This is a genomic window from Halocynthiibacter sp. C4, assembly GCF_028823805.1.
Classification (GTDB): Bacteria; Pseudomonadota; Alphaproteobacteria; order Rhodobacterales; family Rhodobacteraceae; genus Falsihalocynthiibacter; species Falsihalocynthiibacter halioticoli.
Window position 1 is genome coordinate 459,395 of record NZ_JAPEIE010000002.1, and the last position, 224,824, is coordinate 684,218.

The following is a 224,824-nucleotide window of genomic DNA, read 5'->3' on the forward strand; positions in this document are numbered from 1 at the left end:
CAGAAACAGGCTGGCAATCATGGCCGCCCACTTGTTGGAAATAGGTGAACTGGCTTACTTCCATGCCGTCGCACCAAACTTCCCAGCCAAGGCCCCACGCGCCAAGTGTCGGGCTTTCCCAGTCATCCTCGACAAAGCGGATGTCGTGCATGTCCATGTTGATGCCGATTGCCTCAAGCGATCCGAGGTAAAGCTCCTGCAATTCGGGCGGGCTTGGTTTGATCAACACCTGATACTGGTAGTAATGCTGAAGGCGGTTCGGGTTCTCGCCATAGCGCCCGTCGGTTGGACGGCGCGAGGGCTGCACATAGGCTGCGGCCCACGCTTTGCTTCCAAGCGAACGCAGGGTTGTTGCGGGGTGGAAGGTCCCTGCCCCGACTTCCATGTCATAAGGCTGCATCACAGCACAGCCCTTCTCAGCCCAATAGGCTTGCAGACGCAGGATGATCTCCTGAAAACTACGTGGCGTGTTTCTTTCTTGCGACAGAACGGAAGTCATATTTGGCCCTTCGTAAAAAACTAGTTCCAAATAGGCCGCTCAGCTTACAGGGTCAATTGCTTGCACTTGCATTATTAAGGCGCAACACGCAAAACATGCTAAAAAACGCCAATTGAACAGATTGATAGGAATTTCGACCGCCATGCGCATCCTTCGGCATTATTTGACCCTCTTCCTTTTCGTGCTTCTTCCGTTTTCTTTTGCGCTGTCTGCGCAGACCGCCAATGCACAACAAGCTTCTTGGATCCAGATTGAAGCACACCCCTCCCTGAACGAGGCTCAGGTCCGTGCGCAGGCGTTTGCCGGTGCGTTTGATAACGTAAACGGGTTTCGCTCCAACTCGGGTTGGTATGTCATTGCGCTCGGCCCCTATGATGCCGTGACCGCTGAAAACGAACTGCAACGCCTTGCCGTTGAAAATCTTATTCCCGCCGACAGCTATCTCGTAAAGAGCGACCGGTTCACGCAACAATACTGGCCGATTGGCGCGAACCGACTGGACGATACCGTTGTGGCGCTCCCAGTTCCGGAAAGCAGCCTGACCGAAACCGATCCTGTCACCTCGCTCACCTACCTTCCCGACGAAACGCCACGCGAAGCGCGTGCGTCCGAGCGCCTTCTGTCACGCGAAGCCAAGATGGAGCTTCAGCGCGCGATGCAATGGGAAGGGTTCTATAACGCGGCAATCGACGGTGATTTCGGCCGCGGCACCCGCAATGCAATGGCACTTTACCAACGCGCAAAGGGATATGACGAGACAGGCATCCTCACCACGCGCCAACGCGCCGAACTGCTTGAGAACTACAACGCGATCCTGAGCAGCCTAGGCATGGAAGCCTATACCGACACAAAAGCGGGCATCACCATCCGTCTACCGATGGCGATGGTAGAGTTTGATGGATATGAGGCACCATTTGCCCATTTCACGCCCACAACAGATGATGGCGTTCGCGTCTCTCTCATCTCGCAGTACGGCGATCAGGCAACGCTCTTTGGTCTTTACGAAATCATGCAAACGCTTGAAATCGTGCCGTTGAACGGTGAGCGCGAGCGCAACCAAAACAACTTCACCCTCACAGGTGAAAACAATGACATCAGCTCTTATACATACGCCACGCTCGCGGGCGGCACGATCAAGGGCTTTACCCTTGTTTGGCCCGCCGGAGACAATAAGCGGATGGAACGGGTCGTTTCATCGATGCGCGCGAGCTTTACCCCGAATGACAGCATCGCACTTGATGATATGGCCAGCGATGGCGATGCGCCCCAAAGTGTCGATCTCCTCGCAGGGCTGGAAATCCGTAAACCCAAGAGCGCGCGCTCAGGGTTTTATCTGGATGGCAGCGGACACATCCTCACAACAACAGAAGCCGTCGCTCAGTGCAGCAAAATTACCGTTGAAGACGGCATCGAAGCCACAGTTGCCTTTAGCGACGAAGCGCTTGGAATTTCCGTTCTGAAGCCGCAAGAGCCTGTTGCGCCAATTGCTTACGCACAATTCGCCGAAGCCGCCCCGCGCCTCAACTCTGATGTTGCTGTTGCAGGTTTCTCTTTCGGCGGAGCGCTGGACGCGCCAACACTGACATTCGGCAAACTCTCGGATGTAAAAGGTCTTAACGGCGAGCCAAACCTCCAGCGCCTCGCCATGTCGCCGCTTCCTGGTGATGCGGGTGGCCCTGTGGTCAACGCTGCGGGTTCTGTGATCGGGATGCTTCAACCGAATGAAGCCCGTGACGGCCGCAGCTTGCCAAACAGCGTAAGCTTCTCTTCGGCGAGTGACGCAATTACCGAAGCCTTGCGCGCCAATGGCATCAAAGTTTCAAAAGCCAATGGCGAAACTGCGCTGCATCCACTGGATCTTACAACGATTGCCTCTGACATGACCGTATTGGTGGCATGCTGGGAGTAATGCCAAATAGGCAATTCTAATATCGAAAGGCGCGGCTTTGGTCGCGCCTTTTTTGTTGGTGGTTCCGCTTAGGGTGTTGGTATCAGGCGGGGTGTTGGTATCAGGCGCGCCAGAACTTGACAGTGAAGATGACGAACACCGCCATAATCTCGAGCCGACCGAGCAGCATCCCTCCGACAAGCAACCATTTCGGTGTGTCGTCAAGCGAGCCGAAATTTCCTGCCGGTCCAATGATATCGCCAAGCCCAGGACCGACATTGGCGATCGCCGTGGCCGCACCAGAAACAGAGGTTACAAAGTCGAGGCCCGTGAGCGCGAGCAAAACCGCCAGAACGCCCAGACTCACGATGAAAAACACAAAGAAGCTCATCACCGACGCCAAAACATCTTCGCCCACGGTGCGCCCATCGTAGCGCGGCATAAACACGCCGCTCGGTGAGTGGATCTTGCGAATTTGCGCGCGGATCGAGGCAAACAAAAGCTGATAGCGGAAGATCTTGACCGAACAACAAGTTGACCCCGCGCAGCCCCCGATCAGCCCCATAAAGAAGAAAATAACAACCGGAAACGCGCCCCAAGTTTGATAATCGACACTGGCGTATCCGGTGCCCGACAGGATCGAACTGGTGTTAAACACGATCTCGCGGAAGGGCATGTTGTCTACGGTGCTGGTAAACAGGTGATAGAACGACAAAATCGCAACCAGCCCGAAGATAACAAGTAAAAACGCCCTGATTTGTGTGTCTCGCCAGATCGGCATCGCTGTACCGCTGATGAGCTGAACATAGCGCACGAACGGCAAACTGGCCAAAATCATGAATACCGACGCAATATATTCCGCCGGACCGGAAAACGCCCCGAACGAGGCGTCATGGGTTGAGAAGCCTCCCGTTGAAAGGGTCGTCAGCGCATGGTTGAGCGCGTCAAAGGGCGTCATGCCGACCGCAACATAACTAAGAAAACAAGCGAGCGTCAGCCCCACATAGATCGCCATAATCCGCGAGGCAATCTCCGCCGCACGCGGCAGGATTTTACCCAATGTGTCAAAAGCTTCGGAGCGGAAAATCTGCATACCACCAACCCGAAGCTCAGGTAGAAACACCATGGCCACAACGATGATACCCACCCCACCAAACCACTGAAGCATGCTGCGCCACAGCAGCAATCCGCGCGGAAGTTGGTCAAGGCCGGAAAACACGGTGGAACCTGTTGTTGTGAGGCCGGATGTTGCCTCAAAAAACGCATCAACATACCGCGCCTCGGTTGCACCAAAATAAAACGGCAACGCGCCAAAGATCGGCAAGGCAACCCAAACACCGGTTGTGAGCAAAAAGGTCTGTTGAATCGAAAGCCCGCGCTGAACCCCGTTTACGCAGGCCAGCGCGATCAATCCGCCTGTCAGGCCGGTAATCACTGCGGACTCAAGGAAAACAGGCCAGTGTCCGTTGCCGTCATACATATCAAGGGCCATCGGGCCGAGCATCGTAAACGCAAGAGCCGTAACCAAAAGACCAATGACATAGCCGACAGGGCGAAGATCAAACATGCGCAACGCTTGGCTTTTCAACCCGCCCCTGTCAAGCATCCCGCGCGAAATCCGCAGGCATGGCGACTGGATACAACAGTTGCGTTGCCCATGCGCCCGCGCGCTAACCAACGTGGAACAACGTAGAAAACAGTTTCGGATCGATGCTTTCGGTGGAAAATGTCTCGCCCTCGGTCAAGATGCTAACCGCATCGTGGCTATGAAGGCTTTCCTGATGACTGGCGACGATCCGATAATCCAGAATACGGGAATCGCCCTGCAATTGTTCGCTAAAGAGCCGCGCGGCGTCTTCAACGAAAATCGGATTGGCAGCATTCAGTTCCGCGAAGGCCTGCTCGTCCTCGCGTTTGACCATGACCTGCGTTTCGGTCGGCACGGCGGTGCGGCACAGGTCGATTATATCCTCAAACCAAAGCCGCGGCTCGCTCGGGTTCACCAGCACGGAAACACGCGCAACGGACCGCTGCGAATGCGGCGTGGCAAGCTGGTGACGCACCTGTCGCGCATGCTCGGAAAGCTCTAAGGAACACGGGCACGTTGAGGAATAGACATAGTCTAAATGTATGATTTTCTTGATATCTCCGGCAACGGAGACAAGCTCAAGCGCGAGGTCATAATATTGATACCCCTCCAGCTTTGACCGCAGGCTCTTGCGTTTCACAGGGAAGGAAAACCGCATCTGAATACGGGCGTCAAAACTCTCTAGGTCGGCTTTATAATCGGCGAGCGCGGCCTCGATTACGTCAAAGCTGAACACCCGCTCGGCATGCTTGTAAAATGTGCGCATAATGCGCGACATGTTGATGCCCTTTTTACCTGCATCTAGGCTGACCGTCCCCGTGACAGACGTTTCAATCGCAAGATCACCGCCCGCACGCGCCTGAAATCTGATCGGCAAGCGAAAGTTGGAGATGCCCACATGCTGGATCTGACGACGAGCGCCTCGGATCAGGCTCTCGGGGCCATTCTGAAGGTCTGGAAGTGTGGCGCGATAGGCTTCATCAGCCGTAAACTCATCGGGGTAAGCCCTTGCCAAAGCGGGATAATTCTCAAGAGCCCGTTCGGGGAGCAACCGAGCAATCGCCGGATCAAGCTCGGCAATTTCTGTGGGCGTTGCCGCCTCGGCCCAAGCGCGCAGCACGGCAAGTGCATCTTCTGCGTCTTGGCGTATCTGGCTTGCGTTCGCCTCTGTCTTTTTCATCTGATGGCCCTCTTCGCGCGTGACCAACATATAGGACGAACGGCGCGGGAAAACCAACCCCGCGCCGCTCTCTATTCAAACTGCGTCGAGTGCCTGCAGAATATCGTTGAGCAAATCCTGCGTATCTTCGATGCCGACACTGATCCGCACAAGGCCTGGCGTGATGCCGAGCAACTCTTTCTGATCTTCTGGCAAACGCTGATGGGTAGTTGTTGCCGGATGTGTCACGATGCTCTTTGCATCCCCCAAGTTATTGGAAATAATGCAAATCTCCAATGCATTAAGGAATGTAAACGCCGCTTCCTGACCGCCCTTGAGGTCGATCGAAAGTACAGTGCCACCCTTTTCAAACTGCGCCTTGGCAATCGCTTGGTGCGGGTGGCTCGCAAGGAATGGGAACAACACACGCTTAAGTTTGTCATGGCCTTCAAGCGCCTCAGCAATAGCCTGCGCCGAAGCGGCCTGCGCGCGCACGCGAAGGTCAAGCGTTTCAAGCCCCTTCAGCATCACCCAAGCGTTGAACGGGCTCATGGAACCGCCAGTGTGCTTCATGTAAGCCTCAAGCGGGCCGCGGATGAATTCTTCGCGCCCGAGCACAACGCCGCCAAGGCAACGGCCCTGACCGTCGATATGTTTGGTGGTGGAGTACACGACCACATCCGCACCAAGCTCCAGAGCACGCGAGAACACAGGTGTGGCAAACACATTGTCGACCACAACCAGCGCATCGTTCTCATGCGCAATCTCAGAAACCGATTTCAAATCAACAACTTCAAGTGTTGGGTTCGACACTGACTCAAGGAACACAACCGCCGTATCAGGACGGATCGCCGCGCGCCATTGCTCGATGTCGGCACCATCGACAAAGGTGATTTCAACGCCAAAACGTGCAAGGATTTCTTCGAGAATATAGAGACAGGACCCAAAGAGCGCGCGCGCAGAAACAACGTGATCGCCAGCCTTGAGAACCGACATGAGCGCGCCGTTTACTGCGGCCATACCGCTTGCTGTTGCGAAGGCGTCCTCCGCCCCCTCAATTGCCGCGATGCGATCTTCGAACATCCGCACGGTCGGGTTGCCGTAGCGGGCGTAAATAAACTCGTCTTCGCCTGTCTCGATAAACCGCGCTTCTGCGGCTTCAGCGGTGTCATAGACAAAGCCTTGCGTCAAAAAGATCGACTCGGAAACTTCGCCGTATTGGCTGCGTCGGCTTCCCGAATGCACCATCTTGGTGCGGGCGTTCCAGTCTTTGCTCATCGTCTTAACCTTTGTTAATGCGCATTCCATGTTCTCGACGTCCGGTCGCCAAAAACAAAAAAACCCCACCGCAAAAGAAGCGAGGGGTCACGTCCCAAACCTCTTTAGCGGCATATTTAATGTGGCCCGCAATCCGGAGAACAAATCGCCACGGGCCAATCCATAGGCCGCAGCCGCACAAAGGTCAACCGAAACCGCGCAAACACGGCGCTGACATTTTTTCGTGAAGCGCCGCGGAGCCCCTTGTCATGCAGGGCTGATCTGCAATTATCCCGAAAAACCAGAAGGACATCCCGTGACACAACCGATCGAACTCTATTACTGGCCAACACCGAATGGCTGGAAAATCTCCATTGCGCTTGAGGAGATGGAACTTCCCTACAATCTGAACCTCGTCAATATCGGTGCCGGAGAGCAATTTGAGCCCGATTTCCTTAAAATCGCGCCGAACAACCGGATGCCGGCCATTATTGATCCAGACGGACCAGATGGCGCTCCGATCTCTGTTTTTGAAAGCGGCGCAATTCTTCAGTACCTTGCGCGCAAGACCGGCAAATTCGGCGGCTCCAATGAGCGTGAAACTGTTGCTGTTACGGAATGGCTGATGTGGCAAATGGGTGGGCTCGGCCCGATGGCTGGGCAAGCGCATCATTTCCTGAAATATGCTCCGGCAATGGATCCGCCTAACGACCTGCCATATGCCAAAGATCGCTATCGCAATGAAACAGGTCGTCTTTATGGCGTGTTGAACAAGCGCCTAGCCGACAACGAATTTGTTGCCGGTGATTTCTATTCGATTGCAGATATGGCGATTTGGGGTTGGGCGAGCCTGTGGGAAGGTCAACAACAAACCCTTGATGACAAGCCGCATTTGGCGCGCTGGCTCGAAACTGTTGGCAACCGGCCCGGTGTGAAGCGCGGACGTGCGCTTGCTGCGGAACAGCGGGGAGACTTCAAGAAAGACAAAGCCGCACAAGAATTGCTTTTCAAGCAAAAAGGTTAGTGGTTTCGGGCCGGAAGCACGCAGCATCTGGCCCGATAACTCTTAGGATTCTGCTTCATCCTCGGGAACGGCATAGGTTTGCATCAGCTTGCCTTGCGACATGAAGAACAAGAACACCGCTGCCGTCAGGCCGAAGGTTTTGAAATTCACCCAAGCATCCGTACTCATCAGCCGCCAAACAAGCTCGTTCGCAATAGCAAGACCAAGGAAGAACAGCGCAAGCCGCTTTGTCAGGATCATCCACCCTTCGGGCTGTAGCGGCATGACCTCTTCCATCACAAGCTGTAGGTAGCTTTGGCCGCGCAAAAGTCCAATTCCAAGCAACCCACCAAAGAGCAAATAGATCATCGTCGGCTTCATTTTGAAGAACCGCTCGTCGTTAAGCCAAACTGACAGCCCCCCGAAAATCACGACAAGCACCGCCGTCATCAGCTGCATTTTTGACAGCTTTCCGGTGAGCTTCCACATGATCGCGGTGGTCAATAGGATCAGCGGTATGAACAACGCAGTGGCCACAATGAACCCCTCGTACTCCACACCACCGATGGTAAACACCCGTTCCTTAACGCGCCCGTAGAACACGAAGAACAGGATCACCGGCCCTAGCTCCAGCGCGAGTTTCAAAAACGGGTTGATCTTTTTTTCTTCCATGTACCTATCCGTTAAATTCCACCATAACCGCGCCAATCGCGATTAGAGCCATCAAAACGAGCCGCCTTGGCCCAACCTTTTCTCCCAGTACAAGCCAGCCAATCAGGGCCGCAAATACCGTAGATGTTTCGCGCAGGACCGCCGCTTCGCCCACGTTATCAAGCCGCGTTGCCAGCATTATAGAGCCGAAGCTGAAATAGGCCACAAAGGCCCCGATCAAGCCCCGCCGCATGAGCGGTTTGAGGGCTGGCTTATTCTCCATCTTGCGATAGCGGTAATAGGCATAGGGCGGAATTGCCAGACCATCGATAAAGAAAAACCAAGCCAAAAAGGTGAAAGGATTAGCCGTCGCGCGAATACCGTATGCATCGTAAGTGGTATACAAAGCCACGAAAAATCCTGTCCCGACTGCCATAATTAGCGCTGGAACGAGCGTGTCGCGGTTTGTCTCTAGGAACATCAGGTTATAAAGCGCCAACCCGAAAATCCCTGAAAGCAATACCGCCACGCCGAGCCATTGTCCGCCCGTAAAAGTCTCGCCAAAAACAATGCCTGCTCCGATAACCGCAAACAAAGGCCCTGTGCCGCGCACGACCGGATAAACCACCGTATAAGCACCAAGCACGTATGTTTGGGCCTGCATCACCTTGTAGCCCACGTGTATCACAAAGGCGCCTGCGAATATCGGCCACATATGAGGCTCGGGCCACGGTACAACAAAGAACGCAAATGGCGCGGCGATTAAACCATAGTGAAAATCAATTGCGCCACGACTTAACCACGGATCGTGCTCGCCCTTTTGTAGCGCGCCGAAAATCGCATGCAGAAAAGCAGCCAAAAGCGCAAGGCCAAGCGCAACGTTATGCCCCGTTGCTGTACCCTCGATCGAGGTAATCCAATCGCTCAAGCGTCGGTCCCTGTGAGCGCTTTGGCAAATTCTTCAGGGTCAAAGGCATCAAGATCGTCGATTTGCTCGCCCACGCCAATAGCATGGATCGGCAATCCGAAACGATCAGCCAGCGCGACAAGAACGCCACCCTTCGCCGTACCGTCAAGCTTGGTCATCACAAGGCCGGAGACATCGGCAAGTTTTTGGAAGGTGTCGACTTGGTTGAGCGCGTTCTGCCCCGTTGTGGCGTCCAGAACCAACAGCGTGTTATGCGGCGCTGACGGGTCTTTCTTGCGGATCACGCGCACGATTTTTGCGAGTTCTTCCATAAGGTCAGCGCGATTTTGCAGACGGCCAGCAGTATCGATCATCAAGAGGTCTGCGCCATCTTCCTCGGCCTTGGTCATCGCATCAAACGCGAGGCTGGCAGGGTCTGATCCTTCGGGAGCGGTCAGCACAGGCACATTGGCGCGTTCGCCCCAAACCTGAAGTTGCTCAACCGCTGCAGCACGGAAGGTATCCCCCGCCGCGATCACCACGTTTTTGCCCGCCGCGCGGAATTGGCTTGCGAGTTTGCCGATGGTTGTTGTTTTGCCGGAACCGTTGACACCCACCACCAGAACAACCTGCGGCTTCTTGGGGTAGATTGGCAAAGGTTTGGCCACCGGCTCCATGATCCTCGTGATCTCGCTGGCCAGCAACTCTTTGATTTCACGGCTGGAAAGCTTTTTTCCAAAGCGTCCCTCTGCCATATTTGCCGTAACACGCAGCGCCGTATCTACGCCCATATCGGCAGAGATCAGAAGCTCCTCAAGGCTCTCCAACATTTCGTCATCAAGCTCGCGGCGCGGCTCATTCGCTGGTGCGCTGCGCCCAAACAACCTCCCGACAAGGCCAGGCTTTTCTGGCGCGGGTGCGGGTTCTGGTGTTGGCGTGGCGGCAGGTTTGGAAATGGGCTTGGGCGTTGGCTCAACAGAGGGCTCGGGCTCGGGTGCTGCCTCTGGCTCCTGAGTTGGTTCAGGCTCTGGTGTGGGTACAGGTGCGGCCCTCTCAACCGGCTCTGGCGCGTGCTCTGGCTGTGCCTCAACCGGAGCGGCATCCTCGATCGCAGGAACTTCATCGGCCCCTTCGCTCACAATCGCGTCCAACCCTTCGTCAATCTTAGACGAAGATTTTGTTAACTTGTTTTTGAGCTTCTTGAAAAACGACATAAACCTGCCCTGTATTGACCCTTTCCACCTAATCCACCTGCGCTAAAGATAAAAGGGGGAAGTGGCATTTCAGGATTCCGCGGTGTTTAAATTTCCTCTGGAAAATGCTTCATCACAAGCCGGATCGGATTGGGCGCGGCCTGCCCCAAACCGCAAATTGATGCGTCTGCCATGGCCTCACATAACTCCTCCAAAAGCGGCTTTTCCCAGTCCTCTGCCTGCATAAGCTTCACCGCCTTTTCGCAGCCAACACGGCACGGCGTACATTGCCCACAACTTTCATCCTCGAAAAACCGCAGCATGTTAAGCGCGGCATCACGCGGGCGGTCCTTATCGGACAAGACCACAACAGCGGCAGAGCCAATAAACGTTCCGTGCTCATGCAAGGTATCAAAATCGAGCGGCACATCATCCAGAGTTGCGGGCAACAAACCCGAAGACGGCCCGCCCGGTTGATAAGCATGGAAACTGTGCCCGTCGGCCATGCCGCCAGCGGCTTCAATCACATCCAGAATCGTAGACCCTGCTGGAAGCTCGTACATTCCCGGATTGGCAACACGCCCCGAAACCGAATAGCTCCTTGGCCCCTTGCGGCCATTTTTCTCGACACCCTGCCAAACCTCCGGACCATCGCGCAAAATCCGAGTGACCCAACATAGGGTCTCGACGTTTTGCACCAGCGTCGGGCGTCCAAATATTCCAACCTGTGCCACGAAGGGCGGCCGATGCCGTGGTAGGCCGCGCTTGCCTTCGATACTCTCGATCATCGCGCTTTCTTCGCCACAGATATACGCGCCCGCCCCACGGCGCAGGTCGATATATCCCTTCGGAATCAAATCGCTATCTTCAAGCTTAGAGATTTCCTCCAACAGCAGAAGACGCGCGGCGGGGTATTCATCCCGTAAATAGATAAAGAGCTTCTCTGCTTCGATTGCCCAAGCCGCGATAAGCGCACCTTCAAGGAAAAGATGCGGCTTCTCTTCGAGGAAAAAACGGTCTTTAAACGTGCCGGGCTCTCCTTCGTCTGCATTCACAGCGAGATACCTTGGCCCCTTTTCGGCGAGCACATATTGCAGTTTCCGCCCTGTTGGAAATCCTGCACCGCCAAGCCCGCGCAGCCCGCTTGAAAGAACGGTTTCAATGGCCTTTTCGCGCGATCCTGAAGTGCGCAGGGCCTCTAATGTGCCGTAGCCGCCAGCAGCGCTGTAGGCTGCGAAATCTTGGTACTGTGGAATTTCAGCATGGGTTTTCCCCGCTTCAACGGCGACCATCACGTTTTCTGGCGTGGCGAAACATTGGTGATAATGGCCAACCTCCGCCACGGGCGCCAGATCACACCGCCCCATGCACGGCGCGCGCAGGACGCGGATTTTACGAGCGTCGCACCCCGCCTCAAGCGCCTTACGCAACTGCTCTGCACCCGCCAACTCACAGGAAAGGCTATCACACACACGGATCGTCAAATCAGGTGGCGGCGTCTCTCCTTCGCGCACAATATCGAAATGCGCATAAAAGCTCGCAACCTCCTGCACCTCGGCCATAGAGAGCCGCAATTCTTCGGCCAAAGCCCGAAGGTGCGCCGCGCTTAAATGACCGTAAGCATCTTGAATCAAATGCAGAAACTCGATCAACAAATCACGGCGGCGCGGGCGATCTTGCAAAAGCGCACGTACCTCGGCATGGGCCTGATCATCAAGCTGACGCCCCTTTGGCGTGGCGCGCCCTTTACCTTTTCCCGATTTCCAAACGCCCGTTTTCTGGTCCAATACGGCCTCCCTTGTTGCCGTCATTTTAGAGCGCGCATCGCCTGACACCACTCCAAATACGACAAATCATTTCGCAGAAGCGTTTTTTCTGATGGCGATCCACAAAAAATGCGCCCTAGAACAAACTACCCTGATCCTCTGGCGGTGGCGTCTTTTTCGCAGGTTTCTTTTGCGGCTTCTTTTGTGGTGTTGAGCCGCTTGTCGCCGTTCCTTTGCCCGTTTGCACGCGCCCGTCCTGAAACTGAATTTCGAGGCCAGCGGCAGCGTTTGCGGCATCTGCTGTTGTCACCAACCCACCCGCGTCATCGCGCACGACGGCATAGCCGCGCTTGAGCGTTTCGGTATAGCCAAGCGTTTGACGCATCCGTTCAAGGCTGTTCAGACGTTCCTTATGCGCAGCGACTTGTGATGACGCGAGCGCGGCAAACCGCCGATTAAGGCCATCCAATTTCTCGCGCGAGCGTTTAATATCACGGCGAATGACATCAGGCTGCAACCGCTGCTCTGCGCGGTTCAAACGATCCCGTCCCGTTGCAGTATTGCGCACAAGGCTTGGTCCAAGCCGCTTTGCCAGCTCGTTGCTGCGTTCTTCGAGGTGGGCAATGCGGCTGCGCAGAATGCGCGGGTGTAGGGGCGATGCCGTGCTTTGCAACTCAAGCCGTTTACCCTGCACCATTTTCTGGAGGTTTGGACCAAGTTGCAGGCTTGCGATGTCGAGCCGCTGTTTGGCGCTATCAAGCAGCGTTTCTGGCCGTGGCAAGGCGCGGGATACATCCGCAAGCCGCTGGCGGCGCAGTGTTGTGCCCTGTGACACGCCGCGCAACAATCGCCCGCCAAGCGTATCCAGATGCGACATCAAATCCAGCCGCACCGGAACGGCCATCTCAGCTGCCGCCGTGGGTGTCGGCGCGCGACGGTCGGCGGCGAAATCGATAAGCGTTGTATCGGTTTCATGCCCCACAGCCGAAATAAGGGGAATTTCGCTTGCAGCAGCGGCACGCGCTACAACCTCTTCGTTGAAGCCCCAGAGATCTTCGATGGAGCCGCCGCCCCGTGCCACGATCAACAAATCCGGCCGTGGCATAGAGCCGCCAGGTGTCATGGCATTAAAACCGTTGATCGCGGCGGCCACTTCGGGCGCACATTTCGCGCCTTGTACGGCAACAGGCCAAATCAATACCTTGCGCGGAAATCGATCCCGCAGCCGGTGGAGAATATCACGGATCACCGCCCCGCTCGGCGAGGTCACAACGCCGATCACTTCGGGCAAATACGGCAATTCCCGCTTACGTTCCGGTGCGAAGAGCCCTTCGGCTTCGAGCATTTTTTTGCGCTTTTCAAGCATCGCCATCAAAGCGCCCATACCTGCTGGCGCGATATCTTCGATCACCATCTGGTATTTGCTCTGCCCGCCAAAGGTGGTGAGCTTGCCCGTGGCAACAACCTCCATTCCCTCTTCGGGCTGGGTTGCAAGCCGCGCGGAAACGCCCTTCCATATGACGCCGGCAAGAACCGCGCGGTCATCCTTTAGATCAAGATAGATATGCCCAGATCGAGGGCGACTCACACGACCAACCTCGCCGCGCACCCGCACCCGCGAAAACGCACCTTCGATGGTACGCTTAACCGCGCCGGAAACCTCGGTAACGGTAAATTCCGGTGCGTTCTGGCCGGGTTCTGGATCGTCGATTAGGTCTGACATCTTTGCTCGCCTGTTTGCTCGCTTGTTTCTTGGTTGGAAGCACCTTAGAACGCCCAACAACAAAGGCCAAGCGGGGGACGCAATGAACATCCTTATTCTAGGCAGCGGCGGGCGCGAACATGCGCTGGCGTGGGCCATCAAACAAAACCCGAAATGTGATCGCCTCATTGTCGCGCCCGGAAATGCGGGCATTGCGATGCTGGCGGAATGCGCCGATCTTGATCCGTGCGATGGACCGGCCGTTGTCACATTCGCCGAAGCAAACGCGGTTGATTTCGTGGTCATCGGCCCCGAAGCGCCCCTTGCAGCAGGTGTTGCTGATGACCTGCGCGGCGCGGGAATTCTCTGTTTCGGCCCTTCGGCCAAAGCCGCACAGCTTGAGGCCTCCAAAAGCTTTACAAAGGAAATCTGCGATGCCTCCGGCGCGCCAACAGCGGCCTATGCACATTTCACCGAAGCCGACGCCGCCAAAGCCTATATCAAAGAGCAAGGCGCACCGATTGTGGTCAAGGCAGACGGGCTTGCCGCAGGTAAGGGCGTTATCGTTGCCATGACCGAAGCCGATGCCCTTGCCGCGATTGACGATATGTTCTCTGGCGAGTTTGGCGCAGCGGGTGCGGAAGTCGTAATCGAGGAATTCATGACCGGCGAAGAAGCAAGCTGGTTTGTGCTCTGCGATGGCGAGAACGTTCTTCCTGTTGGTACGGCCCAAGACCACAAACGCGTTGGCGAAGGTGATACCGGCCCCAACACCGGCGGCATGGGCGCCTATTCCCCTGCTCCCGTAATGACCGACGCCGTGACGCAAAAAGCAATGGACGAGATCATCAAGCCCACAGTGGCCGAAATGGCCAAGCGTGGGATGCCCTATCAGGGTGTCCTCTATGCGGGTTTCATGATCGAAAATGGCCAACCCCGCCTTGTGGAATACAACGCACGGTTCGGCGATCCTGAGTGTCAGGTTTTGATGATGCGTCTTGGTGCACAGGCGCTTGACCTGTTGCTGGCTTGCGCCAAAGGCGAGCTCGACAAAGCACAGGCAAATTGGGCCGATGACCACGCGATGACTGTTGTTCTTGCCGCCGACGGGTATCCGGGCGCCTATGAAAAAGGCTCAGAGATCAAAGGGCTGGACGCACTTCCTGAAGATAGCTTCAACATGGTGTTCCACGCGGGCACCAAAGAAAGCGATGGGAAAATCCTCGCCAACGGCGGTCGTGTTTTGAACGTAACGGCACGGGGCAACTCGCTCAAAGATGCGCAGAAGCGGGCCTATGAGATGGTCGATCAGATAGACTGGCCCGAAGGGTTCTGCCGCCGTGATATTGGCTGGCGGGCACTCTGAGCTTAGGAATTAGAAATTGCAATCAAGGGCGCGTTCAACGGATGCGCCCTTTTCATTTGGACCGATGTCGCGCCGCTGAAGGCTGCCATTCGCAAGCCGCGTGGCATAAATGCGCGACCAATCAGGCGACACCGTAATCATCTCGACGACACCGCCACATGTTCTCACCCCGCCCGTGATGTAATCTTGGCCGATGCTGTGGTTTGTGTGGCCCGTTTGAGTTGCGACTTTCTCAAGTGCGCCATCTTGAAACCGCCAAACCGTGAGAACCCGCGCGAGATGCGGACGATCCACATAGGAGAGTTCAACCGCGCCGTCCCCATCCAAATCTGCAACGCCCACGGGCGCGAGCCATCGATTGGATTGGCCGATATGCGGCGTCTCTGTGATCTTGCCGTTTACACCATAGATGGCGAGGGCAGCCCCTTGGCGCATATCGGTTTCAACAACGATGATTTCAGGCAACCCGTCACCATCCACGTCTGCCAGACGCGGGGCGATATCTTCGAACACATGATCCTGTGGGAGCGTAATGCGCAGGCGACGCGTTTTGCCGCCGTCCTGCACCGTGTATTCAAGCGCGCCATACTCAATGGCATCACCCAGAACCCCGTGCCCATATCGGCCCGTGGGGTCAACAAACTGCGCGGCGGTGATCTCTGCACAAGCAGGCGCAGCCAAAGCCACCCCCGCCAGAAATCCCAATGCCGCGCGTCGCATCAAATTTGCTTTTCGGGCATCTGAACAACAAGCCCGTCAAGCGCGTCTGTTACCTTGATCTGACAGGTCAGGCGCGAGCGCTCGGCGTCTGGTTCAAACGCAAAATCAAGCATGTCTTCTTCCATGGCGTCCTTGGCCGGAATTTTCTCAACCCAAGCGCCATCCACGTAAACATGGCAGGTCGAGCAGGCACAGGCCCCGCCGCAATCTGCTTCGATACCGGGGATGTTGTTATCCCGCGCGCCTTCCATAACGGAAAGCCCATTGGCAACCTCGACCTCGTGGCGTGTGCCGTTGTGCTCGATATATGTAATCTTGGCCATTCTCGCGTCCTCTAAACTTGCTCATCGCTCAATATATAAGCGCGGCAGGCAGTTCCACCCTCTTTTGCAAAAGGCTCACAAACACGTGTCAAAACGTTGCGTTGCGGTAGCAAAAGGGCGCCCCGCGATGGGACGCCCTAGATGTTTTCACAATGTCTCTCGCTTTACTGAAGCGTCAGTGCCGTATAGCGCGGCTCACCGCCACGGCGCACCAGAAGCAACAGTGACTTGCGTCCTGCATCCTTGGCGCTGGCGATCTGGGCCTCAAGCTCGGCCACGGTCTCAACCGCTTGCTGTCCAGCCTCTTCGATCACATCACCAACACGTAGACCTTTTTCAAAGGCTTCGCTTGTCTGGTCGATCTCTTGAATAACCAGTCCGGTGCTGCTGTCAGAAAGGCCGAGCTCGTCGCGGATTGCCGGAGTGAGGGTCGACACGGTCATGCCCAGCATGCTTTCAACTTCAGGAGCCGCGCTTTCGCCACTGGTATCGGGCACATCGCCAGAACCATCAGCGGTCTCACGGCGACCAAGCTTGATCTTGAGCGTGGTTTCCTCGCCATCGCGCACCACAACAACGCGGACAGTTTTACCAACATCCGTTGCGCCGACCTGACGGACAAGCGAACGCGTGTCAGTTACTTCAACGCCATCGAATGAAACAATCACATCTTCAGCTTGAATACCTGCTTCGCGCGCCGGACCTTCGGGAACATCGGTCACCAGCGCACCGGCGGCTTTCTCAAGTCCAAGCGCTTCGGCAACGCCTTCGTCAACATCCTGAATACGCACGCCGAGCCAACCACGGCGGGTTTCGCCGAATTCCTTAAGCTGATCGACAACCTTGGTCACAACTGCGGAAGACATGGAGAAACCGATACCAATCGAGCCACCGTTAGGCGAAAGGATTGCGGTATTCACACCGATAACTTCGCCGTCCATGTTGAACAGCGGACCACCAGAGTTGCCTCGGTTGATCGCAGCGTCGGTTTGAATGTAGTCGTCATAGGTGCCGGACAGCGCACGGTTGCGCGCGGAAATAATCCCCGCAGAAACCGAGAACCCCTGCCCGAGCGGGTTACCCACCGCAAGCACCCAATCACCAACACGCGCAACATCGCTATCGCCGAATGTCACGAACGGTAGCGGCCCTTCGCTCTCGACCTTAAGAACCGCGATGTCGGTGTTCGCGTCACGACCGATCAGTTTGGCGGGAAGCTCGTCCCCCGAGAAAAATTCGACCATGATCTCATCGGCACCATCAATCACGTGATTGTTGGTCACGATGAAACCATCTTCGGAAATCACAAAACCAGAACCGAGCGCCTGACTACGCTGAGGCCGATTGTTCGGGCCACCGCGCCGATCCAGAAAATCGCGGAAGAAATCTTCAAAAGGAGAACCTTCCGGTACAATTGGTCCCGGCATCGCCGGCTGGGCAACGGTTGTTGTCGTCGTAATGTTAACCACGGCAGGGCTTACTCTATCTGCCAGATCGGCAAAGCTCTCCGGCGCGCCTCTCGCTGCCGCCATAACCGATTGCAGTAACAGCAGGATTGTCGCGAGCGTTGCAAAGACAAATGCGCGCTTCGCCCCTGTCGATCTGCCATGTTCTGACTGTTGTGTTAATGCCAAAGATTTCACTTCGTGCTCCTTTGTTATGTCGTCACATCCAGAGTCCGTTACGCCCTGAATGGGCTAGTCACACATGTAATATTTAGTCCCTCACAGGAATATCAAGCTAACTTAAATCGCGTGACAACACAGGGCTGTGAAACTCTGTAACAGATGGCCAGAAGATGCGCCCTGCCCGCGCAGAATTCAAGCGTTGCTTGACTGTTATTATTTTTAAGATATGTTAATTAACAGAAAGGTAAATCTAAATGTCTGCTTTGAATACGTCCTTTGCCGCTTTGGGTGATCCCACACGTTTTGCAATTGTGGAGCGCCTTCTTCGTGAGGGCGAGACTCCAGCGGGCGCCCTTCAGGACGTGGGCGCAATCTCTGCTCCGGCTATTTCTCGGCACCTCAAGGTATTGCGTAAAGCCGGTATCGTGGAACAGCGGATCGACAAACAGCGCAGACTCTATTCGGTACGGCCAGAGGCCATTAAGGCGATCAACGATTGGGCCATGAGCTACCGGACATTTTGGCAGGGCAGCCTCGACAGACTAGAGCGCGCCCTCGAAACAGCGGGGAAAACATAGTGGCCACACTGGAGATGGAACGACGCCTCAAGGCCAGCCGCGCGGAGGTCTTCCGCTTTCTCACAGAAGGTGAAAACCTGTTGCAATGGTGGGGGCCCGAAGGCACCACGATCCCCGAGCACAACCTTGATTTTGCCAGCCTTGGCCCGTGGTGGGCGCGGATGGTCGGCCCAAGCGGCGATGGCGCAAAAGTGGGCGGCGATGTTGTTCGGCTGGAGCCACCAACATCAGTCGAACTCACGCTTTCCTTCTTTCACGAAGATGGCAGCAAAGGCCCACAAAGCGTTATTAAATTTGAGCTATTTTCCGAAGGACCAGAGGAAACGCGCCTCTGCCTGACACAGACCGGCCTCGAAGCCGAGCATATCGAGGACATGCGTAACAAGGGCTGGAACTCGGCGCTCGAACGGCTCGCGACACTCGTACATTCACACCAAAGGAGCAATTGATGCCCAGATTTATACTTGCTTACATTCCCGGAAATGCCCCGCAACCCTCCCCCGAAGAAGGCGCCGCTCACCGCAAGCGTTACGAAAGCTGGATCAAAGACAACGGCGATGCAATTCTTGAGCCAGCCAACCCCTTTGGCCCGTCGCAAAACATATCGACCGAAGGATCAGACGAGAGCAAAGTTTTGAAAGGGATGATGGGCTATACGCTTATCGAAGCGGCGGACATGGATGCCGCAACGGCGATTGCCAAGAGTTGCCCCTTCCTTGAGATGGGAACAATCGACGTAGCACCGCTGATGTCGATGTAACCTCAATGAACAACAAAAAAGGGCCCGTAAACGCACGGGCCCTTTTCTATGACGTTTGAAAGCAGATTACTGGCTTTCTCTTGATTTCGCTTCCGCGCCTTGATCGGACTGAAGGTAGTTGAAGAACTCGCTGTCAGGCGACAGAACAAGCTTCGAGTTGCCTTCTTGGAACGCCGTCTCATAGGCATTGAGCGAGCGATAGAATTCAAAGAACTCAGGATCAGCACCAAAGGCTTGAGCGAAGATCGAGTTCCGGCGGGCATCAGCCTCACCGCGGATGATCTCTGCCTGACGCTTGGCATCAGACACAAGCTCCACAACGGAACGATCTGCAAGGGCGCGAACCCGCTGCGCGGCTTCTTCACCACGGGCACGTTCGTCTGTTGCTTCCCGTACACGCTCAGCCTGCATCCGTTCGAAGGTGGAGGCAAGGTTGGCCGATGGAAGGTCCGTCCGCTTCAAGCGCACGTCGATGATCTCAACACCGAGTGGTTTTGCTTCGGCAATCGCACCATTCTTGATCCGCAACATAAGCGCGGCCCGATCCGACGACAGAATATCGTTGGAGGACACCGAACCCAGAACCTCACGGGTTTGCGCCCGCAGGATGCTGTCCAAACGGCTCTCGGCAGTCGCGATACCACCGGTACCAACCGCACGACGGAATTGCTCGACATCGGCAATCCGGTACCGCGCAAAGGCATCGACAACAAGGCGACGATCATCGAGTGGCGTTACTTCGAGCTCGCCAACGTCGCGGCTGAGGATACGGTCATCATAGCGCACGACCTCTTGGATCAGCGGGATTTTGAACGCGAGACCCGGCTCTTCTTTAACGTCTTTCACCATACCAAATTGCAGCACCAGCGCCTTTTCACGCTCGTCCACAATAAAGATCGAGGACGCCGCAACCACAATCGCTACGACAAGGACGGGAAGAATATATACTGTCTTCTTCATTACTTCGTTGCCCCTTTTGTAAGCTCGTTCAGTGGCAGATACGGCACGACACCATCACCAACTTCGTTCTCGATGATGACTTTGTCTACGCGGCCATAAATCCGTTCCATCGTTTCAAGGAACAGACGTTTACGCGTCACTTCGGGCGCTTTTTGGTATTCTTCAAGCACGGCGGAGAAGCGGCTGGCTTCACCTTCGGCTTGGTTCACAACCTCGGCACGATAGCCTTCTGCCTCTTCAAGAATCTGCGCAGAGTCACCACGTGCTTCCGCAAGTACTCGGTTGGAGTATGCGTCGGCTTCTTTCTGAAGACGGTCACGGTCTTGCTCGGCAGCCTGAACATCACGGAATGCCGCGATAACCTCTTGCGGAGGTTCGGCTTTGTCGAAGTTCACCCGAACAATATTCACGCCGGAGTTATAGCTATCAAGCGTTGACTGGATCAGATCTTCGAGCCGCTGCGAAATCGCGCCACGGTCACGGTTGAGGATCGGAGCGAGCGAAGATTGCGCAATAATCTCACGCATCGCGGATTCGGATACCGCCCGAATTGTGAGCTGTGGGTCACGCAGGTTGAAGAGGAAAGCAGCGGGGTCACGAACGTTCCAAACAACTTGGAAGTCGATGTCTACGATGTTTTCATCACCAGTTAGCATTAGGCCGGCATCACCGCCGCGGCCACCAACGCCGATATCTTCGATTTGTTCACGTGTAACCTGAACGATCTCGGCTTTGACAATCGGCCATGGCGCAAAGTTAAGGCCCGGTTCGCCAGTTTGGTGATATTTACCAAACATGAACTCTACCGATTTCTCTTCTGGCTTCACCGAATAGAAAGACGCCAACGCCCAAAGACCGACAGCCACAAGGCCACCAATCACAACCGTCGTTTTGTTAAGGCCCGGCCCACCGGAGCCACCTTGGCCGCCACCAGTACCACGGCCACCGCCGCCTTTGCCGCCCATAAGAACGCGCAATTGGTCTTGGCCCTTCTTGAGCAAATCGTCGATTTCGGGGATTTGTGGACCGTCCTGGCCGGGCTTGCGCCCTCCTCCTCCGCTGGGGCGATTATCTTTGTCGCCGCCGTTTCCACCACTGCCGCCCCAAGGGCCGCCGTTGTTCCCAGCCATAAAGCTTCCTATCGTCTGAATTAACCTGTCTGCTTACTTAAATGCGGATTTATAGCGGAATTTCAAGCAAGAGCCACCGCACAATGTGGTGCTTTTGCCCGAAACTTCGCATTAAACCACGCGCGTTGGTGATTTCATCGTGACCAATTCTTCGGCCATGACCGGATGAACCGCGCAAGTACGGTCGAAATCTTCTTTGGTTGCACCCATCTTAATGGCGATCCCTGCAAGCTGGATCATCTCTCCCGCCATCGGCGCTACGATATGACACCCCAGTACCTTCCGGCTCTCCTGCGCCACGAGCAGTTTCATAAACACCTTGTCTTCGCGCCCCGCAAAGAGCGTCTGCATCGGGCGGAAACTGGTGCAGTAGACTTCGATCGTACCGGTTTCGCGGGCTTCTTCCTCGGTCATGCCCACGGTTCCGAATTCGGGTTGGGTAAAGACCGCGCTTGCCACCAAATCATGATCCGGCTTTGTCGGGTTCCCCTTGAACACGGTTTCCACAAAGGCCGCACCTTCGCGGATGGCCACGGGCGTAAGATTAATACGATCGGTCACATCCCCCACCGCAAAGACGGAAGGAACGTTGGTTTGGCTATAGTCATCCACAAGGATTTCGCCCTTGTTGCCCGTCTCAACGCCCGCCTCTTCAAGGCCAAGGTTTTCTGTGTTGGGCACACGCCCCGTGGCGTAGATCACCGCATCAAACACACCATCATTGGCGCTGGTTGATCGCACGTGCAGGCCGTCGTCTTTCTTGGTAATGGTTTCCACGTTCTCGCCAAGTCGCAGGTTGATCCCACGATCTTCCATCGAGGCCGCAATATGGCCGCGCGCTTCGTCATCAAACCCGCGCAGGATTTGGGCACCGCGATAGAATTGCGTCACCTCAACACCAAGACCGTGCAGGATGCAGGCAAATTCACAAGCAATGAACCCGCCGCCAACAATCAACACACGTTTCGGAAGTTCTTCCCAAAGGAAAATCTCGTTCGACGTAATCGCAAGATCGGAGCCAGGGAATTCGGGAACAAAGGGTCGTCCACCAGTCGCAACAAGGATGTGCTTGCAGGTGAATTCTTCGCCGGTTGAAAGTCGTACGCGATGCGGATCAACCAATTCGGCGCGAGCATCGAATGTTTGAACCGTGTTGTTTTTAAGCGTGTTGCGATAGGCCTTTTCCAAACGGTCAAGCTCCGCACGCAGCTTAGGACGGAAAACCTGCCAATCAAACGGTCCGGAGTTCACATCCCAACCATAGCTTGCCGCGTCTTCGATCTGATCTTTGAAGGCGCTGGCAAAAACCATCAGCTTCTTGGGCACACATCCGCGGATCACACAGGTACCACCCATGCGATATTCCTCGGCCAAACCGACTTTCGCGCCGCCCTCGCTTGCCGCAAGGCGCGCCGCGCGTACACCGCCGCTGCCGCCGCCAATTACAAAGAGATCGAAATCAAATGCCATCTGTCCTAATCCTCAAGCTCGGAAAAGAGGTTATCACCCGCGCCATCGGCCTGCGAGCCTCCGTTGAAGTTTCCAGATAGGTCGAGCACCTCGCAGCGTCCATCCCCATGGCCGATCACAACTGCGTCACAAATATCTATAAACAACCCATTTTCCACCACACCTGGAATCTGGTTAAGCCGCGCGCTTAGGGCAACAGGGTTACCAATACGGCGAAGGTTGAGATCTAGGATGTGGTTGCCCTCATCGGTCACAAACGGCACATCGCCGTTCATCCGCAGGCTCGCAATGCGCCCGTCAACATCCATATCTTCCAGCATCTCTTCGATCAAACGGCGGCTGGCCTGTCCGCCGAAGGGAATAACCTCGACCGGCAAAGGAAAGGCGCCAAGCTGTTCTACGGATTTGGACGCATCGGCAATCACCAACATCTGGTCACTTGCCGCCGCCACGATCTTCTCCTGAAGATGCGCACCACCGCCGCCTTTGATCAGGTTGAGGTCGGCGTCGAATTCATCCGCGCCGTCAATCGTCAGGTCGAGCCACTTCGCCTCGTCAAGCGTCGACACCTTGATGCCCACCTCGGCGGCCTGTTTCGCCGTGCGCGAGGAGGTTGGTACGGCAGTGATTTTAAGCCCTTCATCCCGCACCCGCTCGCCCAGACATTTGACCATCCACGCCGCTGTTGAGCCGGTGCCCATACCCACGCGCATTCCATCTTCGATAAACTCAACCGCCTTTTTCGCGGCCACAAATTTGGCCCGATCAATGGGGGACAACTCTCCAGTCATGCTCCGACTCCTCTTTGGTTCAATGCGTTATACAAGCCGATGTTTACGGCGGCGAGTCGCCATTTGCGCAATGGATGACGAAATTTGCATGAAATGGTCGGAAACGGGGCTTGCCTCTGTTCTGCGCGCATGTTTCCTATAGGAAACTTTTTACGTTAAAGGCGCGGCCCATGTTTCTTTCTGTCTTTGATATGTTCAAAATTGGCGTCGGCCCTTCTTCAAGTCATACCATGGGGCCGATGGTTGCGGCCGCGCGGTTTCTCGACAAATTGCGCCGCTCTCCTTTTTCCGCATACGGGCTTCGGGCTTCCCTGCATGGTTCTCTGGCCTTTACTGGCATCGGCCACGCCACTGACCGCGCTACGATCCTTGGCCTCGCGGGGTTTCATCCTGAAACATATGACCGCGCGAAAGCCGATGCGGCCTTAGCCGAGATTACCGCAACCAAGCGAGTGACGCCGGAGGGATTGCCACAGCTTGTGTTTGACCCCGCCGACGACCTCAAGTTCGACTATGACACCCCGCTAGAGGGCCATGCCAACGGTATGATCTTGATGGCAACCGATGCGCAAGGCGATGTGATCCTTCGGGAAATCTATTACTCCGTCGGCGGTGGATTCGTGATGACCGAGGCTGAACTCGCCGCGGGCAAAAACACCGATCCCGGTGCGCCTATCCCCTACCCTTTCCATAGCGGCGCGGAGATGCTGCGCATGTGCGCCGAATCCAGCAAAAGCATCGCAGACCTCAAGCGCGCCAACGAATACGCCCGCAAAACCTCCGGCGATCTCGACGCGGGGCTTATGCGGATTTGGGAGGTCATGAATGATTGCATCACACGCGGCCTTGAACACGACGGCGAATTGCCTGGCGGGCTGCGCGTTAAGCGACGGGCCAAAGCAATCCATGAGCATCTGCTGGCGGAACGCGGGCTAAACCTTTCCGCGCCGCATACCATCAATGACTGGATGAGTTGCTTTGCCATGGCCGTAAACGAGGAGAACGCCGCAGGTGGTCAGGTTGTTACCGCGCCTACGAATGGCGCGGCGGGAGTGCTTCCGGCAACGTTGCGCTATTGGCTTGAGTTCGTTCCCGGCGCGACGGTGACGCGCGTGCCGGAGTTCCTTTTGACGGCGGCGGCAATCGGCGGCCTTATCAAGCACAACGCCTCGATCTCCGGCGCGGAATGTGGATGTCAGGCCGAAGTCGGAAGTGCGGCGGCCATGGCAGCCGCTGGGCTAACCGCCGTGATGAATGGCACGCCAGAACAGGTTGAAAACGCCGCTGAAATCGCGCTGGAGCATCACCTCGGCATGACCTGCGATCCGGTGAAAGGGTTGGTCCAAGTGCCATGCATCGAGCGCAACGGTCTTGGCGCGATTAAAGCCGTGTCCGCAGCCTCTTTGGCTTTGCGCGGGGATGGCACGCATTTCGTGCCGCTAGATTCCGTGATCGAGACCATGCGCCAAACAGGCGAAGACATGCACGAAAAATACAAGGAAACCTCGCTCGGCGGGCTCGCGGTGAACGTGCCGAATTGCTAGCGGCTTAGAACTCTGCCGTGACCACAGGATACAACGACGCCAGCAAAAGTACCGCCATCACGCCGTTAAATACACGCATCCGCGCAGGGTTGCTAAGGATACGGCGCAATTGCACCCCGACGAGCGCCCAGCAGCTGACCGAGGGCAAATTCACAGCACCAAACACAAGCGCGACAAGCACGACTGAGCGGAAGCTTCCGTCTGGCGCATAAAGTGACATGGCCGAAACCGCCATGATGATCGCCTTTGGGTTCATCCACTGAAACAGAACGGCCTGTATGAAGCTGATCGGTGTGCTGCGCGCTTCGCCATCTTTGGGCGGCGCTGCTGTAGCGATTTTATAGGCGAGAAATAGCATGAAACAGACGCTCGCTACCTTGAGCGCGATCTGAGTAGCAGGAAAGGCCTCAAACACCCGCGAAAGCCCCGCGCCCACTACAATGGCCATAATTACAAACCCGCTCCCCACGCCCAGCGCGTGCGGGACCGTGCGCAGAAGACCGAAATTCGCCCCCGACGCCATAAGCATCAGGTTATTCGGCCCTGGCGTGATCGACATGGTAAAGGCAAAGACGACAAGCGCCTGTAACAGTTCAGCAGACATGCGCGCGACTATGGCGCGAAATCAAACACCGTGAAAAGAGCGGAATTGTATCGGTACGCTGGCGATTTTTTCTGGCCGATGTCGAATCCACTGGCGCAGGCCAAAGAGCGCGCCTACCGTCGCCAACATGAACTATGACCGCCCTTATCTTGGCATACTCCTGATGCTGGTGTTTTGCGTGTTCGCCCCGCTTGGCGATGCGCTCTCGAAACTTATTGGCGAAACATCAGAGGTGATGCAGCTCGTCTCGATCCGCTTTTTGGCACAGGTGCTCATCCTCGCGCCGATTGTGGTGTTGATCGGAAGCAAGTTTCGGATGCGCCGCCGCGTGCTTGGCTTTGTCGTCTTGCGGACGGTATTTCATATTCTCGGCATCAGTACGATGTTCCTCGCGCTACGATATCTGCCGCTTGCCGATGCTGTGGCCATCGGGTTTGTGATGCCGTTTATCATGCTGTTCTTTGGCTGGCTGTTCCTGAACGAAGAAGTTGGCCCGCGCCGTATCATCGCGGCGGGTATTGGTTTCATCGGCACCTTGATGGTCATTCAGCCAAGCTTCGAAGAAGTGGGGGCGCCTGCTCTGTTGCCGGTTGGGGTCGCGCTGTTTTTTGCGGCCTTCATGCTCGTGACACGCGTCATTGCCCGCGAAATCGAGCCAATCGCGCTTCAGGCCGTTGGAGGGGGTATTGCCGTTGTGATCCTGTTTCCGGTCTGGTTCATCGGCAATACAGCAGGCTGGTCCGGCTTTGAGGCACATGTGCCATCAGGGCGCGAGTTCTGGCTCTTTGTTGCGGTTGGCCTTGTCGGCACCACGGCCCATCTCTTTATGACATGGGCGCTGCGGTTTGCGCCTTCGGCCACTCTTGCACCAATGCAATATCTCGAAATTCCATTCGCTACGATGATCGGCTTCTGGCTGTTTAGTGACTGGCCGAACGGGCTGGCCGCGGTTGGTATCCTGATTACGATCAGCTCCGGCCTGTATGTGATTTTCCGCGAACGCCGTTTGGCCGCGGCGGCAACAGCGGCTGCAGTTACTGCATCAACCCGCCCCTAACGCATCTATCACCGCCGAGAGCCCCGCACGCGGCAAGATCAATAGCATCGCACGATTTGAAAAGCTCAGTTCAACCGGCCCTGTCACACGATTGGACGTGCCGATCTTGCTTAGCGGATCAAAGGACAACCCCTTGATTGGCCACTCTAGCCCTTCAGACACCCCCGACACGGGCCCAAGCGGAAAAAGCGACAGCCGCGACCCAATCGGCAGATCAAGCGCGATCCGCTCGGGCGCAACAAAGGCGATATCTTCACGCCCCAGAAGAATCACTTTAGGCGAATCGTACTTAACCAAAGCGTGTAAAACTGCCAATTCGTGGTCCAACCGCCCCCCAAGGAAGCCGACCCCCAAAATTAATGGCGCCTCAATTCGCAGCAGCGCTTTTTCGAAATCGGTCGTGTCTTGCTCGGCAACAAAATGTAATCTATCCGGTGCGATAGCAGCCTTTGTTCGCGCATCAATTGAATCCATGTCGCCGATAACGGCCTCGGGATTCCCCTTGTTTTTCAGGACAAAACCCGCTCCGCCATCGCAAGCCACAAGAGTTGGCGCGAATTTTTGCGCCTCTTCCAGCATTGCGGAATCTGCGTCTCCGCCGCCCACCAAAGTGATTGCTTTCGTTTTCGAAACAATAGCCCGATCCATGCCCATTGTGCCTTATTTTGCTATTCAGGCCACATTCCTGCCCAAAAATGATACTTTAATTAACGCAGTTCCGATCATTTCTGTGGGCCCTGTGATGGTAAACATATTGCCGTTGGGTAGGAGAGAAAGCGAGTAGTAACATGGTAGGCACAAGCAAGATCTTGACCGTATCATACGGAACCTTCTCTTGCACACTTGAAGGTTTCGACGATTCATTTACGACAATGAAGGCGATTGCTGAATACTTTAGGGATTTGGCAGCGGATGACCGCTATTTCGGGGCAGAGCCTCCGACTCCCGACGCCGATATGCTTACACGTATTGCGGAACGCGAGATTAAGTCGCGCGTTGAAGCAAAAGTGGGCGAAACTGGAATTCTGCTGCGCAAGAGCGAAGATGTTGCAGAGCCCCCAAAGGCCGAAGCACCCGCAGCCCCGGCACCGGCAGCTGAAGCGCCCGCTCCGGCTCCACAGCCAGAAGCCGCACAACCTGCACCACAGCCGGAACCTGCCGCACCAGCAGCAACGCCTACACCCGCTGCCGCACCAGTTGCCGAAACACAGGACACCGAATCCGTTGCTGCCAAGCTCCAGCGCATCCGCGCCGTTGTTTCACGCGCTCCCGAAGCGGCCCCTGTTACAGACACCGCAACAGAAGAAGATGCGCCACAAGATCTGCTACCCCCGATTGAAAGCGCTTTCGCCGATATCGAAGAGGAAGCCGTAGAAGAAGCTGCTCCTGCTGCGGAGATCGAAGAGCCGGAAGCAACAGAAGCTGTCTCCGAAGAAGTTGAAGAAATCGAGGAAGAAACTCCTCTCGTCGCAGAAGAAGAAGCCGAAGATACAGTAGAAGAAACTGTTGAAGAAACCCCAGAGATTGAAGCCGCTTCCGAAGAGGTCGCTGAGGAAACAGTCGCCGAAGAAGCAGAGCCGTTCGAAGATATCGATGAGGATGTCGAGGAAGATACCCGCAACATCTTTATCGGGTTGGACGACGAAGGCGACGTAGTTGAAGCGCAAGCCGAAGAAGCTGAAGAAGAGGTCGAAGAAGCTGCTTTTGATCCGTCTTCCATCCTTGCACAGACTCAGCTTGAGGAAGAAAGTGCCTCAGAGGTTGAAGCGGAAGCAGAAGAGACAGTCGAAGACGAGATTGAAGTTGTCGGCATGGACTCGATCCGCGACGCATTCGACGCAGAGCCGAACGCTGAGCCTGAGGCTGAGGCTGAGAGCGCCGCGCTTGAAAACGAGTATGAAGCGGAATTCACAGACCACATTGAGGAAGCAGAAGCTTCGGAAGAAGACATCCAGAACCTTGCTGCCCTTGACGGCGCAACCGAAGAAGACTTCGCCGCTGCGGAAACAGAAGCGGAAGAAGAGGTTGCCGAGGCTGTAGCTTTCGAAACGACTGAAATCGAAGAAGTCGAAGCAATTGACGAGGCGCCAGAAGAGGAAGCCCGCGGAGATAATACTCCGCAGGACGGCCAACAGCGCGTCGCAAACCCAGAAGTTTCCAGCGTTGCCGCACGCGCCCGTGCTCGTGCAATCCGCGTTAGCAAACCAACGCCGACTCCGGTTCCAGATGCACCTGCTCCAGCCGCAGAGGTTGAAGAGCCCGTTGCAGAGGACAAGCCTGTCACACCGCGCAAAATCACGCCGCGCCGTGTCCGCAAAGAAAAGGTTCTTTCCGCTAAGGACGAAGCCGAGCTTCTTGCCGATCTGGCCGCCGCTGAAAAGGTGGATGCACCCGAAGATGAAGCTGTGGTTTCCAGCGAGCGCCACGTTCTGCCGCAACTGTCTGACGAAGAAAAAGTTGATCGTCTGATGGAAGAGACAGACAGCAAGTTCGCCGAAACAGAAGGCACACGCCGCCGCAGCGCGATTGCACATCTGAAGGCCGCTGTTGCCGCAACCGTCGCGGATCGCAAAATCCTCGGTGGCGCGAAGCCAGCCAAAGACGACGTTGCCGACGAATACCGCAAAGACCTCGCAGAGGTTGTTCGGCCTGGCGAAGCAAAATCCGACGATGGCGAAAAGCGCCCAGCCCCTCTAATGCTGGTCTCCGCGCAACGCATCGACGTGGACGAAGCCGACGAAACTCCTAAGCGCAAAACACCGCTTGAGCTTCGCGACGTCAACGAAGGCCGCACAACTCCGATGAGCAGCGCAAGTGCCGCGCATCTGGCCGACAGCAGCTCTTTCTCCGAGTTTGCTGACCGTGTTGGTGCTAAGGATCTTCCAGATCTGCTTGAAGCCGCAGCGGCATATACGTCTTATGTTGAAGGTCTCGAAAGCTTCACCCGTCCGCAACTCATGCGTCAGGTTGAGCGTCACAGCGACGTAAAGGGCCTCACCCGCGAAGAGCGCCTGCGTTCCTTTGGTCTCCTGCTCCGTCAGGGCAAGATCGAAAAGGTCAAGCGCGGCCAGTTCAAGGTTGCCGAATCCACACGGTTTAAACCGGACGCCCGTATCGCTGGCGAGTAATCAAAAGCACCATCGAAAAGCAAAAGGCAGCCTAAGGGCTGCCTTTTTCAATTTAAGAGCAATAACTTAACGATTTTCACCATCGTCCGGCGGCGCATCCGGATCAGCTTTACCGATCCCCTTGAACACTGCCTTAAAGGGCAAGGCCCACAGCACGCCAAGGATGATGTAAACGGCCAGCTCAACAATAAACGGTGGACGATCCAGAAAGCTCAGGATCACCCAGCACGCAATGATATAGGCCGGCAGCCCAACGAGCAAAATCACCAGAGACCACCGCCGCCGCGCCTTATAAGAGAGGCCAGCCATCAGTCGGCAAATGGGTCGTGAACGAGGATCGTGTCGTCCCGCTCAGGGCTCGTCGACAGAAGCGCAACAGGGCAGTCGATCAACTCTTCAACCCGACGCACGTATTTGATGGCGTTGGCAGGAAGATCAGCCCAACTCCGCGCGCCCTCAGTGCTTTCGCTCCAACCAGGTAGTGTTTCATAGATCGGCTTCACGCGGGCTTGGTGATCCGCCGCAGTCGGCAGATAGTCGATGCGCTCTCCGTCAAGCTCATAGCCCACACAGATTTTCAACTCTTCAAACCCGTCAAGCACGTCAAGCTTGGTGAATGCGATGCCGTTTACGCCCGAAGTCGCACATGTTTGGCGCACAAGAACCGCATCAAACCATCCGCAGCGGCGCTTCCGGCCTGTAACAGTTCCAAACTCATGCCCACGCTCGCCGAGGCGTTGACCGTCGGCGTCGTCCAACTCTACTGGGAACGGCCCCTCGCCCACGCGGGTTGTATAAGCCTTAACGATCCCAAGGACATAATCGATGGAACCAGGGCCGATACCGGTCCCGGTTGCCGCTTGCCCTGCGATCACGTTCGAGGATGTCACAAAGGGATAAGTGCCGAAATCAATGTCCAGAAGCGAGCCCTGCGCCCCTTCAAACAGAATCCGCTTACCGGATTTTCGTTGCTCGTTCAGCACCTTCCAAACCGGCGCGGCATAGGGCAGCACGATCTCGGCGATTTCCTTGAGCTTGGCCAAAAGCTCCGCGCGGTCGACGGGTTCAAGCCCCATACCGCGGCGCAGAGTGTCGTGGTGCAGCAGGAGGCGATCAACGCGAGTTTCCAGCGTCGCTTCATCCGCAAGGTCCGCCACGCGAATAGCGCGACGCCCCACTTTATCCTCATAAGCTGGGCCAATACCGCGGCCTGTAGTGCCGATCTTGGCCACAGACACTTGCTCTTCGCGGGCGCGATCAAGCTCGCCATGCACTGGCAGGATCAACGGCGTATTTTCAGCGATCATCAGATTTTCCGGCGTAATATCAACGCCCTGATCCCGCAATTTGGTGATTTCCTCGCTGAGGTGCCACGGGTCAAGCACAACACCGTTACCGATGACCGAAAGCTTGCCGCCGCGCACGATGCCCGAAGGCAGGAGCGAAAGTTTGTAAACCTTGCCGTCAATTACCAGCGTGTGGCCAGCATTATGCCCGCCCTGAAATCGTGCAATGACATCAGCGCGCTCGCTAAGCCAATCCACGATCTTGCCTTTTCCTTCGTCACCCCATTGGGCGCCTACAACGACAACGTTAGCCATACTTCTTTCCCGGAATTAGAAAACCCGCGCCCGTATAGCGCGCCGCGCGCCTTGGTGAAACCACTTTATTTATATTCCTCAAAAACTCGCTTTTCGCCGCTTCCGCTTGGTCAAAATCCGGCAAAGATGTTGTATAAAGCCACGTCGCCCGCCTTCAACACAGGTGAATGCCACGAATAGGGTTGCGAGCCGGCGCAAGACCGCCTAGATAACCGCAAAGCTTAAACTGGGTTGCCTCATGGAAAATATCGTTCTTGTCATCCACCTGATCCTTGCGCTGTCGCTCATCGGCATCGTACTGCTCCAGCGTTCCGAAGGGGGCGGTCTGGGAGTTGGAGGCGGCGGTAACAAAGGCGTATCCACGCGTTCAGCCGAAACAGCTCTGGGCAAGATCACTTGGTTCTTGGCGATCGGGTTTATTGTGACGTCGATCACACTCACTGTGATTGCGGCTCAGAAATCCTCCAGCGGTTCGGTTCTTGACCGCGTTGGTGGCACAGCGCCCGCCCCCGTGGCCGAGAAAAGCAGCCCGCTTGGTGATGCAGACGCACTTCTGCCGCCTTCCGCAGGTGATGCGCCCTTGACGCCTCCAGCGGCAGAATAAGCCAACAACACCTCACAAACTACTACAACAGATAGGCTAGCGGCGGATTTGCGCCGCAGCATCTTGGGTTTTGGTTGCGGATCGCTTGCGAATCCGTTATGACTTAAATCCCGTGATGCTGTGGCTGTCGGGCCTTTTTCCAGCACTTGTAAAACACTTCTCACGGGAGACGATCGCCCAATGGCTCGTTATATCTTCATCACTGGTGGCGTTGTTTCATCGCTTGGCAAAGGCCTCGCGTCGGCGGCTCTTGGCGCATTGCTTCAGGCACGGGGCTATTCCGTACGCCTGCGCAAGCTTGACCCCTACCTCAACGTTGATCCAGGCACGATGAGCCCGTTCGAGCACGGCGAGGTTTTCGTAACCGATGATGGCGCTGAGACGGACCTCGACCTTGGGCACTACGAGCGCTTTACCGGCGTTGCTGCGCGCAATACTGATTCTGTCTCTTCGGGGCGCGTCTATTCAACTGTGCTCGAGAAAGAGCGCCGTGGCGATTATCTCGGCAAGACCATTCAGGTGATCCCGCACGTTACCAACGAGATCAAAGAGTTCCTTCATGTCGGCGACGACGAAGTTGATTTCATGCTCTGCGAAATCGGCGGCACTGTTGGCGATATCGAGGGCCTACCGTTCTTTGAAGCCATCCGCCAATTCTCTCAGGACAAGCCGCGTGGGCAATGCATTTTTATGCACCTTACGCTCCTGCCGTATCTGGCGGCCTCCGGCGAACTCAAGACCAAACCAACACAGCACAGCGTAAAAGAGCTCCGCTCCATCGGCATCGCGCCTGATGTGCTTGTTTGCCGTTCCGAGCAGCCGATCCCAGAGAAAGAGCGCGCTAAAATCGGCCTTTTCTGTAATGTTCGCAAAGAAAACGTCATTGCGGCGTATGACCTGAAATCGATCTACGAAGCGCCGCTTGCCTATCACCGCGAAGGGCTGGATCAGGCCGTTCTGGACGCCTTCAACATCGCCCCCGCCCCCAAGCCGGACCTCCGCCGCTGGGACGACGTGGCCGACCGTGTATTCCACCCAGAGGGCGAAGTTAAAATTGCCATCGTCGGTAAATACACCCAGCTTGAAGACGCCTATAAATCCATCGCCGAGGCGCTTACGCATGGCGGCATGGCCAACCGCGTGAAGGTCAAGGTCGAGTGGGTCGACGCCGAAGTCTTCGACAAAGAAGACGCGGCTCCTTACCTCGAAGGGTATCACGCGATCCTCGTACCTGGCGGGTTTGGCGAACGCGGCACCGAAGGCAAAATCAAAGCAGCCGAATTTGCCCGTACACGCAAAATTCCTTACCTCGGAATTTGCCTCGGCATGCAGATGGCTGTAATCGAAGCCGCCCGTAATGTGGCCGAGCTTCCCGACGCCGGTTCCGAAGAATTTGACCACGAAGCAGGTGAAAAACGTTTCACTCCAGTTGTTTACCATCTCAAGGAATGGGTACAGGGCAACCATAAGGTTGCGCGCAAAGTTACAGACGACAAAGGCGGTACCATGCGCCTTGGCGCCTATACAGCCGTTCTTGATCCAGATTCGAAAGTTGCCGAAGTCTATGGCGCGACGACAATCGAAGAGCGTCACCGCCACCGCTATGAGGTCGACATCAAATACCGCGATCAGCTCGAAGCCTGTGGTTTGCATTTCTCCGGCATGAGCCCGGACGGCAAGCTGCCGGAGATTGTCGAGTGGAAAGATCACCCGTGGTTCATCGGTGTGCAGTATCACCCAGAACTGAAATCCAAACCCTTTGCGCCGCATCCGTTGTTTGACGGCTTCGTCAAGGCCGCCAAGGAGAACTCGCGCCTAGTTTAACGCGACCGCGCGGTCAGGTTTCAATCCCGCATGCGCGGCTTGAGACAGGAGGCCGCGCGCCCTATGTAGGGGTAAAGGAGAACGGCCAATGCTTAGCAAACTCATGACGGTTTTCGCACCCGAAGCGCCAGACTATGGCGATGATCGGCTTGCCATCGCAGGGCTCATGGTCAGGCTTGCCCGTAGCGACGGCACCTATGCTGCAAGTGAAATCACGCGCATCGACCGTCTCCTCGCCGCAAGATACGGCCTAACCGCCGCAGAAGCCGCCGCGCTACGGGTTGAAGCAGAAGAGTATGAGGCCAACGCGCCTGACACCGTTCGCTTTACGCGGGCGATCAAAGAAAACGTGCCGTTGGACGAACGCTTTGCCGTTGTCGAAGACCTTTGGGACGTGGTGCTTGAGGATGGGGTACGCGACGAAAGCGAAGACGCACTCATGCGCCTGCTGGCCAATCTGCTCGGCATCAACGACCGCGACAGCGCCCTTTGCCGCCAGCGGGTACTCGCGCGCCGAAATCCTGAGTGATCGCCTTAATAATAAGGCAAATCTCAACTTTTGCGGAAATTCATTGCTGAATTTTCAACCAAGAGACAAGAATCTCAGCAGTGACCCTGCGTAAACGTTTCTTTATCATTGCATTTAAGATAATTCTCCGCCCTACTCGGACCCTAATCACTCAACAGATGCAGCATCGTGACAGAAAAACAGTCTTCTACGCAGCCCCCCGTCATCGAAATTAAAAACCTGCACAAGAGCTATGGCGATCTTGAGGTCCTAAAGGGCGTTGATATCTCTGCGAAGCGCGGCGATGTTGTGTCGCTGATCGGGTCGTCCGGTTCGGGGAAATCCACGCTTTTGCGCTGCGCCAACCTGCTCGAAGACAGCCAGTCCGGTGAAATACTTTTTGAGGGGGAGCCGATCCAATGGAAAGGCACTGGCCTGAATCGCCGCCCCGCTGATCGCGCACAGGTCACACGCATTCGTACAAACCTTTCGATGGTGTTTCAGCAGTTCAACCTCTGGGCCCATATGACAATCCTACAGAACGTAATGGAAGCGCCTGTTACCGTTCTTGGCGAAGACAAAGCCGAGGTCGAAACCCGTGCGCGCGCTTTGCTTGCCAAGGTGGGCATTGGCGATAAATGCGATGTCTACCCGGCACAGATGTCCGGTGGTCAGCAGCAACGTGCGGCAATTGCCCGCGCGCTTGCGATGCAGCCCAAAGCGCTGTTGTTTGACGAACCAACCAGCGCGCTCGACCCTGAGCTTGAGCAGGAAGTTGTCAAAGTTATCAAAGATCTGGCGGAAGAGGGGCGTACGATGATCATCGTGACCCACGATATGCGCCTTGCCAATGACGTTTCCGACCACGTCGTATTCTTACACAAGGGCCTCATCGAAGAAGAAGGCCCGCCCGAGGCTGTGTTCAACACACCGAAATCCGAACGATTGCAGCAGTTCCTCTCTGCAACCGTTTCCGCGTGAGCACCAACCGCGCACACGCAGTTCACCGAGTAAACTCAACACTAACAACCAACCAAGATGGGAGACACACATGAAAAATCTTCTTATTTCCGCAACGGCCCTCGCCCTTTCGGCGGGCTTTGCTATGGCAGACACAGTTCGCATGGGCACAGAAGGCGCCTACCCTCCATACAACTTCCTCAACGACAACGGCGAAGTTGACGGCTTTGAGCGCGAGCTTGGCGACGAGCTTTGCAAACGCGCCGAGCTTGAGTGCGAGTGGGTCACAAACGCTTGGGATTCCATCATCCCGAACCTCACATCCGGCAACTACGATACAATCATCGCCGGGATGTCGATCACAGACGAGCGCAAAGAGCTTATCGACTTCACACAAAACTACACACAGCCTGATCCATCGTCCTACCTCGCGGCGTCTGAGGGTGTTGACCTTGAAGGCGGTGTGATCGCTGCGCAAACAGGTACAATTCAAGCAAGCCATATCGCAGCTTCTGGTGCGACATTGGTGGAATTCGCTTCCCCTGACGAAACAGTCGCAGCAGTCCGCAATGGCGAAGCCGATGCTGTTCTTGCTGACAAAGCGTACCTCGCTGAAATCGCAGAAGCAGACGCTGACCTTACACTCGTTGGTGACGATGTACTGCTTGGCGGCGGCATCGGCATGGGTCTGCGTAAGAGCGACACAGAGCTTCGCGACAAGTTCGACGCAGCGATCCAGTCCATGAAAGACGACGGCTCTCTTAACGAGCTGATCGCGAAATGGCTGCCTGAGTCCGCGCCGTTCTAAACCTGTCCTCATAGGAAAAACACGCGCTCAAAAGACTTGGGCGCGTGTATGCTGTTTATGTTTTCATATTGCGCCGATCCCTCAACTCTTGAAGGCCTGAAATGGCTGTCGTGCTACCTCACAACGGGGAAGCATATGTCGCTTTACGGCTCGGTGGGGACTGTGCTGCTGTTGCTGGCCATTACCGCCCCTGTCTCGCTGCTCTTCGGTTTTTTCGGAGCGATGGCCGCGCGGTCCGGATTTGCGCCACTTCGCTGGCTCGGCAAAGGATACACAGCCATCGTGCGCGGTGTACCCGACATCGTCTTTTTCCTCTTCTTCGTCATCGCCATCGATCAGGCGCTGGAGTGGACCCGTCACAAAATCAAATGCCCCGACTGGAGCGAGCCGATCCGACAAGGCAGCGATTTCGTTGTCTGTGATGCGGCGAAGCTGCCGCTCTCGACCTCTCCGGAATGGGTGCATGAAACCTATAGTTTCCTAATCGCGGTTCTTACGTTTGCGATTGTTTTCGGTGCTTTCGCGGCCAATGTACTTTATGGCGCGATGCGCGCTGTACCACGCGCACAGATCGAAACCGCCGAAGCCTATGGCATGACCAACCGTCAAAGCTTTTGGCGCATTCTTGTGCCGCAAATGTGGATTTATGCGCTGCCCGGCCTGTCAAATCTCTGGATGATCCTGATCAAGGCCACTCCGCTGCTGTTTATCCTTGGCATCGAAGATATCGTGTATTGGGCGCGCGAACTCGGCGGCACCAAAACGGCCCGCTTTACCGACTATCCGCACGGCGATTGGCGCATGTGGTATTTCCTCGGCCTGCTAGCGTTTTACCTCGCCTTTACCAAGGTGAGCGAAGTAGTTCTTGAGCGTATCACGCAACGCCTGAGCCACGGACAAGCCACCGCCGCGGGCGAAGCACAAAGGAAGGCCACATCATGACCTGCCTTGAGACCATTCAAGCCTATGCGCTCCGTTCGATCGGGATTGGCGAACGCCTCCTGCCTCGCAGCGATTATACCCTGTGCGATCAGTTTACGCTGATCGGTTCTGGGATGCTCTGGAACATCTATTTCGGCGTATTTGCCCTGCTTTCGGGGTTCTTCCTTGCTGTGGCCGTGGCCGTTGCCAAAGACTCACGGAACCCGTGGCTGCGCCGCCCAGCGGAGTGGTTCATCTTCGTGTTCCGTGGCTCCCCGCTGTTTATCCAGTTCTTCCTTGCCTATTTCCTTTTCCTGCAACTCAACAATCTCGAGATTTTCGGCGTGAGCTTTGAAGGCAAATTCAAGTGGTTCACGAGCGCTTGGCTCGGGGCGCTTGTTGTTCTGTTCCTCAATACCGCCGCCTACTCAGGCGAGATATTCTATGGCGCGCTGCGCTCAATTCCGAAGGGCGATATCGAGGCCGCAGACGCCTACGGCCTTTCCGGTTGGCCCAAATTCCGGAAGGTTGTGTTCCCGACGATGCTGCGCCTTGCTTGGCCCGGGTACACCAACGAGGCAATCTTCCTGTTCCATGCCACGGCACTTGTGTTTTTCTCGGGCTTTCCGGCATGGCAGCAACGCGGTGATGCGCTCTATTACGCGAAATATTTTGCGGACAAGACGTTCAACCCCTTCATCCCCTACCCCATTTTGGCGTTCTATTACATCCTTCTGACCTTGGTCATCATCTGGATTTACGGCGCAATCGGACGGCGCTTGAACCGACATGTGCCGCAGGAAAAACGGCGCAAGTTCCGCTTCCGCCCGCAATACATCCGCTAAGAGGTCAGACACGTGAAGATCGGCATTCTGGAGTGTGGAGAGGTTCATTCCGATGTGCGCGCCGAGTTTGGCGGCTTTGGCGATATGTTCACCAAGCTGCTCGCACCTCATGGGTTTGACCTTAAGATTTACCACGCCGTTGGCCATGACCTCCCGCAGAGCGCTACAGAAGCAGACGGCTGGCTGTTCACCGGCTCAGCACATGGTGTCTATGAAGATCATGCGTTCCTGCCACCGCTCCGAGAGTTGATCCGCGAAGCCTATGCGCAAGAGGTTCCGATGGTTGGCGTTTGCTTCGGGCACCAACTCATCGCGCAAGCCCTGGGTGGCAAGGTTGAGAAGTTTGCTGGCGGCTGGTCCATCGGCAAACGCCACTACCACACGAACGAAGGCAACACGCTGACGTTAAACGCATGGCATCAGGATCAGGTGATCGAGCCACCAGCAGATGCAGAAACGATTCTAAGCAATGATTTCTGCCGTTTTGCCGGGCTTCGCTATGGCAATCGCGCCCTAACGGTTCAGGCACACCCCGAATTCAGCGATCCGGTGTTGCGCGCCTATCTGTTGGCACGCGAGGATTCAGATGCTTATCCGCAAGACATGATGCGCGCTGCCCGTGAGGCTCCGTTTGGCCATACGGATTCCGCGCTGGTTGCCGAACAATTCGCTCAGTTCTTTAGACAATCTGCTGCGCACAGCAAAGCACGCAGCACCAAAGCGTCCCTACTGACCTAGTTTTGACAGCTTGCTTTGAAGTTCGGCGAGCTGTTTCTTGATGTCATCAAGCTCGGCTTCGCTCTTTTCTTCGGGCTCTGGCTTGTCCCCGGTTGTCGCGCCAGCCCAGCTACCAGTCATCGTTTTGAGAAACGCTTCCTGCTGGGCTTTCATCGCCTCAAAAGCGGGCAAGCCGAGCGGGTTTGCAATACCACCGAAATTGTCGATCACCTTGCTCTGGCTCTCGCGCAGCATCTCGAAACTCGCTGCAAGGAAATCAGGCACCATGCTACCAGCTTGATTGGTGTAGCTACGAACCAAATCCGTCAGCACATTGATCGGCAAGACATTATCGCCACGGCTTTCGTGCTCGGCGATGATTTGCAGGAGGTATTGCCGCGTCAGGTCATCACCGCTCTTGAGGTCAATAATCTGAACTTCGCGCCCGTTGCGGATAAAGCTGGCGATGTCATCAAGCGTGACATAGTCGCTGGTCTCGGTGTTGTACAAACGCCGGCTGGCATATCGTTTGATCAACAGCGGTTTTTCGGTATCGCTCACGGGGGTTCCCTCCTTCTGCATTGCAGAACAGTTACGCATGCGCAGAAAGATTGCAACAAAAAGAAAAGGCGAACCCCGGGAGGATGGGGCTCGCCTTTATGAGACGCGGAGCGGGAGGAGGGAGGAGAAGGCTCCGCGTTAACTCGATCTGTCTTACTTAGAAGCTGCTTTAGCAGCCTTCTGAACGTCTGCAGTTGCTTTTTTAACAGCAGCAGTTGTTTCTTCGGACAGGTCCTTGCCAGCAGCGAGCATCAGCTCAACTGTTTCGGCTTGAACTTTTTTCGCAACTTCTGCGAATGCTGCGAGGTTTTCGGCAGCCATCTCAGCAGAGGACGAAGCAAAATCTGTCAGGGCTTTGCTGTAATCAGCAGGCTCTGTTTTTGCAGCGGAAACCGAACCGAGTTTGGTCAGAGTTTCTTTTGTCCATTTTGCAGAGATCTCGCTGGATTTCTCTGCTGCGTCGAGAGCAACTTTAGACATCTTGTCGCTCAGAGCGGCAGATGTTTTGAATGCGTCTTCGACAGCTTTTGTGTCTACTGGAAATGCGCCGACCATGTCTTGCATGATCTTTGTGAAATCTTGTGCCTTGGTCATGTCATTTACTCCTTAGTGCGGGATGGGCCCCGCTGAAATTCTGCGTGTGCAAACAATATGCATGTTGCAGCGCAGCATTTCAAGGATTTTTGTGCTGCAGTGCAGCAAAAATATTGATAACTCCTATTTATCAGGACTTTATGACAGACAAAACATAGGTTCCGGGCGCATCACAAAGCGCCGGATGGCTCGAATCACCAGGAATACGTGCTGGAATCTGCTTTCCTGACCGCTTCGCGAGCCATTCACCCCAGCGCGGCCACCACGACCCCTCGTGAAATTCGGCGCCTTCTTTCCAAGCGTCACTCTCCAGCTTCATGTCGTCGTTGGTGTAGTGACCGTATTTCTTTTTGCTCGGCGGATTCACAATCCCCGCGATATGGCCGCTTTCCGAGAGGATAAAGGTTTTGGAGCGGCTGCCGAATTGCTTAACCCCGTGATAGGAGGTTTTCCACGCAGCGATGTGATCTGTCTCGCAGGCAATCGCACACATAGGCACGGTGATATCCTTGAGCGACAGTTTCTCGCCCTCAAACTCATAGATGCCTTGTGCAAAGTGATTGTCTTGGCACAGGTTGCGCAAATACTCGACGGTCATGCGCCCTGGCAGGTTGGTGCCGTCACCGTTCCAATACAGGAGATCAAAGGCAGGAGGCGCCTCTCCCATCATATAGCTGCGGATCGCGGGGCCATAGATAAGGTCGTTGGACCGCAAATAAGAGAATGTCCGCGACATAAAGAAAGAGTCCAATACACCCTTGTTCTTTACTTCGCGCTCAATCCCGCCAACGAACCCCTCATCAAGAAATACACCAACCTCCCCTTGGTCAGAGAAATCTGTGAGCGTGGTAAAGAAAGTTGCGGAGTTGACGGATTTATCGCCGATCTTCTTCATATGCGCGAGAGTCAGGCCAAGTGTCGTTCCGGCAATGCAATAGCCGACAACATTAACCTTCTCCTCTTTGGTGATCGCTTTGACCTCTTTAATCGCTGTCAGATAACCGCTTTTAATGTAGTCCTCCATCCCGACGTCGGCATAAGAGGCATTGGGGTTCACCCAGCTCACGACAAAGAGCGTAAAGCCCTGCTCCACAATCCAGTTGATCAGGCTGTTCTTTTCCTTGAGGTCGAGAATATAGAATTTGTTGATCCACGGCGGAAAGATAACCAGCGGCGTTTTATGCACCGTTTCGGTTTTCGGCGCATATTGGATCAGCTCGAACATATGGTTGCGGAAAACAACCTTGCCTTCACTCGTTCCGAGGTTCTCGCCAACCTTGAATGCGTTCTTATCCGCAAGGGTCACCAAAAGCTCGCCATCGTTGGCTTCGATATCGCGCACGAGGTTCTCGAGCCCGTCGACCAGCGATTGCCCCTCGGTCTCGGCGGCCTTGGCCAGCGCTTCGGGGTTGGTGGCGAGGTAGTTATTGGGTGCGAACATATCGACGATCTGGCGGCTGAAATACTCCACACGCTTTTTATCGGACGGGTCCAGCCCCTCCATATCCTCGATGGCCTGCGAAATGGCCTCGCTGCTCATTAGATACTGTTGCTTGATATAATTGAAATATGGGTGCGTTTCCCACATCGGATTGGAGAAGCGGCGGTCCTTTGGCGTAGAATCAGGGGGAGCAACAAGCTGCCCTTCTTTTAGAACTTGCTGTGCTTCGACATAGTGTTTGAGCGACTTTCCCCAGTATGCAACCTGATGTTCTACGATTTTTGAGGGGTTGTTCATCATCTCGGCCATATAGGCCGCAGCCGCCTTCATAAACAAATCACCGCTTGGGCCCTGCAAACTCGGATCAACCGTGCGTTTCTTGGACATAGCGGCCACAAGACGCGCCGAAAGCACCTCCAGTTTGGCGAGGTTCTCGCTCAGTCGGGATGACCCAACGTCACCCTCAATATCCGAAGGTTTTTTGCTTCCGTCGCTTTGATCAGTTGTCATTGAAAACTTTCTACCCTAATCTTTCTGCAAGTGCAGCATAACAGATTTCTCAACGTCTGTAATCAAGTTAGCGGGGATCATCCCGCCTGTGAAGGATCGAAACATGCGGTATATGGCCACTTACGACCTGATGGAGACGATGCGCAACACCAACCAATGGCTCGGCGCGTCTGCCAAGGCATTTGCTTCCTACCCTGGGTTAGCGCTATCGCCCAACCCGATGGTGCAATGGGTCGCCGCGTGGGGCGAAGTTACGGAACGCAGTTTCGCCCGCATGGTCGCCAAACCGGATTGGGGCATTCATTCGATCCCTTCTGACGATGGCCGCGACCATATCGTTTCGGTGGAGCCGGTTGTCGAGCGCCCGTTTGGCGATCTGATCCGCTTCCACGTTCAAGGCCGCCCAGAGAAAAAGCGCAAGGTCATGCTGGTTGCCCCGATGTCGGGCCACTATGCAACTTTGCTGCGCTCAACCGTGGCCTCGCTTCTGCCTGATGCAGAGGTTTACATCACCGATTGGCACAACGCGCGCGACATTCCGGTTTCCGCAGGCAAGTTCGACATTGAGGATTATACGCTCTATCTGGTCGATTTCATGCGCGAGCTCGGCCCAGACACCAACGTCATCGCCGTATGCCAACCCGCCCCGCTTGCTTTGGCCGCAACGGCCTATCTCGCCGCTGAGGACCCGAAGGCACAACCTCGCACACTTACGCTCATTGGCGGACCGATTGATCCGGACGCCGCCGCAACCGACGTCACCGATTTTGGCCGCCGTATTACAATGGGCCAACTTGAAGAGACCGCAATCCAACGCGTTGGCTTCAAATACAAAGGCGTCGGGCGCATGGTTTATCCCGGCCTACTGCAGCTTGCTTCCTTCATGTCGATGAACGGCGAGCGACACTCCAAAGCGTTTCAGGATCAAATCCTGCGCGTGACCAAAGGCGAAGCCGCAGACCATGATCCGCACAACCGCTTCTATGACGAGTACCTTGCCGTGATGGATATGACCGCTGAGTTTTATCTCTCAACGGTCGAGCGCATCTTCAAAGGTGGCGAAATCGCGCGGAATGCATTTGTTGTGAATGGCAAAAAGGTCGATATTTCGGCGATCACCTCGGTTGCAGTTAAAACCGTTGAGGGCTCCAAGGATGATATCTCTGCACCCGGCCAATGTGTGGCCGCGCTGGATTTGCTAACCGGACTGCCCGACAGTAAAAAAGCAAGCCATCTTGAGCAAGGCGCTGGCCACTACGGAATTTTCGCTGGGAAAAGCTGGCGTAACAATATCCGCCCCTTGGTGCTCGACTTCATTGACGCGAACGCAGAACAGCCAAAGAAAGCCGCGCCTGAGAAAGCCAAGAGCAACGTTACGCCGATCAAAGCAGAGCTCGCACGAGAGAAAAAGGCACCGGCAAAAACAAAGCCGAAAACAACAGCCAAATCTCAGGGTAAATCCAAACCTCGAAACACCGGAAAATCCGCGTAACGTTTTGCGCGGGTTTCGGTGGGCTCGGCTGGCTCCTCGCCTTGGCGTAGCAGCACAGAGTTTCCACCAATCCAACCACGAATTTCACGCTTGGGCCTCTCGCTCCAGTGCAAGTTAAACGCACACAGCTTTGGGAAAAACCGAAGCTCAGAGTAGGGTAAATGGTCGTGGATCCACCACGCGAGATCGTGCCAATGACTTCCCGCCTCGTACCTGTCGGCGAACCATGGGATGACAATGGTCGCGCACGCCCCAAGAGCGCCGCGCCCATCGCGAATATCCCAGATATGTCCGCCCCGATCCGCTTCGTTTGACGCGCAATTCAACCCGTTGCGATTACCAAATTCATTGAGCGCCGGCGCCCGATAGCCTGAACGAACAGCCACCGCACCGAAAGTTTCCTGAAGCGGATCAAGCAAGTTTTGGCACAGGTTTGATCCAGCCTCGATCGCCAGATCGGGATGGTCTGGAATGTTGGGAATGCCGTGGATAATCCCGATCTCTGACATCAGGAAATCACGCATATAAAAATATTTGGACAGCCGAACACGCCCGAGAGTTTCAAGCCCGCGCATGCTGGCCGGTTTGCGCATTACCCTGCCCCGTTCCACTGGAACGCGCCGTCTTTGCCAAGAGGCGAAAACGGGTTGTGGGCGACTTCCCAAATATGCCCGTCAGGATCGGCGAAATAGCCGTGATGACCACCCCAAAACACATCCTGCGCGGACTTAACAATACGCCCCCCGCTGGCCTTGGCCCGCTCAAGCAGCGGCGCAACCTCATCTTTTTCGCGCACGTTATAGCCGAGCGTAACACCTGAAAACCCGCCGATTTCATGGGCTTCCATCCCTAGGTCCTTGGCCAACATCTCTCGCGGATAAAGGCCGAGCGTCTGCCCGATCAGATCGAACGCAACCACGCCGTCCTCTGTTTCGACGCGCTGCCAGCCTATCCCTTCGTAGAAAGCCGCCGAAGTCGCCACGTCATTCACAGCAAGCGTAATCAAGCTAATGCGTTGATCCATAATTCACCTTTTCAAATCAAGAGTTTCCGCCCATTTCAAAATGGACTTAATGCAATGCTCAGTGTTTGACGGGCTCATAATATCGCCCGCAATGACATGGTTATCCGGATCATCAACGGTGCTGCCACTGATCCGTTCAACCGTCTTTTTGCCACCCCACAACCGCGCAACGCGCTCTGTTCGTTTGGGGCGAACAATCCGGTCGTCGGGCGAAAAATAGAATAGCGCAGGAATACGGATAGACGCAAAATCAAGCCTTAAAACACGGCGTACAAGCGCCAGCATCGGCAGGACCGCCACGCTGTCGTATTGCGCGGTCCAATAGGTTTCGTGACCCTCGTTAGCAGGGATGAAACCGGTTGTTTTCCCAAACAATCTCGGCCCCCAAACCCGCGACCACGGCCAAGTCAGCAGTGCGGCAACGGGGTGTTTCACTCCGAAGTTCGGCGCCACAAATGCCATTCCTGCAACCTGCTCTGACATCTCTGTATCCGCCGCAGCAACGGCCGAAAGCGTGCCGCCTGTCGATACCGAAATGACCAGCACCCGCTCTCCAATGGCCCGCCCGATCGCCATCGCCTCGGCTGTATCGTGAACCCAATCTCGAGCCGCAGCAGTACTCATCGCGGAGCCGCCCTGTCCATGACCTTTGAGCCGCGTGAAATATAGGTTCGCACCCAGTTCCTCCGCGACTCTATCAGGGACCGGACGGATCTCTTCTGATGTCGCCGAGAACCCGTGAATATAGACCACGGAAATTGGTGTTTTGGTCTCTGCCTCGCCAGCCCAGACAACGCGTTTTCGAATGCCGTCCAACACTCCATCAACCGCGCCTTCAGTGCGGGCGAGATACGGCTCAACACCATTGTGAAGCTCGGTTTCGTCGAAGGAAACCGCAAGGTCAACGGGTTCAAAAGCTGGAGTTTTGCTCAATCAACACTCTCCTCTGCTCTCAAACGGACTTGCAAATTTTAAACATTTTTCGCTCGAGCGAGCACTTTTTCAACGGTTTTGCTTATCAAATTCAAACATTCCGGTGTTGAAAATCTGTGATCCGCCCCCTTAACCAATGTCAGGCGCATGTCATCCCCCTCGGCGTGCTCCAACAATTGCACAGCCGTCGCGACGGAGACATCCTCATCGGCGGTCCCTTGTAAAAACCGAACCGGAAACGGCAAGGAAAGTGGAGAGCGCAGCACGAGCTGATCGCGCCCTTCTGTGATCAGTTTTTCAGTGATAATATAAGGGCCATCATCATAGTCACTTGGCAAGGCAACCTGCCCGTCACGCGCCAGCTCTTCTTTCTGCGCATCAGTGAAACCACTCCAAAAGCCGTTCTCGGTGAAATCAGGAGCCGCCGCGATCCCGACCAAGCCCGCGAGCTTTTCTGGCATGTTTCGCGCGACGAGCAGCGATATCCAGCCCCCCATCGACGAGCCCACCAAAACTTGCGGCCCTTCGGTCAGTTCTGCAATCGCTTCCATTGCATCGGCAGCCCACTCGCCAATCGCGCCCTCGGTAAATTCACCAGAGCTTTCACCATGACCCGAATAATCAAACCTAAGAAACGCGCGCCCGTTCGTCTTGGCCCATTCCTCAAGGTAGACGGCTTTGGTCCCCTGCATGTCAGACTTGAAGCCGCCAAGAAACACGACCCCGGGCCCCTCGCCCTCTGTTTTGTGATATGCAATGCTTCGGCCAGCTGAGGTCTTCAAGAAATTCGGTGCGCTCATGGTATCCTCTGGGTGGTTGTTTCTTGTGATGGTGGCCACTTCCCCTGCCCGTTTCAAGCGCAACCTTGCGCCGGTCTTGCGAATTTCCATGAACCCGCCCGCTGGCCGTTGACTTTGCCTTCTGCGCGCGGCAAAAGGCGCCAAACCAAACCCGCAACCGGGCGTTTCGTAGGCGCCAAACTGACGAGGAGGCTCTCATGGCCCAGATCGCACTCACCCTTCCCGATGGCAATATCCGTGAATACGACGCAGGCGTAACCCCTGCTGAAGTTGCTGCGAGCATCTCTAATTCGCTTGCTAAAAAGGCAATTTCCGCAACCGTTAACGGCGCACATTGGGATCTTCAGTGGCCAATCACCGAAGACTCGTCCATCGCGCTCCATACGATGAAAGACGCAGATCAGGCGCTCGAGCTTATCCGCCACGATTGCGCGCATATCATGGCCAGCGCCGTGCAGGAGATTTGGCCTGACGTAAAAGTCACAATCGGCCCCGTGATCAAAAACGGCTGGTATTACGACTTTGACCGCAAAGAACCTTTCACTCCCGAAGACCTAGAGGTCATCGAGAAGAAGATGAAAGAGATCATCAACAAGCGCGAGCCCGTGACCACCGAAATCTGGGAACGTGACCGCGCGGTGGCGTTCTATGAGGCCAACAATGAGCCCTATAAAGTCGAGCTCATCGAATCCATTCCAGGTGACGAGCCGCTGCGTATGTATTGGCACGGCGACTGGCAAGATTTGTGCCGTGGACCGCATTTGCAGCACACCGGCCAAGTTCCGGGCGATGCATTCAAGCTGATGTCAATTGCGGGTGCCTATTGGCGCGGCGACAGTGACCGCGCGATGCTCCAGCGGATTTACGGTGTGGCCTTCCAAAACAAAGACGGCCTAAAGAAGCACCTCCACATGCTCGAAGAAGCCGCCAAACGCGACCACCGCAAACTTGGCCGCGAGATGGACCTTTTCCACATGCAGGAAGAAGCCCCCGGACAGATCTTCTGGCATCCAAACGGCTGGACAATTTACACCCAGCTTCAAGATTACATGCGTCGCCAGCAAAAGCGCGGCGGCTATGTTGAAGTGAACACGCCGCAGGTTGTCGACCGCAAGCTCTGGGAAGCATCCGGCCACTGGGAAAAATATCAAGAAAACATGTTCATCGTCGAAGTTGACGAAGAGCACGCTCGGGAAAAGGCCGTTAACGCGCTAAAGCCTATGAACTGCCCCTGCCATGTTGAGATTTTCAAGCAGGGCCTGAAATCCTATCGCGATTTGCCGCTGCGCATGGCGGAGTTCGGTTCGTGCAACCGGTATGAGCCCTCTGGAGCCCTGCATGGCATCATGCGGGTTCGCGGGTTTACGCAGGACGACGCGCATATCTTCTGCACCGAGAACCAAATCGAAGCCGAAACCAAGCGCTTCCTGACCTTCTTGGCCAATATCTATCGCGATCTCGGGTTCGAAAGTTTCAAGGTTAAATTCTCGGACCGCCCTGAAACCCGCGCTGGAACAGATTCACAGTGGGACAAGGCCGACCGCTTGCTTAAAGAAGCCTGTGACGCGGCGGGCTGTGAATATGACCTCAACCCTGGTGAAGGCGCATTCTATGGCCCGAAACTGGAGTTTGTGCTGACAGACGCAATCGGACGCGATTGGCAGTGCGGAACCCTGCAGGTTGATTTCATCATCCCCGAACGCCTTGGTGCAACCTACATTGGCGAAGATGGCGAAAAGCACACACCCGTCATGCTGCACCGCGCAACTTTGGGCAGCTTCGAACGGTTCATCGGCATTCTGATCGAAGAGCACGCCGGTAAGCTGCCGTTCTGGCTCGCGCCGCGTCAGGTTGTGGTGGCATCGATTGTTTCGGACGCCAATGATTTCGTCGACGAAGTTGTCGCCGACCTACGCCGTCTGGGTGTGCGCGCCGAAGCTGATATCCGCAACGAAAAGATCAACTATAAGGTTCGTGAACATAGCCTTGGTAAAGTTCCGGTCATCCTTGCGGTTGGCATGAAGGAAGTTGAAGACCGGACCGTCACCCTCCGACGTCTTGGAGAGAAGCGGACAACTGTTGTGCCATTTGACGAGATCAAAGAAGAACTCGCGCTCGACGCAACGCCACCAGACTTGCGCGACTCCTGAATTCCGCAGAAATCTTTAAATGGGGCGTGCAATTGATTGCGCGCCCCTTTTCATTTTTGAAATAATTGCAAAAAACTTGCGACGGAATTTGTGAACTGTTGCGTTTAATTGTTACAATCTGTGTGCAGAATGCATTTGGAACAGTAACAATTCAAACCGCCCCAAGCCGCGGCCACGCGCCAGAAACGTTGTTTTTAATAGCATTTCTGGCGGAATCCTTCTCGATCGCGCCTGACACATTCTCTAACAAACGATCCCTTTTCCTAACGCGCCCGTGATTAACGCCGATGTGAGTGGCCTGTTAACGCCCCCCTCGCCTAGAGTTTGGACATCGCGCTTTTGGCGTGACAGTCTTTTATTGAAAAAAAGGAAATATCCCGATGTCCAACACTGTGAAAAATCTTGCCGTTGCTGGTGCTGTCGCTGCTGCTCTTGCGGCCCACACAACTGGCCCCGCCGCCGCGGATGGCGAAAAAGAAAAATGCTTCGGTGTCTCCCTCGCAGGTGAGAACGACTGTGCCGCTGGCCCAGGCACAACATGTGCAGGCACATCCACTGTCGATTACCAAGGTAACGCATGGAAACTCGTTGCTGCTGGTACATGCACAACCATGGAAGTAGAAGGCGGCCGCATGGGCTCGCTCGAAGCGCTTGATCGCGACCTTCCTGCATAAGACAACCGCGCCTCGCTTGCACACAGGGCGAGGCGCAACTTCTTGATTTCTCCGTCAAAAAACTGACAAACCCTAATAAATACTCAGGAGATAACCATGCTAGATGTTTCCCCGCACCGTTTTGACCGCCTGCCCGACAGCGCTGGTGTTGGGTATAAACCGCAGCATTTCTCCGAAATTATGAATGACGCGAGCCCTGTTGAGTGGCTCGAAATTCATGCCGAAAACTACATGGGAGATGGCGGGCGCCCAATCGCGCAACTCCGTGCCCTCTCCGAACGCTTTCCGATTTCAGTTCACGGCGTGGGCCTTTCTATTGGCGGCGAAGGGCCGCTTGATCGCGACCATCTTGACCGTTTGAAACACCTGATCGACTGGTTACAGCCCGCAAGTTTCTCCGAGCATCTTGCATGGTCTACCCACGATATGGGGTTCATGAACGATCTGCTGCCTCTGCCCTATACCGAAGAAACCCTTGCCCGAATTTGCGAACATATTGACCATGTTCAGGAGCATGTTGGCCGTCGGATGCTGCTCGAAAACCCGTCCGCCTATCTCAATTTCGCCGAAACCCAAATTCCGGAAACAGAATTTCTGCGCGAGACAGCGGCCAGAACAGGGTGCGGCCTCCTTTTTGACGTGAACAACGTCTTCATCTCCGCCACCAACCAAAAAACCGATCCCTATAGTTACATCGACGCTTTCCCGCTTGATCTTGTTTCGGAGATTCATCTTGCCGGTCACGAAGAAGACACAGATGAAAACGGTGACCCGCTCCTGATCGACAGTCACGGCACCCCCGTTGCAGAGCCCGTTTGGGAAATGTACCGCTATACAATCAAACGAGGCGGCGCAAAGCCGAGCCTGATCGAATGGGACAATGACGTTCCGGAATGGCAAACGCTCGCAAGCGAAGCGGCGCGCGCCACGCAGGTTTTGCAAACGGCAACCGTATGACTGAGGCTGTCACACAATCCGAGTTTATCGCCGCGCTGCTTGATCCGGATCGCGCGACCCCGTCGGGCCTCGTTGATCCGCACAACAATGTGGCCGACAAACGCTTTGCGGTATATCGCAACAACGTCGCCGTTTCCCTAACCGAAGCGTTGATCGTCGCCTATCCGGTTATCCACAAGCTGCTTGGCGACGAGTTCTTCAAGGCGCTTGCCGGAGTTCACCTGCGGCAGTTCCCGCCGCGATCACCATTGATGATGCACTATGGCGAGGATATGCCTGCTTTCCTTGAGGGGTTTGAACCTGTGGCGGCCTATCCGTATCTGGCCGATGTGGCCCGCCTCGAACTGGTAATCCGCAGAAGCTACCACGCGGCGGATACCACGCCGATTTCACCGGAAGACTTGCAAAACTTGCCGCCGGATATGTTGATGCAAAGCCGTCTGACCTTGGCACCATCTCTAAAGGTCATGACGTCAAACTGGCCGATCCATGCGATTTACGTGGCCAACACAACAGATACACAGCCAACCAACCTTTCAGGCGCGCAAAATGTCCTAATCATTCGGCCGGAGTTTGATCCAGAAGTCCACCGGATCACCGACGCCGAAGCCGCATTCCTAACAGCGCTTAGCGAAGACAAGACATTTGCAACCGCGCTCGAAGCCGCCGCCAACCTCGACGCGGGCTTTGATCTCTCGCGCACGCTCGGCCTTCTCCTCGCAGGGGCCGCAATAACCAAAATCTCATCGCCAAAGGAGACCTAACATGACCATGATCGTTAACCTCTATAACGGCGTATTTTCATTCATTGAGCGGCTCGCGGGCGATTGGCTTTTGCCGACTCTCGCCCGTTTCACCTTCGCCGCAACCCTGCTTTTTTACTTTTGGGGATCGGCCATGACCAAGCTAGGTGATGGATTTTTAGGCTTTTTATCGCCCTCAACGGGGGCATATGCTCAAATTTTTCCCAAAACCTTTGAGGCCGTAAATTACGACACATCACAGCTTGGCGTATTCCATTGGCTCGTGGTCATGGCGGGCATGTACGCAGAGTTCATCCTTCCTGCACTCATCCTGTTGGGATTGTTTACGCGCTTGGCAGCCGTTGGGATGATCGGCTTTGTGATTGTACAGAGTCTCACCGATATTTACGGCCACGGCGCAACCGAATACGGCGCATGGTTTGACCGCGCCAGCGATGGCGTCATCATGGATCAACGCCTGTTCTGGATCACGACTCTCGTCATTCTTGTTTTGAAAGGCGCAGGGCCAATTTCGCTAGATCGCTTGCTGGCAAACAAAACCGGCATTGCGCGATAGATGAGAAAAATTTTATATTTTTCAAACAACTAGCTGAAATTCACCTGATCAAAGCTGCCTTAACGTCAGCACCATATCCAAGATAAAGCGCCCCATCGTGTTCAATCACGGGGCGCTTCATCAATGTTGGGTGCGCGACCAAGAGATCAATCGCATCGCCAGCACGCTCGGCGTCATCCAGCGCTCGCCATGTGGTTGAGCGGCGATTTACCAAAGCATCACCAAACGCCTCGAAAAACCGCTCAAGATCGCCGCGCTCAACGCCGTCCGAACGCACATCAACACGCTCAAGATCATAGCCTGCGGCCTCCAATTCCTTCGCCGCCCGGCGGCATGTATCGCAGTTTTTCAGACCCCAAAATCGCATGTCATTCCCCTGTTACACCTCGCTTCTATACCCCTGCCACAACCGGAAGTAAGGATTTTTTCTTGCCTTTTTGTCATTTACCGCTAACGATTTATGCGTGTTCACAGATCTCAAGACGTCCGCTCCTTGCTTTCGGGGCAGCCGGAACAGTTAAAGACCTGGCTGCACGGCCCGCCGCAATTCCGCGATTGGGTAAGATAACTAACAGGGAGTAAAACGGATGGCCACTGGCACCGTCAAATGGTTTAACACAACTAAAGGTTATGGCTTTATTGCGCCTGATGCAGGCGGATCTGATGTATTTGTCCACATTTCCGCAGTAGAACAAGCCGGCATGACCGGTCTCGCCGACAACCAGAAAATCGAATATGAACTCGTTGCTGGACGCGACGGACGCGAGTCCGCTGGCAACCTCAAGGCGGTCGGATAATCCGCCGCGTTTATTTGAAACGGCCTGAGCTTTCGGGCCGTTTTTGCGTATCTGGGGAATATTGTGCCCCAGCGTTTTTCTGCCTGATGCAAAGGAAATACTTGCTAAGACAGTAAAAACACCTCATACGGCTTTTGTGACGACAGACTTTATCTACCCGCCTTCTCTAAACAAGCAGCCGGAACGATTACTAAACAAGGGCTGATCACCAAGCTGCCACATACTGTGGGCGGCAAGACAAAGGAGAAACGGGATGGCTACTGGCACCGTAAAATGGTTTAACACTACTAAAGGCTTCGGCTTTATCGCACCTGACGCAGGCGGCTCTGATGTATTTGTACACATCTCTGCTGTTGAGCGCGCTGGTCTGACTGGCCTCGCCGACAACCAAAAGATCGAGTACGAACTGCAAGAAGGTCGCGACGGTCGCGCCTCTGCTGGTGACCTCGCATTGGTTGACTAAGCAAGTTTTCGCGCCTTTCTTAGGCCGGACGATGAACACCTCGCAGTTTTCTGCGGGGTGTTTTTGTATGTAAACTATGATCTTATAGCGCGAAAACATGGGGGACGCATGACTCGACTACTGACATTCGGCGACAGCAACACACACGGAACCCTGCCGAAGTTTGCCGACGACATCTATGAACGCCTCGCTCCTGAAGAGCGTTGGACCGGTATCGTTCAGGCTGAACTGGGGTGTGATCTGATTGAAGAAGGATTGCCCGGCCGAACGGCTGCAACCCCCGATCCAGACATGGGCGCGCATATGGATGGCCGACTCGGGCTTGCGATTGCGCTTCATAGCCACGGTCCACTTGATGTCATGACGCTGATGCTTGGTACAAACGATGTAAAAACCGCGCTTGGACTAGACGCAAAGACAGTGGCAAGCCATATCGAAGGTCTTGTCGATTACGCGCTAAGCGAAGACATTCAGAAACGGCACAGCGGGTTTAAGATTTTGCTGATTGCGCCGCCCCCTGTGCGCGAGACCGGATTCCTTAAGGAAAAATTCAGGGATGCCGAGCCAAAATCCCGTGCGCTGACGCCACTTTTGCAAGATCTTGCCTCGACCAAGGGCATTGAATTCCTTGATGGAGGAAAGTTTGTAGACGTCAGCCCCATAGATGGCGTCCACTATGGCGCAGAAATGCACACCCGCCTCGGCCTCGCCGTTGCTGCAAAACTGGCCACCATGTGATCGCGGCCAGTTCGCTTTTATCCCTCTAGAATGTCAACGAGCTCGCGCCATTCGCGCGCGCTCATACCAGAATTTTCCTGCGTCACAGTTTCGCCAGCCAGCTTGCGGCGCACAATATCGAGCGCTTGCGCGCTCAGGTTCGCGCCGCCCATGCGGTAGTCTTCGAACGCGCCATACGCAGCTGGCACCCAGTCCTTAACGACATTGGCAATTGCATCCGCGTAGACACGGATCTCATATTGCGCATGGCTATCTGCCCGAAGTCGCAGGAAGTGGAACAGATTGTGGAGATCAACCTTCCAATACCATTGCGTGTAAATGTTGCTCGGCAGGTTCATCCGCGCCAATTCACGCGCCAATCCTTGTTGGCCTTCGTCCGACATCATGGATTCATAATGGTCATATGCACGGTTTGCATCGGACTTCAGAATATCCAGCACACGCGCTGCCTCTTCGCCTGAAAGAGTTTCACCACGGCCCTGATTGTTGATCGTGGATTGTGCCGCGAGGTTCTCTGGAGCGGGGATGTAAAACTCACGATCAAGGATCGAGTACCGTGCGGAATATTCATTGACGTTGGCCGTCCGGTGACGGATCCACTGGCGCGCGACGAAGACCGGAAGCTTAACATGCAGCTTAACTTCGCACATCTCGAACGGCGTGCTGTGCCAATGGCGCATCAAATAGCGGATCAGGCCCGCGTCGTTTTGTACAGATTTCGTGCCTTTGCCATAAGAAACACGCGCGGCCTGACAGATCGCGGCATCGTCGCCCATGTAATCCACAACCCGAACGAACCCATGATCCAGAACTTCCTGAGCCGTATAGAGGTGTTTCTCCATGCCCGGGGCAACTGCGCGAAGCGTCGGCTGTGGATTGCCGCGAAGGGCCTCGATTTCGGCAAGTTGTTCTTGGCTTAGCGGCATGTTCGATCCTCTTGGTCATGGCAATGTCGGTTTTGCGGCAATCTAACCGTGCGCTTTGCACCGACTCGCCGCCCACTATATCTGCGATGACGGTCGAAAATAAACGCTAAATACGGTATCACGACGAATTTTAAGGCCAAGGTCTTGCGCTCACTCACTTAGCTGGCATTGTGGGGCCAAAATAGGAGGACCCTGCGATGGGATTGAAGTATCTACACACAATGGTTCGGGTGAAAGACCTCGAAAAATCGATGGCATTCTACGAGTTGCTCGGGTTGAAGGAAACCAAACGCCATGACAGCGAAGGCGGGAGATTCTCGCTGATCTTTATGGCACCCGAGGGTCAGGAAGAAGCGCCTATCGAGCTTACTTACAACTGGGACGGCGATGATGAACTGCCAAGCGACAGCCGTCACTTCGGTCATCTCGCCTATGAAGTCGATGACATTTACGCGCTATGTCAAAAGCTTCAGGATGCTGGCGTCACAATCAATCGTCCGCCGCGTGATGGCCATATGGCCTTCGTCCGTTCGCCCGACAACATCTCGATCGAGTTGCTGCAAAAGGGTGAATCACTTGCCCCTGCAGAGCCTTGGGCCAGCATGGAAAACACGGGCCACTGGTAGGGCCTTGAACTGGCTCCGCAGAGAGTGGGGCCAGTTCGTGAACTCACAGCCTAGTAAATATATCGGATTTGATCCGTCCAATACCGCTCGACCCGACGAAGCGATGTATTGATCTCATCCATTCCATCAGGCCCCAAGACGCCCTTCGATTCCAAGCCATCGGCGTGGCGCAGGAAGAGTTCATTCACCACGTCGCGGATATTGCGGCCCTTTTCGGTTAGACGAACGCGCACAGAGCGCCGATCCACCTCACAGCGTTGATGGTGCATATAGCCCATCTCGACGAGTTTCTTAAGGTTATAGGAAACGTTCGATCCCTGATAATAGCCGCGAGACTTCAACTCGCCCGCGGTTACTTCGTTCTCGCCGATATTGAACAGCAAAAGCGCCTGCACCGCATTGATTTCGAGGACGCCTACACGCTCGAACTCATCCTTAATTACATCCAGAAGCAAACGATGAAGTCGCTCCACGAGTGCGAGCCCCTCCAGATAGCTGGTCATAAAACCTTGCGCAGCAGGAAGGGCCAGATTTGAATGTATACTCATTAATTTCTCCGCATGTAGCCGTCGGAAACGACATTCGCGGGAAATCCCAAACATTCGGTTAAACCCAAGACATCTAGCAATAAATTTTCAGCTATTTTGACAGTTTATGCTTGTAAATTACTGAAATAATTTGGTTATATTTTTCAGGCGCATCAACAGATCCATTCACCCAAGTATAGAGCTCCTGATCATTTTCCCACAAAAGTGCATCGTAAAGATCAAGTTCGGTGTCACTCATGCTGTCGATTTCGGTGTCTGAGAACGGGCCGAGAATCATGTCCATTTCCTTGGTGCCACGCCGCCAGCTGCGCATTTTCAGGCGCTTGATCCGGTTTTCTCGGGTTTCATCGGGCGCCGGCATTAGGCTCTCTTTGGGGATATCCATTGGCGTTTGACTCCTTAACGACTTGATGCAGGGGCCATTGCGGCCTATGAGATGGTTCCGGCAGATACAAACCGGAGCCTCCCATGTCTAGCACATCCCCTGACTTTCTTTCCAAGACCTTATCGCGCGTCAAACCGTCGCCAACGATTGCGGTATCCAACCTTGCCGCTGATCTCAAGGTCGCAGGCAAAGACGTGATTGGCCTCGGCGCGGGGGAACCGGATTTCGACACGCCCGAAAACATCAAGAAAGCCGGCATCGCCGCGATCAACGCGGGCAAAACGAAGTACACATCGGTTGATGGTATTATCGAGCTAAAACAGGCGATCTGCGCCAAGCTTGAACGCGACAACGCACTTTTCTATGCGCCGGATCAGGTCACTGTCGGCACCGGCGGAAAACAAATCCTTTATAACGCCCTCATGGCCACGCTGAACTCAGGCGATGAAGTGATTATCCCCGCGCCTTATTGGGTGTCTTATCCCGATATGGTTTTGCTTGCCGGCGGAACGCCCGTTCCCGTGGCCGCAGGGATCGAAACTGGCTTCAAAATGACGCCGGAGCAGCTTGAAGCTGCGATCACGCCCAAAACCAAATGGCTGATCTTCAACTCGCCAAGCAACCCGACTGGTGCGGGTTATTCCGCAAGCGAACTCAAAGGCTTGACGGATGTACTTCTACGTCACCCGCATGTTTGGGTGATGACAGATGACATGTATGAACACCTCGTTTTTGACGACTTCAAATTTGCTACCCCTGCCGAGGTTGAGCCTGCGCTTTACGAACGCACGCTTACCTGTAACGGCGTTTCCAAAGCCTATGCGATGACAGGCTGGCGGATTGGCTATGCGGCTGGTCCAAAACCTTTGATCGCCGCCATGCGCAAAATCCAGAGCCAAAGCACCTCGAATCCCTGTTCGGTTTCGCAATGGGCTGCGGTTGAGGCGCTCAATGGGCCGCAGGAGTTTCTTGCCAGCAACAACGAGATTTTCGTGCGCCGCCGAAACCTTGTTGTTGAGATGCTCAACGCCGCCGAAGGCATCACGTGCCCCAAACCGGAGGGCGCTTTCTACGTGTACCCAGACATCTCCGGCTGCCTCGGCAAAACGACACCAGCAGGCACGAAGATCGAAAATGACGAGCAATTCGCAACCGCGCTGCTTGAAGAAACTGGTGTTGCGGTCGTATTTGGCGCGGCCTTCGGCCTTTCGCCAAACTTCCGTGTCAGCTACGCTACCTCGGACGATAATCTCAAAGAGGCCTGCACGCGTATCCAGAATTTCTGCGCGGCACTTTCATAAGGGCAGTATTGGTGAACGAACTTCCGGAACTCTATTTTCGCATCAGAGACAATGGCGCGGCGGTGTTCCGGATCGACACCGAGAACCGCCAACGCCGGATCGAGATGCAGCAAATCGCCGTTGTGAACACCCGCAACGGCGAAATCAAACCGCATGGCGGACGCAGCCTCACCGAGCAGGAAACCACCGAAATTTCTGACTGGCTCCGCGCGCGGCAGGAGTTGCTCGCCGCCCGCGAGAAAGACGAGATTCACCGCGTCGTTGACACACTCAACCGAACCGCTCACTGGGCGCAGTCCAACAAGGCCAGCCCTGAAGCGCTCGAAGAGGTTACGGATTCACTGCTTTTGGCAATGCACGACCTGCGCGCTGTTCTCGTGCGCAGGAAGGCAGAGCGCCTAACTGAAGGCGCAAAAGACGACTAGAGCGTTAAACTGCGGGCGGAGCCTCAACCGATTTCGTCGGCGGATACTCGTGGATTTTGACTGAGCGTTTCCAGAACCGCAGGTTCAGCAAGACCGCTGCGAGGCTCAGGCCGACCACAAGACCGATCCAGACGCCTTCCGCGCCCCAACCAAACACAAAGCCGCAGATATAGCTCGCAGGTGCACCAAACACCCAATAAGAAATCCCTGCCATCCACATGGGAACGCGAGCATCTTGAACGCCGCGCAGCAAGCCCAGCGCCATAACCTGAAGGCTATCGGCAAGTTGGAAGATCGCGGCATACACCAACAGGCCAGTGCCCATCGCAATGATTTCGGGCCGCAACGGATCTTCTGGATCGATGAACAATCCAATCAGGAACTGTGGAACCAGAAGGAATGCCGCCATCGCGATGAAAGACAGTGCCGCCGACATGCCGGTTGCCATATAGGCACCACGGCGCAGATGCTCTTCATCACCATTGCCCAGCGCGCGCCCTGCACGGATTGTCGCCGCAGCAGACAAGCCCAGATGCACCATGAATGCCGCCCCACCCAATTGCAGAGCAATCCCATGCGCCGCCAATGGAATAGCGCCAAGCCACCCCACCATGATCGCAGCGAAATTGAACAGGCCGACTTCGGCAAGGTTCGTCAGGCCAATGGGCAAGCCCAGTCGGAACACCTGTTTGAACGCATCCCAATCAGGCCGCCAGAACCGCACAAATAGCTCATGCTCAGGCAGTTTGCGCAACGAATAGGCCGCCCAATATACGAACATCATCGTGTTCACAGCCAGCGACGCGATCGCTGCACCGCGAATACCGAGCTCCGGCGCTCCGAAGTTTCCGAAGATAAACAGATAGTTAAAGACGATGTTCAACGCCACAGCCCAAAGCGAGGCATATAGAACGGGCCGCGTCAGTTCGAGCGCAGACAGATAGCTCCGAATAACGGTGCCGCTGATCGCCATGAACATGCCTGGCGCCGAAATCCGCAAATACCTTTGCGCGAGTTCCGCGAGCTCTGGCTCCTGCCCCATCCAGAGGAAAATGGGTTCAGAAAAGATCATCGGCGTCATAACGGCCGCTGAATACAACAGCCCGATCCACAGCCCCATGCGCGTATACCGCCGGATCGCGGTTGTATCGCCCTGCGCATCCGCCGTCGCAACAAGAGGCGTAACGGCAAAGGCAAAACCAGACCCGAGAATAAACAGAATAAACGCAAACCCTGTTGCCAAAACAGCAGCAGCAAGGGACTCGACCGAATACCACCCAAGCATGATGGTATCCGTCATATGGACAGCAAACTGCGCCAGTTGGCTGCCGATCAACGGCAAGCCAAGCAACAGAATGGCCTTGAGGTGGCCGCGATATGAAAGGGCTTGAGTCATCCATACGGATTACGCCCGATTTCGCAGTTTGACAATCACCACATTGTACTGTGGCAATTTCTTACCTATCGCAAAACAACTTAGCCGCGATTTACCTTGCGCTGATCAGGGTGAAGCGACGTCCCGAGGATATGGTCCGATCCGTGAATCACATGGTTCGCACCACCAACAATCAGCGGGTCTGGCGCTTTGGCAACGGCGTGGTCCTTATCCGGATAGTCGATCGTGCTCAGGAAATGATACATACAGTTTAGCCGCGCACGTTTCTTGTCATTGGATTTGATGATGGTCCACGGCGCATCAGCGGTGTCGGTATAAAAGAACATCGCTTCTTTGGCCTCTGTGTAATCATCCCATTTCGCAAGGCTGGCCACATCAATCGGAGAGAGCTTCCAGCGCTTCAGCGGATCGGTCTTGCGCGAGTCAAACCGGCGCTGCTGTTCGTCCCGCGTTACCGAGAACCAGTATTTATACAAACGAATACCGCTGCGTGTAATCATGCGCTCTAACTCGGGCGTCTGCCGCATGAACTCTAGGTATTCGTTCGGCTCGCAAAAGCCCATAACCCGCTCGACCCCCGCGCGGTTGTACCAAGAGCGGTCATAAAACACCATTTCGCCAGCCGTCGGCAGATGCTGGATATAACGCTGAAAGAACCACTGACCTCTTTCCTCATCCGTTGGCTTGTTCAACGCCACGACACGTGCCTCGCGCGGGTTCAAGTGCTCCATAAACCGTTTGATCGTACCGCCCTTCCCCGCAGCATCACGCCCCTCAAACAGGAACACAAACTTCTGCCCTGTTTCCTTGACCCACTTCTGCACCTTCAGCAACTCGATCTGGATCAGGGCTTTCTGCGCCTCATACTCCTTGGCGCGCATCTTTTCGGCATAGGGATAGGTGCCCGTTTCAAACGCAAGCCGAACCGCATCCCGCCCATTGGCGACATTCACGAATGAATCAACAAGCGCATCCGCCTGCGCCCCCTCGGTCGCGCCATTCGCGCGGTCTTCGGTGTTTGTCGTTGCTTTTCCGGCCGGTTTCTTGGTGTTTGAATTTGGTGTCGCCATCCCGCTCTCCTTCGCAGTCTTGTTCAAGAACAGCGTTACACCCAGGGCGCAAACCCTGCATTGAGGTGCATCAAACCCAGCAACAGTTTTTCCTGAACGCAGTCCAAAACCCCGAAATCTCTAGGTGATTCACGGAAATCAGCGCAAAATATCCCCGCGACAGAACAATAAGAAAGGAAACGACATGGCAGAATTGACGACAAATGTTAGTTGGCTTGCAGTTATCGTTGGCGCGGTAGCAGCTTTCCTTGTGGGGTGGCTTTGGTATTCCCCGAAACTCTTTGGCGAGAAATGGGCCGAAGGCGTTGGCGTAAGCCTTGGCAGCGCCGATAAGATGCCCGCGGCCGCTATGATCAGCCAAGCTCTTGGGCTCTTTCTCATGAGTTGGTTTGTTGCCGTCACAGCAGCCTCCAACCTCCTCCTCACGGTAATCCTCGCGACTGTTGCCTTTACCATCATGGGCTACGCCAATGCCGCATTCGCGGGGCATAGCACCTATGCCCGCAACGTTAATGCAGGGTATTGGCTCGTTGCGCTTGTGATCATGATTATCTGTAACGGCATTTTCTAAACAAAACCTGTAGCGGCGCATTGCACTTGCGCCGCCTTGCGCATGTCCATCTTTCTGCGATACTCCGACGCGCAAACTGGAGGCAGAGAGATGGCAAATCCCCAAAAACCAGCAACAATCGCAGCGCAGGCCGCGGGCCAAACAGACCAAACAACAGGCGGCGTGACGCCAGCGATCCATCCCGCGACGACCTTTCTGCGTGACGAAAACTATGACCTCGTCGCCCCGCAAAACACCTATCTGCGTGATCAAAACGAAAACGCACGCGCCGCAGAAGCCGTTTTGAAACAGTTGGAAAACGCCGCCGACACGTTGCTATTCCCCTCCGGCATGGCCGCCATCGCCGCCATGTTCCGAAGCCTGCCAAACCGCGCAACTGTGCTTGTTCAATCCGGCATTTACTGGGGCACGACCAAATGGATTCGCGATTTCTGTGCCCGTCGCGAGATTACCCTCCACGAGGCCGACGCCAGCGATACAGAGGCCTTCACAGCCCAGATTTCCGCCCAAAAACCTAACCTCGTGATGATCGAAACCCCGTCAAATCCGTGGCTCAAAATCAGCGACATCACCGCCATCGCCGCGGCAACCCATGCCGAAAATGGCCTCCTGATGGTCGACTCCACCGCTGCAACGCCCGTTCTGAGCCGCCCGTTGGACCTTGGCGCGGATGTCGTGATGCATTCCGCGACCAAAGCGATCAACGGCCATTCCGACGTGCTCGCCGGCGTCCTTTCCTGCGCCGATGCAGAGGCCGATTTTTGGCGTACAATCCAGACAGACCGCCATGATGCGGGCGCTGTCATCGGACCCTTCGAGGCGTGGCTTCTACTGCGAGGCATGCGGACTTTGCCCCTTCGTGTCGAGCGCATGTCGCAATCCGCCCTGTCTCTCGCGGAAAAACTCGAGGCACATCCGAAAGTCGAACGCGTGTTCTATCCCGGATTGCCAAGCCACACCGCCAATGAGCTTGCCAAGTCGCAAATGAACGGCGGATTTGGTGGGCTGCTTTCTGTTTGCGTAAAAGGCGGCGCGCGTGAGGCTCTTGCCGTTGCGGGCAAACTCAGCCTTTTCCACCGCGCAACATCTCTTGGTGGTGTTGAAAGCCTTGTCGAGCATCGCCACACGATCGAGCCCCATACCGGCATCCCCGAAAACCTGCTGCGCCTCTCTGTCGGCATCGAAGACGTGGGCGATCTTTGGGCCGACCTTGAAAACGCCCTCGCGCAGGTGTGACGCAAGCAAATACCGTCACCAAACGCGTCGAATTTCAACCGTGGCCGCTTGCTTGCCACGGCGCCTGCTGTCACAATAGAACGAACCAAAACCAACAAACGAGCAGCCAATGGCCAACGACCTTCTTGCCGGTTCCGAGATCGAAAAAGATTATGACGCCTCCTCGATCCAGGTGCTCGAAGATATGGAACACGTCCGCCTCCGCCCCGGTATGTATATCGGTGGCATCGATGAGCGCGCCTTCCATCACCTCGTGGCCGAAATTGTTGACAACTCGATGGACGAGGCCGTCGCCGGACACGCCACCCGCATCGAAGTCGAGCTTCACGCGGATTACTCCGTAACCATCCGCGACAACGGCCGCGGCATCCCAATTGATCCGCACCCCAAAGACCCAAGCAAAACCGCGCTCGAAATCATCTTCTGCACCCTAAACGCGGGCGGAAAATTCGGCGGCGATGCCTATGAAACCTCCGGCGGATTGCACGGTGTTGGCTCTTCGGTCGTGAATGCGCTCTCGGATTACCTGCGCGTCGAAGTTGCTAAAAACAAAGAGCTTTACGCGATGGAATTCTCCCGCGGCATCCCCAAAGGACCGCTTGAGAAGATCGGCGCCGCCCCCAACCGACGCGGCACCAGCGTGACCTTTCACCCAGATGCGGAAATCTTCGGCAGTCAAAAGTTCAAACCCAAACGCCTGTTCCAAATGGCGCGCTCCAAGGCGTACCTATTCTCCGGTGTCGAAATCCGCTGGAAATCAGCCATTGAAGACGGCGACACGCCCACAGAAGCCACATTCCACTTCCCTGGCGGTCTCGCTGACTACCTCACAGAAACGCTCGGCGGATCAACGACTTACGCTGATGCCCCCTTTGCCGGAAAAGTCGGCTTCCAAGAGAAGTTCGGGGTTCCGGGTTCTGTTGAGTGGGCGATAAACTGGACCCCGGCCCGCGATGGCTTCATCCAGTCCTATACCAACACCGTCCCAACACCCGAGGGCGGCACCCATGTGGCCGGTTTCTGGGCGGCGATCCTCAAAGGCATCCGCGCTTACGGCGAGCTCGTCTCGAACAAGAAAGCTGCCCAAATCACCCGCGAAGACCTGATGACAGGCGGCTGCGCTTTGGTGTCCTGCTTTATCCGAGATCCGCAATTCGTTGGCCAAACCAAAGACAGGCTCTCTACCGAAGCAGCACAGAAAATGGTCGAAAACTCCGTGCGGGACCATTTCGACAACTGGCTCGCCAACGATACGAAAGCCGCCGGCGCGATTCTCGATTACCTCGTCCTACGCGCCGAAGAGCGGCTGCGGCGACGTCAGGAAAAAGAAACACAGCGCAAATCCGCCACCAAGAAACTGCGGCTGCCGGGGAAGTTGACCGATTGCTCGTCCAATTCCCGCGAAGGCACGGAACTGTTTATCGTGGAGGGGGACTCTGCGGGTGGTTCTGCCAAAATGGCGCGGGATCGCAAGACCCAAGCCCTCCTGCCCCTGCGTGGTAAAATCCTCAACGTCCTTGGCGCGGCCTCGAACAAGATCGGGACAAACGCGGAAATCAACGATCTCTGCCAAGCGCTCGGCGTTGGATTGGGCAGCAAGTTTAACGTGGACGATCTACGCTATGATAAGGTCATCATCATGACCGATGCGGATGTGGACGGCGCGCATATTGCCTCGCTCCTCATGACGTTCTTCTTCACCCAAATGCGCCCGATGATCGACACAGGGCACCTCTATCTTGCCTGCCCGCCACTGTTTCGCCTGACCCAAGGCGCGAAGCGGGTGTATTGCATTGATGAGGCCGAAAAAGACGCCCACCTTGCAAAAGGGATTGGCGGCAAAGGCCGGATCGATGTTTCGCGCTTCAAAGGCCTTGGTGAAATGGACGCCAAAGACCTCAAAGAAACCACCATGAACCCAGCCACCCGCAAGCTCATCCGCGTCACGATTGATGAGGACGAACCCGGCGAAACCGGAGACCTCGTCGAACGTTTGATGGGGAAAAAGCCGGAGAAACGGTTCCAGTACATTCAGGAGAACGCAAGGTTCGTTGAAGAGCTGGATTTGTGAAGGGGGATGTAAATGAAACGACTTTCGTTTCGACGCGCCAAACAACAAGAATTCCTCAAAACGATCTCCACCTTAATTAAACACGGGGCCGAATGGGAAGACATTTTTCTCAAACTTGCGACACTGCAAGCCTCTTTATTGAAGAAGATTACAAGGCTGAGCGTAACGCTTTCAGTTTGCTACCTTGCTCTATATTCTTTTCAATCTGACACCTCAGCTACGCTGTCGATCCTTTCTGTCAAAGTTATTGTTCCTCAAGCTTTTATCGCCGTGGTTGCCTCCGTAACATTTTGGGCGACAATTCAGTATTTTCAAGTTTACTTAATGATTTTGAGTATACGCAATTCTTACTTGTCACGACATGGTTACACGAACTTTTATCCCCAAATGTTCGCTTCTCTGGAAGGGCACGAAGACATGGCATTAATTGTGCCTCCTGTTGCTCCGAGTTTCTTGCAATACAAGTACAAGCTTCCTCAAGTTGCTATTATTCTTCAACTAACAATTTATTCGTTAATGCTTGCCCCGATAACATTTCTTTTTGTTTTCCTAGTTCAGGTGCAGATCGAAATTTTAACGCATCCCAATGCCAGTTGGATGGAATATGCGGTTTCAGGCTATGGCATCACATTGCTAGCCTATACTGCGGTAATGGCGATTATTTTCAATATGCCTTTTCGCTGTAAAAAGAACACGCATCACATACGTTGGGGTTTTCTTAGCGCGATACACAGACCAAACTTGCCTCCGCGAGCTTTTGATTGGTTAGATGACGAAAATCGACCTAGCAACCAAGAGCTATAATCTGTGAGAGACATAAATATGGCTATGATGCGGTTTGAAACTTTCAGAAGTTGTATTGTTTTCCGGCTCTTCCTCCCTGTTTGCCCCCCCACAAAGAACCAAACCAACTCGTTACTAACCGTGTCGGCCCTTAACTGGCTGACACGACTCGTTATAGCTGACAAAGCGTTAATGTTCTGTGAATGTTCGGCACGTTTCCAGCACAAATCCCGCATATGCGTTTCATATGGAAATCATATGCAAATCTTATGCCGGTTTGAGCGCCCCGCCTTCGAGCCTTACGATGCGATCCATGCGGGCGGCGAGTTCTGGGTTGTGGGTCGCGATGACCGCTGAAAGCCCCTCGTCGCGGGCGAGTGCCATTAGGGCTTCGAACACGATATCGGACGTTTCGGGATCGAGGTTTCCGGTCGGTTCATCCGCCAAGAGGAGTTTGGGCGCGTTGGCCAAAGCACGGCAGAACGCAACTCGTTGTTGCTCGCCGCCAGACATTTCCGCGGGGCGATGTTTGGCGCGCTCGGCAAGGCCAACATTGGCGAGGAGCTTTGCCGCGCGGGCCTCTGCTTCACGCGTTGAAACGGCGTTAACTAGTTGAGGAAGAACAATATTTTCCGCCGCGGAAAATTCGGGCAGCAAGTGGTGAAACTGGTACACAAACCCAACCTCGGCGCGGCGAATGCCGGTGCGTTGGCGGTCTGAAAGGCCCGAAACATCGCGCCCTGCAATCTCGATTTTGCCGCTGTCCGCGCTATCGAGGAGGCCCGCGATATGCAGCAATGTGGACTTGCCCGCGCCCGATGGGGCCACAAGCGCCACGACCTCGCCGCGCGCTACGTTGAGCGTGGCGCCCGACAGTACTGTAACCTCGTTCGGACGGCCGCGATTATAGGATTTGGCGACGTTTTCAAGGCTCAGAACATCACTCATAGCGCAGCGCCTCCACAGGGTTCATACGCGCCGCTCGCCGCGCCGGAAAAATCGTTACGACGAAGGATAGGAACAGAGAAAGTGCAACAGAAACAAGCACATCCGACAATTCCAGTTTGGCCGGAAGCTTGTAAATTCCGCGCACGGACGCATCCCAAACATCACCGCCAGACGCGCCATTTACGATGGCCAAGATTTGGTCGAAATAGATTGCAAAGAGACAGCCCGCGATCACGCCGAAGATCGTCCCGATCACCCCAACGAGCGCGCCACAAATGAAGAATACCCGCATCACCGCGCCTTCGGTCAGGCCCATCGTGCGCAGGATTCCAATGTCTCGGCCCTTGTTTTTCACCAACATAACAAGCCCCGAAATGATGTTCAGGCTGGCCACCAGAACCAGAACCGACATCAGCACGAACATCACATTATCCTCGATCTCCAACGCCCGCAGGAAACCGCCTGATGCGTCCTGCCATGTCCAGATCATTGTGCGGTCGCCGCCTGCTTCCAGCAGAGGAATAGTCAGGTCCCGAACGCTCTCTGGCTCGGCCACCATGACTTCCAACTCGTCAGCTACGCCTTCGCGATTGAAATAGCTTTGCGCCTCCGTGAAGGGCATGTAGATGCGTGTGTTATCAATGTCATAGCGCCCTGCCGTGAAGATATAAGTGACTTCATAGGCATTCACACGGGGGCTGGTACCGAAGGCGGTTTTGGCCCCGTTCGGCGAGATAAGTTTGATCGTATCACCAAGGCCAACGCCAAGCGTCCGCGCTACTTCTCGACCCACTGCAATGCCGCGATCGAAATCGGCCAGATCGCCTTCGGCTGTCTCTGGATTGGCAATGCGGGGGATGGCGGCGAGGTCGTCACGCGCAATGCCAAACACCTGTGCAAAGGCGTTTTGCTGGCCGTGGTTCGTCATGACTTGCCCTTTGACCAAAGGAGCCACGCGGATAACGCCGGACACCTGCCGGATGGCTTCGGCGCGTTCGGTGTAATCCTCGATCACGCGGCTGGGTTGGCCACCTTCATTGAGTGCCGCAGAGTTATAGATCGTGACATGGGCATTGGCGCCAAGGATCGTATCGACAAATTCCGCACGGAAGCCCGCGCGCACGGCAAGCGTAATAATCAATGCCGCAACGGCGAGCATGATGCCAATGAGGCTGATCCACGTCATGACCGACACGCCACCATCGGCACGACGGGCGCGCAAATATCGCCACGCAATCAACCACTCGAAACGCGAAAACGGGGCGGTTTGGTTTACCACTTCTGGCTCCTGCATCTGTTTGCGCAACTCTGCGCAGGTGGCGGTGAGGTGGTCAAGAGGCGCCGTTATAGCGCCTCGTAGATTGCCTTAACTTTCGCCACGGCCTCTTCGGGCGCAACCTCGACGCTTTCGCCAGTTTTGCGGCTGTTCAGTTCAACAACACCGTTCTTAAGGCCGCGCGGCCCGACTGTGATCCGCCACGGCAGACCAATGAGGTCCATCGTCGCGAATTTACCGCCAGCGCGTTCTTTGCGGTCGTCGTAAAGTGGCTCAAGCCCTGCAGCCACAAAGGCTTTGTATAGCGCATCACAAGCTGCATCGGCTTCATCATCACCCTGCTTGAGGTTGACGATTCCGACGTGGAAAGGCGTAACACCCTCGGGCCAGATAATGCCTTTGTCGTCATGGCTCGCTTCGATGATCGCACCAAGAAGGCGGCTTACACCGATGCCATGGCTGCCCATGTGAACCGGAACTTGTTCCTGATCAGCGTTCACAACTGTCGCGCCCATGCTTTCGGAATATTTGGTGCCGAAATAGAAAATCTGACCAACTTCGATGCCACGAGCCGAGCGGCGGCGTTCTTCGGGGATTTCGTTGAACAGCGCTTCGTCGTGAGTTTCGTCGGTGCGAGCATAACGGCTGGTGAATTCTTTCAGCACAGCTTCACATTCCTCGACGCTGTCGTAATCAACCTCACGGTCGCCGAATGTCAGGTCTGTCACTTCGGCGTCATAGAACACTTCGCTCTCGCCGGTTTCGGCCAACACAAGGAATTCATGGGTATAATCGCCACCAATCGGGCCACCATCCGCGCGCATCGGGATCGCCTTCAGGCCCATGCGCTCATAGGTGCGCAGGTAGCTGACCAAATGGCGGTTATAGGCGTGCAGCGCGTCCTCTTTGGTGAGGTCGAAGTTATAACCGTCTTTCATAAAGAATTCGCGGCCCCGCATCACGCCGAAACGCGGGCGGATCTCGTCGCGGAATTTCCACTGGATTTGGTAAAGCGTCAGCGGCAGGTCTTTGTAGCTGTTGACGTGCGCGCGGAAGATATCCGTGACCGCTTCCTCGTTGGTGGGACCGTAAAGCATATCGCGGTCATGGCGGTCGCGGACACGTAGCATCTCTTCGCCGTAGTCGTCATAGCGACCACTTTCCCGCCACAGATCAGCGGGCTGAATAGTGCTCATCAAAATCGGCACGTGACCCGCGCGTTCCTGCTCTTCGTTCACGATCCGCTCGATATTGCGCAGAACTTTGAGGCCAAGCGGAAGCCAGCTGTAAATCCCCGCAGCGGTCTGTTTGATCATCCCCGCGCGCAGCATGTAGCGATGGCTCACAATCTGGGCATCGGCTGGGGTCTCTTTGAGAACCGGCATGAAGTAACGGGAAAGACGCATGACAGGGGCCCTTTGTGGCAATTGACGTGTTTCCCTTGCTCTATGGCAAAAGCGTTAGGCATTCAAGGCGCGGCTGTTCGGGTTGAAATCAACGTGGCTTTACGCCACACAAGGGCAATCAACGCCCGTTCCAACGGTGACAACAAAGGAAATCAGCCATGGCCTTACCCGTTCAGACGCAAGCGAAATACTGGCTGATCGCAACCGCCGTATTCATGGTCACGCTTTGGTATCTGGGCGATGTGCTGCTCCCTTTTGTTCTTGGCGGCGCTGTGGCCTATTTCCTTGATCCGGTGGCTGACCGTCTGGAGCGTATGGGCTGCTCGCGCGCCTTGGCCACGGCGCTCATCACGATCACAGCAATCATCGCTTTCATCGTGATATCGCTTCTGATTATCCCGACGCTGGTGCGGCAAGGCAGCGATATGGCAAGCCAAATGCCGGAATATTTCGGTAAGCTGCGCGACTTTATTACCAACCGCTTTCCTGATCTTCTTGTTGCGGACAGCACAATTCACAAATCCCTTCTTGCGGTTGGCGACACGCTAAAATCCAAAGGGGGCGAGCTGCTCGAAGGGGCGTTTACCTCGGCGATGTCGCTGGTGAATGTCTTTGTTTTGCTGGTGCTGGTTCCTGTGGTTGCCTTTTACCTGCTGCTTGATTGGGACAATATGGTCGCCAAGATCGACGCGCTCTTGCCGCGCGACCACGCGCCCGTTATTCGCAAACTTGCCTCTGACATCGACAGCACACTCGCCAGTTTTGTGCGCGGGCAAGGCACTGTTTGCCTGATCCTCGGCACCTACTACGCGGTCGCGCTTATGATTGTCGGGCTTAATTTCGGGCTGGTCGCTGGCTTCGTGGCCGGAATTCTGACGTTTATCCCCTATGTCGGCGCGCTTGTCGGCGGCGCGCTGGCCATCGGGCTTGCGCTGTTCCAGTTCTGGGGCGAGTGGGGGTCGCTTATCGCTGTTGTTGTGATCTTTGTGGTCGGACAAGTGGTCGAAGGGAATGTTCTGACGCCCAAACTCGTTGGCTCTTCTGTTGGCTTGCATCCGGTATGGCTCATCTTTGCGCTGTCTGCTTTTGGGTCTATCTTTGGATTTATCGGAATGCTTGTTGCGGTTCCGGTTGCTGCGGCGCTTGGCGTTGTGGCCCGCTTTGCAATCGACAAATACATCAATGGCCGCCTCTATCAGGGGCTGGACCCCGAAGAAACGCCTGAAAATCTGGATCAAGACGAACTTTAATGCCTCAACAGCTTGCATTTGAATTGCCGGTGCGCGCTGCACTTGGCCGCGACGATTTTCTTGTTGCCCCGTCCAATTCCGTGGCCGTGGCCACCCTCGCCGATTGGGCCGCATGGCCGCTTGGAAAGATGGTGCTTGTCGGTGACGAAGGCGCGGGGAAAACCCACCTTTGCCACGTCTGGGCCGAAGACTGCGGTGCAACCGTTCTCGCGCCCGACGCGCTGCCAACCGCCGATATCGATGCGCTGGCCACCGGCCCTGTGGCCATAGACGGCGCTGATATGTTGCCGCCAGAAGCTCAAGAGCCGCTCTTTCACCTTCACAACCAGCTTGCGGCCAACGGGCAACCTCTCCTTCTTACTGGTCAATCCGCTCCGAGCCGCTGGCCCCTGACCCTGCCTGACTTGCGCAGCCGCCTTGAGGCCACCGCCGTTACCCGCATCGAAGCGCCTGACGATGCGCTTTTGGCGGGTGTCTTGGTCAAGCATTTCAACGACCGCCAAATCTCGATTGCACCCGAGGTCGTGAACTATGTCATCAAACGCGCGCCCCGCTCGCTCGGCGTTATGGGGCAGGTTTCACGCGCTCTGGATCAGACAGCATTGGCCGAAGGCCGCGCCGTAACCCGCGTGTTGGCCGCCAAGGTGTTGGACGCTCTGGACAATTCCCCCTCCTAAGGCGCATAGTTTCACCTTAGTTTTACAATCGTAGATTATGCCGCCCTTATGTTTGAAACAGACTTCCTTACCGCCCCCTTTGCCACTCCTGAGGAACTTGATCCACAGGAGTTTGCTGGCCCTAAACGCTTCTTCAACCGCGAGATTTCGTGGCTGGCCTTTAACTGGCGCGTGCTGGAAGAGGCCACAAACCCGCGTGTGCCGCTTTTGGAGCGCCTGCGGTTCTTGTCTATTTCTGCGACCAACCTCGATGAGTTTTATACTGTCCGTGTGGCGGGCCTGCGTGAACTTGCACAAGCGGGTAACACAACCCCGGCCGCCGATGGCCTGACACCCGCCGAACAATTGGTCTTGATCCACCGCGACGCCCGTGCCCTCCTTGAGCGGCAACAGGAAACATGGGATCAACTCGCCAAAGAAATGGATGCCGAAGGAATAACACTCCTGACAGGCGATGCGCTTTCGAGCGAAGACAAAAAGTTCCTCAAAAGCTTTTTCCTTACACAGGTGTTCCCCGTCCTCTCGCCTCTTGCGATTGATCCGGCGCATCCCTTCCCCTTCATCCCGAACACAGGCTTCTCACTCGCGCTGCAACTTGAGGGCAAATCAAGTAAGAAACAGCTTTGCGCTCTCTTGCCGATCCCACACCAGATCGACCGTTTCGTGCCCCTGCCAAGCAATGAAGGCACCCATCGGTTCCTCCCACTCGAAGAACTCTTGCTTCTGCACCTCGACAGCCTCTTCCCTGGGTACAAAGCCAAAGGAAGCTGTGCCTTTCGCGTATTGCGCGACAGCGATCTCGAGGTCGAGGACGAAGCCGAAGACCTCGTGCGCGAATTCGAGGTGGCGCTCAAACGCCGCCGCCGTGGCGAAGTGGTGCGGCTCAAGATTTCCGCCGACGCCCCCAAATCCCTACGCAGCCTGATTATGGACGAGCTTCACGTCACCGACGAAGAAGTCGTTGAAATAAAGGGTTTGCTAGGTGTTTCCGACCTCAAGGAACTTGTGATTGATGAGCGCCGAGACCTGCTCTGGCCCAGCTTCACATCGCGTGTGCCCGAACGGGTCCAGGACCACGACGGCGATATGTTCGCCGCGATCCGCCAGAAAGATATGCTGCTGCACCATCCTTACGAAACCTTCGACATGGTGGTGCGGTTCCTCGATCAGGCCGCGCGCGACCCCGATGTGGTTGCGATCAAGCAAACGCTCTACCGTACAAGCCGCGAGTCCCCGATTGTATCGGCGCTCTGCGAAGCAGCGGAAATGGGCAAATCCGTCACCGCGCTGGTCGAGCTCAAAGCCCGCTTTGATGAGGCCGCAAACATTCGCCAGTCGCGCCACCTTGAACGCGCGGGCGCTCATGTTGTGTACGGGTTTATCAATTATAAAACCCATGCCAAAATCTCGACCGTCGTGCGCCGCGAGGGTGATCAACTCGTGACCTACACCCACTATGGCACCGGTAACTATCACCCGATCACCGCACGAATTTACACCGACCTGTCGTTCTTTACTTGCGACCGGGCGCTTGGAAGTGATGCAACCAAAGTGTTCAATTACCTCTCGGGGTATGCGCAGCCAGAAGGGCTTGAAAACCTCTCTATCTCTCCGCTCACTCTCAAATCGACACTGATTGAGAATATCGCCCGCGAGGCCGAATTTGCCAACGCAGGGAAGCCCGCCGAAATCTGGGCGAAAATGAATGCGTTGGTTGAACCCGATGTCATCGACGCGCTTTATGCCGCCAGTCAGGCAGGGGTGAAAATCAACCTCGTCGTGCGCGGCATTTGCGGGTTGCGGCCAGGCATCAAGGGGCTATCGGAAAACATCCGCGTAAAGTCCATCGTCGGACGGTTCCTCGAACATTCGCGTATCGTTTGCTTTGGCAATGGCCACGCCCTGCCCAATAAAAAAGCCTCGGTCTATATTTCATCTGCCGACTGGATGGGCCGAAACCTGAATCGCCGCGTGGAAACACTGGTCAAAATCACCAACCCAACGGTGAAAGCCCAGATCACCAGCCAGATCATGGCCGCCAATATGGCTGACTGCGCCCAAAGCTGGATTCTCTCGCCAGACGGGACATACAAGCGCCCCGAAGCGCGCGAGGACGACTTTGTGTTCAATTGCCACAGGTTCTTCATGGAAAACCCCTCGCTTTCTGGCCGCGGTAAGGCCGGTGCAGCAGATGTTCCTGAATTGGCACATTCCAAAGATTGACAGACGCGTGCTTTGCACGGCAAAGTTCGTTCTGAATTGAAGGAGACAGGCATGAGCGACGCCGATCTGGCCGAAAGTATCTGGGGCCCATTCGGACGACCGCTTTTCAACGATCCCGCATCACGCGCTCTTGGCCGTGTCGGGGTTGTGGATGTGGGTTCAAACTCTGTCCGTCTCGTTATTTTTGACGGTGCCGCCCGTAGTCCGGCTTATTTTTATAATGAGAAGATCATGTGTGCCCTTGGGGCTGGCCTTGGTGAAACGGGCCGCCTGAACCCCAAAGGGCGCAAGCGTGCTCTCGCGGCGATCAAGCGCTTTCAGCTTTTGGCCGCGGGGATGAACATCGCGCCGCTTACAGCCGTCGCCACGGCCGCGGTGCGAGAGGCGGAGGACGGACCTGAGTTTCGGGAGGAGATAGCTCGGGAGACTGGCCTCCGCCTATTTGTTATCGACGGCGAAGAAGAAGCACGGCTTTCCGCGCAGGGAGTTCTGCTTGGCTGGCCAGGTGCAAAGGGGCTGGTCTGCGATATCGGCGGCTCTTCGATGGAGTTGGCAGAGCTATCCGGCGGCAAGGTTGGCCACTGCGTGACCTCTGGCCTCGGCCCGCTCAAACTCAAGGCGATCAAAACCAAGAAAGCCCGCACCGCGCATATCAAAGAGGTGATCGAGGGGCTTCACAAAGAAATGCCCAGCACCGACAAGCGCCTGTTCCTCGTGGGCGGCTCTTGGCGGGCGATTGCGCGGCTTGATATGGAGCGGCGGGGCTATCCGCTCACAGTATTGCACGAATACAGGATGACGCCGAAATCTGTTCTCAACACGGCAAAGTGGATCGCCGAGAACGATCTTGAAGAGTTGCGCGCCCGCACCGGAACCTCCGAGGCTCGGATGTCGCTTGTGCCGCTGGCATGTCTCGTTTTGAAGCAGCTTCTGCGGACGTTCAAACCCAAAGAAATCGCGATTTCGAGCTACGGGATCCGCGAGGGTATGCTCTATGAGCAAATGCCAGAGTGCCTTCGCCACCGCGACCCGTTGATCGAAGCCTGCCGTTTTGCCGAAGCCAAGGATGCGCGGCTCCCCGGGTTTGGCAAAGGGCTTTACGAGTTTGTCCTGCCGCTCTTTAGCTCTGCTAAGGAAGAAGACTTACGCCTCGTGAAGGCAGCCTGCTTGCTCCACGATGTAAGCTGGCGCGCGCACCCTGATTTCCGTGCCGAAGTTTGTTTTGACAACGCTACGCGCGCAAACCTCGGCGGATTGAAACATCGCGAGCGCGTTTTCCTCGGCGTCGCCCTGCTTCACCGCTACAAGAATTCGCGATCTGGTTCGCGTTTTGAGCCTCTGTTCGACATGCTGACCGAAAAACAAATCTTGCAGGCCGAAATCCTCGGGAAGGCAATGCGGTTTGGCGCCATGTTCTCTGTGAAGTCGCCGGATACGATGGCCAGCCTCAAGTTTTATTCCAAGAAACGCGTCCTTGAACTTCGTCTCGCCAAACCGGCGCGCGACCTTTTCGGAGAGGTTGCAGAAGCCCGTTTCAAATCCCTCGCCGCGTCGCTAAACGCAGAGACCGTGGTGAAAATCAAAGGCGGGAAGAAGAATTTGATGAGCAGCTAAAGCTCAATCTCGCCCTCTTTCAAATCGCGCTTCTTACGGATCAGGATATCGCCATTGGGCAGGATTTCGGGCGCTTCGTAATCTTCGGCATTCCCCATCAGGTCAATCAACGCTTGAACCTTCGGCGCGATCTCTTCGCCCAAATCCATCATCTCGTTAAGGTTAGGTTTGATCTCTTCCATTAACCCCTCAAACAACAGCCGCATGCCGCGTTCAACAAGGTCAGCGCCCTCTTCCATTTGCTCGTCCTGCGCCATAGCAACAGGCGCAGCAAGCGCCACGCAAACAGAAGAAACAAGGGCAAGAGCAAAGCGTTTCATAGCCGACACCTAGCAAAATCGGCACGATTCTAGAAGTTAAATGTCAATATCCAGCGTGACGGGAAAGTGATCCGACGCCGTCAGAAGCGCTTCGCGCAGGAGCGGAGTCTTGTAGATTTGCGGATCTTCGAACGGGTGCCAAATCCGCCAGTTCCGTGCCAACGGTCGCAGTTTTTCCGACACCATGATGTAATCCAACAACGCCCCGAGAAAGCGCTTCTCGCGCGAAATATAGAACCGCGATGTTGTTGGAAGCCCGCCAAATCGCCGCGTTTGCCCCATACGCGCATGCGGATCATAAAGGCAATCCTCGCCCTCTTCTCCCAGCACAATCTCAACCCCGGAACGGCCAAACAAACGTTCGTATTCGTCAAGCCCCGGACCGTCGTTGAAATCGCCCAGAACGACCACATCTTCGCCCTTTGCCAGATGACCCTCTACCCGCTGCCGCACCCAAATACATTGGGCCAATTGCTTGCGTCGATTTTCGATGGAAATGCGGGTTTCTTCGTCCTTGTTCTTGGCTCCATACGGCGCCTTCGATTTCGCATGGACCCCGATCAGCCGCAGCTTACGCCCCGCGCTGGTCTCAAGCGCGATCTCAAGCGGCGGCTTTGAAAAGCGAACCGCATCGCCCGCGCCATCCACATCAAGGTCAATGTGATAAAGCCCGTCAAAACTGGGTACGTCTGCGGCGCTGCCTTGCGGATCATGAACCGCAGAGAGTTTTGTCGGATCATAGAGCAAGGCAATTTGCTGCTGCGTTTCATTGCGAAAGCCCACAACCGCGCGGTTTGCCCTGAGTTTGTTATCGGCGGCGAAAGCCTCGAGCGCCGTGACGGTAGAGCGGGTCTTCGCAGTATCCGGCGCCTCGATAATCAGCACCGCATCTGCATCAAGCGCCTGAAATACGGCGCCGATTGCGGCAAGCTGCTCTCCGCGTGATGTCTGATACCGCTTGGACGGGGCATCGTCGAACAAGGGTTTGTTTTGCTTATCAAAAAGGAAGTTGAACCACTCGACGTTATAGGTCGCGAGGCGCATCAGGCCGCGTCCTTCTGGATTTCTTCCCATGCACGATTTACGGCAACAAGCCGTTTCTCGGCGAGCTTTATCGCTTCCTTCGGTACGCCACGCGCAATCATTCGGTCTGGGTGGCTCTCGCGAACAGCTTTGCGCCACGCTGCACGCACGTCCTCAATCGGCGCGTCATGGGGCACACCAAGAATTTCATATGGATCAGGCGCAGCATCCGGCACGAACCGCGCTCTCACGCTGTTAAATTGCCGCTCACCTATGCCAAGAATTTCCGCGACCTTGGCCAAAAACTCGTTCTCGTTCGGGTGATACTCGCCATCGGCAACTGCAATATAAAACAGCCCTTCCAGCAGGTCATTCTTAATCGGATTATCCGGCCCCAGCATCTTGGCAATCTTGCGGGCGTAATCGTCAAATCCGGCAATATCGGTACGGGCCATATTAAAAACCCGCGCGGCGTTGGCCTCTTCTTCTGGAGGAATGTGGAACACCTCGCGAAAGGCCGAAACCTCATCGCGCGTAACCATCCCGTCAGCCTTGGCCATCTTGGCCCCAAGCGCAATTACGGCAATCGTAAAGGCAACCGAACGTTCCGGCGGCGCGCTGAGGCGGTCAAACACCTGTGACAGGCTCTCACCACTTCGCAGCGCCGCAATGGCATCTGAAATTCTGGACCAAAGAGACATAAATAAACTTTATCTTAAAATCGGTAAAAATAAACGGCTTAGAGCATTTTCTGCATCAATACGAGGTTGAACCAGCGCCCAAACTTATGGCCCACTTCCGGAACCCGTGCAACGTCTCGATACCCAAGGCGCGCGTGAAATGCGATGGCGGCACTGTTTTCGCCTGAAATTCCGGCAATCATTGAATGCATACCACGGCTCTTGGCGATGCCCTCTAGTTCAGCCAAAAGCGCGCGCCCCAGCCCTTTGCCCTTGGCGGCATCACTCAAGAAAATGCTGTGCTCCACGGAAAACCGGTAGCCAACGCCGCCTCGAAATTGGCCATACGTGGCAAATCCAACGATCTCTCCATCGGCCTCGGCCACAAGAAACGGCATATCATCTGCCTGCTTCTGAGCGAGAGTTTCCTGAACTTCCTTTAACGTTTTTTCTCGCGAATTGAATGTTGTGATCGTCTCGCGGATCGCGTGGTTCCAAATCTCGAGAACGGCGGGTAAATCCGCACTTTCGGCCGCGCGGATCATGCAAGCACCTTTGTGCCGCTTGGTGTCTGCACCTCAAGGCGCAACTTGGGGCGACCACTGGTTTCGATCTGGACCTCGGGCGTAATGTGATAGGCCGCAAGCGTTGCTGCGAGGTTTGGAGCTTCTGGATGGCCAAGTGTGAGCGCCTCAAGCCGACACTCCTGATCCTCAAGCCGCGCGCAAGGATGCGCATCGCCATGCCATGAAATCATCGCAGGAAACGCACCACCATATGGTAGAACTCCATTGGCCGGAACGCCCATGTGCCAGTGAAAATTTCCCCGCACAAACTCCATAGGCTCTCCGCTTCCTTCCGGTCCAAGCTCAAGCGCTGCGGGGAGGTTCGTTGTGCGGCAAATCCAGTTGGTGAGGCGCGGCGCACCGCGAAAATGGTCAAGATCAAACCAGCGCGGAAACATTGGCGGCTTGGCCTCTGGGTCAATTGCAATCACTTCAAGATAGACAGACGGACCAAGCGAGAGCAGCCGATTGTGCGTACCCATTTTCGCATGATGCCCGACATCGGACAGCGTCACGCCAAGCGTGTCCTGCACATATTCAACGCCTTCGGCCAATGTTTCGGCGGCAATGGCGAAATGGTCAATTTCAAGCGATGTCATGCGGGGCCTCTTTGCAGTTTTCCTGCGAAGGCTACCCAAGAGCCGCGCAAAAGGCACCCCCTCTTTGCGCAGCTTTTTTGTTTATTTCGAACGGATCAAACGCAGGATATCCTGTGCCGCCTCGGGTATATTTGTACCAGGTCCGAATATCGCCTTCACGCCAGATTTGTAAAGAAAATCATAATCTTGCTGTGGAATAACCCCACCGCAAATCACAATGATATCTTCTGCGCCTTGGGCCTTCAGCGCCTCAACCAGCTTAGGCGCAAGCGTTTTGTGCCCTGCGGCCTGACTGCTGATGCCGACGATGTGCACGTCATTATCAACCGCATCCTGCGCGGCTTCTTCCGGCGTTTGGAACAGCGGGCCAACATCCACATCAAAGCCGATATCGGCAAAGGCCGTTGCGATCACCTTGGCGCCACGGTCATGGCCGTCCTGTCCCATTTTAACCACAAGCATCCGTGGACGACGCCCTGTTTCCTCGGCAAAGTCCTCAACCGATTTCTGGATCGCGCCAAAGCCCTCGTCGCCCTCATAGGCCGCGCCATAGACACCCGCCAAGGTCTTTACTTCTGCGCGGTGCCGTCCGAATGCCTTTTCCATCGCCATCGAAATCTCTCCTACGGTTGCACGGGCGCGGGCTGCCTCAACGGCCAGCGCGAGCAAGTTGCCTTCGCCGCTTTCCGCTCCCTTTTGAAGCGCGGCAAGCGCGGCCTCTGTGGCCGCTGCATCGCGGCTCTCGCGAATTTCGGCAAGGCGCGCGACCTGTGCTTCGCGCACAGCCACGTTGTCTACGTCCAGAATGTCGATCTCGTCTTCTTTCTCGAGACGGAACTTGTTTACGCCGACAATCACTTCGTCGCCACGATCCACAGCCGCCTGACGTCGCGCCGCGGCTTCCTCGATCCGCAGCTTTGGCATGCCCGTAGCCACTGCTTTGGTCATGCCGCCCATTTCGTCGATTTCCTCGATGAGCTTCCACGCTTCGTCAGCCAAATCGGCCGTGAGTTTCTCAACATAATATGACCCAGCCAGAGGGTCGACCACATTGGTCACGCCGGTTTCATTTTGCAAAATCAACTGCGTATTCCGCGCAATGCGGGAGGAGAAATCGGTTGGTAACGCGATGGCTTCGTCAAAGGAATTGGTGTGCAGCGATTGTGTCCCGCCCAGCACCGCGCTCATCGCCTCATAGGCTGTGCGCACCACGTTGTTATATGGATCCTGCTCCTGCAGCGACACGCCCGAGGTCTGGCAGTGGGTCCGCAGCATGAGCGAGCCGGGTTTCTTGGGTGAAAACTCCGACATGATCTTGTGCCAGAGGAACCGCGCCGCCCGAAGTTTGGCCGCTTCCATGAAGAAGTTCATGCCGATCGCAAAGAAGAACGACAGCCGCGGCGCAAAAGCATCCACATCCAGCCCCTTCGCCAGTGCGGCCTTCACGTATTCCTTACCGTCCGCCAGCGTGAAGGCCAGCTCCTGAACAAGGTTCGCGCCCGCCTCTTGCATGTGATAGCCCGAAATCGAGATCGAATTGAATTTCGGCATTTCCTTGGAGGTATACTCAATGATGTCACTGACAATCCGCATCGAGGGTTCGGGCGGATAGATATAGGTGTTCCGCACCATAAATTCCTTGAGGATGTCGTTCTGGATTGTGCCGGAAAGTAGGCTCCGATCGACGCCCTGCTCCTCGCCCGCAACGATAAAATTGGCAAGTATCGGGATAACCGCGCCGTTCATCGTCATGGACACGCTGATTTTTTCCAGCGGAATACCGTCGAACAGGATTTTCATATCCTCGACCGAGTCAATCGCAACACCAGCCTTGCCGACATCGCCCTCGACCCGTTCGTGATCAGAGTCATAGCCACGGTGCGTAGCCAAATCGAACGCCACGGACACCCCCTGCTGCCCCGCATCAAGCGCCTTGCGATAAAACGCGTTGCTTTCCTCAGCGGTCGAAAAGCCTGCATATTGGCGGATAGTCCAAGGGCGGCCCGCATACATCGTGGCACGCGGCCCGCGGGTAAAGGGCGCAACACCGGGCATGCTGCCCATATGGTCCAGCGACTGTGTGTCGTCTTCGGTGTAAACCGGCTTTACCGCGATCCCCTCGGGCGTCTGCCACGTTAGGTCGTCAAGCGCACGACCGCGAAGCTCCTTTGTGGCAAGCTCGGACCATTTCTCTGTCTTGTCTGTCATGTCGCGTCCTTCTCAGTCTGCGGTCTGGATCGATATGCAGCCCAATGCCATCGAGGCAATTTGGGGCCGGAAAATCGTTGGGATTGGCGGATTGGCGTACAAATGTTTGATAACAGATAAAATCCGCGTGCTTCCCCTCTGTGCAAGGCGCAGTGCCCACCCTATATTCAAAAGGAACAGAGGATTATCTATGCGTTTTTTCACATTGGTTTTTATAGGGTTACTCGGCGTCAGCACCGCGCTCAAAGCACAGGAACTCGGCTCTGAATTTGCCCCTGTTGCGGGCGCGGATACCACGCTCGCAGAGCACAAATGGGTCGCACGTCCCCTTGTTGTTATGGCCGAGAGCCCGAATGACCCCAACTTCAAGCGGCAGGTCGAGATGATCGAAGCAGACTGGCCAGAGTTCGCCGCCCGTGATGTTGTATTGATCCTTGATACGGACCCAGCAGCGGAGTCAGATGTGCGCCAAACCATCAGGCCACGCGGTTTTATGATGGTGCTGATTGCCAAAGATGGCTCTATCGCCCAGCGCAAACCCTCGCCGTGGACCGCCCGCGAAATTTTGCGCGCAATCGACAAAATGCCACTGCGCAAGGACGAAGTCCGCGAGCGGCGCGATATTTCACCGCTTGCCCCGCAATAGGTATGTGACGCACAGGGCATCACCCTATTCAAACTCCATAATCACGTCATCCACCGCAAGGCTATCGCCCGCATCAGCGTTGATCTTTGCAACTACGCCGTTCTTTTCGGCGCGCAGGATGTTCTCCATCTTCATTGCCTCAACTGTGCAAAGCGCTTGCCCTTCGTGGATGGTGTCGCCTTCAGCCACATTGACCGAAACGATCAGACCTGGCATCGGGCAAAGCAGAAGCTTGGAGGTATCCGGCGCGATTTTTTCGGGCATGAGGTCGGCCAACTCGACCTGACGCGGCGTGCGCACCCGAACCTCAAGGTCTGCACCACGGCTCCGAACGCGGAACCCTGATGTGATCTTGTCGACTTTCATCACCAAATCCCCGTCACCTACGCGCAACCGCGCAAGGCTATCGCCAGGTGTCCAATCGCTTTCCACGCGCAAGGTGTGCCCGTCTTCGAAGGTTACATCCGCCCCCTCGGGGTCCGCCTTGATCGTCGTCGCATAGCGCTCCCCTTGAAGCGTCACGACCCAATCTGTGCCGACCTTGCGCTCGTGGTTGTCCATCCGTCCCGACACACGCGTGCGCCGAATTTCGGCAACGCGGTACATCGCACAGGTCGCCGCTGCAATCCGCCGAAGATCAGCATCAGACAGCGCAACCCCCTGAAATCCATCAGGATATTCTTCTTCGATAAAGGCCGTTGTGATATCGCCCGAAACAAACTTCGGATGATCCATCACCGCCGACAGGAACGGCAGGTTATGCCCGATCCCCTCAACTTCGAAGCCATCAAGCGCATCTCGCATCGCTTCAATCGCCGCGCCACGATCTGGCGCCCATGTGCAAAGCTTGGCGATCATAGGGTCGTAATACATGCTGATCTCGCCACCCTCAAAGACGCCGGTATCATTGCGTACCACATGCGTGTCGGCCACAACCTCTTCGGGCGGGCGGTATCGTGTAAGCCGGCCAATCGACGGAAGGAAGTTGCGGTAAGGGTCTTCGGCATAAAGGCGGCTTTCGATGGCCCAACCGTTACGCTTCACGTCGCTCTGCTTGATTGACAGTTTCTCGCCATAGGCAACGCGGATCATTTGCTCCACAAGGTCAACGCCTGTGATCAACTCGGTAACTGGGTGCTCCACCTGAAGGCGAGTGTTCATCTCAAGGAAATAGAAGTTCCGCTCCCCATCTACGATAAACTCAACAGTCCCCGCGCTCGTGTAATCAACGGCCGCCGCAAGCGCGACGGATTGCTCCCCCATTGCCTTGCGCGTTGCTTCATCAAGGAAGGGGCTTGGCGCCTCTTCGATCACCTTCTGGTTCCGACGCTGAATCGAGCATTCCCGCTCGTTCAGGTAAATCGCGTTGCCGTGGCCGTCGGCCAGTACCTGAATTTCGATGTGCCGCGGCTGTGTGACGAATTTCTCAATGAAGATACGGTCATCACCGAAACTGTTTGCCGCCTCGTTCTTGGAACTTTGGAACCCTTCGCGCGCTTCATCATCGTTCCACGCAATCCGCATGCCCTTGCCACCGCCACCCGCGGAAGCCTTGATCATCACAGGGTAACCAACCTCGTTGGAAATCTTGACCGCCTCGTCGGCATCCTCGATCAGCCCCATATACCCCGGAACGGTCGAAACCCCGGCCTCCTGGGCAAGTTTCTTACTGGTGATCTTGTCGCCCATGCTTTCAATTGCGCCAGCAGGCGGCCCGATAAAGGCAACACCAGCTTCGGCCAGTGCCTCGGCAAAAAGCTTGTTCTCGCTCAGGAAACCATAGCCCGGATGAACCGCCTCTGCGCCGGTTTCCTTGATGGCGCGCATGATGTTGTCGATCACGATATACGACTGGTTCGCTGGCGCAGGTCCGATATGAACAGCTTCATCCGCCATTTTGACGTGTAGCGCATTGCGATCCGCATCCGAATAAACCGCGACGGTTTTAATCCCCATTTTCTGGGCGGATTTAATCACACGACAGGCGATTTCGCCTCGGTTCGCGATCAGGATCTTTTTAAACATAGCACGTCCTTCAAGTCTGGGCGTCAGGCCATCCGCGTGGGGCCAAACGCAAAAACACCACCCGCGCCGCGCGCGGATGGTGCTCGATTGGAAAATTCTAAAAAGTTTGCGGAAGCGTTACTTACAGACGTTTGCGTCTTTACACAAAGCGCCACCAGCAGCGCCAACGGCCGCACCGGTAACCACGTTCCCGCCAGTTGCACTTGCGAGCGCGCCACCTGCAAGCGCACCGACGCCTGCGTTTTGTGCGTTGGTTTCACACCCTGCGACGAAAGCAGTCGCAACAAAAAGGACAACGAGTTTTTTTGCAAGCATTGGTAAGTACCTCTGTTTTTTGGGGCCGTATTTTCTACGCGCCCAGTTTTTTTAGGACCGCTCTGATCAAGCGAAAAAGCGGGCCCAGCCTGGGGATGGCCGAGCCCGACAGGGGAAGGGTAACGCAATAGCTGCGCCATGACAAAACATGCTGTAACACGCGCTGTCATAAGCAATTTCTGCCAAGTGACGTCGGGTCTGGATACCCCAAAAATTGCACGACTCACCGAATGAGCCGGTTTCTGCCGAAAGATTGAAGGGGTAAGCAGGTTCACGCCTAACGTCCTCCCTCGTCGACAAAAATATCGTCAAAATCCGCACCGAAAACATCCGGAAAGCTCGCCCGCGCGCGTTGTTCGTCGATCTGGAGCATCGCCTCATAGCTGCACGGATCAAACGGATCATCCACGGCAACAACTTCGCGCCCAAAGAGCCAGCTCAACCGTCCCGCATCAAGATTGCCCCGCTCAAACGGCTGATCGCCGAAGTGATGCCAGAGCGCCGCCATGAAGCCGGCATCCGCGCGTCGATCTGCAGGGCGTCGATCCGCATAGCGCTCACGTTGCGTGATTGCAGTTGCGCCTTTTTTGTTGTCACGACGAATGGTGAATTGGAAATCTGTGCCGGGCAAACGACCCGGAAATCCGCGATGCTTTAGCATGGTAAAACCCCTCTTGCTTGTTTGCGCCCGATCCTAGAGCAAACACAGAGGAAGTTCAGTGCGGAAATACCAAAATTTCGGAGATAGTCCGAAGGGGTGGCGGCCCCATGGTGCCCGACCCTGTCAGGCAGTGTGCGAGCAGAACCAAGGCCCTGCCCGCAAGATCTCTTAGTACTTGGACATTGTTGGCTCTTCGACCACTGGCTCAACAATAACCACTTCTTCTTCTTTAGAACAAGCTGCAACAACAACGATGAGGCCGAGTGCTGCAACGATTTTGGCTGTATTCGACATATCTGTCTCCTTATCCAATTGTTATAGCGCGCTTCACAATACGAAACACGCAGCCATCCCTTTCCCGCGGGAGGGGTAAAACAACGGCTTAACCTCACCTTATCGCAACATCTCACAAATGGAAGCCCGAATTTCACAGTTACTTCACAGGGTTGCGAGTTTTTGCACGGCTCTTGGCCGCAATCTCTTATTTCATTCTCCAGTTGAACCGCCATTAGTAATCTCCCCAATGACAGATTCCGCTCTCCACAGAGAAGCTTTCGAAGAATTTCGGGATATCGGGCGTAAGCGCGCCGAACTCGGTTGGGGCCTTGGCCACAGAGATCACAACTTCCGCACCATCCTGATATCCCGCTTCGTCCAAACGTGGGATCGCGAACCGATTGCACAGGAACATCAGATCTTCTGCGACTGCGTCGTAAGACTGCTCTCGGCTCAAGGACGGTGCCACAAATCGAAAATGCGTTGACTTACCATATGGATCGCCCCCGCCCAGCGCGCCCTCTGCTTCGATTTGCTGAAGAAATTCAACATCTTGACCAGAAGGAACACGAAGCGGCTCGGCTTCTGCAAGCGCAGATCCGCCCAGCGTCACAGCCAGTTTGGTAACCGCCGCGCGCGTACAGAGACCGCAGGTAAGGGCCACTCTAGCCATGCGCAGTCCTCCGCGCGAAACGCTGCCAGCGGCTACGGTTTGCGGGATCGTTCAGAACAGCATTCAAACGCTCTTTATGCACTGGCGTTGCAACGCGCGCATCGTCCAAACGCCCCCCTGCCGTGACCATGAGCGCGCCGCCCTCCTCGCGAATTCGCACAACCGGGCGAAACCCGCGCAGCCCTTGCAGTGCCCGCCAGATATCCTGCCGGATTTGCTGCGCCAAACGCCCGCGCGCCATCATCGGCAACTCGGTCTCTGCGGCAATGTCAAACCGCTCGTTTCCATCTCGCGACAGGGTCAAAACGCCGTTTTCGCGCCGGATATGCCATTCATGCCGACTCATCCCATACACTCCACACGCCCCGAAACCGGCACCAAAGTGACCGACACAGCAGAGGAATTATGAGCGGAAGTACGGGGCAATCTCTTGTCCTATAGCGGGATGTTGTCGTGTTTTTTCCACGGATTCTTGAGCGATTTATTCCGCAGGCTTGCAAAGGCCCGCGCCACTCGTTTGCGGGTGCTGTGCGGTACAATCACCTCGTCGATAAACCCGCGCTCGGCGGCGACAAATGGATTGGCAAAGCGCTCCTCGTAATTCGCCGTATGCGCGGCAATCTTTTCGGCATCGCCAAGGTCGGCGCGGTGGATAATCTCGGTTGCACCTTTCGCGCCCATCACAGCAATCTCCGCCGTGGGCCACGCATAGTTGAAATCACCGCGCAGGTGCTTACTCGCCATAACGTCATAGGCCCCGCCATAAGCCTTGCGCGTGATGACTGTCACCTTGGGCACGGTTGCCTCGCCATAAGCAAAGAGCAGCTTTGCGCCGTGTTTGATAACGCCACCGTATTCCTGACTTGTGCCGGGCAAGAAGCCGGGCACATCCACGAGCGTCAGGATCGGGATTTCAAACGCGTCACAGAAACGTACAAAGCGGGCCGCCTTACGAGAGCTATCAATATCAAGGCAGCCCGCCAGAACCATCGGCTGGTTCGCCACGACACCCACGGTGGAGCCTTCGAGGCGAATAAAACCAGTGATGATATTCTTCGCGAAATCCTCTTGGATTTCATAAAAATCGCCCTCGTCCCCGATCTTGTGGATCAGTTCCTTCATGTCATAGGGCGTGTTTGCATTGTCCGGCACCAACGTATCAAGGCTGGCGTCGATCCGGTCCGGCGCGTCAAAAAACGGGCGGACCGGTGGTTTTTCGCGGTTGTTAAGCGGCAGGAAATCCACGAGGCGGCGCACTTCGGTCAGGGCCTCCACGTCGTTTTCAAAAGCCGCATCCGCAACGCTTGATTTCTTTGTGTGCGTCCCCGCACCACCAAGCTCCTCGGCGGTGACAACCTCATTGGTCACGGTCTTCACCACGTCAGGGCCGGTCACAAACATATAAGAGGTATCTTTGACCATGAAGATAAAGTCGGTCATCGCAGGCGAATACACCGCCCCGCCCGCACATGGCCCCATGATCACCGAAATCTGCGGCACCACGCCCGAGGCCATGATGTTGCGCTGGAACACTTCGGCATAACCGGCGAGACTCGCCACGCCTTCCTGAATGCGCGCACCACCGGAGTCGTTGATGCCAATGACTGGCGCGCCGTTCTGAACGGCCATATCCATAATTTTGCAAATCTTCTGGGCGTGGGTTTCCGACAGCGAGCCGCCGAACACGGTAAAGTCCTGTGAAAATACATAGACCATCCGCCCGTTGATTGTGCCCCATCCCGTAACAACGCCGTCGCCGGCAGGTCGGGATTTTTCCATGCCGAAATCGGTACAACGATGCGCAACGAACATGTCGAACTCTTCAAAGCTGCCTTCGTCGAGCAAAAGCTCGACCCGTTCACGCGCGGTTAACTTACCTTTGGCGTGCTGCGCATCAATTCGGCGCTGACCGCCTCCGAGCATGGCGTCTTCACGGCGGGCGAGGAGTTGGGCGTCTACGTCTTTCATCGTCGCGTCCTTTGGGGCAAGATTTGCAAATCGAAATCAGGTTAGCCGTGACGCCGCATTTCCCAAAGCAAATTTCGGCATATTTGCAAATCACTTCGCAAACCTTGATTGCATATTGCGAATTTGCAAACTCCTCCACCATGCATCCGCTCTGGACTTTACGGTATCCGCACCGTAATTCTGTTGCATGAGCAACGATTCTGCGGTTCGGTTTCTTGACCGAACCACCCCCCCTCATATTCTGACGCTGATCTTATTGGCCGGTCTTTCTGCGTTAGCCATGAACATCTTTCTCCCCTCACTGACGGGGATGGCTGACTATTTCGAAACAGATTATCGCCTGATCCAGCTTTCAGTTGCGCTCTATCTGGGCGTTAACGCGGTGCTTCAGGTATTTGTTGGCCCGATCTCGGATCGCTTTGGTCGCCGCCCTGTGATCCTTTGGGGGATCGGCCTCTTTATTCTGGCGACCATCGGTTGCCTATTTGCGCCCAACGTTGAGATTTTCCTAGCGTTCCGCATGGGGCAAGCGGTGATTGTGGCGGGTATGGTGCTGTCGCGAGCGGTGGTGCGGGATATGGTGTCTCAGGACGAAGCCGCCTCTATGATCGGCTATCTGACCATGGGCATGTCGGTTGTGCCAATGATTGGCCCTGCCATCGGCGGCGTGCTTGATGCGCAGTTCGGCTGGCAAGCTAGCTTTGTTCTGATGTTGGCGCTTGGCGTACTGATCTTCTTCCTTGCCTACCGAGACCTTGGCGAAACGGCGCGCAAATCCTCAAGCAGCATGCGCGAGCAGTTCCGCGAATACCCCGAGCTTTTCGGCTCCCGTCGGTTCTGGGGCTATGTACTCTGCGCGACCTTCGCTTCTGGCTCTTTCTTTGCCTATCTCGGCGGCGCGCCCTATGTGGCGACGGAGGTCTATCACCTCACGCCCGACCTCACCGGCATCTATTTTGGCGCGCCTGCGCTTGGATACTTCGCGGGCAACTATGTTTCGGGCAAATATTCGCGCCGTGTGGGCGTCAACAAAATGATCCTTTGGGGCAGCATCATCTGTGCGCTCGGAATGCTCGTTTCGCTACTCATCTTCACATTCACCACAGGATCAGTCGAGATCTTCTTTGCCTTCATGACCTTTGTAGGGCTCGGCAACGGCATGGTTCTCCCTAACGCCAACGCAGGCATGCTATCTGTACGGCCGCATCTTGCCGGAACAGCCTCTGGTATTGGCGGCGCGATCATGATCGGGGGCGGCGCTGCGCTTTCGGCCTTTGCCGGAACGCTGCTTGGACCAGGAAGTGGCGCGACGCCGTTGATTGCCCTGATGTTCACCACCTCGGCGCTCGGGGTTGCTGCGATCGTCTATGTCTTGCGTCGTGAACAGGAAATCGCCTAGTTTGCAAACTAGGCTGCTCACGCGGCAAATCTGCAAACTCAGAACGGACTCGCCGAGATGGCAACACAAAAGCTCTATGCCGGTGCAAAGCTGCGCGAAATCCGCACGCGACTTGGCCTGACCCAAAAAGCCTTTGCTGAAAAGCTTGGTGTGTCGCTGCCCTATCTGAACCAGATGGAAAACAACAACCGCCCGATCAGCACAGGCGCGGTTTTGGCCCTCGCCCAAGAGTTCGGCTTTGATGTGACCGAGCTTTCAACAGGGGATGCAGAGCGGATGGTGAGCGATATGCGCGAAGCTTTCGCCGATCCTGTCTTTGCAGACGGCGCGCCACCCCTTGCGGATTTGCGGTTGACCGCCTCCAACGCCCCTGCCCTCGCCCGCGCTTTTCTGGAACTGCACCGCGCCTATCGCCAGAGCCACGAACGCCTCGCGTCACTCGACGAAGCCCTTGGCCGCGAAGACAGCCGTGTTGCGCCGAGCCCATGGGAAGCCGTGCGCGACTTCTTTCACTATTGCGACAACTATATCGATGCCGTTGACCGCGCCGCCGAAAGCTTTGCCACAAGCCGCGACACGCATCTTTCTGTCGAGGACCGCGCCATCCGGCATATCGAAGGCCTAGGCATCACGCTTAAAGAAAGTGATGGTACAGGGCTGCGTGGCTATGACCCAGACAGCAAAACACTCACGCTTTCGCAACATGCGAGCCCATCGACGCGGCGGTTTCAACTTCTGCACCAAATCGCGCTGCTCTCTTATGACGATCTGTTAGAAGCCACGCTCGATTTTGCCCGCTTTCATAGCGAAGAAGCCCGCCAGATCGCCAAGATCGGCCTTGCCAATTACTTCGCAGGTGCCGCGCTCTTGCCCTATGACAGGTTCCTAACAGCGGCCATGCAAACCCGCCATGACCTTGAACTGCTCGCCCGCCAGTTTGGCGCGTCTATCGAACAGGTCGCGCATCGCCTCTCAACTCTGCAACGCTCCGGCGCAAAGGGTATCCCGTTCTTTTTCGTCCGTGTCGATCAGGCCGGAACAATCACCAAACGACACTCCGCAACGCGGCTACAGTTTGCGCGCTTTGGCGGAGCTTGCCCGCTCTGGAATGTCCACTCCGCCTTTGAAACACCGGGCCGCTTTCTGCGCCAGCTTGCCGAAACGCCGGATGGGTTGCGGTATTTCTGTTTGGCGCGGGATGTCTCAAAGCCAGCAGGCAGCTTCAAAGCACCCGTACGCCGGTATGCCATCGGATTGGGCTGTGAAGTTCGGCATGCGGGGGCGCTGGTCTATGCGGATGACCTCGACCAATCCAACCCCGCACTGTTTGAACCAATCGGGGTTTCCTGCCGGATTTGCGAGCGGCCGAACTGTCACCAACGCTCTGTGCCGCCGCTCGAAAGCCGGTTGGATGTTGACCACAACGCCAGAGGCGTGCTTCCTTACAAAATCATCCCATAAAACTGGGCGCGCGATCAAAGGACAATAAAAATGGAACTCAGCGACACACGTTTGATCAATGCCGACCGCGCAACGGTCTGGGCGCATCTGAACGACCCCGAAACCCTCAAAGCCTGTATCTCTGGCTGTCAGGAATTAACCGGAACGCCAGAAGACGGCTTTCAAGCGGTGGTGAAACAAAAGGTCGGCCCCGTAAAGGCGACGTTTAAGGGCGAAGTTACCCTCACCGATGTAGACGCCCCCAACAGCTATCGCATCTCTGGCGAAGGCAAAGGCGGCGTGGCTGGTTTTGCCAAGGGTGGCGCATTCGTCACGCTCGCAGATGCCGAGGGCGGCACCGAGCTGACCTATGAAGTTGACGCCAAGGTTGGCGGCAAGATCGCGCAACTCGGCAACCGCTTAATCAACGGGTTCGCCAAAAAGATGACGGAATCCTTCTTTGAGAAGTTTCAAGAGATCGTCGAAGGCCCATCCGAGGACAGCGGCGAGGCATCAGAAGACACCCCCGCCGCATAGGCTGTTTTAGGCAGACAGCAACCGGAAGATTTCATCCTTCAGGGCCATGCGCTTCTTGCGCAGCTCTTGCTCGTGCAAATCATCTGTCGGCTCGATATTGGCCTCGGCACGATGCACATCGCGGTTCACCTGATGGTATTCATCCGCCAGCCGCGCGAAATGGGCATCACTGCTTTTGAGGGCATGGATTTTATCCGCCATTTCGGGGAATTCTTCAGCAAGCTCATGAGGTGTATTCGACTTTCGCGTTCTCCTTTTATGGGTTACACGAACCTTAGCCCCTCTGCCGGCGGTGGTAATTGACGCGGATCAAGTTTCAGGCGTTTTTCTAGGTATCCGCTCGGGCGCGACGTTTGTTTAGCACCATCTCGCGCCACGCAATAAAACTGACCGAAGCCATGATGAGCGCGCCGCCGATCACAACCCAGATATCGATCGGCTCGGCGAACAACACCAACCCAACGAGGGCCGACCAGATGAGCTGAAGGAAGGTTACAGGCTGGGTCACGGCCATGGGCGCAGCACGGAAAGCAAGCGTCATGGAGTAGTGCCCCGCCGTTGCAAATGCCGCAACGAGCAACAGGCCGAAAAGCTCTTGGAGCGTTGGCGTTACCCAGACAGCGGCGGCGAAAGGGAGCAAACCGATTGTCACCGTGAGCGAGAGCATTCCGACAACAACGGTGGGGCTGACTTTGCCGGAAAGCGGCTTGGCCACAAGATAGCTAGCGGCGAAAAACAATGCGGTGCCGATCATTGCGATATGCCCAACCGACACCTCTCGCAGACCTGGGCGCAGGATAATAAGGCCACCGATGAGCGCCACAACAATCGCGGTAATTCGGCGCAACGCGAGCCGCTCTCCAAGAAAAAGCGCCGCACCAATAGAGATATAGACCGGCGACATATAGTTCATCGCGGTCACCTCGGCGATTGGAATCTTGGTCATGGCAAAGAACCACAAGATCACACCCAAAGTATGCACCATCCCACGCAGGCCAAACAGGCCAAGCACCGGAGCGCTAAGGTTACCATCTCGCCACGCGCGCGACATCGCGGGGAGCATCGGCAACAAAAACACCAAGCCCAGAGCATAGCGGAGGAACGCCGCTTCCGATGCGGGGATACGCTGGCCGTAGTATTTCACCAGCGCTGTCACCGCGACAAAACACAGGCCCGTAACACTCATCCAGATTACCCCTTCAAGAGGGCGTACCGTTGGAGTGCGAGAGACTGGTGCGGAAGTTTCCATGGGGTGACTTGACTGCAAACGCCGCGAAGGTTCAAGCGGTAAACAGCAGCAGATTAACCGCAATCGACCACATGGTGATGCCGATGATCACCTCAAGCACGCGCCACGCCGCAGGTTTGGCAAACACGGGCGCAAGGAACCGCGCGCCATATCCAAGCGCAAAGAAAAACACAAAAGACGCCAAGGCCGCACCAAACCCGAAAGCAAACCGCGCATCACCATAAGGCGCGGACAGACTTCCAAGCAGCACAACTGTATCAAGATACACATGCGGGTTGGTCCACGTCAGCGCGAGACAGGTCAGCACCGCCTTGAGCGTGGATTGGGTTGCGCCGTTTTCAGTCTCTAGGGACTCGCCGCCGCGCCACGCCGCCCGAAACGAAAGCGCCCCATACACAAACAGAAATGCCGCGCCGCCGTATTTGAAAATCGGCAAAACACCCGGCAAGACGCTTTCGACCCATTCAAAAGCAAAAACACCAACCGTCACGAGGATCGCATCTGAACAGGCGCAAACCAGCACGACGGCCAAAACATTAGCCCGCCGAAGCCCTTGGCGCAGCACAAACGCATTCTGCGCACCGATCGCCATAATAAGAGTGAGCGAGGTGAGGAAGCCCGTAAAGACAACGGAGAACGGAATAGAAGAAAGCACGAGAGATCAGGCTCCTGAGTGTTGACGTGCCGCTGTTGCTATTCATTTCAGTTTGATTAGTCTAATTAAAGATTCTTGATCTAGATTAGGAATGCTTAACTTGCCCGATACACGTTCTCTCATGGCGCTTGCCGCCGTTCTGCGCACAGGTTCATTCGAATCCGCGGCCCATGAATTGAGCGTGACCCCCTCGGCGATTTCGCAACGGATCAAAGCGTTGGAAGAAGAGATCGGTGCAGCATTGATCAAGCGCGGCCCGCCCGCAACCGCCACGCCCACAGGCGCGCGCCTACATCGCCACGCTGAGGAAATTGCCCTGCTGGAGAGCGCACTCGCTAAGGATTTGGGCAAGGCACCTGCCGCTTCGCATATCAAAATCGCCACCAGCGCCGATAGCCTCTCGACTTGGTTGCTCCCTGCGCTTGCCGGTCAGGATGATTTGTTCTTCGAACTTGTGGTGGATGATCAGGACCACTCCGCCGACTGGCTACGACGCGGTGAGGTTCAGGCCGCGATAACCGCACACCCAACACCCGTTCAAGGCAGCGATTGCGTGGCGCTTGGGAATTTTCGATACATCGCCTCGGCAAGCCCCGCTTTCCTGCACCGCTATTTCCCAGATGGCGTTACAGAACACGCGCTCGAGGCCGCGCCCGCGCTTTTGTTCAACACAAAAGACCGGCTGCAAATCCTTTGGGCCAAGCGGCAATTCGGACGGGCCCTGCGATTTTCAAGCCATCAACTGCCCTCCTCTCGTGGGTTTGTTGATGCTGCGCTGCTTGGCATGGGCTGGGGCATGAACCCAGAACCGTTGATCCGCGATCATTTGGCGAAGGGAACACTTGTGCCGCTCATTCCTGAGACGCCGTTGGATGTTCCATTGTTCTGGCAATGCAACCGCCGCATCGCTCCCGCCATAGCGCCTCTGACACGCGCAATTAGAGATGCCGCGAAAGGCGCGCTGCAGCCGCCGTCATAACCGTCAAACAAAAACGCCGCGCTCTATCAATGAGCGCGGCGCTTGAATTTTCCGGTCTGAACAGCGTTTTAAAGCTGCGCCATAACCTCGTCAGACACTTCGAAGTTGGCAGTGACACGCTGGATGTCGTCGTCATCTTCGAGGGCATCAATCAGCTTCATCAGCTTTTGCATACCTTCGAGATCAAGCTCGGTTGTGGTGGTTGGTTGCCAGATCAGCTTGGTGCTTTCGCTTTCGCCTAACTCGGCCTCAAGCGCAGTAGAAACGGCGTTCAAATCCGTATCAGCGCAAATGATGGTGTGGCCATCTTCGGTGCTTTCGCAATCTTCGGCACCCGCTTCAATCGCGGCCATCATTACCGTGTCGGCATCGCCCGCGTCGGGGCCGTAGACAACCTGACCTTTGCGATCAAACATGAAGCCCACGGAACCGGTTTCACCGAGGTTGCCGCCATTCTTGGAGAAGGTCGAGCGCACGGTTGACGCAGTGCGGTTTCGGTTATCTGTCATGGCCTCGACGATCACGGCAACGCCGTTTGGGCCGTAACCTTCGTAGCGGATTTCTTCGTAATCGTCGCCCTCGCCCGCAGTGGACTTTTTAATGGCGCGTTCGATCACATCTTTCGGAACTGAGTTTGACTTGGCCTCTTTAACGGCCATACGCAAACGGGGGTTTTTCTCTGGATCAGGGTCGCCCATTTTGGCGGCCACGGTGATCTCTTTGGAAAGTTTGCTAAACAGTTTGGAGCGCGCTGCGTCCTGCCGCCCTTTGCGGTGCTGAATATTTGCCCATTTGGAATGGCCAGCCATGTATGCCTCTTAGGTTCAATCTCGGTTAGGTGGCTTATAGGCCAGCGCGCGCGTGTTCTTCAAGGGGCCGATGCCCCCGCAACGTCGATAGCGCGCTTAGAGCGGCCAGATAAGCGGAATAAGCAGCGAAGCCAGTATCCCAATGGACAGGTTAAGCGGAATACCCACGCGCAAGAAATCGGTGAACTTGTACCCGCCCGGGCCATAGACCAGCATATTGGTTTGGTAGCCGATGGGGGTTGCGAAACTTGCCGATGCCGCGACCATCACCGCCACAACCAGCGGACGCGGATCAATGCCAAGTGCTGCGGCCAGCCCGATTGCAATCGGCGTCACCACCACGGCAACCGCGTTGTTTGAAACGAGTTCGGTCAGCACCGACGTGAGCAAGTAGATCGCCCAGACAATGAGGAAAGGTGGTAGCATTTCCAACCCAGGCGAAACCGCATCTACGATGAGTTGTACCGCGCCGGAAGACTCGAGCGCCGCTCCAATGGCCAGCATCGAGAAGATCAGCGCCAGCAAGCGGCCATCGATAAAGCCAAAGGCCTCATCCGCATCAATACAGCGCGTCAACAAAACAACCGCCACCGCCAAAACAGACAGAAGGAAGATCGGCGCAACACCAAGGGCTGCCAGCCCGACAATCCCCACGAGCGCACCAACAGCCACCGGTGCATGACCACGGCGAAATGCCCGCGCGGAAGGGTGCGAAACATCAGCCAGACCAAGATCGCTGGCCATACGGCCAATATCCTCGGGTGCGCCTTCAAGCAGGAGCGTATCCCCCACACGGACGACAAGATTTTCAAGCTGCTGGTGGCCGATATTCTGGTTTCGGCGGTGCATGGCCAGCGTATACACACCATAGCGACGGCGCAGGCGCAGCGACCCGAGCGCGCGACCCACGATTTTACAGTCAGGTGTAATCAACACCTCAACCGTCGTGGTTTCAACGGCGGAAAGCTGGTCAACACGCTTTAGAGATTTGTTGCGCTGAAGCGACAGAAGCTCGGTCATTTCAGTCCGCAAAACAACGCGATCCCCTACCTGAAGCACCACATCGCCCATGTTTCGCCGCAGGGATTCATCGCCGCGCAAGACGTCGATCAATCGCACGCCTTCGCGCTTAAACAGCTGCACACCAGAAACCTCGCGGCCAATCAGATCGCTATCTGGCGGGATGGCAGCCTCGGAGAAGAACTTCTTTTTGGAGCGATCCGAGAGCAAGCTCGCCATGGAATCCCGATCCGGCAGCAAGCGCGGCGCGATGAAACGAAGGTAGATCATACCCCACGCCACAATTGCGATCCCCAGCGGCGTAACCTCGAAAATGGTAAAGGCCGGCAACCCATTGGCCCGCGCAACACCGTCCACGAGCAAGTTCGTCGACGTCCCGATCAACGTGAGCGTGCCGCCCATGACCGCAGCATAGGACAGCGGGATCAGCAGTTTGGATGCCGAAACTTTGAGCTTTTTGGCGAGTTGGATGAACACAGGGATCATCACAACGACAACCGGAGTGTTGGACACAAAGGCCGAAGCAATCACAACAAATGCAATCATAAGCGCAATAGAGACCTTTGGGTTTGTCTCTACGTTTTTCTCGGCCATCTGGGTGAACCATTCAAGCGCCCCCGTCCGCACAAGCGCGCCCATGACAATAAACATCGCTGCAATGGTCCAAGGCGCAGGGTTCGACAAAACCGCCAATGCCTCGTTATAGGGGAGAATTCCAAGCACCAACAGCGTGGCAACGCCCGCTATCGCGACGACTTCGGTCGGATAGTGCTCGCGCAGAAACAGAACGAACATGACCCCGACAACACAGAGGGCAAGAATAGCTTGCCACGTCTGGGAAATTTCAAACAGCACCATGATTTGGCCGCGCCTCTTTTAGTCGATCAATCATTGCCGAATGTCATTGCGTTGTACAAGTGCTGGTTTGATCGCGCAGCGTTTCAGGGAGATTTTTCCGTTACTTGGGCGAAGACGGCTCAAGTCTTCCGCCCTCGCGTACCATAGACACAGTTTTTGCAAGCCCCGTGCGATCGTCGGTTTCAACGAACAGCCCAGACAGCGTTGCTTCTTCGGTGGCGGGGGTGAACCGCCCCTTGCCCATCCCCGTAATGAAGCGGCGCATCGGTTCGGCCTTTTCCATACCGATAACAGAGTTGTAGTCGCCGCACATGCCCGCGTCGCTTTGGAATGCGGTGCCTTTTGGAAGGATCTGCGCGTCACCTGTGGGAACGTGGGTATGCGTACCGACAACAACACTCGCGCGACCGTCGCACCAATGGCCCATACCCATCTTTTCGCTGGTGGCTTCGCAATGCACATCGACCAAAATTGCCTGTGCCATCCCGCCAAGCGGATGGCGTTTCAACTCGGTTTCGATCGCGGAGAATGGATCATCAAAGGCACGCTTCATAAAGACCTGCCCCAGAACTTGCGTAACCAGAATCTTTCGCCCGCGCCCGCCATCAAACAGCCGCGCACCTTTTCCCGGTGCGCCCTTGGCAAAATTGAGTGGGCGGATGATGCGCGGTTCCTGCTCGATATAGGTGAGCATGTCGCGCTGGTCGAACGCATGATCGCCAAGCGTGATACAATCCGCACCTGCCTCAAGCAGCACCCGCGCATGAGCCGCCGACAGCCCCGCACCAGAGGTGGCATTCTCGCCGTTAACCACAACGAAATCCAACCGCCACTTTTCGCGCAGCCCTTTGAGCCGCTCTGTGATTGCTTTGCGGCCAGAGCGGCCAACAACATCGCCTAAAAACAGTATTCTCATCGAATTTCGTACTTTCTAAACTCTAACGCACACCCCAAAAAATCGTTCCAAATTTGGAAATTTACGGGAATTGGCGTATTTTTTCGTCCGTAACCATCACATCAAGCCGCTGATCCGTGGGCTCACACGGGATTTGCTCAAAATACTGCGTTTCAAAGGCAAAGCCGATCGCGATGGCGTTTCCTGCCGCGCGGAGCTCTTCGAGCGTCCGATCGTAAAACCCGCCGCCGTAGCCAAGTCGGTTGCCCGCAGCATCAAACGCCACCAGCGGCACGATAAGAACCTCGGGCGTCACATACTCGGGCCTTGCCGGAATCATCGCACCAAACTCGCCGCGCGTCATTTCTGTATTTTCGCTCCAAAGCGCAAACTTTAGCGGCGCCCCTTTGGCTTGAATCACCGGCACAGCAACCGGGCCATCGTGGGCGCGCATTTCAGGGAGCGGGTTAATCTCTGTTCGGATCGGCATATAGCCCGCCAGCACTTTGCCCGCATGAGGCGCAAGCACCTCGGCCAACCCGTTCGGCGGGGTCGCGCCCAAACGCGCACGCGCCTCGGCCCGTCGCGCGAATGCCCGCTCTCGCAGGTCAGCTTTATCCAGAACCACGCTCATAGGAGGAAGGCCGATGCAAGGCCAAGGAAAGCCAAGAAGCCCGCGACATCAGTAACGGTCGTTACGAATGTGCCCGAGGCCAGCGCAGGATCGATACCGATTTTATCCAGAACAACGGGGACGCCAACACCAACGATACCCGCGACAACAAGGTTGATGACCATCGCCGCGGCAAGCACCATCCCAAGGGCGCCGCTCCCGTACCAGAAGTAACCGACAAGCCCCATCAGAAACGCAAAGAGCAAGCCGTTGATAAGCCCCGCAAGCGCCTCCCGACGCAAGATGCGCCAAGAGTTTCGCGAGGTAAGATCTTTGGTCGCGAGCGCACGCACCGCAACGGTGAGGCTTTGTGTTCCTGCGTTTCCGCCCATAGACGCGATGATCGGCATGAGCACCGCGAGCGCCACGATCTGGGCGATTGCATCCTCGAACTGGGCAATCACCGCGGAGGCAAGAATTGCGGTGCCGAGGTTCACTGTGAGCCAAGGCGCTCGGCTCTTGGCCGTTTCCCAAATCCTATCCGACAGACTCTCTTCGCCAACACCGGCGAGGCGCAGGATGTCTTCTTCGTGTTCCTCATCGAGCACATTCATCGCGTCATCAATGGTGATGACCCCAACGAGACGGTCATCCTCATCTGTGACGGGGGCCGAGATCAGGTGATATTGATTGAACGCATAGGCGACGTCTTCTTCGGGTGCCGTCGCAGGGAATGTGCGGAAACTTTCCTCGATCAAATCCACAAGCGGGGTTTTGCGCGGGGCGCTCAACAGTTTGCCGAGCGTAACATATCCCACCGGCCGCATCCGAGGATCAACGAGGATCATGTGATAGAACTGCTCTGGCAGTTCCTTGCTGTTGCGCAGGAAATCAATCGCTTGCCCGACGTTCCAATGCTCCGGCCCCATGACGACCTCGCGCTGCATAAGGCGGCCCGCACTTTCCTCCGGATAGGAAAGCGCGCGCTCGGCGGCAACACGGTCGCTATCGTCAAGAGCGTCAAGAATGGCATCCTGTTGCGGCTTTTCGAGGTCTTCAAGAAGGTCAACAACGTCATCAGACTCAAGATCGCGCACCGCGTCGGCAAGCTCGTCAGGCGCGAGCGCGTCGATCACCTCTTCGCGCAACCCTTCGTCAAGCTCGGAGAGGATATCGCCATCAATTCCCCCGCCCCAAAGCTGGACAAAATCGCGCCGTGTGCTTGGGTCGATCTGTTCGAGAATATCGGCAACGTCGGCCGCGTGGAGCGGATCAATCAGCTTCGCGAGTGCGGCGGCGTCTCCGCTACGAACGGCGCCAAGAACCTGATCGACTGTCTGGTCGTCAAGGCCGAATGTCTCTTCGTCCGTGGCTTCGGACTCGCGTGTCTGCTCGGTCATCTGAGACTCCGTTCGCTGCTTCGCGCAGCATAGAATGGGCTCGCAAAAAGAAACAGGGGGGAAAGGCAGATTTACCTTTGGAAAATGAGGGGCTATCCTCAACGCTTGTGCGATGAAAGGGATAGATATGGAACTCTTGCGCGGACAGGTTTTATGGTTCGACGGCTCCCCGATGAATGGAAACATCGAGGCAGCGGCCCGCCACATTACCCATGGTGCCGTCGCGATTGACAGCGGCAAGATCCTTGCCGTCGGAGAGGCCGACACGCTGTCGGCGCAATACCCCCACGCCGAGAGTTTCGACTATAAAGATCATCTGCTGACCGCCGGATTTGTCGATGCGCATGTACATTACCCCCAGACCGCGATCATTGCGAGTTGGGGCAAACGGCTGATTGATTGGCTCAACACATATACGTTCCCCGAAGAGATGCGGTTTGGCGATGCGGACTATGCCGCCGAGATTGCCGCCCGCTATCTTGATCTTGCGCTTGCCAATGGAACCACCACGGTGGCCAGCTATTGCACCATCCATCCCGAGAGTGTTGACGCTATTTTTGAAGCGGCCGAGGCGCGGCAAATGCGGATTGTGGCGGGCAAAACCTGCATGGATCGCAACGCGCCCGCGCGCCTTTGCGACACACCGAAAACTGCCTATGACGACAGCAAACGCCTGCTTGAGAAATGGCATGGCAAAGGGCGCGCGCACTATGCGATCACACCGAGATTTTCGCCGACGTCCACGCCAGAACAGCTGGAAGCACTCGGAGCACTTTGGGGGGAGCATCCCGAGGTTCTCATGCAAACGCATCTTTCAGAGCAGGTAGATGAAATCGCGTGGGTCAAAACCCTCTTCCCCGACGCACGGGATTACCTTGATACCTACGAGTATTTTGGCTTGCTCAAGAGCGGCGGGCTTTATGGACATGCGATCCACCTTGAGGAACGAGAAAAATCACGGCTGCTTGAAATGGACGCCAGCCTCATCCATTGCCCCACGTCGAACACCTTCATCGGCTCCGGCCTCTTTGACATGAAGGGCCTTGCGGCGGATGGGCACCGGATAGGACTGGCGACGGATACGGGGGGCGGCTCAAATTTCTCAATGCTGCGCACAATGGCTGCGGCCTATGAGGTTGGGCAGTTGAACGGGAGCCCCCTGCACGCTGCGGAACTCTATTGGTTGGCGACAGCAGGTTCGGCCAAGGCGCTTCATCTGGATGATAAGATCGGCAACATTGCTGCAGGAATGGAAGCTGACATCATCGCACTTGATCTGGCCTCGACCCCGGCGATTGCCCAGCGTTCGGCGCGCGCGGAAGATATTTGGGAAAGCCTCTTTGCCACCATCATGATGGGCGATGACCGCGCCATTTCTGATGTTTGGGTGTCAGGCCAGCGGCGTGCGCTGACCTGATTTTTGACTTATCAGCAGGGGCGACCGGCCAATACCATTGCCCAAGACTGGCCCGATCCGGCCATGCCGAATTCAGTGACTTTCGAATTGAGAATATTTGCGCGATGCGGCGGAGATTGCATCCACCAATCGATTGCGCCGATACCGCCGCGCTCTCCTCTATAGGCGTTTTCGGCAAGGACGCGTGCGCAATATCCCGTTGCCTCAACGCGGTCTTTGACGGTCGAACCGTCAGTGCCGGTGTGCCCGACAAAGCCGTTCGCGTTCATGTCTTCGGCAAGCGCAAGAGCGGCTGCATCAAGTTGCGCATTTGAAGTCAGTTCAGGCAGGCTCGCATTTCTGCGCTCGAAATTCACGATGTCCTCAAGTGAAACGGCGAGGTCGTTACCACCACCCGCTGTTACCACCGTTGTTTGCTCAGAGCAGGCCGCCAGCATGAATGCCGCCACGGCCGCTATCGCACCAAATTTGATTGTCATAATCTTCCCTCGTCCAATTTTTCTCATTTTGAGCGGAAATTATGGCTACATCAAGTCTTTAGCAAGATTGTTCTGTTCTTTGATTGCTTGGGGCAAGTCGATGGTCTGCATTTCGCCATCACGTACGATCTGCTTTCCTTCGACAAAGAGGTCGCGCACTTTCTGCGGTCCGGCGAGCAGAATAGCGGCAGGATCCCAACTTCCGGCACTCTCCAATCCCTGCAAATCCCATATCGCGAGATCGGCGCGCTTTCCAACGGCGATTTGCCCGCAATCGGATCGTCCGAGTACTTCTGCTCCGCCCCGCGTCGCGATGTAAAGCGCCTCGCGGGCACTCATTGCATCGGCACCGTTTTGAACCCGCTGTAGCAACATCAACTGCCGCGCCTCTGCCGAAAGCGAGCCAAGATCATTGCTCGCAGACCCGTCAACACCAAGACCGACCCGCACGCCCTGATCGCGCATCTGGCGCACAGGCGCGATGCCTGAACCGAGGCGGCAATTGGAACAAGGGCAATGGGCAACGCCCGTGCGCGTTGCGGCAAAGAGATCAATCTCGGTCGCGTCGAGTTTGACGCAATGGGCGTGCCAGACATCCTCGCCCAGCCAGCCAAGATCGCGGGCATATTCGCCAGGGCGGCAGCCGAATTTTTCTAGGGAATAGGCGATATCTTCGTCGTTTTCGGCCAAATGCGTGTGGAGCATCACACCCTTATCGCGCGCAAGAAGTGCTGCTTCGCGCATGAGGTCTGTGCTGACGGAAAATGGCGAACACGGCGCGACACCCACACGCAGCATCGAGCCGTCGCGTGGATCGTGGTGAGCATCGATCAGTCTGATACAATCCTCAAGAATAGCGGCTTCATCTTCAACCAATGCATCGGGTGGCAGCCCGCCTTTGCTCTCGCCAATCGACATCGCGCCACGAGTGGGATGAAACCGCAGCCCGACCCGCTGCGCCGCCTCGATCGAGTCTTCAAGCCGCGCACCGTTGGGGAAAATATACATATGGTCCGAACTGAGCGTACAGCCGGTCAGCGCTAATTCTGCAAGGCCAATGACCGCGCCAGAATGCATTTCGCGCGGCCCGAAACGCCCCCAAATCGGATAGAGCGACTGCAGCCAGCCAAACAGTAACGCATCTTGTGCCGCTGGAACCGCACGGGTCATCGTTTGATAGAGATGATGGTGCGTATTCACCAATCCAGGCGTCACGAGACAACCGTCAGCCCGATGTACGGCAAGCCCTTCGGCTTGTTCGCCCTGCAAATGCGCCCGTAGATTTGGGCCGACGGCTTGAATCACCCCGTCCCTTACATGGATATCGCAATTCGCAATTTCGCTGCCCGCATCATCCATGGTGAGGGCAAGAGTCGCGTTTTCAATCAAGATGTTTGTCATAGGTCTCCACACAATTCTGCCCAATTCGGTGCCATTTGGCGGTTGTGTGAAGCGTATCAGCAGAAAAGGGCAAAGGACCTGATACGAGCGCAAGAATATCACGCAGGCAGCTGGAATCAAGCTTCGCGGATGTAGATTAGGCGTCTGAGAGCAGAAGGAGCGCCGCAGCATGCAGCTCTGGCGTTGCGGCAGCAAGAACACGTCCACCATTATGCGCAGGCTCTCCCTTCCAATCCGTCACAACACCACCTGCAGCTTGGATAACCGCGATGGGAGCTTGGATATCATAGGACTGAAGTCCAGCTTCAATCACCAGATCGACCTGTCCTGCTGCAAGAAGTGCATAGGCATAACAATCCATGCCGTAGCGCGTTAGCTTCACTTCGCGCTCGACCTCGCGGAAGGCTGCGGCCTCTTCGAATGTCCCGACCTCTGGAAAAGTTGTAAACAAGGTCGCATCAGACAGCCGACTAACAGAAGACACGCCCAACCCGCGCGCCCAATGTGGCCCCTGCATCTCTGCTAGCCCGAAACCGCCGCGAAATCTCTCGCCTATATAGGGCTGATCGATCACGCCGAAAATAGGGCCGTTCTCATCAGATACCGCGATCAGAACGCCCCATGTAGGCGTTCCAGAGATAAAACCCCGCGTGCCATCAATCGGATCCAGCACCCATGTCAAACCCGAGGTGCCGACCGTGCCCCCAAACTCCTCGCCCAAAATAGAGTCCTCGGGGCGCTTTTCGGCAAGAATTGCGCGCATGGATTTCTCGGCTTCGCGATCGGCCACGGTAACGGGATCAAAGCCCTCGTCCCACTTATTCTCAGTTGCCAGCTCTCCGCCTCGGAAATACTGAAGGGTCACCCGCCGCGCGGCGTCGGCCATAAGCTCGGCTGTTTCCCTAATCGAGGTGATGTCTGCTTGTGAAAGGTCCATGATCGCCTCGTTCTCTACTCGGGTTTGGATGCCGCCTTGATAGGACAGACCCTCCATCGCGCGCAAGCCGCGTGCCACCCCTCCCTATCGTGCAGGCAACAAAAAAGCGCGCTATACAAGAGCGCGCCTTTTCGCTTTTCGATCCGTCTAATTAGGCAACGTCACTCAATACACGTGCCAATTCGAACAAACGACGTCGCTGATTCTCGGGAATCGCATAGTAGGAGCGCACGAGCTCAAGCGCCTCCTTATCGGCCATGAAATCACCACGAACCGTTGTTTCCTTAGCTTCAGAGCCGGACTTGCCGCCCAACCCTTCGAAAAAGAAACTAATCGGAACCCCCATAGCATCCGAAATATCCCAAAGACGGGAAGCGGAAACACGGTTCATTCCAGTTTCATACTTTTGAATTTGCTGGAATTTAATTCCAACACGTTCTGCGAGTTGCTGTTGGGTCATGCCTACCATCCATCTGCGATGGCGGATACGTTTTCCAACGTGTACGTCTACCGGGTGTTTCATTTTTACGCTCCACTACTTTAAAACACGCGAATAAAGCGAAACGAATATGATGCCAACAACTTAGAGCACCAATCAATGTTCACCACATTCACGTCACTACGCTTACCGTTCTATTATTACGTGTATTTGTGGGAAATCACCACCACTTTTTCTTGTATAAGGTTAACTGTTTCGTGATCTATGCACCTAAAACGTGTTTTTGTTCTTTTAAAAAGCTGATTAAATTCAATGTTTTTACTTGTTAGTCAAGAAGATAGGAAACTTCAATCCCGCAATAGGCGACCTAGGCGAACTTTCGCTTAGATTGTATTTCGGTCAATCCAAAGAGGTAATATGATAGGGTACGTTGTAAACGAATTGGGCTCCGCAGAGCTTCAGGACATCCCCAAGCCGATTCCCGCATCGAACGAGGTTCTCATCAAGATGGAGGCCTGCGCGCTGAATTTTGCGGATTTGCTGCTGATCAAAGGCACCTATCAGGAGAAGCCTGCTTTGCCCTTCTGTCCGGGCATGGAAATTGCGGGGCGCGTCGTTGACATAGGTGCGGATGTATCCGGCTTTTCGATTGGAGATCGCGTGGCGGGTGTCGCAGGGCATGGCGGCTTGGCCGAATATGCTGTGCTTGAGGCGGCGGCCACAGTTGCGCTGCCGGATGCGGTTGGCTTTGCCGAAGCTGCGGCCTTTCAGGTGGCTTATGGAACATCGCATCTCGCCCTATCCCATCGCGCAAACATCAAGGCTGGTGAAACGCTTTTGGTATTTGGCGCCGCCGGTGGTGTTGGGCTCGCTGCGGTCGAGCTGGGCAAATTGATGGGCGCACGCGTCATCGCATCCGCGCGCGGCGAAGATAAGCTGGCAATCGCGAAGGCGTCTGGCGCGGATCATGTTATCGACAGCGACGCGCCCGACATCCGAGAACAGATCAAAGCGCTTGGTGGTGCAGATGTTGTTTATGACCCCGTTGGCGGCGCAGCATTCGACACGGCAATGCGCGTCACCAACCCCGACGGGCGCATCCTTGCTATTGGCTTTGCAAGCGGAACGGTCCCGCAAATTCCGGCGAATATCCTGTTGGTTAAGAACATAACCGTTATCGGCCTGTACTGGGGCGGCTATCGTAAATTCGCACCAAAAGTTCTTTCGGACAGCCTTAAGACCCTACTCGACTGGCAAGTTGAAGGCCGCCTCACGCCGCACATCAGCCATCAGCTTCCGCTCTCAGAGGCCGCTAACGCGCTCTCATTGCTCAAAACGCGCAAATCGACGGGCAAGGTGGTGGTAGTTGCATAGCTTCGGTGAACCATCGGATGGCGATAGGCTTGGCGGAGAATTTCGGCGAGGTCTTCGACGACTTTTCCTTTCGCCAACTCCGAAACGAAGAGGTTGATCTTTTTCGATCCAAGATCCGGCAGCGCACCGCCATGACGCACCTGTTCCAGATGCGGCGCCTCCATGCCGTCAAGCACACTGTGTACCGCTAGGTCGGCGGACACGCTGGCCTCAATGGTTCGGGTGGAATCTGAATCAACCGCGACCTCCCATGGGATATCGGCGGCATCCAGCCCCTTCTGAGCCGCCGTGCGAAACATACAATTCGGCTCAAATGCCAGACGAAGCGGGCGCTGCCGCCAAGCAACGCCATTGGGCGCGCCAACCCAGACAAGCCGCCGCTCCACAAGCGTTTCCCCGCCTGTGTCGCACCCATCCTCTGTGGTCAGGATCATGTCTGCTTCGCCCCGCGCGAATTTTTCCTTGAGCTTCACCGTCACCGAAGACAAAAGCTGCACGCGCATGCGCGGATATTCCGCAGCGAAGCGTTTCAGCACCTCTGGGATCGCGGGATACACAATGTCATGCGGCACCCCCAGAACGATCTCGCCCTCATAGGCCTGATCGGTCATCCGTGCGAAAATCTCGTCATTTAGATCAAGCATCCGCCGCGCATAGGTCAACAGACGCTCGCCCGTTGGCGTCAGCGCGATCGTTCGCGCGCTGCGGTCAAGAAGCTCCGCGCCGAGCGATTCCTCCAGCCGTTTGAGCTGCATCGACACCGCCGATTGCGTGAGGTTGAGAAATCCAGCGGCGCGCGTCACCCCGCCAGAATCGGCGACGGCCACAAATGATCGCAGGGACGTTAGATCGAGATTACGCGGCATATCACAATCCTTGATGCATAACTAAACAAACATTCATTTCACAAATATGACACGCGCCGCCATATACATCAACGAAAATGATTCAATTCAATACTCACATCACAAAATCCGAAAGGAACTGACATGACACACGCTCTTTCATCCGCCTCCTCCTGCGGATTACCACGCAGCACATCTTTTACAGCAACACTGCGCCAAGCCTTCGCGGTTTATGCACAGCGCCGGACACTCGCCAAACTCGACACAGACGCGCTTGACGACCTCGGCCTGAGCAGAGCAGAGGCGCAAAAAGAAGCAAACCGTGCGTTTTGGGATTTTTAGGCCCTCTCAGCCCCCCAAAAAGCGCCCTTTTCACAACCACTTCGCTTTTTTGCTAAAACACCTCCGGTTGAACTTGAAATTTAGCCCGCCATTACCGATATTTGAGGCAACGGCGGGCATTTGCACGCCTCAATCTTATTCCCAACCGGAGGAACGAATGGCACAATTTGGTACAGCCCAGTCACACGTCGGCGCAATCAGCGCAGAAATCGACGCGGGGCTGCGCGCTCATATGAACAAAGTCTACGGCACAATGTCCGTAGGGCTTTTGATTACAGCTTTGGCAGCCTGGGCTATCGCCGGGCTTGCCACAACAACAGACCCTGCTCTGGCGGTCGCTCAAATCAGCGACTCGAAATACCTGACAAGTCTTGGCGCAACGATCTACACATCGGCTCTGCGCTGGGTGATCATGTTTGCTCCGCTTGCCTTTGTGTTCGGCCTTAGTGCCGGGATCGGTCGTCTGTCTGCTGCCAGCGCGCAACTGGTGTTTTATGCATTCGCTGCTGTAATGGGCCTCTCGATCAGTTCGATCTTCCTGATCTACACAAGCGCATCGATCGTTCAGGTCTTCCTCATCACCGCAGTCGCTTTTGCCGGTTTGTCGCTCTATGGCTACACCACAAAGCGCAACCTGTCGGCGATGGGCACATTCTTGATGATGGGCGTTATCGGCCTGTTCGTCGCTATGATTGTAAACCTCTTCCTACAATCTGGCGTACTGCAGCTGGCGATTTCTGCGATCGGCGTTCTGATTTTTGCCGGTCTCACAGCCTTTGACACACAGAACATCAAGAACACCTACATCGCGCACGCACAATCTGGTGACAGCGAGTGGTTGGGCAAAGCGGCCATCATGGGTGCACTGAGCCTCTACCTCGACTTCATCAACATGTTCATGTTCCTGCTGCAACTCTTCGGCAACCGCGAATAAGAGCGCAGCAACTTAAATCAAAAGACGCCCGTTTCAGAAATGAAGCGGGCGTTTTCTTTTGCCCTATCGCCCTATTCCCAAGCGCGCGAGAATGTTGGTTTTGAGAACAAACTGTTGATAGAGCCCGCCGGCGATATGAAGCAAAACGAACAACAGAAGAAGCGACTTCAAAACCTCATGAGCGAAAGCCACGCTCTCCAGGCTACCGAACCACGCTACCGCGCCGGATAGCGGTGTTAGCAACAACAGAACATAGAGCGCCGTGTGAGTTGCGTTAGCCACCCATCGCAACACGGGTGGCTCCTCCTCCGGCAGCGGAGGCACACCGTGAGTGCGCCGCAAATAGAGCCGCCACAACGCAAACAGCAGCACCAATAGACCGCCGATCACATGCCCGAAAACAGCAGGGTGCGGTACGAAATCCAGCCCCTTCTCTACATTGGCCCAAGCCTCTTTCATGGGACCGCTGCTTATAAACTGAAGCAAAATGAAAACTGCCACGAGCCAGTGTAAAACTATCTGTGTCGGCAAAAAATTCTTCGGCATCGTCAACCCTCCGTGCGTTCAGACGAAGTTTGATGCGCTGCTCGCACCGAGTCTATAATTTTCGCTTGGCATAACGCCGCAGCTTTTGGCCAGAAAAAGAAAAACCCCGCCACTCTTGCAGAGTGCGGGGTTTTCAAACTCAAAAAGTAAAATCAAGCTTACTTGATTTTGCCTTCTTTGTACTCAACGTGCTTGCGCACGACTGGGTCGTATTTGTTCACAACCATCTTCTCGGTCATGGTACGGGCGTTTTTCTTGGTCACGTAAAAGTGGCCGGTGCCCGCGGACGAGTTCAGGCGGATCTTGATTGTGGTCGGCTTCGCCATAATAGTGCTCCTCAACGCAGGCGCAGAATGCGCCCGAGAAATCCTTGAAGCCCGCCTTTTAAGCCTATGCCGCGCAGAGTCAACCGCTATCCGCGAAAACCTCGATGAATTCCGCCTATTTCTGCACGATGGCGTTTTCCCAGTTTCGCAAAAAGGTTTCTTTCTTGAGCCGGTCGAGAAAAACCAGCAACCCCGGGCCAAGTCGAATGGGGCGTGCAGCATTGTTTTCATTAAGGGATTGGGCGTTAACCGGAGCAAGATACGTCTCCTGCTCAATGTCCTCGCGCTGATTCAGTTGCACAAGGAAATCAATCATTCGCCCCGCGTCTTCGATATTTTGCGCGTTCTTTGGGATCAGCGCGGTGCGGAGCATAACAGAAAGGAAATCCTCAAACGGCACAATCCGAATCCCCGGCGTGTCGGCGAGACGCTGCGCGGCATAGCTTCCGACCACGTTATAGGCGAGCGCGAGCCGCCCCGCGGCAACATCCTCGATCATCGCTTTGGAACCACTGTAAAGCTGCGCATTGAGGCGCCCCATAACCTCGGTCAGCCGCCAATAAGAATCTGTGTTGCGCGAATCCTGCGTGGCAAAGAGGTACCCCGCGCCCGAAATCCGCACGTCGTATGTCCCGATCCGCCCGTCAAACTCTGCTGGATTGTCACGCAGCATCGCAATCAGATCATCACGTGTGCGCGGCGCGGGGCGATTGGCAAAAGCCCCCTCCGCAATCACCATCACGGCCGGCTCCTGGGTAAAGGCGAAGATCTGGTCATGCCACTTGGCCCATTTTGGCAAGGCATCCGTCGCTTCAGAGCGGTAGTCCAGCGCAAACCCGTCGTTTGCGAGCTTTGTCTGGAGGTCCATCGCGCTTGAGATCGCGAGATCAAAATCGGCCTCTTCCTCCGATATCGCTTTCATGAGCTCGGTGCTGCTGGCGATTACATAGTCGATTGCCACATCTGGATGCGCCACTTGAAAGGCGCGAATGATCGGCTCAAACACCGGAGCATCGGCTGTCGAGATAATACGCAATTCACGCGCGCCGTCTTCTGCCGGATACTGACGGCGATCCTCTATTTCAAACGCGGAAGCGCCGAGAGCGAAAGCGAGGTGCGTGACCAACCCAGCGATTAATCGCGTGGATATACGAGCGAAACGCATGAGCCCTTCCCTTCTTCATTCGGCGCAATTTCCAATGTGCCGCCATGGGCGCGCATAACCTCATCTGCGATCGTCAGCCCAAGTCCTGATCCAACAATATCTCCAACATTTGCGCCTCGCGAGAACCGTTTGGTGATATCGCCCAGATCATCGGCGGAAAATCCGCGCCCCTGATCGAAGAAGGATATACGCGGTTCTTCTGTGATCCGAACGGTGATGTCGCTGTCCTCCGGCGAGTATTTGATGGCGTTATCGAGCACATTGCGCAGCGCATTTTGCATAAGGATTTCATCGCCCCGTATCGGAAGCGTCTCAACATGAAGCTCAACTGAAATGGCAATATCCTTGAGGTCAGCCGTTGGGCGCAGGTGCGCAACGGTGTCTTGCGTCAGCTCTACAAGATCAAACACCTCGTCCCGAAGTTGATCTGTACGCAGACTCACCATCGCATGATCCAGCAACTGCCCAGCCGAACGGCTGCTTTCATCCACTGCACGGATCATAGCACGGAGCGAGGCCTTGTTCTCCGGCTTTTCAGAACGGCGCAAGGTCATCTGCGCCTGCGCACGCACCGTTGCAAGCGGCGTACGCACGCGATGGGCCGCTTCCGCGATAAACTCCTCGGACTGGGTCAACGACGCCTTAAGCCGCGCCATGAAGCTATTGAGCGCATCCACCAACGGCACAAGCTCGCTTGGGGTTTGCGTATCAACAGGGCGCAGATCATCCGGCCCGCGCCGCGCAACCGATTGGGTCATCCGATTGAGCGGAGCAAGGGCAGATTGCGCAGCAACAAGGCTTAGCGCAGTTGCAACGAGCAGAAACCCAAAACCAACAACCGCCGCCATACCCGAAATCCGCTGAGAGATTGCAGCAAGGCCAAGGCGCGTTTGCGCCACGATCACGGTTGCCCGTTCCTTGGAGCCCCCCGAGCTAACGGTGCGCGTAACGGTCGCGCTACGCACCTCCTCACCTCGGAACATGAAGGTTTCAAACTCCCCCTGCGCAGGCGAAGGAAGCGGCAAATCATCGTACCCCGTGAGCGTTTCCTCTCCGATCAGAACGCGGTAGAACACGCGATCTTCAGAGATACTGCCCAACATCGACAGCGCCGAATACGGCAAATCAACAGCCACCTCCCCTTGTTCAGAGTAAATGGCATCCGCGATTGAGGTCGCCGAGGCGAGCAGGATGTTGTCTTGGGTGTCTGCAGCCGCACGTTCGGCCACCGCGCGAACCACGAGGAAAAAGGCAAGCGACAAGAGTGCCGCCATGGTAAATAGCTGGAGCAACAACCGTCGGCGGATTGACGTGCGGTACGAGCGTCGTTTCATGTAGCTTCAACCAGACGATAGCCAAGGCCGCGCACGGTTTCGATCCGCGCGCCCGAGCCTTCGAGTTTGCGCCTAAGCCGCCCGATATAAACCTCGATTGCGTTTTCCGACACATCATCGGAAAAAGAAAATAGCCGATCCATGAGATGCGATTTTGAGAAAATTTGCCCGGGCGAGGTAAAGAATACCTCCAAAAGCCGTAGCTCGCGATTGCGCAAAGGATGCGACTCGCCTCCCGCACGGATCGCCCCTGCAAGCGAATCAAGTTCGGCACCACCAAAGCTCCGGACGTTGTCAGCAACCCCGCCCTGTCGGCGCAAAACGGCGCGGCAACGGGCCTCGAGTTCGGTAAAATCGAAAGGTTTTGTAATGTAATCATCCGCCCCCAAATCGAGCAATCCGACCCTATCAGAGACCTCCGAACGGGCGGTCAAAACGATCACTGGCGTGCTGTTTGCGTTGCGCCTGTGACGGGCCAAAAAGTCTCGGCCATCACCGTCTGGAAGCATGATATCCAGCAAAATAAGGTCATAGGGCGCGGCGTTGATACAGTCCTGCGCGGAGGCCAAATCTCTTGCGTGATCAATGGCGTGCCCGTCCAGCGCCAGACAATCCATTACGGCCTGAGCCAAATCCATGTTATCTTCGACCAGAAGAAATCGCACGCAATGCTCCCTTGCGATGATCATGACAGGTTCGTGTCAGGTTGGTTAGCGCAACTAAGCATGTGCGAGCGAAGGCTCGGATGTCAAATGGGAGGAAACAATGACGACACGTTTTGTTAGAGCGCTCATGACGAGTGCAGTAATCGGACTTGGTGCAACCAGCGCTGCCACGGCGGCGGAATGTATTGCGCCAGCCAACCCCGGCGGCGGCTGGGATTTCACATGCCGTCAAATCGGCAAAATCATGCATGACATCGGCGCGGTTGATAGCCCGATTCAGGTTACAAACATGGCAGGCGGCGGTGGCGGCCTTGCGTTCAACCACGTGGTTGCAGAGCGCAATGACGACGCCGAGTTGATCGTGGCGGCCTCTTCGGCCACATCCACGCGTTTGGCGCAAAATGCTTATGCCGGAATGACAGCGGATCAGGTGCGCTTTGTGGGCGCGATCGGTGCAGACCCCGGCGTAATTGTTGTTGCCAAGGATAGCCCGTTCCAAAACCTCGGTGACATGATCGACGCGATCAAAGCAGACCCGGGTTCTGTTGCCTTTGCTGGCGGCTCTGCGGTTGGCGGCTTTGACCACCTCAAGCCTCTGATGCTGCTTCAGCGCGCAGGCTTCACTGACATCACCAAGATCAAATACATCGGTGTTGACGGCGGCGCAGATGCGATCACCCAAACTATCGGTGGCTTTACCCAAGCCATGACCGGTGACATGTCTGAAGTGGTTGGCTTCTTGAATGCTGATGAAGTTCGGGTTCTGGCGGTTCTCACCGAAGAGCGCATCCCCGGCTTTGACGATATCCCGACCGCCAAGGAGCAAGGCTTTGACGTTGTTGCTGTGAACTGGCGTGGGCTCTATGTGCCGAAGGGCATTTCGGATGACGACTTCAACAAATGGGCAGACCGCCTTCAAAAGGTTGCAGACTCCGATGAGTGGAAAGAAGCCATGGCCGCAAACGGCCTTGCCCCATTCACAATGGTCGGCAGCGACTTCCAAGCCTACGTTGACGGCCTGGTAGCCGAGATCAACCAGCTGTCCAAAGACATCGGGGTTATCCAGTAATGGCAAGTGACCGGATCTTTGGTCTGGTCATGGCCGTTGTGGCGCTCGCATATATCGCGAGCGCCACACAAATCCAGACCAGCTTTTTGTCAGACCCTGTCGGACCTAAGGCCTTTCCCATCGGAATCGGAATCGTTGCCGCGATCTGTGCCTGTTTTATGGTCCTGAAGCCTGACCCCGAACCAGAGTGGCCTGCTGCGCGCACATTCGGCGCAATCGCACTCTCTGTTGTGGTGCTTGTGGCCTATGCCTACGCGCTTAAACCGCTTGGTTTTCTTATCCCGACAGCCATCGCCGCTGGGTTTCTGAGTTATCAGATCGGGCCGAAACCCGCCCGTGCTGCTGTTGCTGGGCTTGGTCTTTCTGCGGGTCTTTACGTTGTATTCAAATACGCCTTGGGTCTCGGGCTTGTCCCCTTCCCCAAAGGCCTGTTCTAACCGGAGCGGCACATCATGGATATTCTTGCAAACCTCTCATTGGGGTTTTCGATCGCCCTGTCGCCCTACACGTTGATGCTGGCAGTGGTCGGCTGTTTCCTCGGAACAATCATCGGTGCGCTGCCGGGACTTGGGCCTAGCAACGGCGTTGCGATCCTTATTCCTGTAACCTTCACGCTTGGACTTGATGCGACCTCGGCGCTTGTCTTGATGACCGCGGTTTACTACGGAGCGATGTATGGCGGGCGGATCAGTTCGATCCTGCTTAACATACCCGGCGATGAACCTGCGCTCATGACCACGCTCGATGGATACCCGATGGCCAAGGCCGGTCGCGCGGGCGATGCGCTCGTTCTTTCTGGCGTTGCATCCTTCGTTGGCGCTCTTCTTGCGACCATCGGCTTGATGCTCTTGGCGCCGATGCTGGCGCGGGTGGCTTATGTCTTTGGTCCTGCGGAATACTTCGCGCTATACTTGCTAGCCTTCTGCACACTTGGCGGCATGGCGAGCAATAACCAAGCGAAGGCTGCGCTCGCCTCATGCCTTGGCCTCGGGATCGCGATGATCGGTGTGGACAGCTCCTCGGGTATGCCGCGCCTCACAGGGGGCAACCTGCACCTCTTTGACGGGATCGATTTCCTCGTTGCTATCGTCGGGCTCTTTGCGATTGCCGAAGTGTTCTTCTTTATCGAGGGGCACGGCAAAGGTGGCGCTGTTGGCGCGACACTTAAGAAGGTCCGCGTGCCCTGGGCCGATATCTGGTCTACGCGTTGGACAATGATACGCGCTTCTGGCGTCGGGTTTATCGCAGGTATCTTGCCCGGTGCGGGAGCTTCCCTCGGAAGCTTCCTCGCCTATATGAGCGAGAAATCCATAGCGGGCGAGAAAGGCGGTTTTGGCACCGGTGTTCCCAAAGGGATCGCCGCACCAGAGGCAGGCAACAACTCCGCTGCTGGCGGGGCGCTTGTTCCAATGCTCACACTTGGCGTGCCTGGTTCGGGTACAACAGCTGTGCTTCTCGCGCTCCTGATGACGCTCAATATCACACCGGGGCCGACCCTGTTTACAGACAGGCCCGAGGTTGTCTGGGGGCTGATCGCATCGCTCCTCATTGCGAACGTGGTGCTGCTTCTGATGAACGTACCGATGGTGAAAATCTTTGTGCGTATCCTTCAGGTGCCGCCGGCAATCCTATTGCCCGGAGTTACCATGGTGTCTTTCGTGGGGATCTACTCGCTTTCAGGAAGCTACTTTGACCTCCTGCTGATGATCGCGTTTGGTCTTCTTGGCTATGTGCTGCGCAAGCTTGATATACCGACGGTTCCCGTGATCCTCGGCATCCTACTTGGCGGTCATATGGAAGACGCGTTGCGCCGCGCGATGGTGATTGGTGAAGGCGATCCTGCCTATCTCTTCTCCTCTCCGATTGCGATCGGGCTTTGGGTTGCAGCTATTGCAGGCTTCATCGCTCCGATGTTCCTGCGGAACGTATTGAAGAAACCACAGAGAGTAACTGACTAGTATGTTAAAGGTGCTCATCCCCTCCGGAGCCCTCGGATTGAACTATGACAAGGCCGCGCTTGAGCGTGGCCTTGCCATGAAACCAGATATTATCGCTATTGATGGCGGCAGCACAGATTCCGGCCCCGCATACCTCGGCCAAGGGGTGTCAAAATACGCCAGAAGCTCGACGAAAACGGAATGGCGCGGGCTGATGGAAGCGCGCGCTAAAGCGGGCGTTCCGCTTGTGATCGGAACTGCCGGAACGTGCGGCACCGACACCGCGGTTGATTGGCTCCTCGACATAACGCGCGAGATCGCTGACGAGTTGGGACAGACGGTTAAGATTGCGGTCCTACGGTCATCTCAAGATCCTGCAAAAATGGTCGAGGCTTTTGAAGACGGCCGTATCTCCCCTCTCGGTGCAGCGCCTGAAATCGACGCTGAAACCATAGCGTCCTGCACCAACATCGTTGCCCTTGCTGGCGCGGAGCAAATCGCCGCTGCCATTGATACAGGCGCGGACATCATTATCGCGGGCCGAACAACCGACACGGCCACGATCGCCGCTCTCCCTCTGATGCGCGGCTTGCACGCGGGCGCGGCATGGCACGGCGCAAAAATTGGCGAATGCGGCGCGCTCTGCGCCACCAACCCGCAATCAGGCGTGGCGATGATCGAGTTTGATGACCAAGGCTTCACAGTTTCCCCCATGGCCGAGAATTCCGCCGCCACCCCGCATACGGTTTCGGCGCATATGCTTTATGAGAACTCGGATCCGTTCATCCTCTATGAACCCGGCGGATATCTTGACGTGACGCATGCGAAATACACCGCGCTTGATGCTCGGCGCGTGCGCGTAACGGGCTCTGAATGGCACAAGACATCGCCCTATACCGTGAAGCTCGAAGGCGCGCGGGTTGAAGCTTTTCAAACCGTGTTGCTCGTTCTTCTGCGCGACCAACGCTATGTTGAAAATGCGCAAATCTGGGCCGATGACATTCATCAAAAATGCTGCGCCAAGGTCGAAGATCGCATGGGACTGGCAACTGATGACTATAGCATTGAACTGCGGTTGATCGGGCAGAATGCAAGCTTTGGTGCGCTCGAAACCAACCACGCGCAAGCGCCCGAGATCGGAGTGCTTGCCATCGTAAGCGCTAGAACCCAGGCCCTCGCCGAGGAGATCGGCCAAATGCTCAACCCCTACCTGCTACATCACCCGTTGACGCAACAAGAAGAGCAACCGACATTCGCCTTCCCGTTCTCGCCCGCGAGCCTGAACCGCGGAGCGGTGTATGGCTTCTGCCTGAACCACACCCTGTCGCTGGATGACCCGATGGACGCATTCTCGCTGGAGGTGATCACACATGGCTAACCTCCGCGACATTGCCTATAAGGTACGCTCCAAAAACGCAGGGCCATTTTGGCTCACGGTCGACATATTCTGCGGCTCCGAAGCGGCCTTTGAACAGATCACCATGGGGCTATCGACCGAACGCGTAGCGCGCACATTTGGTGTGGAAAGCGCGACAATCAAACGCTTTGAAATTCCCTCCCTTAACGTCGTAAAGTTTTCCTTGCCGCGCCCCGCAATCCAAGGCGCAATTAATGACCGCGACATGCATGGCGCCTCATGGGCAGCTCTTTTGTCCGAAGTCTCTTTGAACTAATCCTGCCCGCGCAGATGTAAAAAACAAGGCAACCCAAATGCGCATCTATGCGGTCTCTTTCCTGATTGGTATCGGCGGTGCAGCCCTCGCGTGGCTTCTGAAATTTCCCGCGCCTTTCCTGACGGGGCCTGCGTTTTTTGTCTCGCTGGCTGGTGTGCTCGGGGTAAAGACCGATGTGCCAGACATTGTGCGAAACGTGGTTTTCGTGATTATCGGTTTGGCGCTTGGTTCCTCTGTTACGCCGGAAATCCTTGCAGCAGCAGCAGCTTGGCCGGCGAGCCTCATCGGTATGTGTGCCGGAGTTGCGCTAATTATGCTGACTGGTGGCTTCATGTTTCAGCGGTATTTCGCGATGGACCGCGAAACAGCCTACCTCGCATCAAGCCCCGGACACCTGAGCTATGTCCTCGGGTTCTCGACCGATGTCGGGGCCGACACGGCGATGATATCCATGGTGCAATCAATCCGTGTGCTATTCCTGACGCTGCTTGTTCCAGTCGCTGTCGCGCTATTAACGGACGCGGATATGACAATGCCAATCCCCGTTGATACGCTACTTTCGCCAATGCACCTTGGCATATTGGCAGCCTTGGGCACGGGGCTTGGTCTGGTTTTTCTCAAATTGAAGCTTCCCGCTGCACTCTTGCTTTCAAGCATGTTCGTTTCGTCTTTCGGACATGGTTCGGGCCTCACCCCCGGACAGGTTCCAACCGTTCTTTCGGTCATTGCCTTTGTCACAATGGGCACGCTGATTGGGTCGCGATTTAGCGGTGTGAGTCTTGCCATGTTGCGCCGCGCCGCAGTTGCTGGATTGCTCTTTACACTACTTGCACTGGTGATCGCGGTGGTCTTTGCCGGTCTCGTTTCGCTCTTTACGCATTTGCCGTTTTTGGATGTGATCATTGCCTTTGCACCAGGCGGGCTTGAAACCATGGTCGCCATGGCCGCCATCGTTCAAGCAGACCCCGCCTATGTGGCGCTGCATCATGTGGCGCGGCTCTTTTTCCTCAGTGCCTTTGTACCGTTTGTGCTGACGTGGAACCGCAATAAGCGGTAAGTGCGCGGATGGCCTGTAAGCCGGATTCTGTCCTCACTGCATGACACAGCGATGGATGACCATTCTTCTAGCCCTGCTGTTACCAACAGGGTCAAGCTGCCTACCCGGATCTTCTGGACCGAAGCCGTCCTGCGGGTTGCCCCGCGCGAGATCCCTATTCGGCATTGCTCCTGGTGGGGCTTGCCATGCCAGCGATGTTACCACCGCCGCGGTGGGCTCTTACCCCACCGTTTCACCCTTACCCGCCACGGTATCGCTTGCACGACCTGTAAACGGGCGGTCTGTTTTCTGTGGCGCTTTCCCTCGGGTTTCCCCGGCCGGGCGTTACCCGGCACCATTCTTCGTGGAGTCCGGACTTTCCTCGCGGTGTTGCCACCCCGCGGTCATCCGGCCATCCGCACGGGGTTGAGTTAGGCGCTTCGACGCGGCGGGTCAACTGGTAAGGGCGGGATATTGGCGGGCAAGTGCCTGAATCTGCGCCATATCCGTTTGGTCAAGCGCACCATCGTAGTGTGGGCGAAATCTTTGGCGAAACGCAGAGAGCAATGCGTCAAATGGGGCATCCGCCGGATAGCCGAAGGTGCGTGCGGCGGATTGGAAATCATCGGGTTTTGGCGCTGCATCTCGTGCCTCCCCCGCTTCGAGCCAAATCGAAAGCCCCGCAAATGCGAGCCGCCGCCAATCAAATCGTGCCCCCGGATCGCCCTTGCGCGCTGGCGCCATATCCGAATGGCCGATCACGCGCTCTTTTGGGATACAGCGCCGCTCCATAATATCACGCATCAGCCTCTCCAACGCGTTCATCTGAAGCGCAGAAAACGGAGTTTTGCCGGTATTGGCCAATTCAATACCGATAGAGCGCGAGTTGATGTCATTCACACCGCCCCAAGCCCCAGCACCCGCATGCCACGCACGCGCATCCTCATCAACAAGCTGGAATATATCACCTTTTTCCGAAATCAGGTAATGGGCGGAAACCTCAAATTCTGGCGAACACAGGCGTTCTGCTGCCGCCTCGCAGGTGTCCATTGCGGTATAATGCAGCACGATCATATCAGGCACCGCATCGCCTCGGCGCGGGCCGAAATTCGGAGAAGGTCTTTGGATTATCCTCAGCGGGTCAGAGGCCATGGCCTGCTCCCCCTTTTAGCCACCACGCGCCGCGCGGAACGGGCTTGGATCCCAGTAGCAGGCAAAACCATCACCATCTGGGTCAACACCCCGACGATCTTTTTCGGGGCCGCCGTTGTTCAGAAAATCAATCTGCGCCTGATCCGAGGATGTGTAGCGCCCACAAGCTTTTTGGAAACGCGACATCGATGGGTTACGGGACCGCGGGTAAATCTGTTGGCCCACGGAATTTGTCGTGTTCAGCGCAAATGCAACAATCGAAACGGCCTTTTTGGTGCTGCCACTGCGCGACGGGAGCGCAGTTGGTTCGATTTCCTGATACTGCGCGCGCTGACGCGCGAGGCGCTCCGCGTCGCTTTCAATGGTTTCGCGCGCTGTAACGGCGTCGAAGTTCTGCTCATCAGAAATACCGATCGGGCTGGCCGAACGCTGATATGTTGGGCTACCGCTGGTCGAGACAGTCCCCTGCCCCTGAAGCGCGGAATCAAGCTCAGTGGAGACACCGCCGCCACCATACGACTCATCCGAAATCACGCCGGTTTGAATGGGCGATCCTTGCAGAGCATCCGATGTATTATAACCATCGTATCCGGAATTCGGCACGCCTGACTGACAGGCCGCCAGAACCGCAAGTGATGCTGCTGCAACATATGTCCGCATGAGAACCCTCTAATCCGTTGTTCCGTATTGGTTTACCACCAATTCGCCGGTTTGGAAACAAATCCTGCGGATTGCTCAAGCGCATAGGCTGTGTTGAGCAGGTCGCCCTCTTCCCATGGCCGCCCGATAAGCTGCAACCCAAGCGGCAGCCCCTGAGCGTCGAGCCCAGTCGGAACCGAGATACCTGGAAGCCCTGCGAGGTTCACCGTCACGGTAAACACATCGTTGAGATACATCTTCACAGGGTCCGCATCGGTCATTTCGCCAAGGCCAAAGGCCGCAGACGGCGTAGCCGGTGTCAGGATAGCGTCAACGCCGCTGGCAAATACATCATCAAAGTCTTTCTTGATGAGCGCACGCACCTTACGGGCACGGTTGTAGTAAGCGTCATAGAAGCCCGCAGACAAAACGTAAGTGCCGATCATGACGCGGCGCTGAACCTCGTGACCGAAGCCCTCGGCGCGTGTCTTTTCGTACATATCGTCGATACCATCGCCAGCAGAAAGCGTTGCGCGGTGGCCATAACGCACGCCGTCATAGCGCGCGAGGTTGGACGACGCCTCGGCTGGTGCAATCACGTAATAGGCAGGTAGCGCGTATTTCGTGTGCGGCAGGCTGATGTCGACAATCTCTGCCCCTGCGGATTTGAGCATCTCGCGCCCTTCCGCCCAGAGGGTTTCGATCTCTTCGGGCATGCCGTCCATGTGGTATTCTTTTGGGATACCGATCTTTTTGCCTTTGATGTCTCCCGTCAGCATGGCTTCGAAATTCGGAACAGGCAGATCGGCACTTGTACTGTCTTTCGCGTCATGGCTCGCCATGGCTTCCATCATTATCGCCGCGTCACGCACGGTTTTGGTCATTGGACCCGCCTGATCGAGCGAGCTGGCAAAGGCCACAACGCCCCAGCGCGAGCAACGCCCATAGGTCGGCTTGAGGCCAACAATACCAGTAAAGGCAGCAGGCTGGCGGATCGAGCCGCCGGTGTCTGTTCCTGTTGCAGCAAGGCAGAGATCCGCAGAGACCGCACTTGCGGAACCGCCGGAAGAGCCACCAGGTGTAAGCGCAGCATCGGAACCTTCACGGCGCCACGGGTTTACCGCGTTTCCGTATGTCGAAGTTTCGTTGGAGGAGCCCATAGCGAACTCATCCATGTTGAGCTTCCCAAGCATGACCGCGCCACGGTCCCAGAGGTTCTGGGTAATGGTGCTTTCATACTCTGGCTTGAACCCTTCAAGGATAGCAGAGGCCGCCTGGCTCGGCACACCTTTGGTACAGAAGAGGTCTTTGATCCCCAGCGGGATGCCGCACATATCGGGCGCATCACCTTCGGCAAGGCGCGTATCGGCGGCGGCGGCTTGTGTCTCGGCAATCTCGGGCGTGTTGTGCACAAACGCGTTGAGCGCACCAGCCTTATCAATTGCTGTGAGGCAAGAGCGAGTCAGCTCAACTGCGGAGAAATCCTTGGCGCGCAGCCCGTCGCGGGCCTCGGCAATGGTCAGCTTGTTAAGATCGGTCATTATTCCACCACCTTCGGAACGGCAAAGAACCCTTCGCGGGCATCTGGCGCATTGGCCAGCACTTTTTCCTGCTGGTTGCCATCGGTCACAACGTCTTCGCGGCGCTTGAGGCGCTGCGGGGTAACGGATGTCATGGGTTCAACGCCGTCAACGTCCACTTCGTTAAGCTGTTCGATAAACCCGAGGATGGTGTTGAATTCTTCGGCCAGCGCCGGAAGGGCGTCATCGGCTACGCGAATACGGGCCAGCTTGGCCACGCGCGCGGCGGTATCCTTGTCAATCGACATCGGGGTCTCCGTCAGCTCATATAATTTCGATCCCCTGCATTTAACCCGCAGATGCGCCGCCCGCAAGGCCACTTGCCGCCTTGTGGCGCACATAGGTTCGGATCATGTGGCCCAGCATCAGCGCGTTGAGGATATGCCACAAGAAATGCGTCCCAAACGGGATCGATCCACAGAGCGGCTCATCTAGTGCCCGCAGGGTGATTGAAACGGTCAAAAGCCCTGCCCCGATCAGCAAGCCTTGGGCAGTCTGATGTTGTTTTTGCCAAAGAATAAGCCCGTAGAGCGCGATCAAAATCGCAACCGAGCCATATATTGCGTTTGCACCAAGGCCTGGTGCGATTTGCCCAAGGAGCCATGACACGCCAATCGCATAAGGAAAGAACCCGACAACGCCGAGCAGAGCCATCCATTTCGGCCAACCGAGGTATTCGGCATTAGCTAGATACACATAGGTTAGAATAAATATCAGGATCGGGATCACATCCGCCATCGACGCCCATGCCGTAGCGAAGGTGTGAAAGAGGAACGAGCCAACCCCAATGATAATCAACTCCGCCGACAACAGCCGCGACAGTGGCAAAGTCGATGCCCGCCACGCCAGCAAGCCCATAAGGACGAAGGCAAGGTTGGTTACGGCATTGATTGGTTCAGCCCAAAACTCCGGGCCGAGACGCTCGCAATAATCGTTAAACTGCTCTGTCCAGTCCATAGGTCACCCGAAAAGGATTATCAGCCAAGCCAAGCCCGCAGCGATCGCGGTAATGGCAACCGCAGCGCTACCGCAATCTTTGGCGGCCTTGGCCAGTGGATGATGTGCGGGCGAGGTATAGTCAACGCATCGCTCAATCGCCGTATTAAAACATTCCGCTGCCAGAATAAGTACGCCCAGCGCAATGATTAAGGCGCGCTCGACCGGTGAGAGATCAAGTGTCAGCGCAAAGCCCGCAGAGATGATATTGGCAAAGACCCACTGTTTTACGCTCGATTCTTCTCGCCACACGATGAGCCACCCCTCCCAAGACCAGCGGCACCGATCCGCGAATTTGCTCCATTCGCTGCGCAGAAAACCTGCTTCCTCGTTTTGCATGTCGCGCCTCCCTTATCTCTGCTCAATTCGCCTTTGCCAGATTCTCCGCGTTCTCAAGATAATGCCGCACCGCGTCCTGAACCCGTCGGAATCTGTCACCGCCAAGATGCGTGCCGCCATACCAGCGTGTCACCACGATGATATGCTTCTCCAACCCTTCGCGCTCCAGCATCCGCAAGATGATTGCGCCCGCGCCGCCTTCTCCATCGTCGTTTTTGACGGGCCCCTCTGGCAGTAACGCAGCCCAAGTGTTATGAGTTGCTTTCGCGTATTTTTTCTTGCGTTTGAGTGCCTTGATAAAGGCCAGCGCCTCGTCGCGGCTGGCAACCGGCCCGCCAGACACCGCGTATTTGCTACCGCGATCGGTTAGGAATCCTTCAAATTGCTGCATCACATGTTCAGCACGGTGTTCTGGACCGCACGGATACGTTGCGGGTTTGCAGGGTGCGAGCCGAGGAATTGATCCCCCGGATCAGGCAAACGCGTAAAGAACAGCACACCCGTCATAGCGTTATATCCCGCGCGCTCCGCAATCACGGCCCCAAGCCGATCAGCCTCAAGCTCGTGTTGTTTGGAGAATTGCCGCGAGCCAACAAACCCACCAAGATTCTGCGCCGCTTCAACAGCCGAAGCGTTCCCGCCAAAGACTGCCGCCGCAAGTCCGCCGATCATCGCGCCGCCCATGGCCAGTTGCTGTTGCTGGGCGAGGTGACCACGGATGTGGTGCGCTGCTTCGTGACCAACAACAAAGGCAATCTCGTCGCGGTTATACATGCTTTCAAGCAAAGCCGCCGTCACCACGAGTACAGGGCGCCCCTTTTTGTTCACAAACTGAAACGCGTTAGCGGGCTGGCCTTTGCGATCATCAAAGACGATCAGGAAGTCACACGGACCTTTGGGAATATATTGCTTGCATGTCCGCTCCGCGACGGGCTCCACACGGCTTACAACCGCGCTGAAATCGCTACGCGACACGCCTTTGGCGGACGCAGGCCGCGAAACATTCTCTCCTTGAGGCGCCTGCTGCTGAGGAGTAGGTGTCGTCTGCACACAGCCCGCCAAGGCCATCCCGCTGACCAAAGCCGCCATGCCGAATTTACCAAGCCTAAATCGCATGTTTGCGTCTGCTCCTTGCTATTATCCTTGCCATCGCGGTCGTTTTACCCGCCTGTCTACGCAAATTTGCCCGTCTTTTGACAGGCTTGCAATCCCCGCGTCAGCTTTTACAGTCAACCTATGTTTACCATTGAACACGATTTTGACGCCACCGTCGTCACGCTTGTTGACGAAGGCTCCCCCCATCTCGAAGAAGACGTGAAAATTCAGGCTTTTGAAGACTGCTACACGGTCGAGCAATGGGACCCCCACAGCCGGACTATGCAAAAGATCACCTTCTCGCATACCCAATTACGCGAACTCGCCTCTGCGCTTGATTTGCCCGAAGGGAGCTATCGGTTTGTGCCTGAGGATGAGGCTGGCAAAGGTTAGCGGCTGATCCGAAAGGTTTTGTCGCGAGATGTGGCCCCGCGCACCAATGTGAGCGACGATTTCGACACACCAAGCGCCTTGGCGAGCAGTTTCTGGACCGCAGCATTGGCTTTGCCATTTTCTGGAACCGTCGTGACATAGACCCTCAGCGTCTCGCCCTCTTGTTTGACCATGTTGCGGCTGGCCTTTGGCGTCACGCGCACAGTGATCTCATCTCCAGGCGCCGTAAGGCTTCCGATCTCTGGTTTGGGCATAACGTGTCCTGCTGTAACGACTGAGGGCAAGTTATCTCGCGCCCGCCTCTCTTGCTATCGGAATTTCCGTCAAAGGCTTGCAACAGGTCAGACAATCCGCCAAGTCTCTTGAAAATTCAGCGCCATGGCCCACATGCCATCCAACAGTTAGAGAGACCATGCCCCAAGAAAACCCTTCCGCCCTCGAATTCCTGCTTTCCCGCCGCTCGCGCCCTGCGAAAACGCTCGCGTTGCCGGTTCCGACCGAAGAGGAGCTGCGCCCGATCCTGACTGCAGCGGCTCGTACCCCTGACCATGGCAAGCTGGAGCCGTGGCGCTTTATCGTGCTGCAAGGGGCGGCACTTGCGCGGCTCGCTAACCTTACAGAGGAACGGGGTAAGGCACTTGGGATCGAAGAAGCGAAGGTTATCAAAACCCGCGCGCAATTCGCAGATGCGGGGCTTGTTGTTGCTGTCGTCTCCGCGCCCGTTGTTTCGGAGAAGGTTCCGCATATCGAACAGGTCTACTCCGCGGGTGCCGTTTGCCTTGCCATGCTCAACGCCGCGCTTGCCGCAGGCTGGGGCGCAAACTGGCTAACTGGATGGATGGCGTTTGACGAAGAATTCCTCACCCAAGGGCTTGGCCTTACAGAGGACGAAAACATCGCTGGCTTCATCCACATCGGAACTGAAACCTCCGCTCCGCCAGAGCGTCCGCGCCCTGATCTCGACAGCCTGACAACTTGGGTCAACACGTGATAATTTCCAGCTTTCTCAAATCCTTGGCGCAGCTCAGCGACCGCCGCTTCCGCAATGTGATCTGGAAAGGCGTCGGGCTTAGCCTGCTTCTGCTTGCTGCGATCTATGCACTATTCGTCACTGGTCTGAGCTTTGTCACGCCTGACACGATCACGCTGCCGCTGGTGGGTGAAATCACCATTGTTCAGAGTCTCATCACTTGGGGGTCGTTCCTGTTGATGATGGTGCTGTCGGTATTCTTGATGTTCCCAGTGGCCAGTGCGTTCACCGGCCTTTTCCTCGACGAGGTTTCCGAAGCTGTAGAGGACCGCCACTACCCCGCGCTTCCGCCCGCCCAAGGCCAACCAATCGGGGATGTCATTGTTGATACGGCGAATTTTCTCGGGTTGATGATCGGCCTGAACATCATCGGCCTGATCGTCTTTCCCTTTACGGGGCCGTTTGCGCCGCTCTGTTTCTTTGGAATGAACGGGTTTCTGCTCGGACGGGAATATTTTCAGATGGTCGCAATGCGCCGCATGGATCGCAAAGACGCCCGCGCCTTGCACCGCGATAACGGGCTGACGATCTGGGTTGCCGGTGGATTAATGGCGGTGCCGTTGGCGATTCCTGTCGTAAACCTTTTGGTGCCTGTGCTGGCCGCTGCGACGTTCACCCATATTTTTGAAGCCGTTAAAACCCGTCAGCGGGTGTAATTCACGACCCGCTAAGCGGATCCGGCCCCATACGGTTGAGCCAGTCAAAGTCACGCACGGTGATCGTTTCGGTCACGATGATGGTAAACAAAATGCCCCAAATCACGGCGGCAACCAGCGTCACAATCAGCGCGCGCTTTTTGAGTTGCGGGTTCGCGGGGGCGGATTTCGGTGTACCGGGCGTCACGTCGCCTGCCTCATCCTGAGACTTAAGCCGAATTGGCAGAACCACAAACAGCGTCATGAACCAGACAACTGCATAAAGTACGAGTGCGGATGTAATCGCCATGTTTAAACCTGCTCCAGCTCAACGAGAGTGCCGTTGAAATCCTTGGGATGCAGGAACAAAACCGGCTTCCCATGTGCGCCGATCTTCGGCTCGCCAGTCCCCAGTACGCGCGCACCGTTCGCTTGAAGCCTGTCCCGCGCGGCAAGAATATCTTCAACTTCGTAACAGATATGGTGGATCCCGCCAGATGGGTTTTTCTCAAGGAAACCGGCGATCGGGCTATTTTCTCCCAGTGGATACAGTAGCTCGATCTTGGTATTTGGAAGCTCGATAAACACAACCTTCACCCCATGATCCGGCTCATCTTGCGGCGCGCCAACATTTGCACCCAATGTGCCTTCGTATTGCGCCATTGCCGCCTCTAGGTCCGGCACCGCAATCGCAACATGGTTAAGACGTCCGATCATCGCGCACTCCTTAGTTTCCCTGTGGGTGTTATCCATCGAATACCCCTGTGACGCAAGTGACCGCATGCCGCAATCACCAAGCGTCACCTCGCCGCTAGCCGGGCGTTAAGGAACCATTAGCCATTCTTGCCTCTAATGGGAGTCGGAAGCGATTCCTCCCGATCGCTCGCCCCACGACAATTGAAACCCCTCGAACACAGGAAAAGGATATGGATGACCTAGAATGCTTCATGACCAACCCGCCCCCAACGCCCACACGCCCGCTTCTTGGGCTCACTGTTCTCATCGTCGAGGATAGCCGCTACGCAAGCGAGGCAATGCGCATGCTCTGCCTTCGGAGCGGCGCGCGTATCCGCCGCGCAGATAGCCTCGCCTCTGCGCGCAAACACCTTCGTGTTTACCGGCCTACGGCTGTGATCGTGGATATGGGGCTGCCTGATGGCTCAGGAGCAGAGTTGATTGCCGAGCTTTCCTCGGTTGCGCCACGTGTTGGCGTGATTATCGCCACCTCTGGTGATCCCGCCACAGAGCCCACCGCTTTGGCCGCTGGCGCTGATGGGTTTCTTGAAAAGCCGGTTGTAACTCTGACCGCATTTCAGGAAGCAATCCTTGCCCATCTTCCAGAGGAGAACCAGCCCCCCGGCCCGCGTCTCGTCAATACAGACGAAATCACCCCTGACCCAATCGCGCTTCAGGATGACCTCGCACATATCGAAGACGTTATCGCACATGGCGCAGACGGCAACACACGGGCCTATCTGACGCAATTCATGTCGAGCATCGCTCATTCTGCCAACGACGAACCGCTTGCGCGCAAAGCAGACGGGCTGCTCTCTGGATCATCCAAGCCACCCTCGGCTTATGATGTCTCCGCTCTTCTGAGCAGCCTCAGAACCCGACTAGACCTTCATGCCGTGATGTAAGCGCGCCTAAAGTTCGGGATCGTCCGCGACACGCACGAGAGCGGTGAGATCGGCCAACCGTTCAATCTGGCGGCCGCGCGTATCGAAGTTGTCGAGCGAGAGCCATGTCGAGAACGCCGACTTGAGCGCAGGCCACTCCTTATCGATCGCCGCAAACCACGCGGTGTCGCGATTTCGGCCTTTGTAAACCGTGGCCTGACGAAACACGCCCTCATAGCTTAGCCCGAGCCTCTGTGCCGCGCGACGGGACGCAAGATTGAGCGCATCACATTTCCACTCGTAGCGGCGATAACCGGCTTCAAAAGCCCACTGCATCATCAGGAACATCGCCTCTGTTGCGGCGCGTGTACGTTGCAGGGTGGGCGAGAAATTGATGTGACCAACCTCAATGCTGCCAGACTGGGGCGTTATGCGCAGAAAGCTCGCAACACCGCCTAAGGCACCAGTTTCCAAGTCGCGGATGGCATAGAAAAACGGATCATTCTGCCCCTCAACGCCGCGCATCCAGCGGTGATAGGCAGGCAGAGAGGAAAACGGACCATAAGGGAGGTAATTCCAGATTTCATCGCTCGCGGCATTCGCTTGGTACAGCCCCGAGGCATGTGCATCCGCATTGAGCGGCTCCAACTGCGCGTAGCGGCCCTTGAGAATAGCAGTTTGGGGCATCGGCGGCGGCGTCCAATCAGGAAGTGGTTCGCCGAATATCTTGGAACCTGTCATTGCCTCTCCCCGTTTTTGCTTGAGGTTTTATTGCCTTACCAACGCTTAAAACCAATCGTCGCAAGGATTGCCTGCTTCCGCCCTAAATTTGCCCAATTCGAGCGTCAGTTAAAGACCTATATTAAGCTAAAGGTCTATTAAATGTCTGCGACTGCTCAAATTTCAGAGAAACCCGCCCGAATGACGAAAGTCGTTGAATGGGGTGTGTTTGGCTTCGGATTTGTGAGCCTTGCTCTTGCCATTGCCATGACCGTATTCGCGCCGGACCTCCCTGCGGCGCAGAACAGAGCAGCGGCAATCGACAACGGGCTCACTGTTGAGCGTGTAAATCTCTAGCAGACCGAATTAACCAATGTACCAACGGAAAAGCGGGCGCTCAATTTGGCGCCCGCTTTTCTTTGTTTTGAGTGTTTCCTAGTCTTGCGGAATAACGCGTAGACCAAGCTCCATAAGCTGATCAGAGAGCGGCTCACTTGGTGCGCTCATCATCAGGTCTTCGGCCCGCTGGTTCATCGGGAACATGATGACCTCACGGATGTTCGCCTCATCTGCCAGAAGCATCACGATCCGGTCGATCCCTGCTGCGCACCCACCGTGGGGCGGAGCGCCGTATTTAAACGCGTTAACCATGCCGCCGAAACGTTTGTTCACCTCATCCGCGCCATAACCGGCGATTTCGAAAGCTTTGTACATGATCTCTGGGCGGTGGTTCCGGATGGCACCAGACACAAGCTCATAGCCGTTACAGGCAAGGTCGTATTGATAGCCGAGAACTTCGAGTGGATTGCCTTCGAGCGCTTCCATCCCGCCTTGCGGCATCGAGAATGGGTTGTGCTCGAAATCAATCTTACCGGTTTCCTCGTCGGCTTCGTAGATCGGAAAATCAACAATCCATGCGAATGCAAACCGGTCTTTGTCGGTGAGGCCAAGCTCCTCGCCGATCACATTCCGCGCGCGGCCAGCGACAGCCTCAAAGGCTTTCGGTTTGCCAGCCAAGAAGAACGCAGCGTCACCAACACCAAGACCAAGCTGCTGGCGGATTGCTTCGGTGCGCTCCGGGCCAATGTTCTTGGCCAGTGGACCAGCGGCTTCCATGCCCTCGCCCTGATCACGCCAGAAGATATAGCCCATACCGGGCAGTCCTTCGCCTTGGGCGAATTTGTTCATCCGGTCACAGAACTTGCGGCTACCGCCCGTTGGCGCAGGAATGGCGCGAACTTCTGTGCCTTCGTTCTCAAGCAGCTTCGCAAAGATCGCAAAGCCGGATCCGCGGAAATGATCAGAGACAACCTGCATCTTGATCGGGTTGCGCAGGTCGGGCTTATCAGAGCCATACCACAGAGCCGCATCACGATAGGAGATTTGCTCCCATGTCTGATCGACCTTCTTGCCGCCGCCGAACTCCTCGAAAATACCGGTTAGTACGGGTTGGATCGTGTCAAACACGTCTTGCTGGCTGACAAAGCTCATCTCAAGGTCGAGTTGGTAGAAGTCAGTTGGAGAGCGGTCCGCGCGCGGATCTTCATCACGGAAACACGGCGCAATCTGGAAATATTTGTCAAAGCCGGACACCATCATCAGCTGCTTGAACTGCTGCGGGGCTTGCGGCAACGCATAGAACTTGCCCGGATGTAGGCGGCTCGGCACGAGGAAATCGCGCGCGCCTTCTGGGCTAGAGGCCGTGATGATCGGCGTTTGGTATTCGCGGAAGCCTGTGTCCCACATGCGGCGGCGCATGGACGCAATCACATCGGAACGCAGCTTCATGTTGTTCTGTAGCTTCTCACGGCGCAGGTCGAGGTAACGGTACTTCAGGCGCGTTTCTTCTGGGTATTCCTGATCACCGAAGACCATCAGTGGCAGTTCTTCAGAAGCGCCAAGCACCTCTAGATCACGGATAAATACCTCGATCTCGCCAGTAGGGATTGCGGGGTTGATGAGACTATCGTCCCGCTTCATCACGTTGCCGTCGATGCGGATACACCACTCGCTGCGCACTTTCTCAAGCTCGGCAAACACGGGGCTATCTGGGTCGGCCATAACCTGCGTAATGCCATAATGATCGCGCAGATCGATAAACAACAGGCCCCCGTGGTCGCGAACACGATGGACCCAGCCCGAAAGACGGACTGTCTCGCCGACATTGGCGCTCGTGAGTTCAGCGCATGTGTGGCTGCGATAGGCGTGCATGGCGGATTCCTTTGATAGTCTCTCTATATGTCTGGTCGATGCTGATACATCGGTTTAGGTGGGCAAAGTCAAGGGAGACACGGGGGAATAAGGTGCAAAGAATACACACATTGGCGGATTAAAGCGGCAATTGTTGCAATCGCTGGTCAGCTGAGGGCGGCAAACCTATTGTGGAACGATATTGTAACAACAAAATTAAGCGGGTATTTTGCGCCCGCAACGAGCAGACCTTATGACGAAATCGACCGACAAACTCCTTGTCGTGTGCATCATTATTGCAGCAACGCTCCTGTCAGCATGGATGTTTGATTCTTCACGCGCTGGCGATTTTCAAGCACTCTGGCTTGCTGGGGAGTTCTATCAACTCGGTCAATTCGATCAGATTTACCCGCCCGACACCGAGTTCTTCACAACGCGCCCATCGCCCGAATGGATTGCCCGCGTCGCTGCGGATGGGCAGGAAACAGCGATCTATTCCTATATCTATCCGCCGCTTTGGGCAGCGCTCATGGCGCCGCTCACCACAGTGACCAACTTTCAACTGGTTTCCGAAATTGCAGGTTACCTAAACCCGGCACTACTTGGCGGGATGCTGTTCCTTGCATGGCGGACCTGCACGCGGTCGGGGATGCAGGGGCTTCCGGCATGGGGATTTGTTGCAATCGGCTATGCGATTTTCTTGACAACAACCATTGGCCTCATTGGGCTTGCCGAGAACCAAGTACAGATTTTCGTAAGCTTCCTAATCCTTCTGGCGCTTGAACGGGAACAGGCAGGCGCACCTGTTAGCGCAGGCGTAGCAATGGGTTTGGCGGCAGCACTCAAGCTTTATCCTGTATTTCTCGTGCTGTTCTGGCTTGCGCAAGGAAAATGGCGGGTCACGGTAATTGCAACCACATTTGGTTGCGTGCTCGGAGCACTATCCATCGCACTGACAGGATGGGAACTGCATGCGATCTTCCTTGAGCAGTTGGCGCTTATCTCAAATACCTTGCTGCTCAACTCGATAAACTACGCATTTGAAGTTGGAATCGCAAATTTATGCTGCCAAAATCAAATGAGCTTTGTGATTTCCTCATCAGCCGATTTATCAAACGGCGTCATTGGCGGCCATCTTTCCATGGCAAAACCTGACCTTTGGGCCATCGTTAGTAAAGGCTTACTTCTAATCTCGCTTACCATCTTGGCATTGATATCGTTTCGCCTGCGCAAAAAACAAACTTCAGCATTCTGGCCATTGGCGCTCTGCGTTATCCCTTTGATAAGCCCTTTGGGCTGGTCGCATCAGTTTCTCCCCGCCGCAAGTTTTGCACCTTCATTACTGGCTCTCTTCGGCTGGAAAACGGGAGCACAAACAATCGCCATCGCTTTCATTCCGACGATGCTTGGCTTGACGCCTATTTGGAACGCGCTAACGACGGGCACCAATTTGATCCAGTTTGTTGGACTTCTTTGTATGCTTGCTTATGCGGCAACATGGGGGATCGTTTTAAAACGCCAGGTAGCAACGTTTGCCGAGGAACCAGTTTGAAACCGAGGCTCTTACACTGCAACGAACTCGGATTACTCACCGCACTCACGCTCTGTATTGCATTGTTGGTAGCTTTACTCTGCTGGCGCTCGGCCAGAACCCAGCACACCTATTGATCGGGATTCTGCTATCGATGAATACCTTTGCTAAGTTCGCGCTAGAACTTGCGCCTTGGTGGGTTTATGCGATTTTGCTGCTCACCCTGGCCGTAATTGGGAGTTCTCGCAAGCTGACTGTTCACAACCTCGCGAATGCTTTCTTCGCGATTTTCCTCTGCGCTGCACTCACCTTCATGTTTAGCATGATCAAAGTCCAGTTTCCCAAACTAATGCCATTTTGGGCAGACCCAATGCTCACCCAAATTGACCAGTTTCTACATTTCGGGAACAACCCGCGCGCGTTACTCGCTCCTCTCGCGAGCATTAGCCCCGATACGCTCGAAATCATCTACCACAGTGGCTGGGTTTTCTTGGCAACATTCTTTCCGGTGCTGCTTATGGCTTTTGACCCCTGCGAAACACGGACGAAGCAGTTTATTTTACTTTGGGCAAGTTGCTGGATTGTGCTGGGCAACTTACTCGCAGTCGCCTTTATGTCAGCAGGACCGATCTTCGCAGGGCTCGTTGCAGGCGTTGATCCAGACATCCACTCTGCTGCAATAACCTATGTTGATCAGGAAAATGCCTCTTTCCTGCGCCACCTTCGCGAAGAACTGTGGCTGGTATACACAAAGCAAACAGAATTTGTTGGCGCAGGTATATCCGCCTTCCCCTCCGTACATGTTGGGATGGCGAGTGTCCTTGGACTATACATGATCCGAGTTGGCCGTGACGTAGGGCAAAACACCAATAAGCGCAGCACGCAAGCTGTTTGGAAATGGGCTGGGCGCATCGCCGGACTTAGCACCATCCTCCTCTTTCTCGTCCTCTCCGTTTACCTCACGTGGCACTATGCGGTGGATGGCTATGCCGCGCTCATTATCATCATCGCACTCTATGCTTTGATCCGCCGAAGCTCACTCTTTAGCAAAAAAGCGCAGATTCATCCTTCATCGGGCTTGAACATGCCAAAGGCATAGCTATAACCCACGACAATTTGCTCATTTTCGCTGTCTGGGGTCTGCTATGCCGAAAAGAACCGATATCAAGTCAATCATGATTATTGGGGCGGGGCCGATTGTGATTGGTCAGGCCTGCGAGTTTGACTACTCAGGCGCACAAGCGTGTAAAGCGCTGCGTGAAGAAGGGTACCGCGTTATCCTCGTCAACTCGAACCCCGCGACGATCATGACCGATCCGGGCCTTGCAGACGCAACCTATATTGAGCCGATCACTCCCGAAGTTGTTGCAAAGATCATCGAGAAAGAACGCCCCGATGCGCTGCTGCCGACGATGGGCGGGCAAACTGGCCTCAACACGTCTCTGGCGCTTGAGGAAATGGGTGTGCTCGACAAGTTCGGCGTGGAAATGATCGGCGCTAAGCGCGAAGCTATCGAAATGGCCGAAGACCGTAAGCTCTTCCGCGAAGCGATGGATCGCCTGGGCATTGAAAACCCGAAGGCAACCATCGTAACAGCGCCCAAACTCGCAGACGGCAAAGCTGATCTGAATGAGGGTGTTCGCATTGCCTTGGATGCGCTCGAAGAGATCGGCCTCCCTGCAATTATCCGCCCTGCCTTTACCCTTGGCGGTACTGGCGGCGGCGTGGCGTATAACCGCGAAGACTACGAACATTACTGCCGCACTGGGATGGATGCTTCGCCGGTCAATCAGATCCTCGTGGATGAAAGCCTCTTGGGGTGGAAAGAATATGAGATGGAAGTTGTGCGCGACACCGCCGACAACGCCATCATCGTCTGCTCTATCGAGAACGTTGACCCGATGGGCGTTCACACCGGTGACTCGATCACAGTGGCCCCTGCACTGACGCTGACGGACAAAGAATACCAATTGATGCGGACGCACTCGATCAACGTTCTGCGCGAAATCGGTGTGGAAACGGGCGGCTCCAACGTGCAATGGGCAGTGAACCCCGCCGATGGCCGTATGGTTGTCATTGAGATGAACCCTCGCGTGTCTCGCTCCTCCGCGCTAGCCTCGAAGGCCACAGGCTTCCCGATTGCCAAAATCGCGGCCAAGCTTGCGGTTGGCTTTACGTTGGACGAGCTGGACAACGACATCACCGGCGTCACTCCGGCATCGTTTGAGCCAACCATCGACTATGTCGTCACCAAGATTCCGCGCTTTGCCTTTGAAAAGTTCCCGGGCTCGCAGCCAAACCTGACCACAGCGATGAAATCCGTGGGCGAGGCGATGGCCATCGGCCGGACCATTCACGAAAGCCTGCAAAAAGCGCTGGCGAGCATGGAGACAGGCCTCTCCGGTTTTGACGAGGTCGAGATCGATGGCGCCCCAGAGAAATCCGCGGTCATCAAGGCCATCGGTCAGCAAACACCTGATCGGATGCGCACCATAGCGCAAGCGATGCGCCACGGCCTGAGCAATGATGAAATCCACGCCGTCACCAAGTTTGACCCGTGGTTCCTTGCCCGTATCCGCGAAATCGTCGAGACCGAGCAACGTGTCGCCCGCGATGGTCTGCCGATGGATGAAAAGGGCCTGCGTAGCCTCAAGATGATGGGCTTTACGGATGCACGCCTTGCCAAGCTCACAGGCCGCGACGAAGCCAACATCCGCCGCGCGCGTCGCAACCTCGGCGTTAACGCTGTGTTCAAACGGATTGACACCTGTGCGGCCGAGTTCGAAGCGCAAACGCCCTATATGTACTCCACATACGAAGCGCCAGCGATGGACGATGTGGAATGCGAAGCCCGCCCGAGCGACAAGAAAAAGGTCGTTATTCTGGGTGGCGGCCCCAACCGGATCGGCCAAGGGATCGAGTTTGATTATTGCTGCTGTCACGCCTGTTATGCGCTGACGGATCAGGGGTATGAGACGATCATGATCAACTGTAACCCTGAAACGGTTTCAACCGATTATGACACCTCCGACCGCCTCTATTTCGAGCCTCTGACGTTTGAGCATGTGATGGAAATCCTACGCGTTGAGCAGGAAAAAGGCACCCTGCACGGCGTAATCGTTCAGTTTGGTGGCCAGACTCCGCTCAAGCTCGCCAATGCGCTTGAAGCAGAAGGCATTCCAATCCTCGGCACGAGCCCGGACGCCATCGACCTTGCCGAAGACCGCGAGCGCTTCCAAGCTCTTGTGAACCGTCTTGGACTGTTACAGCCCAAGAACGGCATTGCCTCCACAGACGCGGAAGCGATCAAGATTGCCTCTGAAATCGGCTTCCCGCTGGTGATCCGCCCGTCTTATGTTCTGGGTGGCCGCGCGATGGAAATCGTGCGCGACATGGCCCAGCTTGAGCGCTACATCGCAGAGGCCGTGGTCGTTTCAGGTGATAGCCCTGTGCTGCTTGACAGCTACCTCTCCGGCGCGGTCGAGATTGACGTAGACGCGATCTCTGACGGCAAAGATGTACATATCGCTGGGATCATGCAGCACATCGAAGAAGCGGGCGTTCACTCTGGTGACTCCGCCTGTTCATTGCCGCCCTACAGCCTCTCGCAAGAGACAATCAAAACGCTCCACGAACAAGCGCGCGCACTTGCTCTTGCGCTCAACGTGGTTGGGTTGATGAACATCCAGTTCGCCGTGAAAGACGGGCAGATTTACCTTATCGAGGTAAACCCGCGCGCCAGCCGGACCGTGCCGTTTGTTGCCAAAGCCGTAAACAGCCCCATCGCCGCCATCGCCGCGCGTGTTATGGCCGGAGAGGCGCTTTCCGGGTTCGACCTTGTCGACCCTGCGATCGACACTTACGCGGTCAAAGAAGCGGTTCTGCCATTTGCGCGTTTCCCTGGCGTTGATACGATCCTCGGGCCGGAAATGCGCTCCACAGGCGAAGTCATGGGCAGCGACAAGGATTTCCATCGTGCTTTCCTTAAGGCGCAAATGGGTGCCGGCGTTGAGATGCCAACCAAAGGGCGCGTGTTCCTCTCGATCAAAGACGCAGACAAAAACGCCAAGATGCTTGAAGCGTGCGTAGCGCTTCTTGAACTTGGGTTCGAGATTGTCGCCACCCGCGGCACTGCGGATTGGTTGCAGGAAAACGACCTTGCTTGCACGGTGGTCAACAAAGTCTATGAGGGCCGTCCGAACATCGTCGATCAGCTCAAGAACGGCGAGATCGCGGTTGTGATGAACACCACCGAAGGCACGCAAGCGGTTGAAGATTCACGCGAAATTCGCGCCGTTGCCTTGTATGACAAGATCCCATACTTCACCACCGCCGCTGCAAGCCACGCGGCCGCCTTCGCGATGAAATCGCGTATTCAGGGTGAGATCAAGGTACGCGCGCTTCAAGAGTAAGCGCCCCATACACAAACAAATAAGGCCGCCTATTTTGGGCGGCCTTATTTGTTGTCGATTGCAGAACCGAACTATTTCTTGGAAACCCGCGCGCTCAATTCTTCGGCGCTTTCAACGCGCTCGGAATAGCGATCCGTCAAATAGTCCGAGCGCCCGCGTGTCATGACGGTAAACTTGAAAAGTTCCTCCATCACATCAACAACACGGTTATAAAATGGGCCCGCATTAAGCCGCTCGCCGTCAAATTCGAGCCACGCCTTGGCGATTGAAGATTGGTTCGGGATCGTAATCATGCGCATCCACCGTCCCAAAATCCGCATTTGATTGACCGCGTTAAAGCTCTGTGAGCCGCCACTTACCTGCATCAGAGCTAGCGTTTTACCCTGTGTCGGACGCACACCGCCCATCTTGAGCGGAAGCCAATCAACCTGTGTCTTGAGGATACCGGACATTGTTCCGTGCCGCTCCGGGCTGCTCCAGACCATTCCCTCGGACCAATTTGCCAATTCGCGCAGTTCAACCACTTTGGGATGATCATCATTGTCATCCTCTGGAAACGGCAGGCCGCGCGGGTCATAAATCTTGGTTTCTGCGCCCAAATGGCTCAAGATACGCGCTGCCTCCTCAACAGATTTACGCGAGTAGCTAACGTCGCGCAGGCTGCCATAGAGCAGCAAAATCCGTGGCGCGTGGCCGTCATCATCGGCTGACTTAAGGGCATCAATGTCGATTTTGCCAAGGTGATTGAGGTCGACTTGCGGAATATCAGCCATCAGGATTACTCACTTCATGTTCAAGGTTGAGCTTCATATCAAGCAAAACCTTCTGGAGTTCCAGTGTTTCCCGCAACAGGCGCTTGGCTTCGTTGATCGTGATTTTGCCATCCTCAACCGACAGCGTGTATTCCGCCATCAACATCGCAAACCGCTGCGAAAGAGCGATTACATCGCCGTTAACTCCGCCGCTGGGTGCGTTACGGCGTGTTTGGTCGTAGGACAGCGTAATCCCCTTGAGTTCCGATAGCGCGCTTGTCACATGCGGAAAACTTGCCACCTGCTCAAGTGCGGCCACGGCATCAATGGGCATGAAACGTTCGGCGTGGTCGTCATGCTCGGAATAATACCGGCCCAGCGTCGCCTTGGACTTCCCCGTAACCTTGCAAGCAGCCTCGACACCAACGTCTTTGACTAGGGATTCTGTATGTTTTTTCAAATAGCTCGACACGATACTCATATGCGCTGTGCCCTTCGTGACTTTTACGGGGAACTGTCGACAAACATTCCCATTATGCCGCGCGAAAGGCAATGTCATAACAGGACCGAGGGGTCATGAAGCGTTTTTGCGGGTTTCCCCCTCCCCGCACCTGCCTATGCTTCGCGGCCTCTCCACATGATCCCGAAGTTAATTTTCGCGCCTTTATCCACAGCATTTTGCCCTCTCGATCTTGCCCGACTTTCGGGTGCGCGCTAGGGTCCGACATGGCCAAGCTTTACTTCCATTACTCGACAATGAATGCAGGGAAATCGACGATTTTGCTGCAAGCCTCCCACAACTATATCGAACGCGGGATGCAGACCTATCTGCTCACGGCGCGGTTTGATAATCGGGCAGGTGAAGGGCGCATTGCCTCGCGGATCGGGATCGGCGAACCAGCAGATACATTCGAGACGGGCGAAGACCTTTTTGCCAAGATCAAGACGAGACTCGCGGTTGGCCCCTGTGCATGCGTGTTTATCGACGAAGCGCAATTTCTTGAGCAAGATCAGGTTTGGCAATTGGCCCGCGTGGTGGACGACCTTGGTGTTCCAGTGATGTGTTACGGGCTGCGTGTGGATTTTCAGGGGGCGTTGTTCCCCGGATCAGCGGCACTGCTTGCGCTCGCCGATGAAATGCGTGAGGCGCGCACAATTTGTCATTGCGGAAAGAAGGCCACGATGGTTGTGCGCCAAGATGATGCAGGGAACGTATTGCGCGAAGGCGCGCAGGTTCAGATCGGCGGCAATGAAACCTATGTCTCGCTGTGCCGCCGGCATTGGCGCGAGGCGATGGGCGAAAACGTCACCAGCCTCCCCCGCGCCAAAAGCGCTTAGACTTTGTTGGGCGGCGCCTTGCCGTCAAGCGCGGCAATCAGGTTATCCAGCGCCATCATTCCCATGTTTTCGCGCACTTCAAGCGCCGCCGTACCAAGATGCGGCAACAGTGTTACGTTATCCAGAGCACGCAGAGCTTCTGGAACGAACGGTTCCTGCTCGTACACGTCAAGTCCCGCCGCGTGGATCACCTTGTTTTGAAGAGCAGAAATCAAAGCAGGCTCATCAACCACGTCCCCACGGGAGATATTGATAAATATGCCCGTCGATTTCATATCGCGGAAGGCATTGCCATCAATGAGGTGATGCGTTTCCTTGCTTCCAGGAACAGCAACAACCACAAAATCGGCAGCGCCAAGTGCTGCTTCAAGCGTTGGCATCTGTTCGGCAGGAACACCCGGTTCTTGCACGATTGAGCGGTTGTAGAACACAACGTTCATATCAAAGCCGTAGTGGCAGCGTTTGGCGATGGCCTTGCCGATCCGGCCCATGCCGATGATCGCGACCGTCTTGCCGGTAACATGTGTGCCGAGCATCTGAACGGGCCCCCAACCCTTCCAACCGCCAGCGCGGGTGATGCGCTCCCCTTCAGAAGCTCGCCGCGCGGTCATCAAGAGCAGCGTCATGGCGATGTCGGCTGTGGCGTCCGTCACGGCCCCGGGTGTGTTACTGACAAAAACCCCCGCTTTTGCCGCAGCGGTGGCATCGATATGGTTATACCCCACACCAAAGTTCGCCAAAATCTTGCAGCGCGGTTTGCCTGCTTGCTCAAAGCACGTTGCGTCGAAGGCATCGCCAAGCGTGGGTAGAATACCGTCGTATGTTTGAAGCGCATCGGCGGCTTCGTTCACATTCAGCGGAGTAACGTCATCGCGCACGGTCACATCAAATTTGGCGCGTGCAGCATCAAGGACTTTATCAGGTAGGATACGGGTGATCAGGATTTTCTTCATTTTATTCCTATAGGTTATAGGGCGGTATTATTATGGGTCGCGCGCAGGCTACCGCAACGCGAGATATATCAAAAGAGCCTTGCGCCGTTTGGCACCGATTGATCTGGCCCGATCAAAACGACCTCGCCTGCCTCATCCGGCACACCAAGAACGAGGATTTCGGACATGAATTTGCCGATTTGGCGCGGCGGAAAGTTGACAACCGCCATCACCTCTTTGCCGATCAACGCATCCGGGTTGTAATGCACCGTGATCTGAGCGCTGGATTTCTTGATGCCAATCTCATCGCCAAAATCCACCCAAATCTTGATTGCGGGCTTTCGCGCTTCTGGGAACGGTTCAGCCTTAACAACGGTGCCTTTACGAATATCGACTTTGAGGAAGTCGTCAAACGAGATGGACTCGCTCATTGCGCCAACTCACGACTACGGTCAGCAGCAGCTTTGACGGCGCGGGCAAGGAGATCGGGGAACCCGCATTCCTCGTCCATCAAGACCTCAAGTGCAGCAGCAGTTGTTCCCGCTGGACTGGTCACATTCACACGCAGCTCGCTTGGCGTTTCGCTTGCATCCTCGGCCAGTTGCCCAGCGCCGCCAACGGTTGCTTTGGCCAGCTTCATCGCCAATTCAGGGGGCAGCCCTTCAAGCTCGCCCGCCTTTGCCAGCGTTTCTATGAGGTGGAATACATAAGCAGGCCCAGACCCAGACACCGCCGTAACCGCATCCATCTGGCTTTCGTCATCAAGGCGAACCGTTTGGCCCACAGCCGCAAGGAGGGATTCTGCGGCATCGAGCTGCGCGCTATTCGCGTGTGCATTGGCGACAAGCGCAGTTATTCCGCGCCCAACTGCAGCGGGTGTATTCGGCATCGCGCGAATGATTGGTGTTTGTGCGCCCAACACCGCCTCATAACTTGCGATGGTGCAACCTGCAGCGACCGAAACAAACAGTGTCTCGCCATTCCCTAGAGGTTTCAGAGTTGGAAGCGCGTCTTGCATCATTTGCGGTTTAACCGCGATCAAAACCACCGCCGGATTTTCTGGCACGCCTTCGTTTACATGTGCGCCAAGCGATTGGACCCAGTCCGAAGGATTAGGGTCGAGTATCCAAACGGAATTCGCGGTGAGGCCATTCTCAAGCCATCCTGCAAGCATCGCAGACCCCATCTTTCCACATCCTAACAGGACGATGCCGCGGCTTTTGATTTCTTGCATGAATGCTCTCCCTCTTACGTTCGCGAGAGAGACTAGGCCCGTCCGTAAGCCTCTGCAATGGCAACTTGCATCGCTTCTTCGGGCGATTGATTGCCCCAGTTCACCAGTTGGAATGCAGGGTAGTATCGTTCGGACGACATGACCGCCGCCGAGATCAGCGTATCAATCTGCTCAACACCAGCTTGCTGCCCGCCCGACAGGACAAGGCCATAGCGATAGACCATCAACCGCTGCTCGTGCCAATAGGTGAAAGCGCCCGCCCAACAGGCATCGTTCACAAGGTTCAGCATCTCGAAGAACTTCGGCAGCTTCTCCTCTGGCGGGTCCATTTCAAAGGTGCAAATCAGGCGAAGCGTTTCATCCTGCGGGGACCATGCCAGAGTTATGGAATATGTGCGCCACTGCCCTTCGACGGCCATTGCAATCTGGTCGTCGGCGACGCGGTCAAACTCCCATGCATGATGTTGCGCGAGGGTTTCGACCATATCAATCGGGTGGATATCGTCGCTGCCAAAAAAGTCTTCCGTGAGTGACATTGCCCAGCCTCGATTGTTGTTCTGCCCGCGTTTGCCGCAAGTATTCGGCGCCTACACAAATTAAAGGGGAGGCACCCTGCCCTTACACTAAATATGGTGTGCGATGGAGGTGGCCCTGTAAAGGAAAATATCTGTGGATATATCAATAAGTTGTGGATAACGCGCGGATGACGGCGCAAAAAACGCTATATATTGCGCATATTCGGCGAGAGTCGCCCAGAAACGCAAAAGGCGCCCGAAAAGGACGCCTCATACAGTCAAAATATCGGTGAAATTCGGTTAAGCTTTGCCCGAATCCTTTTTCGGAGCCGCCTTGCGCGTTGTTTTCTTAGCCGCAGGCTTTTTCACTGGCACAGTTTCCAGCGCATCAAGACGCGCCTTCAGGGCTTCGTTCTCTTCGCGGGCTTTTTGCGCCATGGCGCGTACCGCATCAAACTCCTCGCGCGACACGAAATCGCGGTCTGCCATCCAACGGTCAAAAAAGCCCTTCATCGCAGTTTCCGCCTCGTCCCGCGCGCCTTGTGCCACGCCGACGGCATTGGTCATCAGTTGCGAGATATCGTCAAAAATCTTGTTGCGCGTCTGCATGGGTGCTCCTTAGCGGGCTGCTGCGAATAAATCACTCTGTTGCAAACTATATGGGGGCAACTCCGCAAAATCGCAAGCTTGACTTCCCCGATTTGAGCGAGGCAGATAGGCGCATGCTGGCTGCTTTACCATTCCCCGATATTTCGCCCGAACTCTTTTCGTTTTCAATCGGAGGGTTCACGCTCGCGCTGCGCTGGTATGCGCTGGCTTATATCGTCGGCATCCTGATCGCTTGGCGGTTGGTCGTGGCAGCACTTAAACGGCCTGCGCTTTGGCCGAATGACACCCCGATCATGGAACCAGCCAAGGCCGAAGACCTTCTAACGTGGATCATCATCGGTGTCGTTCTGGGCGGACGGCTTGGGTATGTCCTGTTCTACCAGCCTGCATACTACCTCGCGAATCCACAAGAAATTCTGATGTTTTGGCAAGGCGGCATGTCGTTCCACGGCGGCTTCCTTGGTGTTGTGGTTGTGTCTTGGATATTCGCCATTCGCAACAACACACCCCGCCTCAATCTCGCGGATGTCCTGACAATGTCCGCCCCCATCGGCTTTCTACTTGGACGGCTTGCAAATTTCATCAATGCAGAGCTTTGGGGGCGGCCAACTGACGTTCCTTGGGGCGTGATCTTCCCTGGGTCAGAAGCGAATTATTGCCCAGGGACAATCGGCGAAATTGCTGGTGGGTTCTGCGCCCGCCATCCAAGCCAACTATATGAAGCCGCGCTTGAAGGTTTGGTATTGGGGGCGCTTCTTCTCTGGCTGGTCTTCCGCCGAAAAAGCCTGAAGATGCCCGGCCTAACGTTTGGTGTTTTCCTCATCGGATATGGCGCGGCGCGGTTCGTTGTTGAATTTGTCCGCCAGCCAGACAGCCAATTTGTAACGGCGACAAACCCCAACGGATATGCGCTTCAACTCGGAGAGTGGGGCCTCACACGCGGGCAAGAACTTTCGGTGCCTATGATCCTCGTTGGTGTGGCGCTCATCGTCTATGCAATGCGCAAAGCTCCCTCGAAAGAGCGCGCATGACCGACACGCCCAAAGACTTGACCGATCACTTAAAGGCGCGAATCCTCGCCAATGGGCCGCTCACTATTGCGGACTACATGAGCGAGTGCCTGCTTCATCCGACGCTTGGATATTACACAACACGCGATCCGCTTGGGGCGTCAGGAGACTTCACAACAGCGCCGGAAATTTCGCAGATGTTCGGCGAGTTGATCGGCCTTTGCCTTGCCCAGACGTGGCTTGATCATGGTGCGCCCGCCCCCTTTGCCCTCACCGAACTTGGCCCCGGTCGTGGAACACTCATGGCCGACATTCTGCGCGCCACTGCCTCTGTGCCGGGTTTTCACGCCGCAGCGCGCATTCATCTTATCGAGGCGTCAGATACGCTCCGTACCGCGCAAGCCGAGGCATTGGACGGCCACAAAATTGACTGGCACTACCAGCTTTCTACCCTGCCCGAAATACCGCTTTTACTTGTGGCAAACGAGTTTTTCGATGCCCTCCCCATTCGCCAATTCTTGCGCGATGAAGGTAATGCATGGCGCGAGCGGCGTGTTGGCTTGGTCGATGGCAAGCTCGCATTTGGTGCTGGTGACCCTGCCGAAGTCCCGGCTCTCTCTGGGCGGCTCGCCGAGACCAAGCAAGGGCAACTCATTGAGATTTGCGCCGCTGCCGAGGCCATCGCCAGCGAAATTGGCGCCCATATCTCTGATCACGGCGGCGCTGCACTCATTATCGATTATGGCGATTGGGCAAGCTACGGCGATACGTTCCAAGCCGTGAAATCCCACAAGAAAACATCGCCCCTTACAACACCCGGCCAAGCCGATCTTACCGCGCATGTGGATTTCGCCGCTCTTGCAAATGCCGTGCAAGGGGCCGCATCCTGCGCTGCCACGGCAATGATTCCACAGGGCGTGTTTCTTGAACGCCTCGGGATTACGCACCGCGCGCAGCAATTGGCACAGGCTCTTTCCGGCGCAGCGCTTGAAAACCACATCGCTGCACATCGGCGCTTGACCCACCCCGATGAAATGGGGAACCTCTTCAAGATACTCGCCCTCTATGACGGCCGATTCAGCCCGCCGCCCGGATTGCAAACATGACGCTCGAAATCCTCACAAGTGACAGTCTCGCCCCTCTGCGCCACGGGTTCTTCACCCGCAAAGGCGGCGCGTCTTCTGGCGTTTTTGCAGGGTTGAATTGTGGCACCGGATCATCCGATCAGGCTGATATTGTTGCGATCAACCGCGCGCGCGTCGCGGAGGCCATGCAGGTTCCGACAAGCCATCTCTGCGGTGTACATCAAGTGCATTCCGCCGATGTTCACATAGCCGAGGATGCCAGTCCTGCGCCAGCCAAGGCGGACGCGATCGTTACCAAATCACCGGATATTGCGCTCGCGATTCTCACAGCAGATTGCCAACCCGTGCTTTTCGCCGATTACGACGCTGGCGTCGTTGCTGCGGCGCACGCAGGTTGGAAGGGCGCACTCAACGGCGTTTTAGACGCAACACTTGATGCGATGGAGACCCTCGGTGCGGACCGCGACAACACAGTTGCGGTTATCGGACCTTGCATCAGTCAGGCGGCGTATGAGGTTGGGCCGGAATTCTTTGACGAATTCATGTCACATGACGTTGAATACAGCCGCTTTTTCGCCCAAGGCCAAGATGATCGGATGCATTTCAACCTCCCTGGATTTGGCCTCTATTGCCTGCGAAAAGCAGGGATTGGCGAGGCAGAATACACCGGCCATTGCACATATGCGGATGCGGATCGGTTTTATTCCTACCGCCGCGCGACCCATAAAAAAGAGGCCGATTACGGGCGTCTGATTTCCTGCATTCGACTCTGAAACAATATTGCAGTCGAATCCCTGATTGGGTCGATTTCGGAAACAGGCTCCTGACGCCTGACCAGCCTTTGATTCTTGGGAAATTCGAGCATCAAGCCCACCGCGCGCACGCCATATTCCGTGAATATTGAAGCTCATCCGGAAACAATATTCGCGCAAAAACCTCATTACTGGCCGCAGAATTTACAATACAGGAACTCTCCTGCTACTCCTCAAAATTGACACATTGATAGGTGTTTCTAATCCTCGGTGGGGGGCCAACATTTAATGTTCGAGAGGACGTTACTATGAGACCCCATCATGCCGCGTCTGCCAGCGCGGCGAGACTTAGAACACACACACCATCCGCATTAAGACCACGCCCTGATAGGCTGGACCCTCGTTCTTCCGTACCGATGCGCCGCTTCGAGATCGCTTGCCTTGATCCGAACGGGCTTATCGACAACTTCACCAAAGTCGCCCCCTCCCTGCCTCTGTTTGAGGAGGCTTTCTCTGCTGTTGCGCACGGCGGGATTCTTCACACAGATGTCGGCCCGACCTCCGTTGAAGACCTTCTCCCGGGATACAAAGTTCAAACTGTGGACGACGGTTTTCAGGAAGTTTTGTGGATTGGCAGCACAATGATTGTACCGCAGCGCCTCGTTATGTCGGGCAATCAGGCCGAAGAGATGGGCAAACTGACTCGGATCTCGCCCGATAGCTTTGGTCTTGGTCGTCCGATGCCAGATTTGATGGTCGGCCCTGCTGCGCGCATGCCAATGCATAACCGCGCAAAGGGTAAGGTGCTCGCTCCGATCCGTGCGATGGAGAACAGCGAGACCGTAATTGGCATCACCCCTGTTTCACCCGTCAAAACTTATCACATTGGCTTTGCCGAGCATCACATCATCCGCATCAACGGACTTGAGCTTGAGAGCTATCATCCGGGCGATGACGCCGCGATGAGCCTGACCCACGAAATGGAAGAACTCTTTCTCGAGATGTTCCCGCATGTGGAAAAGATGAGTGATTTCGGCCCGCAATGCCTACCGCGACTGTCTTTCGAGGAAATGCAGGCGGGTGTCTCGGCCTATTCCGCAGCTTGAGGTATAGGGTTTGTGCAAAGTGGGGCGTTATGCCTCGCGCGCCAAACGCTCTTCGAGGACTTCAAAGGGAACACCCGGCTCATCTTTGGCACCGCGAATAACCAAGGATGTTTTAACGCTGGCTACGTTATGCGCCTTGAGCAGTTCGCCCGTCAGAAAGCTCTGGAATGTAGAGAGATCCGGCGCCGCGCATTTAAGGATAAAATCCACCTCACCGTTCAGCATATGGCACTCGCGCACCAGCGGCCACTCCTGACAAAGCGCTTCGAATGCAGCAAGGTCAGACTCGGCCTGTGACTGTAACCCGACCATAGCAAAGACCAGCACCTCAAAGCCCAAAGCACGAGAATGAACGTCGGCGTGATAGCCGCGAATATAGCCTTCATCCTCAAGTGTACGCACGCGGCGCAAACACGGCGGCGCCGAAATACCAACGCGTTTTGCAAGCTCCACGTTGGTCATACGACCATCGGCCTGAAGCTCGGCAAGAATTTTGCGATCAATCGGGTCGAGCTTGGCAACGGGCATGGCAACTCCTGAAGTTATGGGCAATACGGCGCGAGGCCAGTGAATTTGCACAATCGTACGCGACCCGCCAGCAACGCGCAATAAAATTTCACACCTCAGCAACAATCGAACCGAAACCAACACAAAAACAACGCTCCTGACATTCGCAAACTCAAGGGTTTTCGGAAGGGTTTCGCATCTCTATATGTATGCGACGCGTTGAAAAGGCCGCGCCGGAATTCGCGCATGTAACAGATTTTGATTCGAGAGAACGGGGGCCCCGATGGCCGATACACGTCACACAAAAGTTTTGATTATTGGTTCTGGCCCTGCAGGCTATACAGCGGGGGTTTATGCGAGCCGTGCCATGCTTTCGCCGATCCTTGTGCAGGGCATTGAGCCAGGTGGCCAGCTCACCACGACGACAGAGGTCGAGAACTGGCCGGGGCACAAAGAAATTCAAGGTCCCGACCTAATGGTGAACATGGAAGCCCACGCGCGCGCGATGGGAACAGAAATCATCGGCGACATCATTCTAAGCCTCGACACAAGCAAACGCCCCTTCACCGCCGTTGGCGACTCCGGCACAGTCTACACCGCTGATGCCGTTATTCTTGCGACCGGTGCACGGGCAAAATGGCTTGGCCTTGAGAGCGAAGAAAAATTCAAAGGCTTCGGCGTGTCCGCCTGTGCAACCTGTGATGGGTTCTTCTATCGCGGCGAAGAGATCGTTGTGATCGGGGGCGGCAACACCGCCGTTGAAGAGGCCCTCTTCCTCACCAATTTTGCCAGCAAGGTAACACTTGTTCACCGCCGCGATGAACTCCGCGCCGAGAAAATCCTGATCGACCGACTCGAAAAGAACGAGAAGATCGAACCACTTTGGTTCAATGAACTCGTTGAAGTGGTTGGGGACGAAAACCCGCTTGGCGTAACTGGTGTGCGCACCAAGAACACCAAGACAGGCGAGATCACCGAAATTCCGTGTAAGGGTGTGTTCGTTGCCATCGGCCACGCACCTAGCAACGAACTGGTGAAGGACGTGTTGGAAACCCACATGGGCGGCTATGTTGTGACAAAGCCAGACAGCACAGAAACCTCTATCCCAGGCATCTTTGCCGCGGGCGACCTGACGGATCATAAATACCGACAAGCTGTGACCTCGGCGGGAATGGGGTGTATGGCCGCATTGGAGGCCGAACGATTCCTCGCCGAAGCGTAAATTAAACGCCATTTGAACCTGCTTGCGGGGGCCGAGCGCTGCCGCAAGCACATAAAGACCCAATTATTTCTCCAACGGGTTTCAGAACAATTGCAACTTTCGGAAATTCTTCCCATAATCCCTGCAATTCGAACGATTTCCGCCTAAAATTTCTAAAAAGCCCACGGACAACTTGAATATTGTCCTTTTTACGGGCTATGCCGCGTCAAACCTTATGCGCCCCAATTTTCGGGGCTTTCTTAATTTGGACCATAACCGCCATGTCTCAAACGCCTCTTGCGCCTATTCCAGAGCTTTATGTCTCCTATGACAGCGCCCAAAAACTCAAACTCGAAGCAGCCGATCTCGTGTCGTGGGATCTGACACCGCGTCAGATTTGCGATCTGGAGCTTCTGATGAATGGTGGCTTCAACCCGCTCAAAGGGTTCCTCACCGAAGAGGACTACAACTCCGTTGTAGAGACAATGCGTTTGGCCGATGGAAGCCTTTGGCCCATGCCCATCACACTTGACGTGAGCGAAGAGTTTGCTGCTGGCCTTGAGGCCGGACAAGACATCGCCCTGCGTGACCAAGAAGGCGTGATCCTCGCCACAATGACAGTCACTGACAACTGGGTGCCGAACAAAGCGCGCGAAGCCGAAAAAGTATTCGGCGCCGATGATTCCGCCCACCCTGCCGTGAATTACCTGCACAACCAAGCTGGCAAAGTTTACCTCGGTGGCCCGGTCACAGGCATCCAACAGCCTGTTCACTATGATTTCCGCGCACGCCGCGACACGCCAAACGAGCTCCGCGCCTATTTCCGCAAAATGGGCTGGCGCAAAATCGTAGCCTTCCAAACCCGCAACCCGCTGCACCGTGCGCACCAAGAGCTTACGTTCCGCGCCGCGAAGGAAGCACAGGCCAACCTGCTGATTCACCCTGTTGTGGGCCTAACCAAACCTGGCGACATTGATCACTTCACCCGCGTGCGTTGCTACGAAGCAGTACTCGACCAGTACCCAGCCTCGACGACAAGCATGAGCTTGCTAAACCTCGCCATGCGTATGGCTGGCCCGCGCGAAGCTGTTTGGCACGGTCTGATCCGCAAAAACCACGGCGTAACCCACTTCATCGTTGGCCGCGACCACGCTGGCCCCGGTAAAAACTCCGCCGGTGAAGATTTCTACGGCCCATATGATGCACAAGACCTCTTCCGCGAGCATCAGGAAGAAATGGGCATCGAAATGGTCGATTTCAAACACATGGTTTATGTGCAGGAACGCGCGCAATACGAGCCCGCGGACGAAATCGAAGAAGGCGTAACCGTACTCAATATCTCGGGCACAGAACTACGTCGTCGTTTGGCCGAAGGTCTGGAAATTCCAGAGTGGTTCAGCTTCCCATCCGTTGTGAAAGAACTCCGCCGCACCCGTCCACCACGTGCCAAACAAGGCTTTACCGTATTCTTCACCGGTTTCTCTGGTTCCGGTAAATCGACCATCGCTAACGCGCTCATGGTCAAGCTGATGGAAATGGGCGGCCGCCCCGTAACGCTGCTTGACGGCGATATCGTGCGGAAAAACCTTTCCAGCGAGCTTGGCTTCAGCAAAGAACACCGCGATCTGAACATTCGTCGCATCGGTTATGTTGCAAGCGAGATTACGAAAAACGGTGGTATCGCAATCTGTGCGCCGATCGCGCCTTACGCCACAACCCGCCGCGCTGTTCGCGAGGAAATCGAGCAATTCGGTGCCTTCGTTGAAGTGCACGTGGCAACCAGCATCGAAGAGTGCGAACGCCGCGACCGTAAAGGTCTCTACAAGCTTGCGCGCGAAGGCAAGATCAAAGAGTTCACTGGTATTTCAGACCCTTATGACGTTCCTGAAAACCCAGAACTTTCAGTAGAAACAGAGAATGTGGATGTCGACAACTGCGCGCATCAGGTCATTCTCAAGCTGGAAAGCCTCGGCTTGATCAAAGCCTAACTAAGCGTAACAAAGCATAAAAAAAGGGCGTAGCTTCGGCTGCGCCCTTCTTGTTTTCCGATTATGATTGCGACGGTTAGTGTACCGTCATTGGCGTATAGTCATGCTCGCGTGCGAGGAAAAACGCCGTACGACGGTCGTTTACCAATGCAAGCTGCTCGCCATCTGCCTTATGAACCGAATAAACCTGATCCACATCGGGAATCTCGTCACGGATATCCTGAGGAAGGTCGGCCACATCAACAGCGCGGACATATACGATCCGGCTGTCAGCGTCGGGCAATTGGAATTTAGTGTGCATTTTCAAGCCCTTTTCCTACTCTTAACCTTTGTTAATTTTGATCGTCTGAACGATCGAATCCGGCACGGACCGAGTCAGATCAATGTGCAGGAGGCCGTTTTCGGTCTTGGCGCCGCCAACTTCAACCCCTTCTGCAAGCACAAAGCTTTTTTGGAACTGACGTGCGGCAATTCCGCGATGCAAGAAGATGCGCCCCTCGCTGTCTTCGCTCTGTCGGCCACGCACAACAAGCTGTTTGTCCTCGACCGTGATCGATAGATCGTCATCCGCAAACCCAGCAACAGCAAGCGTAATGCGGTAGCTGTTATCGCTCGTTTGTTCAATGTTAAAAGGAGGATAGCCATCGTTACCAGACTTGGCGGTCCGTTCCACGAGGCGTTCAAGCTGATCGAAACCCAATAGGAATGGGTGCGATCCAAGTGTAAGTTTCGTCATCGACGCGTCCTTTTCAAAAGCGACTGTCCAAAGCAGGCCCCGACCATCCGGCGACCGTTCTCTTTCAATATGGGGAGGCACTGGCTGAGTCGCAAGGGTTCGGGCGCATCACCTTCGGCAGCATCCCTATTTTCTTTCCGCCGCTCACGTTATGGGCTAGTTTTAACGAAAGTTAACGAGCGACTCGTACGAACACTATGACCGAAAACTCTGCTGAAATGTCTCATGAAGAGGTCCTGCGTGTGAAGCTCTCAGTTCTCACACAGGAGCACCGCGACCTAGACGCTGCGATTCAGGCGCTGGAGGAGAAACGGTCGACCGATCCGCTACAAGTTCGCCGCCTGAAGCGCCAAAAACTGGCTCTCAAAGACCAAATTCGCGCCATCGAGGACGAACTAACCCCTGATATCATTGCCTAGCGGTACGAGATAGCTATAGTGCCGCTTCGATTGCCGCCGCCGTTTACGGCACTTTAACCCTGCGACGGGAATACTATGACAGATGTAAAAGTTGGAATCATCATGGGAAGCCAGAGCGACTGGCCCGTGATGAAGCTTGCAGCCGAAATTCTTGATGAATTGGGCGTGCCTTATGAGAAAAAGATCGTATCGGCCCACCGCACACCGGACCGCCTTTGGTCCTACGGCAAAACCGCTGCGGAGCGCGGCCTCAAAGTCATCATCGCGGGCGCTGGCGGCGCGGCGCATTTGCCCGGCATGATGGCCAGCAAAACACGTGTGCCGGTTGTTGGCGTTCCTGTTCAGACCAAGGCGCTTTCAGGCGTGGATAGCCTGTACTCCATCGTCCAGATGCCCAAAGGTTTCCCTGTTGCAACGATGGCTATTGGCGCCGCAGGTGCGGCAAATGCTGGCTTGATGGCCGCTGGTATCCTCGCCAATGAGGATAGCGCCCTTGCCGAGCGGCTTGACGATTGGCGCGAAGCCCTCGCTGCCTCAATTCCAGACGAGCCACAAGATGACTGATTTCATCCTGCAAACCGGCGCGACCATCGGCATTCTGGGTGGCGGACAACTTGGCCGTATGCTCTCTGTGGCGGCCTCTCGCCTCGGCTTCAAAACTCACATCTTTGAACCGGGAGCAAACCCGCCTGCTGGCGACGTTGCTGCGCAGGTTACGACCGCAGGGTATGACGACCTTGGCGCACTAACCGATTTTGCCTCTGCGGTGGACGTGATCACCTACGAGTTTGAGAACATCCCGACAGAGGCACTCAACCACCTCGAAAAGTTGCGCCCGATCCGCCCGGGACGTGAGGCGCTGCGCGTGTCCCAAGACCGCATCACCGAGAAAGATTTCCTCCGCGATCTGGGGCTGCAAACTGCGCCCTATATGGCCGTGGATACGGCAGAAGATCTGGACCGCGCAATTGCCGATATCGGCACGCCCGCGATTCTGAAAACACGCCGCTTCGGCTATGACGGCAAAGGGCAAGCTCGCCTGAAATCACCCGCAGATGCCGCCAACGCGCTCGCAGATATGGCTGGCGCGCCCGCGATCCTTGAAGGGTTTGTTGACTTCAGCCACGAAGTCTCTGTGATTGGTGCCCGATCTGCATCTGGTCAGGTTTCGTGCTTTGACCCCGGCGAAAACGTGCATCGCGACGGCATCCTGCACACAACCACAGTGCCAGCAAACCTGACCGCGAGCCAGCGGATGGATGCGGTTCTCCTGACTGCAAATATCCTCAATGCGCTTGAGTATGTAGGCGTCATGGGGGTGGAGCTTTTCGTTACCCCGCAAGGGCTTATCGTGAATGAAATCGCCCCGCGTGTGCACAATTCAGGGCATTGGACCCAGAACGGCTGTGTGATTGACCAGTTCGAGCAGCATATTCGCGCTGTTGCAGGCTGGCCGCTTGGTGATGGCACGCGTCATGCCGACGTCGAGATGCTGAACCTGATTGGCGATGATATGGACAAGGTCGCCGAAATTTCCGCAGAAGGGAACGCGGCGCTACACCTTTACGGCAAGGCCGAAGTCAAAGCGGGCCGCAAAATGGGCCACGTTAACCGGATCAAGACGTCAGCAGGATGATCACTCAAGTAGCAGATGTTCGACCGCTTCTGTCCAAGTTGTTTCGCGGTCAAAACTGCCTGTCTTGAGGAACTCGACCACCTGCCAGATGACCAACGCGTCGGTCATCATAAATGTATGGGTGGCCGGAAGTACGATGTGATCGCGTGCGCCAACAAGGCGCGTGCTCTCAACCGAAACCTTACCATCGTCCGGCCCTTCAATGAGCGCGGAATAGATCGGGTTGAGCGAGAGGTCCCCTGCTATGATGCCAAGCTCAAAGGCAGGAAAGCTTAGTTGGGACGGGACCGAGTCCTCATCCGTTCCAAGCTGAAGGCCCGCAGGGCCGTTAATCCACTGAAACGGCTCAAAGTCTCCAAAAATATCAACGAGTTCGGAGCCATGATTGGGCGGCCCCATCATTACAACGCGACCCATATCTTTGGGGCGATTTTGGGTTAGCCATGCGCGAACAAGGATACCGCCCATGGAGTGGGTCACAAAATGCACCTTTTGGTCGCCACAAGCCTCAACGGCGGGCGGAATAGCCTCGTCCACCAGAGTTTGTACATCAGCGGAGGTTGACGGATAACCGTTGTTTACGACCTGATATCCCGCTGATTGCAAAGCATATTCCAACCCAAGCATAGAGCCGGCACCCCGCGCCAGCCCGTGCAAAAGCACAACGCAATCGGCTTGTGCAAGTGACGGGACAAAGCCGAGTAGAAAGGCAAAAACAAATCTCATACCCCAAGCTTAGCCATGCATTGCGGCAATTACGAGGGGCGTTGACGTATGGGTAACATCACGTTCGCGCGGGTTTGGCGGCAATCAGCACACCACCCAGCACAAGCACCGTCGCGGTGGCGAAGCGCAGACCAACATTCTCACCTAAGAAGATTACACCGCCCGCAGTCGCGATCACTGGCACGGTAAGCATCACAATTGCCGCAATAGAAGCCGACATACGCGGTAAGATCGCATACCAAAGCGCATAACCAAGACCAGACGTCACGGCCCCAGAGATGACCGCCAAAACAACGCCAGACCCAGTGGCGTGTAACTCCGGCACAATCAGCAACGCCACGAGGCCAAATGGCAGTGCAAAAATGAAGTTTGACGCCGTATTGGCCAGCGCATCAGAAGCGCCTTTGCCGATCAACGAATAGACGCCCCACCCCACAGCCGCAGCAGCCATTAGCCCAGCGCCTACCGGCGAAATCGTAACTGCGCCACCCGGCCAGACAAGCACCATAAGGCCAGCAAAAGCGACACCAGCGCCAACCCACCGCGCAGGCGGAAGGGCTTCGCGGCTCACGAGCGCCCCAAGGAACATGGTAACTTGCACGCCGCCAAAAAGGATGAGCGCCCCAACGCCCGTATCAAGCGAGACATACGCAAAAGAAAAGCCAAGCGTATAAGCCGCAAGTGACACTACTCCGCCAAGGTGGAACCGGATCACTCCTTTTCGCAGCTGAACCAGAAGCCACAGAACGAGAGCCCCCGCCGCAATCCGAATAGCCGCAAAGCTTGCCGGATCGATGGCTTGGTCAGCCAGTGCCAGACGGTTCAGAACCGAATTGGCCGCAAAAGCAACCATCGTGAGAGCGGTAAGGAGGATGAGTTTCATAATGGGTTCATACGGGACTGGAACTGTAAGGCAAGCGCCTGTCACCGAAAATTGAGCGTGAGCCGGAAAAGCAAAAGGGCCCGCACATGGCGAGCCCTTTCGTTAGTTATAGCCGGGTGGCTTACATCATGCCGCCCATGCCGCCCATGTCTGGCATGCCGCCACCAGCAGGTGCGGATGCAGGAGCAGGCTTCTCGGCAATCATTGCTTCTGTTGTGATCAGAAGGCCAGCGATGGAAGCAGCGTCTTCGAGTGCTGTCCGTGTCACTTTGGCAGGATCGATCACACCGAAGGAGAACATGTCGCCATATTCTTCGGTTTGAGCGTTGAAGCCGAATGTTACGTCGTCGCTTTCGCGGACTTTGCCAGCAACAACTGCGCCGTCAACACCTGCGTTTTCAGCGATCTGACGAAGCGGAGCTTCGAGAGCGCGGCGAACGATGGCGATACCAGCTTCTTGGTCGGAGTTAGCTGCTGTCATGTCGACAAGTGCTTTACCGGCTTGAACCAGAGCAACACCACCACCAACGATTACGCCTTCTTGAACAGCGGCACGTGTCGCGTTCAGAGCGTCATCAACGCGGTCCTTGCGCTCTTTCACTTCTGTTTCTGTCATGCCGCCAACGCGGATAACTGCAACACCGCCTGCGAGTTTCGCAACACGTTCCTGAAGCTTCTCACGGTCGTAGTCCGAAGAAGTCTCTTCGATCTGAGTGCGGATCTGAGCAACACGTGCTTCGATCTCGGCTTTCTCGCCAGCACCGTCAACGATAGTTGTTTCGTCTTTTGTGATCGAAACAGTTTTCGCAGTGCCGAGCATGTCCATAGTGACGGACTCAAGCTTCATGCCAAGCTCTTCGGAGATCACCTGACCACCTGTGAGGATCGCGATATCTTGCAGCATGGCTTTACGGCGATCGCCGAAGCCAGGAGCTTTAACAGCAGCGATTTTCAGACCGCCGCGCAGCTTGTTCACAACGAGAGTTGCAAGAGCTTCGCCTTCAACATCTTCAGCGATGATGAGGAGTGGCTTGCCGGACTGGATCACTGTTTCGAGCAGTGGAACCATTGGCTGAAGCGAAGAGAGTTTCTTCTCGTGAAGCAGGATCAAGCAATCGTCGAGTTCGGCGATCATCTTGTCTGGGTTTGTCACGAAGTAAGGGGAGAGGAAGCCGCGGTCGAACTGCATGCCTTCAACAACGTCTGTTTCTGTTTCCAGACCTTTGTTTTCCTCAACAGTGATAACGCCTTCGTTGCCAACTTTTTGCATAGCGTCGGCGATTTGACGGCCGATTTCTGCTTCGCCGTTGGCAGAGATTGTACCAACCTGAGCAACTTCGTCACTGTCTTTAACCGCGCGTGCGGACGCTTTGATCGCGTCAACAACTTTTGCAACTGCAAGGTCGATACCGCGCTTCAGGTCCATCGGGTTCATGCCAGCGGCAACCGACTTCAGGCCTTCTTTAACGATGGCTTGTGCCAGAACAGTCGCGGTTGTTGTACCGTCGCCTGCTTCGTCATTGGTCCGGGAAGCAACTTCCTTAACCATTTGTGCGCCCATGTTCTCGAACTTGTCTTCAAGCTCGATCTCTTTGGCAACGGATACACCGTCTTTTGTAATGCGTGGCGCGCCGAAGGATTTTTCAATCACAACGTTGCGGCCTTTAGGGCCGAGCGTCACTTTGACGGCATCAGCCAGAACATTCACGCCGTCGAGCATTTTATTGCGGGCGTCGGTATCAAAACGGACTTCTTTAGCCATTTCAAACTCCTAGAATTCTAAAAAATTGGAAAGTGATCGCTTAGCTGATGAGGCCAAGGATGTCGCTTTCTTTCATGATGAGCAGCTCTTCGCCGTCAACGGTCACTTCTGTGCCGGACCACTTGCCAAAGAGAACTTTGTCACCAGCTTTAACAGACATCGGGATCAACTCGCCGCTGTCTTTGCGGGCACCTTCACCAACTGCAATAACTTCTGCTTCGGCAGGTTTTTCTTTTGCGCTTTCGGGGATATAGAGGCCACCAGCGGTTTTCTCGTCGGTTTCAACGCGACGGACCAGAACACGGTCGTGCAACGGGGTAAATGCCATCTCTGAACGCTCCTTCGTTCGAGGTTTCAATCAATGTTATCACTCATCACGTGCGAGTGATAACGAACGGAACCTATGTATCGGGTCATGCTCTGTCAACAGCGCGGATACGATTTTTTTTCGGAAACCAAATTGCATTTGAACGATTGGGCATTAAGTTAGGTTAAGACATTGGAGGCGGCATGCGCAAAACATTGAAATCAATTGTATTTTTACTTCTCTCCGCCCTTCCCGCTACGGCGGCCTGCGAGGGTGAAAACTTGATTGCCGCTCTGCCAGATGACCAGCGCGAAGCCCTTGTTTCTACGGCGCACGCCAAGCCATTTCCCGTTGGGAATCTTTGGCATGCAAAGAAGGACGGAAGCGATATTTACGTGCAGGGCACGCTTCATATGCCCGATGCGCGCCACGAAGCGCAGATCGAAAAGCTTAAGCCGCTGATTGACGCAAGCGATATCGTATTTTTCGAAGCCAACAGCGAGGACCTTGCCAAGGCACAAGACGCGATTGCCAGCCAACCCGAACTTCTCTTTATTACTGACGGGCCGTCGCTGCCTGAATTGCTGACTGAAGATGAATGGCAGTTACTTTCCGATCAAATGACCCAACGGGGCATACCTGCGTTTTTGGCAAGCAAGTTCAAACCATCCTATGCGATGATGACGCTTTCTGTGCCGCCCTGCGCCTCTGAACTGCTAACCGGTAAGGCCGAGGGGCTGGATCATCTGCTCATGGCCTATGCCGAGGGTGAAGGCATCCCGACCAGCGGGCTTGAGCCGTATGACACGGCTCTTACCTTTTTCGATCAGGGCGAGGATGAAACTGCATTGGATTTCCTTCGGACCGCGCTCGCCCAAGCAGACATTAGCGCAGATATGAACGTCACTTTGGTCGATGCCTATTTCGAGGGGGAGCACAGCTTGATCTGGGAATTCAGCCGCTTGAAATCCTACGAAACGCCAGGAACCACGCGTGAAGAAGTGACGGAGATGCTCACAGAAGTTGAGGAATTGATGATCAACGGGCGGAACCGAAACTGGATGGATGTGCTTCTCCCTGCAGCGGAAGACGCATCTGTTGTTGTGGCGGTCGGGGCGGCTCATTTGGCAGGAGATGAAGGCGTTTTGAATTTGCTCGCCGAAGCGGGCTATACGCTTACGCCGATGGAGTAGCCGTTGGGAGCGCGCCCTCAAAAGCACCGCGCTCGGCCTCTCCTTTGGGTGTGAGCGCATAAATCCCCTTCTCTACCCGTTCGAACCAACCATAGTGATCATCCGCCATTAACCGCGTGGCCGTTTCAACCCCCGTGGCCTTGGCCACATGAGCGCCTTTACTTGGCCCTGTCGCCGCAAGATAAGCTGCGACCTTGAGCGCATCTTGGCGATAGGCAGTTACGATGCCACTGCGTGTTTGGCCGCCAGCGTTCGGATCCCCCACACGGCGAGCAAATTCACGCAGCAATCGCCCTTGCCGTAGCTTTGATTTGCGCGGCGTATACGGCCCCGGATCGAGATGTACCTCGACGAAATTATCGCGCGGACGCACGGTGATAAGCCCAAGACCAAGGCGACGGCACAGAGTTTTGTGCCCCTTGAGCGCCGTAAGAAAAGCCTTCCCCTTCCCGCGCGGAATCGCAAGATACACATCATCGCTGATGGCCAACCGCGCAACGCCCTGATGCAGCAAGGATAGCGTAAATCCACGCTTGATCTCGACCAAAACAGGCGGTTCCTCTCCGCGAATGGCCACAACATCAACAGCACCTATCTCGGCCTTAACCTCATAGCCCTGCGCCTCAAGATAGGTCTTGATCGGTGGGTAGAGATCAGCCTCACGGGCAAACCCTGTTTTTGCCGCCTTTTCTTTGCTGCTGCCCGCTTTTGCCACGCCACCCGTTCCGCTTGTTTTACTTTGCTTTGGCCATTCACAGCCTATCACGCGCAGACAGGGTGACAAGCCATGCCAACGGGCCTATAAGGCGGGCAAACTCCCTCTCGATATGGAAAAACTCATGACAACACTCGTATTTGGCCACAAGTCCCCCGACACAGACAGCCTCGGTTCCGCGATCATTTGGGCGTGGTATCTGAACGATGTCAAAGGACAGAAAGCAGAAGCCGTTCTCTTGGGCGAGCCCAACACCGAAGCCGCCTTTGTTCTGAAACGCTGGGACCTGACCAAGCCTTCGATTATCTCCGAAGTTGCCGCAGACACACCGGTTGTGATCGTCGATACGAACAACCCTGCCGAGCTGCCTGATAACATCAACGACGCTGACATTCAGGCGATCATCGACCACCACAAGCTCGTTGGCGGCATCGAGACAAAAGGACCGATCAACATCACAATCCGCCCGCTGGCCTGTACCGCAACCATCATGCACAACCTGATGGGACCAAACGCAGAGAAAATGCCAGATTGGGTTAAGGGCGTTATGCTGTCCTGCATCCTGTCGGATACGTTGGAATTCCGCTCCCCGACAACGACAGATCAAGACAAAGCACTGGCCGAGAAACTTGCCAGTGAATTGGGCCTCGACATCTCTGAGTATGCCTCTGAAATGTTCGCTGCAAAGTCCGACGTTTCGGCCTTTAGCGACGCCGAGTTGATCCGCATGGACAGCAAGGAATATGCCGTGGACGGCACCAAATTCCGCGTGTCCGTACTGGAAACGACTGCACCCGCTATCGTTCTGGACCGCAAAGCAAGCCTGCTGAATTCCTGTGGTGACGTTGCCAAGGAAGATGGCGTTGATCACGTGCTGCTCTTTGTTGTCGACATCCTCAACGAAGAGGCCACGCTGCTCATTCCAAACGACACCGTGAAATCCGTGGCCGAGAAGAGCTTTGGCGCAACCGTTGAGGGCGACAGCGTTGTCCTGCCAGGCATCATGAGCCGCAAGAAACAGATCATTCCAAACCTCAAGGTCTGATCCAGACAAACTCTCGGGGCGGGCCTTCCTGCCCCGAGGTGCATTTCAAACTCGCATTTCCAAACAGGTGCCCCATGACACGTATCGTTCGATCGCTGGCCGAGATTTCCGCCCCCTATGACGCGCTGTTCGTCGATCTCTGGGGCTGTGTCCACGATGGTGTCGCGGCTCTGCCCGATGCGGTTGCGGCCCTCCAAGCCTATCGCAAAACAGGCGGTAAGGTTGTTTTGCTGACAAACTCACCCCGCCCTCGCGCCTCGGTCGAAATTCAGCTCAAGGGCTTCGGCGTTCCAACTGACGCATGGGACACCATTGCAACCTCTGGCGATTCCGCGCGTGCGGCGATGTTTGAAGGCATCGTTGGCGACAAAGTCTATTTCATGGGCACCGAAGAAGAGAAAGCCGCGTTTTTCAAACCGCTGCACCTCCTGCACAATCCCCACGAGATCACAACTGTTCCGCTCGAAGAGGCTGAGGGCATCGTCTGTTGCGGCGCACCGGATGCGCAAGCCGAACCAGAAGTAAACCGTCCCACGTTCCTCTCGGCCAAGGCGCGCGGTCTGAAATTGCTCTGTGCCAACCCCGATATCGTCGTGGACCGTGGTGACCGCCGCGAATACTGCGCCGGCGCATTGGCGGCGCTCTATACTAAGATGGGCGGCGAAAGTCTCTACTTCGGCAAACCACATGCGCCGATTTATGACCTCGCCCGCCGCCGCCTTGCAGAGCTTGATCCAAACATCCCCGATACCCGCGTATTGGCGATTGGCGACGGCATCCATACCGATATTCAAGGCGCGATTGGCGAAAATATTGATTGCCTGTTCATCACCGGAGGCCTCGCAGCCGCTGAAACGGCAACCAAAACACAGCCAGATCCACAGCTTCTGGACAATTACCTCGCAAAACACAGTCTCTCGCCCACATATTCGATTGGCTTCCTGCGCTGACGCCCTTGGAATTTTCTGCAGTTGCAAAGTAATAAAATTTCTGTAATGTATTATTTACGGAACTTTTGTTGCTCACCAAAATCTTGCTGCAGGACACCCAAATGACTCAGATTTCAAGCATAGCACCGCTTGCCCCGCACCGCGACAACCTCCCGCGCGGCACGATCTGTATCGAAGATTTGGAAGTCGGCATGTCGCGTTATCTCCAAAAGGAAATAACAGATCGCGATATCGCGCTGTTTGCTGAAGTTTCGACCGACCACAATCCTGTTCACTTGGATGATGACTACGCCCACGACACGATTTTCGAAGGCCGCATCGCCCACGGGATGTTAACCGCAGGACTCGTATCAGCGGTGATCGGCGAGCAACTTCCCGGCCATGGCACGATCTATCTTGGCCAGTCGCTTAAGTTTCTTGCGCCGGTACGCCCCGGAGATGTTGTTCGCGCCGAAGTTACGGTTGCGGATATCAACTACACCAACCGCCGCGTTGCGCTGGATTGCATCTGCACGATCAAAGACAAGCCTGTGCTGAAGGGCGAGGCGCAAGTCCTCGCTACGTCACGAAAGTTCGACTAACCCTTGCGTGCGGTGGGTGCCAAAGATATGTCGAACCCATGCGCATTTATCGTGATTACCAATTCCTAGCCCCTGCCGATCGTGGCGCCAGCATTGCCATTGGCAATTTCGATGGCGTGCACAAAGGCCACCAGAAGGTGATCGATATTGCGCGCAACGCTGCGCCGGATTGTCCGCTTGGCATTCTGACATTCGAGCCGCACCCCCGTCAGTATTTCGCGCCCAAAGCACCCGCCTTCCGCCTGATGAATGCAGAGGCCAAAGCGCATCGGCTCGAGAAACTTGGCGTTGAGCGGCTCTACGAACTCAGCTTCAACGACACACTCTCGAACCTGACCGCACGAGAGTTTGCCGAGGTGATCCTCGCAGAAAATCTGGGCGTTAAACATGTAACCGTTGGTGCGGATTTCTGCTTTGGAAAGAACCGTGGCGGCAACGTACAAGATCTTATCGCGTTTGGAAGCGAACTTGGTTTTGACGTCACAATCGCCGAATTGATTCATGACGCGGGCGAGGAAGTGTCTTCTTCCGCCATCCGCCAAGCGCTCTCCGAAGGCCGCCCGCGCGACGCCGCGCGGATGCTTGGCCACCACCACCGCATCGAAGGCCCCGTAATCCGCGGCGACCAACGCGGCCGCGATCTTGGGTATCCGACCGCAAATATGTCGATCACGGGTCTACACCCGCCAAAATTCGGCGTTTACGTTGTGTTGGTCGAAATTCTGACCGGACCACACAAAGGGCAGTACCGCGGTGCGGCCTCTATGGGTGTTCGTCCGATGTTTGGCGAAAACCTCCCGAACCTCGAGAGCTATATCTTTGATTTCAAAGGCGACATTTATGGCGAGAACTTGTCAGTCGCGCTTGTGGAATACCTGCGCCCCGAAGTGAAATTTGAAAACGTAGAGGCGCTCATCACCCAGATGAACAAGGACTGCCAAGAAGCGCAGAACATCCTTGATGCGCTAGAAACACCTTGAGCCGCCCATGAAAGACCCGATCAAACGTACTGGGCTGCGGTCCAAATTCTGGGAAAAAATTCCCCTGACCAAAATGAACGCCGAGGAGTGGGAAGCGCTGTGTGATGGCTGCGGGAAATGCTGCCTCAACAAGCTCGAAGACCCTGACACAAACGAGGTTGCCTTTACGCGCGTGGCCTGTCGGCTCTTGGATGACCAGTCTTGCCGCTGCGCACAATATGACATCCGCAAGCAATTCGTACCGGAATGCGTTGTACTGAAACCCGAGACGATCAAGGATGTGGCCTATTGGATGCCGCGTACCTGCGCATACCGGTTGCTGTTTGAGGGCAAGCCGCTTTTTGATTGGCATCCTCTGATTTCCGGCACCCCCGAAACAGTTCACGAAGCCGGAGAATCCGTGCGCGGCTGGACCGTACCCGAATTCGAAATCCCCGAAGAGGAATGGGAAAACTATATCATAGAGGACCTCGACTGATGTTTTTTGAAAGCGATAATTCCGGCCCCGCGCACCCATCTGTGCTGGCTGCTCTTTCTCATGCGAACGAGGGATATGCCTCGGCCTATGGTTCTGATCCGCTCTCTGCACAGGTGTCCGCGAAAATACGCGAGCTTTTTGAGGCGCCTAAAGCCGCTGTCTATTTGGTGGCCACAGGAACGGCGGCGAATTCGCTGATCCTTTCGACAATCACCAAGCCGTTTGAAACCATTTTCTGTTCTAATCGCGCGCATATCCACGAAGATGAATGCAACGCACCCGAGTTCTTTACCGGTGGAGCAAAGCTCACTTTGGTTCCAACAACCGACGGCAAGATAACGGCCGGCGATCTTGAAGCCAAACTGCTGCTGGAAGAGAACCGCGGCGTTCACGGACCTCAGCGCGGCCCTGTTTCCATCACCCAGATCACCGAAACCGGCTCGATCTATAACCTCGAAGAAATCCGCTCTATCACGGGCGTTGCTACGCAATATGGGCTTTCCACACATATGGACGGCGCGCGCTTTGCCAATGCCGTCGCGACGCTCGGGTGCAGCCCCGCAGAGATGTCGTGGGAAGCCGGTATTGATTGTCTGAGCTTTGGCGGAACGAAAAACGGGTTGTTGGGCGTTGAGGCGGCGATCTTCTTTAACCCCGAGCTTGCGGCCCAATTCGAACTTCGTCGCAAACGGGCAGCGCATCTCTTTTCCAAGAACCGCTATCTTGCCGCACAAATGCAAGCCTACCTGACTGACGATCTCTGGCTCAAAAGCGCTGAACAGGCTAATGCAACAACTGCCTATCTGGCCGAAGGGTTGCGCAAAGAAGGCGCAGAGATCACCCAACCGATCGGCGGCAACATCATCTTCGCTAACCTGCCCCGCGCCACGCACAAGCGGCTTAAGGAAGGTGGCGCGAAGTATCACATCATGTCAGGTACGCTTGAAGGTGCCGACCCTGATGAGCCGTTGCTGGCGCGATTTGTGTGCGACTGGTCAATCGACCGCGCGGCCATCGACCAGTTTCTTGGCTTGTTTAAGAGCTAGGAAATCTCGGCAAGATAGTCATCGAGGTAATCAAGGCGATCTTGCCCCCAAAACACTTCCTTGCCCACGATATAGGTCGGTGCGCCAAAGGCTCCGGCCTCGACCGCTTCGTCAAGGTTGCGCGAATAGGTTTCTGCGCCGCTTAGCAACCCTGAGTTAACCAGTTCCGGATCGAAACCATGCGCCGAAAGCGCCTCGCGGATCACGCTTTCATCCGCAACATCTTTCTCTTCGGCCCAACAAGCGCGCAAGATCGCTTGAGTTAACCCTCCAACATCACCGCCGCCCGCATTCTGTGCCGCGATAATCGCATAGGCCGACGGTGCCATATTCCCGGGCCAATGCGCTGGTTTAAGGTTGATCGGCATGTCATTGTGCTTCGCGACCCGCTTGAGCTCCTGAAGCCGGTATTCGATGCGGTTCGGATGTCGATCCTTTGGCGGAGTACCGCCAGTACGGGAAAACAGCGCCATAATATCCAGCGGTTTATATTTCACAGTCGCGCCGTGTTTTGCCGCGACCTCCTCAAGTCGCCCACCCGCAAGATAGGTAAACGGCGACATTGTTGCGAAATAATAGTCAATCTGGGTCATTTTAGCGCTCCGTGAGGCATTTTCTTTGGCAAGACCGTAACCGGATGGTAAGCGGTGTCAACGTTACGATTCTGTCATGTGACATCCAATCTGGGGAACCGCTGCCATGCCCACCACAACTGCTCCCAAGCTCATTTCTGGAAACGCCAATCGCCCACTTGCCTCCGCCGTCGCGCGGCGCATGTCCCTGCATCGCGGGGTAAATGTTGGGCTTGTGGATGCCCGCGTCGAGCGCTTCAACGATCAGGAAATTTTCGTCGAAGTCTTCGAAAACGTACGCGGCGAGGATATGTTCATCATCCAGCCGACTTCGAACCCCGCAAACGACAACTTGATGGAGCTGCTGATTATCGCCGATGCGCTGCGCCGCTCCTCTGCTGCGCGTATCACAGCGGTCATCCCCTATTTCGGCTATGCCCGCCAAGACCGCCGCACAAAGGCCCGCACACCGATCTCTGCTAAGCTGGTGGCAAACCTCATCGCAAACTCTGGAATTGAGCGGGTGCTCACGCTTGATCTGCACGCGACACAGATTCAGGGCTTCTTTGATATTCCAGTAGACAACCTCTACGCCTCGCCCGTTTTCGCCCTTGATATCGAACACGAGTTCAAAGGCCGCATGGACGAAATCATGGTCGTGTCACCAGATGTTGGTGGCGTTGGCCGTGCACGCGAGCTTGCCAAACGGATCAACGCGCCGCTCTCGATCGTTGATAAACGCCGCGAGAAGCCCGGCGAGATTGCAGAGATGACGGTGATTGGTGACGTGACAGGGAAAACCTGCATCATCGTGGACGATATGGTCGATACCGCAGGTACGCTCTGTAAGGCCGCCGAAGTGCTGATGGAAAATGGCGCAAAGGAAGTGCATTCCTATATCACCCATGGCGTTATGTCTGGCCCCGCTGTTGAGCGCGTCGAAAAGTCGGTCATGAAATCGCTTGTCATCACTGACTCGATCCAGCCAACCGATGCGGTCAAAAACACACCGAACATTCGGATCGTGCCAACGGCACCGATGTTTGCCCAAGCCATTCTCAACACATGGAACGGCACCTCGGTTTCCTCGCTATTTGAGGCCGAAACCCTCGGCCCGATCTACGAAGGTACCTACGCGGGTTAAACGCATTTGGGGCGTTGTCTATTCGACGTCCCAATCATCCTCATTCTTAACAGGCCCAAACGCGGTCCACGTCGCGCGCATTCGCGCGACGCGCGTGTCACCCCATGTTTTGAAAACGAGCGTAAAGCCGGATTTTCCAATGTCCTCAGCAACCAACTCAGCGCGCTGGTTCGTTTCGTGATCAAAATCCCAAAGCTCCACGCTCACCTGCATGATCGGCGGCTTTAGAAACGGCTCCTCAAACGTGATCTCGCTTCGGAATTCGCGATCACCAGTCCCCGTCCACATCTCACCGTTGTGCTGAAAATCAGAAAATAGAACTGTTGTATCTTGTTGAATCCCAAGCATATGGGGCTGCATGCGCATCATAATCAATCACTCAAAAATCGGCCGTACTCGTATAGGAGCAAGGATAAACCGGAAAACGTGGCAGAAATAGGGGGGCCGAGGAAACGGGCACCGCGCCGTGACTTCAAAGCATCCACTGCCTAAGATTCTATTACCGGAGCACCTAAATCCAAGTTGGGTTGATAGGACGTCTTTGCGACATTACGCTCTAAGTTCCAGTCCACCTTTCTAAGGAGCCGCCCATGAGACTTGCCTCATCACTATCCTTTGCCCTCGCAATATCCTTAGCGCTTGGCGGCGCAGATATGGCCGATGCAAATGAAAAAGGCGGAAAAGCAAAAGGTAAAAAAGTTCAGATAGACAAGCCTGGCAAGGGACCAAAAGCAATTCCTCCAGGCCAGATCAAACGCTATACCCGCGGCGCAAAGCTACCGGTCGATCTAAAATACACAGATATCGGGGACCTTTCGAAGTGGAAGCTGAAGCCCCCAGGTAAAGGCAACAGGTACATCCGCGTAGATGACGAAATCTTGGAAGTAACCGACGACGTTTCAACCGTTATCGATGCAGTGGGTATTGTTGGTGATTTGTTGAAATAACCAGCCCCACGAACTGCTACGCGGTGCGAGATCGATTGCGCGCTACAACGATACTTGTCTAACGGAAACAAAAAAAGCCCCGCGCTTGTGGCGCAGGGCTTTTGAATTTTGTTGATCCGACTGGTATCAGGCAGATTTTGTAGCAAGTCCAAGCTGTGTTGCGATCGCATTCAGATCGGCAACTTGCTTGTTCAGCGCGTCTTGGCGATCTGCAGAGATTGTCTCGCGTGCAGCCGCAAACTCGGCAAACACTTCGTCGATAACCTCTTGTGTCGCTTCGGCAACCGGCATGGCGCGTTCTGCGAGAACAGAAGTCGCCTCAGCAGAAATCTCTGCAAACCCGCCAGTTACGACGAATTCCTGAGTGCCGTCTTTGCCCACAACCTTGAGGATGCCAGGGCGCAGCGTTGTAATCAGCGGCGCGTGATCGGCCATTGCTGTGAGGTCGCCTTCGGCTCCGGGGATTTGCACCTCGGTGGCCTGAAACGACGCAAGGCTGCGCTCGGGGGATACCAGATCAAACTGCAGTGTATCAGCCATATTGGCCTCCTTCAGCGGCGCTACTCTGGCTCGGGAACCCGAACCAGAGCAGACCCGTTAGATTAAGCAGCGTCAGCAGCCATTTTCTCGGCTTTGGCGATCACTTCGTCGATGCCGCCAACCATGTAGAAGGCGCCTTCTGGGAGGTGATCGTATTCACCGGCAACAACGGCTTTGAACGATGCGATTGTTTCTTCGAGCGGAACCTGAACACCGTCAGAGCCTGTGAAGACTTTCGCAACGTCGAACGGCTGGCTGAGGAAACGCTGGATTTTCCGTGCGCGAGCAACGGTCAGCTTATCTTCTTCAGAGAGTTCGTCCATGCCGAGAATCGCGATGATGTCCTGAAGCGACTTGTAGCGCTGGAGGATACCTTGGATGTCACGGGCAACGTTGTAGTGCTCTTCACCAAGAACCGCAGGGTCCATCAGGCGCGACGAGGAGTCGAGTGGGTCCACCGCAGGGTAGATACCAAGCTCCGAAATCGCACGCGACAGAACGGTTGTCGCATCGAGGTGCGCAAACGATGTCGCTGGCGCAGGGTCAGTAAGGTCATCCGCAGGGACGTAAACCGCTTGAACCGATGTAATCGAACCAGCTTTGGTCGATGTAATCCGCTCCTGCAGCGCACCCATGTCTGTCGCCAGTGTAGGCTGGTAGCCCACAGCCGAAGGAATACGGCCAAGAAGCGCAGACACCTCGGAGCCCGCCTGTGTAAAGCGGAAGATGTTGTCAACGAAGAACAGAACGTCAGAACCAGTCTCGTCGCGGAACTGCTCAGCCAGTGTCAGACCGGAGAGAGCAACACGCATACGCGCACCGGGAGGCTCGTTCATCTGACCGTAAACCAGCGCAATTTTCGACTCGTCGAGGTTATCAGGAACGATAACGCCAGATTCGATCATCTCGTGGTAAAGGTCGTTACCTTCACGTGTACGCTCACCAACACCCGCAAACACGGAGAGGCCAGAGTGCACTTTGGCGATGTTGTTGATGAGTTCCATGATGAGAACTGTTTTACCAACACCCGCACCACCGAAGAGACCAATCTTACCACCCTTTGTGTATGGGGCGAGAAGGTCGATCACCTTAATGCCTGTCACGAGGATTTCAGAAGCAGTGGACTGCTCGGCGAAATCTGGTGCTGGCTGGTGGATCGCACGTTTTGTATCTGTTTTCACAGGGCCCTGCTCGTCAACCGGATCGCCGGTAACGTTGAGGATACGGCCAAGTGTACCTGTTCCCACGGGAACAGAGATCGGCTCACCACGGTCCACAACTTCAGCGCCACGAACGAGGCCTTCGGTCCCGTCCATCGCAATTGTGCGGACTGTGTTCTCGCCAAGGTGCTGTGCAACCTCAAGGACGAGAGCCTTGCCATTATTGTCAGTTTCGAGAGCGTTCAAAATCTCAGGCAGCTCGCCTTCGAATTTAACGTCTACAACGGCGCCAATCACCTGAGTGATTTTACCGGTAGCTTTCGCTTTTGCCATTTTGTTTCTCCGGTCCTTTAGAGCGCTTCAGCGCCCGAAATGATTTCGATAAGCTCGTTGGTGATCACGGCCTGACGCGAGCGGTTGAACTCGATTGTCAGTGCGTCGATCATATCGCCAGCGTTCCGTGTCGCGTTGTCCATCGCAGTCATACGAGCGCCTTGCTCGGATGCGCCGTTCTCTAGGAGAGCAGCAAAAATCTGTGTGGCAACACCACGCGGCAGAAGGTCCGCAAGGATGCCCTCTTCGCTTGGCTCATAGTCATAGAGCGTTGATGCTTCGTCGGCCGTATCTTCAAACGAGGCCGGGATCACCTGTTGTGCGGTTGGCACTTGGCTGATCACGCTTTCGAAGCGGTTGTAGAAAATCGTCGCAACGTCGAACTCGCCTTCGTTGAAGCGGTGCAGGACATCGTGGGCGATCTTGTGCGCGTCATTATAGCCAATGCGCTTTACATCAGAGAGATCGACGTGATCGATCATGTTCTCTGCGTATTCGCGCTTGAGCTGTTCGCGCCCTTTCTTGCCAACCGTGATGATTTTCACGGTTTTGCCTTTACCGATCAACTCCTGCGCGTGAACCCGCGCCTGTTTGACGATCGACGAGTTGAAACCACCACAGAGACCCCGCTCAGACGTCATAACCACCAAGAGGTGTGTCTGATCTGAACCAGTTCCTGTGAGAAGTTTCGGGCCGGAATTCGAGCCACCAGAGGCCGCCGCCAGACCACCCAACACAGAGTTCATACGCTCTGCATAGGGACGTCCGGCTTCTGCAGCATCTTGCGCGCGGCGAAGCTTCGCCGCGGCAACCATCTGCATGGCCTTGGTGATCTTACGTGTCGATTTGACACTCTCGATCCGGTTTTTTAGGTCCTTCAGGTTTGGCATGTATCCAATCCTATCCTAAGAAACGGTTACTAGGCGAAATCTGCGGCGTACTCATCCAGAGCAGCGGAGATCTTGTCGGCGGCTTCCCCTTTGATTTTGGGGTCTTCGTCGGTGATCCACTGCAACAGATCCGCATGTTTCGCGCGGAGGTGGTTGAGAAGGCCCGCTTCGAAACGGCCAACCGCTTTTACGTCGATCTTGTCGAGGTAACCGTTTGTACCCGCGAAGATCACACAAACGATTTCGGCGTTTGTAAGCGGCGAGTACTGTGGCTGTTTCATCAGCTCGGTCAGGCGAGCACCACGGTTCAGAAGCGCCTGTGTAGAGGCGTCGAGGTCAGAACCGAACTGCGCGAAGGCGGCCATTTCGCGATACTGAGCGAGCTCAAGTTTCACAGGACCAGCAACAGACTTCATAGAGTTTGTTTGCGCCGAGGAGCCCACACGAGACACCGACAGACCAGTGTTAACCGCAGGGCGGATACCTTGGTGGAAGAGTTCAGTTTCGAGGAAGATCTGACCGTCAGTGATCGAGATCACGTTGGTCGGAATAAACGCAGAAACGTCACCACCTTGGGTTTCGATGATCGGCAGCGCTGTGAGCGAGCCGGAACCGTTCTCTTCGTTCAGCTTGGAGGAGCGCTCCAGCAGACGGGAGTGAAGGTAGAAAACGTCACCAGGATAGGCTTCACGTCCAGGAGGACGACGAAGAAGCAGGGACATCTGGCGATAGGAAACCGCTTGCTTGGAAAGATCATCGTAAATGATCAGAGCGTGGCGGCCGTTGTCACGGAAGTGCTCGGCCATCGCAGTCGCAGCGTATGGTGCGAGGAACTGCATTGGCGCAGGATCGGAAGCTGTCGCAGCAACAACGATCGAATACTCAATCGCGCCTGTTTCTTCGAGCTTCTTAACGAGCTGAGCAACAGTCGAACGCTTTTGGCCAACCGCAACGTAAACGCAGTACAGCTTCTTGTTCTCGTCGTCGCCAGCAGCTTCGTTGTAAGACTTCTGGTTGAGGATCGCGTCAAGAGCAACGGCAGTTTTACCTGTCTGGCGGTCACCAATGATAAGCTCACGCTGGCCACGGCCAATCGGGATCATCGCGTCAACAGACTTGAGGCCTGTCGCCATCGGTTCGTGAACCGATTTACGCGGGATAATGCCCGGTGCTTTGGAGTCCGCAATGGCGCGGTTCTTTGTTTTGATCGGGCCTTTGCCGTCGATCGGGTTACCAAGACCGTCAACAACGCGGCCAAGGAGTTCGTCACCAGCTGGAACGTCCACGATCGAGTTGGTGCGCTTAACTGTGTCACCTTCTTTAATGTCGCGGTCGGAACCGAAGATAACAACACCAACGTTGTCTGCTTCGAGGTTCAGCGCCATACCGGCGATACCGCCGGGGAACTCAACCATTTCACCGGCTTGAACGTTATCAAGTCCGTGAACACGGGCGATACCATCGCCTACGCTCAATACACGGCCAACTTCGGCCACTTCGGCCTCTTGGCCAAAGTTTTTGATCTGGTCCTTAAGGATCGCAGAAATCTCGGCTGCTTGGATACCCATTATCCGACCTCTTTCATTGCGTTCTGGAGGTTATTGAGCTTGGAGGCGATCGACGTATCGATCATCTTCGAGCCCACCTTAACAATAAGGCCGCCGATGAGGGATTCATCAACGACCACATTCACGATGACATCTTTGCCGACGGACGCTTTGAGCGTCTTGGCGAGCGCGTCAGACTGAGCTTTGGTCAGCTTCTTAGCTGCCGTAACCTCAGCAGTCACTTCCCCCTTCTCGTCAGCGAGCTGCTCGCGCAGCGCCTGTACGAATTGGGGCAGCACGAAAAGACGACGCTTTTCGGCCATCAATCCCAGCGTGTTGGACACGATGGGAGAAAGTTTCATTTTCTTGGCAATGGCTGTGATTGCGGCGCTTTGCTCATCGCGTGTGTACACAGGCGAATTGATCAAATCTGCAAAATCAGCACTTTCAGCAAGTGCGCCCTCAAGCGCATTAATGTCGGCCTCAAGAGCCTTCAGTTTCTTGCCTTCTTTGGCCAGATCAAACACGGCCGTGGCATAGCGCACGGCAATGCCCAAGGAGATCGAAGCTGGTTCGGACACGTCCACCCTTCCGCTTGTCAGTGCCCCTTCCGTATACTGCGGTATGCAGATCATCTTGGGGCAGCCTAAGTCACACATGTATGCACATGTGCCTAAAATCGGCTGTGATGTAACAGAGCCTTTGCCACGTCGCAACACTCTATAGCGTCTAATGAGGCATCATTTTTCCCCACGGCACCCTGATTTGTGTGAACCGCGACTATTAGCCTCGGCTAACCCCTCTTTTTATGGGCCTTTTTCGCCGCCACGCCCCTTTCGCGCGCCCAAGCGCAAGCAGAATTTCCTTTGCGCCAAACCGACGCATCTTGCGATTTAACCGCGGAGTTTGCTGATTTCGCCTCGTCGTAAGTGGTTTTAAGGCGCTGAACCGCTCTAAAGCCGAATCCTCTCGCCTTTTGATTGAACGCATCGCGGAGCGAAAACGCCGCTCTCGTCGTTTCGACCCAAGCAAATTGGAATCAGGAAATACCACTCAAGTTGGGTTTTGCGCGGTTTTGCCTTCCGGCGCGACCATCCCTTCTAAAACGCCAAGTGGTTTGCGGATTGCTTCGGGCAAACCCGGGCGCGTTGGGGCATGAATTTGTTTGCTGGCCTCAACCATCAAAACACCACCCGCAAGATATGGCGAAACCTTGCGGCCCGCCTTTTCCCACATTGGCGCAGCCCGTCGCCAAAACCGTTTGCTTGATGGCGGCGAGAACAGCGCCGCACTATGACGTTCCGGAAGAAAGGCATGCTGTTTAAGCTGGGTCTCTAACTGCGCAAGAGAATACGGGCGCCCATAACCAAAGGGCGTTTTATCACTCCGCGACCAAAGCCCCGCACGGTTAGGCACGACGAAAAGCGCCCGTCCGCCTGGCCCGAGCACGCGCAGGCATTCATCCAACAAGGCCGTAGGGTGCTCGCTTGTTTCAAGACCGTGAAGCAAAACCAACTTATCAACCGACCCGGTATCGAGCGGGAGATTCACCTCTTCCGACAAGACCGAGACATTCTTTTGCCCCGCAGGCCAAGGCATAACGCCCTGTGGCCCCGGCATAAGCGCCACAATCCTACGCGCATCTTCCAGATAGGGCCGCAGCAAAGGTACGGCAAAACCATACCCAGCCACCGTCTGGCCTTTGGCTTCGGGCCAATACTCAACAAGCTGATCACGCACAGCCTTTTGCGCGGCTCGCCCAAGCGCGCTGCGGTAGTAGAAAGATTTCAGGTCGCGCACATCAAGGTGCATTGGCTTTCCCCTTGGAATAGCGAGCCAAATCAGCAAAACTCAAAGCAACCATACCAAAGCAAAGCCAAATGACCATGCCCCTTGAACTCAAGACGATCCCCTGCCTACAGGACAACTACGCATATCTGATCCACAATCCCGCAACCAAAGAGACCGCTCTCATTGACGCGCCCGAAGCCGCGCCTATCAACGCGGTGCTTGCGGAAAACGACTGGCGCTTGACCGATGTGTTTTTGACACATCACCATTGGGACCACGTAGACGCCCTTGGCGACATCAACGGCGTTTCAAATGCCCGCATAATTGGCGCCAAGGCCGACGCACATCGCCTTCCGGACCTTGACCTCGCCGTATCCGAAGGCGACCCGCTGACACTTTGCGGTGAAGAGGCCCAGATTTTTGACGTGTCGGGCCATACGATCGGCCACCTCGCGCTCTACCTTCCTCAATCAGCTTACGTCTTTACAGCAGACAGTCTCATGGCGATGGGTTGCGGCCGCCTGTTTGAAGGCTCTCCGGAGATGATGCTTAAATCCATGGAAAAAATGAAAAAACTTCCGCCAGAAACGCTGGTTTGCTCGGGCCATGAGTACACAACGACCAACCTGAATTGGGCTTTGACGGTGGAACCGAATAACGCAAACCTCGTCAATCGCGCTGCCGAAACCAAAGCTCTCCGCGCAGAAAACAAACCTTCGGTTCCATCTCTTCTGTCGGAAGAATTGGCAACGAATCCCTTCTTACGTTGCGACAGCCCCGACATCCGAAAGACGCTCGGAATGGAAAACGCCGACGATCTGGCCGTCTTTACCGAGCTCCGCGAGCGGCGGAATAACGTTTAAGTGAAAAAAGGCGCTCTATTATTAGGAGTGCGGTAACGAAAAAGTGCAAAACTCAAGAATAATTGCAATGATTTGGTGTTTCCTCTTGAAGACTGCGCCAGAAAGCCGAACTCTATAAGAACGGGCGCACGCCTGCGTCCGCAATTCCTAAGAAAGGAAAGTGGAATGCCATCATTTTCCAACACGCTCGAAGCCGCGATCCACAACGCCCTCGGTTTGGCAAACGCGCGCAAACATGAACTTGCCACGCTGGAACACCTCCTGCTTGCCCTAATCGACGAGCCGGATGCCGCTCAGGTTATGCGCGCTTGCAGCGTTGATCTGGATGCGCTTCGCGCTGCGCTTGAAGATTTCATCGACGATGATCTCTCCTCGCTCGAAACCACGATTGAAGGTTCCGAAGCCGTCCCAACGGCCGCATTCCAGCGCGTCATCCAACGTGCCGCGATCCATGTTCAATCCTCCGGCCGCACAGAAGTGACCGGCGCAAACGTTCTTGTCGCGATATTTGCGGAGCGTGAATCCAACGCCGCTTATTTCCTTCAGGAACAAGACATGACCCGCTACGACGCGGTCAACTACATCGCGCATGGTGTGGCCAAAGACCCTGCCTTTGGCGAATCTCGACCCGTCACCGGTACAACCGATGTAGAGGAAGAGGCCACCATTACTGATGAGGGCGATGCCAAAGAGAGCGCACTTGCGAAATACTGTGTTGATCTGAACGTCAAAGCCGCAAAGGGCGATGTTGACCCGCTCATCGGCCGCGGCCACGAAGTTGAGCGCTGCATTCAGGTGCTTTGCCGCCGTCGCAAGAACAACCCGCTGCTTGTTGGCGACCCCGGTGTTGGTAAAACTGCCATTGCCGAAGGGCTCGCCTACAAAATTATCAACGGCGAAACACCCGAGGTTTTGTCCAAAGCCACGATCTACTCGCTCGATATGGGCGCGCTTCTGGCGGGCACACGGTATCGCGGTGATTTCGAGGAGCGCCTCAAGGCCGTGATGACCGAAATGGAAAGCCACGACGACGCGATCCTCTTCATCGACGAAATCCATACGGTAATCGGCGCTGGTGCAACTTCCGGTGGCGCAATGGACGCGAGCAACCTGCTTAAACCCGCCCTCCAAGGCGGCAAACTGCGCTGCATGGGCTCAACCACTTATAAAGAGTTCCGCCAGCATTTCGAAAAAGACCGCGCCCTATCGCGCCGCTTCCAAAAGATCGACGTGAACGAACCTGCGGTTGAGGATGCAGTTAAGATTCTTAAGGGGCTCAAGCCATATTTCGAAGAGCATCACGATATTCGCTATACCAACGACGCGATTAAAACCGCCGTTGAGCTTTCGGCACGGTATATCACAGACCGTAAGCTGCCGGACAAAGCGATTGACGTGATCGACGAAGCTGGCGCGGCGCAACACCTCTTGCCAGAGAGCCGCCGCCGCAAAACCATCGGCGTTAAGGAAATCGAAACCGTCATTTCCAAAATTGCTCGCATTCCGGCGAAGAACGTCTCCAAGGACGATGCCGAAGTGCTGCGCGATCTGGAGAAAACGCTCAAACGCGTTGTGTTCGGACAAGATACGGCCATCGAAACACTGGCCTCCGCTATCAAATTGGCCCGTGCCGGCCTTCGCGAACCCGAAAAACCCATCGGGAACTATCTCTTCGCAGGGCCAACCGGCGTCGGGAAAACCGAGGTGGCCAACCAGCTTGCCGATTCCCTCGGCGTGGAGCTTTTGCGGTTTGATATGTCCGAATACATGGAGAAACACGCTGTCTCTCGCTTGATCGGCGCGCCTCCGGGTTATGTCGGTTTTGATCAGGGCGGTATGCTCACGGATGGCGTTGACCAGCATCCGCATTGTGTGTTGCTCCTTGACGAGATCGAGAAAGCGCATCCGGATGTGTACAACATCCTCCTGCAGGTGATGGACCACGGTAAGCTAACCGATCACAACGGCCGCACTGTGGATTTCCGCAATGTGATCCTCATCATGACCTCCAATGCTGGCGCGAGCGAACAGGCCAAAGCGGCCATCGGCTTCGGACGTGACCGTCGTGAGGGCGAAGACACCGCCGCCATTGAGCGTACGTTTACGCCAGAGTTCCGCAACCGTCTTGATGCGGTCGTGAGCTTTGCGCCACTCGGCAAAGAGGTGATCTTGCAAGTGGTCGAGAAGTTCGTGCTCCAACTCGAAGCACAATTGCTTGACCGCAATGTCTCCATTGAGCTGACCCGCCCTGCGGCGGAATGGCTTGCTGACAAAGGCTATGACGACAAGATGGGCGCTCGCCCACTTGGCCGCGTCATTCAGGAGAACATCAAAAAGCCTCTGGCCGAAGAACTGCTCTTTGGCAAGCTCGCGAAAGGTGGATTGGTGAAGGTCGGCGTGAAAGACGGCAAACTTGATCTCAAGATCGAAAAGCCGGGAACCCCGCGCCTGTCCTCGAAAAAGCCGCCACTGTTGACTGCGGATTAAACAGAAGCAGCCGATCGAAATAAAGAAGCCCCCGCGAACATCTCGCGGGGGCTTTTTCGTACCGACACCAAAAGGGCATCTATTTCTCGGTAAACTTCAACTCAATGCGCCGGTTCTGCGCGCGCGCTTCCGGCGTATCCGCTGGGTTCACAGGCTGGTATTCCCCAAAGCCGTTCGCCGCCAAACGATCCGGCGGTATGCCCAACGCATCGACCATATAGCGCACAACAGAAAGAGCGCGCCCCTGCGACAGCTCCCAGTTATCGCGATACTTGCCGGTGCTGACCAAAGGAATGTTATCCGTATGGCCATCCACGCGGATCACCCAATCGATCTCTGGCGGAATTTGGTCGGCCACAGATTTAAGGATCGCCGCAACTTTAGCCACCTCGCCCTTCCCTTCTTCGGACAGCTCCACCGCGCCAAGCGCGAACAGGACTTCGGAAGAAAACACAAAGCGATCCCCTTCAATCCGAACGCCTTCTTGCGTTCCGAGCAGGTCGCGCAAGCGCCCGAAAAACTCAGAGCGATACCTAGCGAGGTCTTGTGTTTGATCCCGCAGCGCTTGGGCTTCCAGCTCGAGCCTACGGCGCTCTGCTTCTTCTAGGGCACGGCGCTTTTTCTCTTCGGATGCAACGCGAGCGAGCGCAGTATTTAACCGAGAGCCAAGCGCCTGAATTTGAACCTCGGCAGCAGCATCTTTGGCATCGGCCTCATCCAGCATCGCTTGCAGCGATCCAAGCTGTATGCGCAGTTCAGAAACCTGTTCATTCAAAAGTGCCACCTGCCGCAAACTTTCTGCGGATTTAGCTTCTTCTTCGGCAAGGCGGTCGTTGGCAACCGCCAGCAGAGCGCGTTGTTTTTCAACTTCGCTCATTGCGTTTTCTGCTTCGTCTGCGCGGTCTGCCTGAGCAAGCTCCGCCGCAGCGAGCAAAGTCAACGTATCTTCCGCCTCTTTGCGTTTGGCCTCTAGCGCGAGTGTCATCGCCGTGAGCTCGGTATCAGCCTCGGCAAGTTTCTGGCGAAGCGCTTCTGCGGCGGCGGCTTCGGCCAGTTTCTCTTTCTCAAGTTCGGTCAACGCACCTTCGGTATCCGCCAATCGCGCGCGAAGCGCTTCAGCAGCGGCCTGCTCGGCCAGACGTTCCGCCTCAAGCGCTTCAATTTTTTCTTGCGAGTCGGAGGTTTCTGCTTCGAGCGCTTGATACTGCTGTTGTGCCTCATCAAGCTGCGCAGCAAGTGCGGCGAGCGATGTTTCCTGACTTTCGCTTTCTTGTTGCAAATCCGCGATCAGTGCTTCGAGCGCTTCTCGTTTGGCCGCTGCCAACCGCGCCTCTTCAACACTGGCATCTATCTCTTCACGAGCACTCGCAAGAGCAAGCTGCAACGCTTCCTTCTCGCCAATCAGTCGGGCGTTTGCAGCTTCGGCCTCGGTAAGCGTCGTGGCAAGATCATCGCCGCGTGCAATCGCATCATCCCGCTGCGACAAGAGCGTGGCCACTTGTGATTCAAAGCTCGTGATAGCGGCGCGTTGTTGGGCAAGTTCATCTGCTTGCTGTTCAGTCTGCGCGGTCAGGCTGGCGATCAATCGCGCCTGTACGTCGGCCTCATCTGCGGCATCCTGCAACCCTGCGGTTAAACGGCCAACTTCGTCGCGCAAGGCCGCGCTGTTTTCTTTCTCTAGCCCGAGAGCGTCAGCGAGGCTCATCACCTGTGAGCTTAGTTCATCAAGCTGCGTTTCTTGCCCGGTGATTGTCTCTCTTAGGACAGATTGCACGACCATAAAGATCGTCAATACAAACATCAGAACCAGCAAAAGCGCCGTCATCGCATCAACAAAACCGGGCCAGATTGACCCTTGGAACCTTTGACCTGTGCGCCGACTAAGAGCCATGTCAGCCCTGCGGATCTGTTTGGGTTGCTTGGCGGATGATGTTGGTTAGCCCTGCGATATCCGTGCGCAGATCGGTGATCGATTCCTGACGACCCGCCGAAATCTCTTCGAGAATCCGAAGGAGTTGCACGTCAATAGACCGCAGCCGCATCCGGCTCTCCGCATCGACATCGCCTGTGTCCGCTGCGCCAGCACGGCTCTGGAGCGTTTCAATCAAACGTTCCTGCCCTTCGGCAACGCGCTGCAACGCAGTCGTTTCCGGCCCTTGGCTTATTGTCTGAGTTAGGTTTTCAACTGCAAGAACGAGGTTGCCAAGCCGTTCATCCACCATCGAGCGCGATACATCCGACTGTGTGAACATGGTTTGCATCGCTTCCATCTGCTCGGCCATATGGTCAAGCACCGCCACCATCTGACCGGATTCGCTATGCCCTTCACTTTCACCAGAGGAAAAGCCGAGACGCGTAATCGTCGAGAGCCACTCTTCCAACTCGCGGTAAAAACGGTTCTGACCATGGCCGGCAAAAAGCTCCAAAAGGCCAACAACGAGCGAGCCGGCAAGCCCCAAGAGCGAGCTGGAGAAGGCCGTTCCCATACCGCCAAGCTGTGCCTCAAGGCCAGCCATCAGCTTCTCGAACACCGCGACGCCGGTTTCGCCTTCTTGGGGCGCCAGTGATCGGATGGTTTCAACAACAGCCGGAACAGTTGTAGCGAGGCCGTAGAACGTTCCGAGAAGGCCAAGGAAAATCAGCAAGTTAACGATATAACGCGTGATATCCCGCGCCTCATCAATCCGCGTCGCGACCGAATCCAGAATCGAACTGGCCGAGGAAGAACTGATCTGCATCCGCGCCCCGCGTGATCGCAGGAGGGCGGCCAGAGGAGCCAAAAGACGCGGTGCAGTTACAAGCTCGTGGCCGATGCGGTTGGACGCAAAACCGACGATCCAGTTCACCGAACTAAAGAGCTGCAACACTTGCCAGAAACAGGCGAGCACCCCAAAGACAAACACAAGGCAAATAAAGCCATTGAGCCAAATATTGGCCACAAACAGCGGCAAAATCCGCGGTAGGGCAACCCAAGCCCCCGCAGCTAAAAGCGCCAGCACGATAAGCATGATCGTAATCTGGCGGATAGGTTTTGAAAATTCGGGCTCGGCCTCGCGTTCCGCAAAGTCCATTTTGGACATCCTGGCGCTGTTTTTGTTGTGGGTAACATAGGCCGATGGGCCAGCTAAGCCAATGTTTAAATGCGAGAAGCGCGCCTCAGGAGAGAATTTTTCGAGTGTATTCGCGGAGGCGGATCAGTTCGGGGTCTTCAATCCCCAACTCGCGCAAATGGGAGGTCGTGTTTTCGAGGTAATCCACGTTCGGGCCAAAGGTACCTTCTGCACGCGCGATGATCTCGGCCTGCTCCTCGAGCGAGAGGCGGCCACAGTATTGATCGTGTTCAGGATTCATCACGAATGTCACGGCCATAACCTGCCGCCCATCCTTGAGATCAAGCGGCAGCGTGGCTTCGTTATAGGCATAGGAAATCAGTTCGCGTTCGCGCAGGTATTCGAGCGTTTGATCCGCCTGTTCGGGAGCAATTTCAAAACCGATCCCATCGCAATGGACGCCCTCTTCCCGATCAAGCGCGAGGACAAGGCCTGGCTGCTCTGCCGTGCCACGATAGTGGATCGACCGCATGCAAAAACTGCGCCGATACCCAGACAGCCGCGCGATTTGTTTCGAGCGGAACTCAAACCCCGGCCGCCAAATCAGCGATCCATACCCGAAAACCCACAGTGGCGTGTCTGTCATTTGACTGGTCCTTTCCTGACCCTCTCTATAAACAACAGGGGCGCAACGATGGAAAGGTTAGAGATGCGGTTTTTGGTGGGGTTGGTGATAGCACTATTTGTGTTGTGGGGCGGATATTGGTTCGTCGGTTCCTCGGCGGTAGAAAGCAACGCCGCCAAGCTGATCGAGCAGGCGCGCGAAGACGGCGCGACATTTGAATATTCCAACCTCAATACGCGCGGCTTCCCAAGCCGATTTGACACAACGATTGAGAATATTAACGCCGTCACGCCAGACCAGCGGATTGCATGGAAAGCACCATTCTTCCAACTTTTCGCCCTTAGCTATCGCCCAAACCACCTCATCGCAGTTTGGCCGAACGAGCAGGAGCTTAGGCTTGACGGCACGACCTACAACATTGGCACCGAGCGGTTGCGCGCGAGCCTTGTTGTTGAGGCCAATAAGAGCCTCGCGCTTGACCGCTTCCAGTTGTCCGGTGAGAGCATAAAGATCGCAAGCGACGCGCAAGGACACCTTACGGCCGCAGGTATTTCGCTCGCGTCCGAACAGGTTCAAGACAGTTTTGACCACCATATCGGTCTGCGCCTTAACGGCGTTGATCTAAGAGCGCCAAACCAAGCGCCTCTGGCGATTCAGGAAATATTTGCTGACGCAACGCTCGGATTTGACGCTCCGATTTCCTATACCACGCAAGTAAACCCAACCTCGCTTACTCTGCACAAAGCGGAGCTAAAGATGGGTACAAGCCTGCTGCGGATTGAGGGAGACCTCACCTTGGATTCCCTCGGCTATGCCGACGGCGCTCTCTTGGTTACCGCGCAAAACTGGCAACCGCTCTATGATGAAGCAAAAGCGCGCGGGCTGCTTGATCCGGAATTCGAAGAGCCACTGCGCGATATCCTGACAAATCTTGCCAGCACAGAGAGCCCCGAAACAGATTTCACAGCTCCTCTGACCGTAACGCAGGGTACGATCAAGTTTGGCTTTGTCACACTCGGGTATCTACCGCCGCTCCAGCTCTATTTGCAGTAGGGACCACTTCGGTAGCTCGCGGTGTCAAAGTGGAAATGATCGCGGTGATACCGGTCTGAGTTGGGGCCAAGCACGGTCCCAAAGGGTCCGCAGGCTTCGCGATGCATCGCGCGCAAAAGCTTGCCCTGTGCCTTGGAGTTCCAGCCTTTCAACACAGTTATCTCAACCCCGTTGTTGAGCGTAATACCCGAGACGTCCACGGCCTTGCCCTTGCCATGCTCCGAGATTTTCGCGCCCTTCTTGTTGTTACGCGTACGGCAAGCATAGTGGGCAACGACATTAATGCGCTTCACGCCACCGCCAAGCCGCCCGATAGTTGGAACTACGCCATCTGCAACCCAAGTGTTCAACGCCTTGGCCGTGTTACAATCCATAAGCGCAGGCCGCGAGAGCGCCACTCCTGCTACAGAGGTCACACGGACGGGGTTACCAACGCCACAGCCCCTAATCCGCCCAGGGATTGCCGAAACTTTTTGCCCTCGGATTTGGCGCACGCCACAGATCGAGCCCTTTTTGCTCGTCGGGATCGGCTCAGGGACTTTAACGGCAGCAGTCTTGGTTATTTCTGCGGGCGCGCCGCCGCTTAATGCACGCGGTACATTTGCTGGCCGAGGCAAAGGACGCAGCGAGAGGCGCACAGCTTGTTGCGATGTCACCAGCTTAACGGGAACACTCGCCGCAGGAACAGGAGCCGTGGCCGCGATTTTCTCGTAGGGCTTGCCCCCGTGCGAAACTGGGCGCGGTGCGGGGCGTATCTTGGCGTTATAATAGACCGGAACGAGTGAAACCCGCTGAATCGGCTCCGGCTGGGTCCTTACATCGATCGGTCGCGCAACAGGTAAAAGCGATGTTTGCGGCGCGTTGGCCTGCACCTCAGCCCCGAGACAGAGCGCAAGGGCTATGGTGCAAAGGCGGATCATGTGGCGTCTTTCTTGATCCGCCCGAAATCAGGCGCATCGGTATCCTGCCCCGCCTCGATGATACCGCGACGGATTGCACGAGTGCGGGTGAAATAGTCTTGAAGATGCTCGCCATCACCGGTTCGGATCGCACGTTGCAGCGCAAAAAGCTCCTCGGTGAAGCGGCCCAGAATTTCGAGTGTCGCCTCTTTGTTGGTCAGAAACACATCGCGCCACATCGTCGGATCACTCGCGGCAATACGGGTGAAATCACGAAAGCCCGCAGCCGAGTATTTGATGACTTCGCTGTCCGTCACGCGCCGGAGATCATCGGCAACACCAACCATTGTATAAGCGATGAGGTGCGGCGCGTGGCTCGTGACGGCAAGCACCAAATCATGATGGTCTGCTTCCATTTCCTCGACGTTGGACCCCACCCCTTCCCAAAGCGCACGTAGCCGCGCGACTTCCGCAGGGTCGCTCCCCTCGACAGGGACCAAAAGGCACCAACGATTATCAAACAATTCAGCAAACCCAGAGCGCGGACCGGAATGCTCCGTTCCTGCAAGCGGATGACCGGGAACAAAATGAACACCGTCGGGGATATGCGGACCAACAGCCTCGATCACAGACTTCTTGACCGAGCCAACATCCGTTACCGTCGCGCCTTTCTTAAGTGCTGGTGCTATTTCCCGCGCAACACTTTCCATCGCGCCGACTGGCACACACAGAACCACAATATCCGCATCTTCACAGGCTTCAATCGCCGTATCACATACCCGATCACACAACCCTATTTCCCGCGCTGTTTCGCGGGTTTCGGCGCTACGAGCATAGCCTGTCACTTCATTTGCCAATCCGCCACGCTTGATCGCCCAATACATGGACGATGCAATCAATCCCAAGCCTATAAGGGCGACGCGATTGTAAATCGGGGCCTGCACGGGGGTATCGGTGGTCATGTTTACTCTTTTCCAGGCGTCTTTTGCGCCCCTTTGAATTGGGCAACCGCATGGGCCACGCGGCGGCAAGAGGCTTCATCACCCACCGTAATCCGCAAACAGTTCGGCAAGCCATAAGAGCCAACCTTGCGTACGATCAGGCCTTCGTTGGCGAGGAACTCATTGCAAGCATCTGCTTCGGCTTCATCGGCAAGACGCGCCAGAACAAAGTTTGCGGTTGATGTGTCTGTTGGAACGCCAAGCTCGGCCAGCGCTTCTGCGAGCCATGCGCGGTTTTTCGTGTTGTCCGCGCGGCATTTCTCTACGAAGTCGGTGTCGCGCACGGCGGCTTCTGCGGCTGCAATTGCCGCTGACGAAAGGTTGAACGGCCCGCGAATTCGATTGAGAACCTCGATGATATGCTGTGGCCCATACCCCCAGCCAACACGCAATCCGCCAAGCCCGTAAATCTTTGAAAACGTCCGCGTCATCACAACGTTATCGCGCGCCTCAACCAAAGACGCGCCGCCATCATACCCCTCAACATATTCCGCATAGGCCCCGTCAATCACGAGGATAGCCTGTGGCGGCAAACCTTCTGCAAGGCGCGCAAGGTCGCTTTGACCGATCATCGTGCCTGTTGGGTTGTTTGGATTGGCAAGGAACACCAGCTTGGTTTTGCCAGTACAGGCGGCCAAAATCGCATCTACATCCGCAACACGCTCGCGCTCTTTCACTTTAACAGGCGTCGCGCCTGCGGCATGAGCGCCGATGGGATACATCAGAAACCCGTGCTCGGTATAGACCACCTCATCGCCTGGTCCGGCGTATGCCTGACAAAGAAATGCGATGATCTCGTCCGACCCCGCCCCGCAGATGATCCGCGACGCATCAAGCCCGTTTACCTCGGCAATGGCCGCGCGCAGTTCAGCGTGATCAGAGGACGGATAGCGGTGGAGCTCATGAACAGCGCGGGAAAAGGCCTCTTTTGCTGCTTCGGATGCGCCAAACGGGTTCTCGTTGGAGGACAGCTTGACGGTATTGCTCACCCCATCAATCTTGGACTTCCCCCCCTCATAGAGGGCGATTTCCAAAATTCCCGGTTGAGGTCTGATCTCTGCGCTCATGAACGGCTCTCCTTGTTAGGGCCGTTTTAGCGAGGCTTACCAATCAAATCCACACGCAAAAGCACGCAGGGAGCGTTCCTGCACAGTTTGGGCAAGCTTTGCGCCACGCCGTGGCGAGGAAGTCACGTTCAGGCGGCAGTTTGCCGTGGTGCAAAACGCGCCGTTTTCGGACAGGCAGTATAGTTTTCTGCCTCGATATGCGCGGTTTCCGCAAGGTTCAGCACCGACGAAATGATGTGATCTACAGTCTCGTCCGTCATCAAATAGCTAAAGTTGAGTCGCACCCATCCCGGCTTGCGCAGCTCCGCTCCCGCTTGAAGGTCAGCAAAGAGCTCGTCAGACTCCTCTCGCGACAAGTCCAAAAGTCGATGCGCATAGGGCCCCGCACATGCACATCCGCCACGCGTTTGAATGCCCGTCAGATCAGAGAGCATCCGCGTAAACAATTGCTGATGCACAGGGGCTCCATTCACATCGGTGATCATCAAGCTAAAGATCGGCAAGCGATGAGCAGTATCGTGGCCGAGCACTTGAATTTGAGGGTGGGCCTGAAAGGCTGCCATGGCGCGCTCGGCAAACGCCGCTTCCCGCGCCGCAATCCGCTCTTCGCCAATGGCATCCTTAACCATGAAAGCAAGCGCCGCACGAATATCCCCAATGACGTTCGGCGTTCCGCTTTCTTCGCGTACGGAAAGATTATCGGAGTACGTATGCCCCCATGGTGACACAAAGCTAACGGTGCCGCCCCCCGGCAAACATGGCTTTTCTCTTTGTGTCGCAGAGTTCCGCACGATCATGACGCCAGTTGCGCCCGGACCACCCGGAAATTTATGGGGCGAAGTTACAACAGCGTCTTTTGCCGTGTCTCCCCGCCCCATATCGATCGGGATATACGGGCCACCCCCCGCAAAATCCCAGACCGCCAAGGCTCCGTGAGTTTTCAACAGCCTGGTGGTTTCATCCTGATTGCTCAGAACTCCGGTAACGTTCGACGCTGCCGAAAACGCTCCGATTTTCACGTCGCAATCGCGATGGTCCTCAAGCGCGGTTTCAAGCGCCTCAAGGTCGATCCCGCCGCCTTTGGCCTCGGGAATTTCAATGACTTCCGCTTTGCTTTCACGCCAAGGAAGAATGTTGGAATGATGCTCGTATGGCCCGATAAACACGACAGGCTTCACCGCTTCATTCACACCCAGAAGTGCTACCAAACGGTTCAAGCCTGCTGTGGCCCCTGCCCCCGTGAAGATCACTGAGCAATCGTCATCCGCGCCAACCAAACGAGCGATCTCTGCCCGTGCGTCCTCGCGCAGTCGGGTCATGTATCCGCCGCAGAACGACGCTTGTGTGTGGGTATTGGCGTAGTAAGGCAAAACCTGTGAAGCGACAAACTCCTCGACCTGTTTCAGAGCGCGACCAGAGGCAACATAATCTGCATAAATAAGTGGTACATCGCCTTTTGAACCAGGGATCATCATTCCCTCGCCAATTAGTCCGGCACGAAAGAATGCGAGCGGGTCAGAAACAGTGATATCGGAGCGAAATTGGGTCAGTGACATGGGTATTCCTTTGCGTTGCGCATAGATTGCCCCAAAATTCTGCAAAAATTGACCCAAAGTTCATTGCAAAACTACCATTTTCGTTGTCATATGCCGCATGAAATCAGAAAACTTAGATCACATGGACAGAAAAATCCTTGCGGAACTGCAAAAGGATTCGTCCCTCTCGCAACGTGCTTTGGCCGAACGGGTCAACCTTTCGCAAAACGCCTGCTGGCGGCGCCTTCAAGCAATGACAGAGGCCGGCGTTCTCAATGGCTCGACTGCGCGGATTGATCGTCGAAAGCTTGGCCTCTCGCTCGTGGTTTTTGTAATGCTCAAAACGAGGCACCATTCCGCGCAATGGCTCAAGGATTTTCGAAGCCACGTGCTGACCATTCCAGAGGTGGTGGATTTTCACCGCATCGGCGGTGACTATGACTATCAGCTCAAGGTCGTGACCGAGTCGATGGACAGCTATGACAAAGTTTACCAACGCCTGATCGAGGGCGTCGATTTGGACAGCGTCACCAGCTATTTCGCAATGGAAAGCATTGCCGAAGGGCGGCCGTTGCCACTTTAGCCACAAACAAAAAGGGCCGCCAAATGGCAGCCCTTCTGTAATTCCAATGGTGCGGCGAAGATTAGTTCTTCGCGTAGAATTCCACCACGAGGTTTGGTTCCATCATAACTGGGTATGGAACGTCGCCGAGCGAAGGTGTGCGCACGAATGTGGCTTTCATCTTGCTGTGGTCGGCTTCAACGTAGTCAGGAACGTCACGCTCTGCGAGTTGTGTCGCTTCGATCAGAACGGCGAGCTGCTTGGAGCGCTCACGTACTTCGATCACGTCACCCTCTTTAACGCGGTAGGACGGAATGTTTACGCGCTTGCCGTTCACCAGAACGTGGCCGTGGTTCACGAATTGACGTGCAGCAAATACTGTTGGCACGAATTTCGCGCGGTATACAACAGCGTCAAGACGGCGCTCAAGCAGACCGATGAGGTTTTCACCAGTATCGCCCTTTACACGCTCGGCTTCGCCATAGATGCGGCGGAACTGCTTCTCTGTCAGGTCACCATAGTAACCTTTGAGTTTTTGCTTAGCGCGGAGCTGAGTACCGAAGTCGGACAGTTTGCCTTTACGGCGCTGACCGTGCTGGCCTGGGCCATATTCACGACGGTTTACTGGAGACTTTGGGCGGCCCCAGATGTTTTCGCCCATGCGGCGATCGATTTTATGCTTGGCAGACGTACGCTTAGTCACGGCTGGATCCTTTCAGGTTTCCCACACCGAGGTGCAGGCTATGAAAGGTGCTTTCCTTTCCCGCCGGAGAACTCCATTGGGCGACAGACATCCCCTCGCGGGGGTCACAAACACCAAAAAACAAGTATCCCGGCCAACAAAGACCGGGAACGGGTGGCTTATATAACGCTGTAAGGGAGAGTCAACGCCTCAAAACAAGGATTATCGCGTAAAATCAGCGGAAATCTGCAAGGAGGATAATTGAAATGGCGCCGGTGAGCGCGGAGTCTGTGAATGGGCGAATTATTCTTATTACCGCCGAAGGCCTGCCGGACCTTCCCATTCATGTTGTAGAAACGCCTGCGCATCTGCTCGATTGCGCTGCATCACTGTCCCGACGCTCATATCGCGCCCACCGTATCGCAATCCATTTTCGCGGCTTTTCACCGTCTGATTTTGGTTGCGGCCAAGTTTGTAAACACGCGTTATAATCGCGCTTTTTTAAAGAAGCCTGTATGCCTGCTCTTTTTGTTCTTATCGAATCGATAGCACGCTGCGAATCACTTTGGGAAGCAAAAAATGCAGGTGATTCGAAATAAAATGTGCTGACGATTCGACGAAGGGACTCTTAAGAGCGTCAGACGCGTTCACGGTGCTGGAATACCGCTATGATTTTTGTGAGTCTTTCCAACAGGGTAAGACATCTCCCGCCTTCGGGCTTGCGTGATACACACCACGCGCGATTGCGCGTGCTAGGCAATGCGCCGCAGCAGCTCCGATCTGCAGCATATCTTTGTCCGGCTCATCCATTTCGCGTTTGCCTGTGGCGGCCGCAAAAACCAGATCACCATCAAACGGCGTGTGCGCCGGAACAATCGCCCGTGCCATTCCGTCCTGCGCAGCAGTCGCGACCCGCTTGGCCTGCGCCTTGTTGAGCTTCGCGTCGGTCGCAACAATCGCAATCGTCGTGTTGCTGCGCTCGTTGATCCCTGGCGCTTTAAGGCTATGCGGCGGGAAGCAAAGCCCCGCACGCGGGTCCGGTCCGAGGCCGCCGAATTCTCCGTCCATCTCAAATGGCGCCGCCCAGAAATGCCGTTCACCAGGAGTGTTGACGGAGCCAATAGGGTTACAAGCCACCAAAGCGCCAACCGTAATGCCGGAATTCAACACAAACGAAGCGGAACCAAGTCCGCCCTTCAGAAACCCAGTAAGCGCGCCGGTTCCTGCGCCGACAGAGCCAAGATCAAAGTCCTCGCTTGCATCTGCGAGAGCAGCCTCGCCAAGTGCGGGATAGGGATTGTCCGCCCAGCCCTTGTCACCACCATTCAGCAGATCAAACAAAATTGCAGCGGGCACGATCGGCACTGTCACATCGCCAACGGCAAATCCCCGCCCCTGTGCGCGCAATCCATTGACCACACCCGATGCCGCATCCAACCCGAAAGCAGAACCGCCCGACAACACGAGCGCATCCACTGCACCCACGTGTTTATCTGGTGCCAGCAAATCGGTTTCTCGCGTTCCGGGCGCACCGCCCATTACATCAACCGACGCCACGAAAGGCGCATCACTGATCAAAACCGTCGTGCCGGATTTCAACGCATCATCCTGCGCATTGCCGACATAAATTCCCGGCACATCAGTAATCAGGTTTTTGGCGCCCACCTTCATCAGATACACCGCCCGCCATCAACTTCCATGGCCACGCCAGTGATCATGCTGGCTTCATCCGAACAGAGAAACGCCGCTGCCGCACCCATGTCTTCAGGCGTGGAAAAACGGCCAAGCGGGATCGTCGAGAGGAACTTTGCCCGCACCTCTGGTGTGTCTTCGCCCATGAAGGATTTAAGAAGTGGTGTTTCGCCCGCCACTGGGTTGATCGCATTCACCCGAACGCCAAGCGGCGCAAGCTCAACTGCCATCGCCTTGGTCGCGGTGATCATCCAACCTTTCGATGCATTGTACCACGAGAGCCGTGGCCGCGGGCTCACGCCAGCAGTTGAGGCGACGTTGAGAATTGCGCCCTGCCCCTGCTCTTTCATGTGCGGAACGATGTATTTCGCGGTCAGGAATACCGATTTGGCGTTTACCGCCAACACGCGGTCAAACTCTTCCTCGCTCACCTCTTCCATTGCCATCGGCAAATGCGTGATACCCGCGTTGTTCACAAGGATATCAAGCGCGCCAAATTCGGCAATCACCGCCTTTGCGAGCGCTTCAACATCCGCTGCTTTCGCCATATTCGCTTCAAAGCTCACAGCGGCATCGCCCAGCTCTTGCGCCATCTCTTTGGCTGCATCACCGTTGATATCTACAATCATGACGCGTGCGCCCTCGGCTATGAATTTGCGCGCAATCCCCGCACCAAAGCCAGAAGCGCCACCGGTGACAATCGCCGTTTTTCCGTTCAGTTTCATGATCAATTCCTATCCGTGATATGCCGCGACTGTCTTGAGCGTGGTGAAGCCATAGAGCGCCTCAAACCCTTTCTCCCGACCGTGGCCTGATTTGCCGATACCGCCAAACGGAAGCTCTACGCCACCGCCAGCGCCATAGTTATTGAGGAACACCTGCCCCGAACGGATCGCCTTGGCGAGCCGCATTTGCCGCGCGCCGTTTTGGCTCCAGATCGAAGCGACAAGGCCGTATTCCGTACCGTTTGCGATGCGGATCGCCTCCTCTTCGTCGTCAAACGGGATAACAACCTGCACAGGGCCGAAAATCTCGTCCTGCGCCAAGGTGTGATCGGCGGGAACATTTGTAAACAGGGTTGGCGGAACGAAATATCCCCCCTCTGGTGCACCCGCGACGACTTCGCCTTGCGCAGCGGTTTCAAGGTCTGCACCCTTGGCAAGAAACCCTTCGACAATTTCCTTTTGCCGCGCGGAAATGAGTGGCCCAACATCGAGATCATCAGTAGAGGCACCCACTTTGAGCGCACGATATTTCTCGGCCATGCGCGACACGACCTCGTCATAAACGCCGCGCTGCACAAGGATGCGCGACGAAGCCGAACATGTTTGGCCTGCGTTCTGAATTCCTGCATTCACGAGGAACGGCAGCGCCGCATCAAGGTCCGCATCGTCAAACACAAGCTGCGGAGATTTGCCGCCAAGCTCAAGCGTAACAGGAACGACATTTTGCGCGGCGGTTGACTGGATCAACTGCCCCACGCCAACAGAGCCTGTGAAGCTGATGTGGTGGATACCGGTGTGCGCGGAAAGTGCTGCGCCCGCTTCGGCCCCAAGGCCCGGAACCACATTCAATACGCCATCAGGCAGCCCCACTTCACGCGCAAGATCAGCAAAGGCCAGCGCGGTCAGGCAGGCTTCTTCGGCTGGTTTCAGAACAGCAGTGTTGCCCGCGGCAAGAGCCGCTCCGACAGAGCGGCCAATGATCTGCATTGGGTAGTTCCACGGAACAATATGCCCCGTCACGCCGTGCGGCTCGCGCAGGGTATAAACGGTGTAGCCATCAAGATAAGGCAGCGTTTCGCCATGTAGCTTGTCTGCTGCGCCGCCATAAAATTCAAGATACCGCGCCATGGCAATCGCATCGGCGCGCGCTTGCTTCAATGGCTTGCCAACATCAAGCGCCTCAAGCTGCGCGAGTTCGTCAACGCGTGTCAGGACCAATCGTCCGAGCTTGGCCAAAAGCCGTCCGCGCTCTGCGGCAGGGGTATGGTTCCAACCTCCGTCAAACGCCGCATGGGCAGCTTCAACCGCTGTATCGATATCCGCAGCGTTTCCGCGCGCGATTTGGCACAACTCGCTTCCGTCAGAAGGGTTTTTGAGCGAGAGCGTTTCTCCGCCAGATGGTTTTACCCATTGGCCGTTAATGAAACACTTATCGGTTTCGAACCACAAAATATCTGTCAGGCTCATAACATCGCTCCTCTAGGCAGCATCAGTTTCAGGAAGGCGCGGCGTCGCTTGGATCAGCGCCTTAGTGTAGGGGTGTTGCGGGTTGGTGAACACGGCTTCTGTTTCGCCGCGCTCGACAAACTCGCCGTCTTTCATAACCAGAACCCGATCCGTGATCGCACGAACAACAGAAAGGTCATGCGAAATGAACAGATAGGTTAGGCCAAACCGCGCCGACAAATCCGCCAACAGATCAAGGATCTGCGCGCGGATCGAAACATCAAGCGCGGATACAGCTTCGTCCAGAATAATCAGCTTGGGCTTGATAATCAAAGCTCGTGCAATGGCGATCCGCTGCCGCTGTCCGCCTGAAAACTCGTGGATATATTTGTCCTGATCTTCTGGCTTCAGACCCACGCTTTCCAGCGCTTCGGCAATGGCTGCGTCTCGCTCGGCGGGGCTGGGCTTTTCGTCCAAGAGGAAGAACGGTTCCGTAATCAAACGCGAAACCTTGTGGCGCGGATTAAATGAGCCATAGGGGTCTTGGAACACAACTTGCATCTTTTGGCGCACGTGGCGATCAACTTTGCCATCGCGGATGATCGGCGCGCCATTGATCAAAACCGAGCCGCCCTGTGCAGCTTCAAGCCCAAGAATGGCGCGCGTGAGCGTCGATTTTCCGCACCCGCTTTCACCAACAAGGCCAAGGCTCTCGCCCTGTTTGACGTCAAAATTTACGCCTTTCACAGCGCGAAACACCCCCGGCGCCCCAAACAAGCCGCTGCGCGGTGTTGGGTACTCTCGAACAAGGTCGCGCACTTCCAGAAGCGGTGCCTCTGCGCTTTCCTGCTCATGCCGCGCCGGAACATGGCCCGAGGCCGCGATCAGCGCAAGCGTATATGGGTGTTTCATCGTGGTAAACAACGCGTCCGCGCCGCCCGTTTCGACAACCTCACCGTTCTTCATGATCACCAAATGGTCGGCCAGATTGGCGACAACAGCAAGGTCGTGCGTCACGAGGATCATGCCCATGCCGTCCTCTTCGACAAGCCTCTTGAGAAGCTTCAGGATTTGCTCCTGCGTGGTCACGTCAAGCGCGGTCGTTGGCTCGTCTGCAATCAACAGTTTTGGCCGCAAGGCAATAGCCATCGCGATCACGACACGCTGGCGTTGCCCGCCGGATAACTCGTGCGGATAACGCGATAACGGAAATTTATCTGCTGGAAGCTCCACTCGACCAAGCGCTTCGCGCGCCATGGCACGCGCCTCTGAACGGCTGGCGTTTGTGTGGATCAGGATCGTTTCGGCCACTTGATCGCCGATGGTTTTCACAGGATTCAGCGCCGTCATCGGCTCCTGAAACACCATCGAAATATCATTGCCACGCAGGGCGCACATATCCTGTTCGCTCGCCGCACCAAGGTCTTTGCCGTCAAAGTGAATGTGGCCGGATTGCTCGGCGCCATTGGGGAGTAGCTTGAGTACAGAGTAAGCCGTCATCGACTTGCCCGAACCGGATTCACCGATCACTCCGACGATCTGTCCCTGCTCAACCGAAAGGCTCACATCCTTAAGAATCAGCGTGCCGTGAATGGAGAGAGAGAGGTTTTCAACCGACAAAAGGCTCATGTCTTGGACCTCCGCAGCTTAGGATCAAGATAGTCGCGCAGGCCATCCCCGACGAGGTTCAGCCCTAGAACCGTCAGCAAAATCGCCATACCAGGGAATACGGTAAGATGCGGCGCGAAAGAAATCATAGTCTGACTTTCTGCAAGCATACGCCCCCAACTTGGGATTGGTGGCTGCGCGCCGAGGCCGACATAGCTCAGCGCCGCCTCGGCAATGATACCGACGGAAAACTGAATAGAGCCCTGCACAATCAGCAAGTTGGCCACGTTTGGCAGAATGTGTTCAAGCGAAATGCGAGCCGCGCCCTTGCCTGATACGCGGGCCGACAACACGTAATCACGGGTCCAGAGCGAAATCGCCGCGCCACGCGTCATCCGCGCAAACACAGGAATGTTGAACACACCGATGGCGATGATCGCATTGGTGGCAGATGGGCCGAACGTGGCCGTGATCATAATGGCAATCACCAAAGGCGGGAAGGCAAACACAAGGTCATTACCGCGCATAATCATTTCATCAAGAAGCCCACCGCGCTTGGCCGCCGCAGCCAGACCAAGCGGCACGCCGAGCAACATGCCGATGCCAACAGCAACAAGCGCCACCGCAATAGAGGTGCGCGCGCCAACCATAATCATCGAAAAGATATCTCGCCCGAAATGATCAGTTCCGAACCAATGCGCCGCGCTCGGTTTCTGGAGCTTGTTGGCGATATCCAGCGTTTCGACACTATAGGGCGTCCAGACAAAAGAGAGGAGCGCCGCGCCGATAAACAGGAGCGACAAGAAAGCGCCAAACAGCATTGCGCGAGAGAGTTTTGCCGTTGGCATTATGCACGCCTCCGCAAACGGGGATCGACAAAGGCATAGGCCAGATCAACCGCGAAATTCACCATGATGACAGCAAAGACGAGGATCATCACAACACTTTCAACTACGATGAGGTCACGCTGAGAAATACTCTGGAAGATGAGACGCCCGAGGCCCGGTAGGAAAAAGACGTTCTCGATCACGATGCCGCCGGCGATCAGGAACGAAAACTGCATACCGATGATGGTCAGCACAGGGATCATCGCGTTGCGCAGCGCATGGCGCCAGAGAGCTTGCCCCGTCGAAAGCCCCTTGGCGCGGGCGGTACGAACGAAATCTTCGCTCAATGTGTCAAGCAACGAGGAGCGCATGACCCGCGTAAGGATCGAGGCTTGCTGAAGCGACAAGGCAATAGCAGGCAATGTCAGCGCCTTCATCGCAAGCCAGAAGCCATTGTCCCATCCCGGAAAACCACCGGCAGAGAACCACCGCAGGCTCACAGCAAAAAGAAGAACCATCAGCATCGCAAACCAGAAGTTCGGGATCGCAACACCAAGTTGCGTTACCCCCATGACGGTTGAGTCGAGGAAAGAACCACGTTTACGCGCCGCAAGAATGCCCGCGGGAAATGCAACGAGGATCGCAAGTGCGAGCGCATAGAGAGCCAGCGGCAGCGAAATCCATAGCCGTTCGGCAACCATGTCGCGCACAGGCGTTCGATATGTGTAGGAAACGCCGAAATCGCCCTGAACCATTCCAGCAACCCAGCTAAAATACCGCGATACAACAGATTGATTGAGGCCAAGTTGCTCTCGCAGGGCGTTGAGCGTGTCTTCTTGGGCATTGATGCCGAGCATATATTGCGCCGGATCACCGGGTACGACCTCGATCGCGGCGAAAATCACAAGGCTTGCGACCAGAAGGCTCAGGATCAGGGAAAGGAGACGTTTGAGCGTGTATCGCAGCATGTATTGAGGGGCACCAATTGAGAGATTAAGCCCCCGCCCGCAGGGATCGGGCGAGAGCAGGTGTTAAAATGTGCCGTTACTCTTCCCAGTAAACAGCGGTCAGGTCTGTGGCCTGTGTCGGGGCATTCTCCCAGATACCGACCAAATTGGCCTTAACCACGCTCAACTGAGCGAGTTGGAACAAGTAGCCGTTGACGTAATCATCGGAGATGATCGTCTGGGCTTTTTGGAGCAGCTCGGATCGTTTGGCCGGGTCGGTTGCTTCGTTCAACTCTGCCATAACGCCTTGGAACTCGGCGCTGTCATACTGGAAGTAGTAATCAGGGTTTGCATAGATACCGATATCAAGCGGCTCCGTGTGCGAAATGATCGTCAGACCGAAATCTTTGCCACGGAATACCTGCTCAAGCCACTGCGCCCACTCAAGGTTGCTGATCTCTGTTTCGATACCAACATCGCGCAGTTGTGCTGCAATGATCTCACCACCACGGCGCGCATAGGAGGGCGGCGGCAGTTTGAGGGTTGTTGTGAACCCATCGGCAAACCCGGCCTCGGCAAGCAGTGCTTTTGCTTTCTCCGGATCATACGCAGAGTTCCCCGTCAGATCGACGTAATCAGGATGGTGCGGCGCAAAATGCGTACCGATTGGCGTTCCATACCCGAACATCGCGCCATCAATGATCGCTTGGCGATCAATCGCATGAGCCAGAGCTTCGCGCACCTTCGGATTGTCAAATGGAGGCTGGGCGTTATTGGTCGAGAGGATGGTTTCCCCTTCTGTCGAACCAATCAGCACGTTAAAACGTGGGTCCGCTTCGAACTGAGGCAGGTTTTCAGGAGCAGGATAGCCACCAAAGGCATCCACATCCTCAGCCATCACCGCCGCGAAAGCCGCAGTTGGATCAGAGATGAACTTGAACGTCGCAGAATCCAGTTTGGCAGGCTCGCCCCAGTAATCTGCGTTCTTGGTCAGGGTGATTTGGTCGCCCTGAACCCAGTTACTGAAGGAAAAAGCGCCCGTTCCAACAGGGTTTGTCTTGATGTTCTCAATGCTTTCCGGCGCCACGATAACTGCGTCGCCCCATGCCATATTGAACAGGAAGTTGCCGTTCGGTTTGGAAAGCGTAACTTTGACCGTTGCTGGATCCACTACATCAACAGACGCGATATCGGCAAACAGCGCTTTCTGCGCGTTGGCGGAATCTTCGGCGCGCGCACGGTCGAGCGAGAACTTCACATCCTCAGCGTCCATTGTGGTGCCGTCGTGGAAGGTCACACCCTCTTGCAGGTGGAACGTGTAAGTCAGGCCATCTTCAGAAACGTCCCAATCTTTAGCCAGACCAGGGTTAATCGATCCATCTGGGCCAAATCGTGTCAAACCCTCAAAAACATTGGAATAAAGCACCTGATCGATCGCGCCAGCGGCGGCGCTTGTCGGGTCGAGGTGCGGTGGCTCGAGCTGCAAGCCGACGGTCACATCTCCGCCCGCGGCATGGGCCGTGCCGAGGCTCGCACAAAGGGCAAGCGCACTTGTCAGGGCGGCCGCTGTTCTAAGTGTTGTCATATTTTTGGTTCTCCAACTGTTATCTCATCATGGCCAAGTAGGATCTTGACCAAGCTGCGCGCCATTACTTTCGCAGAATCCACCATATCTTCAACGCCAATATACTCGTCTGGCTTATGCGCGAGATCGAGAATTCCTGGCCCATAGGCGATACAGTTCTTGAGCTTACCAATTCTGTCGATGTGTTTCTGGTCGTAAGTCCCTGGAGAGACAACATATTCTGCGGGTGCGCCGATGATATCCTGAATGGCTTCGGCCACAGTTGTGACAACGGGCGCGTCTTTTTCTGTCATGGTCGGCAAAACACGATGCATTTCGCGCAAATCATAACGGAACGTGTCGCGCTCCGCTTTTACCTTGTCGAGTACGGACTGAATTTCAGCCTGAACGTCTTTGATGTCCTCTTCGATGAGGAATCGGCGGTCGAGCACCATGCGGCAGCTATCGGGAACACAGGCCGAAGGATAACCGGTATAATCGGCCTCCGGCTCTTCCATACCACCGTGAATCGAGTTGATGTTGAGCGTTGATTGCTTGGCCCCTTCCGGCACAACGGGCATGTCGGTGCGTTTCTCAGCGAGCGCGGGGAACAGGCTCTGTTCCATCTCGTGCACAACAGCACCCATATGCCGAACAGCGCAATCTCCGAGGAAGGGCATGGAGCCATGCGCAATCTCGCCGAATGTCTCAAGCTCGGCCCACCAAACGCCGCGATGCCCCAAGCAAATCCGGTCTTTATTAAGCGGCTCCGGAATAATCACATGCTGAACACGCTCCGGCGCGAAGAACCCCTTTTCAGCAAGGTACGCCACGCCACCATAACCGCCAGATTCCTCGTCCGCCGTTCCCGAAATTTCGACCGCGCCAGAAAACTCCGAGAAAAGGTCGACAAACACTTCAGCGGCGATGATTGATGTGGCAAGGCCACCCTTCATATCACAAGCGCCGCGCCCGTAAATCTTGCCGTCGTCTAGCTCACCGCCGAAGGGGTCATAGGTCCAGTCGCGGCCAACTTCGACAACATCGGTATGAGAGTTGAAATGCACGCATTCGCCAGAATGCGCGCCTTCGCGTCGAGCGACAACATTCCAGCGGGGGTATTTGTCAGAATCGCCAATCGCGCCTTCTGCTCGCACAAGCTGCACATCAAAGCCTTTAGCGGCCAACCGATCTCGGAGGTATTCGCAAATCTCCAGATAGCAATCACCGGGAGGGTTAAGTGTTGGTATACGGATCAGGTCTTGAGTTAGGGCAATAAGATCATCGCGCCGCGCTTCGATTTCCGCGTCAAGCTTTGCTCCGTAGTCCATCCATCTCTCCCATTGCGATTGACTTAACGGAGCATGACGCGCAATATATACGGTATCAATACCGTATAAACACGGTGACAGAAGAAAGCTCCCACCGAAATGGACATGAAAGACCTTGAACAACTGGCATTTGAAGAATGTCCAATCGGAATAGTGATGTCGGAAAACCGCGTCATTAAATCCTGCAATCGCACGTTTGCGACGCTCTTTGGCTATACAAAGAAACAGCTGATAGGCGAGTCGTTTCAGATTCTGTACGGCACGTACCAAGAATTCGAGAGCATTCGGGATATCGGCATCGAACACCTGAAATCAGGCGGGACATATTCAGACGAGCGTATCATGCAGCGCCGAGACGGACAGCGATTTTGGTGCAAGTTTCGCGCCCGCACGCTCACACCCGAAGCGCCCCTTGCCCGCGTTGTAATGAGCTTTGCCGCGATGACGGAAACCCCAGAGCGCGTGAGCCTCACGCCGCGTGAACGTCAGGTCGTCCGCCACCTTAGCCACGGTCGGACCAGCAAGGAAATCGCTCAGCAGCTTAGCCTCTCGCCCCGCACGATCGAAGACGTGCGCGCGCGGCTCTTGCGCAAGCTGGGCGTCAGCAACACGCCCGCGCTTCTTGCAAAACTAACTTCTATCGAGAGCTAAGACCTAGCCGCACTTGCTATGGCCGCAGTCGGTGCAGGTCATGCACCCCTCGACCATGCGAAGGCTATATTGTCCGCAGGATGGGCACGCTTTTCCGCGCGGCGCACCGCCAAGAGCAACAACATCGGCCTGCGGATCAACCTTAAGCCCCATGCCCTCGCCTTCGATAAAGCCAGTCACGATCAGGTGCCGTTCAATCACGCCACCAATGGCCGCGAGAATCGAAGGAATATACTTCCCTTCCATCCATGCGCCACCGCGCGGGTCAAACACCGCCTTTAGCTCTTCGACCACAAACGACACATCTCCGCCCCGACGGAATACCGCAGAGATCATGCGGGTGAGCGCAACAGTCCACGCGAAATGTTCCATGTTCTTCGAGTTGATAAACACCTCGAACGGTCGGCGATGCCCGCCGATCACCACGTCATTCACCGTAATGTAAATCGCATGCTCGGAATCGGGCCATTTGAGTTTATACGTATTACCTTCGAGAGCTTGCGGACGGTCCAGCGGCTCGGAAATATAAACAACATCCGCGCCCTCATCCACTTCGGGAGCCGCTTCGCTTTCGCTCGAAACACTAAGCACCGAACCGGTCACATCATTTGGCCGATAAGTGGTGCAGCCCTTACAGCCCTGATCCCATGCGGCCATATAGACTTCTTTGAAATCCTCAAAGCTGATATCTTCGGGGCAGTTGATCGTTTTGGAAATCGAGCTATCGATCCACTTTTGTGCCGCGGCCTGCATGCGCACATGATCAAGCGGCGCGAGCGTTTGGGCGTTGACGAAATACTCGGGCAGTTCTTTATCACCGAACTTTTCACGCCAAAGGTTCACGGCGTAATCCACCACTTCCTCTTCAGTGCGCGAGCCGTCTTTCTGCAGGACCTTCCGAGTATACGCATAGGCAAAGACAGGTTCGATCCCGCTCGACACGTTCCCCGCATAGAGGCTGATGGTGCCGGTTGGGGCAATCGAAGTCAGGAGCGCATTGCGGATTCCATGGGTGCGGATTGCCTCGCGCACATCTTCATCCATCGCTTGCATGGTGCCGGAGGCAAGATACTTGTCGGCATCAAAGAGCGGGAACGGCCCCTTCTCTTTGGCAAGTTCGACAGAAGCAAGATAAGCGGCCCGCGCGATGGATTTCATCCACGCCTCGGTCTGCTCGGCGGCTTCTTCTGTTCCGTATTTCAAACCGACCATGAGAAGCGCATCAGCAAGGCCCGTCACACCAAGGCCAATCCGGCGCTTCGCTGCGGCTTCTTGCGCCTGTGCTTCAAGCGGAAATTTACTTTCGTCGACCACGTTATCCATCATACGGACGGCGGTTTCGACAAGATCAGAGAGCGCGCTTTCGTCAAGTGCTGCGGCATCCTCAAACGGCTCGGAGACCAGCCGCGCAAGGTTGATCGACCCGAGCAAACACGCGCCATAGGGCGGCAATGGCTGCTCCCCGCAAGGGTTTGTCGCAGCGATGGTTTCGCAATAGCTCAGGTTGTTGGCCTGATTGATCCGGTCGATGAAAATCACACCTGGCTCGGCATAGTCATAGGTGCCGCGCATGATTTTGTTCCAAAGGTCGCGCGCCTGAACGGTGTGATAAATCTTTCCATCAAACTTGAGATCCCACGAGCCATCGGCCTTCACCGCTTCCATGAAGTCATCGGTTACAAGCACAGAAAGGTTGAACATCCGCAGGCGTGCAGAATCCTTCTTGGCTGTGATGAAATCCTCGATGTCGGGGTGGTCGCACCGCATAGTCGCCATCATCGCACCACGGCGCGAACCAGCGGACATAATCGTGCGGCACATCGCATCCCACACATCCATGAACGACAGCGGGCCAGAAGCATCCGCCGCAACGCCCTTCACATCCGCGCCTTTGGGGCGAATGGTGCTGAAATCATAGCCGATGCCGCCGCCCTGCTGCATGGTAAGCGCGGCCTCTTTGAGCATGTCGAAAATGCCGCCCATGCTGTCTGGAATCGTCCCCATCACAAAGCAGTTGAACAACGTAACAGCCCGCCCCGTTCCAGCGCCCGCCGTGATCCGGCCCGCGGGAAGGTATTTGAAATCTTCAAGCGCGTCATAAAACTTGCCTTCCCACGCCTCGGGCTTGTCCTCGACCGAGGCAAGCGAGCGCGCAATCCGCCGCCAGCTATCTTCAACACTCGCATCAATTGCGGTGCCGTCGGCCTTTTTGAACCGGTATTTCATATCCCAGATTTGCTCGGCGATAGGGGCGGAGAAACGGCTCATTTACGGGTATCCTGCTCTGGCGTTGAAAGGGCCTTCCACATTAGGCGGCAATCGCGTTTTGGTCAATTGCCTTTCGGGGGGATGATGCCTTATTATCGCAACCGAAACGGGATAAATTCCCGCAATATATTGGGGTGAGCGGAAGAAATGACCATACATCTAGTAAAGCTCTGCGTCGGCATCGATTCCCTCGAACATCTGGAATCATACCGCGCCGCCCATTACCCCACGCCCGAAACACCAACCCGCCACGTCACCCGCATGTGGCCAAAACGAGAGGCTGAATTGCTCGATGGCGGCTCGCTCTTTTGGGTGATCAAAGGGGTTATGCTTGCTCGGCAAAAAGTGTTGCGGCTTGATGAGGTAATCGGAGACGACGGCATCCGCCGCTGCGCCATCATCATGGACCCGGAGCTTATCCGCATACAGCCCACTCCCCGCCGCGCCTTTCAAGGGTGGCGCTACCTCAAGCCAGAGGACGCGCCGCCTGATTTAACGCGCAGCAACAAAGAAGAAAGCCCCCTCCCGCCCGAACTTGCAGCGGCACTCGGCGAAATCGGCATTCTCTAGGCTATTCGTCCGCCGTACGTAAAGCTGCCTCAAGGGCGCGTAGAATCTCGCGGCGGCCGCCATCCCAATCCGCCTTGCGCGATTTGAGAAGCGTAGCTTGCGATTTATGCACCACTCCATCGCTCAACACCTTGAGGTGATTGGCGCGCAGCGTATCGCCAGTTGAGGTGATATCAGCAACCATCTCGGCGGTTTCGTGCTTTACGGTGCCTTCGGTCGCGCCTTGGCTATCAACAAGCTGATAGTCAGCAACGCCTTGGTCTTTTAAGAAATTCCGAACAAGGCGGTGGTATTTCGTGGCAATCCGAAGCCGGAACCCGTGGGTCTTGCGGAATTGCGCAGCCACTGCGTCCAAATCATCAAGCGTTTCCACATCCACCCAACATTGCGGCACGGCCATCACCAGATCAGCATGACCAAATCCCATAGGCGCAAGCTCCGCAACCTGCATTTCCCAAGCAGCGAGCTTTTCTCGGATGAGATCAGTACCCGTAACGCCAAGATGAATACGCCCTGCGGCCAGTTCGCGCGGGATTTCACCGGCAGACAGCAGCACAAGTTCCAACCCATCAACGCCCTCAACTGCGCCAGCATATTCGCGCTCTGCTCCAGTGCGGCGCAGGATAACGCCACGTGCGCCAAACCAGTCGAAGGTTTTCTCCATCAGGCGGCCTTTGGACGGCACACCAAGCTTGAGTGTTGCAGCATCGCTCATAGCGCGCCCTCCCGCATCTTCCACGTGAGGCCAGGGCGCACAACGCCGCCCACCGCCGGGATGGATTTGCCCTGCCCCAAAACTTGCGTCAGCGCATCATAGCGCCCGCCGGTTGCTACGGGCGGCAAATCGGGACGACCGTGTACGTAAAAGCCGAACACAAACCCGTCGTAATATTCCATCGTGCTGCGGCCATAGGATGTCTCGAAATCGAGCGAATCCACATCAACACCAAGCTCCGCAAGCGCATCAAGCCGTGCGGACAGTTGCCCGACGGCATTAGAAATCGACGGAAGATCAATCGCGATATCGCGCAGCGCTTCCAACACATTCGGAGCCGTTTCGCGCAGCCGCATAATCGTTTCAAGGAGCTCAACTTCGGTTTCGCTCAGATTTGGTTCTTTGGCATCTTCTTGGAGTGTCTCAAGACGGGCGATAATCTCGGACGGTCGGCGCAACCCAATGACACGCCCTGCGTCCTTAATCAGATCCTGAGCCTCTGTATCTTCGAGATTTTTCAGAAGCTTCGCGCGGCTTGACGCAACAGGCGTGCGCCCGCCGAAACGGTCAAGCAGCGTGCGAAAACGATGCGGCCGCCAGATGTGGCGCAGCAAAGCGGCGCGGCGCGCTTCGCTCGTGGCCAACCCTTCAACTGCTGCCTTCAGAATCCCGATATCGCCAGTTGCGGCCCGAAGCCCGAGTGGGGACAAAACCTCTTGAAACAAAGCAAACACTTCGGCATCGGACGCCGCAGGATTTGCCCCGTCAAAAATCTCGTAGCCGACCTGAAAAAACTCTGTCGCGCGGTCTGTGTCTTCTTCCTGACGGCGGAAAACTTCTCCGGAATAAACATAACGCGCGGGGCTTGCGCCGCTGTCCATATGCATCTGAACAACCGGCACTGTAAAATCAGGCCGTAGCATTTGTTCACCGCGCAGGGGATCGTTCGTCACGTAAGCCCGCGCGCGAATGTCCTCGCCGTAAAGGTCAAGCAGGGTTTCGGCAGGCTGCAGGATATCGGCATCCACAACCTGCGCGCCGGAGGCCGCGAAAAAGGCCTGTAGCCGCGCAGCTTCAGCGCGGACCTCAGGTTTCTGCGTCATCGCGCTGCCCCTTTAGCATGGCCTGTACTTGCGCAACCAACTCATCTCGCGGCACCTCGATCTGGCTTGGGCGGGATTTCCACTCCTCAAGCGTAGCGTTTTCAGCAATTTTCGCGCCAAGGATCAGGTCTTTGATCTGTACCACACCGGCCTCTGCCTCGTCTCCGCCCTGAATGATGGCAATCGGAGCGTTGCGGCGGTCTGCGTATTTGAGTTGGTTGCCGAAGTTTTTCGGATTTCCCAAATACACTTCTGCGCGAATGCCTGCGTTGCGTAGTTCGGCAACCATACCCTGATAATCGGCCATGCGGCCCTTATCCATCACGGTCACGACCACGGGACCTTCTTGTGTGGTGTCGATGCGGCCCTTGGCAAGAAGTGCAGCAAGGAGCCGATCAACGCCGATCGACATGCCCGTTGCCGGAACTGCCTGACCTGTGAAGCGCTTCACCAGATCATCATAACGTCCGCCGCCCGCAACAGAGCCAAACTGGCGTTTGCGGCCCTTCTCGTCCAATACTTCAAAAGTCAGCTCTGCTTCGTAAACAGGGCCGGTGTAGTAGCCAAGGCCACGCACAACGGAAGGATCAATCTCAATCCTGTCGGGGCCATAGCCCTGCGCGGCCAGCAAGCTTTCGATCTCCTCAAGCTCGGCAACACCCTCTTGGCCAACTTTGCTTTCGCCAACCAACTCCCGAAGCCGCGCAACCGTTTCGGCTCCGCTGTCCCGCTTGGCATCCATGAAGCCCATGACAACTTCCGCCTGCGCTTCGGTAAGGCCCGCGCCTTTGGTATAGTCGCCGCTTGCGTCCTTGCGGCCTTCGCCAAGCAGCGCCCGCACACCATCCACACCGAGGCGGTCAAGCTTATCAATCGCGCGCAATACAATGCCGCGCTCATGTGAAAATTTATCCGGATCAGTCGGGTCAAGCACCCCCGCAACTTCCATCACACCGTTAAGAACCTTGCGGTTATTCACACGCACGATGTAGTCGCCGCGCGGAATGCCGACAGTTTCAAGCGTGTCGGAAAGCATCGCGCAAATCTCGGCATCGGCAGCAACACTGCCAGTACCTACTGTATCGGCATCACATTGATAAAATTGCCGAAAACGCCCCGGACCAGGTTTTTCATTACGCCAAACCGGACCCATCGCATATCGGCGATAGGGTGTCGGCAGATCATTGCGGTGCTGCGCGAAAACGCGAGCGAGCGGTGCGGTCATATCATAGCGCAACGCGACCCAACCGCTATCATCCTCTTCCCATGCGAAAACCCCTTCGTTTGGGCGGTCCACATCTGGAAGGAATTTACCGAGCGCCTCAACGGTCTCAACCGCAGAGGTTTCCAGCGCGTCAAATCCATAGCGATGATATACCTCGGCAATCCGGTCCAGCATGTCTTTGCGGGCCGAAACCTCGGCACCAAAATAATCGCGGAACCCTTTGGGCGTAATTGCCTTGGGTCGCGGCTGTTTCTTTTGCTTGGCCATATCTGCCCTCATCGCATCGGTTACGCCGAGGGCTTTATCGCGCGGGCCACCAAAGGGCAAGGTTTGCGCGCTGGAATTCAGGCATCTGTGGTGCTATGGCTCTGGGCATGACCGATACACGCATCCTCGCGCTCGAAGAGCAACTGGCCCACCTATCCCGATCCGTCGACGACCTTTCTGATGTCGTCGCGCGGCTTGATACGGAAAATGCTGTCCTGAAACGCCGCCTTCAAATGGTGATGGAACGCGAAGCAGAGCGGGAGGCAAACGCAGGGGGCACCGCCATTCTTGCGGATCAGAAGCCCCCGCATTGGTAGGTGCTGCTAGCGCAGATTGGTGAGGTCCGAAGCCACAACTTTGCCCTTATAGACAAGCACCTCGGCGTATTTGTTCGAATTGCCAAAAGACTCATAAATGGTGAGAAACGCGGTCGTTTTCGCAAAAGACTTCATTCGCCGCTCTCCACAGGGCTCGCCAGATTTCTTGCCACATATCCGCCCTTTGAGGCGTTCATATTCCTTGTCGGTATCGGAATAGGGCATCGTCTTGGCGTCCACCGTATAGCGCAGCGCCTCGTGTAGCTCGAGATCGCCAAGCATCGCCATCGACGCCACAAACTTTCGCACACAACCGTCTTGGAAGCCCTTTAGGTAAAACGCATGCGGCGCATAAGATTTGGGATTTGAGTCGTAGAGATACACAACAGGACGTTTCTGTGGGTAGCCTTCGATTTTTTTACCAAGTTTGGAGCTAGAGATCGTGCAATCCTTAACCACCTCGCCAAACTTTAAGTCTTTGGTCTTGGGTGGGGATGCAATCAGCGCTGTATGCGGCGCGCTCGGATCGATTCCGGCCTCCGCAATAGTCTTCACACCATCGCCACCAGCCCCCTCTTCAGAGGCAGTCGTGACACAGCCCGCAAGCGCGAGAATCGTCGCAAAACACACGATTGATTTTCTCATTTACCCCCCAGAGTCCGCGCGTTCTGCGCAGCCAAAGCAAACTCGTAACCCGCGGCACATAACCGAAAATACATGCAAAAATCAATCCATTCTGGGAACCACATGCCAAAACGGCGAAAAAATGCAGTCTGATTTGGGTTCCCACGGGAATTGCGCAAAATTACGCCAATTCCTCTACCGTCATCACACCTTCAAGAGATTTCAGCGCGCTTTTGATTTGTGGGCTAACCGGATACTCCTGAGGCAGGTCAATTTCGACCTCGCCAGGGAGGCTCGGGTCCATCAAGCAGAATGTGATCGGGCCGAAACTTCGGTTAGACTTGTCGCTCCGCGCCTGCTCCAAAACCGAAGCAACCGAGTCTGCACCGTCGGTGTTTTCGATATAGACCTTCAGCCCCATCGACCCCGCTTCAGCGACGATACCTTCCATGGGAGCGATACTGCGGGCAATTGGATCAAATTGCCCGTCTTCGAACTTCGCCTCAAGCGTCATGACAACGCGACTGGTCTCTTCGAACACTTTGCGGGCCTGTTCAAAATCCTTCGGGAACATTGCCATGCCCGACACCTGTAGCGTTGGATCGGAAATGTTCATGCGGAAGAACTGCGTACCGCGTCCCGATTTTCGTTGCTGTAGCCCAGAGACGATAACGCCGACCTTGATAATCGCAGCGCCCTTTCGCTCGGCTTCTTGGCGGGCCTCTTCCAGAGATTTCACGCCTTTCCGTTTAAGCGGCGCCATGAAATCATCAAGCGGGTGGCCGGAAAGATAAAAGCCGATGGCCTTGCTCTCTTCGCTCAGGCGGTCGTCAGTGTTCCAGTCAGCGGCAGTAGAAAGACGCGGCTCAGGAAGATCATCGCCTGCTTCTCCAAAGAGCGAAACCTGACTAGAAGCGCGTTGCTCGTGAACAGCCGCCGAATAGGCAACAAGGTTATCAAGACTCTCAAAGACGCGACGGCGGTTTGGATCAATCTGATCAAAGGCACCAGCGCGCGCAAGCATCTCTAGCGGGCGTTTCCCAACGCGTTTCAAATCCACACGGCGGGCGAAATCAAAGAGCGTTGCAAAGGGTTTGCCGCCTGATCCATCAGGCTCTGGTCCACGCGCTTCGACAATGAGGCGCATAGCCTCAACGCCAACGTTTTTCAGGCCGCCCAGCGCATAGACGACTTTGCCGTCATGTACGGTAAACTTTTCAAGGGAGCGGTTCACGCACGGGGGGATAATGTCGATATCAAGCCCGCGCCGCACCTCTTCGGCATAAACCGATAGTTTGTCGGTAAGGTGCAAATCGCAGTTCATAACACCGGCCATAAACTCGACCGGATGGTTCGCCTTAAGCCACGCTGTTTGATAAGACACCACCGCATAGGCCGCCGCGTGGGACTTGTTGAAGCCATAGTTGGCGAATTTTTCGAGAAGGTCGAAAACTTCGCTGGCTTTCTTGGCCGGAACCCCGTTTTCGGCGGCACCCGCTTCAAACTTCGGGCGCTCGGCGTCCATCGCCTCTTTGATCTTCTTACCCATCGCACGACGCAACAGGTCCGCACCGCCAAGCGAGTATCCCGCCATGACCTGCGCGATCTGCATCACCTGTTCCTGATAAACGATAATGCCTTGAGTTTCCTCAAGAATATGATCAATCAACGGGTGAACCGATTCAATTTCTCGTTGCCCGTTCTTGACCTCGCAATAGGTCGGGATGTTTTCCATCGGGCCGGGACGGTAGAGCGCCACAAGCGCAACGATATCCTCGATGCACGTCGGTTTCATCCGCCGCAGCGCATCCATCATGCCCGAGCTTTCCACCTGAAACACGGCCACGGTTTTGGCGCTTGCGTAGAGCTTGTATGTGGCCTCGTCGTCCAGCGGGATGGCGCCGATATCAATGTCGATATCGCGCAGCTTGAGCAGGTTAAGCGCAGATTGAATTACGGTTAGTGTTTTGAGGCCGAGGAAGTCGAACTTGACCAAACCAGCCTGTTCAACCCATTTCATATTGAACTGCGTCGCAGGCATATCCGAGCGCGGATCTTGGTACAGCGGCACAAGCCGATCGAGAGGACGATCCCCGATCACAACACCCGCCGCGTGGGTGGAAGCATTTCGCAACAGCCCTTCGACCTGCTGGCCATAAGTCAGAAGCCGATCCACAACTTCTTCGTTGCGGGCCTCTTCCCGAAGGCGCGGCTCGTCGGTCAAAGCTTGCGCAATCGAAACGGGCTTCACACCTTCGACAGGGATGAGCTTGGAGAGGCGGTCCACCTGCCCATAGGGCATCTGTAGGACCCGCCCGATGTCTCGCACCGCGGCTTTACTCAACAGCGCACCGAAAGTGATGATCTGGCCGACTTTGTCGCGACCGTACTTCTCCTGCACATAGCGGATAACTTCCTCGCGGCGGTCCATGCAGAAGTCGATATCGAAGTCAGGCATCGACACACGTTCGGGGTTAAGGAACCGCTCGAACAGCAAACTATAACGCAGGGGATCAAGGTCGGTGATCGTAAGCGCATAGGCCACAAGCGAGCCCGCACCAGACCCCCGCCCCGGACCAACCGGAATATCGTTATCTTTGGCCCATTGGATAAAGTCCGCAACGATCAGAAAGTAACCGGGGAAGCCCATGCCTTCGATGATATCCAGCTCAAAATCGAGCCGCTTCTGATATTCCTCAACACTTGCGGCGTGGGGGATGACCTCAAGGCGCTTTTGCAAACCTTCGTTCGCCTGCCTGCGCAGTTCCTGCACCTCGTCATCGGCGAATTTCGGCAGGATCGGATCACGTAGCGGCGCTTTGTAGGCGCAGCGTTTTGCAATCTCGACCGTATTCTCAATCGCTTCGGGCAAGTCGGCAAAAAGCGTAATCATCTCTTCTTGCGACTTAAAATAATGTTGCGGCGTCAAACGGCGGCGGGGCTGCTGCTGATCGACGTAGGCACCCTCTGAGATACAGATCAGCGCATCATGCGCCTCATACATATCGGTTTTCGGGAAGTAGACGTCATTTGTTGCAACAAGCGGCAGGTCGCGCGCATAGGCAAGCTCGATATGAGCGCGCTCCGTGGTTTGCTCGGCCTCGGTGAGCCGCCCTCCTTCGCCCGGATGACGTTGCAATTCGATATATAACCGATTGGGATAGATTTCCTGTAGACGATCAAGCAAGGCCTCGGCCTTGGTGCGTTGCGCAGTCAGCAACAGCTTCCCAAGTGCACCCTCAGGCCCACCCGTCAAACAGATTATGCCCTCTGAGAACTCCGCCAACTCATCAAGCGTGACCTGCGGCAACTCTCCGCCGTTATCCACATAGAGGCAGCTTGAGAGCCGCATTAGGTTTTCATAGCCCTTTTCACTCTGCGCCAATAATACGACCGGTGCCGGCGCGCGGGCTTTTTCGCCCGCCTGCGCCGGATCATAGGCCACATCAACCTGACACCCGAGAATCGGCTGCACGCCCTCTCCGGCGGTTTTCACCGAAAATTCCAATGCCGCGAACATGGAGTTCGTATCCGTCACCGCCACAGCAGGCATGTTGTTTGCTGCACAAAGTCCGGCAAGTTTCTTGACCGGAACGGCCCCTTCGAGGAGCGAATATTCGGTATGGAGGCGGAGGTGTACGAAGCGAGGATCAGACATGCGCCAGAGGTTAGCCCGACGTCTTGAAAAGGGAAACGGCCATTTGCCGCAAATCGGAAAAAAGCCGCGCGGCGCGCCGATTATTCGTTTTTTCCAAATACACTTTTTTGCCCCGCCTGCTAAAGATTTCTTGCCACAGAGGCCGCAAGTGCGCTTTGTTACGGTGTTACCTGCGCATTTCGCTTTACGCCACATCGGGCGATGCGCCGCGGTTCTAGCGAACAGAAAGTGGCTGGTTTTCGCATGGATATAACGTTTCTTCAAAGCGGAGAAACTGTTCGGCCAACGCAGGTTTCGGCGACCGATAAGGTGCTGGGCAGGTCGTGCGAAACCTATTGGCAAACAGGCCCGCAGCAATTCCACCGCGATGTAAATACCAAGGCGCGAGGGGCAAGAGCATGCGCCCGACATTCAGCGCTCTCGTGCTGCAAGGCGGCCATGTCTGTTTGGGAAGCTCCTCGCACGCATGCCGCAAAACCTGTGTATGAACATGCATTTTGATCGCGACACACTCGCTGCCCTCGTGGCCAAGCACGGAGACGTGGCGCGGGTTGTTATTGCCGAAACCAGCGGCTCGGCCCCACGCGAAGCAGGGGCAGTAATGTATGTCTGGAGCGATAGCTTTCGCGGGACAATCGGCGGTGGCGCGCTTGAATATCAAGCCATCCATGACGCCCGCGCTGCCCTCTCTGACGGTTCTACACCTGTTCTATCCCGCATCCCACTTGGGCCCAATATCGGGCAATGCTGCGGTGGATCGGTGACTCTTGTGTACGAGATTTTCAACGAAAACACCCTCCCAGCCGCTGATGATACTTTCGCGCGCGCTGTCGCGCCTCATGTGACGGAGGAGAAGCCGAAGGCATTGGGCTTCAAAGATGGCTGGCTGATAGAACAGCAAAAGCAAAACGCCCAGCCAATTTGGATTTGGGGCGCTGGGCACGTAGGCCGCGCGCTTGCCACGGTTCTTGCTCCGCTGCCCGATTTTGCCGTGACCTTGATCGACACAACACAAGAGCGGATACCAGACACGCTCCCCGAAACCGTCACGCCCGTAACGGCCGCTGACTTGCCCGCCCTTGATAAATTCGCACCGCAAGACGCGCGACATTTCATCATGACCTATGACCATGCGATTGACCTCGCTCTCTGCCATGCGCTGTTGAGCGCGGGGAATCAGCAGATCGGGCTTATCGGCTCGACCACCAAATGGGCGCGGTTCCGCAAGCGCCTCGCGGATTTCGGACACACAAATGCACAAATAAGCGGCATTGCCTGCCCAATAGGCGATCCGGCGGCGGGCAAACACCCGCAAGCCATTGCCGTATCGGTTGCGACTAGGCTATTGCTGACCAGCCAGTCAAAAAATTCCGCACCACATAAGCGGGGAGTCGCATGACAAAAGACGGGACAGAAGGGGAGCCAAAGGTGCCAGATCAAACGCTTTTATCCGTGAATGGGCTAACAAAAGCCTATCCCGGAGTGGTTGCGAACAACAACGTTTCCTTTTCGATAAAACCGGGTGAGGTCCATGCGCTCTTGGGCGAAAACGGGGCTGGAAAATCGACGCTCGTCAAGATGATCTATGGTCTTGTGCGGCCCGACAGCGGCGATATGGCCCTGAATGGCGCCCCCTATACTCCGTCGGAACCGCGCGCGGCGCGGGCCTCTGGTGTGGCGATGGTGTTTCAGCATTTCTCTCTGTTTGATGCGCTTTCGGTGGCGGAAAACATCGCCCTCGGCATGGAGAACCCACCGAAGCAAAACGTGTTAAGCGCCCAAATCCGCGAAGTTTCAGAAACCTACGGCCTGCCGCTTGATCCGGAGCGCCTCGTGGGAGAACTCTCAGCGGGTGAGCGTCAACGGGTCGAGATTATCCGCTGTCTGCTACAAAACCCTAAGATCCTCATCATGGATGAGCCAACATCGGTTTTGACTCCGCAAGAGGTGGAGATTCTGTTTGAAACGCTGCGCAAGCTTTCGGCAGAGGGAACCGCTATTCTCTATATTTCCCATAAGCTTGACGAAATTCGCGCGCTCTGTGACAGCGCCACGATCCTTCGGTTGGGCGAGGTTGTCGATATCTGTAATCCACGCGAAAAAACTGCGCGTGAACTGGCAGAAATGATGGTCGGCCAAACGCTCCACACGCCAAGCCGCAAGCCGCACAAGCAGGAAGGCGTCGTGCTTCAGGTTTCTGATCTTTCGATGCGCTCTGCTACGGCCTTTGGCACGTCGCTCAAGGATATTTCATTCTCGGTTCACGCAGGCGAGGTTTTGGGCATCGGAGGCGTTGCGGGCAACGGGCAAGACGAGTTGCTTGCCGCAATTTCCGGCGAAACCAGCCCGGATGCCGGAACAGTCACCGTTCACGGCACCCCCGTTCAACACCTCGGCCCGAACCAACGCCGCAAGCTTGCCATCCTAACCGCGCCCGAAGAGCGCCTTGGCCATGCGGCGGCACCAGATATGAGCCTCATCGAGAATGCTTTGATGACTGGCGCAATCCGCGAAAACCTTACAAACCGCGGCTTCCTCAAATGGGGGGCGGCAAAAACATTCGCCGAAAAGATCATTGCGAATTTTGATGTAAGAACACCAAGCCCCAACAACGCCGCGCGTGCGCTTTCGGGAGGGAACTTGCAAAAATTTGTGGTCGGCCGCGAAATCCTTCAACGGCCCGACGTTTTGGTTGTGAACCAGCCCACTTGGGGCGTTGATGCTGCGGCGGCCGCTGATATCCGGCAAGCGCTTCTTGATCTGGCGGCGCAAGGCTCGGCGGTAATTGCAATCTCGCAAGACCTTGATGAGCTTATGGAGATCTCCGACAATTTCTCAGCTCTGAACGAAGGCCGCCTTACCGCGCCGCGCTCGGTGCAGGGGCTGACGGTGGACGAAATCGGCCTGATGATGGGCGGCGCCCACGGTATGGAGGCGGCCCATGTTTAACTTACTCGTCATGAACAGCCGGACACGAACACAAGTGCTTAACACAGGGGCTGCCCAATGATCCGTCTTGAAAAACGCCCCGTCCCGTCCAAACTCTGGACTTATCTCACCCCTATCGCGGCGGTCGTTGCCACGATGGTTGCGGGGGGCATTTTGTTTGCCTTTCTGGGCAAAGACCCCGTTGAGGTGATCCGCATTATCTTTTGGGATCCGCTGTTCCACCCTGATTTCTCGGCCTATTCCCGTCCACAGCTTTTGGTGAAAGCAGGGCCGCTTATCCTGATTGCCATCGGCTTGTCGCTCGGGTTCCGCGCCGGCATTTGGAACATTGGGGCAGAAGGCCAATATATCATTGGTGCCATTTGTGGCGCGGCTGTTGGACTTGCGTTTTATCCGATGGACGCTTGGTTTATCTTTCCGCTGATGATTATCGCTGGTGCGATCGGCGGGCTCCTTTGGGCGATGATCCCTGCCCTCTTAAAAACGCGGTTTGGCACGAATGAAATTCTCGTGTCGCTTATGCTCGTCTATGTGGCAAGCAACCAGCTTGCCTCGGTTTCTCAGGGTCTGCTCCGTAATCCAGACGGCATGGGCTTTCCTGGTTCAAGGAACTTCCAACAATATCCAGCGGCCTATAACGCCGAACTGATTGCCGGAACGGGTATGCACTGGGGCGTTCTGACTGCCTTTCTCGCGGTGATCGCGGCTTATATCCTGCTCAACCGCCACATCCTTGGCTTCCAGATCCGCCTTACGGGCGAAAGCCCGCGCGCGGCGCGTTTCTCTGGTGTACGCCCTAAACTGCTGATCTTGTTCTGCATGGGCGTATCCGGTGCGGCGGCTGGCCTTGCCGGTATCTTTGAAGTGTCCGGCCCGTCGGGTCAGATCAACATCAGCTTTAATGCCGGTTACGGCTTTACCGCGATTATCGTGGCTTTCCTTGGGCGATTGCATCCGGTCGGCATCCTGCTGGCGGGGCTTCTTCTTGCGCTGACGTACATCGGCGGCGAACTGGCGCAGTTGATGCTCGGCATTCCTGCCGCTGCCATTCAGGTATTTCAGGGCATGCTCTTGTTCTTCCTTCTGGCGATGGATGTTTTCACCAATTACCGTATTCGTATCGGCTCACCGGAGGCTGCATAATGGACCTTTCTGCAATCAACCCCGCAGCGCTTCTGGCTTCGCTCATGGTCGCTGCAACCCCGATCCTACTGGCCGCAATCGGCGAGATGGTGGTGGAAAAATCCGGTGTACTGAACCTCGGTGTCGAGGGCATGATGATCACCGGCGCGGTCACGGGATTTGCCGTGGCTGTCGAAACGCAAAGTCCGTTTTTCGGCTTCGTCGCGGCGGCGGCGGCTTCGGCGGTGTTGAGCCTTGTGTTTGGCTTCCTCACCCTCAAACTCTTATCCAATCAGGTGGCAACCGGCCTTGCCTTAACGCTCTTCGGGCTCGGGCTATCCGCGCTCATCGGGCAGGCCTATGCCGAACAAAGGCCCCCTTCAACCGCGCGGCTTGACCTTGGCTTCCTCTCGGATCTTCCGTTTTTCGGGCGCGTGCTGTTTTCACACGATCCTATAGTTTACCTTTCGCTGGCGCTTCTCGTCGCTGTCTGGGCGTTCCTAAAATTTGCGCGTCTTGGCCTTGTCCTGCGCGCGGTTGGCGAGAACCACGACGCGGCCCACGCACTTGGCTATAAGGTTGTACGCATCCGCATGATTGCCATCGCGTTCGGCGGAGCCTGTGCAGGGCTTGGTGGAGCGCATCTTTCACTGGTACGTGTAGCGCAATGGACAGACGGCATGACCGCAGGTGCAGGCTGGATCGCATTGGCTATTGTTGTCTTCGCAAGCTGGAAAGCCCAGCGCGTGTTGCTTGGTGCGTATCTCTTTGGCGGGATTTCTGTTCTCCAACTCAACCTACAGGTCGCGGGTATCCCTGTTCCTGTCGAGTATCTGTCGATGAGCCCTTACATCATCACCATCCTTGTGTTGGTATTGATCTCCAGAAGCTCAACTGCCGCGCCCGCGTCGCTTGGCAAACCTTTCTTCGCAACGAGTTAGCACAGGCAGCCTCAATGAACCGCGAACGCATTCTTCAGCACTTGGATGGAAAGGTGCCCGACGGGCCTAACAAAGTGTCGTGGGCATTGAACACTATTATCGCAGTGTCCGCGGTGGCTATTTCGCTGGAAACAATGCAGGGACTTCCTCATTGGGCATATGAAGCCTTGCGGGTGTTCGAGTTTGCTATCTTACTTATTTTCCTCGCGGAGTATTTGCTGCGTATTTACTGCGCGGAGAAGCGGCTTCGGTATATCTTTAGCGCTTGGGGGTTGATTGATCTTGTCTCTTGCCTTCCGGGACTGGTTTTCTTCCAGCCGCAATGGCAGGTCGTAAGAACTTTCCGCCTGCTGCGAATTTTGCGCGTGCTCAAACTGTTCCGGAGCTCACGAGCGTTGGAACGTTTTGGCGAAGCTCTTCACAGCGTCCGGAGCGAACTTCTTATGTTCGTGTTTCTTGCGATGATCATGCTCTATGTCAGTTCTGTCGGAATTTTCATCTTTGAGCATGAAGCACAGCCTGAAATTTTCTCATCTATTCCAAGTTCATTCTGGTGGGCCATCGCCTCCTTTACCACTGTTGGCTATGGCGATATGATTCCCATAACTTTCGGGGGACGTGTCTTTACAACCTTCATTCTATTCGTCGGATTGGGGGTGGTGGCAGTTCCTGCTGCGATCGTGACAACGGCTCTGATTGATACAGATTCAAGAATAAAACACCGGAAAGATTCCGACGAAACATCACAACAAAAATCCACCAAAGGGGAGACTCCTAAATGAAATTGATGAAATCACTCATGACAGCAGCCGTAGCGCTTGGCGTTGCAGCTCCGGCCATGGCCGACACAACCAAAGTCGGCTTTGTCTATGTCGGCACACCTGGTGACGGCGGCTGGACATATGAGCATGATGAAGGCCGTAAAGCCGTTGAAGAGCATTTCGGCGACAAGGTTGAAACGACTTTCGTTGAAAACGTTGCCGAAGGCCCAGACGCCGAGCGTGTCCTCACACAAATGGCGCTGTCCGGTCACGACCTGATCTTTACAACGTCGTTTGGCTATATGGACCAGACGAACGCTGTTGCTGCCAAATTCCCGGACATCAAGTTCGAGCACGCCACAGGTTACAAGCGCGAGCATCCGAACGTGTCCACATACGGCGCACGCTTCTATGAAGGCCGCGCAGTGATCGGCACAATCGCCGGCCACATGACCGAGAGCAACAAAATCGGCTATATCGCGTCCTTCCCGATTCCCGAAGTTATTCGTGGCATCAACTCGGCCTACATCCACGCCAAGAAAGTGAACCCTGACGCAGAGATGAAAGTGATCTGGGTGTTCTCTTGGTTCGATCCGGCCAAAGAAGCTGACGCGGCTGCTGCGCTCATCGAGCAAGGCGTTGACGTGATCATGCAGCACACTGACTCCACAGCGCCAATGGCGAAAGCTGCCGAGACAGAAGGCGTTATCGCATTCGGTCAAGCATCTGACATGGCTCAATTCGCGCCAAGCCCACGCGTCTCCTCGATTATCGACAACTGGGCACCCTACTACATCGAGCGCACACAAGCGGTTATGGATGGTACATGGGAGCAGGTCGACACTTGGGGTGGCATTGCATCCGGCATGGTTAAGATCGGCGACATCACAGACGCTATCCCAGCAGAAGTGAAAGCCGAAGCAATGGCGATCGAAGCTGCAATTGCAGATGGCTCCTACCACGCCTTCACAGGTCCGCTGAACAAGCAGGACGGCACACCATGGCTCGCCGAAGGCGAAACAGCGAGTGACGGAGATCTTCTTGGTATGAACTTCTATGTCGAAGGCATCGAAGGCGACATCCCAAGCTAAGTCCAAAGCTTACAAAACCAATATTCAAAGGCCCGGCATTATGTCCGGGCCTTTTTTTGTGCGCGTCCCAGAAACAACTTATCTTCACGCATGCAAACAAACGCTACGTCAATTTGACCGCGATCAAAGCTATTTATCTTGCCGCGTCCGATACCTGAACAAAATTTGAAAGGAACTCAAATGGACTGGAAAGACTTCATGGGAGGGATGAAATCCTCCGTCGGCAACTTCAACGCCGCCGCCCCGGAAACGTCAAAAGGGTTTGGCTCTCTTGCCCACGCAGCGAAAACAAGCGGCGTTCTAGATGCAAAAACCAAGGAATTTGTTGCACTGGCGATCTCTGTCGCAGACCGGTGCGAGCCATGCATCGGTTTCCACATCGAAGCGCTCATACGGGAAAAAGCCACCCGCGAAGAAATCGCAGACGTCCTTAGCATGTGCGTCTATATGGGCGGCGGCCCCTCGCTGATGTATGCATCCAAGGCAATGGATGCTTGGGATCAGCTTTCTAAAACCTAACCTACGATATTCTTGCGGATCGTGGCATTTGTCGGGTCATAAGGGCTATCTTCGACGACTTCGGCATCCCACAGTTTATCGAACATCTTGACCTTGAGCTTTGTGCCGACAGCCGCACAATCTGGCGAGACATAGCCCATGCCGATACTTTTTCCAAAGGCCACCGAATAGCCACCAGAGGTTAGGCGGCCCACCCGTTTGTCACCGGCATAAAGCACTTCGCGCCCCCATGGGTCGGCGTCTTGCGGCCCGTCAATCAACAGGGTCACGCAGGTGCTACGCACGCCGGTCTTGATCATGGCCTCTTTGCCAAAAAACTCTTTCTCAAGGTCTACAAACCGATCAAGTCCAGCCTCAAGCGGCGTGGCATCGCGGCCCAATTCGGTGCCGAATGCGCGATAAGATTTCTCCTGTCTCAGCCAGTTTTGCGCGCGAGCGCCCACCAGTTTCAGCCCGTGCTTCTCGCCCGCTTGCATCAACTGGTCCCATAGGTAATTTTGCATCTCAATCGGATGATGCAATTCCCAGCCCAATTCGCCCGTATAGGCAACCCGCACAGCACGGACAGGACACATACCAAGCTCGATTTCGCGGCATGACAACCAAGGGAAGCGTTTGTTTGAAAGCGCGGTTTCCGGCTCTGCATCACGGATAAGTTCGTTCAGAACCTCACGGGTTTTCGGCCCTGCGATGGCAAATACACCCCACTGCGTCGTGACATCCTGCACGCCGACCCATTCATTTTCGCCGCTATTCCAATCCTCAAGTGCTTTGAGCAGATAATCGCGATCATAATCGGACCACGCCCCCGCAGACACGAGGTAATAATCGTTCTCTGCCAACCGCACGATGGTGTACTCGGTACGCGTTGTTCCCGCAGAAGTCAGCGCATAGGTCAGATTAATTCGCCCCACACGCGGCAGCTTGTTACAGGTGAACCAATCAAGGAACGCCGTCGCCCCCGGTCCGTAAACCGAATGCTTGGTGAAGGCCGTCGCATCAATAAGCCCAACGCCCTCGCGGATCGCGCGCGCCTCTTCTTCGGCATATTGCCACCAACCTCCGCGCTGGAAGCTGCGCGCGGCGTGATCGTCAAACCCTTCAGGCGCATAATAGTTTGGCCGCTCCCATCCGTTCACCTGCCCGAATTGCGCACCTGCGGCTTTTTGGCGGTCATATGCGGGGCTTGTCCGCAGAGGCCGTGCGGCAGGGCGCTCCTCGTCAGGGTGGTGTAGGATATAGACATGCTCGTAAGCTTCTTCGTTCTTGGCCACGGCATAATCGGTGGTCATCCAGCTTCCGAAGCGTTTGGGATCAAGGCTCGCCATGTCAATCTCGGCCTCGCCCTCGACCATCAGATCGGCAAGGTATTTGCCCGCGCCGCCCGCTGCTGTAATGCCAAAGCTGAACCCTTCGGCAAGCCACATATTCCGCAATCCGGGCGCGGGGCCAATGAGCGGGTTGCCATCTGGCGTATAGCAAATCGGGCCGTTGAAATCATCCTTGAGCCCCACCGTTTCCGAAGACGGAATGCGGTGAATCATGCTCATGTATTCCTCTTCGATCCGCTCCAAATCAAGCGGGAAGAGATCGGCACGGAAACTATCGGGCACACCATAAGCAAACCGTGCAGGGGCGTTGCGCTCGTAGGGGCCGAGAATCCAACCGCCCCGCTCCTCGCGCACGTACCATTTGGCATCCGCATCGCGCAAAACAGGGTGTTCGCCGTGGGTCTTGCGGTATTCAAGCAAAGCGGCATCAGGTTCGGTCACGATGAACTGATGCTCAACCGGAATGGCGGGAATCTTGATGCCCAAGAGCTTTGCCGTACGCTGCGCGTGGTTGCCCGTTGCAGTGACCACGTGTTCAGCGGTGATGACGACCCGTTCGTCGGATGGAACAAGATTACCGCCCCGCTCGACCATCTTGGTGCAGGTCACCTCCCATGCCTCGCCCGTCCAATGATAGCTATCCACCTGCCAGCGGCGTTCAACAACAACACCGCGTTGCCGCGCGCCCTTGGCCATGGCGATGGTTACATCTGCGGGGTTAATATAGCCGTCAGTCGGGTGATAAATCGCGCCTTCAAGGTCCTCTGTCCGCACCAGCGGCCAGCGTTCCTTGATCTGCGCAGGTGTCATCCATTCATAAGGCACACCGCAGGTTTCGGCGGTTGAGGCATAGAGCATATACTCGTCCATGCGCTCTTTGCTTTGCGCCATGCGCAGGTTGCCAACCACTGAAAATCCTGCGTTCAAACCCGTTTCTTCTTCGAGCGTTTTGTAGAATTTGATCGAGTAGTCGTGGATGTGTGTCGTCGCATAAGACATGTTGAAATACGGCAATAGCCCCGCCGCATGCCACGTACTTCCCGAAGTCAGCTCATCGCGCTCCATCAGCACAACGTCGTCCCACCCCGCACGGGCAAGATGATAGGCAATCGACGTGCCAACGGCACCTCCGCCAACAACCAGAGCTTTGACATGGGATTTCATCAGGCACACTCCTTGCAACGGGCCGTTTCGCCGACCTTGGGCCTATAGTGGCGCGCCGCACCAGAAGATGCAGCCGCTCGCCGACCCAAGAGCGCACAAAACCGACCTAAACCTCGGTTTGCATGTTCAAAACCCGACTGGGCTCGCGCCCTAAATAACGCCCGGCACCACAAGATCAGGTGGGCGATGTCCGTCGTCAAAGGTTTTGATATTTATCATAACGCGCTCGCCCATTTCGATCCGTCCTTCGCGGGTTGCCGAACCGACGTGCGGAAGGAGGGCAACATTATCAAGCGCACGCAGACGAGGATTGATATTCGCGCCATCTTCGAAAACATCCAGCCCCGCGCCCGCGATCTCTCCGGCGCGCAACATCCGCGTAAGCGCGTTCTCGTCGATCACCTCGCCCCGAGAGGTGTTGACGATAACCGCCGAAGGTTTCATCAACTTAAGCCGCCGCGCATTCATCAAGTGAAATGTACTCGGCGTATGAGGGCAGTTGATCGACAGCACATCGACCCGCGCCACCATTTGATCGAGACTCTCCCACCACGTAGCGCCAAGGCGCTCTTCGACCTCGGGATGCAATCGTTTGCGATTGTTGTAGTTTATCTCCATGCCAAAGGCCGCCGCGCGCTTGGCAACGGCGCGTCCGATGCGGCCCATGCCAAGGATACCGAGTTTCTTACCCGCAATCCGACCACCTAGCATCGCCGTCGGGGTCCAGCCCCGCCACTCGCCGGTTTGCATCAGGCTTAACCCTTCGGGAATCCGCCGCGTAACCGCAATAATAAGCATCATGGCGATATCGGCGGTGTCTTCGGTTACAACGCCTGGTGTGTTGGACACAAGAATGCCCCGCTCCCGCGCAGTTGCCACGTCGATATGATCCACCCCCGCGCCGTAATTCGCTATCAGTTTGAGGTCCGGCCCAGCCGAAGCAAGCATGCTCGCGTCGATCGTATCCGTTACGGTTGGCACCAACACATCGCATTTCTTCATTGCGGCAACGAGTTCGGCTTTGCTCATCGGCGTGTCGTCTACACGCAGGGTCGTATCAAACAGCTCTTTCAGGCGAGTTTCGACCGCCACAGGCAACCGTCGTGTAACAACAACACTCAGACGTTTTGCGCACATGGGATGCTCCCTCATCTTTTCTTTGGTTCGCTCCCTGCTAAGGTGGCCCATGAAATGATCGGACACAAGAACCGACAGACAGGCGCAGTAGAAATTCAGGTAGAAATCCGATGAGTCTCCGCAAGACGATTTGGGCCCTCGTGGCCATGCTCGGGCTTCAGGCCGCCCACGCGCAAGAGCGCGGCCCCGTGACCAACTTGCCGATTCCGCGTTTTGTTTCGATGAAAGCCACCGAGGCAAACGTTCGGCGCGGCCCTTCCCTCACGCACCGCATTGATTGGGTTTATAAACACCGCGATATGCCGCTGGAAATCACCGCAGAGTTCGGCCATTGGCGTCGCGTCCATGACCGCGACGGTGCGGGCGGTTGGGTGCATTTCACTCTTCTCTCTGGCGTGCGCACGGTTGTTGTGACCGCCAAAGAGGTTGAGCTTAAGATTCTCCCCCAACCGGACGCCAAAGCGGTTGCCAAGCTCGAACAGGACGTGATCGCGCGGCTTGGGGCCTGCGATCGAACATGGTGCAAGTTAAGCGTCGACGGCCTTAGGGGCTGGGCGCCGAAATCCGCTGTTTGGGGCGTACGCGACGACGAGATTCGCAAGTAACCGTTAAAGCAACCCGCGCCCCTCAAGCAGCGCGTCAACGCTTGGCATCCGTCCGCGAAACGCACGGTAAAGCTCTTCTGGATCGCGCGAGCCGCCTGCCGACAGGATATGCTCCTCTAGCCGCTTGGCAAGTGCCGGATCGAACGGCCCTTCGCCCTCTTCAAACGCCTTGAATGCATCCGCGTCCATCACCTCGGACCACATATAGCTGTAATAGGCACTGGCATAGCCATCCCCCGCAAATACATGTGCAAATCCAGGCGTCGCATGGCGCATACGAATTGCATAAGGCATTGAAATACCGTCAAGGACTTCGGCCTGACGCGCCATTGTGTCTTTGGGCGCGGGACCGTCGTGAAATGCCAAATCAACTAGGGCAGAAGAAACATATTCAACCGTTGCAAAGCCGGTGTTATAAGTCTGCGCGTCCAAAAGCCGTTTCATCAAATCTGCTGGTATTGCCTCGCCCGTTTCGGCATGGATCGCGTGTTTCTCCAGCACTTCCGGCACCTCAAGCCAATGCTCATAAAGCTGGCTTGGTAGCTCCACAAAATCGCGTGCGACAGAAGTTCCCGAGATGCTTTCATAGGTCACATCCGAAAGCATCTGGTGAAGCGCGTGACCAAACTCGTGGAACAAGGTCCGCGCATCATCATAAGACAGCAGCGCGGGTTCTCCTTCTGGCGGTTTGGCAAAGTTACAGACATTCACAACGATTGGGCGTACGTCGCCGCCAAGTTTCTTCTGGCTGCGCATCGCCGAACACCACGCACCAGAGCGTTTGCTCGCGCGGGCAAAATAATCACCGATGAACACGGCAATATGTTCGCCGTTTCGTGTAAACTCCCACGCGCAGCAATCCGGATGATAGAGCGGCACATCAAGCGCACGCGCCTCAAGTCCAAACAGCCGGTTTGCACAATCAAACGCAGCTTCAATCATCCGATCAAGCTGGAAGTAAGGCTTCAACTCTGCTTCGTCCAAATCGTGCTCTGCAAGGCGGCGTTTCTCGGCGTAATAGAACCAATCCCACGCCTCCAGTGGTCCGTTGATCCCGTCTTTGGCCAGCATTTCGGCCAAAACTTCGGCATCGGCTTCGGCTGCGGGTTTGGCCTTGTTCCAAACCTGCATCAACAGATCGTGCACCGCTTCTGGCGTTTTGGCCATTTCAGTTTCGAGCTTGTAGGCCGCATAGCTATCATAGCCCAAAAGCGCAGCCCGCTCCGCGCGCAACTCCAGTGTTTCGCGCGTGATCTCTCGATTGTCTGTCTCGCCACCATTTGCGCCGCGCGCGACCCAAGCCTCAAACGCGGTTTTGCGCAACTCGCGTCGTGGCGAAAATTGCAGAAACGGCACAATGAGCGACCGTGAAAGTGTAACCGCTGGCCCCTCGTGGCCAAGCGCTTCCCCCGCCGAACGCGCCGCCGCGATCACGAAATCAGGCAGCCCCTCCAGATCATCTTCCGAAAGCGGCATCGACCACTCGCGCTCATCTGCCAAAAGGTTCTGGCCAAATTCTGTACCCAAAACAGCAAGACGTGCTTTGATTTCGCGATGACGCTCGCGCGCATCCCCCTCTAACTGCGCGCCCGCGCGTACAAACCCGCGGCGACACAGCTCAAGCACCCGCGCTTGTTCGTCGTTCAGGTTAAGGCTGTCGCGCTGTTGCCAAAGGGTTTCTACCCGCTCAAACAACTCTTTGTTCATCGAGACATCGCTCGAATAGGCCGCAAGAAGCGGCGAAAATGCGCGTTGTAGCTCTTGGCGTTTCTCTGTGCTGTCTGCACCCGCAAGATTATAGAAAACGCCCAAAACACGTCCCAAATCCGCATCCGCGAGTTCCAACGCCTCAACCGTGTTCTCGAAACTCGGTGCCTCTGGATTATTGGCAACCGCATCAACTGCAGCGCGCGCACTGGCGAGCGTTTCGTGAACCGCCGCTTCGAAATCATCGTCCGAAATCTCGGCAAATGGCGGCAGCTGAAACGGCGTGTCCCAATCAGACAGAAGCGGGTTGGTCATGAAAGTCTCCTTTGGTTGCGCGCTTCAAGCGCGCACTTGTATCTCACCGCAAACAGGACAGTCAGCTCGCTTGCTGGTGGTGAATTTTCGTATCTCGCCATAGAGCGCGTCATATGTGAACAATACGCCGCGCAGGTTCTCGCCTGCGCCCGTAATGACCTTGATCGCCTCAACCGCCATCATAGAGCCCATAACACCAGGGAGCGGCCCGATGACGCCGGCTTCTGAACAACTCGGAACCAATCTCGGCGCGGGTGGCTCTGGGAAAACGCATTGATAGCATGGCCCGCCATTCGCAGGATCATAGAGCGAAATCTGCCCTTCCCATTGAGTCATCGCCGCAGAGATAAGTGGCTTCCCAAGCGCCACGGCAACGCGGTTAACCATATATCGGGTGTCAAAATTATCTGTGCCATCAAGGAGCAGATCATATTCGGCAAACAGGGCCTCGGCGCTCTCCTGATCCAACCGTCGATGATAGGGGCGCACCGAAATAAACGGGTTCTGCGCCTGAAGTTCAGATTGGGCAGAAAAGACCTTGGGCGTGCCGATGGCCGCATCTTTATGGATTACCTGACGCTGAAGATTGGCATTCTCGACCACGTCATCGTCAACAACGCCGATGGTTCCAACGCCCGCCGCACCAAGGTATTGCAACGCCGGAGCCCCAAGCCCCCCCGCACCAATCACCAAAACGCGTGCCTCCCGCAACCGCTTCTGGCCAAGGCCGCCAACTTCTCGCAACACGATATGGCGGGCATAACGATCAAGCTCGGTCTCCGAAAACGATCCGCCAGTTTCTGGCACGACCCCGGCAGCCGTTTCTCCACGTTTTCGCAAAAGCGGCAGCGCCCAGACGTACAGACCGACAACAGCACCGCACATCCCGACCAGCGCCCAAATACCCACACTATCGCCAAACAATTCGCGCATATTGTGCCCTTCGGGAAGGGTCAATAAAACAACAAATCCAAGCACATAGATCAATCCAACAAGAAGCGCGCGCACGGCTTTCGGAAGGCGCAAGATCGGCCCACCAAACCAGATCACCCCCATTAGAACAAAGGTTATCGCCATTTATCCGCGCTGTCCGGTGGAGCCAAAGCCCCCCGCCCCTCTGGCCGTTTCACTCAAGGATTCAGCGGCCTCAAACGTCGCTTGCGTAACTGGCGCAACGATCAACTGCGCAATGCGATCTCCATGCCGAATTTCAAACGGCTCCGCACCCAAATTAATCATAATCACACCAAGCGGCCCGCGATAATCGCTATCGATCGTGCCTGGTGTATTGACCAACGTGACCCCATGCTTAAGCGCCAAGCCTGAACGGGGCCGAACCTGAACTTCATACCCAACAGGAATTTCCAAACTCAACCCTGTGGGCACCAATGCGCGCTCCATTGGCTCCAAAACAATCCCGTCGCGTTCATCAACTGGAAAGTTCGCACAGACATCCGCACCAGCGGCACCTGCCGTTTCGTAGGATGGCAAAGAAAGGGCTTCATCTGCCCCTTCGAGCCGCTTTATCTTAATAGAAACAGTCACTTCTGCTTACCCTGCAAGGCCTCTGAAATACGCTCTGCCAATTTACGGGCAACCTGATCTTTGCCCATTCGTGGCCAATTGTCGGCGCCATTTTCATCAATGATTGTCACCGCGTTCTCGCTACCGCCCATAATTCCGGTTTTGGGCGAGACATCATTCGCAACAATCCAGTCACAGCCTTTTCGCTTACGTTTAGCCGTCGCGTTTTCGATAACGTCGTCGGTTTCTGCCGCAAACCCAACAACCAACGCAGGGCGGGCTTTGTTTTTACTCACATCAGCCAAAATATCCGGGTTCTCGGCAAATTCGAGAGCAGGAAGGCCCGTTTTGGTTTTCTTCATCTTGCTATCTGCTGCGTTCGAAACCCGCCAATCTGCTACGGCAGCCGCAAAAATAGCGGCATCTGCGGGGAGCGCCTCCATGACGGCTTTGCGCATGTCATTTGCTGTTTCGACGCGCTTAAGAACAACGCCTTCTGGCGGCGCAACATCCGCAGGCCCCGTTACAAAAACAACCTCAGCACCAAGCGCCACAAGCGCACGCGCAATTGCGGTTCCCTGCGCGCCGGACGAGCGGTTTGCAATATACCGCACCGGATCGATCGGTTCGTGCGTCGGGCCCGACGTCACAACTATTTTTCGCCCCGCAAGCGGCCCGTCGGCCAACATCGCCTCCGCCGCTGCGACAATCTCCAAGGGTTCCGACATACGACCAGGGCCAAATTCACCACAGGCCATATCGCCTTCGTTCGGCCCAACAAACGCAAGCCCGTCTGCCTTAAGCGTATCAATATTCCGCTGGGTTGCTGGATGGGTCCACATGCGTACATTCATCGCTGGCGCGAGCAATACGCGTGTATCCGTGGCGAGCAAGACGGTGCTTGCCAAATCATTTGCATGCCCCTGCGCAGCTTTTGCCATAAGATCCGCCGTCGCAGGGGCAACCACGATCAAATCCGCTGCGCGCGACAGTTCAATATGTCCCATCTCGGCTTCATCCGTGAGATCAAACAGATCGCCAAAAACCTTCTGCCCTGCCAACGCCGAAACAGAGAGCGGCGTAACAAATTCCGCCCCCGCCTTAGTCAACACAGGCGTCACCTCCGCACCGCGCTCCTTGAAACGGCGGATAAGATCGAGCGATTTATAGGCAGCAATTCCACCACCAATGATCAAAAGGATACGTTTTTGCGCAAGCATCTCTTGCCCCTTTGGTTCTGTCATACCATTGCTAAGACCCGCGCGGCTAAAATGCCAGCCCTTAACCTCGCGGCAAACCCCTGATAGGCTGCGCAAAAACGGGAAACGGGGCAAACTATGCTGCCAAATCTAACGCTTGTTCTGGGTGGTGTTGCCTCTGGGAAATCTGATTTTGCTGAACGGTTAGCGGTGGAGAGCGGCCTGAACCGAATCTATCTCGCAACTGCGCAGGCGTTTGACGACGACATGAAGAGCAAAATAGAGCGGCACAAATCCTCTCGCGGAAGCGGCTGGACGACAATTGAGGAACCCGTTGATATTGAACCGAAATTCGTCAATGCATCAAGTAGAGACGTGATCCTGCTCGACTGCGCCACACTTTGGTTAAGCAACCTGCTCTTGGCAGAATTCGACGTAGAAGCCCGCACTATGGCGCTCCTATCCGCACTCACCGACTGTAATGCCCCCGTTATTATCGTGAGCAACGAGGTTGGCGGTGGAGGAATTGCTGCCACATCGCTCGCGCGAAGATTTGCAAACGCTCAAGGAAAATTGAACCAAGAGCTCGCCGCCGCATCAGACACGGTTATCACCGTAATGGCAGGCCTTCCTCTTACCCTTAAAGGTAAACTTCCAGAGGCAAACCCGTGAACGACATCAAAAGATTATGGTGGGTTCGCCATGCGCCGACCCATGCAAGAACCATGGTCGGTTGGACCGATTTGCCCGCAGACCTTTCAAACAGCGCGCAGATCAAACGCGTTTCCGACGCGTTACCAGAAACCGCACCAATCATCACCTCGCCCTTGTCGCGCGCAGTTGAGACAGGCAAAGTGATCGCAAACGCTCGCCATACCTTGCAGCCGGACCCTGACTTGCGGGAAATTCATTTCGGCGAATGGGAAAACCGGACCTTCGACGATGTTAACGCAGAGAGCGAAGAAGCACTTCGCGCGTTTTGGGACACTCCCGGAGACACACACCCGCCCGGCGGAGAAAGCTGGAACGCGCTTCGTGCACGCGTCGACTCAGCTGCGGATAGGCTCTTACGCAGACCGGAAGCAGACATCATTATCGTCGCCCATTTCGGCGCAATCCTATGTCAGGTCCAGCGTGCGCTTGGGCAGGATACTCCCACAGTCTTCGCCCAGAAAATCGACAACCTTTCCGTCACCTGCCTCGAATATCAAGGTACGTGGCGCGCTAAACACATCAACAAGCTGTTTTAATGCAGCACGTTACGCCGCAACAATCGCAACGACCATTGGTGTACCCGTTTCGATCGTAAGCGCGCTTTTCTCGAGCATTCCATCCTTTTCGTCTCGCGCAAAAAGCGTAATTACATCAGAATCCTGATTGGCCGAGAACAGGAAACGACCGCATGGCGTAAGCGCCAGATTTCGTGGCGTTTTCCCGCCAGCAGGAACCTGCGCAATCAAGGTCAACGTCCCATCAGCAGCCACAGATAAAACCGCGATCGTGTCATCCCCACGGTTTCCGACATAGAGAAAGCGCCCGTCAGGCGCGATTTGGATATCTGAACAGAAGCTCTTACCAACCGAACTATCCGGCACCGTCGGACAGATCGATACCAATGCGTCCTTTGGTGATTTGGTCAAGTCGAGCGTAGCAACATTGCTCAGCAGTTCGTTAACGACAAACAGCCATCGACCATCAGCCGACCAAGCGAAATGGCGCGGCCCACTCCCTGCTGGCATATCAAACACCCTTTGCTGGGAAAGCTGGCCACTTGCGCTCAAACTATACTCAAAAACCTTATCCAGCCCAAGATCCGCCACGACAACGTTTCCATTCGGCAATTGATGGGTAAAATGCGTATGACTGCGATCTTGGCGCTCTTTGTTCGGCCCACACCCTTCATTTTTCACGGTGCAAGCCGGCGCTCCAAGCTCGCCGTCTTCCAAAATAGGGTAAACGACCAAAGACTGATCTGGCCCTTCCTGAAGCTCTCCATAGTTGGCGACAAGTAGGAATTTTCCGTCTTCCGTAATCGAGTTGTAAGCCGTAATCGAGCCGCGACTTGATTGCTCGGCCAGGTGCGCGAACGTCCCATGCTCTTTGTCATAAGAGAGGGTTGTCACAAGCCCTTCCGGTTTACCGGGCAGTTCCGAGTTTGCGTATAAACGGGTTGCAGACGGGTTAACGCTTAGAAATGTCGAATTCTCGACGTCCGGGTATGATCCGAGCTTTGCGACCTCACAGGTTTCAGCGTCGAAACGATATGCGCTCACGCCCTTTCCGTTTGAGTTTCCAAAATATGGAACCGCGGAATTACAGCTCCCGACAAACAGAAAATACTCCATATACGCCCCAAATTCGTTATTTTTGTCATGCTTTCAATCGCCCGCGAAACGTGACTTGCGTAGGCATCGGTTGCAAGCCAATATTTAAAGGAGCGCCGATACACTGGCCTCTATCGCATCAATTTATTTGATGAATTACATAAGATATTATCGTTTTTGATAATGTAACTAATGAGCTATCGAAGGCTATGACTTATACTCTTGCTCTCACCGATCGCGCATACTCCAGTTGGTCCCTTAGGGGGTGGCTGTTGCTTGAGAAATTCAACATCCCAGTCCAAACGAGGTTTGCTCGGCTATATACAGACGATTTTCCGAAAATGCTTGCGGATTTCGCCCCTGCTCGGCTCGTTCCTGCCCTCAAAACCTCTGAAGGGCACGTCATTACGGAATCTCTAGCAATCGCCGAAGAGCTCGCCACGCGTCACCCTGAAAACAATCATTGGCCAGCAAACCCTCATCACCGCGCCATTGCCCGAAGCCTTGCAGCCGAAATGCATGCCGGCTTTATGGCGCTTCGTGACGCTTGTCCGATGAACCTTCGCGTAGCCTATGATGATTTCTCGCCAAGCGCTGAGGTAGAGAAAGATCTTCGACGTCTCGAAGCGATTTGGGCATGGGCACGTACAGAAACCAAAAGCGAGACGCCTTGGCTTTGTGGCACATACTCTATTGCTGACGCGTTTTTTGCGCCCGTCGCTGCACGCATCGCGGGGTATGGCCTAGATGTGTCATCCGAAGCCATGGAATACGTGAACGCTCATCTTAACGACGGCGCATTTCGTCGCTGGAGGGCAATGGGACTTGTTGATGGCGATGATCAGCCCTTCTACAAAAGAGATTTTGCAACCAAAACTTGGCCCGGCCCAACCCCAATCAAAGCTCAAGCCGTTTCCGCTGGAACACCAGAAAACTCAAGTTGCCCTTACTCTGGCAAACCTTCTGAAGTCTTGGCGGAAATAGAGGGGCGGATTTTTGGCTTTTGTAATCACTTTTGCCGCGACAAGACCGTTGCAGACCCCGCCGCGTGGCCGAAGTTCATGAAGCTTCTTGCCCGTGAAAGTTAATACTTCTTAAACTTTGTTAACTCAGTCTGCTTCCAATTCGATTCAAATTGGAAGCAGGCCATGATCACAAAGGCATATACCGTTGCATTTGAGGGCGTCGACGCCCGAATTGTTGAGGTACAATGCGCCGTCACAGCGGGTTTGCCCGCGTTTTCGATCGTGGGGCTTCCAGGAAAGTCGGTCTCCGAAGCGATAGAGCGCATTCGATCCGCGCTCACAGCGATGGCTGTCGCGCTTCCGTCAAAAAGGATCACTGTCAATCTAACGCCCGCTGACCTGCCGAAATCCGGCTCGCACTACGATCTGCCGATAGCCTTGGCAGTTTTGGCCGCATTGGAAATCGTACCTGCTGCAGAAATCGAGGCCTTCGTCGCGATTGGTGAACTCGCGTTGGACGGGGCAATTATCCCAGTCAATGGAGCGATATCTGCTGCTCTCGCCGCCAGCAGCGAAGACAAAGATTTGCTTTGCCCAGCTGGCTGCGCTCCAGAGGCGGCATGGGTTTCAAGCACACAAGCGCTTGGTGTGACATCGTTGACCAGCCTCGTTCAACACTTCACGGGCA

230 protein-coding genes, 1 other RNA gene and 1 riboswitch (2 of these 232 cut by a window edge) are annotated in these 224,824 nt (G+C 55.7%); of the genes, 98 read left to right on the top strand and 133 right to left on the bottom strand.

The features are described 5' to 3' along the window. Window positions 1-499, bottom strand: the 5' portion of a protein-coding gene (locus tag OU789_RS09310; protein ID WP_263952694.1) for a glycine--tRNA ligase subunit alpha. The gene continues 446 nt to the left of window position 1, outside the view; the window shows 499 of its 945 coding nt (coding positions 1-499); its start codon is at window positions 497-499; its stop codon lies beyond the left edge, outside the window. 142 nt (window positions 500-641) lie between these two features. Between OU789_RS09310 and OU789_RS09315 the strand changes: the two genes are divergently transcribed. Beyond that, a complete protein-coding gene (locus tag OU789_RS09315) occupies window positions 642-2,408 on the top strand; it encodes a serine protease (RefSeq protein ID WP_274655280.1) in 1,767 nt (588 codons plus the stop codon). Window positions 2,409-2,508: 100 nt separating this feature from the next. On the opposite strand, the gene OU789_RS09320 is transcribed toward OU789_RS09315, so the two are convergent. The 3 genes from OU789_RS09320 to metZ form a co-directional block, all read right to left on the bottom strand. Further along, window positions 2,509-3,954 (bottom strand): TrkH family potassium uptake protein, encoded by a 1,446-nt coding sequence (locus OU789_RS09320; RefSeq protein ID WP_263952692.1) that lies wholly within the window; start codon window positions 3,952-3,954, stop codon window positions 2,509-2,511. Window positions 3,955-4,057: 103 nt separating this feature from the next. Further along, window positions 4,058-5,155, bottom strand: coding sequence for a GTP cyclohydrolase FolE2 (folE2, locus tag OU789_RS09325; protein ID WP_263952691.1), 1,098 nt, complete (start codon window positions 5,153-5,155; stop codon window positions 4,058-4,060). A gap of 75 nt (window positions 5,156-5,230) precedes the next feature. After that, window positions 5,231-6,412 carry an O-succinylhomoserine sulfhydrylase gene (metZ, locus tag OU789_RS09330; RefSeq protein ID WP_274655282.1) on the bottom strand — a complete coding sequence of 394 codons (1,182 nt, stop codon included), beginning with the start codon at window positions 6,410-6,412 and terminating at the stop codon, window positions 5,231-5,233. 83 nt (window positions 6,413-6,495) lie between these two features. After that, a riboswitch (SAM riboswitch) is annotated at window positions 6,496-6,574 on the bottom strand. A gap of 133 nt (window positions 6,575-6,707) precedes the next feature. On the opposite strand from metZ, the gene OU789_RS09335 reads away from it, so the two are divergent. Beyond that, window positions 6,708-7,415, top strand: a complete 708-nt coding sequence (locus OU789_RS09335) for a glutathione S-transferase N-terminal domain-containing protein (protein WP_274655284.1) — start codon at window positions 6,708-6,710, stop codon at window positions 7,413-7,415. A 42-nt stretch (window positions 7,416-7,457) separates the two neighbouring features. Here OU789_RS09335 and OU789_RS09340 read toward each other — a convergent pair whose 3' ends face one another. The 5 genes from OU789_RS09340 to xseA all read right to left on the bottom strand — a co-directional run bounded on the left by OU789_RS09340 (window position 7,458) and on the right by xseA (window position 13,634). Continuing rightward, the gene (locus OU789_RS09340) at window positions 7,458-8,066 is read right to left on the bottom strand and encodes an inner membrane-spanning protein YciB (RefSeq protein ID WP_263952688.1); all 609 of its coding nucleotides are present in this window, start codon (window positions 8,064-8,066) and stop codon (window positions 7,458-7,460) included. Between the two features lie 4 nt (window positions 8,067-8,070). Then, window positions 8,071-8,973: an EamA family transporter gene (locus OU789_RS09345; protein WP_274655287.1), complete on the bottom strand. Its 903-nt coding sequence runs from the start codon at window positions 8,971-8,973 to the stop codon at window positions 8,071-8,073. Next, on the bottom strand, window positions 8,970-10,166 hold the full coding sequence (gene ftsY, locus OU789_RS09350) for a signal recognition particle-docking protein FtsY (RefSeq protein ID WP_274655289.1): 1,197 nt from the start codon (window positions 10,164-10,166) through the stop codon (window positions 8,970-8,972). The genes OU789_RS09345 and ftsY overlap by 4 nt, the downstream gene beginning before the upstream one ends. Before the next feature lie 86 nt (window positions 10,167-10,252). Beyond that, window positions 10,253-11,956 carry an NAD(P)H-dependent oxidoreductase subunit E gene (locus OU789_RS09355; RefSeq protein ID WP_274655291.1) on the bottom strand — a complete coding sequence of 568 codons (1,704 nt, stop codon included), beginning with the start codon at window positions 11,954-11,956 and terminating at the stop codon, window positions 10,253-10,255. Window positions 11,957-12,047: 91 nt separating this feature from the next. Then, the gene (gene xseA, locus OU789_RS09360) at window positions 12,048-13,634 is read right to left on the bottom strand and encodes an exodeoxyribonuclease VII large subunit (RefSeq protein WP_274655292.1); all 1,587 of its coding nucleotides are present in this window, start codon (window positions 13,632-13,634) and stop codon (window positions 12,048-12,050) included. Between the two features lie 82 nt (window positions 13,635-13,716). On the opposite strand from xseA, the gene purD reads away from it, so the two are divergent. Then, on the top strand, window positions 13,717-14,979 hold the full coding sequence (gene purD / locus OU789_RS09365) for a phosphoribosylamine--glycine ligase (protein ID WP_274655294.1): 1,263 nt from the start codon (window positions 13,717-13,719) through the stop codon (window positions 14,977-14,979). A gap of 9 nt (window positions 14,980-14,988) precedes the next feature. On the opposite strand, the gene OU789_RS09370 is transcribed toward purD, so the two are convergent. From OU789_RS09370 to OU789_RS09380, 3 genes are all read right to left on the bottom strand, one after another. Then, window positions 14,989-15,699, bottom strand: coding sequence for an FG-GAP repeat domain-containing protein (locus OU789_RS09370; RefSeq protein WP_274655296.1), 711 nt, complete (start codon window positions 15,697-15,699; stop codon window positions 14,989-14,991). After that, complete coding sequence (locus tag OU789_RS09375; protein ID WP_263952681.1) at window positions 15,699-16,022, bottom strand: 2Fe-2S iron-sulfur cluster-binding protein; 324 nt, start codon at window positions 16,020-16,022, stop codon at window positions 15,699-15,701. The genes OU789_RS09370 and OU789_RS09375 overlap by 1 nt, the downstream gene beginning before the upstream one ends. Before the next feature lie 164 nt (window positions 16,023-16,186). Further along, window positions 16,187-17,554: a Do family serine endopeptidase gene (locus tag OU789_RS09380; protein WP_274656028.1), complete on the bottom strand. Its 1,368-nt coding sequence runs from the start codon at window positions 17,552-17,554 to the stop codon at window positions 16,187-16,189. 350 nt (window positions 17,555-17,904) lie between these two features. On the opposite strand from OU789_RS09380, the gene OU789_RS09385 reads away from it, so the two are divergent. From OU789_RS09385 to OU789_RS09395, 3 genes are read left to right on the top strand one after another with little or no spacing between them, the layout of a single operon-like run. Next, window positions 17,905-18,228: an ArsR/SmtB family transcription factor gene (locus tag OU789_RS09385; RefSeq protein WP_274655299.1), complete on the top strand. Its 324-nt coding sequence runs from the start codon at window positions 17,905-17,907 to the stop codon at window positions 18,226-18,228. Continuing rightward, window positions 18,228-18,677 carry an SRPBCC family protein gene (locus OU789_RS09390; protein ID WP_274655301.1) on the top strand — a complete coding sequence of 150 codons (450 nt, stop codon included), beginning with the start codon at window positions 18,228-18,230 and terminating at the stop codon, window positions 18,675-18,677. Before OU789_RS09385 ends, OU789_RS09390 begins: the two co-directional genes overlap by 1 nt. Then, window positions 18,677-18,988 carry a YciI family protein gene (locus OU789_RS09395; protein WP_274655303.1) on the top strand — a complete coding sequence of 104 codons (312 nt, stop codon included), beginning with the start codon at window positions 18,677-18,679 and terminating at the stop codon, window positions 18,986-18,988. Before OU789_RS09390 ends, OU789_RS09395 begins: the two co-directional genes overlap by 1 nt. A 66-nt stretch (window positions 18,989-19,054) precedes the next feature. Here OU789_RS09395 and hflC read toward each other — a convergent pair whose 3' ends face one another. The 4 genes from hflC to rpiA form a co-directional block, all read right to left on the bottom strand. After that, the gene (gene hflC / locus OU789_RS09400; RefSeq protein WP_263952677.1) at window positions 19,055-19,948 is read right to left on the bottom strand and encodes a protease modulator HflC; all 894 of its coding nucleotides are present in this window, start codon (window positions 19,946-19,948) and stop codon (window positions 19,055-19,057) included. Then, complete coding sequence (gene hflK, locus OU789_RS09405) at window positions 19,948-21,078, bottom strand: FtsH protease activity modulator HflK (RefSeq protein ID WP_263952676.1); 1,131 nt, start codon at window positions 21,076-21,078, stop codon at window positions 19,948-19,950. The genes hflC and hflK overlap by 1 nt, the downstream gene beginning before the upstream one ends. 111 nt (window positions 21,079-21,189) lie before the next feature. Then, a complete protein-coding gene (gene gor / locus OU789_RS09410; protein ID WP_274655306.1) occupies window positions 21,190-22,548 on the bottom strand; it encodes a glutathione-disulfide reductase in 1,359 nt (452 codons plus the stop codon). A 5-nt stretch (window positions 22,549-22,553) separates the two neighbouring features. Further along, window positions 22,554-23,339: a ribose-5-phosphate isomerase RpiA gene (gene rpiA / locus OU789_RS09415; RefSeq protein ID WP_263952674.1), complete on the bottom strand. Its 786-nt coding sequence runs from the start codon at window positions 23,337-23,339 to the stop codon at window positions 22,554-22,556. Window positions 23,340-23,509: 170 nt separating this feature from the next. Between rpiA and OU789_RS09420 the strand changes: the two genes are divergently transcribed. Continuing rightward, window positions 23,510-24,883 (top strand): L-serine ammonia-lyase, encoded by a 1,374-nt coding sequence (locus tag OU789_RS09420; protein ID WP_274655308.1) that lies wholly within the window; start codon window positions 23,510-23,512, stop codon window positions 24,881-24,883. Window positions 24,884-24,887: 4 nt separating this feature from the next. On the opposite strand, the gene OU789_RS09425 is transcribed toward OU789_RS09420, so the two are convergent. Further along, window positions 24,888-25,487 carry a LysE family translocator gene (locus OU789_RS09425; RefSeq protein ID WP_274655310.1) on the bottom strand — a complete coding sequence of 200 codons (600 nt, stop codon included), beginning with the start codon at window positions 25,485-25,487 and terminating at the stop codon, window positions 24,888-24,890. 127 nt (window positions 25,488-25,614) lie between these two features. Here OU789_RS09425 and OU789_RS09430 point away from each other — a divergent pair, with 127 nt between their 5' ends. After that, the gene (locus tag OU789_RS09430; RefSeq protein WP_263952671.1) at window positions 25,615-26,544 is read left to right on the top strand and encodes a DMT family transporter; all 930 of its coding nucleotides are present in this window, start codon (window positions 25,615-25,617) and stop codon (window positions 26,542-26,544) included. On the opposite strand, the gene OU789_RS09435 is transcribed toward OU789_RS09430, so the two are convergent. Further along, window positions 26,530-27,192 (bottom strand): thiamine diphosphokinase, encoded by a 663-nt coding sequence (locus OU789_RS09435; protein ID WP_274655312.1) that lies wholly within the window; start codon window positions 27,190-27,192, stop codon window positions 26,530-26,532. The genes OU789_RS09430 and OU789_RS09435 overlap by 15 nt on opposite strands. 140 nt (window positions 27,193-27,332) lie before the next feature. Between OU789_RS09435 and OU789_RS09440 the strand changes: the two genes are divergently transcribed. Beyond that, the gene (locus OU789_RS09440) at window positions 27,333-29,672 is read left to right on the top strand and encodes a hypothetical protein (RefSeq protein ID WP_274655314.1); all 2,340 of its coding nucleotides are present in this window, start codon (window positions 27,333-27,335) and stop codon (window positions 29,670-29,672) included. 66 nt (window positions 29,673-29,738) lie between these two features. Here OU789_RS09440 and OU789_RS09445 read toward each other — a convergent pair whose 3' ends face one another. Further along, complete coding sequence (locus OU789_RS09445; RefSeq protein WP_274655316.1) at window positions 29,739-29,981, bottom strand: DUF2842 domain-containing protein; 243 nt, start codon at window positions 29,979-29,981, stop codon at window positions 29,739-29,741. Then, window positions 29,981-31,273, bottom strand: coding sequence for an adenylosuccinate synthase (locus OU789_RS09450; protein WP_274655318.1), 1,293 nt, complete (start codon window positions 31,271-31,273; stop codon window positions 29,981-29,983). The genes OU789_RS09445 and OU789_RS09450 overlap by 1 nt, the downstream gene beginning before the upstream one ends. Window positions 31,274-31,511: 238 nt before the next feature. On the opposite strand from OU789_RS09450, the gene secG reads away from it, so the two are divergent. From secG to OU789_RS09490, 8 genes are all read left to right on the top strand, one after another. Next, the gene (secG, locus tag OU789_RS09455; protein WP_274655320.1) at window positions 31,512-31,877 is read left to right on the top strand and encodes a preprotein translocase subunit SecG; all 366 of its coding nucleotides are present in this window, start codon (window positions 31,512-31,514) and stop codon (window positions 31,875-31,877) included. A gap of 180 nt (window positions 31,878-32,057) precedes the next feature. Further along, window positions 32,058-33,701, top strand: coding sequence for a CTP synthase (locus OU789_RS09460; protein ID WP_263952665.1), 1,644 nt, complete (start codon window positions 32,058-32,060; stop codon window positions 33,699-33,701). Window positions 33,702-33,789: 88 nt separating this feature from the next. Then, window positions 33,790-34,230 (top strand): tellurite resistance TerB family protein, encoded by a 441-nt coding sequence (locus OU789_RS09465; RefSeq protein WP_274655323.1) that lies wholly within the window; start codon window positions 33,790-33,792, stop codon window positions 34,228-34,230. Window positions 34,231-34,398: 168 nt separating this feature from the next. Next, a complete protein-coding gene (locus OU789_RS09470; RefSeq protein ID WP_274655325.1) occupies window positions 34,399-35,190 on the top strand; it encodes an ABC transporter ATP-binding protein in 792 nt (263 codons plus the stop codon). Between the two features lie 70 nt (window positions 35,191-35,260). Continuing rightward, window positions 35,261-35,977 carry a transporter substrate-binding domain-containing protein gene (locus tag OU789_RS09475; protein ID WP_274655327.1) on the top strand — a complete coding sequence of 239 codons (717 nt, stop codon included), beginning with the start codon at window positions 35,261-35,263 and terminating at the stop codon, window positions 35,975-35,977. Between the two features lie 57 nt (window positions 35,978-36,034). After that, complete coding sequence (locus OU789_RS09480; RefSeq protein ID WP_263953280.1) at window positions 36,035-36,919, top strand: ABC transporter permease; 885 nt, start codon at window positions 36,035-36,037, stop codon at window positions 36,917-36,919. Next, the gene (locus OU789_RS09485) at window positions 36,916-37,743 is read left to right on the top strand and encodes an ABC transporter permease (RefSeq protein WP_263952661.1); all 828 of its coding nucleotides are present in this window, start codon (window positions 36,916-36,918) and stop codon (window positions 37,741-37,743) included. Before OU789_RS09480 ends, OU789_RS09485 begins: the two co-directional genes overlap by 4 nt. A 12-nt stretch (window positions 37,744-37,755) precedes the next feature. Next, on the top strand, window positions 37,756-38,481 hold the full coding sequence (locus tag OU789_RS09490) for a type 1 glutamine amidotransferase (RefSeq protein ID WP_274655330.1): 726 nt from the start codon (window positions 37,756-37,758) through the stop codon (window positions 38,479-38,481). Here OU789_RS09490 and phaR read toward each other — a convergent pair. The 3 genes from phaR to OU789_RS09505 all read right to left on the bottom strand — a co-directional run bounded on the left by phaR (window position 38,470) and on the right by OU789_RS09505 (window position 41,566). Then, window positions 38,470-39,021, bottom strand: coding sequence for a polyhydroxyalkanoate synthesis repressor PhaR (gene phaR, locus OU789_RS09495; RefSeq protein ID WP_274655332.1), 552 nt, complete (start codon window positions 39,019-39,021; stop codon window positions 38,470-38,472). The two genes, OU789_RS09490 and phaR, sit on opposite strands and share 12 nt — an antisense overlap. A 153-nt stretch (window positions 39,022-39,174) precedes the next feature. Beyond that, window positions 39,175-39,615, bottom strand: a complete 441-nt coding sequence (locus OU789_RS09500) for a phasin, PhaP (RefSeq protein ID WP_263952658.1) — start codon at window positions 39,613-39,615, stop codon at window positions 39,175-39,177. 130 nt (window positions 39,616-39,745) lie between these two features. Continuing rightward, a complete protein-coding gene (locus OU789_RS09505) occupies window positions 39,746-41,566 on the bottom strand; it encodes a PHA/PHB synthase family protein (RefSeq protein WP_274655334.1) in 1,821 nt (606 codons plus the stop codon). Window positions 41,567-41,669: 103 nt separating this feature from the next. On the opposite strand from OU789_RS09505, the gene phaZ reads away from it, so the two are divergent. After that, window positions 41,670-43,058 (top strand): polyhydroxyalkanoate depolymerase, encoded by a 1,389-nt coding sequence (gene phaZ / locus OU789_RS09510; protein WP_274655336.1) that lies wholly within the window; start codon window positions 41,670-41,672, stop codon window positions 43,056-43,058. On the opposite strand, the gene OU789_RS09515 is transcribed toward phaZ, so the two are convergent. From OU789_RS09515 to OU789_RS09530, 4 genes are read right to left on the bottom strand one after another with little or no spacing between them, the layout of a single operon-like run. Beyond that, the gene (locus OU789_RS09515) at window positions 43,016-43,651 is read right to left on the bottom strand and encodes a hypothetical protein (RefSeq protein ID WP_274655338.1); all 636 of its coding nucleotides are present in this window, start codon (window positions 43,649-43,651) and stop codon (window positions 43,016-43,018) included. The two genes, phaZ and OU789_RS09515, sit on opposite strands and share 43 nt — an antisense overlap. After that, window positions 43,651-44,082: a VOC family protein gene (locus OU789_RS09520; RefSeq protein WP_274655340.1), complete on the bottom strand. Its 432-nt coding sequence runs from the start codon at window positions 44,080-44,082 to the stop codon at window positions 43,651-43,653. Before OU789_RS09520 ends, OU789_RS09515 begins: the two co-directional genes overlap by 1 nt. Before the next feature lie 3 nt (window positions 44,083-44,085). Continuing rightward, the gene (locus tag OU789_RS09525) at window positions 44,086-45,015 is read right to left on the bottom strand and encodes an alpha/beta hydrolase (protein ID WP_274655342.1); all 930 of its coding nucleotides are present in this window, start codon (window positions 45,013-45,015) and stop codon (window positions 44,086-44,088) included. A 38-nt stretch (window positions 45,016-45,053) separates the two neighbouring features. Beyond that, the gene (locus OU789_RS09530) at window positions 45,054-45,815 is read right to left on the bottom strand and encodes an alpha/beta fold hydrolase (protein WP_274655344.1); all 762 of its coding nucleotides are present in this window, start codon (window positions 45,813-45,815) and stop codon (window positions 45,054-45,056) included. Window positions 45,816-46,012: 197 nt separating this feature from the next. Here OU789_RS09530 and thrS point away from each other — a divergent pair, with 197 nt between their 5' ends. The 5 genes from thrS (at window position 46,013) to OU789_RS09555 (ending at window position 50,916) form a co-directional block, all read left to right on the top strand. Further along, window positions 46,013-47,965 (top strand): threonine--tRNA ligase, encoded by a 1,953-nt coding sequence (gene thrS / locus OU789_RS09535; protein ID WP_274655346.1) that lies wholly within the window; start codon window positions 46,013-46,015, stop codon window positions 47,963-47,965. A gap of 380 nt (window positions 47,966-48,345) precedes the next feature. Continuing rightward, window positions 48,346-48,639, top strand: a complete 294-nt coding sequence (locus OU789_RS09540; RefSeq protein WP_263952650.1) for a BufA1 family periplasmic bufferin-type metallophore — start codon at window positions 48,346-48,348, stop codon at window positions 48,637-48,639. A gap of 96 nt (window positions 48,640-48,735) precedes the next feature. Then, a complete protein-coding gene (bufB, locus tag OU789_RS09545; RefSeq protein ID WP_274655349.1) occupies window positions 48,736-49,596 on the top strand; it encodes an MNIO family bufferin maturase in 861 nt (286 codons plus the stop codon). Beyond that, window positions 49,593-50,360 carry an HvfC/BufC N-terminal domain-containing protein gene (locus OU789_RS09550; RefSeq protein WP_274655350.1) on the top strand — a complete coding sequence of 256 codons (768 nt, stop codon included), beginning with the start codon at window positions 49,593-49,595 and terminating at the stop codon, window positions 50,358-50,360. Before bufB ends, OU789_RS09550 begins: the two co-directional genes overlap by 4 nt. Before the next feature lies 1 nt (window position 50,361). Then, entirely contained in the window at window positions 50,362-50,916 is a 555-nt protein-coding gene (locus tag OU789_RS09555) for a DoxX family protein (protein ID WP_274655351.1), read from the top strand. Between the two features lie 40 nt (window positions 50,917-50,956). On the opposite strand, the gene OU789_RS09560 is transcribed toward OU789_RS09555, so the two are convergent. Then, on the bottom strand, window positions 50,957-51,283 hold the full coding sequence (locus OU789_RS09560) for an ArsC/Spx/MgsR family protein (protein ID WP_274655352.1): 327 nt from the start codon (window positions 51,281-51,283) through the stop codon (window positions 50,957-50,959). 220 nt (window positions 51,284-51,503) lie between these two features. Here OU789_RS09560 and OU789_RS09565 point away from each other — a divergent pair, with 220 nt between their 5' ends. The 3 genes from OU789_RS09565 to OU789_RS09575 all read left to right on the top strand — a co-directional run bounded on the left by OU789_RS09565 (window position 51,504) and on the right by OU789_RS09575 (window position 52,914). After that, on the top strand, window positions 51,504-51,713 hold the full coding sequence (locus OU789_RS09565) for a cold-shock protein (protein ID WP_263952645.1): 210 nt from the start codon (window positions 51,504-51,506) through the stop codon (window positions 51,711-51,713). Window positions 51,714-51,966: 253 nt separating this feature from the next. After that, window positions 51,967-52,176, top strand: coding sequence for a cold-shock protein (locus OU789_RS09570; protein WP_263952644.1), 210 nt, complete (start codon window positions 51,967-51,969; stop codon window positions 52,174-52,176). Between the two features lie 108 nt (window positions 52,177-52,284). Further along, complete coding sequence (locus OU789_RS09575) at window positions 52,285-52,914, top strand: GDSL-type esterase/lipase family protein (protein WP_274655353.1); 630 nt, start codon at window positions 52,285-52,287, stop codon at window positions 52,912-52,914. 17 nt (window positions 52,915-52,931) lie between these two features. Here the strand turns inward: OU789_RS09575 and thyX are convergent, their stop codons facing one another. Next, the gene (thyX, locus tag OU789_RS09580; protein WP_274655354.1) at window positions 52,932-53,840 is read right to left on the bottom strand and encodes an FAD-dependent thymidylate synthase; all 909 of its coding nucleotides are present in this window, start codon (window positions 53,838-53,840) and stop codon (window positions 52,932-52,934) included. A gap of 197 nt (window positions 53,841-54,037) precedes the next feature. Between thyX and OU789_RS09585 the strand changes: the two genes are divergently transcribed. Continuing rightward, the gene (locus OU789_RS09585) at window positions 54,038-54,466 is read left to right on the top strand and encodes a VOC family protein (protein WP_263952641.1); all 429 of its coding nucleotides are present in this window, start codon (window positions 54,038-54,040) and stop codon (window positions 54,464-54,466) included. Between the two features lie 50 nt (window positions 54,467-54,516). Here the strand turns inward: OU789_RS09585 and OU789_RS09590 are convergent, their stop codons facing one another. Together OU789_RS09590 and OU789_RS09595 are read right to left on the bottom strand one after the other, a co-directional pair. After that, window positions 54,517-55,014 (bottom strand): MarR family winged helix-turn-helix transcriptional regulator, encoded by a 498-nt coding sequence (locus tag OU789_RS09590; RefSeq protein ID WP_263952640.1) that lies wholly within the window; start codon window positions 55,012-55,014, stop codon window positions 54,517-54,519. Window positions 55,015-55,105: 91 nt separating this feature from the next. Continuing rightward, window positions 55,106-55,399 (bottom strand): FAD assembly factor SdhE, encoded by a 294-nt coding sequence (locus OU789_RS09595; RefSeq protein ID WP_274655355.1) that lies wholly within the window; start codon window positions 55,397-55,399, stop codon window positions 55,106-55,108. An 83-nt stretch (window positions 55,400-55,482) separates the two neighbouring features. Between OU789_RS09595 and OU789_RS09600 the strand changes: the two genes are divergently transcribed. After that, window positions 55,483-56,700 carry a pyridoxal phosphate-dependent aminotransferase gene (locus tag OU789_RS09600; RefSeq protein WP_274655356.1) on the top strand — a complete coding sequence of 406 codons (1,218 nt, stop codon included), beginning with the start codon at window positions 55,483-55,485 and terminating at the stop codon, window positions 56,698-56,700. A gap of 8 nt (window positions 56,701-56,708) precedes the next feature. Continuing rightward, window positions 56,709-57,125 (top strand): hypothetical protein, encoded by a 417-nt coding sequence (locus OU789_RS09605; RefSeq protein WP_274655357.1) that lies wholly within the window; start codon window positions 56,709-56,711, stop codon window positions 57,123-57,125. A gap of 4 nt (window positions 57,126-57,129) precedes the next feature. On the opposite strand, the gene OU789_RS09610 is transcribed toward OU789_RS09605, so the two are convergent. Beyond that, the gene (locus OU789_RS09610) at window positions 57,130-58,521 is read right to left on the bottom strand and encodes an MATE family efflux transporter (RefSeq protein WP_274655358.1); all 1,392 of its coding nucleotides are present in this window, start codon (window positions 58,519-58,521) and stop codon (window positions 57,130-57,132) included. An 80-nt stretch (window positions 58,522-58,601) separates the two neighbouring features. Further along, window positions 58,602-59,591 (bottom strand): polyphosphate kinase 2, encoded by a 990-nt coding sequence (ppk2, locus tag OU789_RS09615; RefSeq protein ID WP_274655359.1) that lies wholly within the window; start codon window positions 59,589-59,591, stop codon window positions 58,602-58,604. Between the two features lie 184 nt (window positions 59,592-59,775). Between ppk2 and OU789_RS09620 the strand changes: the two genes are divergently transcribed. From OU789_RS09620 to OU789_RS09635, 4 genes are all read left to right on the top strand, one after another. Further along, window positions 59,776-60,162, top strand: a complete 387-nt coding sequence (locus tag OU789_RS09620; RefSeq protein WP_274655360.1) for a DUF1761 domain-containing protein — start codon at window positions 59,776-59,778, stop codon at window positions 60,160-60,162. A gap of 90 nt (window positions 60,163-60,252) precedes the next feature. Continuing rightward, a complete protein-coding gene (locus OU789_RS09625) occupies window positions 60,253-61,398 on the top strand; it encodes a trans-sulfuration enzyme family protein (RefSeq protein WP_274655361.1) in 1,146 nt (381 codons plus the stop codon). A 109-nt stretch (window positions 61,399-61,507) separates the two neighbouring features. After that, window positions 61,508-63,469: a DNA topoisomerase IV subunit B gene (gene parE, locus OU789_RS09630; RefSeq protein ID WP_274655362.1), complete on the top strand. Its 1,962-nt coding sequence runs from the start codon at window positions 61,508-61,510 to the stop codon at window positions 63,467-63,469. A 12-nt stretch (window positions 63,470-63,481) separates the two neighbouring features. Beyond that, entirely contained in the window at window positions 63,482-64,273 is a 792-nt protein-coding gene (locus tag OU789_RS09635; RefSeq protein WP_274655363.1) for a hypothetical protein, read from the top strand. A gap of 246 nt (window positions 64,274-64,519) precedes the next feature. Here OU789_RS09635 and OU789_RS09640 read toward each other — a convergent pair whose 3' ends face one another. From OU789_RS09640 to proS, 3 genes are read right to left on the bottom strand one after another with little or no spacing between them, the layout of a single operon-like run. Continuing rightward, the gene (locus tag OU789_RS09640; protein ID WP_274655364.1) at window positions 64,520-65,200 is read right to left on the bottom strand and encodes an ABC transporter ATP-binding protein; all 681 of its coding nucleotides are present in this window, start codon (window positions 65,198-65,200) and stop codon (window positions 64,520-64,522) included. Then, entirely contained in the window at window positions 65,193-66,494 is a 1,302-nt protein-coding gene (locus OU789_RS09645) for a lipoprotein-releasing ABC transporter permease subunit (protein ID WP_274655365.1), read from the bottom strand. Before OU789_RS09645 ends, OU789_RS09640 begins: the two co-directional genes overlap by 8 nt. A gap of 50 nt (window positions 66,495-66,544) precedes the next feature. Next, a complete protein-coding gene (gene proS / locus OU789_RS09650) occupies window positions 66,545-67,882 on the bottom strand; it encodes a proline--tRNA ligase (protein WP_274655366.1) in 1,338 nt (445 codons plus the stop codon). Between the two features lie 158 nt (window positions 67,883-68,040). On the opposite strand from proS, the gene OU789_RS09655 reads away from it, so the two are divergent. Genes OU789_RS09655 through OU789_RS09670 form a run of 4 tightly spaced genes read left to right on the top strand, consistent with a single transcriptional unit; the run spans window position 68,041 to window position 73,646 of the window. Next, the gene (locus OU789_RS09655) at window positions 68,041-69,132 is read left to right on the top strand and encodes an AI-2E family transporter (protein WP_263952627.1); all 1,092 of its coding nucleotides are present in this window, start codon (window positions 68,041-68,043) and stop codon (window positions 69,130-69,132) included. Further along, complete coding sequence (locus OU789_RS09660) at window positions 69,132-69,809, top strand: DnaA ATPase domain-containing protein (protein WP_274655367.1); 678 nt, start codon at window positions 69,132-69,134, stop codon at window positions 69,807-69,809. The genes OU789_RS09655 and OU789_RS09660 overlap by 1 nt, the downstream gene beginning before the upstream one ends. Before the next feature lie 48 nt (window positions 69,810-69,857). Then, window positions 69,858-72,032, top strand: coding sequence for an RNA degradosome polyphosphate kinase (locus tag OU789_RS09665; protein ID WP_274655368.1), 2,175 nt, complete (start codon window positions 69,858-69,860; stop codon window positions 72,030-72,032). Between the two features lie 51 nt (window positions 72,033-72,083). After that, window positions 72,084-73,646, top strand: coding sequence for a Ppx/GppA family phosphatase (locus tag OU789_RS09670; RefSeq protein WP_274655369.1), 1,563 nt, complete (start codon window positions 72,084-72,086; stop codon window positions 73,644-73,646). On the opposite strand, the gene OU789_RS09675 is transcribed toward OU789_RS09670, so the two are convergent. From OU789_RS09675 to scpA, 6 genes are all read right to left on the bottom strand, one after another. Further along, complete coding sequence (locus tag OU789_RS09675) at window positions 73,643-73,966, bottom strand: hypothetical protein (protein WP_274655370.1); 324 nt, start codon at window positions 73,964-73,966, stop codon at window positions 73,643-73,645. The two genes, OU789_RS09670 and OU789_RS09675, sit on opposite strands and share 4 nt — an antisense overlap. A 36-nt stretch (window positions 73,967-74,002) precedes the next feature. Next, complete coding sequence (locus tag OU789_RS09680; protein WP_274655371.1) at window positions 74,003-75,010, bottom strand: endonuclease/exonuclease/phosphatase family protein; 1,008 nt, start codon at window positions 75,008-75,010, stop codon at window positions 74,003-74,005. Further along, window positions 75,010-75,690 (bottom strand): molecular chaperone DjiA, encoded by a 681-nt coding sequence (locus tag OU789_RS09685; RefSeq protein WP_274655372.1) that lies wholly within the window; start codon window positions 75,688-75,690, stop codon window positions 75,010-75,012. The genes OU789_RS09680 and OU789_RS09685 overlap by 1 nt, the downstream gene beginning before the upstream one ends. A gap of 38 nt (window positions 75,691-75,728) precedes the next feature. After that, complete coding sequence (locus OU789_RS09690) at window positions 75,729-76,214, bottom strand: GNAT family N-acetyltransferase (RefSeq protein ID WP_274655373.1); 486 nt, start codon at window positions 76,212-76,214, stop codon at window positions 75,729-75,731. Beyond that, on the bottom strand, window positions 76,211-76,834 hold the full coding sequence (locus OU789_RS09695; protein ID WP_274655374.1) for a VOC family protein: 624 nt from the start codon (window positions 76,832-76,834) through the stop codon (window positions 76,211-76,213). Before OU789_RS09695 ends, OU789_RS09690 begins: the two co-directional genes overlap by 4 nt. 81 nt (window positions 76,835-76,915) lie before the next feature. Next, entirely contained in the window at window positions 76,916-79,042 is a 2,127-nt protein-coding gene (gene scpA, locus OU789_RS09700; protein WP_274655375.1) for a methylmalonyl-CoA mutase, read from the bottom strand. A gap of 190 nt (window positions 79,043-79,232) precedes the next feature. Between scpA and OU789_RS09705 the strand changes: the two genes are divergently transcribed. Continuing rightward, the gene (locus OU789_RS09705; protein WP_274655377.1) at window positions 79,233-79,688 is read left to right on the top strand and encodes a DUF4174 domain-containing protein; all 456 of its coding nucleotides are present in this window, start codon (window positions 79,233-79,235) and stop codon (window positions 79,686-79,688) included. Window positions 79,689-79,712: 24 nt separating this feature from the next. Here OU789_RS09705 and OU789_RS09710 read toward each other — a convergent pair whose 3' ends face one another. From OU789_RS09710 to OU789_RS09740, 7 genes are all read right to left on the bottom strand, one after another. Then, the gene (locus OU789_RS09710; RefSeq protein ID WP_274655379.1) at window positions 79,713-81,713 is read right to left on the bottom strand and encodes an acetyl-CoA carboxylase biotin carboxylase subunit; all 2,001 of its coding nucleotides are present in this window, start codon (window positions 81,711-81,713) and stop codon (window positions 79,713-79,715) included. A gap of 117 nt (window positions 81,714-81,830) precedes the next feature. Continuing rightward, window positions 81,831-82,028, bottom strand: a complete 198-nt coding sequence (locus OU789_RS09715; RefSeq protein WP_263952615.1) for a hypothetical protein — start codon at window positions 82,026-82,028, stop codon at window positions 81,831-81,833. Window positions 82,029-82,305: 277 nt separating this feature from the next. Continuing rightward, the gene (locus OU789_RS09720; RefSeq protein ID WP_263952614.1) at window positions 82,306-82,689 is read right to left on the bottom strand and encodes a hypothetical protein; all 384 of its coding nucleotides are present in this window, start codon (window positions 82,687-82,689) and stop codon (window positions 82,306-82,308) included. Between the two features lie 168 nt (window positions 82,690-82,857). Continuing rightward, window positions 82,858-82,983, bottom strand: coding sequence for a hypothetical protein (locus tag OU789_RS09725; RefSeq protein WP_263952613.1), 126 nt, complete (start codon window positions 82,981-82,983; stop codon window positions 82,858-82,860). 214 nt (window positions 82,984-83,197) lie between these two features. After that, complete coding sequence (locus tag OU789_RS09730; protein ID WP_263952612.1) at window positions 83,198-83,638, bottom strand: DUF6497 family protein; 441 nt, start codon at window positions 83,636-83,638, stop codon at window positions 83,198-83,200. Beyond that, window positions 83,631-83,984, bottom strand: coding sequence for a hypothetical protein (locus OU789_RS09735; protein ID WP_274655383.1), 354 nt, complete (start codon window positions 83,982-83,984; stop codon window positions 83,631-83,633). The genes OU789_RS09730 and OU789_RS09735 overlap by 8 nt, the downstream gene beginning before the upstream one ends. Window positions 83,985-84,073: 89 nt before the next feature. Then, window positions 84,074-85,606, bottom strand: a complete 1,533-nt coding sequence (locus OU789_RS09740; protein ID WP_274655385.1) for an acyl-CoA carboxylase subunit beta — start codon at window positions 85,604-85,606, stop codon at window positions 84,074-84,076. A 187-nt stretch (window positions 85,607-85,793) separates the two neighbouring features. Between OU789_RS09740 and OU789_RS09745 the strand changes: the two genes are divergently transcribed. Genes OU789_RS09745 through OU789_RS09755 form a run of 3 tightly spaced genes read left to right on the top strand, consistent with a single transcriptional unit; the run spans window position 85,794 to window position 88,982 of the window. After that, entirely contained in the window at window positions 85,794-87,005 is a 1,212-nt protein-coding gene (locus tag OU789_RS09745) for a multidrug effflux MFS transporter (protein ID WP_274655387.1), read from the top strand. Window positions 87,006-87,062: 57 nt separating this feature from the next. Further along, window positions 87,063-88,466, top strand: coding sequence for a helix-turn-helix domain-containing protein (locus OU789_RS09750; RefSeq protein WP_274655389.1), 1,404 nt, complete (start codon window positions 87,063-87,065; stop codon window positions 88,464-88,466). A 30-nt stretch (window positions 88,467-88,496) separates the two neighbouring features. Beyond that, a complete protein-coding gene (locus tag OU789_RS09755; RefSeq protein ID WP_263952607.1) occupies window positions 88,497-88,982 on the top strand; it encodes a CoxG family protein in 486 nt (161 codons plus the stop codon). Between the two features lie 6 nt (window positions 88,983-88,988). Here OU789_RS09755 and OU789_RS09760 read toward each other — a convergent pair whose 3' ends face one another. From OU789_RS09760 to OU789_RS09770, 3 genes are all read right to left on the bottom strand, one after another. Beyond that, entirely contained in the window at window positions 88,989-89,183 is a 195-nt protein-coding gene (locus tag OU789_RS09760) for a YdcH family protein (protein ID WP_274655391.1), read from the bottom strand. A gap of 127 nt (window positions 89,184-89,310) precedes the next feature. Beyond that, a complete protein-coding gene (locus OU789_RS09765) occupies window positions 89,311-90,168 on the bottom strand; it encodes a DMT family transporter (protein ID WP_274655393.1) in 858 nt (285 codons plus the stop codon). Window positions 90,169-90,262: 94 nt separating this feature from the next. Next, complete coding sequence (locus tag OU789_RS09770; protein WP_263953279.1) at window positions 90,263-90,823, bottom strand: LysE/ArgO family amino acid transporter; 561 nt, start codon at window positions 90,821-90,823, stop codon at window positions 90,263-90,265. Window positions 90,824-90,977: 154 nt separating this feature from the next. Here OU789_RS09770 and OU789_RS09775 point away from each other — a divergent pair, with 154 nt between their 5' ends. Beyond that, window positions 90,978-91,865: a LysR family transcriptional regulator ArgP gene (locus tag OU789_RS09775; RefSeq protein ID WP_274655395.1), complete on the top strand. Its 888-nt coding sequence runs from the start codon at window positions 90,978-90,980 to the stop codon at window positions 91,863-91,865. Window positions 91,866-91,933: 68 nt separating this feature from the next. Here OU789_RS09775 and OU789_RS09780 read toward each other — a convergent pair whose 3' ends face one another. From OU789_RS09780 to mgtE, 5 genes are all read right to left on the bottom strand, one after another. Continuing rightward, a complete protein-coding gene (locus OU789_RS09780) occupies window positions 91,934-92,674 on the bottom strand; it encodes a YebC/PmpR family DNA-binding transcriptional regulator (RefSeq protein ID WP_263952603.1) in 741 nt (246 codons plus the stop codon). Window positions 92,675-92,770: 96 nt separating this feature from the next. Continuing rightward, complete coding sequence (locus OU789_RS09785; RefSeq protein WP_274655398.1) at window positions 92,771-94,552, bottom strand: SLC13 family permease; 1,782 nt, start codon at window positions 94,550-94,552, stop codon at window positions 92,771-92,773. 100 nt (window positions 94,553-94,652) lie between these two features. Next, window positions 94,653-95,468: a TIGR00282 family metallophosphoesterase gene (locus tag OU789_RS09790; protein ID WP_274655400.1), complete on the bottom strand. Its 816-nt coding sequence runs from the start codon at window positions 95,466-95,468 to the stop codon at window positions 94,653-94,655. Between the two features lie 61 nt (window positions 95,469-95,529). Continuing rightward, window positions 95,530-96,081 (bottom strand): 5-formyltetrahydrofolate cyclo-ligase, encoded by a 552-nt coding sequence (locus tag OU789_RS09795; protein WP_274655402.1) that lies wholly within the window; start codon window positions 96,079-96,081, stop codon window positions 95,530-95,532. Next, window positions 96,078-97,460 carry a magnesium transporter gene (gene mgtE, locus OU789_RS09800; protein WP_263952599.1) on the bottom strand — a complete coding sequence of 461 codons (1,383 nt, stop codon included), beginning with the start codon at window positions 97,458-97,460 and terminating at the stop codon, window positions 96,078-96,080. The genes OU789_RS09795 and mgtE overlap by 4 nt, the downstream gene beginning before the upstream one ends. A gap of 127 nt (window positions 97,461-97,587) precedes the next feature. On the opposite strand from mgtE, the gene guaD reads away from it, so the two are divergent. Further along, a complete protein-coding gene (guaD, locus tag OU789_RS09805; RefSeq protein ID WP_274655404.1) occupies window positions 97,588-98,877 on the top strand; it encodes a guanine deaminase in 1,290 nt (429 codons plus the stop codon). A gap of 11 nt (window positions 98,878-98,888) precedes the next feature. Here the strand turns inward: guaD and OU789_RS09810 are convergent, their stop codons facing one another. The 4 genes from OU789_RS09810 to OU789_RS09825 form a co-directional block, all read right to left on the bottom strand. Then, on the bottom strand, window positions 98,889-99,356 hold the full coding sequence (locus OU789_RS09810) for a CAP domain-containing protein (RefSeq protein ID WP_274655406.1): 468 nt from the start codon (window positions 99,354-99,356) through the stop codon (window positions 98,889-98,891). A 45-nt stretch (window positions 99,357-99,401) separates the two neighbouring features. Continuing rightward, window positions 99,402-100,757: an 8-oxoguanine deaminase gene (locus OU789_RS09815; protein WP_274655408.1), complete on the bottom strand. Its 1,356-nt coding sequence runs from the start codon at window positions 100,755-100,757 to the stop codon at window positions 99,402-99,404. Between the two features lie 136 nt (window positions 100,758-100,893). Next, on the bottom strand, window positions 100,894-101,643 hold the full coding sequence (gene hisN, locus OU789_RS09820) for a histidinol-phosphatase (RefSeq protein WP_446719180.1): 750 nt from the start codon (window positions 101,641-101,643) through the stop codon (window positions 100,894-100,896). A 202-nt stretch (window positions 101,644-101,845) separates the two neighbouring features. Continuing rightward, window positions 101,846-102,217 carry a helix-turn-helix domain-containing protein gene (locus OU789_RS09825; protein WP_263952595.1) on the bottom strand — a complete coding sequence of 124 codons (372 nt, stop codon included), beginning with the start codon at window positions 102,215-102,217 and terminating at the stop codon, window positions 101,846-101,848. Between the two features lie 333 nt (window positions 102,218-102,550). Between OU789_RS09825 and OU789_RS09830 the strand changes: the two genes are divergently transcribed. Beyond that, window positions 102,551-103,507 (top strand): NADPH:quinone oxidoreductase family protein, encoded by a 957-nt coding sequence (locus OU789_RS09830; RefSeq protein ID WP_274655410.1) that lies wholly within the window; start codon window positions 102,551-102,553, stop codon window positions 103,505-103,507. Here the strand turns inward: OU789_RS09830 and OU789_RS09835 are convergent. Continuing rightward, window positions 103,423-104,373: a LysR family transcriptional regulator gene (locus OU789_RS09835; RefSeq protein WP_274655412.1), complete on the bottom strand. Its 951-nt coding sequence runs from the start codon at window positions 104,371-104,373 to the stop codon at window positions 103,423-103,425. The two genes, OU789_RS09830 and OU789_RS09835, sit on opposite strands and share 85 nt — an antisense overlap. Before the next feature lie 123 nt (window positions 104,374-104,496). Here OU789_RS09835 and OU789_RS09840 point away from each other — a divergent pair, with 123 nt between their 5' ends. Further along, on the top strand, window positions 104,497-104,694 hold the full coding sequence (locus OU789_RS09840) for a DUF1127 domain-containing protein (protein ID WP_274655414.1): 198 nt from the start codon (window positions 104,497-104,499) through the stop codon (window positions 104,692-104,694). A gap of 157 nt (window positions 104,695-104,851) precedes the next feature. Continuing rightward, on the top strand, window positions 104,852-105,628 hold the full coding sequence (locus OU789_RS09845) for a Bax inhibitor-1/YccA family protein (RefSeq protein ID WP_274655416.1): 777 nt from the start codon (window positions 104,852-104,854) through the stop codon (window positions 105,626-105,628). A 63-nt stretch (window positions 105,629-105,691) separates the two neighbouring features. Here OU789_RS09845 and OU789_RS09850 read toward each other — a convergent pair whose 3' ends face one another. From OU789_RS09850 to OU789_RS09870, 5 genes are all read right to left on the bottom strand, one after another. Then, complete coding sequence (locus OU789_RS09850) at window positions 105,692-106,174, bottom strand: cytochrome b/b6 domain-containing protein (protein ID WP_274655418.1); 483 nt, start codon at window positions 106,172-106,174, stop codon at window positions 105,692-105,694. 158 nt (window positions 106,175-106,332) lie between these two features. Next, window positions 106,333-106,500: a 50S ribosomal protein L33 gene (rpmG, locus tag OU789_RS09855; protein ID WP_263952589.1), complete on the bottom strand. Its 168-nt coding sequence runs from the start codon at window positions 106,498-106,500 to the stop codon at window positions 106,333-106,335. A gap of 115 nt (window positions 106,501-106,615) precedes the next feature. Beyond that, window positions 106,616-107,665, bottom strand: a complete 1,050-nt coding sequence (locus tag OU789_RS09860; RefSeq protein ID WP_274655422.1) for an ABC transporter substrate-binding protein — start codon at window positions 107,663-107,665, stop codon at window positions 106,616-106,618. Then, a complete protein-coding gene (locus OU789_RS09865) occupies window positions 107,635-108,999 on the bottom strand; it encodes a sensor histidine kinase (protein WP_274655424.1) in 1,365 nt (454 codons plus the stop codon). The genes OU789_RS09860 and OU789_RS09865 overlap by 31 nt, the downstream gene beginning before the upstream one ends. Then, window positions 108,996-109,664 carry a response regulator transcription factor gene (locus OU789_RS09870; RefSeq protein ID WP_263952586.1) on the bottom strand — a complete coding sequence of 223 codons (669 nt, stop codon included), beginning with the start codon at window positions 109,662-109,664 and terminating at the stop codon, window positions 108,996-108,998. The genes OU789_RS09865 and OU789_RS09870 overlap by 4 nt, the downstream gene beginning before the upstream one ends. Before the next feature lie 100 nt (window positions 109,665-109,764). On the opposite strand from OU789_RS09870, the gene OU789_RS09875 reads away from it, so the two are divergent. The 6 genes from OU789_RS09875 to OU789_RS09900 are packed head-to-tail and all read left to right on the top strand — an operon-like array spanning window position 109,765 to window position 115,400. Next, window positions 109,765-110,733, top strand: coding sequence for a Bug family tripartite tricarboxylate transporter substrate binding protein (locus OU789_RS09875; protein ID WP_274655426.1), 969 nt, complete (start codon window positions 109,765-109,767; stop codon window positions 110,731-110,733). Next, the gene (locus OU789_RS09880; RefSeq protein WP_263952584.1) at window positions 110,733-111,170 is read left to right on the top strand and encodes a tripartite tricarboxylate transporter TctB family protein; all 438 of its coding nucleotides are present in this window, start codon (window positions 110,733-110,735) and stop codon (window positions 111,168-111,170) included. Before OU789_RS09875 ends, OU789_RS09880 begins: the two co-directional genes overlap by 1 nt. Before the next feature lie 15 nt (window positions 111,171-111,185). Beyond that, window positions 111,186-112,691: a tripartite tricarboxylate transporter permease gene (locus OU789_RS09885; protein WP_274655429.1), complete on the top strand. Its 1,506-nt coding sequence runs from the start codon at window positions 111,186-111,188 to the stop codon at window positions 112,689-112,691. Window positions 112,692-112,728: 37 nt separating this feature from the next. Further along, a complete protein-coding gene (locus OU789_RS09890) occupies window positions 112,729-114,048 on the top strand; it encodes an acyclic terpene utilization AtuA family protein (protein ID WP_274655431.1) in 1,320 nt (439 codons plus the stop codon). Then, window positions 114,041-114,343, top strand: a complete 303-nt coding sequence (locus tag OU789_RS09895) for a DUF4387 family protein (RefSeq protein ID WP_274655433.1) — start codon at window positions 114,041-114,043, stop codon at window positions 114,341-114,343. The genes OU789_RS09890 and OU789_RS09895 overlap by 8 nt, the downstream gene beginning before the upstream one ends. 37 nt (window positions 114,344-114,380) lie before the next feature. Beyond that, a complete protein-coding gene (locus tag OU789_RS09900; RefSeq protein ID WP_274655435.1) occupies window positions 114,381-115,400 on the top strand; it encodes an AbrB family transcriptional regulator in 1,020 nt (339 codons plus the stop codon). On the opposite strand, the gene rnpB is transcribed toward OU789_RS09900, so the two are convergent. The 9 genes from rnpB to OU789_RS09945 all read right to left on the bottom strand — a co-directional run bounded on the left by rnpB (window position 115,401) and on the right by OU789_RS09945 (window position 121,201). Continuing rightward, window positions 115,401-115,799, bottom strand: an RNA gene (rnpB, locus tag OU789_RS09905) — RNase P RNA component class A. Between the two features lie 33 nt (window positions 115,800-115,832). After that, window positions 115,833-116,453 carry an N-acetylmuramoyl-L-alanine amidase gene (locus tag OU789_RS09910; RefSeq protein WP_446719181.1) on the bottom strand — a complete coding sequence of 207 codons (621 nt, stop codon included), beginning with the start codon at window positions 116,451-116,453 and terminating at the stop codon, window positions 115,833-115,835. Window positions 116,454-116,546: 93 nt separating this feature from the next. Further along, window positions 116,547-117,191: a hypothetical protein gene (locus OU789_RS09915; protein ID WP_274655439.1), complete on the bottom strand. Its 645-nt coding sequence runs from the start codon at window positions 117,189-117,191 to the stop codon at window positions 116,547-116,549. Window positions 117,192-117,223: 32 nt separating this feature from the next. After that, window positions 117,224-118,711: an Asp-tRNA(Asn)/Glu-tRNA(Gln) amidotransferase subunit GatA gene (gene gatA, locus OU789_RS09920; RefSeq protein WP_274655441.1), complete on the bottom strand. Its 1,488-nt coding sequence runs from the start codon at window positions 118,709-118,711 to the stop codon at window positions 117,224-117,226. Then, entirely contained in the window at window positions 118,711-118,998 is a 288-nt protein-coding gene (gene gatC, locus OU789_RS09925; RefSeq protein ID WP_263952577.1) for an Asp-tRNA(Asn)/Glu-tRNA(Gln) amidotransferase subunit GatC, read from the bottom strand. Before gatC ends, gatA begins: the two co-directional genes overlap by 1 nt. A 40-nt stretch (window positions 118,999-119,038) precedes the next feature. After that, window positions 119,039-119,707: a ceramidase domain-containing protein gene (locus OU789_RS09930; protein WP_274655443.1), complete on the bottom strand. Its 669-nt coding sequence runs from the start codon at window positions 119,705-119,707 to the stop codon at window positions 119,039-119,041. 3 nt (window positions 119,708-119,710) lie between these two features. After that, window positions 119,711-120,085, bottom strand: coding sequence for a diacylglycerol kinase (locus tag OU789_RS09935; RefSeq protein ID WP_274655445.1), 375 nt, complete (start codon window positions 120,083-120,085; stop codon window positions 119,711-119,713). A 22-nt stretch (window positions 120,086-120,107) separates the two neighbouring features. After that, window positions 120,108-120,476 (bottom strand): YigZ family protein, encoded by a 369-nt coding sequence (locus OU789_RS09940; protein ID WP_274655447.1) that lies wholly within the window; start codon window positions 120,474-120,476, stop codon window positions 120,108-120,110. Next, the gene (locus OU789_RS09945; protein WP_274655449.1) at window positions 120,476-121,201 is read right to left on the bottom strand and encodes a M48 family metallopeptidase; all 726 of its coding nucleotides are present in this window, start codon (window positions 121,199-121,201) and stop codon (window positions 120,476-120,478) included. Before OU789_RS09945 ends, OU789_RS09940 begins: the two co-directional genes overlap by 1 nt. Before the next feature lie 120 nt (window positions 121,202-121,321). On the opposite strand from OU789_RS09945, the gene OU789_RS09950 reads away from it, so the two are divergent. Then, on the top strand, window positions 121,322-121,573 hold the full coding sequence (locus OU789_RS09950) for a hypothetical protein (protein ID WP_263952572.1): 252 nt from the start codon (window positions 121,322-121,324) through the stop codon (window positions 121,571-121,573). Here OU789_RS09950 and OU789_RS09955 read toward each other — a convergent pair. Beyond that, window positions 121,570-121,827: a DUF167 domain-containing protein gene (locus OU789_RS09955; protein ID WP_274655452.1), complete on the bottom strand. Its 258-nt coding sequence runs from the start codon at window positions 121,825-121,827 to the stop codon at window positions 121,570-121,572. The two genes, OU789_RS09950 and OU789_RS09955, sit on opposite strands and share 4 nt — an antisense overlap. Before the next feature lie 158 nt (window positions 121,828-121,985). On the opposite strand from OU789_RS09955, the gene OU789_RS09960 reads away from it, so the two are divergent. Together OU789_RS09960 and OU789_RS09965 are read left to right on the top strand one after the other, a co-directional pair. Beyond that, window positions 121,986-122,564 carry a nitroreductase family protein gene (locus OU789_RS09960; RefSeq protein WP_263952570.1) on the top strand — a complete coding sequence of 193 codons (579 nt, stop codon included), beginning with the start codon at window positions 121,986-121,988 and terminating at the stop codon, window positions 122,562-122,564. Next, the gene (locus tag OU789_RS09965) at window positions 122,564-123,259 is read left to right on the top strand and encodes an EI24 domain-containing protein (protein WP_274656030.1); all 696 of its coding nucleotides are present in this window, start codon (window positions 122,564-122,566) and stop codon (window positions 123,257-123,259) included. The genes OU789_RS09960 and OU789_RS09965 overlap by 1 nt, the downstream gene beginning before the upstream one ends. A gap of 1 nt (window position 123,260) precedes the next feature. On the opposite strand, the gene OU789_RS09970 is transcribed toward OU789_RS09965, so the two are convergent. Continuing rightward, window positions 123,261-123,548: a DUF1467 family protein gene (locus OU789_RS09970; RefSeq protein ID WP_263952569.1), complete on the bottom strand. Its 288-nt coding sequence runs from the start codon at window positions 123,546-123,548 to the stop codon at window positions 123,261-123,263. A 2-nt stretch (window positions 123,549-123,550) separates the two neighbouring features. After that, window positions 123,551-123,955: a methylmalonyl-CoA epimerase gene (gene mce / locus OU789_RS09975; RefSeq protein ID WP_274655454.1), complete on the bottom strand. Its 405-nt coding sequence runs from the start codon at window positions 123,953-123,955 to the stop codon at window positions 123,551-123,553. A 209-nt stretch (window positions 123,956-124,164) separates the two neighbouring features. Here mce and OU789_RS09980 point away from each other — a divergent pair, with 209 nt between their 5' ends. After that, complete coding sequence (locus OU789_RS09980; RefSeq protein ID WP_274655456.1) at window positions 124,165-124,878, top strand: response regulator; 714 nt, start codon at window positions 124,165-124,167, stop codon at window positions 124,876-124,878. A 6-nt stretch (window positions 124,879-124,884) separates the two neighbouring features. Here OU789_RS09980 and OU789_RS09985 read toward each other — a convergent pair whose 3' ends face one another. Continuing rightward, window positions 124,885-125,598 carry a GNAT family N-acetyltransferase gene (locus tag OU789_RS09985; RefSeq protein WP_274655458.1) on the bottom strand — a complete coding sequence of 238 codons (714 nt, stop codon included), beginning with the start codon at window positions 125,596-125,598 and terminating at the stop codon, window positions 124,885-124,887. 141 nt (window positions 125,599-125,739) lie between these two features. Between OU789_RS09985 and OU789_RS09990 the strand changes: the two genes are divergently transcribed. Beyond that, window positions 125,740-125,934 (top strand): hypothetical protein, encoded by a 195-nt coding sequence (locus tag OU789_RS09990; protein WP_274655460.1) that lies wholly within the window; start codon window positions 125,740-125,742, stop codon window positions 125,932-125,934. Between the two features lie 78 nt (window positions 125,935-126,012). Here OU789_RS09990 and aspS read toward each other — a convergent pair whose 3' ends face one another. Further along, window positions 126,013-127,788 (bottom strand): aspartate--tRNA ligase, encoded by a 1,776-nt coding sequence (gene aspS, locus OU789_RS09995; RefSeq protein ID WP_263952564.1) that lies wholly within the window; start codon window positions 127,786-127,788, stop codon window positions 126,013-126,015. 301 nt (window positions 127,789-128,089) lie between these two features. Here aspS and OU789_RS10000 point away from each other — a divergent pair, with 301 nt between their 5' ends. The 3 genes from OU789_RS10000 (at window position 128,090) to carB (ending at window position 133,710) form a co-directional block, all read left to right on the top strand. Then, window positions 128,090-129,319 (top strand): glycosyltransferase family 87 protein, encoded by a 1,230-nt coding sequence (locus tag OU789_RS10000; protein WP_274656031.1) that lies wholly within the window; start codon window positions 128,090-128,092, stop codon window positions 129,317-129,319. Between the two features lie 133 nt (window positions 129,320-129,452). After that, entirely contained in the window at window positions 129,453-130,397 is a 945-nt protein-coding gene (locus tag OU789_RS10005; RefSeq protein WP_274655462.1) for a phosphatase PAP2 family protein, read from the top strand. Between the two features lie 46 nt (window positions 130,398-130,443). Further along, a complete protein-coding gene (gene carB, locus OU789_RS10010; RefSeq protein WP_274655464.1) occupies window positions 130,444-133,710 on the top strand; it encodes a carbamoyl-phosphate synthase large subunit in 3,267 nt (1,088 codons plus the stop codon). 71 nt (window positions 133,711-133,781) lie between these two features. Here the strand turns inward: carB and arsH are convergent, their stop codons facing one another. Together arsH and OU789_RS10020 are read right to left on the bottom strand one after the other, a co-directional pair. Further along, window positions 133,782-134,483: an arsenical resistance protein ArsH gene (gene arsH, locus OU789_RS10015; RefSeq protein WP_263952561.1), complete on the bottom strand. Its 702-nt coding sequence runs from the start codon at window positions 134,481-134,483 to the stop codon at window positions 133,782-133,784. Then, entirely contained in the window at window positions 134,476-134,943 is a 468-nt protein-coding gene (locus tag OU789_RS10020; RefSeq protein ID WP_274655467.1) for a hypothetical protein, read from the bottom strand. The genes arsH and OU789_RS10020 overlap by 8 nt, the downstream gene beginning before the upstream one ends. 245 nt (window positions 134,944-135,188) lie before the next feature. Here OU789_RS10020 and OU789_RS10025 point away from each other — a divergent pair, with 245 nt between their 5' ends. Next, entirely contained in the window at window positions 135,189-135,800 is a 612-nt protein-coding gene (locus OU789_RS10025) for a thymidine kinase (protein WP_263952559.1), read from the top strand. Here the strand turns inward: OU789_RS10025 and OU789_RS10030 are convergent. The 5 genes from OU789_RS10030 to OU789_RS10050 form a co-directional block, all read right to left on the bottom strand. Next, window positions 135,797-136,753 carry a 2-hydroxyacid dehydrogenase gene (locus OU789_RS10030; RefSeq protein ID WP_263952558.1) on the bottom strand — a complete coding sequence of 319 codons (957 nt, stop codon included), beginning with the start codon at window positions 136,751-136,753 and terminating at the stop codon, window positions 135,797-135,799. The two genes, OU789_RS10025 and OU789_RS10030, sit on opposite strands and share 4 nt — an antisense overlap. Window positions 136,754-136,821: 68 nt before the next feature. Beyond that, window positions 136,822-137,163, bottom strand: coding sequence for a tRNA-binding protein (locus OU789_RS10035; RefSeq protein WP_274655470.1), 342 nt, complete (start codon window positions 137,161-137,163; stop codon window positions 136,822-136,824). Next, window positions 137,160-137,966: a pyrroline-5-carboxylate reductase gene (proC, locus tag OU789_RS10040; RefSeq protein ID WP_274655472.1), complete on the bottom strand. Its 807-nt coding sequence runs from the start codon at window positions 137,964-137,966 to the stop codon at window positions 137,160-137,162. Before proC ends, OU789_RS10035 begins: the two co-directional genes overlap by 4 nt. A 32-nt stretch (window positions 137,967-137,998) precedes the next feature. Continuing rightward, window positions 137,999-138,502, bottom strand: a complete 504-nt coding sequence (locus OU789_RS10045; RefSeq protein WP_274655474.1) for a YbjN domain-containing protein — start codon at window positions 138,500-138,502, stop codon at window positions 137,999-138,001. Between the two features lie 279 nt (window positions 138,503-138,781). Further along, window positions 138,782-139,090, bottom strand: coding sequence for an accessory factor UbiK family protein (locus OU789_RS10050; RefSeq protein WP_274655475.1), 309 nt, complete (start codon window positions 139,088-139,090; stop codon window positions 138,782-138,784). Between the two features lie 113 nt (window positions 139,091-139,203). Here OU789_RS10050 and lgt point away from each other — a divergent pair, with 113 nt between their 5' ends. The 4 genes from lgt to OU789_RS10070 all read left to right on the top strand — a co-directional run bounded on the left by lgt (window position 139,204) and on the right by OU789_RS10070 (window position 143,043). After that, on the top strand, window positions 139,204-140,121 hold the full coding sequence (gene lgt, locus OU789_RS10055; protein ID WP_274655477.1) for a prolipoprotein diacylglyceryl transferase: 918 nt from the start codon (window positions 139,204-139,206) through the stop codon (window positions 140,119-140,121). Continuing rightward, complete coding sequence (locus OU789_RS10060; protein WP_274655479.1) at window positions 140,118-141,206, top strand: class I SAM-dependent methyltransferase; 1,089 nt, start codon at window positions 140,118-140,120, stop codon at window positions 141,204-141,206. Before lgt ends, OU789_RS10060 begins: the two co-directional genes overlap by 4 nt. Continuing rightward, window positions 141,203-141,958 (top strand): peptidoglycan editing factor PgeF, encoded by a 756-nt coding sequence (pgeF, locus tag OU789_RS10065; RefSeq protein ID WP_274655481.1) that lies wholly within the window; start codon window positions 141,203-141,205, stop codon window positions 141,956-141,958. Before OU789_RS10060 ends, pgeF begins: the two co-directional genes overlap by 4 nt. Before the next feature lie 287 nt (window positions 141,959-142,245). Further along, window positions 142,246-143,043, top strand: a complete 798-nt coding sequence (locus OU789_RS10070) for a Hint domain-containing protein (RefSeq protein ID WP_274655483.1) — start codon at window positions 142,246-142,248, stop codon at window positions 143,041-143,043. Between the two features lie 27 nt (window positions 143,044-143,070). On the opposite strand, the gene OU789_RS10075 is transcribed toward OU789_RS10070, so the two are convergent. Then, the gene (locus tag OU789_RS10075) at window positions 143,071-143,571 is read right to left on the bottom strand and encodes an Lrp/AsnC family transcriptional regulator (RefSeq protein WP_263952549.1); all 501 of its coding nucleotides are present in this window, start codon (window positions 143,569-143,571) and stop codon (window positions 143,071-143,073) included. 262 nt (window positions 143,572-143,833) lie between these two features. Here OU789_RS10075 and trxB point away from each other — a divergent pair, with 262 nt between their 5' ends. Together trxB and OU789_RS10085 are read left to right on the top strand one after the other, a co-directional pair. Further along, a complete protein-coding gene (trxB, locus tag OU789_RS10080) occupies window positions 143,834-144,772 on the top strand; it encodes a thioredoxin-disulfide reductase (protein WP_274655485.1) in 939 nt (312 codons plus the stop codon). Window positions 144,773-145,032: 260 nt separating this feature from the next. Further along, the gene (locus OU789_RS10085; protein WP_274655487.1) at window positions 145,033-146,739 is read left to right on the top strand and encodes a bifunctional sulfate adenylyltransferase/adenylylsulfate kinase; all 1,707 of its coding nucleotides are present in this window, start codon (window positions 145,033-145,035) and stop codon (window positions 146,737-146,739) included. Between the two features lie 76 nt (window positions 146,740-146,815). On the opposite strand, the gene OU789_RS10090 is transcribed toward OU789_RS10085, so the two are convergent. Beyond that, window positions 146,816-147,040, bottom strand: coding sequence for a DUF1150 domain-containing protein (locus OU789_RS10090; RefSeq protein ID WP_263952546.1), 225 nt, complete (start codon window positions 147,038-147,040; stop codon window positions 146,816-146,818). Window positions 147,041-147,061: 21 nt separating this feature from the next. Then, window positions 147,062-147,475: an Hsp20 family protein gene (locus OU789_RS10095; protein WP_263952545.1), complete on the bottom strand. Its 414-nt coding sequence runs from the start codon at window positions 147,473-147,475 to the stop codon at window positions 147,062-147,064. 197 nt (window positions 147,476-147,672) lie between these two features. On the opposite strand from OU789_RS10095, the gene OU789_RS10100 reads away from it, so the two are divergent. From OU789_RS10100 to OU789_RS10110, 3 genes are all read left to right on the top strand, one after another. Continuing rightward, complete coding sequence (locus OU789_RS10100; protein WP_263952544.1) at window positions 147,673-147,894, top strand: YdcH family protein; 222 nt, start codon at window positions 147,673-147,675, stop codon at window positions 147,892-147,894. A 75-nt stretch (window positions 147,895-147,969) separates the two neighbouring features. After that, window positions 147,970-148,458, top strand: a complete 489-nt coding sequence (purE, locus tag OU789_RS10105) for a 5-(carboxyamino)imidazole ribonucleotide mutase (RefSeq protein ID WP_274655490.1) — start codon at window positions 147,970-147,972, stop codon at window positions 148,456-148,458. Next, entirely contained in the window at window positions 148,451-149,530 is a 1,080-nt protein-coding gene (locus OU789_RS10110; protein WP_274655492.1) for a 5-(carboxyamino)imidazole ribonucleotide synthase, read from the top strand. Before purE ends, OU789_RS10110 begins: the two co-directional genes overlap by 8 nt. Here OU789_RS10110 and OU789_RS10115 read toward each other — a convergent pair whose 3' ends face one another. The 4 genes from OU789_RS10115 to OU789_RS10130 form a co-directional block, all read right to left on the bottom strand. After that, window positions 149,531-150,256 (bottom strand): esterase/lipase family protein, encoded by a 726-nt coding sequence (locus OU789_RS10115; RefSeq protein ID WP_274655493.1) that lies wholly within the window; start codon window positions 150,254-150,256, stop codon window positions 149,531-149,533. 58 nt (window positions 150,257-150,314) lie between these two features. Then, the gene (locus tag OU789_RS10120) at window positions 150,315-151,139 is read right to left on the bottom strand and encodes a DMT family transporter (protein WP_274655494.1); all 825 of its coding nucleotides are present in this window, start codon (window positions 151,137-151,139) and stop codon (window positions 150,315-150,317) included. Window positions 151,140-151,260: 121 nt separating this feature from the next. Next, window positions 151,261-152,901 (bottom strand): chaperonin GroEL, encoded by a 1,641-nt coding sequence (groL, locus tag OU789_RS10125; RefSeq protein ID WP_263952539.1) that lies wholly within the window; start codon window positions 152,899-152,901, stop codon window positions 151,261-151,263. Window positions 152,902-152,941: 40 nt separating this feature from the next. Further along, on the bottom strand, window positions 152,942-153,229 hold the full coding sequence (locus OU789_RS10130) for a co-chaperone GroES (protein WP_263952538.1): 288 nt from the start codon (window positions 153,227-153,229) through the stop codon (window positions 152,942-152,944). A gap of 182 nt (window positions 153,230-153,411) precedes the next feature. Here OU789_RS10130 and OU789_RS10135 point away from each other — a divergent pair, with 182 nt between their 5' ends. Continuing rightward, a complete protein-coding gene (locus OU789_RS10135) occupies window positions 153,412-154,401 on the top strand; it encodes a TraB/GumN family protein (RefSeq protein WP_274655495.1) in 990 nt (329 codons plus the stop codon). On the opposite strand, the gene OU789_RS10140 is transcribed toward OU789_RS10135, so the two are convergent. After that, a complete protein-coding gene (locus OU789_RS10140) occupies window positions 154,385-155,116 on the bottom strand; it encodes a DUF2161 domain-containing phosphodiesterase (protein ID WP_274655496.1) in 732 nt (243 codons plus the stop codon). The genes OU789_RS10135 and OU789_RS10140 overlap by 17 nt on opposite strands. 124 nt (window positions 155,117-155,240) lie before the next feature. Here OU789_RS10140 and OU789_RS10145 point away from each other — a divergent pair, with 124 nt between their 5' ends. The 6 genes from OU789_RS10145 to OU789_RS10170 all read left to right on the top strand — a co-directional run bounded on the left by OU789_RS10145 (window position 155,241) and on the right by OU789_RS10170 (window position 160,196). Continuing rightward, on the top strand, window positions 155,241-156,161 hold the full coding sequence (locus OU789_RS10145) for a manganese-dependent inorganic pyrophosphatase (protein ID WP_274655497.1): 921 nt from the start codon (window positions 155,241-155,243) through the stop codon (window positions 156,159-156,161). Between the two features lie 74 nt (window positions 156,162-156,235). Continuing rightward, window positions 156,236-157,111, top strand: a complete 876-nt coding sequence (locus OU789_RS10150) for a TIGR01459 family HAD-type hydrolase (protein WP_274655498.1) — start codon at window positions 156,236-156,238, stop codon at window positions 157,109-157,111. Window positions 157,112-157,212: 101 nt separating this feature from the next. Next, a complete protein-coding gene (locus tag OU789_RS10155; RefSeq protein ID WP_274655499.1) occupies window positions 157,213-157,692 on the top strand; it encodes a MaoC family dehydratase in 480 nt (159 codons plus the stop codon). Between the two features lie 38 nt (window positions 157,693-157,730). Further along, on the top strand, window positions 157,731-158,672 hold the full coding sequence (locus tag OU789_RS10160; protein WP_274655500.1) for a bifunctional riboflavin kinase/FAD synthetase: 942 nt from the start codon (window positions 157,731-157,733) through the stop codon (window positions 158,670-158,672). Window positions 158,673-158,679: 7 nt separating this feature from the next. Continuing rightward, the gene (locus OU789_RS10165; protein WP_274655501.1) at window positions 158,680-159,150 is read left to right on the top strand and encodes a YcgN family cysteine cluster protein; all 471 of its coding nucleotides are present in this window, start codon (window positions 158,680-158,682) and stop codon (window positions 159,148-159,150) included. Further along, window positions 159,150-160,196, top strand: a complete 1,047-nt coding sequence (locus OU789_RS10170) for a threonine aldolase family protein (protein WP_274655502.1) — start codon at window positions 159,150-159,152, stop codon at window positions 160,194-160,196. Before OU789_RS10165 ends, OU789_RS10170 begins: the two co-directional genes overlap by 1 nt. Here the strand turns inward: OU789_RS10170 and OU789_RS10175 are convergent. After that, window positions 160,193-160,789 carry a 2-hydroxychromene-2-carboxylate isomerase gene (locus tag OU789_RS10175; protein ID WP_263952529.1) on the bottom strand — a complete coding sequence of 199 codons (597 nt, stop codon included), beginning with the start codon at window positions 160,787-160,789 and terminating at the stop codon, window positions 160,193-160,195. The two genes, OU789_RS10170 and OU789_RS10175, sit on opposite strands and share 4 nt — an antisense overlap. A 106-nt stretch (window positions 160,790-160,895) precedes the next feature. Here OU789_RS10175 and OU789_RS10180 point away from each other — a divergent pair, with 106 nt between their 5' ends. Beyond that, entirely contained in the window at window positions 160,896-161,912 is a 1,017-nt protein-coding gene (locus OU789_RS10180; protein ID WP_263952528.1) for a ribose-phosphate pyrophosphokinase, read from the top strand. 18 nt (window positions 161,913-161,930) lie between these two features. Here OU789_RS10180 and OU789_RS10185 read toward each other — a convergent pair whose 3' ends face one another. Then, complete coding sequence (locus tag OU789_RS10185) at window positions 161,931-162,260, bottom strand: H-type lectin domain-containing protein (protein ID WP_263952527.1); 330 nt, start codon at window positions 162,258-162,260, stop codon at window positions 161,931-161,933. A gap of 242 nt (window positions 162,261-162,502) precedes the next feature. Here OU789_RS10185 and OU789_RS10190 point away from each other — a divergent pair, with 242 nt between their 5' ends. Then, a complete protein-coding gene (locus OU789_RS10190; protein WP_274655503.1) occupies window positions 162,503-162,859 on the top strand; it encodes a hypothetical protein in 357 nt (118 codons plus the stop codon). Window positions 162,860-162,985: 126 nt separating this feature from the next. On the opposite strand, the gene OU789_RS10195 is transcribed toward OU789_RS10190, so the two are convergent. The 6 genes from OU789_RS10195 to OU789_RS10220 all read right to left on the bottom strand — a co-directional run bounded on the left by OU789_RS10195 (window position 162,986) and on the right by OU789_RS10220 (window position 169,141). Beyond that, complete coding sequence (locus OU789_RS10195; RefSeq protein ID WP_263952525.1) at window positions 162,986-163,399, bottom strand: F0F1 ATP synthase subunit epsilon; 414 nt, start codon at window positions 163,397-163,399, stop codon at window positions 162,986-162,988. A gap of 62 nt (window positions 163,400-163,461) precedes the next feature. Then, the gene (atpD, locus tag OU789_RS10200) at window positions 163,462-164,892 is read right to left on the bottom strand and encodes a F0F1 ATP synthase subunit beta (protein WP_263952524.1); all 1,431 of its coding nucleotides are present in this window, start codon (window positions 164,890-164,892) and stop codon (window positions 163,462-163,464) included. A gap of 17 nt (window positions 164,893-164,909) precedes the next feature. Then, the gene (locus OU789_RS10205; RefSeq protein WP_263952523.1) at window positions 164,910-165,782 is read right to left on the bottom strand and encodes a F0F1 ATP synthase subunit gamma; all 873 of its coding nucleotides are present in this window, start codon (window positions 165,780-165,782) and stop codon (window positions 164,910-164,912) included. A gap of 29 nt (window positions 165,783-165,811) precedes the next feature. After that, entirely contained in the window at window positions 165,812-167,350 is a 1,539-nt protein-coding gene (gene atpA / locus OU789_RS10210) for a F0F1 ATP synthase subunit alpha (protein WP_263952522.1), read from the bottom strand. Beyond that, window positions 167,350-167,910, bottom strand: coding sequence for a F0F1 ATP synthase subunit delta (locus OU789_RS10215; protein WP_274655504.1), 561 nt, complete (start codon window positions 167,908-167,910; stop codon window positions 167,350-167,352). Before OU789_RS10215 ends, atpA begins: the two co-directional genes overlap by 1 nt. 472 nt (window positions 167,911-168,382) lie before the next feature. Continuing rightward, window positions 168,383-169,141 carry a class I SAM-dependent methyltransferase gene (locus OU789_RS10220; protein ID WP_263952520.1) on the bottom strand — a complete coding sequence of 253 codons (759 nt, stop codon included), beginning with the start codon at window positions 169,139-169,141 and terminating at the stop codon, window positions 168,383-168,385. Window positions 169,142-169,215: 74 nt separating this feature from the next. On the opposite strand from OU789_RS10220, the gene gloB reads away from it, so the two are divergent. Then, complete coding sequence (gene gloB, locus OU789_RS10225; protein ID WP_274656032.1) at window positions 169,216-169,983, top strand: hydroxyacylglutathione hydrolase; 768 nt, start codon at window positions 169,216-169,218, stop codon at window positions 169,981-169,983. Window positions 169,984-170,148: 165 nt separating this feature from the next. Next, on the top strand, window positions 170,149-172,470 hold the full coding sequence (clpA, locus tag OU789_RS10230) for an ATP-dependent Clp protease ATP-binding subunit ClpA (RefSeq protein ID WP_274655505.1): 2,322 nt from the start codon (window positions 170,149-170,151) through the stop codon (window positions 172,468-172,470). 79 nt (window positions 172,471-172,549) lie between these two features. Here the strand turns inward: clpA and OU789_RS10235 are convergent, their stop codons facing one another. The 3 genes from OU789_RS10235 to OU789_RS10245 all read right to left on the bottom strand — a co-directional run bounded on the left by OU789_RS10235 (window position 172,550) and on the right by OU789_RS10245 (window position 176,166). Next, window positions 172,550-174,361, bottom strand: a complete 1,812-nt coding sequence (locus OU789_RS10235; protein ID WP_274655506.1) for a peptidoglycan -binding protein — start codon at window positions 174,359-174,361, stop codon at window positions 172,550-172,552. A 1-nt stretch (window position 174,362) separates the two neighbouring features. Beyond that, window positions 174,363-175,541 (bottom strand): biopolymer transporter ExbB, encoded by a 1,179-nt coding sequence (locus OU789_RS10240; protein ID WP_274655507.1) that lies wholly within the window; start codon window positions 175,539-175,541, stop codon window positions 174,363-174,365. Window positions 175,542-175,626: 85 nt separating this feature from the next. Further along, a complete protein-coding gene (locus OU789_RS10245; RefSeq protein ID WP_274655508.1) occupies window positions 175,627-176,166 on the bottom strand; it encodes a gamma-glutamylcyclotransferase in 540 nt (179 codons plus the stop codon). A gap of 84 nt (window positions 176,167-176,250) precedes the next feature. Between OU789_RS10245 and OU789_RS10250 the strand changes: the two genes are divergently transcribed. Beyond that, window positions 176,251-177,198, top strand: coding sequence for a DUF2125 domain-containing protein (locus tag OU789_RS10250; RefSeq protein WP_274655509.1), 948 nt, complete (start codon window positions 176,251-176,253; stop codon window positions 177,196-177,198). Here OU789_RS10250 and OU789_RS10255 read toward each other — a convergent pair. The 4 genes from OU789_RS10255 to OU789_RS10270 all read right to left on the bottom strand — a co-directional run bounded on the left by OU789_RS10255 (window position 177,186) and on the right by OU789_RS10270 (window position 181,721). Further along, on the bottom strand, window positions 177,186-178,118 hold the full coding sequence (locus OU789_RS10255; protein ID WP_274655510.1) for an extensin-like domain-containing protein: 933 nt from the start codon (window positions 178,116-178,118) through the stop codon (window positions 177,186-177,188). The two genes, OU789_RS10250 and OU789_RS10255, sit on opposite strands and share 13 nt — an antisense overlap. Then, entirely contained in the window at window positions 178,115-179,059 is a 945-nt protein-coding gene (locus OU789_RS10260) for a prephenate/arogenate dehydrogenase family protein (RefSeq protein WP_274655511.1), read from the bottom strand. The genes OU789_RS10255 and OU789_RS10260 overlap by 4 nt, the downstream gene beginning before the upstream one ends. Window positions 179,060-179,061: 2 nt before the next feature. After that, window positions 179,062-180,165, bottom strand: a complete 1,104-nt coding sequence (gene hisC / locus OU789_RS10265) for a histidinol-phosphate transaminase (protein WP_274655512.1) — start codon at window positions 180,163-180,165, stop codon at window positions 179,062-179,064. Between the two features lie 128 nt (window positions 180,166-180,293). Next, window positions 180,294-181,721, bottom strand: a complete 1,428-nt coding sequence (locus tag OU789_RS10270; RefSeq protein ID WP_274655513.1) for an aminotransferase class V-fold PLP-dependent enzyme — start codon at window positions 181,719-181,721, stop codon at window positions 180,294-180,296. Window positions 181,722-181,842: 121 nt separating this feature from the next. Between OU789_RS10270 and OU789_RS10275 the strand changes: the two genes are divergently transcribed. Then, window positions 181,843-182,283: an Lrp/AsnC family transcriptional regulator gene (locus OU789_RS10275; protein WP_263952509.1), complete on the top strand. Its 441-nt coding sequence runs from the start codon at window positions 181,843-181,845 to the stop codon at window positions 182,281-182,283. Between the two features lie 61 nt (window positions 182,284-182,344). Here the strand turns inward: OU789_RS10275 and rpsD are convergent, their stop codons facing one another. The 9 genes from rpsD to OU789_RS10320 all read right to left on the bottom strand — a co-directional run bounded on the left by rpsD (window position 182,345) and on the right by OU789_RS10320 (window position 193,084). Further along, window positions 182,345-182,965: a 30S ribosomal protein S4 gene (gene rpsD / locus OU789_RS10280; RefSeq protein ID WP_263952508.1), complete on the bottom strand. Its 621-nt coding sequence runs from the start codon at window positions 182,963-182,965 to the stop codon at window positions 182,345-182,347. Window positions 182,966-183,610: 645 nt separating this feature from the next. Beyond that, the gene (locus OU789_RS10285; protein ID WP_274655514.1) at window positions 183,611-184,615 is read right to left on the bottom strand and encodes a P1 family peptidase; all 1,005 of its coding nucleotides are present in this window, start codon (window positions 184,613-184,615) and stop codon (window positions 183,611-183,613) included. Beyond that, a complete protein-coding gene (locus OU789_RS10290) occupies window positions 184,615-185,361 on the bottom strand; it encodes an SDR family oxidoreductase (protein WP_274655515.1) in 747 nt (248 codons plus the stop codon). The genes OU789_RS10285 and OU789_RS10290 overlap by 1 nt, the downstream gene beginning before the upstream one ends. A gap of 9 nt (window positions 185,362-185,370) precedes the next feature. Continuing rightward, window positions 185,371-186,828 carry an aldehyde dehydrogenase family protein gene (locus OU789_RS10295; protein WP_446719172.1) on the bottom strand — a complete coding sequence of 486 codons (1,458 nt, stop codon included), beginning with the start codon at window positions 186,826-186,828 and terminating at the stop codon, window positions 185,371-185,373. A 12-nt stretch (window positions 186,829-186,840) separates the two neighbouring features. After that, complete coding sequence (locus OU789_RS10300; RefSeq protein WP_274655516.1) at window positions 186,841-188,436, bottom strand: ABC transporter ATP-binding protein; 1,596 nt, start codon at window positions 188,434-188,436, stop codon at window positions 186,841-186,843. After that, a complete protein-coding gene (locus OU789_RS10305) occupies window positions 188,433-189,263 on the bottom strand; it encodes an ABC transporter permease (RefSeq protein ID WP_274655517.1) in 831 nt (276 codons plus the stop codon). Before OU789_RS10305 ends, OU789_RS10300 begins: the two co-directional genes overlap by 4 nt. Continuing rightward, window positions 189,263-190,210, bottom strand: a complete 948-nt coding sequence (locus OU789_RS10310; protein WP_274655518.1) for an ABC transporter permease — start codon at window positions 190,208-190,210, stop codon at window positions 189,263-189,265. The genes OU789_RS10305 and OU789_RS10310 overlap by 1 nt, the downstream gene beginning before the upstream one ends. Window positions 190,211-190,286: 76 nt before the next feature. Beyond that, a complete protein-coding gene (locus tag OU789_RS10315) occupies window positions 190,287-191,774 on the bottom strand; it encodes an ABC transporter substrate-binding protein (protein ID WP_274655519.1) in 1,488 nt (495 codons plus the stop codon). Next, window positions 191,771-193,084 (bottom strand): acetylornithine deacetylase/succinyl-diaminopimelate desuccinylase family protein, encoded by a 1,314-nt coding sequence (locus tag OU789_RS10320; RefSeq protein WP_274655520.1) that lies wholly within the window; start codon window positions 193,082-193,084, stop codon window positions 191,771-191,773. The genes OU789_RS10315 and OU789_RS10320 overlap by 4 nt, the downstream gene beginning before the upstream one ends. A gap of 105 nt (window positions 193,085-193,189) precedes the next feature. Between OU789_RS10320 and OU789_RS10325 the strand changes: the two genes are divergently transcribed. Then, the gene (locus tag OU789_RS10325) at window positions 193,190-193,735 is read left to right on the top strand and encodes a PAS and helix-turn-helix domain-containing protein (RefSeq protein ID WP_274655521.1); all 546 of its coding nucleotides are present in this window, start codon (window positions 193,190-193,192) and stop codon (window positions 193,733-193,735) included. 3 nt (window positions 193,736-193,738) lie between these two features. Here the strand turns inward: OU789_RS10325 and OU789_RS10330 are convergent, their stop codons facing one another. Further along, a complete protein-coding gene (locus OU789_RS10330; RefSeq protein WP_274655522.1) occupies window positions 193,739-196,003 on the bottom strand; it encodes an adenosylcobalamin-dependent ribonucleoside-diphosphate reductase in 2,265 nt (754 codons plus the stop codon). A 147-nt stretch (window positions 196,004-196,150) separates the two neighbouring features. Here OU789_RS10330 and OU789_RS10335 point away from each other — a divergent pair, with 147 nt between their 5' ends. Further along, window positions 196,151-196,573, top strand: a complete 423-nt coding sequence (locus OU789_RS10335; RefSeq protein WP_274655523.1) for a DUF1489 family protein — start codon at window positions 196,151-196,153, stop codon at window positions 196,571-196,573. 1 nt (window position 196,574) lies between these two features. Here OU789_RS10335 and hisG read toward each other — a convergent pair whose 3' ends face one another. From hisG to hisS, 3 genes are read right to left on the bottom strand one after another with little or no spacing between them, the layout of a single operon-like run. Continuing rightward, a complete protein-coding gene (hisG, locus tag OU789_RS10340; RefSeq protein WP_274655524.1) occupies window positions 196,575-197,288 on the bottom strand; it encodes an ATP phosphoribosyltransferase in 714 nt (237 codons plus the stop codon). Then, entirely contained in the window at window positions 197,285-198,391 is a 1,107-nt protein-coding gene (locus OU789_RS10345) for an ATP phosphoribosyltransferase regulatory subunit (protein ID WP_263952496.1), read from the bottom strand. The genes hisG and OU789_RS10345 overlap by 4 nt, the downstream gene beginning before the upstream one ends. Continuing rightward, window positions 198,375-199,883 (bottom strand): histidine--tRNA ligase, encoded by a 1,509-nt coding sequence (gene hisS / locus OU789_RS10350; protein WP_274655525.1) that lies wholly within the window; start codon window positions 199,881-199,883, stop codon window positions 198,375-198,377. The genes OU789_RS10345 and hisS overlap by 17 nt, the downstream gene beginning before the upstream one ends. Before the next feature lie 107 nt (window positions 199,884-199,990). Here hisS and OU789_RS10355 point away from each other — a divergent pair, with 107 nt between their 5' ends. Further along, the gene (locus tag OU789_RS10355) at window positions 199,991-200,200 is read left to right on the top strand and encodes a SlyX family protein (protein WP_274655526.1); all 210 of its coding nucleotides are present in this window, start codon (window positions 199,991-199,993) and stop codon (window positions 200,198-200,200) included. A gap of 6 nt (window positions 200,201-200,206) precedes the next feature. Here the strand turns inward: OU789_RS10355 and OU789_RS10360 are convergent, their stop codons facing one another. Further along, window positions 200,207-200,845 carry a hypothetical protein gene (locus OU789_RS10360; RefSeq protein WP_274655527.1) on the bottom strand — a complete coding sequence of 213 codons (639 nt, stop codon included), beginning with the start codon at window positions 200,843-200,845 and terminating at the stop codon, window positions 200,207-200,209. A 160-nt stretch (window positions 200,846-201,005) separates the two neighbouring features. After that, window positions 201,006-204,482 carry a DNA polymerase III subunit alpha gene (gene dnaE / locus OU789_RS10365; RefSeq protein WP_274655528.1) on the bottom strand — a complete coding sequence of 1,159 codons (3,477 nt, stop codon included), beginning with the start codon at window positions 204,480-204,482 and terminating at the stop codon, window positions 201,006-201,008. 466 nt (window positions 204,483-204,948) lie between these two features. Here dnaE and xdhC point away from each other — a divergent pair, with 466 nt between their 5' ends. From xdhC to OU789_RS10400, 7 genes are all read left to right on the top strand, one after another. Further along, a complete protein-coding gene (xdhC, locus tag OU789_RS10370; RefSeq protein WP_274655529.1) occupies window positions 204,949-205,881 on the top strand; it encodes a xanthine dehydrogenase accessory protein XdhC in 933 nt (310 codons plus the stop codon). Beyond that, window positions 205,878-207,431 carry an ABC transporter ATP-binding protein gene (locus tag OU789_RS10375; RefSeq protein ID WP_274655530.1) on the top strand — a complete coding sequence of 518 codons (1,554 nt, stop codon included), beginning with the start codon at window positions 205,878-205,880 and terminating at the stop codon, window positions 207,429-207,431. Before xdhC ends, OU789_RS10375 begins: the two co-directional genes overlap by 4 nt. A 57-nt stretch (window positions 207,432-207,488) precedes the next feature. Beyond that, window positions 207,489-208,574, top strand: coding sequence for an ABC transporter permease (locus OU789_RS10380; protein WP_274655531.1), 1,086 nt, complete (start codon window positions 207,489-207,491; stop codon window positions 208,572-208,574). After that, entirely contained in the window at window positions 208,574-209,494 is a 921-nt protein-coding gene (locus OU789_RS10385; RefSeq protein ID WP_263952488.1) for an ABC transporter permease, read from the top strand. Before OU789_RS10380 ends, OU789_RS10385 begins: the two co-directional genes overlap by 1 nt. 14 nt (window positions 209,495-209,508) lie before the next feature. After that, window positions 209,509-210,276 carry an ion transporter gene (locus OU789_RS10390; protein WP_263952487.1) on the top strand — a complete coding sequence of 256 codons (768 nt, stop codon included), beginning with the start codon at window positions 209,509-209,511 and terminating at the stop codon, window positions 210,274-210,276. Beyond that, entirely contained in the window at window positions 210,273-211,346 is a 1,074-nt protein-coding gene (locus tag OU789_RS10395; protein ID WP_274655532.1) for a BMP family ABC transporter substrate-binding protein, read from the top strand. Before OU789_RS10390 ends, OU789_RS10395 begins: the two co-directional genes overlap by 4 nt. 180 nt (window positions 211,347-211,526) lie before the next feature. Further along, complete coding sequence (locus tag OU789_RS10400; RefSeq protein WP_263952485.1) at window positions 211,527-211,865, top strand: carboxymuconolactone decarboxylase family protein; 339 nt, start codon at window positions 211,527-211,529, stop codon at window positions 211,863-211,865. Here the strand turns inward: OU789_RS10400 and OU789_RS10405 are convergent. Further along, complete coding sequence (locus tag OU789_RS10405) at window positions 211,862-214,360, bottom strand: GcvT family protein (protein WP_274655533.1); 2,499 nt, start codon at window positions 214,358-214,360, stop codon at window positions 211,862-211,864. The genes OU789_RS10400 and OU789_RS10405 overlap by 4 nt on opposite strands. Before the next feature lie 150 nt (window positions 214,361-214,510). Beyond that, a complete protein-coding gene (locus OU789_RS10410; RefSeq protein ID WP_274655534.1) occupies window positions 214,511-215,497 on the bottom strand; it encodes a 2-hydroxyacid dehydrogenase in 987 nt (328 codons plus the stop codon). Window positions 215,498-215,607: 110 nt separating this feature from the next. On the opposite strand from OU789_RS10410, the gene OU789_RS10415 reads away from it, so the two are divergent. After that, window positions 215,608-216,102, top strand: a complete 495-nt coding sequence (locus OU789_RS10415; RefSeq protein ID WP_263952482.1) for an SH3 domain-containing protein — start codon at window positions 215,608-215,610, stop codon at window positions 216,100-216,102. A 3-nt stretch (window positions 216,103-216,105) separates the two neighbouring features. On the opposite strand, the gene OU789_RS10420 is transcribed toward OU789_RS10415, so the two are convergent. Genes OU789_RS10420 through coaBC form a run of 4 tightly spaced genes read right to left on the bottom strand, consistent with a single transcriptional unit; the run spans window position 216,106 to window position 220,868 of the window. Beyond that, entirely contained in the window at window positions 216,106-218,124 is a 2,019-nt protein-coding gene (locus OU789_RS10420) for a M3 family metallopeptidase (RefSeq protein WP_274655535.1), read from the bottom strand. Window positions 218,125-218,148: 24 nt separating this feature from the next. Next, window positions 218,149-219,201 (bottom strand): HesA/MoeB/ThiF family protein, encoded by a 1,053-nt coding sequence (locus tag OU789_RS10425; RefSeq protein WP_274655536.1) that lies wholly within the window; start codon window positions 219,199-219,201, stop codon window positions 218,149-218,151. Then, on the bottom strand, window positions 219,202-219,669 hold the full coding sequence (gene dut / locus OU789_RS10430) for a dUTP diphosphatase (protein ID WP_274655537.1): 468 nt from the start codon (window positions 219,667-219,669) through the stop codon (window positions 219,202-219,204). After that, complete coding sequence (coaBC, locus tag OU789_RS10435; protein ID WP_274656034.1) at window positions 219,666-220,868, bottom strand: bifunctional phosphopantothenoylcysteine decarboxylase/phosphopantothenate--cysteine ligase CoaBC; 1,203 nt, start codon at window positions 220,866-220,868, stop codon at window positions 219,666-219,668. The genes dut and coaBC overlap by 4 nt, the downstream gene beginning before the upstream one ends. Before the next feature lie 117 nt (window positions 220,869-220,985). On the opposite strand from coaBC, the gene cobU reads away from it, so the two are divergent. Then, window positions 220,986-221,519 (top strand): bifunctional adenosylcobinamide kinase/adenosylcobinamide-phosphate guanylyltransferase, encoded by a 534-nt coding sequence (gene cobU, locus OU789_RS10440; RefSeq protein ID WP_274655538.1) that lies wholly within the window; start codon window positions 220,986-220,988, stop codon window positions 221,517-221,519. Next, window positions 221,516-222,097, top strand: a complete 582-nt coding sequence (locus tag OU789_RS10445; RefSeq protein ID WP_342453578.1) for a histidine phosphatase family protein — start codon at window positions 221,516-221,518, stop codon at window positions 222,095-222,097. Before cobU ends, OU789_RS10445 begins: the two co-directional genes overlap by 4 nt. Window positions 222,098-222,106: 9 nt before the next feature. Here OU789_RS10445 and OU789_RS10450 read toward each other — a convergent pair whose 3' ends face one another. After that, window positions 222,107-223,192: a lactonase family protein gene (locus tag OU789_RS10450; RefSeq protein WP_274655539.1), complete on the bottom strand. Its 1,086-nt coding sequence runs from the start codon at window positions 223,190-223,192 to the stop codon at window positions 222,107-222,109. Between the two features lie 188 nt (window positions 223,193-223,380). On the opposite strand from OU789_RS10450, the gene OU789_RS10455 reads away from it, so the two are divergent. Continuing rightward, window positions 223,381-224,259, top strand: coding sequence for a glutathione S-transferase (locus OU789_RS10455; RefSeq protein ID WP_274655540.1), 879 nt, complete (start codon window positions 223,381-223,383; stop codon window positions 224,257-224,259). Between the two features lie 60 nt (window positions 224,260-224,319). Further along, window positions 224,320-224,824, top strand: partial view of a YifB family Mg chelatase-like AAA ATPase gene (locus OU789_RS10460; protein ID WP_274655541.1) — the start only. The gene runs 1,010 nt beyond the window's last position; 505 of the gene's 1,515 nt are visible here — the first part of the coding sequence; its start codon is at window positions 224,320-224,322; the stop codon falls past the right edge of the window.

Bases quoted from the DNA above. Each gene is read 5' to 3' on its own strand.
- mce (WP_274655454.1), bottom strand. From the start codon at position 123,955: ATGATCGGACGTCTTAACCATGTTGCGATTGCGGTGCCGGACCTAGAG.
- OU789_RS10415 (WP_263952482.1), top strand. From the start codon at position 215,608: ATGAGTCTCCGCAAGACGATTTGGGCCCTCGTGGCCATGCTCGGGCTT.
- gatC (WP_263952577.1), bottom strand. From the start codon at position 118,998: ATGTCGATTGACAAGGATACCGCCGCGCGCGTGGCCAAGCTGGCCCGT.
- OU789_RS10175 (WP_263952529.1), bottom strand. From the start codon at position 160,789: ATGACCCAGATTGACTATTATTTCGCAACAATGTCGCCGTTTACCTAT.
- groL (WP_263952539.1), bottom strand. From the start codon at position 152,901: ATGGCTAAAGAAGTCCGTTTTGATACCGACGCCCGCAATAAAATGCTC.
- OU789_RS09420 (WP_274655308.1), top strand. From the start codon at position 23,510: ATGTTTCTTTCTGTCTTTGATATGTTCAAAATTGGCGTCGGCCCTTCT.
- gor (WP_274655306.1), bottom strand. From the start codon at position 22,548: ATGGCATTTGATTTCGATCTCTTTGTAATTGGCGGCGGCAGCGGCGGT.
- bufB (WP_274655349.1), top strand. From the start codon at position 48,736: ATGCTAGATGTTTCCCCGCACCGTTTTGACCGCCTGCCCGACAGCGCT.
- coaBC (WP_274656034.1), bottom strand. From the start codon at position 220,868: ATGCTTGCGCAAAAACGTATCCTTTTGATCATTGGTGGTGGAATTGCT.
- secG (WP_274655320.1), top strand. From the start codon at position 31,512: ATGGAAAATATCGTTCTTGTCATCCACCTGATCCTTGCGCTGTCGCTC.
- OU789_RS10255 (WP_274655510.1), bottom strand. From the start codon at position 178,118: ATGATCCGCCTTTGCACCATAGCCCTTGCGCTCTGTCTCGGGGCTGAG.
- OU789_RS09750 (WP_274655389.1), top strand. From the start codon at position 87,063: ATGGCAACACAAAAGCTCTATGCCGGTGCAAAGCTGCGCGAAATCCGC.
- OU789_RS09320 (WP_263952692.1), bottom strand. From the start codon at position 3,954: ATGTTTGATCTTCGCCCTGTCGGCTATGTCATTGGTCTTTTGGTTACG.
- OU789_RS09430 (WP_263952671.1), top strand. From the start codon at position 25,615: ATGAACTATGACCGCCCTTATCTTGGCATACTCCTGATGCTGGTGTTT.
- OU789_RS10390 (WP_263952487.1), top strand. From the start codon at position 209,509: ATGAACCGCGAACGCATTCTTCAGCACTTGGATGGAAAGGTGCCCGAC.
- OU789_RS09830 (WP_274655410.1), top strand. From the start codon at position 102,551: ATGATAGGGTACGTTGTAAACGAATTGGGCTCCGCAGAGCTTCAGGAC.
- OU789_RS10120 (WP_274655494.1), bottom strand. From the start codon at position 151,139: ATGAAACTCATCCTCCTTACCGCTCTCACGATGGTTGCTTTTGCGGCC.
- OU789_RS10375 (WP_274655530.1), top strand. From the start codon at position 205,878: ATGACAAAAGACGGGACAGAAGGGGAGCCAAAGGTGCCAGATCAAACG.
- hisG (WP_274655524.1), bottom strand. From the start codon at position 197,288: ATGAGCGATGCTGCAACACTCAAGCTTGGTGTGCCGTCCAAAGGCCGC.
- OU789_RS09710 (WP_274655379.1), bottom strand. From the start codon at position 81,713: ATGTTTAAAAAGATCCTGATCGCGAACCGAGGCGAAATCGCCTGTCGT.
- OU789_RS09485 (WP_263952661.1), top strand. From the start codon at position 36,916: ATGACCTGCCTTGAGACCATTCAAGCCTATGCGCTCCGTTCGATCGGG.
- cobU (WP_274655538.1), top strand. From the start codon at position 220,986: ATGCTGCCAAATCTAACGCTTGTTCTGGGTGGTGTTGCCTCTGGGAAA.
- OU789_RS09865 (WP_274655424.1), bottom strand. From the start codon at position 108,999: ATGAAACGACGCTCGTACCGCACGTCAATCCGCCGACGGTTGTTGCTC.
- OU789_RS09570 (WP_263952644.1), top strand. From the start codon at position 51,967: ATGGCTACTGGCACCGTAAAATGGTTTAACACTACTAAAGGCTTCGGC.
- OU789_RS10060 (WP_274655479.1), top strand. From the start codon at position 140,118: ATGACCGACACGCCCAAAGACTTGACCGATCACTTAAAGGCGCGAATC.
- OU789_RS10110 (WP_274655492.1), top strand. From the start codon at position 148,451: ATGACTGATTTCATCCTGCAAACCGGCGCGACCATCGGCATTCTGGGT.
- OU789_RS10240 (WP_274655507.1), bottom strand. From the start codon at position 175,541: ATGGACTTTGCGGAACGCGAGGCCGAGCCCGAATTTTCAAAACCTATC.
- OU789_RS10220 (WP_263952520.1), bottom strand. From the start codon at position 169,141: ATGCACCTTGATGTGCGCGACCTGAAATCTTTCTACTACCGCAGCGCG.
- OU789_RS10035 (WP_274655470.1), bottom strand. From the start codon at position 137,163: ATGAGCGAGTCCATCTCGTTTGACGACTTCCTCAAAGTCGATATTCGT.
- dnaE (WP_274655528.1), bottom strand. From the start codon at position 204,482: ATGTCTGATCCTCGCTTCGTACACCTCCGCCTCCATACCGAATATTCG.
- OU789_RS10020 (WP_274655467.1), bottom strand. From the start codon at position 134,943: ATGAGTATCGTGTCGAGCTATTTGAAAAAACATACAGAATCCCTAGTC.
- OU789_RS09450 (WP_274655318.1), bottom strand. From the start codon at position 31,273: ATGGCTAACGTTGTCGTTGTAGGCGCCCAATGGGGTGACGAAGGAAAA.
- OU789_RS09810 (WP_274655406.1), bottom strand. From the start codon at position 99,356: ATGACAATCAAATTTGGTGCGATAGCGGCCGTGGCGGCATTCATGCTG.
- aspS (WP_263952564.1), bottom strand. From the start codon at position 127,788: ATGCACGCCTATCGCAGCCACACATGCGCTGAACTCACGAGCGCCAAT.
- OU789_RS09315 (WP_274655280.1), top strand. From the start codon at position 642: ATGCGCATCCTTCGGCATTATTTGACCCTCTTCCTTTTCGTGCTTCTT.
- OU789_RS10290 (WP_274655515.1), bottom strand. From the start codon at position 185,361: ATGAAACTGAACGGAAAAACGGCGATTGTCACCGGTGGCGCTTCTGGC.
- OU789_RS09500 (WP_263952658.1), bottom strand. From the start codon at position 39,615: ATGACCAAGGCACAAGATTTCACAAAGATCATGCAAGACATGGTCGGC.
- pgeF (WP_274655481.1), top strand. From the start codon at position 141,203: ATGACGCTCGAAATCCTCACAAGTGACAGTCTCGCCCCTCTGCGCCAC.
- purE (WP_274655490.1), top strand. From the start codon at position 147,970: ATGACAGATGTAAAAGTTGGAATCATCATGGGAAGCCAGAGCGACTGG.
- OU789_RS10145 (WP_274655497.1), top strand. From the start codon at position 155,241: ATGACAACACTCGTATTTGGCCACAAGTCCCCCGACACAGACAGCCTC.
- OU789_RS09825 (WP_263952595.1), bottom strand. From the start codon at position 102,217: ATGAAACACCCGGTAGACGTACACGTTGGAAAACGTATCCGCCATCGC.
- OU789_RS10260 (WP_274655511.1), bottom strand. From the start codon at position 179,059: ATGACCACCGATACCCCCGTGCAGGCCCCGATTTACAATCGCGTCGCC.
- OU789_RS09440 (WP_274655314.1), top strand. From the start codon at position 27,333: ATGGTAGGCACAAGCAAGATCTTGACCGTATCATACGGAACCTTCTCT.
- OU789_RS09480 (WP_263953280.1), top strand. From the start codon at position 36,035: ATGTTTTCATATTGCGCCGATCCCTCAACTCTTGAAGGCCTGAAATGG.
- OU789_RS10185 (WP_263952527.1), bottom strand. From the start codon at position 162,260: ATGCTTGGGATTCAACAAGATACAACAGTTCTATTTTCTGATTTTCAG.
- OU789_RS09530 (WP_274655344.1), bottom strand. From the start codon at position 45,815: ATGAGCGCACCGAATTTCTTGAAGACCTCAGCTGGCCGAAGCATTGCA.
- OU789_RS10045 (WP_274655474.1), bottom strand. From the start codon at position 138,502: ATGTCACTCACGGAAGACTTTTTTGGCAGCGACGATATCCACCCGATT.
- OU789_RS10205 (WP_263952523.1), bottom strand. From the start codon at position 165,782: ATGCCAAACCTGAAGGACCTAAAAAACCGGATCGAGAGTGTCAAATCG.
- carB (WP_274655464.1), top strand. From the start codon at position 130,444: ATGCCGAAAAGAACCGATATCAAGTCAATCATGATTATTGGGGCGGGG.
- OU789_RS09395 (WP_274655303.1), top strand. From the start codon at position 18,677: ATGCCCAGATTTATACTTGCTTACATTCCCGGAAATGCCCCGCAACCC.
- OU789_RS10180 (WP_263952528.1), top strand. From the start codon at position 160,896: ATGCCCACCACAACTGCTCCCAAGCTCATTTCTGGAAACGCCAATCGC.
- OU789_RS09840 (WP_274655414.1), top strand. From the start codon at position 104,497: ATGACACACGCTCTTTCATCCGCCTCCTCCTGCGGATTACCACGCAGC.
- OU789_RS10425 (WP_274655536.1), bottom strand. From the start codon at position 219,201: ATGGCGATAACCTTTGTTCTAATGGGGGTGATCTGGTTTGGTGGGCCG.
- OU789_RS09515 (WP_274655338.1), bottom strand. From the start codon at position 43,651: ATGCGCAAACCGGCCAGCATGCGCGGGCTTGAAACTCTCGGGCGTGTT.
- OU789_RS09735 (WP_274655383.1), bottom strand. From the start codon at position 83,984: ATGAGTCGGCATGAATGGCATATCCGGCGCGAAAACGGCGTTTTGACC.
- OU789_RS10360 (WP_274655527.1), bottom strand. From the start codon at position 200,845: ATGAGAAAATCAATCGTGTGTTTTGCGACGATTCTCGCGCTTGCGGGC.
- OU789_RS10325 (WP_274655521.1), top strand. From the start codon at position 193,190: ATGAAAGACCTTGAACAACTGGCATTTGAAGAATGTCCAATCGGAATA.
- hflC (WP_263952677.1), bottom strand. From the start codon at position 19,948: ATGAAGAAGACAGTATATATTCTTCCCGTCCTTGTCGTAGCGATTGTG.
- OU789_RS10315 (WP_274655519.1), bottom strand. From the start codon at position 191,774: ATGACAACACTTAGAACAGCGGCCGCCCTGACAAGTGCGCTTGCCCTT.
- gloB (WP_274656032.1), top strand. From the start codon at position 169,216: ATGCCCCTTGAACTCAAGACGATCCCCTGCCTACAGGACAACTACGCA.
- OU789_RS10450 (WP_274655539.1), bottom strand. From the start codon at position 223,192: ATGGAGTATTTTCTGTTTGTCGGGAGCTGTAATTCCGCGGTTCCATAT.
- clpA (WP_274655505.1), top strand. From the start codon at position 170,149: ATGCCATCATTTTCCAACACGCTCGAAGCCGCGATCCACAACGCCCTC.
- OU789_RS09785 (WP_274655398.1), bottom strand. From the start codon at position 94,552: ATGGTGCTGTTTGAAATTTCCCAGACGTGGCAAGCTATTCTTGCCCTC.
- OU789_RS09660 (WP_274655367.1), top strand. From the start codon at position 69,132: ATGCCTCAACAGCTTGCATTTGAATTGCCGGTGCGCGCTGCACTTGGC.
- OU789_RS10320 (WP_274655520.1), bottom strand. From the start codon at position 193,084: ATGGACTACGGAGCAAAGCTTGACGCGGAAATCGAAGCGCGGCGCGAT.
- OU789_RS10160 (WP_274655500.1), top strand. From the start codon at position 157,731: ATGCGCATTTATCGTGATTACCAATTCCTAGCCCCTGCCGATCGTGGC.
- OU789_RS09970 (WP_263952569.1), bottom strand. From the start codon at position 123,548: ATGGCGATTACATCCGCACTCGTACTTTATGCAGTTGTCTGGTTCATG.
- OU789_RS10000 (WP_274656031.1), top strand. From the start codon at position 128,090: ATGTTTGATTCTTCACGCGCTGGCGATTTTCAAGCACTCTGGCTTGCT.
- proC (WP_274655472.1), bottom strand. From the start codon at position 137,966: ATGCAAGAAATCAAAAGCCGCGGCATCGTCCTGTTAGGATGTGGAAAG.
- OU789_RS09980 (WP_274655456.1), top strand. From the start codon at position 124,165: ATGGATGACCTAGAATGCTTCATGACCAACCCGCCCCCAACGCCCACA.
- OU789_RS09380 (WP_274656028.1), bottom strand. From the start codon at position 17,554: ATGGCGGCAGCGAGAGGCGCGCCGGAGAGCTTTGCCGATCTGGCAGAT.
- OU789_RS10395 (WP_274655532.1), top strand. From the start codon at position 210,273: ATGAAATTGATGAAATCACTCATGACAGCAGCCGTAGCGCTTGGCGTT.
- hisN (WP_446719180.1), bottom strand. From the start codon at position 101,643: ATGGCCGACGCCGCGCGGCGGGTGACCCTTCAGTATTTCCGAGGCGGA.
- OU789_RS09435 (WP_274655312.1), bottom strand. From the start codon at position 27,192: ATGGATCGGGCTATTGTTTCGAAAACGAAAGCAATCACTTTGGTGGGC.
- OU789_RS10310 (WP_274655518.1), bottom strand. From the start codon at position 190,210: ATGCTGCGATACACGCTCAAACGTCTCCTTTCCCTGATCCTGAGCCTT.
- atpA (WP_263952522.1), bottom strand. From the start codon at position 167,350: ATGGGTATCCAAGCAGCCGAGATTTCTGCGATCCTTAAGGACCAGATC.
- OU789_RS09600 (WP_274655356.1), top strand. From the start codon at position 55,483: ATGTCTAGCACATCCCCTGACTTTCTTTCCAAGACCTTATCGCGCGTC.
- OU789_RS10420 (WP_274655535.1), bottom strand. From the start codon at position 218,124: ATGACCAACCCGCTTCTGTCTGATTGGGACACGCCGTTTCAGCTGCCG.
- OU789_RS10330 (WP_274655522.1), bottom strand. From the start codon at position 196,003: ATGAGCCGTTTCTCCGCCCCTATCGCCGAGCAAATCTGGGATATGAAA.
- rpiA (WP_263952674.1), bottom strand. From the start codon at position 23,339: ATGACTGGAGAGTTGTCCCCCATTGATCGGGCCAAATTTGTGGCCGCG.
- OU789_RS10155 (WP_274655499.1), top strand. From the start codon at position 157,213: ATGACTCAGATTTCAAGCATAGCACCGCTTGCCCCGCACCGCGACAAC.
- OU789_RS09900 (WP_274655435.1), top strand. From the start codon at position 114,381: ATGCGCATCTATGCGGTCTCTTTCCTGATTGGTATCGGCGGTGCAGCC.
- OU789_RS10305 (WP_274655517.1), bottom strand. From the start codon at position 189,263: ATGCCAACGGCAAAACTCTCTCGCGCAATGCTGTTTGGCGCTTTCTTG.
- OU789_RS10335 (WP_274655523.1), top strand. From the start codon at position 196,151: ATGACCATACATCTAGTAAAGCTCTGCGTCGGCATCGATTCCCTCGAA.
- OU789_RS09465 (WP_274655323.1), top strand. From the start codon at position 33,790: ATGCTTAGCAAACTCATGACGGTTTTCGCACCCGAAGCGCCAGACTAT.
- OU789_RS09715 (WP_263952615.1), bottom strand. From the start codon at position 82,028: ATGCTTGCAAAAAAACTCGTTGTCCTTTTTGTTGCGACTGCTTTCGTC.
- OU789_RS09560 (WP_274655352.1), bottom strand. From the start codon at position 51,283: ATGCGATTTTGGGGTCTGAAAAACTGCGATACATGCCGCCGGGCGGCG.
- ppk2 (WP_274655359.1), bottom strand. From the start codon at position 59,591: ATGGCGACACCAAATTCAAACACCAAGAAACCGGCCGGAAAAGCAACG.
- OU789_RS09930 (WP_274655443.1), bottom strand. From the start codon at position 119,707: ATGGACTGGACAGAGCAGTTTAACGATTATTGCGAGCGTCTCGGCCCG.
- OU789_RS10115 (WP_274655493.1), bottom strand. From the start codon at position 150,256: ATGAGATTTGTTTTTGCCTTTCTACTCGGCTTTGTCCCGTCACTTGCA.
- OU789_RS09845 (WP_274655416.1), top strand. From the start codon at position 104,852: ATGGCACAATTTGGTACAGCCCAGTCACACGTCGGCGCAATCAGCGCA.
- OU789_RS10405 (WP_274655533.1), bottom strand. From the start codon at position 214,360: ATGAAATCCCATGTCAAAGCTCTGGTTGTTGGCGGAGGTGCCGTTGGC.
- folE2 (WP_263952691.1), bottom strand. From the start codon at position 5,155: ATGAAAAAGACAGAGGCGAACGCAAGCCAGATACGCCAAGACGCAGAA.
- OU789_RS09740 (WP_274655385.1), bottom strand. From the start codon at position 85,606: ATGAAAGACGTAGACGCCCAACTCCTCGCCCGCCGTGAAGACGCCATG.
- OU789_RS10095 (WP_263952545.1), bottom strand. From the start codon at position 147,475: ATGACGAAACTTACACTTGGATCGCACCCATTCCTATTGGGTTTCGAT.
- OU789_RS09565 (WP_263952645.1), top strand. From the start codon at position 51,504: ATGGCCACTGGCACCGTCAAATGGTTTAACACAACTAAAGGTTATGGC.
- OU789_RS09960 (WP_263952570.1), top strand. From the start codon at position 121,986: ATGCCCCAAGAAAACCCTTCCGCCCTCGAATTCCTGCTTTCCCGCCGC.
- OU789_RS10130 (WP_263952538.1), bottom strand. From the start codon at position 153,229: ATGGCATTTACCCCGTTGCACGACCGTGTTCTGGTCCGTCGCGTTGAA.
- guaD (WP_274655404.1), top strand. From the start codon at position 97,588: ATGGAACTCTTGCGCGGACAGGTTTTATGGTTCGACGGCTCCCCGATG.
- hisS (WP_274655525.1), bottom strand. From the start codon at position 199,883: ATGGCCAAGCAAAAGAAACAGCCGCGACCCAAGGCAATTACGCCCAAA.
- OU789_RS09835 (WP_274655412.1), bottom strand. From the start codon at position 104,373: ATGCCGCGTAATCTCGATCTAACGTCCCTGCGATCATTTGTGGCCGTC.
- OU789_RS10075 (WP_263952549.1), bottom strand. From the start codon at position 143,571: ATGCCCGTTGCCAAGCTCGACCCGATTGATCGCAAAATTCTTGCCGAG.
- proS (WP_274655366.1), bottom strand. From the start codon at position 67,882: ATGCGTCTTTCCCGTTACTTCATGCCGGTTCTCAAAGAGACCCCAGCC.
- OU789_RS10025 (WP_263952559.1), top strand. From the start codon at position 135,189: ATGGCCAAGCTTTACTTCCATTACTCGACAATGAATGCAGGGAAATCG.
- OU789_RS09445 (WP_274655316.1), bottom strand. From the start codon at position 29,981: ATGGCTGGCCTCTCTTATAAGGCGCGGCGGCGGTGGTCTCTGGTGATT.
- OU789_RS09885 (WP_274655429.1), top strand. From the start codon at position 111,186: ATGGATATTCTTGCAAACCTCTCATTGGGGTTTTCGATCGCCCTGTCG.
- OU789_RS09670 (WP_274655369.1), top strand. From the start codon at position 72,084: ATGAGCGACGCCGATCTGGCCGAAAGTATCTGGGGCCCATTCGGACGA.
- OU789_RS09775 (WP_274655395.1), top strand. From the start codon at position 90,978: ATGCTTAACTTGCCCGATACACGTTCTCTCATGGCGCTTGCCGCCGTT.
- OU789_RS09940 (WP_274655447.1), bottom strand. From the start codon at position 120,476: ATGCAGCAATTTGAAGGATTCCTAACCGATCGCGGTAGCAAATACGCG.
- OU789_RS09685 (WP_274655372.1), bottom strand. From the start codon at position 75,690: ATGTCTCTTTGGTCCAGAATTTCAGATGCCATTGCGGCGCTGCGAAGT.
- OU789_RS10380 (WP_274655531.1), top strand. From the start codon at position 207,489: ATGATCCGTCTTGAAAAACGCCCCGTCCCGTCCAAACTCTGGACTTAT.
- OU789_RS09625 (WP_274655361.1), top strand. From the start codon at position 60,253: ATGGCAAATCCCCAAAAACCAGCAACAATCGCAGCGCAGGCCGCGGGC.
- OU789_RS09945 (WP_274655449.1), bottom strand. From the start codon at position 121,201: ATGCGATTTAGGCTTGGTAAATTCGGCATGGCGGCTTTGGTCAGCGGG.
- OU789_RS09990 (WP_274655460.1), top strand. From the start codon at position 125,740: ATGTCTGCGACTGCTCAAATTTCAGAGAAACCCGCCCGAATGACGAAA.
- OU789_RS09610 (WP_274655358.1), bottom strand. From the start codon at position 58,521: ATGACTCAAGCCCTTTCATATCGCGGCCACCTCAAGGCCATTCTGTTG.
- mgtE (WP_263952599.1), bottom strand. From the start codon at position 97,460: ATGACCGAGCAGACACGCGAGTCCGAAGCCACGGACGAAGAGACATTC.
- OU789_RS09655 (WP_263952627.1), top strand. From the start codon at position 68,041: ATGGCCTTACCCGTTCAGACGCAAGCGAAATACTGGCTGATCGCAACC.
- OU789_RS09635 (WP_274655363.1), top strand. From the start codon at position 63,482: ATGAAACGACTTTCGTTTCGACGCGCCAAACAACAAGAATTCCTCAAA.
- arsH (WP_263952561.1), bottom strand. From the start codon at position 134,483: ATGGCTGATATTCCGCAAGTCGACCTCAATCACCTTGGCAAAATCGAC.
- OU789_RS09950 (WP_263952572.1), top strand. From the start codon at position 121,322: ATGTTTACCATTGAACACGATTTTGACGCCACCGTCGTCACGCTTGTT.
- OU789_RS09780 (WP_263952603.1), bottom strand. From the start codon at position 92,674: ATGGCTGGCCATTCCAAATGGGCAAATATTCAGCACCGCAAAGGGCGG.
- OU789_RS09585 (WP_263952641.1), top strand. From the start codon at position 54,038: ATGGGATTGAAGTATCTACACACAATGGTTCGGGTGAAAGACCTCGAA.
- xseA (WP_274655292.1), bottom strand. From the start codon at position 13,634: ATGTCAGACCTAATCGACGATCCAGAACCCGGCCAGAACGCACCGGAA.
- OU789_RS10295 (WP_446719172.1), bottom strand. From the start codon at position 186,828: ATGAGCCTGACAGATATTTTGTGGTTCGAAACCGATAAGTGTTTCATT.
- OU789_RS09340 (WP_263952688.1), bottom strand. From the start codon at position 8,066: ATGGAAGAAAAAAAGATCAACCCGTTTTTGAAACTCGCGCTGGAGCTA.
- OU789_RS09755 (WP_263952607.1), top strand. From the start codon at position 88,497: ATGGAACTCAGCGACACACGTTTGATCAATGCCGACCGCGCAACGGTC.
- OU789_RS09985 (WP_274655458.1), bottom strand. From the start codon at position 125,598: ATGACAGGTTCCAAGATATTCGGCGAACCACTTCCTGATTGGACGCCG.
- OU789_RS09860 (WP_274655422.1), bottom strand. From the start codon at position 107,665: ATGCGTTTCGCTCGTATATCCACGCGATTAATCGCTGGGTTGGTCACG.
- OU789_RS10275 (WP_263952509.1), top strand. From the start codon at position 181,843: ATGGACAGAAAAATCCTTGCGGAACTGCAAAAGGATTCGTCCCTCTCG.
- OU789_RS10245 (WP_274655508.1), bottom strand. From the start codon at position 176,166: ATGACAGACACGCCACTGTGGGTTTTCGGGTATGGATCGCTGATTTGG.
- OU789_RS10355 (WP_274655526.1), top strand. From the start codon at position 199,991: ATGACCGATACACGCATCCTCGCGCTCGAAGAGCAACTGGCCCACCTA.
- OU789_RS09745 (WP_274655387.1), top strand. From the start codon at position 85,794: ATGAGCAACGATTCTGCGGTTCGGTTTCTTGACCGAACCACCCCCCCT.
- OU789_RS10090 (WP_263952546.1), bottom strand. From the start codon at position 147,040: ATGCACACTAAATTCCAATTGCCCGACGCTGACAGCCGGATCGTATAT.
- OU789_RS09370 (WP_274655296.1), bottom strand. From the start codon at position 15,699: ATGCGACGCGCGGCATTGGGATTTCTGGCGGGGGTGGCTTTGGCTGCG.
- OU789_RS10190 (WP_274655503.1), top strand. From the start codon at position 162,503: ATGAGACTTGCCTCATCACTATCCTTTGCCCTCGCAATATCCTTAGCG.
- atpD (WP_263952524.1), bottom strand. From the start codon at position 164,892: ATGGCAAAAGCGAAAGCTACCGGTAAAATCACTCAGGTGATTGGCGCC.
- OU789_RS10150 (WP_274655498.1), top strand. From the start codon at position 156,236: ATGACACGTATCGTTCGATCGCTGGCCGAGATTTCCGCCCCCTATGAC.
- OU789_RS09425 (WP_274655310.1), bottom strand. From the start codon at position 25,487: ATGTCTGCTGAACTGTTACAGGCGCTTGTCGTCTTTGCCTTTACCATG.
- OU789_RS09680 (WP_274655371.1), bottom strand. From the start codon at position 75,010: ATGCGCCTCGCGACCTATAACGTCGAGTGGTTCAACTTCCTTTTTGAT.
- OU789_RS09795 (WP_274655402.1), bottom strand. From the start codon at position 96,081: ATGAGCGTGGTTCTGGATAAAGCTGACCTGCGAGAGCGGGCATTCGCG.
- hflK (WP_263952676.1), bottom strand. From the start codon at position 21,078: ATGGCTGGGAACAACGGCGGCCCTTGGGGCGGCAGTGGTGGAAACGGC.
- OU789_RS09705 (WP_274655377.1), top strand. From the start codon at position 79,233: ATGCGTTTTTTCACATTGGTTTTTATAGGGTTACTCGGCGTCAGCACC.
- OU789_RS09385 (WP_274655299.1), top strand. From the start codon at position 17,905: ATGTCTGCTTTGAATACGTCCTTTGCCGCTTTGGGTGATCCCACACGT.
- OU789_RS09690 (WP_274655373.1), bottom strand. From the start codon at position 76,214: ATGATCCGCGCGGCCGAAAGTGCGGATTTACCCGCCGTTCTCGAGATT.
- OU789_RS09880 (WP_263952584.1), top strand. From the start codon at position 110,733: ATGGCAAGTGACCGGATCTTTGGTCTGGTCATGGCCGTTGTGGCGCTC.
- OU789_RS09355 (WP_274655291.1), bottom strand. From the start codon at position 11,956: ATGACGGCAACAAGGGAGGCCGTATTGGACCAGAAAACGGGCGTTTGG.
- OU789_RS09550 (WP_274655350.1), top strand. From the start codon at position 49,593: ATGACTGAGGCTGTCACACAATCCGAGTTTATCGCCGCGCTGCTTGAT.
- OU789_RS10005 (WP_274655462.1), top strand. From the start codon at position 129,453: ATGAATACCTTTGCTAAGTTCGCGCTAGAACTTGCGCCTTGGTGGGTT.
- parE (WP_274655362.1), top strand. From the start codon at position 61,508: ATGGCCAACGACCTTCTTGCCGGTTCCGAGATCGAAAAAGATTATGAC.
- OU789_RS09645 (WP_274655365.1), bottom strand. From the start codon at position 66,494: ATGCAGGAGCCAGAAGTGGTAAACCAAACCGCCCCGTTTTCGCGTTTC.
- OU789_RS09760 (WP_274655391.1), bottom strand. From the start codon at position 89,183: ATGGCGGATAAAATCCATGCCCTCAAAAGCAGTGATGCCCATTTCGCG.
- ftsY (WP_274655289.1), bottom strand. From the start codon at position 10,166: ATGTCGTTTTTCAAGAAGCTCAAAAACAAGTTAACAAAATCTTCGTCT.
- OU789_RS09850 (WP_274655418.1), bottom strand. From the start codon at position 106,174: ATGCCGAAGAATTTTTTGCCGACACAGATAGTTTTACACTGGCTCGTG.
- OU789_RS09555 (WP_274655351.1), top strand. From the start codon at position 50,362: ATGACCATGATCGTTAACCTCTATAACGGCGTATTTTCATTCATTGAG.
- OU789_RS09765 (WP_274655393.1), bottom strand. From the start codon at position 90,168: ATGAGTGTTACGGGCCTGTGTTTTGTCGCGGTGACAGCGCTGGTGAAA.
- OU789_RS10400 (WP_263952485.1), top strand. From the start codon at position 211,527: ATGGACTGGAAAGACTTCATGGGAGGGATGAAATCCTCCGTCGGCAAC.
- OU789_RS09915 (WP_274655439.1), bottom strand. From the start codon at position 117,191: ATGCGGACATATGTTGCAGCAGCATCACTTGCGGTTCTGGCGGCCTGT.
- OU789_RS09590 (WP_263952640.1), bottom strand. From the start codon at position 55,014: ATGAGTATACATTCAAATCTGGCCCTTCCTGCTGCGCAAGGTTTTATG.
- OU789_RS09720 (WP_263952614.1), bottom strand. From the start codon at position 82,689: ATGCTAAAGCATCGCGGATTTCCGGGTCGTTTGCCCGGCACAGATTTC.
- OU789_RS10285 (WP_274655514.1), bottom strand. From the start codon at position 184,615: ATGAAGGTGGGCGCCAAAAACCTGATTACTGATGTGCCGGGAATTTAT.
- scpA (WP_274655375.1), bottom strand. From the start codon at position 79,042: ATGACAGACAAGACAGAGAAATGGTCCGAGCTTGCCACAAAGGAGCTT.
- OU789_RS09520 (WP_274655340.1), bottom strand. From the start codon at position 44,082: ATGGATCAACGCATTAGCTTGATTACGCTTGCTGTGAATGACGTGGCG.
- OU789_RS09460 (WP_263952665.1), top strand. From the start codon at position 32,058: ATGGCTCGTTATATCTTCATCACTGGTGGCGTTGTTTCATCGCTTGGC.
- OU789_RS09640 (WP_274655364.1), bottom strand. From the start codon at position 65,200: ATGAGTGATGTTCTGAGCCTTGAAAACGTCGCCAAATCCTATAATCGC.
- OU789_RS09935 (WP_274655445.1), bottom strand. From the start codon at position 120,085: ATGCAAAACGAGGAAGCAGGTTTTCTGCGCAGCGAATGGAGCAAATTC.
- OU789_RS09505 (WP_274655334.1), bottom strand. From the start codon at position 41,566: ATGACAACTGATCAAAGCGACGGAAGCAAAAAACCTTCGGATATTGAG.
- OU789_RS09790 (WP_274655400.1), bottom strand. From the start codon at position 95,468: ATGAGAATACTGTTTTTAGGCGATGTTGTTGGCCGCTCTGGCCGCAAA.
- OU789_RS09575 (WP_274655353.1), top strand. From the start codon at position 52,285: ATGACTCGACTACTGACATTCGGCGACAGCAACACACACGGAACCCTG.
- OU789_RS10300 (WP_274655516.1), bottom strand. From the start codon at position 188,436: ATGAGCCTTTTGTCGGTTGAAAACCTCTCTCTCTCCATTCACGGCACG.
- purD (WP_274655294.1), top strand. From the start codon at position 13,717: ATGAACATCCTTATTCTAGGCAGCGGCGGGCGCGAACATGCGCTGGCG.
- rpmG (WP_263952589.1), bottom strand. From the start codon at position 106,500: ATGGCGAAGCCGACCACAATCAAGATCCGCCTGAACTCGTCCGCGGGC.
- OU789_RS10345 (WP_263952496.1), bottom strand. From the start codon at position 198,391: ATGACGCAGAAACCTGAGGTCCGCGCTGAAGCTGCGCGGCTACAGGCC.
- OU789_RS10050 (WP_274655475.1), bottom strand. From the start codon at position 139,090: ATGCAGACGCGCAACAAGATTTTTGACGATATCTCGCAACTGATGACC.
- phaZ (WP_274655336.1), top strand. From the start codon at position 41,670: ATGCGGTATATGGCCACTTACGACCTGATGGAGACGATGCGCAACACC.
- OU789_RS10195 (WP_263952525.1), bottom strand. From the start codon at position 163,399: ATGGCTGATACACTGCAGTTTGATCTGGTATCCCCCGAGCGCAGCCTT.
- OU789_RS09730 (WP_263952612.1), bottom strand. From the start codon at position 83,638: ATGGCTAGAGTGGCCCTTACCTGCGGTCTCTGTACGCGCGCGGCGGTT.
- OU789_RS10270 (WP_274655513.1), bottom strand. From the start codon at position 181,721: ATGTCACTGACCCAATTTCGCTCCGATATCACTGTTTCTGACCCGCTC.
- thrS (WP_274655346.1), top strand. From the start codon at position 46,013: ATGGCCCAGATCGCACTCACCCTTCCCGATGGCAATATCCGTGAATAC.
- OU789_RS09770 (WP_263953279.1), bottom strand. From the start codon at position 90,823: ATGGCGATCGGTGCGCAGAATGCGTTTGTGCTGCGCCAAGGGCTTCGG.
- OU789_RS09475 (WP_274655327.1), top strand. From the start codon at position 35,261: ATGAAAAATCTTCTTATTTCCGCAACGGCCCTCGCCCTTTCGGCGGGC.
- OU789_RS09895 (WP_274655433.1), top strand. From the start codon at position 114,041: ATGGCTAACCTCCGCGACATTGCCTATAAGGTACGCTCCAAAAACGCA.
- trxB (WP_274655485.1), top strand. From the start codon at position 143,834: ATGGCCGATACACGTCACACAAAAGTTTTGATTATTGGTTCTGGCCCT.
- OU789_RS09875 (WP_274655426.1), top strand. From the start codon at position 109,765: ATGACGACACGTTTTGTTAGAGCGCTCATGACGAGTGCAGTAATCGGA.
- OU789_RS09675 (WP_274655370.1), bottom strand. From the start codon at position 73,966: ATGAAACGCTTTGCTCTTGCCCTTGTTTCTTCTGTTTGCGTGGCGCTT.
- xdhC (WP_274655529.1), top strand. From the start codon at position 204,949: ATGCCGCAAAACCTGTGTATGAACATGCATTTTGATCGCGACACACTC.
- lgt (WP_274655477.1), top strand. From the start codon at position 139,204: ATGCTGGCTGCTTTACCATTCCCCGATATTTCGCCCGAACTCTTTTCG.
- OU789_RS09375 (WP_263952681.1), bottom strand. From the start codon at position 16,022: ATGGCCAAGATTACATATATCGAGCACAACGGCACACGCCACGAGGTC.
- OU789_RS10170 (WP_274655502.1), top strand. From the start codon at position 159,150: ATGTTTTTTGAAAGCGATAATTCCGGCCCCGCGCACCCATCTGTGCTG.
- OU789_RS09540 (WP_263952650.1), top strand. From the start codon at position 48,346: ATGTCCAACACTGTGAAAAATCTTGCCGTTGCTGGTGCTGTCGCTGCT.
- OU789_RS10100 (WP_263952544.1), top strand. From the start codon at position 147,673: ATGACCGAAAACTCTGCTGAAATGTCTCATGAAGAGGTCCTGCGTGTG.
- OU789_RS09695 (WP_274655374.1), bottom strand. From the start codon at position 76,834: ATGACATCGCTTGAAATTGACCATTTCGCCATTGCCGCCGAAACATTG.
- hisC (WP_274655512.1), bottom strand. From the start codon at position 180,165: ATGAGCGCAGAGATCAGACCTCAACCGGGAATTTTGGAAATCGCCCTC.
- OU789_RS10085 (WP_274655487.1), top strand. From the start codon at position 145,033: ATGTCTCAAACGCCTCTTGCGCCTATTCCAGAGCTTTATGTCTCCTAT.
- OU789_RS10385 (WP_263952488.1), top strand. From the start codon at position 208,574: ATGGACCTTTCTGCAATCAACCCCGCAGCGCTTCTGGCTTCGCTCATG.
- OU789_RS10070 (WP_274655483.1), top strand. From the start codon at position 142,246: ATGAGACCCCATCATGCCGCGTCTGCCAGCGCGGCGAGACTTAGAACA.
- OU789_RS09665 (WP_274655368.1), top strand. From the start codon at position 69,858: ATGTTTGAAACAGACTTCCTTACCGCCCCCTTTGCCACTCCTGAGGAA.
- thyX (WP_274655354.1), bottom strand. From the start codon at position 53,840: ATGCCGCTAAGCCAAGAACAACTTGCCGAAATCGAGGCCCTTCGCGGC.
- OU789_RS10235 (WP_274655506.1), bottom strand. From the start codon at position 174,361: ATGGCTCTTAGTCGGCGCACAGGTCAAAGGTTCCAAGGGTCAATCTGG.
- OU789_RS09910 (WP_446719181.1), bottom strand. From the start codon at position 116,453: ATGATCGTGCTGCATTATACCGCAATGGACACCTGCGAGGCGGCAGCA.
- OU789_RS10135 (WP_274655495.1), top strand. From the start codon at position 153,412: ATGCGCAAAACATTGAAATCAATTGTATTTTTACTTCTCTCCGCCCTT.
- OU789_RS10410 (WP_274655534.1), bottom strand. From the start codon at position 215,497: ATGTGCGCAAAACGTCTGAGTGTTGTTGTTACACGACGGTTGCCTGTG.
- OU789_RS09595 (WP_274655355.1), bottom strand. From the start codon at position 55,399: ATGGATATCCCCAAAGAGAGCCTAATGCCGGCGCCCGATGAAACCCGA.
- OU789_RS10455 (WP_274655540.1), top strand. From the start codon at position 223,381: ATGACTTATACTCTTGCTCTCACCGATCGCGCATACTCCAGTTGGTCC.
- OU789_RS09815 (WP_274655408.1), bottom strand. From the start codon at position 100,757: ATGACAAACATCTTGATTGAAAACGCGACTCTTGCCCTCACCATGGAT.
- OU789_RS10165 (WP_274655501.1), top strand. From the start codon at position 158,680: ATGAAAGACCCGATCAAACGTACTGGGCTGCGGTCCAAATTCTGGGAA.
- OU789_RS09725 (WP_263952613.1), bottom strand. From the start codon at position 82,983: ATGTCGAATACAGCCAAAATCGTTGCAGCACTCGGCCTCATCGTTGTT.
- metZ (WP_274655282.1), bottom strand. From the start codon at position 6,412: ATGAGCAAAGACTGGAACGCCCGCACCAAGATGGTGCATTCGGGAAGC.
- OU789_RS09620 (WP_274655360.1), top strand. From the start codon at position 59,776: ATGGCAGAATTGACGACAAATGTTAGTTGGCTTGCAGTTATCGTTGGC.
- OU789_RS09955 (WP_274655452.1), bottom strand. From the start codon at position 121,827: ATGCCCAAACCAGAGATCGGAAGCCTTACGGCGCCTGGAGATGAGATC.
- OU789_RS10030 (WP_263952558.1), bottom strand. From the start codon at position 136,753: ATGAAGAAAATCCTGATCACCCGTATCCTACCTGATAAAGTCCTTGAT.
- gatA (WP_274655441.1), bottom strand. From the start codon at position 118,711: ATGACCGATCTTAACAAGCTGACCATTGCCGAGGCCCGCGACGGGCTG.